Source organism: Actinomyces wuliandei (genome assembly GCF_004010955.1).
In the GTDB taxonomy this organism is placed as follows: domain Bacteria; phylum Actinomycetota; class Actinomycetes; order Actinomycetales; family Actinomycetaceae; genus Actinomyces; species Actinomyces wuliandei.
Genome location: NZ_CP025227.1, coordinates 1,382,301 through 1,612,986, shown reverse-complemented (window position 1 = coordinate 1,612,986; position 230,686 = coordinate 1,382,301). Strand labels below are relative to the sequence as shown.

Annotated in this window: 174 protein-coding genes, 7 tRNA genes, 2 pseudogenes, 1 CRISPR repeat array and 1 riboswitch (2 of these 185 only partly in view); of the genes and pseudogenes, 109 read left to right on the top strand and 74 right to left on the bottom strand. The window is 68.9% G+C overall.

Annotated features, from left to right (window positions below; translation table 11 throughout):
- Window positions 1-1,319, top strand: partial view of a protein kinase domain-containing protein gene (locus CWS50_RS06595; protein ID WP_243118209.1) — the 3' portion only. The gene continues 409 nt to the left of window position 1, outside the view; only the last 1,319 of its 1,728 coding nucleotides appear in the window; its start codon lies off the left edge, out of view; its stop codon occupies window positions 1,317-1,319.
- 126 nt (window positions 1,320-1,445) lie between these two features.
- On the opposite strand, the gene sucB is transcribed toward CWS50_RS06595, so the two are convergent.
- The 3 genes from sucB to CWS50_RS06580 all read right to left on the bottom strand — a co-directional run bounded on the left by sucB (window position 1,446) and on the right by CWS50_RS06580 (window position 6,265).
- Window positions 1,446-2,891, bottom strand: coding sequence for a 2-oxoglutarate dehydrogenase, E2 component, dihydrolipoamide succinyltransferase (gene sucB, locus CWS50_RS06590; RefSeq protein ID WP_257493100.1), 1,446 nt, complete (start codon window positions 2,889-2,891; stop codon window positions 1,446-1,448).
- A gap of 37 nt (window positions 2,892-2,928) precedes the next feature.
- Complete coding sequence (gene lpdA, locus CWS50_RS06585) at window positions 2,929-4,302, bottom strand: dihydrolipoyl dehydrogenase (protein WP_127842142.1); 1,374 nt, start codon at window positions 4,300-4,302, stop codon at window positions 2,929-2,931.
- A gap of 175 nt (window positions 4,303-4,477) precedes the next feature.
- Entirely contained in the window at window positions 4,478-6,265 is a 1,788-nt protein-coding gene (locus CWS50_RS06580) for a leucyl aminopeptidase (RefSeq protein ID WP_127842141.1), read from the bottom strand.
- A gap of 128 nt (window positions 6,266-6,393) precedes the next feature.
- On the opposite strand from CWS50_RS06580, the gene CWS50_RS06575 reads away from it, so the two are divergent.
- Window positions 6,394-6,984, top strand: a complete 591-nt coding sequence (locus CWS50_RS06575; protein WP_243118208.1) for a hypothetical protein — start codon at window positions 6,394-6,396, stop codon at window positions 6,982-6,984.
- 12 nt (window positions 6,985-6,996) lie between these two features.
- Here the strand turns inward: CWS50_RS06575 and CWS50_RS06570 are convergent, their stop codons facing one another.
- Window positions 6,997-9,006, bottom strand: a complete 2,010-nt coding sequence (locus tag CWS50_RS06570; RefSeq protein ID WP_127842140.1) for an alpha/beta hydrolase family protein — start codon at window positions 9,004-9,006, stop codon at window positions 6,997-6,999.
- Between the two features lie 286 nt (window positions 9,007-9,292).
- Between CWS50_RS06570 and dxs the strand changes: the two genes are divergently transcribed.
- From dxs to pflA, 4 genes are all read left to right on the top strand, one after another.
- A complete protein-coding gene (dxs, locus tag CWS50_RS06565; RefSeq protein ID WP_127842139.1) occupies window positions 9,293-11,407 on the top strand; it encodes a 1-deoxy-D-xylulose-5-phosphate synthase in 2,115 nt (704 codons plus the stop codon).
- 547 nt (window positions 11,408-11,954) lie between these two features.
- Window positions 11,955-14,087, top strand: coding sequence for a pyruvate formate lyase family protein (locus CWS50_RS06560; RefSeq protein ID WP_127842138.1), 2,133 nt, complete (start codon window positions 11,955-11,957; stop codon window positions 14,085-14,087).
- A gap of 113 nt (window positions 14,088-14,200) precedes the next feature.
- A complete protein-coding gene (gene grcA2, locus CWS50_RS06555) occupies window positions 14,201-14,446 on the top strand; it encodes an autonomous glycyl radical cofactor GrcA2 (protein ID WP_243118207.1) in 246 nt (81 codons plus the stop codon).
- A gap of 36 nt (window positions 14,447-14,482) precedes the next feature.
- A complete protein-coding gene (gene pflA, locus CWS50_RS06550) occupies window positions 14,483-15,361 on the top strand; it encodes a pyruvate formate-lyase-activating protein (RefSeq protein ID WP_127842136.1) in 879 nt (292 codons plus the stop codon).
- A 53-nt stretch (window positions 15,362-15,414) separates the two neighbouring features.
- Here the strand turns inward: pflA and CWS50_RS06545 are convergent, their stop codons facing one another.
- Together CWS50_RS06545 and CWS50_RS06540 are read right to left on the bottom strand one after the other, a co-directional pair.
- Window positions 15,415-16,749 carry an HRDC domain-containing protein gene (locus CWS50_RS06545; protein ID WP_243118206.1) on the bottom strand — a complete coding sequence of 445 codons (1,335 nt, stop codon included), beginning with the start codon at window positions 16,747-16,749 and terminating at the stop codon, window positions 15,415-15,417.
- Window positions 16,750-16,784: 35 nt separating this feature from the next.
- The gene (locus CWS50_RS06540; protein ID WP_243118205.1) at window positions 16,785-17,381 is read right to left on the bottom strand and encodes a DUF3000 domain-containing protein; all 597 of its coding nucleotides are present in this window, start codon (window positions 17,379-17,381) and stop codon (window positions 16,785-16,787) included.
- Between the two features lie 205 nt (window positions 17,382-17,586).
- Here CWS50_RS06540 and CWS50_RS06535 point away from each other — a divergent pair, with 205 nt between their 5' ends.
- Both CWS50_RS06535 and CWS50_RS06530 read left to right on the top strand, forming a co-directional pair.
- The gene (locus CWS50_RS06535; protein WP_243118204.1) at window positions 17,587-18,891 is read left to right on the top strand and encodes a carboxylate--amine ligase; all 1,305 of its coding nucleotides are present in this window, start codon (window positions 17,587-17,589) and stop codon (window positions 18,889-18,891) included.
- Window positions 18,892-18,964: 73 nt separating this feature from the next.
- Window positions 18,965-20,065 carry a lipid II:glycine glycyltransferase FemX gene (locus CWS50_RS06530; protein WP_127842133.1) on the top strand — a complete coding sequence of 367 codons (1,101 nt, stop codon included), beginning with the start codon at window positions 18,965-18,967 and terminating at the stop codon, window positions 20,063-20,065.
- Window positions 20,066-20,073: 8 nt separating this feature from the next.
- Here CWS50_RS06530 and treZ read toward each other — a convergent pair whose 3' ends face one another.
- The 3 genes from treZ to glgX are packed head-to-tail and all read right to left on the bottom strand — an operon-like array spanning window position 20,074 to window position 26,971.
- On the bottom strand, window positions 20,074-21,996 hold the full coding sequence (gene treZ, locus CWS50_RS06525; RefSeq protein ID WP_127842132.1) for a malto-oligosyltrehalose trehalohydrolase: 1,923 nt from the start codon (window positions 21,994-21,996) through the stop codon (window positions 20,074-20,076).
- Window positions 21,993-24,710: a malto-oligosyltrehalose synthase gene (gene treY / locus CWS50_RS06520; protein WP_127842131.1), complete on the bottom strand. Its 2,718-nt coding sequence runs from the start codon at window positions 24,708-24,710 to the stop codon at window positions 21,993-21,995. Before treY ends, treZ begins: the two co-directional genes overlap by 4 nt.
- Window positions 24,707-26,971 (bottom strand): glycogen debranching protein GlgX, encoded by a 2,265-nt coding sequence (gene glgX / locus CWS50_RS06515; protein WP_127842130.1) that lies wholly within the window; start codon window positions 26,969-26,971, stop codon window positions 24,707-24,709. Before glgX ends, treY begins: the two co-directional genes overlap by 4 nt.
- Window positions 26,972-27,449: 478 nt before the next feature.
- On the opposite strand from glgX, the gene CWS50_RS06510 reads away from it, so the two are divergent.
- The 21 genes from CWS50_RS06510 (at window position 27,450) to CWS50_RS06410 (ending at window position 48,418) form a co-directional block, all read left to right on the top strand.
- Window positions 27,450-27,522, top strand: a tRNA-Gly gene (locus CWS50_RS06510).
- A 1-nt stretch (window position 27,523) separates the two neighbouring features.
- Window positions 27,524-27,595: transfer RNA gene (locus tag CWS50_RS06505), tRNA-Val, on the top strand.
- Window positions 27,596-27,769: 174 nt separating this feature from the next.
- Window positions 27,770-28,450, top strand: coding sequence for an SDR family NAD(P)-dependent oxidoreductase (locus CWS50_RS06500; protein WP_127842129.1), 681 nt, complete (start codon window positions 27,770-27,772; stop codon window positions 28,448-28,450).
- A 150-nt stretch (window positions 28,451-28,600) separates the two neighbouring features.
- Window positions 28,601-30,628 (top strand): threonine--tRNA ligase, encoded by a 2,028-nt coding sequence (thrS, locus tag CWS50_RS06495; protein WP_127842128.1) that lies wholly within the window; start codon window positions 28,601-28,603, stop codon window positions 30,626-30,628.
- Window positions 30,621-31,241 carry an HIT family protein gene (locus CWS50_RS06490; protein ID WP_243118203.1) on the top strand — a complete coding sequence of 207 codons (621 nt, stop codon included), beginning with the start codon at window positions 30,621-30,623 and terminating at the stop codon, window positions 31,239-31,241. Before thrS ends, CWS50_RS06490 begins: the two co-directional genes overlap by 8 nt.
- 34 nt (window positions 31,242-31,275) lie before the next feature.
- A complete protein-coding gene (gene pgsA, locus CWS50_RS06485; RefSeq protein WP_127842127.1) occupies window positions 31,276-31,995 on the top strand; it encodes a phosphatidylinositol phosphate synthase in 720 nt (239 codons plus the stop codon).
- Window positions 31,992-33,080, top strand: coding sequence for a phosphatidylinositol mannoside acyltransferase (locus CWS50_RS06480; protein WP_243118202.1), 1,089 nt, complete (start codon window positions 31,992-31,994; stop codon window positions 33,078-33,080). The genes pgsA and CWS50_RS06480 overlap by 4 nt, the downstream gene beginning before the upstream one ends.
- A complete protein-coding gene (locus CWS50_RS06475; protein WP_127842126.1) occupies window positions 33,077-34,258 on the top strand; it encodes a glycosyltransferase family 4 protein in 1,182 nt (393 codons plus the stop codon). The genes CWS50_RS06480 and CWS50_RS06475 overlap by 4 nt, the downstream gene beginning before the upstream one ends.
- A gap of 2 nt (window positions 34,259-34,260) precedes the next feature.
- Entirely contained in the window at window positions 34,261-35,106 is an 846-nt protein-coding gene (locus CWS50_RS06470; RefSeq protein WP_243118201.1) for a hypothetical protein, read from the top strand.
- On the top strand, window positions 35,103-36,371 hold the full coding sequence (locus CWS50_RS06465; RefSeq protein ID WP_127842125.1) for a PrsW family intramembrane metalloprotease: 1,269 nt from the start codon (window positions 35,103-35,105) through the stop codon (window positions 36,369-36,371). Before CWS50_RS06470 ends, CWS50_RS06465 begins: the two co-directional genes overlap by 4 nt.
- Window positions 36,372-36,574: 203 nt before the next feature.
- A complete protein-coding gene (pdxS, locus tag CWS50_RS06460) occupies window positions 36,575-37,471 on the top strand; it encodes a pyridoxal 5'-phosphate synthase lyase subunit PdxS (protein ID WP_127842124.1) in 897 nt (298 codons plus the stop codon).
- Window positions 37,472-37,482: 11 nt separating this feature from the next.
- The gene (locus CWS50_RS06455) at window positions 37,483-38,160 is read left to right on the top strand and encodes an NUDIX hydrolase (RefSeq protein ID WP_243118200.1); all 678 of its coding nucleotides are present in this window, start codon (window positions 37,483-37,485) and stop codon (window positions 38,158-38,160) included.
- A gap of 234 nt (window positions 38,161-38,394) precedes the next feature.
- Window positions 38,395-39,159 carry a YebC/PmpR family DNA-binding transcriptional regulator gene (locus CWS50_RS06450; protein ID WP_127842123.1) on the top strand — a complete coding sequence of 255 codons (765 nt, stop codon included), beginning with the start codon at window positions 38,395-38,397 and terminating at the stop codon, window positions 39,157-39,159.
- Window positions 39,160-39,266: 107 nt separating this feature from the next.
- Complete coding sequence (gene ruvC, locus CWS50_RS06445) at window positions 39,267-39,872, top strand: crossover junction endodeoxyribonuclease RuvC (RefSeq protein ID WP_127843307.1); 606 nt, start codon at window positions 39,267-39,269, stop codon at window positions 39,870-39,872.
- A 78-nt stretch (window positions 39,873-39,950) separates the two neighbouring features.
- Window positions 39,951-40,589 (top strand): Holliday junction branch migration protein RuvA, encoded by a 639-nt coding sequence (gene ruvA / locus CWS50_RS06440; protein ID WP_127842122.1) that lies wholly within the window; start codon window positions 39,951-39,953, stop codon window positions 40,587-40,589.
- Window positions 40,582-41,625, top strand: coding sequence for a Holliday junction branch migration DNA helicase RuvB (ruvB, locus tag CWS50_RS06435; protein ID WP_127842121.1), 1,044 nt, complete (start codon window positions 40,582-40,584; stop codon window positions 41,623-41,625). Before ruvA ends, ruvB begins: the two co-directional genes overlap by 8 nt.
- 208 nt (window positions 41,626-41,833) lie before the next feature.
- Window positions 41,834-42,286: a preprotein translocase subunit YajC gene (locus CWS50_RS06430; protein WP_243118199.1), complete on the top strand. Its 453-nt coding sequence runs from the start codon at window positions 41,834-41,836 to the stop codon at window positions 42,284-42,286.
- A gap of 74 nt (window positions 42,287-42,360) precedes the next feature.
- Window positions 42,361-44,280, top strand: coding sequence for a protein translocase subunit SecD (gene secD / locus CWS50_RS06425; protein WP_127842120.1), 1,920 nt, complete (start codon window positions 42,361-42,363; stop codon window positions 44,278-44,280).
- Window positions 44,277-45,380 carry a protein translocase subunit SecF gene (gene secF / locus CWS50_RS06420; RefSeq protein WP_127842119.1) on the top strand — a complete coding sequence of 368 codons (1,104 nt, stop codon included), beginning with the start codon at window positions 44,277-44,279 and terminating at the stop codon, window positions 45,378-45,380. Before secD ends, secF begins: the two co-directional genes overlap by 4 nt.
- Window positions 45,377-45,934, top strand: a complete 558-nt coding sequence (locus tag CWS50_RS06415) for an adenine phosphoribosyltransferase (RefSeq protein WP_180342345.1) — start codon at window positions 45,377-45,379, stop codon at window positions 45,932-45,934. The genes secF and CWS50_RS06415 overlap by 4 nt, the downstream gene beginning before the upstream one ends.
- 138 nt (window positions 45,935-46,072) lie before the next feature.
- Complete coding sequence (locus CWS50_RS06410; protein ID WP_127842118.1) at window positions 46,073-48,418, top strand: RelA/SpoT family protein; 2,346 nt, start codon at window positions 46,073-46,075, stop codon at window positions 48,416-48,418.
- Between the two features lie 84 nt (window positions 48,419-48,502).
- On the opposite strand, the gene CWS50_RS06405 is transcribed toward CWS50_RS06410, so the two are convergent.
- Complete coding sequence (locus tag CWS50_RS06405) at window positions 48,503-49,138, bottom strand: hypothetical protein (protein ID WP_127842117.1); 636 nt, start codon at window positions 49,136-49,138, stop codon at window positions 48,503-48,505.
- Window positions 49,139-49,312: 174 nt separating this feature from the next.
- Here CWS50_RS06405 and CWS50_RS06400 point away from each other — a divergent pair, with 174 nt between their 5' ends.
- The gene (locus CWS50_RS06400; protein ID WP_243118198.1) at window positions 49,313-50,185 is read left to right on the top strand and encodes a MerR family transcriptional regulator; all 873 of its coding nucleotides are present in this window, start codon (window positions 49,313-49,315) and stop codon (window positions 50,183-50,185) included.
- On the opposite strand, the gene CWS50_RS06395 is transcribed toward CWS50_RS06400, so the two are convergent.
- The 3 genes from CWS50_RS06395 to CWS50_RS06385 form a co-directional block, all read right to left on the bottom strand.
- A complete protein-coding gene (locus CWS50_RS06395; RefSeq protein ID WP_127842116.1) occupies window positions 50,182-51,912 on the bottom strand; it encodes a DUF349 domain-containing protein in 1,731 nt (576 codons plus the stop codon). The two genes, CWS50_RS06400 and CWS50_RS06395, sit on opposite strands and share 4 nt — an antisense overlap.
- Before the next feature lie 225 nt (window positions 51,913-52,137).
- Window positions 52,138-52,875: a hypothetical protein gene (locus CWS50_RS06390; protein ID WP_127842115.1), complete on the bottom strand. Its 738-nt coding sequence runs from the start codon at window positions 52,873-52,875 to the stop codon at window positions 52,138-52,140.
- Window positions 52,794-53,561, bottom strand: coding sequence for a polymorphic toxin type 15 domain-containing protein (locus CWS50_RS06385; RefSeq protein WP_206610381.1), 768 nt, complete (start codon window positions 53,559-53,561; stop codon window positions 52,794-52,796). The genes CWS50_RS06390 and CWS50_RS06385 overlap by 82 nt, the downstream gene beginning before the upstream one ends.
- A gap of 184 nt (window positions 53,562-53,745) precedes the next feature.
- Between CWS50_RS06385 and CWS50_RS06380 the strand changes: the two genes are divergently transcribed.
- The 5 genes from CWS50_RS06380 (at window position 53,746) to CWS50_RS06360 (ending at window position 60,223) form a co-directional block, all read left to right on the top strand.
- Window positions 53,746-54,087: an aldo-keto reductase family protein gene (locus tag CWS50_RS06380; RefSeq protein ID WP_243118197.1), complete on the top strand. Its 342-nt coding sequence runs from the start codon at window positions 53,746-53,748 to the stop codon at window positions 54,085-54,087.
- Window positions 54,088-54,167: 80 nt separating this feature from the next.
- Entirely contained in the window at window positions 54,168-55,010 is an 843-nt protein-coding gene (locus CWS50_RS06375) for an MBL fold metallo-hydrolase (RefSeq protein ID WP_127843303.1), read from the top strand.
- 75 nt (window positions 55,011-55,085) lie between these two features.
- Window positions 55,086-56,570 (top strand): histidine--tRNA ligase, encoded by a 1,485-nt coding sequence (gene hisS, locus CWS50_RS06370; RefSeq protein WP_127842113.1) that lies wholly within the window; start codon window positions 55,086-55,088, stop codon window positions 56,568-56,570.
- Between the two features lie 6 nt (window positions 56,571-56,576).
- A complete protein-coding gene (locus CWS50_RS06365; protein WP_206610380.1) occupies window positions 56,577-58,487 on the top strand; it encodes a dynamin family protein in 1,911 nt (636 codons plus the stop codon).
- Complete coding sequence (locus CWS50_RS06360) at window positions 58,484-60,223, top strand: GTPase (protein ID WP_127842112.1); 1,740 nt, start codon at window positions 58,484-58,486, stop codon at window positions 60,221-60,223. Before CWS50_RS06365 ends, CWS50_RS06360 begins: the two co-directional genes overlap by 4 nt.
- A 75-nt stretch (window positions 60,224-60,298) precedes the next feature.
- Here CWS50_RS06360 and CWS50_RS06355 read toward each other — a convergent pair whose 3' ends face one another.
- From CWS50_RS06355 to CWS50_RS06345, 4 genes are all read right to left on the bottom strand, one after another.
- Window positions 60,299-61,027, bottom strand: coding sequence for an NAD(P)-binding protein (locus CWS50_RS06355; RefSeq protein ID WP_127842111.1), 729 nt, complete (start codon window positions 61,025-61,027; stop codon window positions 60,299-60,301).
- 106 nt (window positions 61,028-61,133) lie between these two features.
- Complete coding sequence (locus CWS50_RS13800) at window positions 61,134-61,268, bottom strand: hypothetical protein (RefSeq protein ID WP_279221969.1); 135 nt, start codon at window positions 61,266-61,268, stop codon at window positions 61,134-61,136.
- Window positions 61,265-62,872 carry a cation:proton antiporter family protein gene (locus CWS50_RS06350; protein WP_243118481.1) on the bottom strand — a complete coding sequence of 536 codons (1,608 nt, stop codon included), beginning with the start codon at window positions 62,870-62,872 and terminating at the stop codon, window positions 61,265-61,267. Before CWS50_RS06350 ends, CWS50_RS13800 begins: the two co-directional genes overlap by 4 nt.
- Before the next feature lie 181 nt (window positions 62,873-63,053).
- Window positions 63,054-65,549: a DEAD/DEAH box helicase gene (locus tag CWS50_RS06345; protein ID WP_127842110.1), complete on the bottom strand. Its 2,496-nt coding sequence runs from the start codon at window positions 65,547-65,549 to the stop codon at window positions 63,054-63,056.
- An 861-nt stretch (window positions 65,550-66,410) separates the two neighbouring features.
- Between CWS50_RS06345 and CWS50_RS06340 the strand changes: the two genes are divergently transcribed.
- The 4 genes from CWS50_RS06340 to CWS50_RS06325 all read left to right on the top strand — a co-directional run bounded on the left by CWS50_RS06340 (window position 66,411) and on the right by CWS50_RS06325 (window position 71,124).
- The gene (locus CWS50_RS06340; protein ID WP_127842109.1) at window positions 66,411-67,631 is read left to right on the top strand and encodes a hypothetical protein; all 1,221 of its coding nucleotides are present in this window, start codon (window positions 66,411-66,413) and stop codon (window positions 67,629-67,631) included.
- A 65-nt stretch (window positions 67,632-67,696) separates the two neighbouring features.
- The gene (locus tag CWS50_RS06335; protein WP_243118480.1) at window positions 67,697-68,500 is read left to right on the top strand and encodes a DNA-directed RNA polymerase II; all 804 of its coding nucleotides are present in this window, start codon (window positions 67,697-67,699) and stop codon (window positions 68,498-68,500) included.
- A gap of 176 nt (window positions 68,501-68,676) precedes the next feature.
- Window positions 68,677-70,476 (top strand): aspartate--tRNA ligase, encoded by a 1,800-nt coding sequence (gene aspS / locus CWS50_RS06330; RefSeq protein WP_127842108.1) that lies wholly within the window; start codon window positions 68,677-68,679, stop codon window positions 70,474-70,476.
- Window positions 70,477-70,506: 30 nt separating this feature from the next.
- Window positions 70,507-71,124 carry an L-threonylcarbamoyladenylate synthase gene (locus CWS50_RS06325; RefSeq protein WP_127842107.1) on the top strand — a complete coding sequence of 206 codons (618 nt, stop codon included), beginning with the start codon at window positions 70,507-70,509 and terminating at the stop codon, window positions 71,122-71,124.
- Here the strand turns inward: CWS50_RS06325 and CWS50_RS06320 are convergent.
- On the bottom strand, window positions 71,111-73,816 hold the full coding sequence (locus CWS50_RS06320) for an MMPL family transporter (RefSeq protein ID WP_164860092.1): 2,706 nt from the start codon (window positions 73,814-73,816) through the stop codon (window positions 71,111-71,113). The two genes, CWS50_RS06325 and CWS50_RS06320, sit on opposite strands and share 14 nt — an antisense overlap.
- A gap of 164 nt (window positions 73,817-73,980) precedes the next feature.
- Here CWS50_RS06320 and CWS50_RS06315 point away from each other — a divergent pair.
- From CWS50_RS06315 to nusB, 12 genes and pseudogenes are all read left to right on the top strand, one after another.
- Window positions 73,981-75,369: pseudogene (locus CWS50_RS06315) on the top strand (replication-associated recombination protein A); the annotation flags it as partial.
- A gap of 123 nt (window positions 75,370-75,492) precedes the next feature.
- Window positions 75,493-76,338, top strand: coding sequence for a sulfite exporter TauE/SafE family protein (locus tag CWS50_RS06310; RefSeq protein ID WP_243118479.1), 846 nt, complete (start codon window positions 75,493-75,495; stop codon window positions 76,336-76,338).
- Between the two features lie 291 nt (window positions 76,339-76,629).
- Window positions 76,630-77,253, top strand: coding sequence for a 30S ribosomal protein S4 (gene rpsD, locus CWS50_RS06305; protein WP_119835010.1), 624 nt, complete (start codon window positions 76,630-76,632; stop codon window positions 77,251-77,253).
- Window positions 77,254-77,388: 135 nt separating this feature from the next.
- Window positions 77,389-80,103 carry an alanine--tRNA ligase gene (gene alaS, locus CWS50_RS06300; protein ID WP_127842104.1) on the top strand — a complete coding sequence of 905 codons (2,715 nt, stop codon included), beginning with the start codon at window positions 77,389-77,391 and terminating at the stop codon, window positions 80,101-80,103.
- 25 nt (window positions 80,104-80,128) lie between these two features.
- Window positions 80,129-80,608, top strand: coding sequence for a Holliday junction resolvase RuvX (ruvX, locus tag CWS50_RS06295; RefSeq protein ID WP_127843298.1), 480 nt, complete (start codon window positions 80,129-80,131; stop codon window positions 80,606-80,608).
- Window positions 80,605-81,855 carry an endolytic transglycosylase MltG gene (gene mltG / locus CWS50_RS06290; RefSeq protein WP_127842103.1) on the top strand — a complete coding sequence of 417 codons (1,251 nt, stop codon included), beginning with the start codon at window positions 80,605-80,607 and terminating at the stop codon, window positions 81,853-81,855. Before ruvX ends, mltG begins: the two co-directional genes overlap by 4 nt.
- 79 nt (window positions 81,856-81,934) lie before the next feature.
- Window positions 81,935-82,906, top strand: coding sequence for a shikimate dehydrogenase (locus tag CWS50_RS06285; protein WP_243118530.1), 972 nt, complete (start codon window positions 81,935-81,937; stop codon window positions 82,904-82,906).
- An 81-nt stretch (window positions 82,907-82,987) separates the two neighbouring features.
- On the top strand, window positions 82,988-84,208 hold the full coding sequence (gene aroC / locus CWS50_RS06280) for a chorismate synthase (RefSeq protein WP_180342478.1): 1,221 nt from the start codon (window positions 82,988-82,990) through the stop codon (window positions 84,206-84,208).
- A 91-nt stretch (window positions 84,209-84,299) separates the two neighbouring features.
- A complete protein-coding gene (gene aroB / locus CWS50_RS06275) occupies window positions 84,300-86,255 on the top strand; it encodes a 3-dehydroquinate synthase (RefSeq protein ID WP_127842100.1) in 1,956 nt (651 codons plus the stop codon).
- Window positions 86,252-86,803, top strand: a complete 552-nt coding sequence (locus tag CWS50_RS06270) for a shikimate kinase (protein ID WP_127842099.1) — start codon at window positions 86,252-86,254, stop codon at window positions 86,801-86,803. Before aroB ends, CWS50_RS06270 begins: the two co-directional genes overlap by 4 nt.
- A 153-nt stretch (window positions 86,804-86,956) precedes the next feature.
- Window positions 86,957-87,520 (top strand): elongation factor P, encoded by a 564-nt coding sequence (efp, locus tag CWS50_RS06265; protein WP_127842098.1) that lies wholly within the window; start codon window positions 86,957-86,959, stop codon window positions 87,518-87,520.
- Between the two features lie 3 nt (window positions 87,521-87,523).
- Complete coding sequence (gene nusB, locus CWS50_RS06260; RefSeq protein WP_127842097.1) at window positions 87,524-88,180, top strand: transcription antitermination factor NusB; 657 nt, start codon at window positions 87,524-87,526, stop codon at window positions 88,178-88,180.
- 133 nt (window positions 88,181-88,313) lie between these two features.
- Here nusB and CWS50_RS06255 read toward each other — a convergent pair whose 3' ends face one another.
- Window positions 88,314-89,021 carry an FMN-binding negative transcriptional regulator gene (locus CWS50_RS06255; protein ID WP_127842096.1) on the bottom strand — a complete coding sequence of 236 codons (708 nt, stop codon included), beginning with the start codon at window positions 89,019-89,021 and terminating at the stop codon, window positions 88,314-88,316.
- Between the two features lie 242 nt (window positions 89,022-89,263).
- Here CWS50_RS06255 and pyrR point away from each other — a divergent pair, with 242 nt between their 5' ends.
- The 10 genes from pyrR (at window position 89,264) to CWS50_RS06205 (ending at window position 99,768) form a co-directional block, all read left to right on the top strand.
- Window positions 89,264-89,917, top strand: coding sequence for a bifunctional pyr operon transcriptional regulator/uracil phosphoribosyltransferase PyrR (gene pyrR, locus CWS50_RS06250; RefSeq protein WP_279221968.1), 654 nt, complete (start codon window positions 89,264-89,266; stop codon window positions 89,915-89,917).
- The gene (locus CWS50_RS06245) at window positions 89,914-90,915 is read left to right on the top strand and encodes an aspartate carbamoyltransferase catalytic subunit (RefSeq protein ID WP_127842095.1); all 1,002 of its coding nucleotides are present in this window, start codon (window positions 89,914-89,916) and stop codon (window positions 90,913-90,915) included. Before pyrR ends, CWS50_RS06245 begins: the two co-directional genes overlap by 4 nt.
- Window positions 90,912-92,231, top strand: coding sequence for a dihydroorotase (locus CWS50_RS06240; RefSeq protein ID WP_127842094.1), 1,320 nt, complete (start codon window positions 90,912-90,914; stop codon window positions 92,229-92,231). Before CWS50_RS06245 ends, CWS50_RS06240 begins: the two co-directional genes overlap by 4 nt.
- A gap of 9 nt (window positions 92,232-92,240) precedes the next feature.
- On the top strand, window positions 92,241-93,134 hold the full coding sequence (gene pyrF / locus CWS50_RS06235) for an orotidine-5'-phosphate decarboxylase (protein WP_127842093.1): 894 nt from the start codon (window positions 92,241-92,243) through the stop codon (window positions 93,132-93,134).
- 137 nt (window positions 93,135-93,271) lie between these two features.
- Window positions 93,272-93,583, top strand: coding sequence for an integration host factor, actinobacterial type (mihF, locus tag CWS50_RS06230; RefSeq protein WP_127842092.1), 312 nt, complete (start codon window positions 93,272-93,274; stop codon window positions 93,581-93,583).
- 130 nt (window positions 93,584-93,713) lie between these two features.
- Window positions 93,714-94,313, top strand: a complete 600-nt coding sequence (gmk, locus tag CWS50_RS06225; protein WP_127842091.1) for a guanylate kinase — start codon at window positions 93,714-93,716, stop codon at window positions 94,311-94,313.
- A 44-nt stretch (window positions 94,314-94,357) separates the two neighbouring features.
- Entirely contained in the window at window positions 94,358-94,771 is a 414-nt protein-coding gene (gene rpoZ / locus CWS50_RS06220; protein WP_127842090.1) for a DNA-directed RNA polymerase subunit omega, read from the top strand.
- Window positions 94,772-94,924: 153 nt separating this feature from the next.
- Entirely contained in the window at window positions 94,925-96,310 is a 1,386-nt protein-coding gene (locus CWS50_RS06215; RefSeq protein WP_127842089.1) for a bifunctional phosphopantothenoylcysteine decarboxylase/phosphopantothenate synthase, read from the top strand.
- 60 nt (window positions 96,311-96,370) lie between these two features.
- The gene (gene metK / locus CWS50_RS06210; RefSeq protein ID WP_180342477.1) at window positions 96,371-97,579 is read left to right on the top strand and encodes a methionine adenosyltransferase; all 1,209 of its coding nucleotides are present in this window, start codon (window positions 96,371-96,373) and stop codon (window positions 97,577-97,579) included.
- Window positions 97,580-97,668: 89 nt separating this feature from the next.
- Window positions 97,669-99,768, top strand: a complete 2,100-nt coding sequence (locus tag CWS50_RS06205) for a primosomal protein N' family DNA-binding protein (protein WP_164860091.1) — start codon at window positions 97,669-97,671, stop codon at window positions 99,766-99,768.
- 430 nt (window positions 99,769-100,198) lie between these two features.
- Here the strand turns inward: CWS50_RS06205 and CWS50_RS13465 are convergent.
- From CWS50_RS13465 to CWS50_RS06160, 9 genes and pseudogenes are all read right to left on the bottom strand, one after another.
- Window positions 100,199-100,426, bottom strand: a pseudogene (locus CWS50_RS13465) (TetR/AcrR family transcriptional regulator); the annotation flags it as partial.
- A gap of 209 nt (window positions 100,427-100,635) precedes the next feature.
- Entirely contained in the window at window positions 100,636-102,006 is a 1,371-nt protein-coding gene (locus tag CWS50_RS06195) for an MFS transporter (protein ID WP_127842087.1), read from the bottom strand.
- Between the two features lie 233 nt (window positions 102,007-102,239).
- On the bottom strand, window positions 102,240-103,871 hold the full coding sequence (locus CWS50_RS06190) for a BCCT family transporter (protein WP_127842086.1): 1,632 nt from the start codon (window positions 103,869-103,871) through the stop codon (window positions 102,240-102,242).
- A gap of 242 nt (window positions 103,872-104,113) precedes the next feature.
- The gene (locus CWS50_RS06185; protein WP_127842085.1) at window positions 104,114-104,890 is read right to left on the bottom strand and encodes a creatininase; all 777 of its coding nucleotides are present in this window, start codon (window positions 104,888-104,890) and stop codon (window positions 104,114-104,116) included.
- A gap of 105 nt (window positions 104,891-104,995) precedes the next feature.
- Complete coding sequence (locus CWS50_RS06180; protein ID WP_257495010.1) at window positions 104,996-106,045, bottom strand: DMT family transporter; 1,050 nt, start codon at window positions 106,043-106,045, stop codon at window positions 104,996-104,998.
- Window positions 106,046-106,168: 123 nt separating this feature from the next.
- Window positions 106,169-107,296, bottom strand: coding sequence for a serine/threonine protein kinase (locus CWS50_RS06175; protein WP_127842083.1), 1,128 nt, complete (start codon window positions 107,294-107,296; stop codon window positions 106,169-106,171).
- 137 nt (window positions 107,297-107,433) lie between these two features.
- Entirely contained in the window at window positions 107,434-108,369 is a 936-nt protein-coding gene (gene arcC / locus CWS50_RS06170) for a carbamate kinase (RefSeq protein ID WP_127842082.1), read from the bottom strand.
- 3 nt (window positions 108,370-108,372) lie between these two features.
- Entirely contained in the window at window positions 108,373-109,380 is a 1,008-nt protein-coding gene (argF, locus tag CWS50_RS06165; protein ID WP_127842081.1) for an ornithine carbamoyltransferase, read from the bottom strand.
- A 100-nt stretch (window positions 109,381-109,480) separates the two neighbouring features.
- Window positions 109,481-110,704, bottom strand: a complete 1,224-nt coding sequence (locus CWS50_RS06160) for an arginine deiminase (protein ID WP_127842080.1) — start codon at window positions 110,702-110,704, stop codon at window positions 109,481-109,483.
- Between the two features lie 192 nt (window positions 110,705-110,896).
- On the opposite strand from CWS50_RS06160, the gene CWS50_RS12945 reads away from it, so the two are divergent.
- From CWS50_RS12945 to CWS50_RS06105, 12 genes are all read left to right on the top strand, one after another.
- Window positions 110,897-111,034, top strand: a complete 138-nt coding sequence (locus tag CWS50_RS12945; RefSeq protein WP_164860090.1) for a hypothetical protein — start codon at window positions 110,897-110,899, stop codon at window positions 111,032-111,034.
- Between the two features lie 154 nt (window positions 111,035-111,188).
- Complete coding sequence (gene fmt, locus CWS50_RS06155; RefSeq protein WP_127842079.1) at window positions 111,189-112,148, top strand: methionyl-tRNA formyltransferase; 960 nt, start codon at window positions 111,189-111,191, stop codon at window positions 112,146-112,148.
- Entirely contained in the window at window positions 112,148-113,830 is a 1,683-nt protein-coding gene (locus CWS50_RS06150) for an RsmB/NOP family class I SAM-dependent RNA methyltransferase (RefSeq protein ID WP_127843295.1), read from the top strand. Before fmt ends, CWS50_RS06150 begins: the two co-directional genes overlap by 1 nt.
- Window positions 113,830-114,489, top strand: a complete 660-nt coding sequence (gene rpe, locus CWS50_RS06145) for a ribulose-phosphate 3-epimerase (protein ID WP_127843294.1) — start codon at window positions 113,830-113,832, stop codon at window positions 114,487-114,489. Before CWS50_RS06150 ends, rpe begins: the two co-directional genes overlap by 1 nt.
- Window positions 114,490-114,997: 508 nt before the next feature.
- Window positions 114,998-116,875 carry an ATP-binding protein gene (locus CWS50_RS06140; protein ID WP_127842078.1) on the top strand — a complete coding sequence of 626 codons (1,878 nt, stop codon included), beginning with the start codon at window positions 114,998-115,000 and terminating at the stop codon, window positions 116,873-116,875.
- A gap of 66 nt (window positions 116,876-116,941) precedes the next feature.
- Window positions 116,942-118,510 (top strand): acyl-CoA carboxylase subunit beta, encoded by a 1,569-nt coding sequence (locus CWS50_RS06135; protein ID WP_206610505.1) that lies wholly within the window; start codon window positions 116,942-116,944, stop codon window positions 118,508-118,510.
- A gap of 234 nt (window positions 118,511-118,744) precedes the next feature.
- Window positions 118,745-128,272, top strand: a complete 9,528-nt coding sequence (locus CWS50_RS06130) for a type I polyketide synthase (protein WP_127842076.1) — start codon at window positions 118,745-118,747, stop codon at window positions 128,270-128,272.
- A gap of 189 nt (window positions 128,273-128,461) precedes the next feature.
- The gene (locus tag CWS50_RS06125) at window positions 128,462-128,986 is read left to right on the top strand and encodes a holo-ACP synthase (protein ID WP_127842075.1); all 525 of its coding nucleotides are present in this window, start codon (window positions 128,462-128,464) and stop codon (window positions 128,984-128,986) included.
- A gap of 207 nt (window positions 128,987-129,193) precedes the next feature.
- Complete coding sequence (locus CWS50_RS06120; RefSeq protein WP_127842074.1) at window positions 129,194-130,654, top strand: sugar porter family MFS transporter; 1,461 nt, start codon at window positions 129,194-129,196, stop codon at window positions 130,652-130,654.
- 279 nt (window positions 130,655-130,933) lie between these two features.
- Window positions 130,934-132,418, top strand: a complete 1,485-nt coding sequence (gene putP / locus CWS50_RS06115) for a sodium/proline symporter PutP (RefSeq protein ID WP_127842073.1) — start codon at window positions 130,934-130,936, stop codon at window positions 132,416-132,418.
- A 223-nt stretch (window positions 132,419-132,641) separates the two neighbouring features.
- Window positions 132,642-132,781: riboswitch (FMN riboswitch) on the top strand.
- Window positions 132,782-133,079: 298 nt separating this feature from the next.
- Window positions 133,080-133,817: an ABC transporter permease gene (locus CWS50_RS06110; protein WP_423243487.1), complete on the top strand. Its 738-nt coding sequence runs from the start codon at window positions 133,080-133,082 to the stop codon at window positions 133,815-133,817.
- A gap of 88 nt (window positions 133,818-133,905) precedes the next feature.
- On the top strand, window positions 133,906-134,973 hold the full coding sequence (locus CWS50_RS06105) for an ABC transporter substrate-binding protein (protein WP_127842072.1): 1,068 nt from the start codon (window positions 133,906-133,908) through the stop codon (window positions 134,971-134,973).
- Window positions 134,974-134,992: 19 nt separating this feature from the next.
- On the opposite strand, the gene hisG is transcribed toward CWS50_RS06105, so the two are convergent.
- Both hisG and CWS50_RS06095 read right to left on the bottom strand, forming a co-directional pair.
- Complete coding sequence (hisG, locus tag CWS50_RS06100; protein ID WP_127842071.1) at window positions 134,993-135,838, bottom strand: ATP phosphoribosyltransferase; 846 nt, start codon at window positions 135,836-135,838, stop codon at window positions 134,993-134,995.
- 120 nt (window positions 135,839-135,958) lie between these two features.
- Entirely contained in the window at window positions 135,959-136,222 is a 264-nt protein-coding gene (locus CWS50_RS06095) for a phosphoribosyl-ATP diphosphatase (RefSeq protein ID WP_127842070.1), read from the bottom strand.
- 208 nt (window positions 136,223-136,430) lie between these two features.
- Between CWS50_RS06095 and CWS50_RS06090 the strand changes: the two genes are divergently transcribed.
- The gene (locus CWS50_RS06090; RefSeq protein WP_127842069.1) at window positions 136,431-137,168 is read left to right on the top strand and encodes a DUF6882 domain-containing protein; all 738 of its coding nucleotides are present in this window, start codon (window positions 136,431-136,433) and stop codon (window positions 137,166-137,168) included.
- 89 nt (window positions 137,169-137,257) lie between these two features.
- On the opposite strand, the gene CWS50_RS06085 is transcribed toward CWS50_RS06090, so the two are convergent.
- Window positions 137,258-138,508, bottom strand: a complete 1,251-nt coding sequence (locus tag CWS50_RS06085) for a DUF3866 family protein (RefSeq protein ID WP_127842068.1) — start codon at window positions 138,506-138,508, stop codon at window positions 137,258-137,260.
- Window positions 138,509-138,576: 68 nt separating this feature from the next.
- Between CWS50_RS06085 and CWS50_RS06080 the strand changes: the two genes are divergently transcribed.
- The 7 genes from CWS50_RS06080 (at window position 138,577) to CWS50_RS06050 (ending at window position 148,063) form a co-directional block, all read left to right on the top strand.
- The gene (locus tag CWS50_RS06080; protein ID WP_243118478.1) at window positions 138,577-139,710 is read left to right on the top strand and encodes a helix-turn-helix transcriptional regulator; all 1,134 of its coding nucleotides are present in this window, start codon (window positions 138,577-138,579) and stop codon (window positions 139,708-139,710) included.
- 1 nt (window position 139,711) lies between these two features.
- Complete coding sequence (locus tag CWS50_RS06075; protein ID WP_127842067.1) at window positions 139,712-140,848, top strand: helix-turn-helix transcriptional regulator; 1,137 nt, start codon at window positions 139,712-139,714, stop codon at window positions 140,846-140,848.
- Window positions 140,849-141,071: 223 nt separating this feature from the next.
- Window positions 141,072-141,344: a Sec-independent protein translocase subunit TatA gene (gene tatA / locus CWS50_RS06070; RefSeq protein WP_127842066.1), complete on the top strand. Its 273-nt coding sequence runs from the start codon at window positions 141,072-141,074 to the stop codon at window positions 141,342-141,344.
- 174 nt (window positions 141,345-141,518) lie between these two features.
- Window positions 141,519-142,346 carry a twin-arginine translocase subunit TatC gene (gene tatC / locus CWS50_RS06065; RefSeq protein WP_127842065.1) on the top strand — a complete coding sequence of 276 codons (828 nt, stop codon included), beginning with the start codon at window positions 141,519-141,521 and terminating at the stop codon, window positions 142,344-142,346.
- 81 nt (window positions 142,347-142,427) lie between these two features.
- Window positions 142,428-145,562 (top strand): DEAD/DEAH box helicase, encoded by a 3,135-nt coding sequence (locus tag CWS50_RS06060; protein WP_127842064.1) that lies wholly within the window; start codon window positions 142,428-142,430, stop codon window positions 145,560-145,562.
- A complete protein-coding gene (gene lnt / locus CWS50_RS06055) occupies window positions 145,547-147,202 on the top strand; it encodes an apolipoprotein N-acyltransferase (RefSeq protein WP_127842063.1) in 1,656 nt (551 codons plus the stop codon). Before CWS50_RS06060 ends, lnt begins: the two co-directional genes overlap by 16 nt.
- Before the next feature lie 78 nt (window positions 147,203-147,280).
- On the top strand, window positions 147,281-148,063 hold the full coding sequence (locus CWS50_RS06050) for a polyprenol monophosphomannose synthase (protein WP_127842062.1): 783 nt from the start codon (window positions 147,281-147,283) through the stop codon (window positions 148,061-148,063).
- Here CWS50_RS06050 and CWS50_RS06045 read toward each other — a convergent pair.
- Complete coding sequence (locus CWS50_RS06045) at window positions 148,045-148,401, bottom strand: RNA polymerase-binding protein RbpA (RefSeq protein ID WP_127842061.1); 357 nt, start codon at window positions 148,399-148,401, stop codon at window positions 148,045-148,047. The two genes, CWS50_RS06050 and CWS50_RS06045, sit on opposite strands and share 19 nt — an antisense overlap.
- Before the next feature lie 207 nt (window positions 148,402-148,608).
- Here CWS50_RS06045 and CWS50_RS06040 point away from each other — a divergent pair, with 207 nt between their 5' ends.
- Window positions 148,609-149,730: a 6-phosphofructokinase gene (locus CWS50_RS06040; protein ID WP_127842060.1), complete on the top strand. Its 1,122-nt coding sequence runs from the start codon at window positions 148,609-148,611 to the stop codon at window positions 149,728-149,730.
- A gap of 7 nt (window positions 149,731-149,737) precedes the next feature.
- Here CWS50_RS06040 and CWS50_RS06035 read toward each other — a convergent pair whose 3' ends face one another.
- Complete coding sequence (locus tag CWS50_RS06035) at window positions 149,738-150,283, bottom strand: GNAT family N-acetyltransferase (RefSeq protein WP_279221967.1); 546 nt, start codon at window positions 150,281-150,283, stop codon at window positions 149,738-149,740.
- A gap of 144 nt (window positions 150,284-150,427) precedes the next feature.
- Window positions 150,428-151,372, bottom strand: coding sequence for an N-acyl homoserine lactonase family protein (locus CWS50_RS06030; RefSeq protein ID WP_127842059.1), 945 nt, complete (start codon window positions 151,370-151,372; stop codon window positions 150,428-150,430).
- A gap of 925 nt (window positions 151,373-152,297) precedes the next feature.
- Here CWS50_RS06030 and CWS50_RS06025 point away from each other — a divergent pair.
- From CWS50_RS06025 to CWS50_RS06015, 3 genes are all read left to right on the top strand, one after another.
- Window positions 152,298-153,416, top strand: coding sequence for an FtsX-like permease family protein (locus CWS50_RS06025; protein ID WP_127842058.1), 1,119 nt, complete (start codon window positions 152,298-152,300; stop codon window positions 153,414-153,416).
- Window positions 153,413-154,108: an ABC transporter ATP-binding protein gene (locus CWS50_RS06020; protein ID WP_127842057.1), complete on the top strand. Its 696-nt coding sequence runs from the start codon at window positions 153,413-153,415 to the stop codon at window positions 154,106-154,108. The genes CWS50_RS06025 and CWS50_RS06020 overlap by 4 nt, the downstream gene beginning before the upstream one ends.
- Window positions 154,109-154,354: 246 nt before the next feature.
- Window positions 154,355-155,389 (top strand): LacI family DNA-binding transcriptional regulator, encoded by a 1,035-nt coding sequence (locus CWS50_RS06015; protein WP_127842056.1) that lies wholly within the window; start codon window positions 154,355-154,357, stop codon window positions 155,387-155,389.
- A gap of 179 nt (window positions 155,390-155,568) precedes the next feature.
- On the opposite strand, the gene CWS50_RS06010 is transcribed toward CWS50_RS06015, so the two are convergent.
- From CWS50_RS06010 to CWS50_RS05995, 4 genes are all read right to left on the bottom strand, one after another.
- The gene (locus CWS50_RS06010; protein WP_180342482.1) at window positions 155,569-157,668 is read right to left on the bottom strand and encodes a sucrose-specific PTS transporter subunit IIBC; all 2,100 of its coding nucleotides are present in this window, start codon (window positions 157,666-157,668) and stop codon (window positions 155,569-155,571) included.
- A gap of 214 nt (window positions 157,669-157,882) precedes the next feature.
- The gene (locus CWS50_RS06005) at window positions 157,883-159,448 is read right to left on the bottom strand and encodes a glycoside hydrolase family 32 protein (protein WP_127842054.1); all 1,566 of its coding nucleotides are present in this window, start codon (window positions 159,446-159,448) and stop codon (window positions 157,883-157,885) included.
- A 74-nt stretch (window positions 159,449-159,522) separates the two neighbouring features.
- Entirely contained in the window at window positions 159,523-159,759 is a 237-nt protein-coding gene (locus tag CWS50_RS06000; protein ID WP_127842053.1) for a hypothetical protein, read from the bottom strand.
- Window positions 159,756-160,991, bottom strand: coding sequence for an inorganic phosphate transporter (locus CWS50_RS05995; protein ID WP_127842052.1), 1,236 nt, complete (start codon window positions 160,989-160,991; stop codon window positions 159,756-159,758). Before CWS50_RS05995 ends, CWS50_RS06000 begins: the two co-directional genes overlap by 4 nt.
- 270 nt (window positions 160,992-161,261) lie before the next feature.
- On the opposite strand from CWS50_RS05995, the gene CWS50_RS05990 reads away from it, so the two are divergent.
- A complete protein-coding gene (locus CWS50_RS05990) occupies window positions 161,262-162,851 on the top strand; it encodes an Hsp70 family protein (RefSeq protein ID WP_127842051.1) in 1,590 nt (529 codons plus the stop codon).
- Window positions 162,852-163,010: 159 nt separating this feature from the next.
- Here the strand turns inward: CWS50_RS05990 and CWS50_RS05985 are convergent, their stop codons facing one another.
- The 5 genes from CWS50_RS05985 to gndA all read right to left on the bottom strand — a co-directional run bounded on the left by CWS50_RS05985 (window position 163,011) and on the right by gndA (window position 167,862).
- On the bottom strand, window positions 163,011-163,958 hold the full coding sequence (locus tag CWS50_RS05985; RefSeq protein WP_127842050.1) for an aldo/keto reductase: 948 nt from the start codon (window positions 163,956-163,958) through the stop codon (window positions 163,011-163,013).
- A 73-nt stretch (window positions 163,959-164,031) separates the two neighbouring features.
- Window positions 164,032-164,553: a MerR family transcriptional regulator gene (locus CWS50_RS05980; RefSeq protein ID WP_127843290.1), complete on the bottom strand. Its 522-nt coding sequence runs from the start codon at window positions 164,551-164,553 to the stop codon at window positions 164,032-164,034.
- Window positions 164,554-164,972: 419 nt separating this feature from the next.
- A complete protein-coding gene (ftsR, locus tag CWS50_RS05975) occupies window positions 164,973-165,764 on the bottom strand; it encodes a transcriptional regulator FtsR (protein ID WP_371855187.1) in 792 nt (263 codons plus the stop codon).
- Complete coding sequence (locus tag CWS50_RS05970) at window positions 165,761-166,210, bottom strand: FHA domain-containing protein (protein ID WP_127842049.1); 450 nt, start codon at window positions 166,208-166,210, stop codon at window positions 165,761-165,763. Before CWS50_RS05970 ends, ftsR begins: the two co-directional genes overlap by 4 nt.
- 179 nt (window positions 166,211-166,389) lie before the next feature.
- Window positions 166,390-167,862, bottom strand: a complete 1,473-nt coding sequence (gndA, locus tag CWS50_RS05965; protein WP_127842048.1) for an NADP-dependent phosphogluconate dehydrogenase — start codon at window positions 167,860-167,862, stop codon at window positions 166,390-166,392.
- A 375-nt stretch (window positions 167,863-168,237) separates the two neighbouring features.
- On the opposite strand from gndA, the gene zwf reads away from it, so the two are divergent.
- Genes zwf through CWS50_RS05940 form a run of 5 tightly spaced genes read left to right on the top strand, consistent with a single transcriptional unit; the run spans window position 168,238 to window position 173,229 of the window.
- The gene (gene zwf, locus CWS50_RS05960) at window positions 168,238-169,701 is read left to right on the top strand and encodes a glucose-6-phosphate dehydrogenase (RefSeq protein WP_371855188.1); all 1,464 of its coding nucleotides are present in this window, start codon (window positions 168,238-168,240) and stop codon (window positions 169,699-169,701) included.
- The gene (locus CWS50_RS05955; protein WP_127842047.1) at window positions 169,698-170,720 is read left to right on the top strand and encodes a glucose-6-phosphate dehydrogenase assembly protein OpcA; all 1,023 of its coding nucleotides are present in this window, start codon (window positions 169,698-169,700) and stop codon (window positions 170,718-170,720) included. Before zwf ends, CWS50_RS05955 begins: the two co-directional genes overlap by 4 nt.
- 19 nt (window positions 170,721-170,739) lie before the next feature.
- A complete protein-coding gene (gene pgl / locus CWS50_RS05950) occupies window positions 170,740-171,618 on the top strand; it encodes a 6-phosphogluconolactonase (protein WP_243118477.1) in 879 nt (292 codons plus the stop codon).
- Between the two features lie 9 nt (window positions 171,619-171,627).
- A complete protein-coding gene (locus CWS50_RS05945) occupies window positions 171,628-172,722 on the top strand; it encodes an HNH endonuclease family protein (protein WP_164860089.1) in 1,095 nt (364 codons plus the stop codon).
- Window positions 172,723-172,755: 33 nt separating this feature from the next.
- Window positions 172,756-173,229 (top strand): RNA-binding S4 domain-containing protein, encoded by a 474-nt coding sequence (locus CWS50_RS05940; protein WP_127842046.1) that lies wholly within the window; start codon window positions 172,756-172,758, stop codon window positions 173,227-173,229.
- A 17-nt stretch (window positions 173,230-173,246) separates the two neighbouring features.
- On the opposite strand, the gene CWS50_RS05935 is transcribed toward CWS50_RS05940, so the two are convergent.
- From CWS50_RS05935 to CWS50_RS05920, 4 genes are all read right to left on the bottom strand, one after another.
- Window positions 173,247-174,119 (bottom strand): HAD family hydrolase, encoded by an 873-nt coding sequence (locus CWS50_RS05935; protein ID WP_127842045.1) that lies wholly within the window; start codon window positions 174,117-174,119, stop codon window positions 173,247-173,249.
- Between the two features lie 170 nt (window positions 174,120-174,289).
- Window positions 174,290-175,189, bottom strand: coding sequence for a hypothetical protein (locus CWS50_RS13795; protein ID WP_279221966.1), 900 nt, complete (start codon window positions 175,187-175,189; stop codon window positions 174,290-174,292).
- Window positions 175,190-175,511: 322 nt separating this feature from the next.
- On the bottom strand, window positions 175,512-176,888 hold the full coding sequence (locus CWS50_RS05925) for a glutamate--cysteine ligase (RefSeq protein WP_127842044.1): 1,377 nt from the start codon (window positions 176,886-176,888) through the stop codon (window positions 175,512-175,514).
- Between the two features lie 514 nt (window positions 176,889-177,402).
- Window positions 177,403-178,716 carry an anaerobic C4-dicarboxylate transporter family protein gene (locus CWS50_RS05920; RefSeq protein ID WP_127842043.1) on the bottom strand — a complete coding sequence of 438 codons (1,314 nt, stop codon included), beginning with the start codon at window positions 178,714-178,716 and terminating at the stop codon, window positions 177,403-177,405.
- Between the two features lie 310 nt (window positions 178,717-179,026).
- Between CWS50_RS05920 and CWS50_RS05915 the strand changes: the two genes are divergently transcribed.
- The gene (locus CWS50_RS05915; protein ID WP_127842042.1) at window positions 179,027-179,716 is read left to right on the top strand and encodes a YdcF family protein; all 690 of its coding nucleotides are present in this window, start codon (window positions 179,027-179,029) and stop codon (window positions 179,714-179,716) included.
- A 142-nt stretch (window positions 179,717-179,858) separates the two neighbouring features.
- Here the strand turns inward: CWS50_RS05915 and CWS50_RS05910 are convergent.
- The 6 genes from CWS50_RS05910 to CWS50_RS13950 all read right to left on the bottom strand — a co-directional run bounded on the left by CWS50_RS05910 (window position 179,859) and on the right by CWS50_RS13950 (window position 183,258).
- Window positions 179,859-179,932: transfer RNA gene (locus tag CWS50_RS05910), tRNA-Pro, on the bottom strand.
- Window positions 179,933-180,095: 163 nt separating this feature from the next.
- Entirely contained in the window at window positions 180,096-180,401 is a 306-nt protein-coding gene (locus CWS50_RS05905) for a rhodanese-like domain-containing protein (protein ID WP_127842041.1), read from the bottom strand.
- A gap of 232 nt (window positions 180,402-180,633) precedes the next feature.
- A complete protein-coding gene (gene pgi / locus CWS50_RS05900; protein ID WP_127842040.1) occupies window positions 180,634-182,298 on the bottom strand; it encodes a glucose-6-phosphate isomerase in 1,665 nt (554 codons plus the stop codon).
- A 125-nt stretch (window positions 182,299-182,423) separates the two neighbouring features.
- Window positions 182,424-182,699, bottom strand: coding sequence for a hypothetical protein (locus CWS50_RS12935; protein ID WP_164860026.1), 276 nt, complete (start codon window positions 182,697-182,699; stop codon window positions 182,424-182,426).
- Between the two features lie 85 nt (window positions 182,700-182,784).
- Window positions 182,785-182,991, bottom strand: coding sequence for an SUMF1/EgtB/PvdO family nonheme iron enzyme (locus CWS50_RS13195; RefSeq protein WP_206610481.1), 207 nt, complete (start codon window positions 182,989-182,991; stop codon window positions 182,785-182,787).
- Between the two features lie 93 nt (window positions 182,992-183,084).
- On the bottom strand, window positions 183,085-183,258 hold the full coding sequence (locus tag CWS50_RS13950; protein WP_306821263.1) for a VOC family protein: 174 nt from the start codon (window positions 183,256-183,258) through the stop codon (window positions 183,085-183,087).
- 503 nt (window positions 183,259-183,761) lie between these two features.
- Between CWS50_RS13950 and CWS50_RS05885 the strand changes: the two genes are divergently transcribed.
- Window positions 183,762-184,049, top strand: a complete 288-nt coding sequence (locus CWS50_RS05885) for a type II toxin-antitoxin system Phd/YefM family antitoxin (protein WP_127842039.1) — start codon at window positions 183,762-183,764, stop codon at window positions 184,047-184,049.
- 22 nt (window positions 184,050-184,071) lie between these two features.
- Entirely contained in the window at window positions 184,072-184,338 is a 267-nt protein-coding gene (locus CWS50_RS05880; RefSeq protein ID WP_127842038.1) for a type II toxin-antitoxin system RelE family toxin, read from the top strand.
- A 154-nt stretch (window positions 184,339-184,492) separates the two neighbouring features.
- On the opposite strand, the gene der is transcribed toward CWS50_RS05880, so the two are convergent.
- From der to uvrC, 18 genes are all read right to left on the bottom strand, one after another.
- Window positions 184,493-186,661 (bottom strand): bifunctional cytidylate kinase/GTPase Der, encoded by a 2,169-nt coding sequence (gene der / locus CWS50_RS05875; RefSeq protein WP_127842037.1) that lies wholly within the window; start codon window positions 186,659-186,661, stop codon window positions 184,493-184,495.
- A 201-nt stretch (window positions 186,662-186,862) separates the two neighbouring features.
- Window positions 186,863-188,059 (bottom strand): prephenate dehydrogenase, encoded by a 1,197-nt coding sequence (locus CWS50_RS05870; RefSeq protein WP_127842036.1) that lies wholly within the window; start codon window positions 188,057-188,059, stop codon window positions 186,863-186,865.
- Window positions 188,056-189,024 (bottom strand): pseudouridine synthase, encoded by a 969-nt coding sequence (locus CWS50_RS05865; protein WP_127842035.1) that lies wholly within the window; start codon window positions 189,022-189,024, stop codon window positions 188,056-188,058. The genes CWS50_RS05870 and CWS50_RS05865 overlap by 4 nt, the downstream gene beginning before the upstream one ends.
- A gap of 50 nt (window positions 189,025-189,074) precedes the next feature.
- Complete coding sequence (scpB, locus tag CWS50_RS05860; protein WP_127842034.1) at window positions 189,075-189,758, bottom strand: SMC-Scp complex subunit ScpB; 684 nt, start codon at window positions 189,756-189,758, stop codon at window positions 189,075-189,077.
- Entirely contained in the window at window positions 189,755-190,636 is an 882-nt protein-coding gene (locus CWS50_RS05855) for a segregation and condensation protein A (RefSeq protein ID WP_127842033.1), read from the bottom strand. Before CWS50_RS05855 ends, scpB begins: the two co-directional genes overlap by 4 nt.
- Window positions 190,626-191,525, bottom strand: a complete 900-nt coding sequence (locus CWS50_RS05850; RefSeq protein ID WP_127842032.1) for a ParA family protein — start codon at window positions 191,523-191,525, stop codon at window positions 190,626-190,628. Before CWS50_RS05850 ends, CWS50_RS05855 begins: the two co-directional genes overlap by 11 nt.
- Before the next feature lie 119 nt (window positions 191,526-191,644).
- Window positions 191,645-192,571, bottom strand: coding sequence for a site-specific tyrosine recombinase XerD (locus CWS50_RS05845; protein WP_127843285.1), 927 nt, complete (start codon window positions 192,569-192,571; stop codon window positions 191,645-191,647).
- Window positions 192,572-192,638: 67 nt separating this feature from the next.
- On the bottom strand, window positions 192,639-192,881 hold the full coding sequence (secG, locus tag CWS50_RS05840) for a preprotein translocase subunit SecG (protein ID WP_127842031.1): 243 nt from the start codon (window positions 192,879-192,881) through the stop codon (window positions 192,639-192,641).
- Window positions 192,882-193,058: 177 nt separating this feature from the next.
- A complete protein-coding gene (gene tpiA, locus CWS50_RS05835; protein ID WP_127842030.1) occupies window positions 193,059-193,838 on the bottom strand; it encodes a triose-phosphate isomerase in 780 nt (259 codons plus the stop codon).
- Between the two features lie 62 nt (window positions 193,839-193,900).
- Window positions 193,901-195,094 carry a phosphoglycerate kinase gene (locus CWS50_RS05830; RefSeq protein ID WP_127842029.1) on the bottom strand — a complete coding sequence of 398 codons (1,194 nt, stop codon included), beginning with the start codon at window positions 195,092-195,094 and terminating at the stop codon, window positions 193,901-193,903.
- Window positions 195,095-195,244: 150 nt separating this feature from the next.
- Window positions 195,245-196,249: a type I glyceraldehyde-3-phosphate dehydrogenase gene (gene gap, locus CWS50_RS05825; RefSeq protein ID WP_127842028.1), complete on the bottom strand. Its 1,005-nt coding sequence runs from the start codon at window positions 196,247-196,249 to the stop codon at window positions 195,245-195,247.
- A gap of 300 nt (window positions 196,250-196,549) precedes the next feature.
- Entirely contained in the window at window positions 196,550-197,530 is a 981-nt protein-coding gene (gene whiA / locus CWS50_RS05820; protein ID WP_127842027.1) for a DNA-binding protein WhiA, read from the bottom strand.
- 216 nt (window positions 197,531-197,746) lie between these two features.
- The gene (locus CWS50_RS05815; RefSeq protein ID WP_127842026.1) at window positions 197,747-198,790 is read right to left on the bottom strand and encodes a gluconeogenesis factor YvcK family protein; all 1,044 of its coding nucleotides are present in this window, start codon (window positions 198,788-198,790) and stop codon (window positions 197,747-197,749) included.
- Window positions 198,791-198,797: 7 nt separating this feature from the next.
- Window positions 198,798-199,772 (bottom strand): RNase adapter RapZ, encoded by a 975-nt coding sequence (rapZ, locus tag CWS50_RS05810; RefSeq protein ID WP_127842025.1) that lies wholly within the window; start codon window positions 199,770-199,772, stop codon window positions 198,798-198,800.
- A gap of 271 nt (window positions 199,773-200,043) precedes the next feature.
- Window positions 200,044-201,507 (bottom strand): family 1 glycosylhydrolase, encoded by a 1,464-nt coding sequence (locus tag CWS50_RS05805; protein WP_127842024.1) that lies wholly within the window; start codon window positions 201,505-201,507, stop codon window positions 200,044-200,046.
- A gap of 129 nt (window positions 201,508-201,636) precedes the next feature.
- On the bottom strand, window positions 201,637-203,547 hold the full coding sequence (locus CWS50_RS05800) for a beta-glucoside-specific PTS transporter subunit IIABC (RefSeq protein ID WP_127842023.1): 1,911 nt from the start codon (window positions 203,545-203,547) through the stop codon (window positions 201,637-201,639).
- A 253-nt stretch (window positions 203,548-203,800) separates the two neighbouring features.
- On the bottom strand, window positions 203,801-204,682 hold the full coding sequence (locus CWS50_RS05795) for a PRD domain-containing protein (RefSeq protein WP_127842022.1): 882 nt from the start codon (window positions 204,680-204,682) through the stop codon (window positions 203,801-203,803).
- 41 nt (window positions 204,683-204,723) lie between these two features.
- Complete coding sequence (uvrC, locus tag CWS50_RS05790; RefSeq protein ID WP_127842021.1) at window positions 204,724-207,072, bottom strand: excinuclease ABC subunit UvrC; 2,349 nt, start codon at window positions 207,070-207,072, stop codon at window positions 204,724-204,726.
- A gap of 135 nt (window positions 207,073-207,207) precedes the next feature.
- On the opposite strand from uvrC, the gene CWS50_RS05785 reads away from it, so the two are divergent.
- The 6 genes from CWS50_RS05785 (at window position 207,208) to CWS50_RS05760 (ending at window position 213,253) form a co-directional block, all read left to right on the top strand.
- A complete protein-coding gene (locus CWS50_RS05785; protein ID WP_127842020.1) occupies window positions 207,208-208,191 on the top strand; it encodes a LysR family transcriptional regulator in 984 nt (327 codons plus the stop codon).
- A gap of 105 nt (window positions 208,192-208,296) precedes the next feature.
- Window positions 208,297-209,337: an alcohol dehydrogenase catalytic domain-containing protein gene (locus CWS50_RS05780; RefSeq protein WP_127842019.1), complete on the top strand. Its 1,041-nt coding sequence runs from the start codon at window positions 208,297-208,299 to the stop codon at window positions 209,335-209,337.
- Window positions 209,338-209,517: 180 nt separating this feature from the next.
- Window positions 209,518-210,999, top strand: coding sequence for an amino acid adenylation domain-containing protein (locus CWS50_RS05775; protein ID WP_127842018.1), 1,482 nt, complete (start codon window positions 209,518-209,520; stop codon window positions 210,997-210,999).
- A gap of 63 nt (window positions 211,000-211,062) precedes the next feature.
- Window positions 211,063-211,611, top strand: coding sequence for a GNAT family N-acetyltransferase (locus CWS50_RS05770; RefSeq protein ID WP_243118476.1), 549 nt, complete (start codon window positions 211,063-211,065; stop codon window positions 211,609-211,611).
- The gene (locus CWS50_RS05765; RefSeq protein WP_206610480.1) at window positions 211,596-212,303 is read left to right on the top strand and encodes an alpha/beta hydrolase-fold protein; all 708 of its coding nucleotides are present in this window, start codon (window positions 211,596-211,598) and stop codon (window positions 212,301-212,303) included. Before CWS50_RS05770 ends, CWS50_RS05765 begins: the two co-directional genes overlap by 16 nt.
- A gap of 95 nt (window positions 212,304-212,398) precedes the next feature.
- Window positions 212,399-213,253: a Cof-type HAD-IIB family hydrolase gene (locus CWS50_RS05760; RefSeq protein WP_127842016.1), complete on the top strand. Its 855-nt coding sequence runs from the start codon at window positions 212,399-212,401 to the stop codon at window positions 213,251-213,253.
- Window positions 213,254-213,371: 118 nt separating this feature from the next.
- Here the strand turns inward: CWS50_RS05760 and CWS50_RS05755 are convergent.
- From CWS50_RS05755 to CWS50_RS05745, 3 genes are all read right to left on the bottom strand, one after another.
- A tRNA-Val gene (locus CWS50_RS05755) sits at window positions 213,372-213,446 on the bottom strand.
- 1 nt (window position 213,447) lies between these two features.
- A tRNA-Cys gene (locus tag CWS50_RS05750) sits at window positions 213,448-213,518 on the bottom strand.
- A gap of 37 nt (window positions 213,519-213,555) precedes the next feature.
- A tRNA-Gly gene (locus tag CWS50_RS05745) sits at window positions 213,556-213,628 on the bottom strand.
- A 195-nt stretch (window positions 213,629-213,823) separates the two neighbouring features.
- Between CWS50_RS05745 and CWS50_RS05740 the strand changes: the two genes are divergently transcribed.
- The 9 genes from CWS50_RS05740 to cas2e all read left to right on the top strand — a co-directional run bounded on the left by CWS50_RS05740 (window position 213,824) and on the right by cas2e (window position 223,304).
- Window positions 213,824-213,899, top strand: a tRNA-Val gene (locus CWS50_RS05740).
- A 151-nt stretch (window positions 213,900-214,050) separates the two neighbouring features.
- Window positions 214,051-216,945: a CRISPR-associated helicase Cas3' gene (cas3, locus tag CWS50_RS05735; RefSeq protein WP_127842015.1), complete on the top strand. Its 2,895-nt coding sequence runs from the start codon at window positions 214,051-214,053 to the stop codon at window positions 216,943-216,945.
- A 73-nt stretch (window positions 216,946-217,018) separates the two neighbouring features.
- Window positions 217,019-218,698 (top strand): type I-E CRISPR-associated protein Cse1/CasA, encoded by a 1,680-nt coding sequence (gene casA / locus CWS50_RS05730; RefSeq protein WP_206610479.1) that lies wholly within the window; start codon window positions 217,019-217,021, stop codon window positions 218,696-218,698.
- The gene (casB, locus tag CWS50_RS05725; protein WP_127842014.1) at window positions 218,691-219,380 is read left to right on the top strand and encodes a type I-E CRISPR-associated protein Cse2/CasB; all 690 of its coding nucleotides are present in this window, start codon (window positions 218,691-218,693) and stop codon (window positions 219,378-219,380) included. Before casA ends, casB begins: the two co-directional genes overlap by 8 nt.
- Window positions 219,381-219,415: 35 nt before the next feature.
- Window positions 219,416-220,552 carry a type I-E CRISPR-associated protein Cas7/Cse4/CasC gene (cas7e, locus tag CWS50_RS05720; RefSeq protein ID WP_127842013.1) on the top strand — a complete coding sequence of 379 codons (1,137 nt, stop codon included), beginning with the start codon at window positions 219,416-219,418 and terminating at the stop codon, window positions 220,550-220,552.
- Window positions 220,549-221,262 carry a type I-E CRISPR-associated protein Cas5/CasD gene (gene cas5e, locus CWS50_RS05715; protein WP_127842012.1) on the top strand — a complete coding sequence of 238 codons (714 nt, stop codon included), beginning with the start codon at window positions 220,549-220,551 and terminating at the stop codon, window positions 221,260-221,262. The genes cas7e and cas5e overlap by 4 nt, the downstream gene beginning before the upstream one ends.
- Entirely contained in the window at window positions 221,259-221,963 is a 705-nt protein-coding gene (gene cas6e / locus CWS50_RS05710) for a type I-E CRISPR-associated protein Cas6/Cse3/CasE (RefSeq protein ID WP_127842011.1), read from the top strand. The genes cas5e and cas6e overlap by 4 nt, the downstream gene beginning before the upstream one ends.
- 4 nt (window positions 221,964-221,967) lie before the next feature.
- The gene (cas1e, locus tag CWS50_RS05705; protein ID WP_243118475.1) at window positions 221,968-222,906 is read left to right on the top strand and encodes a type I-E CRISPR-associated endonuclease Cas1e; all 939 of its coding nucleotides are present in this window, start codon (window positions 221,968-221,970) and stop codon (window positions 222,904-222,906) included.
- A complete protein-coding gene (gene cas2e / locus CWS50_RS05700) occupies window positions 222,903-223,304 on the top strand; it encodes a type I-E CRISPR-associated endoribonuclease Cas2e (protein WP_127842010.1) in 402 nt (133 codons plus the stop codon). The genes cas1e and cas2e overlap by 4 nt, the downstream gene beginning before the upstream one ends.
- 18 nt (window positions 223,305-223,322) lie before the next feature.
- A CRISPR array of direct repeats spans window positions 223,323-230,686; the repeat unit is 28 nt; unit sequence GTGTTCCCCGCATACGCGGGGATGAGCC (it continues 2,795 nt past the right edge of the window).

The following is a 230,686-nucleotide window of genomic DNA, read 5'->3' as shown; positions in this document are numbered from 1 at the left end:
CTCCCCAGCTCGCGCTGCTCCTCGACGAGCTCGGGTCAGCCCTGGCACACCTGCACGAGCACGGCTGCGCCCACGGGGACGTCTCCACAGGCAACGTGGTGGTCACGGCGGAGGGGCGCCCGGTCCTTATCGACCTCCTGGGCTCTGTCATGGAGACGGGCACAGGAGACTGCGCGGCACCGGAACGGCGCTCAGGTGGCCCCGCCACACCAACTGCTGACGTCTATGCCCTGGCTGCCCTGATGCGACAGTGTGCTGGTGGTGGCGCCAGTGGTGGTGCTGGTTATCGGGCGCGCCGCGTGGAGCAGCTCCTGGCGGACGCGCTCAGCAGCCTCCCTGAGGACCGCCCCGGTGCGCGCGACCTCGCAGCCCGCTCACCCCAGCTGGGGCAGGCCCGGGGGATCGACCTGCCCGACAGCGCCCGCCTGGCAGCCGGGTCACTGCGTGCGGCCGCCCACACACCCACACGGGTCGTAGGAGCTCGGTTGCGGCAGCGGCGTCCCCGGTGGTACCCGCTGCCCGCCTCAGGACGCGCAGGACGTGCAGGGCGTCGCGGTCCCTGGCCTCGCCGTGGTCACGGGGCCTCCCGGGGACGCGGCCGCCACCGTGCCTCCCGGCGGGGCGGGGGAGTCCTGACGGTGGCGCGGACCTCCCGCCTCCTGTGCGTGGTTACTGTGGCAGCAGCTGCGGTAGCAGTCCTGGTTCTTCAGGGGCCGGGTGGTGCCCTGGGCGGCCACCTGCCCAGCCGGGCGGGAGACACGGCGACAGCGGCGCCACCGGGAGCTGCGGCAGCAGGCTCGGACCAGGGCTCCTGGCCTGCTGCCTCCCCGCCTGTCCAGGTTTCCCAGGAGGCGACGCGAGAGCCTCCTCAGGGGGCAGACACAGCCCCGCCGCCGGAGGGACAGCGGGGGACGGCCCGGGAGGGGGCGGAGCAGAGCCTGGTCAGCGTGGTGGTCTCCCTGGCTGCGGCGCGTGACCAGGCGCTCATGGACGGGGACGAGGAGGCCCTGGCTGCGACCACGGTGCCAGGCTCGCCAGCTGCTGCTGCGGACGAGCAGATCATGCGGGACCTGCTGGCCTCGGGAGAGACCGTGACTGACATGACCACGTCAGTGAGTCAGATCGTCGAGGTGGAGGTGCCTGCTGGTACGACCTGGCCCGGTGCCCGGGCCGTGGTGGTCACCCAGTCCCAGGCCCCGTCGAGCCGGGCCAGCGCCGGGACGCGCAGGACGGTCCCGGCCCAGGCCGCCCGTCAGGTAGTTCTCATCCTGGTTCCGCAGCCGTGGAGGGTGGCGGAGGTGCGCTCCTACGAGCTGTGACAGGGAGGAGGCGGTGGAGGGGTGGGAGAGGTCTCAGGGCGGGTCTGGCGAGGAGTCGTGAGCGGCGACGGGGGCGGTCTGACAGACCGCCCCCGTGCGTGTCGCTCAGTGGTGCCCCGGCGGCGTCTACAGCCCCAGGTCGCTACGGAAGTCGCCCTCCTCAAGGCGGCTCTTGACCGTCATGAGGTAGCGTGAGGCGTCGGCACCGTCCACCAGGCGGTGGTCGTAGGACAGCGACAAGTAGCACACGGAGCGGATGGCGATGACCTCGTTGCCGTCTGTGTCCTTGACGACCCGGGGCTGCTTCTGGATCGCCCCCAGGCCCAGGATCGCAACCTCCGGCTGGTTGATGATCGGGGTGTCGATGAGGGCTCCGCCCGAGCCGGTGTTGGTCACCGTGAAGGTAGAGCCGGACAGCTCGTCAGGGTTGACGGCGTTGTCCCGTGTGCGGGCAGCCAGGTCGTTGATCCGCCTGGCCAGGCCGACGATGTTGAGGTCGCCAGCGTTCTTGACCACGGGGACCAGCAGGCCACGCGGCGTGTCCACGGCGATGCCGACGTGCTCCACGTCATGGTACACGACCTCCTTGTCCTCGATTGAGGAGTTGAGCTTGGGATGGGCCTTGAGCGCCTCAGTGGCCGCCTGGACAAAGAAGGGCAGGAAGGTCAGCCTGGTGCCGTTGCGGGCCAGGAAGTCGTCCTTGGCCTGGGCACGCAGGGCCGCCACCCGGGTGACGTCCACCTCCACCACCGTCGTCAGCTGAGCAGAGGTCTGCAGGGAGGTCATCATGCGTTCGGAGATGACCTGGCGCAGACGACTCATCTTCTCCCGCCTGCCTCGCAGGAGCGTATCGACCTGCGGCCTGGCCGAGGCGCCGGGCGCGGGGGCAGCAGGAGCGGGCTCGACGGCAGGGGCAGCGGAGGCAGCCCCCTGGGCGCGGGCTGCTGCCTGCCGGGCCTCCTCCTGCGCCTGAGCCGCAGCCTCGACGTCCTGCTTGCGGATACGTCCTCCGACACCTGTGCCGGTGACGGTCGCCAGGTCTACCCCTCTGTCCCGAGCCAGCTTGCGCACGATCGGGGTGACGTAGGCGGCCGGTGCTGCCGCCCTCGGCGCCTCGGACACAGGCTCCTCCTGCTGGGAGGTGCTGGTGGTCTCGGGGGCTGCGGGTCCGGGGGCTGAAACCTCCTGCGGGGCCTCCTGGACCTGGGAGCCTGCTGAGGTGCCTGGCTCCTGCGCCGGTGCGGCGGGCTCCTGCTCAGGAGCAGAGGGCTGGGGGGAGCCCCCGGCCTCGGCCGGGTCGCCGATGACGGCCAGGACGGTCCCGACCTCAGCCGTCTCGTCCTCGGCGACGAGGATCTCCAGGACCGTGCCGGACACGGGGGACGGTACCTCGGTGTCAACCTTGTCCGTGGCCACCTCCAGCAGCGGCTCGTCAACCTCGACGGTGTCTCCTACGGCCTTGAGCCAGGATGAGACCGTCCCCTCGGTCACTGACTCGCCCAGGGCGGGCATCTTGACGGACTCGGACATTCCTGTCTTCCTTCCTTGACTGACCTTGACTGACCGGGACAGCTTTAGCAACCGGTCTGCTAACCAGGGTCTTCCCGGGTCATCCGTGGTTGTGCAGCGGCTTGCCCGCGAGGGCCATCGCGGCCTCCCCGAGCGTCTCGTTCTGGGTGGGGTGGGCGTGGACCAGGGCCGCGACGTCGTCAGCGTCCGCCTCCCAGGAGACCATCAGCTGCCCCTCGCCGACCTGCTCGCCCATGCGGGCACCCACCGCGTGGAACCCGAGGACCGGACCGTCCTTGAGGGAGACCAGCTTGACGAACCCCTGGGTGCCCAGGATCTGGCTCTTGGCGTTGCCTGCGACGTTGAACTCCGCGGTGGTGACGTTGTCCCGGCCGTGCTGCTCCACGGCCCGGGCCTCTGACAGGCCGACAGAGGCGATCTCCGGCTCGCAGAAGGTGACCTTGGGAACCAGGTCGTCCTCGACCGGGCGGGGGTCCAGGCCAGCGACCTTCTCCGCGACCACGATCCCCTGGGCGAAGCCCCGGTGGGCCAACTGGACCCCCGGGACGATGTCTCCCACCGCCCACACGCCCTCGATGTTGGTGCGCCCGTACTCGTCAGTCAGGACGAAGCCACGGTCCATGGACACCCCGACCTCCTCGTAGCCCAGGCCCTGGGTGGCCGGGCCCCGGCCCACCGCGATGAGAAGGACCTCGGCGTCATGGGTCGCCCCGTCCGCGGTACGGACGCTCACCCCGCCCTCGTGGCGGTCGACTGACTCGAACATGGTGGAGGTCCGGAAGGTGATCTTGCGCTTGCGGAAAGCACGCTCCAGCTGCCTGGAGACGGCCTCGTCCTCGTTGGGGACCAGGTGGGGCAGCCCCTCAATGATGGTGACCTGGCTTCCCAGCGACGCCCACGCCGAGGCGAACTCGACACCGATGACGCCTCCGCCCAGGATGACGGCCGAGGCCGGGACGTGGTCGAGCGCCAGGGCCTCCTCAGAGGTCATGACCGGTCCGGAGACCTCCTGGCCGATGGTCTTGGAGAAGGATCCCGAGGCCAGGACGATGTTCCTCCCTGTCAGACGGCGTCCGTCCACCTCGACGGTGTCGCTGGCCACCAGCCTGCCCCACCCCTGGACGACCTTGATCCCACGGGAGGACACCAGGCCCTCAAGCCCCTTGTACATCCGGGAGACGATGCCGTCTTTGTACTTTTGGACGGCGGCCATGTCCACACCCTCCAGGGAGGCGCGCACACCGACGGCTCCCGCCTCGCGCACGGCGTCAGCCGTCTCTGCCGCGTGGAGGAGCGCCTTGGTGGGCACGCAGCCGCGGTGCAGGCAGGTTCCTCCCACCTTGTCAGCCTCCACCAGGGCGACCTTGAGCCCCAGCTGGGCACCACGCAGAGCGGCTGCGTACCCACCTGAGCCAGCCCCCAGGATGACCATGTCGTACACGGTGTCTGTCACGAGTCCACTCTCCTCAGCTCGCTAGCTTGCTGGTAGTCGCTGGTATCGGTGTACGCGCCGCTATGGAGGCGGCCCAGTACACACGTTATTGTTCCATCCGTCTGCGCGGCGCACCCGCCAAATGTGAGTGCCGTTCAGGACCAGGGTCCCCACATCACTATGAGACGTGTCACCGTCAAGAGGCGTCACCGTGCTGTGTGCGTGCGGGCTCCTGCGCCTGGGTGCGCAAGAGCTCCGTCAGCGTGGCGACCCCCACCCCGGTTCCGCCGACAGGAGTCAGGCCCCACGGCGCGGAGCCGTTGAAGGCGGGACCGGCTACGTCCAGGTGCGCCCAGGGCGTGGACCCCACAAACTCCCGAAGAAACAGCCCGGCCGTGAGCATTCCCGCGGCGCGGCTGCCGACCTTGGCGTTGCGCAGGTCTGCGACGGGAGACTCCAGGCTGCTGCGCAGGTAGGCAGGTAGTGGCATGGGCCAGAACGCCTCCCCGGCCCGCCTGGCTGCAGCGATGACCTCGTCGCGAACGACAGGTGTGCCCATGGCGGCGCACACGCGCTCGCCCAGGGCCACGACCTGGGCGCCGGTCAGGGTCGCCACGTCGATGACGCGGTCAGGTGCTTCTGCCACCGCCAGGGCCAGGGCGTCGGCCATGACCAGACGTCCCTCGGCGTCAGTGTTGGTGACCTCCACGGACGTGCCGTCAGCCGTGGTGACGACGTCGCCAGGACGCTGGGCGTGGGGACCCGGCATGTTCTCCGCCAGGGCCAGCCATGCCGTGACCCGCACCGGCAGGTTCAGGCGGGACGCGGCCAGCACGGTGGCCAGGACGGTGGCCGCTCCCGCCATGTCGGACTTCATGTCCGGCATGGAGGCGGGCGGCTTGAGGGACAGGCCGCCGGAGTCAAAGGTGATCCCCTTTCCTACCAGGGCCGTGTGGGTGCGCGCTGTGGGTGGGTCCCAGCGCAGGCGCACCAGGCGAGGAGGGTTCGACGAGCCCTGGCCCACCCCGAGCAGGGCGCCGAGTCCCTCCTCGGCCAGGGCCCCCTCGTCCCAGACGGTGACCTCCAGGGAGGCCTCCTGGCCCATCTGGTCGGCCCGTTGGGCGAGGACCGGCGGGGACAGCCGGTTGGCAGGCTCGTTGACCAGGTCCCTGGCCAGGGACGTGGCCCGGGCCAGGACGCGCGCCTCCTCCACGACCTGGTGGGCCTGCTGGGCGGTGTCGTCGCGGGCCAGCGGGGACAGCAGGAGGATCTTGTCCACGGGTGCTGCCGGTGACTCTGGTGAGTCCGGCGAGGGGGCTGCGGGGGGCTTGCGCGCCTGGGTCACCGCGGCTCCGCTGCACGGCGCGGTCTGCGGAGGCTGTGTCGCACGTGCCCTCCAGGAGTAGGCTCCCAGCAGCGCTCCCTCGCACACGCTGCGCAGCTGGGTGAGGTCCTGTGCCGGCAGCGCCATGGCGACGTGGGAGGTACCTGCCAGGGCGCGCGTGGCCCGTCCGGCTGCCCGCCGCAGCAGGCCGGGCCGGTCCTCGCCCAGGGCTGGGGCGTCGTCGGGCAGGGGGCCAGCAGCGTCCGGCCCGATGGAGGCCAGGTGCCAGGACCGCCCCAGGCCGACCACCAGGACCGTGGACAGGACCGGGGAGGGAGCCGTGGGCACGGGTACGGACTGCCGAGGGGGCGTGGCCGACTGAGCGGGACGGCCCTTACCCACGCGGTCCACGACAGGACGTACCGCGCTGGCAGGAACTCGGACTACGGTGTCCTGCTCCGCCGAGAACCCGAGGCTGGGCAGGAGAGCCTCCAGCGCGTCGGCGTCGATGACGGCGGCGCCGTCGCTCGTGCGTGGCAGCGACCCGCCCGTCACGAGCTCGGCGGACTCCCGGCCGGGGGCAGCGGCCAGAACCAGGACGTCGACGGCATCGGCCGCGGAGCCGGAGGGAAGGAAGGAGGAGAGGCTGACTGTGGTCACGAGACGAATGGTAGCGTCAGCCCTGACAGGATAGTGCCCGGCCAGTCGGTTGCTGGCTGCAGGGTCGGTGGAGACTGGGACAGGCGCGGGTACTGCTGCTCCAGGACCGTTGAGAGGCTGGGATATTCATGGACGAGCGCCCCCAGGTGCGCACAGTGAGGGACACGCGTCGGCCCGCCTACGGGTGGGGGCGGATCCTCGTCGTGGTCTTCGCGGCCTTCGGGGCGGCCATCCTGGGGCCAGCCCTGCTGGCCCTGGTGCGCCGTCCTGACGAGGCACCCCTGCTGGAGTCCTTCAACGTCCTCGGCGGCCTGCTCTACCTGCTGCTGTCGGTCTCCGTGGCGCACAACGGGCACCGGATGCGTAACGTCGGCTGGATGAGCCTGGCTGCGCTGGCGACCATGGAGGTCCTCATCGGGGCACTGTCCCTGTCTCCCACGTATACGGGCCTGGAGGTGTCGGTGTGGTCTGACGCCGGCAGGTCGCTGGGCTATCTCCCTCTGGTCCTGCCGATCGTGGCGGCGGTGTGGATGTGGATGTCCGACCCCAGGCGCATCGTGGTCAACGCGGAGCGGATGACCGAGCTGTCCGACACGCTGACGGAGCGCTCCCGCGCGGTGTACGAGGCGCGCCGGGAGGCGGGGGGCGCCCCCGCCACGGAGCCTTCGCCAGAGTCCTCTCCAGGCGACCACCAGGAGGAAGGGAGCCGACAGGGCTAGCCCTCGGCAGGCCTAGCCCTGGCCCAGGTTGGCGACGTGGACGGCTGCGCCGTCCTCGGCTGTGGCCTCAATACCCCAGACCTGGCGGAAGAAGCTGAGCTCCGCCTCGTGCTGGCGGCGGATGCTGGCAGCCGTGCGCAGCCCGTGGCCCTCGCCGTGGAAGATCTCCAGGGCGACCGGGGCGCCCTTGGCCAGCAGGGCCTCGTACATGAGGGTGGCCTGCTCGGCGGGGACGACGGGGTCCTCGGACCCCTGAAGCAGCAGGAGGGGCGCGGTGATCTCCTCGACGTGGTTGATGGGGCTGCGCTCGGTCATGACCGGGTCGTCGATGTCCTGGGTGCCGAGGAGCTGGCCGATGTAGCAGGACTCGAACTTGTGGGTGGTGCGTACCAGGCGGGTCAGGTCGGCGACGCCGGAGCTGGAGGCGGCGGCGGTGAAGACCTGGGAGCGGACCAGGGCGGACAGGGCGGTGAAGCCTCCGGCTGAGGATCCGCGGATCGCGACCCGGGAGCCGTCCACGGTGCCTGAGTCGATGAGGAACTGGGCGCCCGTGACGCAGTCGTCGGCGTCGTAGACGCCCCAGCTGCCCTCCAGGGACCTGCGGTAGCTGGTACCATATCCCGTTGAGCCGCGATAGTTGACGTCCAGGTAGGCGAAACCGCGACTGGTCCAGTACTGGATCCGCAGGTCGTAGCCGGGCCGGGCGGTGGCTGTGGGTCCTCCGTGGGCGTTGACGATCAGTGGGGGCAGCTCGTCCGCAGGTCCGGTGTGGGTGGCAGAGGTCGGCGGGTAGTAGAAGCCGTGGGCCGTGGCCCCGTCACTGGTGGGCCAAGACAGGGGGACAGGTAGGGAGACGCCAGCGCTCTCGGGGCGGAACTCCCCGGAGTCGCGCAGGACCTGGACGCGGCCGTTCCTGACTTCGACGACACTGGGCAGCGCCAGCTCGTTGGAGGCCAGCATGACGACGCGCCCTTCCGAGGAGGCGACGTTGCCCAGGGGCTGCCACCCGACGTTCCACTCCTCGAGCTCGCCGTTGGCCAGTCTGATGGTTCCCAGGTGCGAGACGGCGTCGCGCGACCAGGAGGTGATGAGGCGCTCGTTGTCGAGGACGTCGTAGGAGTGCGGTCCCAGCTGCCAGGCCGGGTAGCTGAAGGAGGCGTCTGCGGGGTGGAGGGCACGGGTGCGCAGGGAAGCGGTCCAGCGCTCCCGGCTGGTGCCCCAGCGGGGGAAGCCCTCAGTGCGATAGAGGTTCCAGCAGCCGGAGGAGTTCGAGCTGTGCACCAGGTCGCACTCCTCGGTCCAGCGCGGCTCGGCCACGGAGCTGCCCTGGCCTCCGTCCAGGACGGACTGCTCGCCCAGGGAGCCGTCTGGCAGCAGCTCGCCCACGTGCAGGGACGCGTTGTCCCACGGCATCCCCGGGTGGTCCCAGGTGATCCAGGCCAGGAGCCTGCCATCAGGGGACAGGGTAGGGGAGACCACGAAGTCGGTCCCGGACACGAGGGTCCGCACAGGAGTGTCATCGCGGGCTGCGGAGCCGTCCAGGGGGATGGACACGAGGGTGTTGACCGGCTCACCCTCGCCCCGGTGGTCCTCCCTGACGGCGTAGACGAGGCTGCGGGCAGTGTCGATCTCCAGGTCGCCGTGACGAACTTCACCGTAGATAGTCAGGGGGACGAGGCCCTGGATGCGGTGGGCGACGTCGTAGCGGTAAAGACGGCCGTCCCCGGCGTGGGAGACGACCACGATGCCGCTGTCCACGGCGTAGGCCCGTCCTCCGTACTCATGGACGCGGGTACGGGCGTCGACGAGCTCGTCAGCGGGAGTGAGCGGCAGCACCTCGCCGACCTGGCCGTCGGCGTCGCGGCGCAGCAGGACGTTGCGTCCCGCCTGGGAGGCGCGCTGCTCCACCCAGTAGGTGTCCCCGCCGTCCACGCGCACCTGGGACAGCCGCACGGTCCGGGTGGTGATGGTGCCCGGTGCCACCGGTGAGGGCCAGGTACCGAAGGGTGCGGTGGTGCTCATGGTTCCTCCTTGGAGCGCGGTGATGTGTCCCGGGGCGTGCCGGGCGGTGACGCGGCTGCTGGGGCCGGTGACCACCTTAGTGGCTGGTGGTGGCTGGGGGTGAGCCGAGCGGCACGAGGGCACCTGCACCCGCCTGCCCGGCGCGGGGCTCCCCGTGCTGGCAGAGAGGGCGCTGTGGGCGCGGGTGCGCCTATGCTGGGGTGCCTGCGCCTTCCCGGGCAGCGGGCCGTGCACGTGGGTCCGCCCGGGGGGGCGCAAGACGACCAGAAGAGGAAGGGGACGCCTGTTGCCAGCTGCCCAGCACCGTGAGCACCGTGGCCGCACAGACCGTCTGCAGGCCGTCGGGCCTGTGCTGCGCACGGTGGGCCAGCCCCGCGACCTGGACCGGCTCACCAGTGACGAGCTGGTGGCCCTGGCGGCTGAGATCCGTGGCTTCCTGGTGGCGAGTGTGGCGCGCACCGGCGGGCACCTGGGTCCCAACCTCGGGGTGGTGGAGCTGACGCTGGCCCTCCACCGCACCTTCCGCTCCCCCCGTGACACGATCATCTTCGACACGGGACACCAGGCCTACGTCCACAAACTGGTGACGGGCCGCCAGGACTTCAGTCGGCTGCGGGAGCGCGGCGGCCTGTCCGGGTACCCCTCGCGGACGGAGTCGGTGCACGACGTGGTGGAGAACTCCCATGCCTCGACCTCCCTGTCCTGGGCCGACGGTGTGGCCCGTGCGCACCGGTTGCGGGGCGAGGAGGACCGCCACGTGGTCGCCGTCATCGGTGACGGCGCCATGACGGGGGGGATGGCCTGGGAGGCGCTGGACAACATCGCGGTCTCCTCCGACCGGCACCTGGTTGTCGTCGTCAACGACAACGGGCGCTCCTACGCGCCCACGATCGGCGGGCTGGCCCACCACCTCGACGCTCTGCGGACCAACCCCGGATACGAGCGCGTGCTGGCTGGGGTCAGGCGTACCCTGCTCGCCCAGGGCGCGCCCGGGCGCGCCGCCTACGACGCCCTCCACGGGCTCAAGCGGGGGCTCAAGGACGTGCTGGTGCCCTCGGCCTTCTTCGAGGACCTGGGCATCAAGTACACCGGTCCCGTGGACGGCCACGACATCACCGCGCTGGAGTTCGCCCTCACCCGGGCGCGTGAGTACTCCGAGCCGGTGATTGTCCACGTCATCACCCAGAAGGGTCGTGGCTACACCCCGGCGGAGGAGCACGTGGCGGACCGCTTCCACGCCGTGGGGCGGATCCACCCGGAGACCGGCCTGCCCGTGGTGGCCGAGCGCTTCGGCTGGACAGCGGTCTTCGCCGAGGAGGTCCTGACCCTGGCCAGGCGGGACGAGAGGATCGTGGCGGTGACCGCGGCCATGCAGGCCCCGGTGGGGCTCCAGCCCCTGGCCGACGAGATGCCCGAGCGGGTCGTGGACGTAGGCATCGCCGAGCAGCACGCCCTGACGGCCAGCGCCGGCATGGCCTACGCGGGCATGCACCCGGTTGTGGCGCTGTACGCCACCTTCCTCAACCGGGCCTTCGACCAGGTGCTCATGGACGTCGCCCTCCACCGGGCAGGGGTCACGATCGTGCTGGACCGTGCGGGGCTGACCGGTACCGACGGGCCCAGCCACCACGGCATGTGGGACATGGCTCTCATGGCCCACGTGCCTGGGCTGCACCTGGCCGCTCCCCGGGACGAGGCCACGACGCGCACCGCCCTGCGCCACGCGGCCACGGTGGACGACGCACCCACCGTGGTGCGCTACCCCAAGGGCGAGCTGCCCGCCCCGCTGCCTGCCCTGCGTGCCCTCGACGGCGGCTGTGGCTCCTTCGAGGTGGTGGACGTGCTCCTGGAGGAGCCGGGAAGCGGCTCTGGCGCTCCCCGGGTGCTTGTCGTCGGTGTGGGGGCCATGGCTGAGGCCGCGGTGGAGGCCGGGCGGCGGCTGTCCGGCGCTCCGCCGGGAGCTGCGCGGAAGGGGGAGAGGCACCTGGCGGGCAGGGGCGTCCCGGCCGTCACGGTGGTGCACCCCCACTGGGTCGTGCCCGTGCCGACCCCGCTGGTCAGCGCTGCGGCTGCTGCCGACCTCGTCGTGGTCGTCGAGGACGGCCTGGTCGAGGGCGGTATCGGCTCCCAGCTGCGCGACGCCGTCGAGACCGCCGTCGAGACAGCAGCCGTGGACGCTGCGGCGGGTGTCGGCACCGGGGCGGGACCCGGACCGCTCAGAGGTCCCAGTGCTGGCGGCGGCCCAGTCTTCAGACGCCTGGGGGTGCCGCGCGCCTTCGTGGGCACGGCCACCCGCTCAGAGCTGCTCCGCGAGCTGTCCATGGACGCCGGGGGCATCGCCGCGACTACCCGCAGGGCGCTGGAGACCCTGGCAGCCAGGCGGGGTGCCGGGTCGTCGTGACGTGGTCGCACCGCCCGGTCCCTGCCCTGTACCACCTGAGGCACAGCCGGTCAGGAACGTTGCCAGGGCAGCGGGTACAGGGCCTGCGCGAGGCTGGTGCTGGCCCCACGTAGGAGCACGTAGGACCGTGCTGGGCTACGCAGGACCTTCGTGCCTCCCCCGGGGGGCGGTCACGGTGCCTGGCCTCGTAGCGGAGCTGTTGTGGGACGCCCGTCCTAGACCTGCGTCCTGGCTGGGGCCGGTGCACCCGTGCCGTCCACGGCAGGAGCGTGACGACGCCTTGCGCTGCCTGGAGATGGTGGGCCGTACCGTGCTGTCGACCTCCTGCGGGTGGGGTCAGCCTGGTTCGGGACCTTCGTCCTCGTCCGGGCGCGCTGGCTAGCGACCTGTGAGTCATCGCACCGAGGTGGGCGGGACCAGCGGCCCAAGGGGGGCGCCAGTGGCTCTAGGCTGGATGTGACGCCACGCTGGACGTGTCGTCACGCCTCACAAGGGCGTAGCACAAACCCGGTGACCCTCGGTCACCCAGCTGAGGAGGGCATGACGGATGACCACCATCGAGGTCACACCATCCGCCACCGAGACCGTCGGCAGCAGCATCCAGGAGGGTGCGTGGGAAGGGTTCGCTGCCGGCCCGTGGACGCGCGACATCGACGTCCGCGACTTCATCCAGCGCAACTACACGCCCTACGAGGGCGACGCCTCCTTCCTGGCAGGTGCCACGGACAAGACCCTACGTCTGTGGGATGTTCTTGAAAAGGACTACCTCTCCCGGGAGCGCAAGGTCCGTATCCTCGACGTCGACACCCACACCCCCGCCGACATCGACGCGTTCCAACCCGGCTACATCAGCGAGGACGACGACGTCGTCGTCGGCCTGCAGACCGACTCGCCGCTCAAGCGGGCGATGATGCCCAACGGCGGCTGGCGCATGGTGGAGACGGCGATCAAGGAGGCCGGCAAGGAGGTCGACCCCGAGGTCAAGAAGATCTTCACCCAGTACCGCAAGACGCACAACGACGCCGTCTTCGACATCTACACGCCGCGTATCCGCGCAGCGCGCTCCTCCCACATCATCACTGGCCTGCCCGACGCCTACGGGCGCGGCCGCATCATCGGTGACTACCGCCGTGTGGCGCTCTACGGCGTCGACTTCCTGATTGAGCAGAAGCAGCAGGCCAAGGACTCCGTGGCCGACCGGCCGTTCTCCGAGCACTGGGCCCGCTACCGCGAGGAGCACGCCGAGCAGATCAAGGCCCTCAAGAAGCTCAAGCGTATGGCGGAGTCCTACGGCTACGACATCTCCGGCCCCGCGCGCGACGCCCGCGAGGCCGTCCAGTGGACCTACTTCGCTTACCTGGCCTCCGTCAAGTCCCAGGACGGTGCCGCCATGAGCATCGGGAGGCTCTCGGCCTTCCTGGACATCTACGTCGAGCGGGACCTGTCCAGGGGCCTCATCGACGAGTCCCGGGCGCAGGAGCTCATCGACAACATCGTCATGAAGCTGCGGATCACCCGCTTCCTGCGTACGATCGACTACGACCAGATCTTCTCGGGGGACCCCTACTGGGCTACCTGGTCCGACGCGGGCTTCTCCGAGGACGGTCGCTCCCAGGTGACCAAGACGTCCTTCCGGCTGCTGCAGACGCTGCGCAACCTCGGCCCCGCCCCCGAGCCCAACATCACGATCTTCTGGGACGAGGGTCTTCCGCAGGGCTACAAGGATTTCTGCGCCCTGATCTCCATCACGACCTCCTCCATCCAGTACGAGGCCGACGAGCAGATCAGGGACCACTGGGGCGACGACGCGGCTATCGCCTGCTGCGTGTCCCCGATGAGGGTGGGCAAGCAGATGCAGTTCTTCGGTGCCCGCGTGAACTCGGCCAAGGCCCTGCTCTACGCTATCAACGGAGGCCGGGACGAGATGACCGGCAAGCAGGTCGTCACCGGCCTGCCGGGAGTCGAGGGCAACGGGCCGCTGGACTTCGACGAGGTGTGGGACAAGTACGAGAAGATGCTGGACTGGGTCGTGGCGACCTACGTCGAGGCCCTCAACATCATCCACTACTGCCATGACCGCTACGCCTACGAGTCGATCGAGATGGCCCTGCACGACTCGGAGATCGTGCGCACCATGGGCTGCGGGATCGCGGGGCTGTCGATCGTGGCTGACTCCCTGAGCGCCATCAAGTACGCCAAGGTCCTCCCTGTGCGTGACGAGACCGGCCTCGTGGTGGACTACATCACCGAGGGTGACTTCCCGATCTACGGCAACGACGACGACCGGGCCGACGACATCGCCGCGACCGTGGTGCACACCATCATGTCCAAGATCAAGGCACAGCCCTTCTACCGGGACGCCATCCCCACCCAGTCGGTGCTGACCATCACCTCCAACGTCGTCTACGGCAAGGCCACAGGGTCCTTCCCCTCCGGCCACAAGAAGGGCACCCCCTTCTCGCCCGGTGCCAACCCGGAGAACGGTATGGACACCCACGGCATGGTCGCCTCCATGCTCAGTGTTGGCAAGCTCGACTACGACGACGCGCTGGACGGGATCTCCTTGACCAACACCATCACCCCGCAGGGGCTGGGACGCACCCTTGAGGAGCGTGTGGCCAACCTCGTGGGCATCCTCGACGCGGGCTTCGTGCCCGAGGAGGACTACGCGGAGCTCTGAGGCCTCCAGCCTCGTGCGGGCGATAACTCTCAGGCAACGGCGGCCACCACGGCCGTGGCACCTCAGGCATCTCTCAGACATCTCAGGCAACCCACCACCAGAAAGGACCAGTCATGGCTACCTATGAGGAGCGCCTCGCTTCTATGAAGGCGCAGCGACAGGACAAGGGCGGCGTCAAGGGCCTTTACCACGCCAACATCAACGTCCTCGACCGCGACACTCTTGAGGACGCGATGGAGAACCCGGACAAGTACCCGAACCTTACGGTGCGGGTCTCCGGGTACGCTGTCAACTTTGTCAAGCTCACCCGGGAGCAGCAGCGTGACGTCCTGGAGCGGACCTTCCACTCTCAGGCCTGAGGCCTCGGGCCAGCAGGCAGCGACACTGGTGCGACGATGACCCAGTCCGTGACACCCCTTCGCGAGGGCGGCCGGGACCAGGACTTCCTGGCTCCGGCCGCTCGCCTGCGCGGAGCCGGGATCGGCGGGCTCGAGGAGCTCACGGATCTTCAGCGCTCCGAGCGTCTGGCCAGGATGCGGTCCGGAGAGCTGGGGTCGATCCACTCCTGGGAGCTGGTGACTGCGGTTGACGGTCCCGGGACACGCATGACCATCTTCCTCAACGGCTGTCCCTTGCGCTGCCTGTACTGCCACAACCCTGACACCTTCCTCATGAAGGACGGCGAGCCGGTGGAGGCGGAGGAGCTCCTCCGGCGGATGCGGCGCTACCGGCGCGTGTTCCGCGCCTCTCAGGGCGGTATCACACTCTCCGGGGGAGAGGTGCTCATGCAGCCGGCCTTTGCGGCGCGGCTGCTGGCGGGAGCCAAGAGCATGGGGATCCACACCTGTATCGACACCTCCGGCTTCCTCGGTGTCAACGCTACCGATGAGATGCTGGACGACATCGACCTAGTGCTTCTTGACGTCAAGAGCGGGGACGAGGAGACCTACAGGAGGGTGACGGGCCGGGCGCTGGCTCCCACGATCACCTTTGGCGACCGCCTCGCGGCCGCAGGTACTGAGGTGTGGGTGCGTTTCGTCCTGGTTCCCGGTCTGACTGACGAGCCGCGCAACGTGGAGAACGTCGCTCGTGTCGTCGAGCGCTGGCGCCCGGTCGTGTCCCGCGTAGAGGTCCTGCCTTTCCACCAGATGGGGACAGACAAGTGGGACGCGCTCGGACTCGACTACAGGCTGAAGGAGACCCGCCCGCCCGAGCCTGAGCTGGTGGAGTCGACCCGGGAGATCTTTCGCTCCCACGGCTTTACCGTCCACTAGTCCCGACAGGCTCTGCCCCGATCCGCTCTGCCCACCTGGCTGTCAGGGCCAGCCTACCGGGAGAGGGACGCAGCAATCGCTGCCGCCGTCTGCTCCACCTGCCAGGGACGCGCTCCTGCGGCCTCCAGGCGCTGACGGATCTCTGCGGCGGTGACCCGGCCCCGCAGGCGGTCACGGCGCTCCTTGCCGATGTCCCAGGCGACCCGGCGCTGGGCCTCAGGGGCCAGGAGTAGCTCCTGGGGGACGTGGACAGCGGTGGAGCACGTGCGCAGTGCCTCGCGTACCTGCTCCAGGGCGGTGGCTGCCTCGGGGTGGTGGCGCCGCCAGGAGCGGGGGCGAGGCAGCTCGTCGGGGCCGAGCGGAGCACGCATGGGGGGAAGGTCGGTGTCGGGGAGCGTCAGCGCCCGTTCAATCGCCCGCCACCAGTGTTCCTGGTGCTGGCGTGCCTGGCGGGAGGAGAACTCCCTGAGGGAGCCCATCTTGCGTCGCGAGGTGGGGCGGTGGACGGCGGCAGCCACGAGGGCCTGGTGGGGAAGCACCTTGGAGGGGCTGAGGTCCAGCTCGGCGGCCAGCTCCTCGCGTGCGGTCCACAGCTCGCGCAGGACCGCCAGCGACCGGGGGGAGCGGGAGGCCTTTCCAGCGTGCGGGACCCTGCGCCACGGGTCAGGCCTGGTCTGCCTGGGCGCCCGGGTGCGCAGGTGCTCGAACTCCTGGGCGGCCCACTGCGCCTTCCCGGCGTGCTCCAGCTCCTCAGCCAGCGCCTGGTGCAGGTCCAGGAGGTGCTCGACGTCCAGGGCGGCGTAGACCAGCCAGGACGGCGGCAGGGGGCGCACGGACCAGTCGGCAGCCGCGTGGTCCTTGGACAGGCGCAGTCCCAGCGTGTCCTCAATGACCGCGCCCAGCCCGACCCGGTCGCGTCCCAGGAGGCGGGCTGCCAGCTCGGTGTCGAAGAGGCTGGGCGGGTGCAGTCCCAGCGCGTGCAGGCACGGCAGGTCCTGGTCGGCGGCGTGCAGCACCCAGGGCGGTTGGCTCATGGCCTGCGCCAGCGCGGTGAGGCTCCCGGCGCCTAACGGGTCGACGAGCACAGTTCCGACGCCGTCACGACGCAGCTGGATGAGGTAGGCGTCCTGGCCGTAGCGGAACCCTGAGGCGCGCTCGGCATCGACTGCTACCGGTCCCGTCCCAGCGGTGGCCAGCGCGTGAGCGGCTGCCGCCAGGGCTGCAGGGGAGTCCGTGACAGCGGGAAGGCCGTCACGTGGGCGCGGGTAGGCGATGACGTGCTCGGGCGGGACCGGGTGGTCAGTGGTTCCAGGAACCACGGCAGGCCGAGGGGCGGCTACGGCTCTCGCCTGGCGAGGTACGGCCGCAGGCACAGGTGGACGAGGCACGAGGACACATGCTACAGGTCCCGCCGGGACTGGTCCTACCGGGGGGTGCCAGCCAGGCTCAGGGGTCTGACCAGGGCAGGCTCGTGCCCGGAGGCCATGAGGATCAGCTCGTACCAGGCGGTGAGGTGGGGGCCCAGGTCGGGGGTGTTGGGGGACCAGGAGGCGCGTATCTCGGCGTGCCCGCAGGCGTCACTGAGATCGAGCTCCCCGAAGGTCTCCGACAGGACCCTGGTGACCGTCCCGACAAGGGCGTGGTAGTCGGCCCGGGCGTCAGCGAGGGAGTCGGTGAGCCAGGACCACGCGGCTGAGCTGAGCAGGGGGTCGGCGTGGAGGTCCTCGTCAAGACGTGCCCTCACCATGGCGACCATGCGGAAGTCCGACTGCCAGGTGCGCTGCCCCGAGGGGTCGTAGAGGATGACGAAGCGGCCTGAGCCGACCGGTACCTCGTTGATAGTCTGGACGGTCTCCGCCGTCAGGGCGGCAGTGAAGGGCGCCATACGCCCTGGCCCGGGCACCTCCTCCAGCACCAGTCCCCGAGGGCGAGGCGTGTCGCGGACAGAATGGAGCGCCTCCTCGAACCGAGGGGGGAAGGAGCCCGCCCAGCCCTGCCGCGTCCTGCCACTGCCAGTCACGAGTCTCACGCTAGCGGCGCTGCGCTGGTCTGCGGTGGTGCCACGCCGCGCGGCCGACGCGGCACGCACGGCCGCAGTGGTGTCCACCTCAATGGGCCGCCCAGGGCGGACACACCGGTACCGAGGGGCTATATCCTGGTCCATCAGCCGGGTGCCGGTCACGGACCTGGCGTACTCTAGCTGTCGCAGACTCCAGGAGGCACGAGTGCCCGGCCACGATCCCAGCCCTGAAGGAACCACGCAGCCCCGGGGCGGTGTGCCGACGGCCGCCGTGCCCGAGCTGGTGCCCGTCCTCCTCGGTGGCGACATCGGGGTCTACGCCCTGGCGCGCTGCTTCCACGAGGCCTACCGGGTGCGCCCGGTGTGCATCGCTCCCCGGCCGACACAGGTCCTGACCCGCTCGCGTATCGTGCGTACGGTCGCGCTGGGGGAGCACAGCGAGCCAGGGGACTACGTCGAGGCCGCACTTGACGTGGCCAGGCGTACACCGGGTGCCAGGCGGGTGCTCCTGGCCAACACGGACTGGCACATCCGCGTCATCAACGACCACAGGCAGGTGCTTGCCGAGCACTTTGAGATCCCGGTCGCCAGCGCCGCCGTCGCTGCCCGAGTCTCAGACAAGGCGGTCTTTGCCCAGGTGTGCGAGGAGCTGGGGGTGCCCACCCCCAGCACCGTGGTCCAGGACTTCACAGGTGCTGACGCCCAGGACTGGGAGCCGACTGACACTGCTGCCCTCGGTTACCCGCAGATTGCCAAGCCCGCGTCCTCTGCCGAGTACAACGACCTGCGCATGGAGGGCAAGAAGAAGGTCTTCGTGGTCGCTGACGCCCAGGAGGCAGGCGCCCTGTGGCGGCGGTTGCGCTCCGCCGGGTTCCGCAGCCGCTTCCTGGCCCAGGAGCTCGTCGGTGGAGACGACACCTCAATGCGCTCCCTGACCGCCTACGTCGACTCGCGGGGACGGGCCGTGCTCACTGGGTCGGCCAGGGTCCTGCTGGAGGACCACGCCCCGACAATGCTGGGCAACCCGGTGTCCATGATCACCGAGCCCTTCACCGAGATGACGGAGCAGGCCATCAGGCTGCTGGAGCACGTCGGCTACAGGGGCTTTGCCAACTTCGACATCAAGGTGGACCCTCGTGACGGGCGGGCGCTCTTCCTGGAGGTCAACCCACGGATCGGGCGCAACTGCTACTACATGGCTGCCGCAGGCCACAATCCGGTGACCTTCGCCGTGCGCGACCTGGTCCTGGGACGTGAGGTGGAGCCTGCCCGTGTGGACCAGGAGGTGCTCTACTCGCTGCTTCCCCACCGGCTCCTGCGGCGCTACCTGCGTGAGGAGGCCCTGCGCAGCCGGGTCGATGCCCTGGTGAGCAGCGGTCGCACCACCAACCCGCTGCGTTACCACCGGGACCGCTCCCTCAGACGTGGTCTCGTGGTCAGCGCCCAGGAGCTCAACCAGTACCGGAAGTTCGCCCGCTACTACCCGCAGGCCACCGACACCTCCTTCTAGACCTTACTTCTGGACCTTAGAGTCCACGACCTGCTTCACCGACTGACACGACATAACCGGGAGAGACGCACTGATGAGCAGCAGTACCGACAACGAGCCCACTCAGGCCCTCGCAGCAGCCATGCGCGAGGTTGACTGGCAGACCTTCGCAAGGATCGCGGCTGACGCAGAGGTCACGCTGCCTGTCGAGCAGACAGCGGCCTGGGACTCCTTCGACGCCGCTGTGGAGGGACGACAGCCGTGGGGGCGTGTGGTGTACCAGGGGGCAGACGGGCGGGACCGTGCCCTGGTGTCACTGACACGCATGACGGTCCGGGGCTTTCCCTACCTGTGGGCACGTCACGCCCCGGTGTGGCTGGGGGAGGAGCCGACCCCCCAGGAGGAGGCCGAGCTGCGGCGGCTGCTGGTCGCGGGAGTGCGCCACCGCGACCCCCGGGTCGTCTTTGTCCGTCTCCACGCCGCCGTCCAGGGGCCAGACTGCCACGAGCTGCTCCAGACCATGACCTATGACCGTACCGTCGTCCTCGACCTGGACTGCCAGGACGACGAGGCCGTCCTGGCGTCCTTCAAGTCCCGGGGACGACGCGACGTGCGCAAGGCGCTGCGCCACGAGGAGCTGACCTTCCACGACGAGACCGACAGGGCGCAGGAGGTGTTCTCCGAGCTCTACGAGATTCTCACCGAGACCGGGGAGCGCGACGGCTTCCGGCCGGCGCCGGAGTCCGTGTACCGCACGATGCTGCGCACCCTGGGACCCGACCACGCTCGTCTGTACGTGGCGCGTCGGCAGGGGCAGGAGGCGCTGGTGTGGTCCTTGGTCACCGTCTACGGGGACGGCGCCCTGCGCTACTACGCCGGCTCCTCCGCCCAGGGGCGGCGGCTGCGGGCGGCGGACGCCCTGGTCTATAAGGAGGCCTGCTGGCTGCGCGCCCAGGGGGTGCGGACCTACGACCTCATGGGGGTGGACTCCCCGCGTGTGCCCGAGCTCGCCGGGGTCCGGGAGTTCAAGAACAAGTTCGTCACTGACGGCCCGGTTGACGTACCGGGTGCGTGGGACGTACCGGTGCACCCTCGGGTCTACGCGGGGCTCGTCCGTGCCCTGGGCCTCAAGCGGACAGCTACCGCCAGGCTGCGTGGGCGCAGGTCCCGCAGCTCTGCGGACGCCTCCTCCTGAGGCGGCTGTCAGCGCCGGGCCACCACGGTCTGCCCGGCTCCCAGGACAAGGGGCTGGCCGTGGTGCCGCCAGGCATCCTGCTGCTGCACCTGTGGGCGTGAGCCGGTGCCGGGTGGCTGCCAGCTCAGCAGCACCCTGTCCGCGGGTACGTGCTGGTCCCGGTCGGACAGGTTGGCCGCCACCATGACGTCCTTGTAGGCCACCGTGATGACTCCCTGCTCGTCGTGGACCCGGGGCCAGGACCGGCGGGAGGACCATCCCAGCCTGCGGCGCAGCGCGATGAGGTCCTGGTACCAGCGCAGCATCCGGGCGTGCTCCGGACGGTCGCGCTGCCCCCAGTCCAGCCGTGAGGCCAGGAAGGTGGCCGGGTCCTGCGGGTCAGGAACGTCCTGGGCGTCCCAGCCGAACCCGGTGAACTCCTTGACCCGTCCCTGCGAGACGCTCCTGGCCAGTTGCGGGTCGTCGTGGTCGGTGAAGAAGCGGAAGGGTGTGCGGGTCCCCCACTCCTCTCCCATGAACAGCATCGGCGTGTAGGGGCTGAGGAGCAGCAGCGCCGCTTGCGCCGCCAGCACCTCGTCAGGAAGCGACTGGGCGGGGCGGTCTCCCAGGGCGCGGTTGCCAACCTGGTCGTGGTTGGAGGCGAAGACCACGAAACGCCTCGGATCGGTCCCCTCAGGTACGGGCGCGCCCCAGGTCCGGCCCCGGAAGGAGGACCAGGTCCCGTCGTGGAGGAAGGCACCCTGGTATGCCTTGACCCAGGCCCCGGGCTCAGCGAAGTCGGCGTAGTACCCCTGTGACTCCCCGGTCAGGCGAGCGTGCAGCGCGTGGTGGACGTCGTCAGCCCACTGGGCGGTCATCCCCAGGCTGGGACGCTGGGCGGGAGGCTTCTGACAGGTCGGGGTGATGACACCGACGTCGTTGAGGTCGGACTCGGCGACCAGGCTCAGGGGACGCCCCAGCCGGGTGCTCAGGGCATGGACGGCCTGCGACATCTGGGCCAGGACGTGCGGCCCGGGACCGCTACCGTGCGAGGAGGTGTCCTTGATCTCGTGGATCGCGTCCAGGCGCAGAGCGTCGATGTGGAAGTCACGCAGCCAGCGCAGGGCCGCGTCGATGACGTAGGCGCGGACCTGCTCGCAGCCGTCCTGGTCGAAGTTGACCGCCTCCCCCCAGGGCGTGTGGTGGGCCTGGGTGAAGTAGGGGCCGAAGACGCTGAGGTAGTTCCCGCTGGGGCCCAGGTGGTTGTAGACCACGTCCAGGCACACGCCGATCCCGGCGGCGTGGGCGGCATCAACGAACCGTGCCAGGGCGTAGGGGCCGCCGTAGGCCTCGTGGACCGCCCACAGGCAGACCCCGTCGTAGCCCCACCCCGCCTGGCCCGGGAAAGGAGCCAGCGGCATCAGCTCGACCACGTCCACACCCAGGGCAGCCAGGTCGCTCAGGCGCTCGGCCGCGCAGTCCAGGGTGCCACCCGGGGTGAAGGTACCTACGTGCAGCTCGTAGACCACCGAGCCCAGGACCTCGCACCCCTGCCAGCTGGTGTCTGTCCACACCTCCTGACCCCAGGTTCCGGGCAGCACAAGCCGGGAGGGGCCGTGCACGCCCTGCGGCTGGAAGGCGCTACGGGGGTCGGGACGGTCCGGCGAGCCGTCTACCCGGAAGGCGTAGTCGGTCCCCTCCTCCAGGTCCACCGGGGACAGCCACCAGCCGTCGTGGGCGCGCTCCATCTTGATGAGTCTGTCGCTGGCGGGCAGGTGCAGCTCAACGGCGCTGGCGGACGGCGCCCACACCGGGACACGGGGACCCGGAGGAGGAGCGGGTGAGCACCAGGGCGGAGAGCAGGGGTCCCCGGGCGAGGCTCCTGCGGGCAGGGTCCCGGCGCCGGGACGGAGGACCTCGTCAGAGGTGCCGGGGTGCTGGTGGCCGCTCATGCGCCCGTCTCCTGGGACGTCGTCTCCACGGTGGCTACAGCGGCCTGAGGGACACGGGCCAGGACAACGGCCGGCGCCTCCCCGACGACGTCGGCCAGCCGCTGGAACCCGCCCTGGGTACGGGCCTGGGACACGACGTCCTGCCAGGTTCCCTCGGGCAGGACGACGCTCTCCTCACGCCAACCGCCCAGCTGCTCCAGGCGGTAGCTGAGCCGCCTCGCGATGACGACGACGTCCGGCTCCTCGTCCAGCAGGCGGGCGTAGGCGAAGGCGAAGGAGGTGGTGACTGGGATCGCCCTGTATCCCGAGCGGGGGCCGACAAAGGTCTCCGGACGCTGGGCGCGTAGGCGCAGGATCCTGGCGGTCAGGGCCAGCTTCTCCTCGTCCAGGCCCCGAGGGGCCTGCCCGGCGTCCAGCCGCTCCAGGAGCGCCTCCAGGCCGGAGGTACCCGTGTAGTCCACCCCCCGGCGGTTGTCCGGGTCCACCAGGGAGGTGCGGGTCACCTCGCTGCCCTGGTAGACGTCAGCGACGCCCAGCCAGGTCAGAGTCAGGGCCTTGTTCGCCAGGACACAGGCCCGTACCGCCCGGGCGGTACGGGAGGCGAAGGCCTCCATCTGGCGGGTCACCTCCTCGTCGGTAAGCAGGTAGGCGGCGTAGTCGGTCAGCGCCTGCTCCCGCTCCAGGTCTGGGGCGGTCCAGCTGGTCCACGTCTTCTGCTCCCGGGCTGCCTTGACCAGGTAGCGCCCCAGCCGGTCGGCATCCATCGGGTCGCCGGAGCCGGGAGCCCAGGTGCCCCACAGCGTCTGCCACAACAGGTTCTCGCTGTGCCCGTCCAGGTCTACCGGCCTGACCCGCTGGGTGGCGGCACGCAGGCGGTGGACCAGGTCCGTCCACTCCTCGGCGTAGGAGGCCAGGATGTCCAGGCGGGCGCGGACGTCCTCGCCGCGCTTGGTGTCGTGGGTGGTGGAGGTAACCATGGTGTCCGGCCAGGTGTCCTGGACCCGGTCGGCCCAGGCGTGCGCCTCGTCCGCACTGAGGGCGAAGCCGCCCGGGTTGCCCCCTACCTCGGTGAGGCTGGTCAGGTGGGTCCACCGGTAGAAGGCGGTGTCCTCCACTCCCTTGGCGGTCACGGCACCGCACACCTGCTGGAAGCGGATGACGGCCTCGGCCCGTTCCGCCGAGGAGGACAGCCCCTCGGAGCCGACCGGCTCGCCCAGGAGGAGGGCGACCACCAGGTCCAAGGTCTCGCTCTGGTCCGCCTCCAGGCGGGTGCGGGCCACCTCGGCGTCGCGGTGCACGACAGCGACAGTCTCCGGCGTGGGTGGTGTCCCAGGAACCACGTAGGCCCGGTACTGCTCCGCAGCGACCAGCAGCTCGATGACACAGGCCCGCAGGTCCTTGAAGGTGTGGTCCCTCAGCCGCACGTCGCGGGAGGTGAGGTCATCCAGGATCCGTGCCAGGCGGTCTACCTCGGAGGCCAGGGAGCCAGCGATGATCTCCCGCTTGGCCTCCTCGGTCACCCGGCCCAGGTCCACCGGTGCGTCCCCGGTCAGCTCCTGCATGAGAGCGCCCAGGCGGGCCAGGCCGGAGGGGTCCACCTGCAGCTGGTCGATCCGCCAGGCCGCGTCGTAGCCTGTGGTCCCGGCCACGGACCAGGAGGTAGGCAGGGACTCGTCGGGAGCCAGGATCTTCTCCGCGGCGATCCAGGCTCCGCTGCTGGCGGCGGACAGCCGTGACAGGTAGCCTCCAGGGTCGGCCAGGCCGTCGGGGTGGTCCACCCTCAGGCCGCTGACGACCCCTGACTCCACCAGCTCCAGCACCAGGGCGTGGGAGCCGGAGAAGACCTCAGGGTCCTCCACGCGGATCGCCGCCAGGGTGCCGACGTCGAAGAAGCGGCGGTAGTTGATCTCCTCGTCGCCGACCTTCCAGTAGGCCAGCCGGTAGTGCTGGCGCTCGACCAGGACGTGCATGGGCAGGGACTCCGTGCCTGCGGCTACCGGGAAGGCGTGGTCGAAGTAGCGCAGCACGTGCTGGGGGCCCAGGTGCTCCTGGCCGGGGACGACCATGGTCTCCAGGACGAGCTCCTCGTCGGCCAGGACCTCCCCGATGCGCCTGCCCAGGACCGGCATGAGGATCGGCTCGTCCACGGAGACGTCGAACCAGGCGGCGTAGGGGGAGTCCGCCCCCTCACGCAGCACGGACCACAGCGGCTGGTTGTGCCAGGCCGGGGTGGGCACGGCCATGTGGTTGGGCACGATGTCGACGACCAGGCCCATGCCTGCGTCGTGGGCGGTGCGGGCCAGGGACTCCAGGCCCGCGCGTCCTCCCAGCACCTCGCTGACACGCTGGTGGTCGATGACGTCGTAGCCGTGCGTGGAGCCTGGGGCGGCGGCCAGAACCGGGGACAGGTACAGGTCCGTGACACCGAGCCGGGAGAGATAGGGCACCAGGTTCTCCGCGTCGGCGAAGGTGAGGTCCTCGCTCAGCTGGAGACGGTAGGTGGTCACCGGGGTGCGCCGCCCTGGCCCGGGGACGTGGCCGGACCAGGGGGCGTAGCCGCCGCTGGCCTGGGTGGGTGGGTGGGTGGTCCCGGGGAGGGCCTCACCAGGGCCCGGGCCCGTCGAGTGACCGCTGGCTCCTGAGGCCTGGACCGGGGCACCCGGGACGTGCCCCAGCTGGTCGTGCTGCGGTGTCGTGGGTGACGGGGCTGTCATGACTGCCTCCTCACCGCCTCGGTCGTCGTTACCGTCTTGTCTGCCGCTGTCTCCGTCGATGCTGTCTCGCTCGGTGTGGTCGGTTCAGACGTCCCAGGCGCTGCTCCGGCTGTCTCGTGCGAGGCCGGTGAGTCGGCGCTGACGAGGAACAGCATGGAACGGGCCTCCACGGTCACCGACTCGCTCGCTGACAGCACCGGGTCGGAGTCACCGTCCACTGCGGGGGCGGTGTCCAGTGCCACGGTCCAGGCGGGTGAGTAGTCGGGGCCGGGCAGGGTGAAGTCGATGTCCTCGGCCGAGGCGTTGATAAGGACCAGGAAGGAGTCGTCGACGATCCGCTGCCCCATGGCGTCGGGCTCGGCGATGGCCTCTCCGTTGAGAAAGACCATCATGGAGCGCGCGTACCAGGTGGTCCAGTCCTGTTCAGTCATGGACTGGCCCGACGGTGCCAGCCACTCGATCTCTCCCAGCTCGGACTCGCCGCCGTGGCTGGCGTCGCCGGTGAAGAAGCGTCTGCGGCGCAGAACCGGGTGGTCCCGGCGTAACCACATCATGGTCCTGGTGAACTCCAGCAGCTCCTGGTCGCGCTCGTCCAGATCCCAGCTGACCCAGGAGGTCTCGTTGTCCTGGCAGTAGACGTTGTTGTTGCCCCCCTGGGTGCGGCCCATCTCGTCGCCGTGGCAGATCATGGGGACCCCCTGGCTGAACAGGATCGTGGCCAGGAAGTTGCGAATCTGGCGGCTGCGCAGCTCATTGACCTCCGGGTCGTCGGTGGGTCCCTCCACGCCGCAGTTCCACGAGCGGTTGTCGGAGTCGCCGTCGGCCCCACCCTCGCCGTTAGCCTCGTTGTGCTTCTCGTTGTAGGACACCAGGTCGTGCATCGTGAACCCGTCGTGGGCGGTGACGAAGTTGATGCTGGACACGGGCGTGCGCCCGGAGTGCTGGTAGAGGTCGGAGGATCCGGTGATCCGGGAGGCGAACTCTCCCAGGGTCGAGGGCTCACCCCGCCAGAAGTCACGTACCGTGTCACGGTACTTGCCGTTCCACTCGCTCCACAGGGTGGGGAAGCCGCCCACGTTGTAGCCGCCGTCCCCCACGTCCCAGGGCTCGGCGATGAGCTTGACCTGGGAGATCACCGGGTCCTGGTGGATGATGTCGAAGAAGGCGCTGAGCTTGTCCACCTCGTGGAACTGGCGGGCCAGCGTGGAGGCCAGGTCGAAGCGGAAGCCGTCCACATGCATCTCGGTGACCCAGTAGCGCAGGGAGTCCATGATGAGCTGCAGCACGGCGGGGGAGCGCATGAGCAAGGAGTTTCCCGTGCCTGTGGTGTCGAAGTAGTGGGCCTGGTCACCGTCGACCAGTCGGTAGTAGGAGGCGTTGTCGATGCCCCGGAAGGAGAGGGTGGGGCCCATGTGGTTCCCCTCGGCGGTGTGGTTGTAGACCACGTCGAGGATGACCTCGATGTCGGCCTCGTGGAGGGCCTTGACCATCGACTTGAACTCTTGGACCTGCTCACCCTGGGTCCCGTAGGCGGCGTAGGTGCTGTGCGGGGCGAAGAAGCCGATGGTGTTGTAGCCCCAGTAGTTGGACAGGCCCTTGTCCTGCAGGTAGGCGTCGTTGACGAACTGGTGGACCGGCATCAGCTCGATGGCGGTCACCCCTAGGTCCTTGAGGTGCCTGATGACGGCTGGCTGTGTCAGGCCCGCGTAGGTGCCTCGTAGCTCCTCGGGAACCTCAGGATGCAGCTGGGTGAGCCCCTTGACATGGGCCTCGTAGATGATGGTCTCGTGGTACTCGTGGGCCGGGGGACGGTCGTGCCCCCAGTCAAAGTAAGGGTTGACCACGACCGAGCGCATCGTGTGCGCCGCCGAGTCCTGGGTGTTACGCACCTCAGGGTTGGTGAAGTCGTAGGAGTACAGCGTGGGGGAGGGCTCGACCTGGCCGGTCATTGCCTTGGCGTAGGGGTCCAGGAGGAGCTTGGAGGGGTCGCAGCGGTGGCCTTCCTCGGGGCTGTAGGGGCCGTGGACCCTGTAACCGTACTGCTGGCCCGGGCTGACTCCCGGCAGGTAGGCGTGCCAGACGTCTCCGTCCACCTCGGTGAGGGGGACGGGGGTCTCCTGCCCCTCCTCGTCGAACAGGCACAGCTCCACGGCGGTTGCCGCTGCAGAGAACAGGGAGAAGTTGGTGCCTGCTCCGTCGTACGTGGCTCCTAGGGGGTAGGGCTGTCCCGGCCAGATCTGCTGAGTCTGAAGAGTCGGCATGGGACCAACCCTGCCACGCCTGGGGCACTGGGTGGAGGACGTTGGGCGGTGGGATGCCGTACTGTCGTTACCAGGGTGCCTGCGCACGCACCAGGGGTATGAGGGGCTGTGCTCGGGGGGCTCGCTGGACCCGTTGTACGGGGTGGTGTCGGCGGTGGGGTCCAACCTGCAGGCGGCAGCCTCCTCGCTTCGTGGCGGTGCAAGAGGGTGCAAGAGACCTGGTAGCAGAAGGAGGTGGTCAGAGACGGTCCCGCCCAGCTTGGAGGTCGATGAGGTCCTGGTCGTCGTCACCCTCCCCACCTGCTCTTCTCGTAGGTGGGGAGATGCCAGTGGCCATGCCTGCGCCACGCGTTGGTCACGTCTGCGACCTCGGCCACATCGACACCGCATGGGTGTCATGTGGCGCCGCCGGGCGAGGTGATAGAGTCCTGGCTGTCTCCCTGAGGGCGGCTTTCGGTGGCTCTTGGAGGGCGGCGCTGCGGATGTGGCTCAGTTGGTAGAGCATCACCTTGCCAAGGTGAGGGTCGCGGGTTCGAGTCCCGTCATCCGCTCGGGCGATTGGCGCAGCGGTAGCGCGCTTCCCTGACACGGAAGAGGTCACTGGTTCGAACCCAGTATCGCCCACTGGTCGTTCCGCCTGTGCTGGCGGTGATGTAACCGTGTACGCACGGACTTCACCCCAGTAGCACCTTGGGCCAGGGGGCGTGTCACCGGACGAGGCGCTGAGGCTCGTGGCAGTACCTGCGGACCCTCGACGGGGCGGAGGGGCTGAGATCTGGCTTCGGGACGAGGTTTGTCATGAGGACTGCACTGGTCACTGGCGGCAACAGAGGAATCGGCAGGGAAGTCTGCCGAGCGCTGTCGGCGCTTGGGTACCACGTCTATCTTGGCAGCAGGGACGTCGAGGTCGGCCGTCGCGTGGCCAGGGCGGTCCAGTCGGAAGGCCACGTTGAGTGTGTCCGGCTGGACGTCACGTCCGGTGAGGACGTGAGCGCTCTTTCCGAGCGCCTGGGTGAGGACCTGGAAGTTCTCGTCAACAGTGCAGGCATCTATAGTGCCCTTCCTTTTCAGAGGGTTTCCGTGGATGACGTCAGGCAGTCCTGCGAGATTAATATGCTGGGGCCGTTCTCTCTCATATCAGAGTTCCTTCCTGGGATGAACCGCCGCAGCCACGGCCGGATCATTAATGTTTCCTCGGGATACGGAACGTTCTCCGACAGGATCAGTGGACCCGCCGCGTACGGCATATCGAAGGCGGCGCTGAACGCCCTGACGGTCGTGGCCTCACAGGAAGCGGAGGGGAGTGTCGAGGTAAATGCCGTCTGCCCCGGGTGGGTGCGCACCGACATGGGAGGACACGGTGCTCCGCGAGACGTCTCCGAGGGGGCTGACACGATCGTCTGGCTCGCGACCCGGCCCGCTGACAGGCAACGGATCAACGGCCAGCTGCTGAGAGACAGGAAGGTGATTCCTTGGTGAGACTGCGGCGGCGGTGCCGCCTGTGGCTCGCCTGGCGACGTCCGGGAGACGGGACAGCGCGGTAGCCTGGCAACCAGAGGGCGCAGGTAGACTGCCCGCCTAGACGGGTGCACCGGTACAGCGCCCCACGACTCATGAGGAGACGACCCCGTGCCATCTCAGCCCACGTCCCACGTCATCGTTGACGGCGTCGAGCGCGCCATCGGTGCCGGAGCCACGGGCGCCACCCTGTTCGAGGAGGAGGCCAGGACCGCAGGGGTGGTCGCCGTGCGTGTTGACGGCGAGCTCTGGGACCTGGAGCGGGAGCTGCCTGAGGGCGCGGTCGTGGAGCCGGTCGCCCTCGACTCTGAGGACGGGCTGAACATCCTGCGCCACTCCGTGACCCACGTCATGGCCCAGGCCGTCCAGGAGATCTTCCCCGACGTCAACCTCGGTGTCGGCCCCTTCATCACTGACGGCTTCTACTACGACTTCGGCGGCATCGAGGCGGTGACCCCCGAGCTGCTCCGCGAGGTCGAGAAGCGTATGAAGCGCATCGTCAGAGAGGGGCAGCGCTTCGTGCGCCGCGAGATCACCGAGAGCCAGGGACAGGCCGAGCTGGCCGACCAGCCCTACAAGCTCGAGCTGATCACCACCAAGGGGGCCGGTGCGGAAGGAGCCTCCGTGGAGGTCGGCTCCGGGGGGCTGACCATGTACGACAACGTCCGCCGCGACGGCACCGTGGCCTGGACGGACCTGTGCCGCGGCCCCCACCTTCCCTCTACCCGGCTCATCGGCCAGGGCTTCGCCCTCACCAAGTTCTCCTCGGCCTACTGGAAGGGGGACCAGTCCGGTGACTCCCTGCAGCGTATCTACGGCACTGCCTGGCCCTCCAGGGACGAGCTCAAGGCCTATCAACACCGCCTGGCCGAGGCTGCCAGGCGCGACCACCGCAGGCTGGGCGCCGAGCTCGACCTGTTCTCCTTCCCCGAGGAGCTAGGAGCGGGCCTGCCGGTCTTCCACCCCAAGGGGGGTGTGCTCAAGCGGGTCATGGAGGACTACGTCCGTGAGGCCCACATCCGCAACGGCTTCTTCTACGTAGGCACCCCTCACATCTCCAGGGAGGAGCTGTTCCACGTCTCGGGACACCTGCCCTACTACGCCGACGGAATGTTCCCCCCGATGGACGACGACGGGCAGGCCTACTACCTCAAGGCCATGAACTGCCCGATGCACAACCTCATCTTCCGCTCCCGGGGACGCTCCTACCGCGAGCTGCCCCTGCGCCTGTTCGAGTTCGGCACCGTCTACCGCAACGAGAAGTCCGGTGTCCTCCAGGGGCTGACGCGGGTGCGCTCCATCACCCAGGACGACTCCCACTCCTACTGCACCCCCGAGCAGGCCCCCGACGAGGTCCGGCACCTGCTGACCTTCGTCCTGACCCTCCTGAAGGACTTTGGCCTGGACGACTTTTACCTGGAGGTCTCCACCCGGGACGAGGACGGGAGGAAGAAGGACAAGTTCATCGGCTCCGACGAGCAGTGGGCCTCCGCCACCGAGGTCCTGACCACGATCGCCGCCGAGTGCGCCCGGGACAACGACCTGGTGGTGGTTGACGACCCGGGTGGCGCCGCTTTCTACGGCCCCAAGATCTCGGTGCAGGCCAAGGACGCCATCGGGCGGACCTGGCAGATGTCAACCATCCAGTACGACTTCAACCAGCCTCACCGCTTCGGCCTGGCCTACACCGCGCCGGACGGGACCCACCGCGAGCCCGTCATGATCCACTCGGCCAAGTTCGGGGCCATCGAGCGCTTCATCGGGGTCCTCACCGAGCACTACGCCGGGGCCTTCCCGGCGTGGCTCGCCCCGGTGCAGGTGCGGCTGATCCCCGTCGCGGAGGCCTTTGACGACTATGTTGGCTCCGTGGCTGCCAGGCTGCGTGAGCACGGGATCCGGGTGGAGGTCGACACCTCCGACGACCGCTTCGGCAAGAAGATCCGCAACGCCTCCAAGGAGAAGGTACCTTTCACGTTGATCGCCGGGGGGGAGGACGCGCAGGCAGGGGCCGTGTCCTTCCGGTTCCGAGACGGCGGGCAGACCAACGGCGTGCCTGTGGACCAGGCCGTGGCGCACATCGCGTCCGTGATCACCGACCGGGTCAACGACCCGGCGGGAGAGAGGCTGCCCCGTGAGTGACGTAGAGCCTAGTGACGTAGAGCCTGACGAGCACACCGGGTGCCACGGGCACGCTGCAGCGCACGCCGGTCATGGTGCCGAGCAGCCCCCCTACCACGAGGGGGCGCCGTCAGCCTTCCAGCGACTGTGGACCCCCCACCGGATGGTCTACATCGGGGGCCAGGACAAGCCTGCTGACGACTCGGTGGCCCAGTGCCCGTTCTGTGCCGGCCCGGACCGGGAGGACGAGGAGGCCCTCATCGTCCACCGTGGTCGGCTCGCCTACGTCCTCATGAACCTCTACCCCTACAACACCGGCCACCTCCTGGTGTGCCCCTACCGGCACGTCTCGGACTGGACCCAGGCCAGCGCCCAGGAGCGTGTCGAGATCGGTGAGCTGACGGCCCGGGCCATGGAGGTCGTGCGCCACGTCTCCCACCCGCACGGCTTCAACCTGGGGATGAACCAGGGGGATGTGGCGGGAGCCGGGATCGCCGCCCACCTCCACCAGCACGTCGTCCCGCGCTGGAAGGGCGACGCCAACTTCATGCCGATCATTGGCCGCACTAAGCCGGTGCCCCAGCTCCTGGGTGACCAGCGCGACATGCTCGCCGCTGCCTGGGAGGCGGCATGAGGCCCGCGAGCACGAGGGAGGTGCTGAGGTAGCGATGCTGGGCAACCACGGACGCGGCCTGACCAGGGCATTGTTCACCCGGCCTGCCCTGGCCATGGCCAGGGCAGGCGTGACACCCAACATGCTGACCGTCGCCGGGACCGTGCTGTCGGTGTCCGCGGCGGTGCTCCTGCTGCCCCAGGGACGCTTTGTAGCCGGGCCGCTGGTGCTGGCTCTTGTGCTCGTGGCCGACTCCTTCGACGGGATCCTGGCCCGTGCCACGGGACGTGCCTCCGTCTTCGGCGCCTTCCTGGACTCCACGATGGACCGTCTTGCCGACGGCGCCGTCTTTGCCTCCCTTACTGCCTGGGTGGCGCTGCGCATGGAGGCCGGGCACCTGCGTACGGTGACACTCGTGACGGCTCTGTCCACAGTGGTCCTCGCCGGGGTCGTGCCCTACGCCCGGGCCAGGGCCGAGGCGGTGGGCGCCCAGGCCTCCGTCGGCGTGGCAGAGCGCACTGACCGTCTGGTGGTGGTGCTCCTGGCCACCCTTGCGGTGGGTCTGGGCGCCCCGTCGTGGGTGCTGACCCTCGGCCTGTCCTACGTGTGCCTTGCCTCCCTGGTGACCGTGCTTCAGCGGGTCCGTGCCGTGGCGGTCCAGACCGCCCCCGCCTCCTCAGCCGGACCAGGTCCTGACAGCGGCTCCGTCCCCGGGGTACCTGGTCCCGTCGTCCGGGAGGCCGATGGGACGGCAGCGGACGGGAGAGCCTCGTGAGGCAGGTCGGGGTGAGACAGGTCGGTGTCGAGGACCTCTACCGGTTCGCCTGGAAGGCTGTGCCCCGCCTGCCGGGCAGGATCGGCTACCCTCTCTTCCATGCCGGTGCTGACCTGGCCTGGGCGCTGCACCGGGTACGTGGCGGGAGCAAGGGCGTGGGCCAGCTGGAGAGGAACCTGGCCCGGCTGCTGGCGCAGCCTGCTGGTTCCCGCCAGGTGTCGCGCCTGTCCCGCCAGGCCATGCGCTCCTACATGCGCTACTTCTACGAGGCCTTTGCCCTGCCGTCGGTGAGTGCCAGCCAACTTGCGGCCCGGGTCCGGTTTGAGGGGGAGTTCCAGGTCCTGGAGGACCTGGAACACGGTAACGTCGTCCTGGCCCTGCCGCACACCGGGAACTGGGACCTGGTCGCGGCCTGGGCCTGCCGTGAGCTCGCCCCGGTGCTGACGGTGGCGGAGAGGGTGGAGCCTGAAGACCTTTTTGAGCAGTTCACGCGTTTCCGCGAGCAGCTGGGGCTGCGCATCATCGGTCAGGCCCGTGGTGAGAGGGTGTTTGACCGGCTCCTGGAGGCCGCCGGGCAGGACCGCTACGTCATCGCCCTCCTGGCTGACCGGGACCTGTCGTCCTCGGGGATCAGGGCTGAGCTGTGCGGGCACCCGGTCTACGTGGCCGCTGGACCGGCGGCCCTGGCGCGTCGGCTGGGTCTGCCGCTGTACACGGCGGTCATGTACTACGAGAGGCTGTCAGGGCGGCGGCGGCGTCAGGCAGGCTCGCCATGGGGGCTGGTCCTCAGTGTGCGCAAGGTCGAGGCCCCCGTCACAGGGACGGGGCACGACCAGGTGGCCGAGCACACGCGGGCCTGGGTGCGTGCCGTCGAGCCCCTGCTGGTGGAGCACCTGGTGGACTGGCACATGCTTCAGCCTGTCTTCGAGGAGGACCTGGACCCCGAGCGTCTGGCACGAGGCCGCTCCCGTGCTGCGGGGCACCTGGAGCGGCGTGGCGGGCCGCACGGGCAGCGCAGTGGCGAGCAGGCCGGTGAGGACAGCAGAGGCAGTACATGCTCTTCTGCCGTAGGTGAGGTGCCATGAGGGTCGGTATCGTGTGCCCCTACTCCTTCGACGCCCACGGCGGGGTGCAGGTCCATGTGACGGACCTGGCGCAGGAGCTGTCCAGGCGCGGTCACGACGTGTCCGTGCTGGCTCCGGCGAGCGAGGGCACCGATCTCCCAGAGTGGGTGACCAGTGCTGGCGACGCCCTGGCCATCCCTTACAACGGCTCCGTCGCCCGACTCAACTTCGGCGCGGCTGTCGCCCGACGGGCCAGGCGGTGGCTGGCGGCCGGGGACTTCGACGTCCTTCACATTCACGAGCCGATCACCCCGTCGGTGGGTATGCTGGCGCTGCAGGCCGCCACCGGCCCGGTGGTAGGAACCTTCCACGCGGCCATGGACCGCTCTCTGGCCCGCGAGCTGGTCTCACCTGCCGCCGTACCGCTGCTGGAGAAGCTCTCGGCGCGCATCGCCGTCTCCGAGGAGGCCCGCAGGACCCTCATCCAGCACCACGGCGGAGATGCCGTCGTCATCCCTAACGGGGTCAGTATTGCCCCTTTCGCCGCTGCCCCCAGGGACGATCCGCGCTTCCGGGGGACGGCCCAGGCTCCGACGATCGCCTTCCTGGGGCGCCTGGACGAGCCCCGCAAGGGACTGCCCGTGCTTGCTGACGCGGTGCCGACGGTCCTGGAGGCCTTTCCGGGTGCGCGCTTCCTGGTGGCTGGACGGGGACAGGCCCAGGAGGTGCGCGACCGCCTGGCCCGCTACGGGGACTCAGTGAGCTTCCTGGGAGGCGTCAGCGAGGAGGACAAGGCCGCCCTGCTCGCCTCGGCTTCGTGCTACGTGGCACCGCAGACAGGGGGGGAGTCCTTCGGGATCGTCCTGGTAGAGGCCATGGCGGCAGGTACGTCGGTGGTCGCCTCCGACATTACCGCCTTCTCCGACGTCCTGGGCGCAGGGCGCTACGGTGCTCTGTTCCCCTGCGGGGACCCGCAGGGCCTGGCCCGCGCCGTCATCACCACCCTGGGCGACGCCGAGGCTTCTGCCGCCCGTCGTGAGGCGGCGGCGGCCGTGGTCACACGCTACGACTGGCAGACGGTCACCGACGCCGTGCTCGACGTCTACGACATGGCCCTGTCTGCGGCTCACACGAGAGTGAGCCTGGGGCCGGGATCTCGTACCATGCTGGCGCGGCTGCGCGGTACGTGGGAGGACTGACCATGCCTTCGGCCACCTGCTCCTGTGTCTGCTACGTGCTGCACAACGTACCGACAGGGCTTCCCTCTGCCTGGGTCGGGACGGGTGCGGTGGCCTCCTCCCGGCAGGCGGGGCTGCTGGACTGGGGCGGGTGGAGCGGGCCGCTCCTCGTCGTGGTCCTCCTCCTGCTCCTCCTCCTGGCCCTTGGGTGGGCGCTGTACGCCCGCGCCGTGCGCGTGGACCGCCTGCACCGTCAGGTCCTCGGCGCCCGGGCGACCCTGGAGGCCCAGATCCTGCACCGGGCTGAGGCCGCCGCCGACCTGGCTTCCACAGGGGTCCTCGACCCCGCCTCCTGCGTGCTGCTGGCCCAGGCTGCCCGGGACGCCCTGGACGCGGAGGGACCGATCGTCAGCGACGGCCTGGACCCCGTCCCCCGGCTGGACTCAGCCTACGGCCAGGCAGGGCCGGCGGCCACACAGCACGGGCCGTCAGCCCCAGTTCCTGGTGCGCGGTCCACTAGGAGCCGTTCCCGTCCCCAGCTTGAGTCGGACCTCAGCCGAGTGATACGTACCGTTGTCGACGTGCAGGCCCGTGAGGACCTCAGCGGTAGCCAGCGAGGCTCACAGGCCCTGGCGCGGCTTGACCGTGCCTGCTACCGCATGGTCCTGGCCCGCCGGTTCCACAACACCCACGTGAAGCAGGCACGTGCCCTGCGGGAGCGGCCTGTCGTGCGTGTCCTGCACCTGGCTGGGCACGCACCTGTGCCACAGACCTTTGAGGCTGATGACGAGACGGCACCGGCAGGCCACGCCGACTCGGGGTCTCAGCAACCACGACCGCCGCAGGAGGAGCAGGAGGACGGGTCATGACAGTCCCTCCGCCTAGCCGGTCCTGGGCTCCCCGCAGCGGCTACCGGCGCCCTGGCGCAGACCATCCAGGCCTGTCAGGGACCCCGGGTGCTCCGGCGGGGAGCGCGGGTCCCGGGCAGGCTGCTGGCACCGGGCCCCCCGGGTGGGGGCGGGTGCCCGGCTCAGCCGACGGCGCCGCAGCACCCAGCCTCCAGGCCGCGCGGTGGCGCGAGGTGCTCTACTACGTCCTGGCCCTCCTGGGAGCAGCCGGGTTGGCAGGGATGCTGTGGATGATCTCCAGGTCCGCGTCAAGTGCTCCTGACCTGGTCCTGGTGGTGCTCCTGGCGGCAGTCCCCCTGCTCGTCGTGCTGGCCGTGGTCTTCTGGATCGACCGCTGGGAGCCTGAGCCTGCCAGGATGCTGCTGGTGGCCTTCTTGTGGGGCGCCGGAGTCTCGACGGCGGTCTCGCTGCTGGTCAACTCCGTGTTCGCGGCAGTTGTGGCTGACGCCACCGGAGACCTCCAGGAGGCCGAGGGGCTTGCTGCTGTTGTGTCCGCCCCGATCACGGAGGAGACGGCCAAGGGGCTCGGGGTGCTCGTCATCTTCCTGGTGTGGCGGCGTACCTTCAGCGGCGCCGTGGACGGGCTGGTCTACGCCGCCGTGGTGGCCGCAGGCTTCGCCTTTGCCGAGAACATCCTCTACTTTGTCGCCAACCGGGAGGACCTCCTCCTCGTCTTCGTGGTACGTGGCCTCTTCTCACCCTTCGCCCATGTGACCTTCACGGCGTGCACCGGGGTGGCGATCGGGGTCTCCGCCCGGAGACGGTCGAGGCTGGCGTGGGTGTGGTGGACCCCGGTGGGCCTGGTCGCCGCAGTCGTCCTCCACGCGTTCTGGAACGGGGTCGTCACCACCGCCCCCCAGTACTACCTTCTTGTCGAGGTTCCCTTCTTCCTGGCCTGCATCGGAATGGTGGTGTGGCTGCGCTGGGCGGAGCGCATGACGATGAGGCGTCGGCTGGACGACTACGGGCGTGCGGGATGGTTCTCCCCGCAGGAGGTCATGATGCTGACCACGGGGTCGGGGCGATCGGCGGGTCGCAGGTGGGCACGCACCCGAGGGCCTGCCGCGACCACCGCGATGAGCAGCTTTCAGAAGGGAGCGGCCGAGCTGGCCCAGCTGCGTCAGCAGGCGGTGGACGGGCACGCCGACCACGACTTTGCCGACAAGGAGCGTGAGCTCCTCACCCGGATCACCTCCAGTCGTCAGGTCTTCCTCGGGGTTGTGTGACTCCTGTGTGAGCGCCGTGAGAGCGGCGTGTGAGCAGGGAGACCTGGTGCAGGGCAGGAGCGGGACGCCTCCGGGGTGGGCCAGGAATTGTTGCGGTAGAGTGGAGCCTGCACCTGGCTGCCGCGTTGCGAGGCCCCTGGCCTGTGAGGACACGTCGTCCAGGTGCCCTGACAGAGTGACACTTCCAGGCGAACAGGAGAACCATGAACGCTGCACCTGCCTCTGCCAGCAGCCGAGCCGTCAGGAACGACATGATCGAGTCCCTCAAGGGCGGCGTCATTATGGACGTGGTCACCCCTGAGCAGGCGCGCATCGCCCAGGACGCCGGTGCTGTCGCTGTCATGGCTCTGGAGCGCGTCCCGGCTGACATCCGGGCGCAGGGTGGTGTGGCCCGCATGTCGGATCCCGAGCTCGTCAGCGCCATCATCGAGTCAGTCTCCGTCCCGGTCATGGCCAAGGCCCGTATCGGCCACTTCGTCGAGGCTCAGGTGCTGCAGTCTCTGGGAGTCGACTGCGTGGACGAGTCCGAGGTCCTGACCCCGGCGGACTACTCCCACCATATTGACAAGAGGGCATTCACGGTACCGTTCGTCTGCGGGGCGACCAACCTGGGAGAGGCGCTGCGCCGTGTTGCCGAAGGCGCTGCGATGATCCGCTCCAAGGGCGAGGCCGGGACGGGTGACGTCTCCAACGCGGTGAGGCACATGCGCTCCATCCGTGAGGAGATCCTCCGTCTGGCGGCCCTGCCTGACGAGGACCTCTACCTGGCAGCCAAGGAGCTGGGCGCGCCGTACGACCTAGTGGCTGAGGTCGCCTCGACCGGTCGTCTCCCTGTGACCCTGTTTACTGCAGGAGGAGTCGCGACCCCTGCTGACGCTGCCATGATGATGCAGTTGGGTGCCGAGGGCGTCTTTGTGGGCTCGGGTATCTTCAAGTCCGGTGACCCGGTCAGGCGCGCCCGCGCCATCGTGCAGGCGACGACCCACTTCAACGACCCTGCGGCTGTTGCCGAGGTGTCGCGAGGCCTGGGTGAGGCCATGGTCGGCACCAGCGCCGCAGACCTTCCTGCGCCGCACCGCCTGGCCGAGCGCGGCTGGTGAGCCCTGCTCCGGTGACGCCCGGAGCCCTGGCTGCCGACGGTCGCCGCGCGGACCTGGTGCCGCACGACTGGACCGACCTGCTGGACTCCCGGGAGTGGCGGCTGGGCCCCGACGGCCTGCCGTGCCGCCGTGCTGCCAGGGTGCTGGTCATGGCTGCCGGGGAGCAGGTGCTCCTCCTGAGGGGGCACGACACCGCCGACCCCTCCCACCGGTGGGTCTTCACTCCTGGCGGGGGGCTGCACCCCGGAGAGGGCCCCGAGCAGGCTGCGGTGCGTGAGCTAGCCGAGGAGACCGGGCTGGTTGTGGGCGAGGAGCACCTGGAGGGTCCTGTCGCCCGGCGTGAGGCCGTCTTCCGGTTCATGCGGGTCACGTGCCGTCAGCACGAGCTTTTCTACCTTCTCAGGCTCCCTGGCCCGGTGGCGGTTCGCAGGGACGGGTGGACCGATCTGGAGCGTGATGCCGTTGACTCCGTGGGCTGGTGGACCTTGGCTCAGGTGTCCCAGGTGCAGACCAGGGGCGAGGTGGTCTACCCGGTCTGCCTGGTCGGCGTCCTGCGTGACCTGCGTGCCGGCTGGGACGGCAGGGTGGTGGATCTCACCGATCCTGCTGACACTGGTTCTGTCCCCGGTTCTCACCCGAGTGGGGACGGTCAGGAGGGGCGGGAGGGGAATGCAGGCCCAGGAGGGTAGGGCGGGCGTCTTATGAAGACTCGCGCTGGTCTTGTGGCCTTGGGATGACGACGAGCCGGACGGTAGGATCAGCGCGGTTCGCACGGCTGCGTCCGTGTCGCCTCCGCTGTGAGGTTGCGGGGGGCCAACCGGGTACGTCATACCCTCGTCTTCGCGGCGGGTGCTGCCCCCCGGGGCACTGTCCGTCGTCCGCCAGGCCGTACCGGCCATCTGACGAACTTTCGAGGAGAGCACATGTCAGGTCACTCCAAGTGGGCCACAACCAAGCACAAGAAGGCAGTGATCGACGCCAAGCGGGGCAAGCTGTTTGCCCGCCTCATCAAGAACATCGAGGTGGCTGCCCGCACGGGGGGCGGAGACCCTGCGGGCAACCCTACCCTGTACGACGCGATCCAGAAGGCCCGGAAGAACTCCGTGCCCGCCGACAACATCACCCGCGCCGTCAGGCGGGGCAGCGGCGAGGAGGCCGGGGGAGCAGACTGGCAGACCATCATGTACGAGGGGTACGGGCCCGCCGGTGTCGCCTTTCTGGTGGAGTGCCTCACTGACAACCGCAACCGTGCCGCCTCCGACGTCCGTGTCGCCTTCTCCCGCAACGGCGGCAGCCTGGCCGACCCAGGGTCCGTGGCCTACAACTTCGCCCGCAAGGGAGTGGTCGAGGTGGCCAAGGCTGACGGGGTGGATGAGGACTCCATCCTGGCGGCCGTCCTGGACGCGGGGGCTGAGGAGGTCGAGGACGCGGGCGACTCCTTCGAGATCTACTCCGAGCCGGGTGACATCGTCGCCGTGCGCACGGCCCTGACGCAGGCCGGGATGGACTACGACTCCGCAGAGGTCCAGTTCGTGGCCGGGACCAAGGTCGAGGTGGACCTGGAGGCCGCCCGCAAGGTGCTCCGGCTCGTTGACGCCCTGGAGGACTCCGACGACGTCCAGAACGTCTTTACCTCCGTCGATATCTCTGCCGAGGTCGCCGCCGAGCTCGACTCCGGCGAGGAGTAGGGGCTCGTGCCGGAGGACGAGGGGCGCGCGGCACGCAGCGGGAGGACCCGGTGACCCCGGGGCCGGTCTCCCAGCGTGCCCTGGTGGCTCAGCAGAGGGTCCTCGGTATCGATCCCGGGCTGACACGCTGCGGCCTGGGCTGTGTCGACATCGATCCTCGTCGCCGGGTGCGGCTGGTGGAGGTAGGGGTTGTCCGTACCTCGCCGCAGAGCAGCTCGGAGCAGCGTCTGCTGGCTGTCGCCGAGGCCATTGAGGACTGGATCGCCCGCCTGGGGCCCTCGGTCGTCTCCATCGAGCGCGTCTTCGCCCAGGAGAACCTGCGGTCCGTCATCGGGGTGGCTCAGGTCATCGGCGTGGCTATGGTCGCGGGTGCCCGGGCCGGCCTTGAAGTGGCCCAGCACACTCCTAGCGAGGCGAAGGCGGCTGTCACCGGGTCCGGCAGGGCGGACAAGGTCCAGGTCCAGCACATGGTGACGCGTATCCTCAGGCTGGGCTCCCCGCCCCAGCCGGCAGACGCCGCCGACGCCCTGGCCCAGGCGATCTGCCACGGCTGGCGCGGTGGTGGCGGTGGAGCGGACGACGCCGGAGAGATGGTCTCGGCAGGGGGAGCGGTGCGGGTGTCGGCCCGCACCCCGGCGCAGCGCCAGTGGGCTGCGGCGCAGGCGGCTGCCCGACGTACGGGTGCGGTCGATCCTCGCCGGGTGCGGCGGTGATCCTGCTCCTCCCGGGCACGGCCTGCTATGCTCCGAACAGGTGTTCGAGATCCTCGTGGACAGGAGCTGGGCTCACACATGATTGCCTCACTGCGCGGTGCCGTCCTTGACATCTCCCTGACGGGTGCCGTAATCGAGACTGGTGGCGTGGGGATGAGCGTGCAGGCCACGCCCACCACCCTGTCCTCTCTCAAGGTGGGCAGGGAGACCCTGGTGCACACCGAGCTGGTGGTGCGGGAGGACTCCCTGACTCTCTACGCCTTCATCGACGCCGACGAGCGTGACTGCTTCCGTGTGCTCATGGGGGTGCGCGGGGTCGGGCCCAGGCTGGCCCTGGCGATGCTGGCTGTCCACACCCCTGACGCGCTGCGCAGGGCTGTGGCGGACCAGGACGTGGCTGCTCTCAGGAGGGTCCCCGGCCTAGGTCCCAAGGGGGCGCAGCGGGTCATCATCGACGTCGGTGACAGACTGGGTCCTGCCGCCGGGGAGGTCTCCGTGCCTGGTGGCGGCCTGGACGACCAGGTGGTCGCGGTCTCCGGCGAGCCCAGCCCCGACGTGGTGGCCGCCCTGGTCCAGCTGGGCTGGAACGAGGCGACCGCTCGCGAGGCGGTCAGCGCCGTGGAGGCGGAGACCGCCGCAGCCCCCGGGCAGGCCGTTGACGTGGCAGCCCTTCTCCGGGCGAGCCTGAGGTGGCTGGGAGGTTCCCGGCGTGGGTGACAGCGGTGCGGTCGGTGGCGACCAGCGGCTGGTGGCGGGGGCGGCTGACGAGCTCGAGCGTGCCGCCGAGGCGGCGCTGAGGCCACGAAGACTGGAGGACTTCACGGGCCAGGAGGTGGTGCGTGGCCAGCTCTCCGTGGTACTGCGCTCTGCGCTGGCCCGCGGTGTCACGGCTGACCACGTGCTGCTGTCCGGCCCCCCTGGCCTGGGGAAGACCACCCTGGCCATGATCATTGCCAACGAGGTCGACGGTGCCCTGCGGCTGACGTCGGGACCTGCGATCCAGCACGCTGGCGACCTGGCGGCGGTCCTGTCCTCCCTGGAGGAGGGCGACGTCCTCTTCATCGACGAGATCCACCGTCTGGCACGGACCGCCGAGGAGATGCTCTACCTGGCTATGGAGGACTTCCGGGTCGATATCGTGGTGGGTAAGGGACCCGGTGCCACCTCCATCCCCCTGTCGCTGCCTCCCTTCACCGTGGTCGGGGCGACCACGCGTGCTGGGCTGCTTCCTGCTCCCCTGCGTGACCGCTTCGGGTTTACCGGCCACCTGGACTTCTACGGGCCCGGCGACCTGACCCGCATCCTGCGGCGCAGTGCCGGCCTGCTAGGTGTTCACCTGGAGGAGGAGGCTGCGGACGAGCTGGCCCGCCGGTCCCGGGGCACACCACGGGTGGCCAACCGCCTCCTGCGACGGGTGCAGGACTGGGCGGAGGTCCACGGTGCTCCCGGTCGGCTGGACCTGTCGGCGGCTCGCAGCGCCCTGGAGGTCTTCGAGGTTGACGCCCTGGGGCTGGACCGCCTGGATCGTCAGGTGCTGCACGCCTTGTGCACCCGCTTTGGCGGCGGTCCCGTCGGGCTGGCTACCCTGGCGGTCAGCGTGGGGGAGGAGCCGGAGACGGTTGAGACCGTCGCGGAGCCCTACCTGGTGCGGGAGGGCCTGATGGTGCGCACCCCTCGTGGCCGTGCGGCGACGTCTGCTGCCTACGAGCACCTGGGGCTGGTGCCCCCTGCCGAGGGGACGCTGTTCGGCTAGAGTGCTGCCCGGCCCAGAAGCACAGGGGGAGGGCCGCCTCTGCGGCCGTCAGTCTGTACGCACCCGGGTGCGGTCCGGCTCTGGAGCGGGACAGCAGATGTGCCTAAGCCCTCGCCCGAAGGCACTGGTGTCCAGGACGAGGTGTCCTAGACTCCCCCCGTTGGCCTGTGCCAGGGACAGGTCCTGATCGCGATACGGGGAGGCTGTCGTGGAACTGATCTTCATGCTTGTTGTCATGATGGGGGTCTTCTGGCTGTTCTCTGTGCTTGGCCGCAGGCAGCAGCAGAGAATGGCTGACGAGCAGGCACGGCGCACCGAGGAGGCTCTCGTTCCTGGAACCTGGGTGCGTACGACAGCCGGCTTCTACGGCAGGGTCGTCGAGGCCGACGGGGACGTCGTCACCCTCGCCACACCTCTGGGCGACGAGACGCTGTGGGCCAAGCGCTCCATCGTCGGTGCCGAGGAGCCTCCCTTCGCCTCCGTGGACGAGGACGACGAGCCTGAGGGCGAGCAGCTGGACCAGGACGGAGGCGAGGCCGGTGGCACCGTCCCCGGCAGAGACGCGGAGGCTGGTGCGGAGGACGCGGAGGTCCATGAGGAGGCTGACGACAGTGGTGAGGAGGCCGACACGGCCGGGGGCCAGCGGGAGCCACGGTCCTGAGACCGTACCCGAGACGTGACTACCTCGGCTGACAGGTGTCGGCGGGACCGGAGTACTCACCAGGAAGGGGCCAGGTGTCCAGAAAGCAGCGCAGACGTCCGGGGCGTCGTCTTCTCATGGTTGTCCTTGTCATTGTGGTCGGCTTCGGCATGCTGGCGGTGGGGGCGGTGAGAGGGTGGACCTCCATGACCCCGGGCCTGGCCCTCGACCTCGAGGGGGGCACCCAGATCATCCTGACCCCCACGACGACCGACGGCTCACAGGTCACGGACTCCGACGTGGACCAGGCGATCGACGTCATCCGTCAGAGGGTGGACGCCTCCGGGGTCTCAGAGGCTCAGATCTCTCGCCAGGGCGGGCAAAACATCGTGGTCTCCCTGCCTGGTGCGCCTGACGAGCAGACCCTCGAGCTCGTCCGCACCTCTGCGGTCATGTACTTTCGCCCGGTGATCAGGGCCATTCAGTATAATGCCCACCTGATGGCCCAGGCGCAGAACCAGCAGGCCGCTGCCAGCCAGGGCAGCACCGCTAGCGCTGAGGAGAGCGCCGCTCCCGAGGAGGGCGGGCAGGAGCCGACGCCGGAGGCCACCACCGTCACTGCGGAGGAGGTCGCCACGAGCTATGCCGACGTGGACGGAGACGGCACGATCTCCTCGGACCCCCTTCCCGAGACCTCGCAGGACGCCTCCTCCGACTCCTGGATCAGTGAGCAGCTGCTCTACGAGGCGTACATGACGGACTGCACCCAGGCGGACAACCTCACCGGGGAGACGCAGGACCCCTCTGTCGCCGTGGTCTCCTGCTCCAGGGACGGCTCTCCCGGAGCCTATGTCCTGGGGCCGGCAGAGATCGCGGGCACCGAGCTGTCCAACGCCGTCTCCGGCCTGGAGACCACCAGCCAGGGCTCGACCACGAGCAACTGGGTGGTGTCCCTGGAGTTCAACTCCGAAGGGACTCAGGCCTTCTCGGACCTCTCGGGACGGCTCATCGGCTACCGCGACACTGCATCGGTGTCCGCCGACGGCTCACCGAGCACCGACGCGGAAAAGGCACAGTTCGCAATCGTCCTGGACGGCCTGACCATCATGGCCTCGGGATTCAACGCGGAGGTCACCTCCGCGATCACCGACGGCAGGGTCCAGATCACCGGCGACTTCACCCAGGACCAGGCAGCCACGCTGGCCAACCAGCTGTCCTTCGGGTCCCTGCCCCTGAGCTTCACCGTCCAGTCCGAGCAGCAGGTCTCGGCGACCCTGGGGACGGAGCAGCTGCGCAACGGCCTCATCGCAGGACTCATCGGCTTCATCCTCATCATTGTCTACCTGGCCTGGCAGTACCGCGGGCTCATGGTTGTCGCCCTCTCCTCCCTGCTGGTGGCGGCAGCCGTCACCTACCTGGTCATCGCGCTTCTGAGCTGGGGGATGGGCTACCGGCTCTCACTGGCCGGCGTGGCCGGACTGATTATCGCCATCGGCGTCACAGTGGACTCCTTCATCATCTACTTTGAGCGAGTCCGTGACGAGGCACGCCAGGGCCGCACCCTGGCCACGGCCGTTGACGAGGGGTGGAAGCACGCCCGGCGCACAGTTATCGTCTCCGACACCGTCAACATCCTGGCTGCAGTGGTGCTGTACTTCCTGGCCGTGGGCGGGGTCCAGGGATTCGCCTTCACCCTGGGGGTGACCACGGTGGTCGACCTCGCGGTCATCGTCCTGTTCACCCACCCCTTTATGGAGTGGCTCCTGCGATTCCGCTTCTTCAGCGAGGGCCACCGGCTCTCCGGGCTTGACCCCGAGCGCCTGGGGGCGACCTCGGTCTCGGCCTACGGCCGCGGGCGTGAGGCACTCGCCCGGGGCGTCACGAGATCCCTGGCACGTCGCAAGGCCGAGGCCCGCAGCACCGCCCACCGGGCCGTGGCTGACGACGCGGGTGCCGGTACCGATGGCGAGGCCCATGACGCTCTCGCAGGGACAAAGGACGGTGAGGCCAAATGATGTCTCTGGCCAGTCTCGGTAACGAGCTCTACTCCGGCAGGACCTCCATCCCCTTCGTCGGCAGGAGGCGCACCTGGTACACTCTCGCGGCCCTCATCGTCGTGGGGTCGGCGGTCCTGCTGGCCACCGTGGGCCTGACCCCCGGGATCGACTTCAGGGGCGGCTCGGAGCTGACCGTCACCGGCCTGCCCAGCCCGCAGGTAGGCCCTGCGGACGAGGTCATGAGCGACAACGGCCTGACCACCGGGACGTCGGTGACGACAATGGGCTCCTCCTCGGTGCGCATCCAGACCACTGAGCTGAGCAAGAGCCAGCTGGACGCGGTCTCGGCTGACCTCGCCAGCGCCTACGGGGTGGAGCCTGCCGACGTGGCCGCCACGACGATCGGCCCCACCTGGTCCTCCGACGTCACTACCAGGGCCGTCAGGGGCCTCCTCATGTTCTTCCTCCTGGTGACCCTGCTGATATGGGCCTACTTCCGGACCTGGAAGATGGCTCTGGCAGCACTGGTGGCCCTGGTGCACGACGTCGTCGTCACCATCGGCGTCTACGCACTGTCCCGCTTTGAGGTCACTCCCGCCACCATTATCGGTGTCCTCACCATCCTGGGGTACTCCCTGTACGACACCGTCGTCGTCTTCGACAAGGTCAGGGAGAACACGGAGGGGTTCGAGTCTCAGACCCGCTCGACCTACGCCGAGCTCGCGAACCTGGCTGTCAACCAGAGCTTTGTCCGCTCGCTCAACACCTCGGTCGTCGGTGTGCTGCCGGTGGCATCCCTGCTCGTGGTCGGCACGCTCGTCCTGGGAGCGGGAACTCTCAGCGACATCGCCCTGACACTGTTCATCGGTATGATCGCGGGGACGCTGTCCTCGCTCTTCCTGGCCACACCGCTTCTGGTGGACCTGCGCTCACGGGAGAAAGCCGTCAGGTCCCAGGCCAAACGGGTCGCCGCCGCCCGTCAACGGCGTGTTGAGGAGGCTGGTGACGACCCCGAGGCTCTTGCCACCCTGGTGTCCGCGCCTGCTGCCTCGCCCCTGAGGCCGGGGTACCACCGTGGCGTCTCCGCCCAGCCCAAGAAGAGGAGAAGGCAGCCGTGACCATCGCCGAGACCCGCGCCGTCAGCGTCCCCGCCTCGCTGTCGCAGCTGGTCAGTGACCACCTGCGAGTCGTCCCCGACTTTCCTGAGCCCGGGGTCCTCTTTCGTGACATCACCCCGCTGCTTGCTGACGGCGCAGCCTTCCGCGAGCTCGTCGAGGGGCTGGCAGACCACTACCGGGGCCGTGTGGACGCCGTGGCCGGCCTGGAGTCCCGAGGGTTCATCCTGGCCGCACCTCTGGCTGTGCGGCTGGGTATCGGCATGGTGACGGTGCGCAAGGGTGGCAAGCTGCCCGGGCCTGTGATCGGAGTGGACTATGAGCTGGAGTACGGGACGGCCCGTATGGAGCTGCGACCGGACAGCGTTGTCAATGGCTCACGGGTTCTTGTCATCGACGACGTCCTGGCCACCGGAGGTACCGCCGCCGCCTCGATCGCCCTCATCGAGCAGGCGGGTGCCCGGGTGGAGGCTGTGTGCATGCTCCTGGAGCTCCAGGACCTGGGGGGACGCTCTGTGCTTGCGGGACGGCACATCGACTCGGTCGTGACTGTGTGAGGGAGAAGTGGGGGAGCCGGGTACGGCTCCAGTGGTCCCGGTGACGCCGATCCTGACACTGTCCGTGGTGCGGTCGTATACGTCTCATCATGGGGTGCCGTCCGACGATGAGGGCGGTTTCACATATATCATGCGCTAATGACTGAGACCAAGACGACCCCGGACACAGGGGGCGATAGCGTCGTCCCAGGTTCGCGCGTGCGCAGCCGTCTGGCTTGGTTCGGAGGTCGGGGGCACTCCACACCGGCTGCCATCGAGCCGCTGCTGCGGGCTGTGCGGGCCAACCACCCCAAGGCGGACACCGATCTCATCGTGCGGGCCTATGAGGTGGCAGAGAAGGCGCACTCGGGGCAGCGTCGCAAGTCCGGGGAACCCTACATCACGCATCCGGTCGCGGTCGCGACCATCCTGGCCGAGCTGGGGATGACCCCTCAGACCCTGGCAGCGGCTGTGCTCCACGACACCGTCGAGGACACCGACTACACTCTGGAGCGCCTGCGCGGGGACTTCGGCGACGAGATCGCGCTGCTTGTGGATGGCGTCACCAAGCTCGACAAGCTCCAGTACGGAGAGGCCGCCCAGGCTGAGACCGTGCGCAAGATGATTGTCGCCATGTCGCGCGACATCCGCGTCCTGGTCATCAAGCTGGGTGACCGCCTCCACAACGCCCGCACCTGGAAGTACGTCTCCGCTGACAACGCGGCCCGCAAGGCCAAGGAGACCCTGGAGATCTACGCGCCGCTGGCCCACCGGCTGGGTATGAACACGATCAAGTGGGAGCTGGAGGACCGGTCCTTCCGGGCTCTCTACCCGGGGGTGTACGAGGAGATTGAGCACATGGTGGCCGAGCGCGCCCCGGCGCGGGAGGAGTACCTGCGCAAGGTTCGCCTCCAGATTGAGGAGGACCTGAGGGTCAACAAGATCAAGGGTGTGGTCACGGGAAGGCCTAAGCACTACTACTCGATCTACCAGAAGATGATTGTGCGTGGCAAGGACTTTGACGACATCTACGACTTGGTGGCCGTACGTGTCATTGTCGACTCCGTCCAGGACTGCTACGCGGTCCTGGGAGCGCTGCACTCCCGCTGGACCCCGATGAGCGGACGCTTCAAGGACTACATCGCGGTCCCTAAGTTCAACCTCTACCAGTCCCTCCACACCACGGTGCTCGGGCCCGGAGGCAATCCCGTGGAGATCCAGATCCGGACCCACGAGATGCACCGGATGGCGGAGTACGGGGTCGCGGCGCACTGGAAGTACAAGCAGGACCCTCATGCCTCAGGCCCGAGGTCCCCCAGGAGCCAGGGCGCTGGCTCGGACCAGGCGGAGATGGGGTGGCTGCGCCAGCTTGTGGACTGGCAGAAGGAGACCCAGGACCCTGCCGAGTTCCTCGACGCCCTGCGCTACGAGATGGCAGGAGGGCAGGTCTACGTCTTCACCCCCAAGGGCGACGTGCTCTCGCTGCCCTCGGGAGCCACGCCGGTGGACTTCGCCTACGCCGTCCACACCGAGGTCGGTCACCGCACGGTCGGTGCACGGGTCAACGGGCGCCTGGTACCGTTGGACACGCGCCTGGACAACGGGGACTCCGTCGAGGTCTTCACCTCCAAGGCCGTCAACGCGGGCCCGTCACGGGACTGGCTGTCCTTCGTCGGCTCGAACAAGGCGCGCAACAAGATCCGCTCCTGGTTCTCCAAGGAACGTCGCGAGGAGGCTATTGAGGAGGGCAAGGCTGCGATCGCACGGGCCATGCGCAAGCAGAACCTGCCCATCCAGCGGCTGATGAGCCACGACTCGCTCATGGACGTGGCCAAGACCCTTGACAAGGGAGATATTGACGGCCTTTACGCTGCGGTCGGGGAAGGCCACGTCTCCGCCCACCACGTCGTGGACACCCTGGTCGCCGCCATGGGGGGGGAGGCTGGGGCGGAGGAGACCCTGGCTGAGGGGGTGCTGCCCACGCGTGCCGCCAGTGTACGGCGCCGCTCCCGGGGCGGCGACGCCGGGGTGATAGTCGCCGGGATGGAGGCGGGTGACATCTACGTCAAGCTGGCACGGTGCTGTACCCCAATGCCCGGGGACCCGATCCTGGGCTTCATCACTCGCGGGTCGGGGGTCTCGGTGCACCGTGCGGACTGTCAGAACGTGGACCAGCTCCAGCGCGAGCCGGAGCGGCTGGTCGGGGTCTCCTGGGCGGACCACGCCCACTCCGCCTACCTCGTCCAGGTGGAGGTCGAGGCCCTTGACCGTGGTGGTCTCCTGGCTGACATCACTCGTGTCCTGGCTGACGGCCACGTGAACCTTATGAGCGCGCATATCGGCACCAGCCGGGACCGGGTCGTCACCGGCCGGTTCGTGGTCGAGCTGGCTGAGGCGGGGCACCTTGACCACACCCTGTCCGCGCTACGGCGTATTGACGGGGTGTTTGAGGCGCGTCGGGCAGCACCGTCGGCATCTGCGGCCCGCAAGGCTGCGCAGGCGTGACGCCCCCGACTGGCATGTGGCATGCTATCTGCCCGTGTGCCTCCCCGGCTGCTCCCACCGTCGGCCCCGTGAGTGTGGGGCCGGTCACCCTGCGGGCTGCTGCCCGCCCGCAGTCTTGCCCCCGGCCCGCTCCGGTGGCATGACGGCGTTGATAATGTGTTGAGCCCGGGGTCGGCCAACGGCACCCGCGCCCTGGCAGTGCGTCAGCGCCAGGAGCAGCTGGACCCGGTTGGCTCCCGCGTCGCGTGCCCGCATCACCGCGCGTACCGCCTCTGCCGGGGGCGCCAGGCGGGCTACGTCGACACAGGCCCGCTCCAGCGTGGCGCAGCGCAGACCCGCGATGGTCTCCGTGTCTGCCGACGGCAGACGGGTGCGGCGAATGTCGAGGGTGCGCCACCTGCCTCTGGCGTGGCCCGTGGCGGCAACTGTGAGCCGCTGAGGACACTGGTCACCGGTGTGCACCCACAGAGCGGTGGGTCCGATCACAGTCGCGCCCTCAGGAACCTGCCAGGTGATGGCACGCATCCTCCCCTCGGGCGAGGCCAGGGTGTCCACCGGGTGGCAGCGGCCCAGGACCTGGACCAGGACCTGGCTGTCCAGGTGGTGGCAGCGCAGCACGCTGAGCTCCTCGTCCTCCAGCGCCGCCAGGGCCGGTGACAGAGGGGAGGCTGCGAGGTAGGCCAGTGCGGCGTGGCCGCAGACGGGGACGGAACGTGCCATGCCCCTATGGTGGGCTTCCTCCAGCACCTGGGCCAGCGTGTAAACGGTGCCTGTGGACAGCTGCGTCACCTGCACCTGGCTTGACCCTGACGCAGGGTGAGGCAGGACCATAGGACTGTGAAAGAGTGTTGTTGTGAGGCCAGGAGCGTCGCGGGAGCGGACAGGGACGGGTCGGTGCCCAGGCACGTCATGATGACGGTGGGGGAGGTCGCTGTACTGCTGAGAGTCACCGTCCGTACGCTGCACCACTGGGACGACGTCGGTCTGGTCCGGCCCTCTCGGCGTAGCCGGGCGGGGTACCGGCTGTACTCCTCAAGGGATCGTCAGCGCCTTGAGCAGGTCCTTGTCTATCGCGAGGTCGGTGTGCCGCTGGCGCTCATCGGCCGACTCCTGGACGCCCCGCACACGGAGGTGCTGGCTCACCTGGCACGCCAGCGTGGGCACTTGGAGGAACGTGTCCGCCAGCTGTCGCGGAGCCTGAGCGTCATCGACTCCATGATGGAGAGGACAGAAGCGATGAAGGAAGCGATGAAAAAGGAGAGGAATGCCGAGGAAGAGCCGCAACGGCTACCGGAAGACATGAGGGCCGCCGTGGCCGGGCTCTGGGGGCACTTCTGGGGACCCGCCTGGGATCCTGCCCACGCGTATGAGGCTGAGCGGTGGTGGGGAGATATCTGGCAGTGGGCGCAGGCTGCCCACCGACAGGCGTCCATGACCTGGAGGGACTGGGAGCAGGCCTGCCAGGAGTCCGAGGCGCTGGAGACCGAGCTGGTCGAGGCAATGCGTCGTGGCGTTGTCCCGGGGAGCCCGGAGGCCTGTGCCCTGGCTGAGCGCCACCGGAGCGACCTCAGCCGCTGGTTCGACGTCTCGGTGTCGCACCAGGTGCTCATCACGCGTCTCTACGAGAAGGACGAGCGTCTTCGCCGCCACTACGACCACCGTGCCCCAGGGCTGGCGACCTGGCTCCGGCAGGTGGTTGAGGCACGTGCCAGGAGCCAGGGCCTTGACCCGGAGACGGCACGGTGGTCGCAGGGCTGCGGCGGCTAGGCCCGGGCTGAGCGCCGCACCTGCTCCAGCCAGGCGCGTCGCGCGGTCAGGGCCGCCTCCGCCTCAGCCACCTTCTTGGAGTCGCTTGCGGCCCGTGCAGCGGCCAGGTCCGTCTCCAGGGCGGCAATGGCGTCCTGGAGCTGGCCAGCCAGGCCCTCGGCACGTGCCTTGGTCTCGGGGTCGCTACGGCGCCACTCGGCGTTCTCCGCCTCACGCACGGCGTCCTCGACAGCACGCATCCGTCCCTCGATCCGGCGCACGGCACCGCGTGGAACCTTGCCGGCATCGTCCCAGGCGTCCTGGATGGGGCGTAGCGCCTTCCTGGCTGCCTTGACGTCGGTGACCGGCACCAGCGCCTCCGCCTTGGCCAGGAGCGCCTCCTTGACCTTGAGGTTCTCAGCGAGCTCGGCGTCGGCGGCCGCGTCCTTGGCCCGGCGGGCGTCAAAGAAGACCTGCTGGGCGGCGCGGAAACGTGCCCACAGGGCGTCGTCCTCCTTGCGGGAGGCGCGTCCGGCCTTCTTCCACTCCTCCAGGAGGTCGCGGTACTTGGCTGAGGTCCCCGCCCAGTCTGTGGAGCCCTGGAGCTCCTCCGCCCGCTTGATGAGTGCCTCCTTGGCTGCGCGGACCTTGGCCTGCTTGGCGTCCAGCTCGCTGAAGAACTGGCGGCGATGGCGGTCAAAGGTCGTGCGGGCGTGGGAGAAGCGCTTCCACAGGCCGTCCTCGGTAGGACGGTCCAGCCGGGGACCCCGGCGTTGCGCCTGCTTCCAGGAGTCCAGGAGCTCACGCAGTTCGGCCCCGGAGGTCTTCCACTGGGTACGAGCAGGGTCCTGGGCCGCGATGGCCTCGGCCCGCTCCACGATAGCCGTGCGGTCCTTGAGTGCCTGCTCCTTGGCGGCGGCCCGCTCCGCAGCCACCGCCTCACGGCGCTCGGCAGCGACAGCCTTGAGCGCGGCGAAGCGCGAGCGCAGTCCGTCAAGGTCGCCGACAGCCGCAGGTTCCTTAAGGGAGGCCTCCACAGACTTCAGGGTGGAGTCGATCTCCCGCACACTGAGTTGGGGCAGGCGGGTGGCGAACAGGTCCACCGTCGACTTCAGGTCCAGGAACCGGCGCACGTAGAAGGCCATCGCCTCGGCGACGGGGACGTCGGGGAACTGGCCGACCTCACGCTCGGTACCGCCGTCCTGGACGTAGACCCTTCCTTCTCCGTCTACCCGGCCCCACTTGGCGGCGTCCATCGCCTCCTGCGGGTCCACGGTCGGTTCTGACGGGGCAGACGGAACCTGGGCGGCCTGGGCAGCAGGCGGGGTCAGACTCTCCTCACCCTTGGTGCCGTCCGGCCCCTCGTTCTGTGCCGGAGGTGCTGGGGACGTCTCGGCAGGCTCCGGGGAGACGGAGGAGCCCGAGGGCTCAGGGGTCTCAGGGGCGCCGGAGGGGCTCGCCTCCTGCGTCTGGGGCGCCTCACCGCTGTCCTGATCGTCGCCCTGGTCGCTGCCCTGTGCCTGTGTTGTTGTCTCGGGGGCAGCGGGGCTGTCAGCGTGTTCTGTGAGGCTGTCTGCCGCGAGGCTGTCCGTTCCTGCGCGGATGCTGTCTGTCTCAGTGGACTCAGCACTCTCGGTGGTCTTGGCGGCCTCTGTGCCCTGGGCGGCCTCGGAGGTCGGCTCCTGTGGTGCCTCGCTCGGTGCGGTATCGGGCTGGAGCCCGGTGGTGGGCTGTGTCTGCTCGGACACGGGGGTGCTCCTTCATCAGTTGACGGGGTGGAGGCCCGGGCGGGCCTCGCTTCCGTACGCGACCGGCGGCAGGGTCGGCTGGTGACCCAGCCACCGGAAGGCGGCAGTGCCAGGAAGTCTACGTCGTTGTCCCGTGGGGGGCCAGGCCTCATAGCGGTGGGCTGCCAGTTCCCGAGGTGGCTGGCCCAACCTAGAACCGACATAGGCCGGTGGCTTAGCGGCCTCTTAGCGGCCCAGGCCTCGGTTGCGTCGGTGGTTTCGGGTGGGGGTCTGGTGTGGGGTGGGGGGCTGGGCGGCTTGGGCGACACGGGCCTTGATGTCGGCCAGGATCTCCTCGGGGGTGGTCTTGTGGCCCGGCTGGCCCGGCCCGTCCGTGCGGGGCTGCTGGCCCGTCCGGGACGGTCTGGGGTCTGCCTGGGGCTGTGCTGGTGGTGTGCGTGCGGCGGTGGTGGGTGGGTGGGGGAAGGAGGTCTCGCGCAGGCGGGCGGTGCGGGAGAGGTCGGTCCCGGTGGGTGCCTCGCGTGCGGCCCGGGGCTGGGAGGGCTGCTGGGCGCGGGTGTCCTGGCTCATCTGCTGGACGCGGGCCTCGATGTTGGCCAGGACCTCCTCGCGGGTGGTCTTGTGGCCCGGCTGGCCCGGCCCGGGCGTGGTGGTGCCCGTGTGGGGTGGCCTGGCCGGGGTGGTGCCCGTGTGGGGTGGCCCGGGCGTGGTGGCGCCTGTGTGGGTGGTGCCCGGCTGGGGCGGCTGGCTGGTGGTGGGCTGGGCTGGTCCCGGCTGCTGGTCCTGGTCGGGCTCCTGCGCCCGGGGTGGTGGGTGCCAGGGGGTGTGGCCGGTGGCGAGGTGGGTGGGGGTCCATGGTGGCCCCCGGGGGCTGGTGGCACTCATCTGCTCCCGGGTGCGGGGCTCCAGCACCACCTGGCCGTGGCGCAGGTCCTGGGCCAGGGCCGGGGAGGCGGTGAGCACCGCGCGCACCAGCAGGAGGCGCACCCGCGCCCGCTGGTCCGGGGGGGGACCTGGAGGGTGGCCTGCTCCAGGACCGTGGCCACGGGCCTGCCCTGGCCGCCGATGGAGGAGCTGACCGCCCCGTGGCCCAGGGAGGGCCACCCCTCGGTGGTGGTGGCGGGCTGGGAGGGGCCGTAGGTGACCTGGTCGGGCTCGTGGAGCACCACCAGCGCCCGGTCCACCTCCCGCGTCGCGGCCTGGGCGTCCTCCCAGGAGAGGTGGTGCACGTGCACCAGGTCGCCCACGACCTCCTCCATGAACTCCTTGCGCCTATTCCTGGTGGTCTTGGAGGTGGGCTGGCGGCCCTGTGCCCTGTAGGCGCGGATGCCCTCCAGCAGGCGCTGCGCGCTGAGCAGGGACAAGGCGGAGAGCTGGCGGTCGAGCTGGCGGGTGAACTCCCAGGCCAGCTCCTGGGTGGAGTGGTGGTGGCCGGTGTGGAAGAACACCTCCACCGGCACCCGCGAGTGCCACCCCAGCGGGCTGGCCGGGGCAGCCACCGACCCCTCCCACACCAGCACCCCCTGCCCACCAGCCCGCCCCCGGGGTGAACATGTCAGACGCCACCAAGGCGGTACCCGCGCCCCCGCCACCGCCGTGGCCAGGGACCTGTCCACCACCACCGCTGTGGCCGGGGGCAGCGCCACCACCGGGCACACCGCCGCGGCCTGCGGGACCAGCAGTGGCGGTGGTGGGGGTGGGTGGGCGCCCGCGCCCGAGCCAGCGGGGCCGACCCCGCCAGCGCCCGGCCATCACGACCCTGCTCCCGGGACGTGGGGGCCACCGGGCCTCAGCCATGGCCCCCACATCGACGACAAGCCCTGCTCCCGGGACGTGAGGGCCACCGGCACCCTCACCGCTGTCGTCGCCGGGGCCACCAGCACTGCCCGGGCCGCCCGCCCCCTCGTCGCTGCCGCGTTCACCGCGCTCCAGCTGCGGGAGTCCTACCTCCGCCACAGGCCAGACGTCGAGGTCGAGGGGGAGAACCACCCGCACGGCATGATGACTATCGGGAGCAAGGACTTCGCCGTCAGGAACGGGCTCGACCTGTGGGCCTACACGCCGCTGCTCACCGGTCTCTACGAGTACCCCGACCGTCCTCTGCCCACCGCCTACGAGCACCCCGGGACCTACGCCAGGCTGGAGGCGCTGACGGCCCTCAACGTTGTCGACTGACCCCCTGCTCCCGTCCCGCCCCGGGGTGGGGAGGGCGTGGGGAAGGCGGGCGCGCGTAGTCTGGGTCTATGCCTGTGCCCATGATCATTGAGCGCACCGTCGCCCCCGTCTTTGCCGCCAGTTGCTACGTCCTGGCCCCCGCCCCAGGCACGCCCGCTCTGGTCGTGGACCCCGGCGCGGGGGCTGCTGCCGGGGCGCTGGCCCTCCTGCGCGTCCACCGGCTCACCCTGGGCGCGGTGCTGCTCACCCACGGCCACGCCGACCACGTGTGGGACACCAGCGCCCTGGTCGCCACCGCCCACGCCCGGGGCCTGCTCGCCTGTGACGACGCCGTGGACGTCCCTGTCTACCTCCCCCAGCCGGACCTGTACCGTATGGAGGACCCTGATACCACCACCGGTATCCGCTCCCGGGGCGTGGGCTTCGCCGACATGGCGGGCACCCCCTGGGTACGGCCAACGGACCTGCGCCCCTTCCCTGAGGAGGGTTACTCCCAGGCTGTCGAGCCCGTCCCTGGCGTCGCCGTCCAGGCTGTGCCCGCGCCGGGCCACACCGAGGGCTCGGCGATGTTCTTCCTCAACGCCGTCCTGGGCGACAACCCGCTGCTGCACGAGGCCGAGGTTGCCGACGTTGCCGAGGTCACTGAGGTCGTTGACAAGGCACCCGTGCAGGGCCACCAGCCCCGCAACCACCTGGTCGCCCTGGGCGGGGATGTCATCTTCAAAGGCTCGGTGGGGCGTACGGACCTCCCGGGTGGGGACCAGTACCAGATGCTGGCCACCCTGCGCCTGCTGGCCACCGCGGTGTCCCCGGGCACGCTCATCCTGCCCGGGCACGGCGCGGCCACCACCATGGCCCACGAGCTGCACGCTAACCCCTACCTGGCCGATGCCAGGGTCCGCGGCGGCGAGACCGGACGGTGACCAGGCGATGACTGTCATCATGCCTCTGTGCATGGCACCTCCTCTGGCGGCCTCCTGGCAGGACGCCATGACACAATGCGCCCTATGGCTCAGGTGCAACAGGCAGTATCCTCTCTCTCCGGCTTTCCCGAGTGGCTCCCGGCGGGCCGCCTCGTGGAGCAGTCCTTCCTGGACACGTTGCGCACCACCTTCGAGCTCCACGGCTTCACCGGTATCGAGACGCGGGCCGTTGAGCCCCTGTCAGCCCTGACGATGAAGGGCGAGACCTCCAAAGAAGTGTACCTCCTCTCCCGCCTTCAGGCCGGGCCCGTCCAGCCCGGTGAGGGCACCGACCCCCGCCACCAGCTCGGGCTCCACTTCGACCTCACCGTCCCCTTCGCCCGCTACGTGGTGGACAACGCGGGGGCGTTGACCTTCCCCTTCAAGCGCTACCAGGTGCAGAAGGTCTGGCGTGGTGAGAGGCCCCAGGAGGGGCGCTTCAGGGAGTTCGTCCAGGCCGACATCGACGTCGTCGCGGACGGCACCCTGCCGCTGCACTACGACGCCGAGCTGCCGCTGGTCATGCACGAGGCGCTCGCCGCCCTGCCGGTGCCCCGGGTGACCATCCACGTGTCCAACCGGAAGGTGGCCCAGGGCTTCTACCAGGCTGTGGGCATCAGCCAGGACCAGGTCGTCGAGGTCCTGCGCGTGGTCGACAAGCTGGACAAGATCGGGGAGCAGGCGGTGGCTGTCGAGCTCGTGGACGTCGTCGGCACCACGCCACAGCAGGCCCAGCGTGCCCTGGCGCTGGCCCGTGTCACCGGTACCGACCCCCGCGACGTCTCCGACCAGGTCCACCGGGCCCTGGGGGGTGCCCAGCCCACCGAGCTTCTCCAGGAGGGGCTAGGCGAGCTCGCCGCCGTCCTGGAGTCGGCCGGGCGTCGGCGTCCGGGAGCGCTCCTGGCTGACCTGCGGATCGCCCGCGGCCTGGACTACTACACCGGCACCGTCTACGAGTCCTTCATGGAGGGGCATGAGGACCTCGGGTCGGTGTGCTCCGGCGGGCGCTACGACTCCCTGGCCGCTGGCTCGGGGCGGACCTACCCCGGGGTAGGTATCTCCATCGGCCTGTCCCGCATGCTGTCCCGTGTCGTCTCCGCCGGCCTGCTGGAGGTCAGCCGACCCGTGCCCACCTGTGTGCTGGTGGCTGTCACCGACGAGGAACACCGCGCCCGCTCCGAGGAGATTGCTGACATCCTGCGGGCGCGCGGCATCAGCGCCGACGTGTCGCCCTCGGCGGCTCGGTTCGGCAAGCAGATCCGCTTCGCTGACAGGCGCGGCATCCCGTTCGTCTGGTTCCCGGCTAGCGGGGCCACAGGTAACCGGGTCGGCAGCGCCGACGCCCCCCCAGGGGGGGACGGTGCTCGCGACCCAGGCAGCCCCGACTCGGTCAAGGACATCCGCAGCGGGGAACAGGCCCAGGCTGACGCGCGCACCTGGACTCCCCCCGAGGAGGACCTGCGTCCCCGGGTGCGTGCCACGGTGCCGCAGGACGGGTACTACACGGGCTCCAGGTGGTGAGGTCTGGTGTCCAGTGACGCTGCCCCGAGGGCGCTCACGGAGGGTGTGGTCCAGCAGGCGAGGGAGGCGGTCTCCAGCCTGCGGGAAGAGCTGGCCGGACTCTACCTGCCCTATGACCTGGGTGGCGCAGGTGAGGCCCTCAGACGTCGCGACCGGGTCCGTGACCAGCTCGGTGACTACGTCCTGCCCCGCCTGGACAGTGCCGACGCCCCACTCCTGGCTGTCGTCGGCGGCTCGACAGGTGCCGGCAAGTCCACGCTGGTGTCCTCCCTGGTGCGTCAGCCAGTCGCCGCCTCCTCACCCATCCGTCCCACGACACGCCGCCCCATGCTCCTGCATGCCCCGGACGACGCCGCGTGGTTCGAGGACGGGCGTGTCCTAGGCTCCCTGGCCCGGCTGCGGGTCGATCCGTACGCTCCTGCCAGTCCGCCTGGCGGGCACACGCCCCGTGAGCTGGAGCTGCGTTCCTGCGTGGCTGTGCCCCCGGGGCTGGCGCTGGTGGACGCACCGGACGTGGACTCCCTGCTTGAGGACAACCGGGACCTTGCCGCTACGCTCCTGGCCGCCGCCGACTTGTGGGTCTTTGTCACCACCGCCTCTCGCTACGCCGACGCTGTCCCCTGGGAGCACCTGCGTGAGGCGGCTGTCCGGCAGATCACGGCCGCTGTCGTGCTCGACCGGGTCCCGTCCGGGGCTGGTGAGCAGGTGGAGACGGACCTGCGGCACTGGCTGGATGCGGCAGGGCTGGGAGGCTCTCCCATCTTCAGCATCCCCGAGACGGCCAGGGACGCCGAGGGCCTCCTGCCCTGTGAGGTGGTGCTGCCGGTGCACCGCTGGCTGGAGGCACTCGCAGCCGACGAGCAGGCCAGGAGGAGCCTGGCTCGCAGGACCGTCGTGGGTGCCCTGGACCATGCCCTGGGGGAGTGCGACCGGCTGCGCGTGCACCTGGCGGCCCAGGAGCGTCAGCACGACGTCCTCGCCCAAGCGGCTGTCGTGCGCCACCGTGAGGCCCTGGAGCGGGTGGACCAGATCACGGCGGACGGGTCGATGCTGCGTGGGGAGGTCCTGGCCCGCTGGCAGGACCTTGTTGGTACCGGTGACCTCCTGCGGTCCCTGGAGGGGAGGGTGGGGCGCCTGCGGGACCGAGTCTCCGCCCTGCTGCGCGGGCGGCCCGCAGCGGCAGACCGGGTTGAGGAGGCTGTTGAGTTCTCCCTGACGACCCTTCTCGTCGCCGAGAGCCGACGTGCAGCCCTGGAGGTCGAGCAGGACTGGCTCAGGCAGGGCTGTGCCTCCTCCCAGCGTGTCCGTGCCCTGGAGCGGTTGGAGACGGAGGAGGACCTGGAGCTGCGCGTGGCAGAGGTGGTTCGCCAGTGGCAGGGTGACGTCCTGGCGCTGGTGCGCTCAGAGGGGGCCGACCGCCGTGTCACGGCCCGGCTGGTCTCTTTGGGGGTCAACGGTGTCGGTGTGGCACTCATGATCGTGGTCCTGGCCCACACCGGTGGGCTCACCGGGGCGGAGGTGGGTATTGCCGGGGGAACAGCCCTGGTGGCCCAGCGCCTCCTGGAGGCCGTCTTTGGCGACCAGGCCCTGCGGACCATGACGGTACGGGCTCGTGCCGACCTGACCCGGCACTGCAGGGAATTGCTGAGTGCCCGGGAGCGGGCCTTCACCGAGGTCCTGGTACCTCCGCGCCCTGGCAGCGGTCGGCTGCGAGACCAGGTCGAGGCCTGCCGTGCCGGTGCCACCCTCCTGCTGGGAGGCCGTGGAGGAGGCGACGTGACCATAACGCCGGATGGTGGAGACGGGGCAGTCAGTGATGAGGATGATGACGAGGGTGATGCCTGTGGTCGTGATTGCGGGGAGGACCGGGGCGGCTCTACCGCGCCCTGTGACGTCAAGAACCGGGAGCAGGCATGAGCGTCTCTGTGAGAACAGGCAGTCTGGACACCGCGCTGGCAGGACTGGAACGTGTGGCTGTCCTGAGTCAGGAGCTGGGGCTGGAGGCAGAGACGGCCGAGGTCCGCGCGCTGCTGGAGCGCGTAGACCAGCGCCGCCGTCTGGCAGCCGAGACCACTGTCGTCGCCCTCGTGGGTCCCACTGGCTCCGGCAAGTCCTGCGTCCTCAACGCCCTGGCGGGAGCCACGGTCGCCCCGACGGCAGTGACCAGGCCCACGACCACTGAGCCTCTTGCCCTCCTGCCCGCCCAGGGGGTCGGCGCGGCACGGTCGGAGGAGATCATGGCGCTCATGGACTGGCTGGGTGTGGGGCAGCGTGTCCAGGTGTCCAGGGAGGCTGCCGACAGGCTGGGTCCGCACACCGCGCTGCTGGACCTGCCCGACGTCGACTCTGACGAGCCGGCTCACCGTCGTGTCGCTGAGCGACTAGCGGGCATGGTTGACGTGCTGGTGTGGGTCCTGGACCCGCAGAAGTACGCCGACGGGGTTATCCACCACGACTTCCTGGCTCCGATGGCGGCCCACGCCGAGGTCATGCTGGTCGTCCTCAACCAGGTGGACCGGCTGGACGCCCGGTCTGTCGATCTGGTCCTGGCTGACCTGCGCCGTCTGCTCGACCAGGAGGGCCTGGACGGTGCCGAGGTGCTCCCGCTCAGCGCGCTCACCGGTGCGGGTGCCGAGGCACTGGGTACCTGGGTGCGGCAGGCGGCGGCCGGGCACACTGCGGCGACCCAGCGTCTGGCTGCTGACACACGAGCCCTGGCAGCCAGGCTCCGTGACCGCCTGTTTGGCAGCGAGAGCACCGAGACGGGCGGTACTGGTGGCTTAGGCGGTTCTGGGGATGACGCGAGCAGACGGCAGAGGAGGGCCGAGGCCGCCCTGTTCCAGGCGGCAGCCGGGGCTGCTGGCGCGGACGCTGTGGCCGAGGCGGTCCGGGGCTCCTATGTGCACCAGGCTCGCGCCAAGGCGGGGTGGCCGCCCCTGGGCTGGCTGGAGCGGCTACGTCGTGACCCACTGACAGCGCTGCACCTGGGGAAGATCGCTGTCCGGCCTGGTACCTCCTCCGGGTCTGTCGCTACTGCCAGCACTACCGCTACTCCTCGGGCAGGGCAGATCGCCCTACCTGTGCCGCGCACGTCCCTGCCTCAGGCAGGACCTGCCGCGCTGGCCGCACTGCAGACCACCGCGCACTCCTGGTGCCTCGCCTCCTGTGCCGCCCTGCCCGGGGACGTGGCGGCTGACATCGTCGGGCGCAGTGACCAGAGGGCGGCAACGCTTGCCCCCGCCTTGGACCAGGCGGTGGCCTCCACCGACCTGGAGCAGCGCCGCCCGCCCTTCTGGTGGTCCCTGGCTGGGGTGCTCCAGCGGCTGCTGGGTTCTGCTGCTCTGGTCGGGGGCCTGTGGCTGGTGGTTGTCCACCTTGCTGAGAGCAACCTGCCCGTGGTTCTTGACCCGCCCCGCTGGGGGCAGGTGCCCTGGCCCGTCGTCCTGCTGCTGGGTGGTCTGGGACTGGGGGTGCTGCTGGCCCTGCTGGCTGGGCTCGTAGCCTCGTGGCAGGCCCGACGGCGCGGGCACAGAGTCCTCGCGCGGCTGCGCGAGGCCACTGACTCCGTGGTCCGGGAGCGGCTCCTACGGCCGCTGCACCAGGAGCGCGCCCGCTGGGAGGAGCTGAGGGCGCTGCTCAAAGACCTGTGCTGACACGCCCCGTGACCACTCCCGGCGGCAGCCGACGGACGTGCCCCACCGTGAGCCTGCCTCATCCCGGGTGCTGGGTCAGCGGCATGGCACGCGCCCTACCACCGGCTCCGGGGTGCTAGAAGTGCTGGGCCAGCGGTCCTCTGCGGCGTGCGCCAGCGCCTTGCCGACGCCTTCGTAGATGTTGATGACGACGTCCACGCCGCGTTCCTTCATTTCCCGGGCCTCATCCCTGTAGCGGGCCACGGCTAGGACCTCTCCCGCGAACTCGTGGTGGTCGATCCAGTCGAGCACGGTCAGGCTCGCCCCTGGCTCGGGCATAGCCAGGACAGCGGTGCGCACGTGCCCTGCCCCGAGGCGCTCCCAGAAGTCAGTGTCTGTCGCGTCGCCCTCAATGACGTTGAGCCCCAAGGACACCAGGTGCTCCACCTTGTCCGCGTCGTTGTCCACGCCCAGCACGGGCGGGACGGCGCCGTCGGGTTGTGCTGGCAGGTCCTCAATGAGCTGCTGGTAGGTCACCAGTCCCACACGGCCCATACCGAAGACCACGGTGTCCACCTCCTCGGCCTCCACTGGGACCTCCGAGGGGTGCAGGGCGTCGGGCGCGTGGTCGGGCATCGCGTGGGAGAGGCGGTGGACTGTCCCGCGTGCCCGCTTGTTGACCACTGAGGCGACGACAGAGGACAGCGCGACCGCTAGGGACACGCTCTGAAGCCACTCCTGGCCCAGCAGGCCCTGGGAGACACCCGTGGAGGTGACCATGAGGGCCAGCTTCGAGTAGAAGGCCACCGCCAGGCCGGTGAGCACCGTGCTGCGGTGGTGGTGATGACCTTGCGGCCTAGGGTCCTGGGGTCCAGGTCGAGGCCGATGGAGAACAGCAGGAGGGAGGTCCCAGGTCTCCGACGGTCCCGACCTAGGGCAGCGTGGGTGCCTCCGCAGTGCCCAGGACGAATCCTGCAGTGATGAATCCCACTAGGGGTGGCAGTTTGGGCACCGCAGCAACAAGTCCCAGGGCCACGACGACTATGAGGTAGATGGCGACGGTCATGACGGACGGTCCTCCGGACCGACCGTCTCCACGGACTCGACCGCCTCGGCCAGGGCCGTGCCCAGGCCGTCGTAGATGTTGACGACACTGTCCACACCACGCCGACGCATGGCGTCGGCCTCGTCGTCGTAGCCAGCGACCGCCAGCACCTGGCCCTCGAAGCTGGACCGCTCCAGCCAGTCCAGGACGTGCAGGTTGGCACCCGGCTCCGGCATGGCCAGCACCGCTGTGGAGGCGTGGACCGCGTCAAGCTTGTCCCAGAAGTCCTGGTCGGTGGCGTCGGCCTCCAGGACGTTGAGGCCCTGGGCGGACAGTCCGGCGACCTTGGTGGCGTCGTTGTCGATACCGAGCACGCCGACCTGGCCGTCCTGGGCCAGACGCGCGTAGGTGGCCCGACCCACACGACCCATTCCGAAAATGACGGTACGCACACCGGTGAGGTCCAGCGGGCGCTCTGAGGGGTGGAGGAAGGTGTGCGGCCGGTGGGGCAGGGCCTCGGTCATCCAGCGCACCAGCCTGGCCGGGTTGTGGTTGACGACTCCTGAGACGACGAAGGACAGCGCCAGTGCCAGGCTGACGGCAGCCGTCCACTCCTCACCCAGGAGGGCGTGGTCCACGGCAACGGCCACAACAATGAGGGCGAACTCGGAGTAAGCGGTCATGGCCAGGCCGGTGACCACGGCAGTGCGTCGGCGCATTCGCTCCAGGCGCACGACCGCAGTGTAGACCATGGCCCTGACCGGCATGAGCAGCAGGAGGGCGCAGGCCAGGAGGACAGCGCCTGGGCCGGGCAGGCCCTCCATGCCGATGGACAGGAAAAATCCCACCAGGAGGAGCTCCTTGATGGTGAACAGGGCGCTGGAGAGCTCCTTGGCCGCAGGGTGGGAGGCGAGGAGCACCCCCATGACCAGCGCCCCGAGGTCGCCATCGACACCCAGGATGGAGAAGAGCAGGTACCCCGGAAGAAGAGCCATGGAGATGCCGAAGAGCGCACGCATCTCACGGTGGTCGATGCGGTCGAGTACCCTGCCCAGGAGCCGCGACGTCGGCCACAGCAGCACCAGGCCCAGCGCCCAGGGCGAGGGCCGCTGTCCCGAGGCCACCGTCATGTACACGACTGCGGCAATGTCCTGGACGACAAGCACGCCGATGGCGATACGGCCGTAGAGGGACCCGAGGTCGTCGCGGTCCTCAAGAAGCTTGACGACTACGACCGTGGAGGAGAAGGACAGGGCGAAACCGAGGACAACAACACCGGCGGGGGTGACCGCCCCGACCTGCAGCCCCAGGAGGACCAGGCCGGAGACGAGCGCGGTGCCCAGGAGGGACAGGACCAGGATCGTGACCACGGCGGTGCTGACTACCTCCCGCCTGGCCAGGCTACGCAGGTCCACCTTCAGGCCGATCATGAACAGCAGGACCGCCACCCCTACGTCTCCGAGCACCTCGACGGCCTCCAGGTGGGGTATGCCTGAGGCGCCCAGCACGAACCCGGCGGCCAGGAACCCGACCAGCGGCGGCAGGCGCAGGAGGGTTGCCGTAAATCCCAGGAGGACGACGGCAAGCAGGTAGACGGCAGGAACAATAGACAGCTCTGGGGTCACGATCACCTTCCTGGTCCCGCACCTGTCTCATGTCTCAGCACCGGTGCGCACCGGTCGGGGGCAGCAGTGGGGATAGACTGTCGCCAGTCTACCCCGGGCACAGAATCCACCGGTGCCGGGTCTGGCGGTGCCCGTGGGCGGGCCTGCCCGGGCCATCCCCGAGCGGCGGGAGCAGCAGGGCTCAGCGTGGGTCGCGGTTTCCCCGGTAGCCTCCGCCCCGGTTGCCACCGAAGCGGCTGGAGCCGCGGTCGTCGCGTCCGGAGCGGTAGCCCCTGTCGTGGTCCTCCCAGCGGCGGCGGGGACGCTCGTCGCGGTCCCAGCCCCGTGAGCCCCGGTCTGCCTGGCCGCCACGGCCAAAGCCGCGCCGCCCCTCACGGTCGTGGTCCTCCCAGCGGCGGCGGGGGCGCTCGTCGCGGTCCCAGCCCCGTGAGCCCCGGTCTGCCTGGCCGCCACGGCCAAAGCCGCGCCGCCCCTCACGGTCGTTGGGACCCGACCAGCCGTGCCCCGGTCCCTCGTCAGGGCGGATGCGCAGCTCACGGCCGCTGACGGTTGCCCGGCCGATGACGTCTAGGTGGTCAGGCGTCAGCTCGGTGTGGATCGTGACCAGGGAGAAGGACTGGAGGATGTCGATCTTGCCGATGGCGGAGCCGTCGATACCTCCCTCATTGGCCAGCGCCCCGACGATGGCACCGGGCATGACACGGTCGCGGTGACCGACCTCGACGCGGTAGACCGTGCCCGGTCCCTCAGGCTCGCGGCGCCCGCCTCGGGGCGCGCCCCGTCTGGTGTCGGGCCGCTCCCTCCGGTCCTTGCGACGACGGTCCTCCCGTCCCCCCTCGAAGGAGGCCGAGACAAAGGCGCCGTCAGGGTCGACACTCTCATCGCGGGAGCCGCGTGGCGCCGGGCGGCTGGTGGAGGTGATGTCCCTGTCGTCTCGGCGGACAGGACCCTCGTCCCCGACTGCCAGGGCCACAAGGGTAGCTGCCAGCTCCTGGGCGCTGGTGCCGAGGACCTCGGCCGTGGAGACCACCAGGGGCAGGTAGGCGTCCAGACGTCCCCGCTGGTGACGGGAGCGTGCCCGCTCCAGCAGGGTGCGGGCACGGTGCGCGGAGACGTCGGCAGGGGAGGGCAGGGTGATCTCCTCCAGGCGCGTCCCGGTCAGCCGCTCGATCTGACGCAGCTTGCGCTTCTCCTTCGGCGTCAGGAAGGTGACGGCCTCCCCATGGCGTCCCGCCCTGCCGGTACGGCCGATGCGGTGCACATAGGCCTCGGCCTCGCGGGGGACGTCAAAGTTGACCACAAGCCCGATGCGGTCCACGTCAAGGCCTCGAGCGGCGACATCGGTAGCGACAAGCACGTCCAGGGTGCCTGAGCGCAGCCGGTCAACCAGGCGCTCCCGCTCCCGCTGGGGCACGTCCCCGGAGATGGCTGCGGCCTGGATGCCTCGGCCCGCCAGCTCGATGGCGACGTCCTCCGCAGTGGACTTGGTACGCACGAACACGATTGCCGCCTCGGCCTCAGTGACCGCCAGGATGCGGGACACAGCCCCGATCTTGTGGCGGAAGGGGACGACAGCGTAGGTCTGGCGGACGGTGGCCACGGTAGAGGCGGGGCGGGAGACCTCCACCTGGACGGGCTCGTGAAGGTGCTGGCGGGCCACCTCCTGGATGGCAGGCGGCATCGTCGCGGAGAACAGGGCGGTGCGGCGCTGCGAGGGCAGGGAGGAGGCGATGGTCTCCACGTCCTCGGCGAAACCCATACGCAGCATCTCGTCAGCCTCGTCCAGGACGAAGTAGCGCACGTCGTCCAGGCGCAGCGCTCCCTTCTCAATGAGGTCGATCACCCGTCCCGGGGTGCCGACCACGACCTGGGCGCCGTCCCTGAGCGCGCCGATCTGGGGACCGTAGGGTGCGCCCCCGTAGACCGCGACGACGTCCAGCCCCCGGGAGCGGGCGGCCATGTCAGTGAGGGCCTCGGCGCTCTGCAGGGCCAGCTCCCGGGTGGGAGCCAGCACCAGGGCCTGGACCCTGGCGTCACGGGCCTCGACGGTGTCCAGCAGGGGCAGCCCAAAGGCTGCCGTCTTTCCGGTACCGGTCTGGGCCACCCCGACGACGTCACGGCCGCCCAGCAGCACCGGGATCGCCTCCCTCTGGATGGCGGTAGGGGTGGTGTAACCCATGTCGGTGACAGCCTTGAGCAGGTCACCCGGAAGCCCCAGGTCAGCGAAGGTGGTCTCCTCAGGGTCTGCGGCGCCAGCGGCCCCGGAGCCGTCCCCGTGGTCGCCTCGGTGCTCCTGGGGAGCCGCGTTCCTCCCGGTGCCCGGCTCCTCGGAGCCTCTGGCGTCTTTGGTGTCTGTGTGCCGGACGGCCTCCCGGTCGTCATCCTGGTTGCCGGCGTGGTCATCGCCGCGGTTGTCGTGGTCGTCGTGGAGGTCCCCACCCGCAGTGTCACCGGGGTCCTCAGGGTCGCGCTCGGGGACGTCGCGCTCGACGTCGTCCTCCTCGTCCTCGTGCTCCACGTCCACAGGGTCCTCAGGCGTGTCGGAGGACGCAGGAGTGGCGAAGTCCTCTGGCGAGGAGGTGTGCGGGTCGTGGACCTGAGGAGTAGCCACGTCGTTGCTGGAGGCCTCGGCGGCGAACATGGCATCAAGGCTCAGCGGTCCGTTACTGGTTGTCATGAAGTTTTCCCGTTCCGTCCCCGTCAGTGATGCAGGGACTGCTCTGTGGAGAGTGGGGGAGGACCGTATGTCCTCCGCTCTTGCCGCACCTGGCCCACTGCTCCCGCTGCCGCTTCCTTAGCCCATGAGCAGGCTCGGGGGCGGCCAACGGGTTCTATGCACAGGCTCTCAGGGTGACCGACGTGCCAGCAGGCGACGTCATGGCCCTCCGGACGGGGCACCAGGGCGCGGATCGCTCCACCAAGCAGGTTACGGCAGCACAGGGAGCAGGTTCCACCACCCGGGGTCATGTCACAGGTGAGGTGGGTCTCGGGGCGAGGTGGCTCGTTCGGGCCTGTGTGGGAGGTAATGCAAGAGAGATGTTGGTGACGCAAAAGTAATATCTCATTTTGACAGTGTTTCCGTTTCCTCGATTTTACTTGCGGGTCCGGATCCCTCTAGGCAGATCCACTTATTTCTGCTGGAGTCTTGATATTCTCGGTCGCCGCCATGTGACCTCACTGTGGCCTGAGGCTGTGCCGCCACAAGATTCGTGGGATATAACATCACCTTGACACCGACGGGTCGCGCGCAAGTGTCCTCACCCTTCTCCTTACCGGAGGCACGAGCCTACGGCCTGCCGCCCCAACGTCCCTGCAGATCCCCCACAGTGAACGAGGCCATCTCATGCGACACCCGTTGCAGCCGTCTGCGGCGAGCCACGCATCAAGACTGCCGTGGCAGGTGGGCCTCGTTCTTCCGGTGACGCTCGTCATGCTTCTGGTGCCTCCAGCAGGGGGAGCAGAAGGGCGGGAGCATGAAGCAATTGACGCTCCGGGCCAGGTGTCCTGGGCGTGCGCTGCCGCTGCTCCAGGAGCCTGCGTGCGGCTGTCGGCAGAAGTCGGCGACGACGAAGGCAACGACGCAAGGTCTTTCACTATTGAGGGCACCTTTACCATGGAGGGCGCCACGGAGAGGGCCGCAGAGCCGACAGGTACCGAAGAGCCTGCCGAGCCTGCGCCGGCCGACGAGGAGACTGCCGTAGCCGCCCAGCCTGACCAGGCAGGGCACTCCTCTCCGCCTGCTGAGTCTTCGGGCCCTGCCACGCCGGGTGAGTCTGCCGGTCCCACTGAGTCTGCCGGTCCGGCGGAGACGCGGCAGACCGGTCCGGCTGACCCCGGAGAGCCCCAGGTTACGGGTCCCGGGCAGGCCTCGGCCTTTGAGGAGGCGGGCGCGCAGCCCGGCTCCGCTGCCCCCTCTGCGTCGACTGCTGAGGAGGACACCAGAAGCGAGGAGGTCCAGGAGGGTGACGAGGTCCAGAATGATGGTGCGACTGAGGTTGAGGAGGGCGGGCCAGAGGCCACAGGTGCGGAGGCAGAGTCCAGCGCACCTGCCCTGACAGCACCCTCGGCGGACGCAGAGCCGCCGGTCAGCGGTAGCGGCAGCGACCTCGACCAGCCGGACCACAGCGGTGGGGGGGACGGTTCGCAGGCCCGGGATGACTCCGGCCCCGCCTCGGGCTCGCCAGCTACCTCCAACGACTCCCGTAAGCGTCCGTCCTCCGCCCCTGTCCCGCCCGTCTCGGACACCTCCCAACTTAGTGCGGACAATGCGGGAGCGCTGTCAGGAACCCGTCAGGGAGGCGCCGTGGTGCTGATGATCCCCAGGGCCCGGGCCTCCGTCGGAGACTGGGTGTCTGTCTTTGTCCTCCCTGACGGCACGCGGCCCCTGGATATTTCCGACAGCACGTCGTCAGACTGGCTCCAGATCGACTCGTCCCACAGCGTCACTGTCGACATATCCGGTCTTGGGTGCGGCACCTACAGGCTGGTTGTCGCTGACAGCGACAACAACCTGCTCGGATGGGCGCGGCTGGAGATACAGGAGGCCTCCTTCAGCGGTGACAGCACCGGAGCCACCACCCACGTCGTTCCGGGGGAGGCCGCCGTCAGCGAGACGTTCCGTATCGGCCCTGAGGACTGGATGCTCCTGGGAGCCGGGATGCTGCTCGTCCTGGGGGCGGCAGGATTCCTCGTGGTTGCACGTCCAGGTGTCCTCAGGTCCGTGGCGCGTGTCGCCTCGGGACTCGGCCGCAGCCGCTAGGAGGCTGTGTGGTCGTCACAGGCAGGGTTAGGCAGAGTCAGGGAAGGCAAGGGAGAGGAGGGGCCATGCGGCCAGTACCCACGGTACCTCGCCTCCCGCCAGGCGCATCGGCTGCTGCACGTGCCGTGGCTGCGAGTGCTGCGCGGCGGCCCGGGGCGGCTGTGTGCCTGCCTTACGCCACCGCCGTGGCTGTGCTCCTGCTCCTGCTCCTGGTCTCACCCGTGATGCCCGTCCGGGCCAGCGCGGACACGACGACGGGGTCCTCTACCACCGGAACAGCCTCTACCGTCAGTCCCTCCACTGTCGCGATGGGAGGCACGGTGGTGTACACGGTCTCAGGCTTTCCCCGAGGGGCGACAGTTCAGGTGCTGGTGGACGACGGGGCGCTGGCAGCACCGACAGGCCCGGACGCAGGAGTAGTCACCACGCTCCACATCGACGAGGACGGCACAGCCTCAGGGGCGCTCGACCTGCCTGCCTATGTCGGTCTGGGGGACCACTGGCTGCGTTTCCGTGCCATCGCGGGACCGGATGTCGCCACCTCGGACCTGCGGACGACGGAGTACACCAACAAGAGCCCCTACTTCACCGTCGCGGGAGTTACTGTGATCGGGGGCGCCAGTCAGGCTTCTCCGGTTCCGTCGGAGGACGACGGTGCGCTCGCGTCATCCACGGCCACAGCGTCCGTTGGTGCCAGCCGCAGACCCACCCCTGCGGTAGCCCTTGCGGGAGCTGAGCGGGAGCCATCCAAGGACTTCCTCCTCGTTGGGACAGCGGTCCTGGCCGTCTCGCTGGTCGTCGTCGTCCTTGCCGGCGTCGTCATCGTCAACCGGCGGCGACTCGCTGGCCTGGACGGTCGCTGGTCCTGACCAGGACCGAGCCCTGCCACGCCGTCGAGCACCCGTACCGGCTGGCCCGGACCGCACCAGCCCGCCGGTGGTGTGCGCACCACCGGCCCCGGTCAGGCCGTAGACTTCAGCCGGTACCCGCTGCCAGCGTCGCGGCAGGCACCTGGATCGTCTCCCTGATGGAAGGACTCGGCACCGTGCTGAGAACGCGAGCAGCAGGCTCCCTGCGCACCGTCGACATCGGACAGACCGTCACCCTTGCCGGGTGGGTGGACCGTCGGCGTGACCACGGCGGTGTGGCTTTTGTCGACCTGCGTGACGCCTCGGGGGTCGCCCAGGTCGTCATTCGTGAGGAGGTTGCCCACGACCTGCGCTCGGAGTACGTGCTGAGGGTGGTCGGTGAGGTCACCGCCCGTCCCGAGGGCAACGAGAACCCGAGCCTGCCGACCGGGGACGTCGAGGTCGTGGTCCGCGACGTCGAGATCCTCAACCCCTCGGCGGCCCTGCCCTTCCAGGTCTCCGACCACGCCGAGGACTCCGGCCACGCGGGTGAGGAGGCCCGCCTGAGGTACCGCTACCTGGACCTTCGCCGCTCACCGATGCAGCGTGCCATCCGGCTGCGCTCGCAGGCATCCCGTGCTGTCCGCCAAGTACTGGACTCCCACGGCTTCGTCGAGATCGAGACCCCGACCCTGACCCGCTCCACGCCTGAGGGCGCCCGCGACTTCCTTGTGCCAGCACGCCTTGCACCCGGGTCGTGGTACGCCCTGCCGCAGAGTCCTCAGCTGTTCAAGCAGCTGCTCATGGTGGCTGGCATGGAGCGTTACTACCAGATCGCCCGCTGCTACCGCGACGAGGACTTCCGGGCGGACCGGCAGCCGGAGTTCACCCAGCTCGACGTGGAGATGAGCTTTGTGGACCAGGAGGACGTCATCGCGGTGGCGGAGGAGGTGCTCCGGGAGGTCTGGGCGCTGGTCGGCCACGAGGTCACAACGCCGATCCCACGGATGACCTATGCCGAGGCGATGAGGCGCTACGGGACGGACAAGCCGGACCTGCGTTTTGGCTGCGAGCTGGTGGACCTCACTGAGTACTTCACGGGCACGACGTTCCGCGTGTTCCGTCAGCCCTATGTCGGTGCCGTTGTGATGCCCGGGGGCGCCACGCAGTCGAGGAGGACCTTTGACGCCTGGCAGGAGTGGGCCAGGCAGCGTGGTGCCAAAGGCCTGGCCTACGTTACTGTGGCTGAGGACGGGACGCTCGGCGGGCCTGTGGCCAAGAACATCACCGAGGAGGAGCGCACGGGCCTGGCGCGGGCCTGCGGCGCTGCTGCAGGTGACTGCATCTTCTTCGCCGCAGGGAACGTCGACGAGGCGCGCGCCCTGCTCGGGGCCGCTCGCCTGGAGATAGCGCGCCGCTGCGGACTGGTGGACGAGGAGGAGTGGAGCTTTGTGTGGGTGGTGGACGCCCCCCTGTTCAAGGCCGCCGCAGAGGCCCGGGCGGACGGGGACGTCGCCCTGGGCGCCTCCGCGTGGACCGCGGTCCACCACGCCTTTACCGCCCCCAGGCCGGAGTGCCTGGACACCTTCGACACCGACCCGGGCTCCGCCCTGGCCTATGCCTATGACATCGTGTGCAACGGCAACGAGATCGGCGGCGGGTCGATCCGCATCCACCGCCGTGACGTGCAGGAGCGCGTCTTCAAGGTCATGGGAATCGAGCCGCAGGAGGCCCAGGAGAAGTTTGGCTTCCTCCTGGAGGCCTTCTCCTACGGGGCGCCACCGCACGGGGGCATCGCCTTTGGGTGGGACCGGATTATCGCGCTGCTGACAGGTGCGGACTCGATCCGTGACGTCATTGCCTTCCCGAAGTCGGGAGGCGGCTACGACCCGCTGACGGAGGCACCGGCTCCCATCACGGCCCAGCAGCGCAAGGAGGCGGGCGTGGACGCCGCACCCGCCCGCCAGGACTCGCCCTGCCCCTGCGCCCACCAGTAGGTACGCGAGGGCCTGAGGCACAATAAGCCCATGGCGCGTTACACCGAGATCCACCCCGTCAACCCACAGGCTCGTCTGGTCAGAAAGGTCGTCGACACCGTGCGGGAAGGGGGACTGGTTGCCTACCCCACTGACTCCGGCTATGCCCTGGCCTGCGCCCCGGGAAACAAGGAGGGGCTGGATCGCATCCGATCCATCCGGCAGCTGGACAGCAGGCACAACTTCACCTTCGTGTGTGCCAGCTTTGCGCAGGTCGGTCCGGTGGCGATCCTGGGCAACAATGCCTTCCGCCTGGTCAAGCGGCTGACCCCGGGGCCGTGGACCTTCATCCTCAAGGGAACCAAGGAGGTCCCGAGGATGACGCTCAACCCCAGGAAGCACACCCTGGGTGTCCGTATCCCGGAGCACACCCTGACTCAGGCCCTGGTAGCTGAGTTCGGGCAGCCCCTGCTGTCCTCGACGTTCATCCGCCCCGGCCAGGACGAGCCGGAGACCAGCGGGTGGGAGGTTGAGGAGTCCCTGGGTCACCTTATCGACATCGTCATTGAGGGACCGGTCGGTCGCGGGGAGCCCACGACGGTGGTGGACCTGACTGACGACTACCCCGAGGTTGTGCGGGAAGGGGCAGGGGACGTCAGCCTGCTGTAGGTGACGCCGACTCTGCTGAATCCGCTGACTCCACGGAGGAGGCCGCCCTGGCGAGGAGGGTCTCCTCCTCGCCAGCCGGTTGTCTACCAGTCGGCGCGCTACCGGCCGCCATGACCTCCTCATCGGGCGCAGCGGACCTGGTGGTCTCCAATGTCCCGGTGACCTTGGAGGCCTCGGCAGGCTCTCCAGCCTCTCCGGTCGCATCCTGCTCCGTCTCCTGGTTCACCGCCTCACCGTCAGCATGGTCCTGTGCTGCTCCGGCCGCTCCAGGGGGCCGGAGCCATCGTGGCGCCCACCAGCCCCAGCGTCCCAGGATCCTCATAACGGAGGGCAGCAGCAGCAGCCGGACCAGTACGAGGTCCACTGTGACGATGAGAGCCAGTGCCAGCCCGGCCTCCTGGATGAGCGGAAGCCTGCTGAGCAGGAGGCTCGCACAGGCAGCCACCGTGACGACGGCTGCTGCAAGAACGGGTCCCCGTGACCGGCGCAGTCCCAGGCGTAGCGCGGCCCGGTGGTCCGTGCCAGCGTCGCGGTACTCGGCGACACGGCTCACCAGGACGGCTTCGTGGCTCATCGCCAGGCCCAGCCCGAGGAGCACGGCCGTGACAACGGCGGTGGTCTCCACACCGACGGCTCCGGCCGGAGCCAGGCCCAGCAGGCTCCGGCCGGAGCCCTCCTGGAGCACCCAGGTCAGCACGCCCAGGGAGGCGGACAGCGACAGGCCGGTGACGGGAACTGCCACGAGCGGCAGGAGCAGTGAGTCTGTCAGGAGAAGCAGGAGGACGACAGTTGCCAGGACCACTGCCGCCACCACCACCGGGGCGCTTGCCAGCAGCGAGGTGCGCATGTCGACCTGGCTGGCGGCCCGTCCCGTCACCCATGTCTCCACCGGGGGGTCGAGGGCGCGAAGGGCGGTGACGGCCTCCTCGGCGGTGGCCGACCAGCGCTCTCCGGCTAGGTCCAGGTAGACCACCGTGTAGTCACCGGCGGTCGAGGGGCTGACAACTGCCTCAACCCCGGGGACCGAGGCGACGTGGTCGTTGATGAACTCGGTGACGCCCTCCCCGGTCCCGGCGAAGACGAGCGTGGCGTCCTGGTCCACCGTCGAGGGGTACTCCTGCTCCAGCACTGCTGTGTAGGCCCGTTGGTCAGATCCGACTGGGAGCTGGTCCGAGGCAGCCGAGGTGAGCGTGTGCAGACTGCCCAGCGGGACAGCGAGACCAGTCATCACCAGCAGGCATCCTGCCAGGACAGCCCAGGGGAAGGCGCGACGACTGCGGGTAGGTGCTGGTGCCGCCCCCTGGTCGCCCCTCCTCATGCCCGGCAGGCGTCCCAGCGCAGACGAGAGCGTGGAGAAGACAGAGACAGAGGAGAAGACAGAGAGGACAGGGAGGAGCAGGGCGGGGGGCCGGGACGGGGAGTGCGGCACCCTCCGTCCCCCCAGGGCCAGAAGCGCTGGGACCAGTGTCAGGGAGACACTGACGGCCACGAGGAGGACGACAACCCCTGTCAGCGCCGAGGTTCTCAGGACGCCCCCGGCCGCCAGGTAGAGTCCGCAGAGGCTGACCGCTACCGCCAGGGCTGAGAAGACGACGGTGCGTCCCGCTGTCCGCATCGTCGCAGACAGGGGGCGGGCAGCGGGAGGGGCCTCAGCCTCGCGTCGGTACCGGTGCGTGCCCCGCACGGGAGCAGACCTGCCCGGGCTGGGGCTCGGGCTACGGCCATGCGCGTGCGTGTCGCCTGGGGTGCTGCCTGGCGGGACGTCTTCCGATGGCCCTGCTGGCTCTGCCACGCCCCTGCCCGGCGTGCCCGCACCGAGCTCCTCCTTGTAGCGGGAGGTGAGCAGCAGCGCGTAGCCCAGGGTCAGAGATCCTCCCAGGACCCAGAAGACAGTGGCAGCCACGTAGGGAACCTCTACAACGAGGGACAGGCCGTGGACGGCCCCCAGGGTGCTGGCTGCTGATATCACGGCAGCCAGGAGGCAGGCGCCGACCTGCAGGAGCCTGCCGACAGCCAGCGCCGTCACCAGCAGGGCCACAGGAAGGAGCAGGAGTCCTGAGCGCAGGAGATCCCGACCAGCCTCACCGCTGACCGCCTCCTCGACGAGGCCGTCGTGGGAGACGGTCCCCTGGGCGCCCGGAGCGGTGTCGGCGAGCTCGGCGGGCACCTCCTCCAGGCGGTCGCTCACCTGGTCCACCAGGGTAGCCACCTCCTGGGCGTAGCGGGTGTCCTGAGGATCGGCAACCGCAGAGCCGTTGGGGTTGACCGTGACGACGACGACGAAGCCGTCCATGCTGTCGGCCGCCATCGACCGGGCTGCGTCCGAGGTCAGCATTCCCGGGACCACAAAGGGGTCCAGGACATTGTGCGTGCCCACGAGCTGCCCCAGGTCGGTGTGGGCGGTGGACAGAGCCTGGGCCACCTCCTCCTGCTGCTGGGTCGTGCTCAGGTCCACGTTCGAGACCAGGAGGCTCACGGTGACGGCGTCACCGGACAAGGAGTCCAGGACGTAGTCGCCTTCAGCGCTCTGGGTCCCTGGGGTGTCAGCTGTCACGCTGTGGAGGCGGGAGAACAGGTTCTGTCCTCCCAGGCCGGTCAGCGCCGCGACTACCAGGACCGTCGACAGGACGAGCCAGGTCACGACGACGAGCCAGGCGTCCTTGAAGACACGGTAGGAGAGCCAGCCGAGCATGACGGCATTGTTGCACCATGTGCCGACACTCATGGGAAGGACAAGGGCTGCGCCGCGCCCGACCGAGTACCCGGCGCGTGCACCGTAGGCTTCCCGGGAGCCTGCTGACGTCACCGTACCCCCTTGCGACCCTCTCGTCGGCTCACGGGCTATGGTCGGTGCCTATGGACCTGTTCGAGTCTGTGGGCACCGACGACGCCGGGCTGCCGACCCACCGCCGCGCACCGCTGGCGGTGCGCATGCGTCCGCGCACCCTGGAGGAGGTCCAGGGACAGGACCACCTTCTGGGGCCGGGGGCACCGCTGCGACGTCTTGTGGAGTCGTCAGGAGCAGGTGAGGACCGGGGCGCGGGGGTGTCCTCGGTCATCCTGTGGGGCCCGCCGGGGACCGGTAAGACGACGCTGGCCTACCTGGTGGCCCGAGCCAGCGGGCGTCGTTTCGTCGAGCTGTCCGCAGTGACCGCCGGAGTCAGGGAGGTACGCTCCGTCGTCAGCGACGCCCGCCGTCAGCTGGCGGCGTCGGGGCAGGAGACGGTGCTCTTCGTGGACGAGGTCCACCGCTTCTCACGCTCCCAGCAGGACGCCCTGCTGCCCAGCGTGGAGAACCGGTGGGTGACCCTGGTAGCGGCGACCACGGAGAACCCCTCCTTCTCCGTGGTCTCACCTCTGCTGTCACGCTCCCTCCTGCTGACCCTCCGTCCCCTGGGCGCCCAGGACGTGAGGTGCCTGCTGGAGCGCGCCCTCACCGATGAGCGCGGGCTGGCCGGGGCAGTCACCCTTGAGGAGGAGGCCTGCGACCAGGTGGTGCGCATGGCTGGCTCCGACGCACGCAGGGCGTTGACGGTCCTGGAGGCGGCTGCGGGGGCGGTCCTGACGGAGGGGCCGCGTGGCGCTGGGTACAGTGGTGCCCCTGCGGCCCCCAGCGCCGTCCCCAGCATCACAGTGAAGGACGTGGAGCGTGCTGCGGACACCTCGGCGGTGCGCTATGACCGCCAGGGGGACCAGCACTACGACGTTACCAGCGCCTTTATCAAGTCGATGCGGGGCTCCGACCCGGATGCCACGATCCACTACCTGGCACGGATGATCGCTGCGGGTGAGGATCCCCGCTACATCGCCAGGCGGATCGTCGTCCACGCCTCCGAGGACGTGGGGCTGGCGGACCCCTCGGTGCTGTCAACCGCCGTCGCTGCCCAGCAGGCGGTGGCGGCGATCGGGATGCCTGAGTCCGGTCTTGTGCTGGCCCAGGCCGCGCTGGCCGTGGCCACGGCACCGAAGTCCAACGCAGTGGCCACGGCCCTGAGCCGGGCACTGGAGGACGTGAGGGCGGGGCGCGGCGGCGCGGTACCCTCCCACCTGCGGGACGCCCACTACGCCGGCGCACAGGTGCTGGGGCACGGGCAGGGCTACCTCTACCCTCACGACTTCGCGCACTCGGTGGTAGCCCAGGCCTACATGCCCGAGGACCTGGACGGCACCCGGTACTACCAGCCCACTACCAACGGGTATGAGGACCGTGTCTCCCAGCGGCTGGCTCGGGTGCGATCCATCCTGAGCCCCGGTGAGAGCCTTGGGGGCGGTCCTGGTGCCGCGGCAGGGACTACCTGGACCCACGCTCCCGCGCCTGAGCGCTCCCGGCAGGACTTCCCGGGCACCGGACAGTCGTAGGCTGTCTCGGTGAGCGGCACACGGGGCATGACGGGGGCAGGACGCGACGGAGGCAGGGACAGGGGCAGAATAATGGGCGCAGCCGTGCCCAGAAGGCTGCTGATGGTGCTTGTCGGCCTGGCAGCGGGCCTGCTCTCCGGGCTCTTCGGTGTCGGCGGGGGAGTACTGCTGGTGCCCGCCCTGGTGGGCGTCCTCGGGCTGGACCACAGGCGTGCCGCCGCGACCTCCCTGGTGGCGATCCTGCCCACCTCTGTCGTCGGCGCGCTGACCTACGGCCTGCGAGGCCAGGTCTCCGTGGTGGCGGCCGTCGTCCTCCTGGCGGGGACCCTGGTGGGTGCCCAGGTGGGGGCCTGGCTGCTCCACCGCCTGCCCGCCAGGGTACTCCCGTGGACCTTTGCCACCTTTGTCATCCTTGTCCTGGTGTCCCAGCAGGTCGTGCCCCCGGTACGGCACGCGGACCTGGTCCTGGACCCGGTGAGGGTGGTGGCGCTGGTCGTGGTGGGACTGGCGGCGGGCGTCCTGTCCGGCCTGGTGGGGGTCGGAGGGGGCGTCGTGGTCGTGCCGGGCCTGGAGGCTGCTGTCGGGCTGGGGGACCTGCTGGCCCGGGGTACCTCCCTGGCTGTCATGGTTCCCACCGCTGTGTCCGGGGCGGTGGCCCACCTGCGGCGCGGGCACGCGGACCTGGCCACCGGGGCAGTGACCGGCCTGGCCTCCTCCGTGGCCTCGCCCGTGGGGGCGCTCCTGGCAGCCCGGGTACCTCCCGGGGCGACCTCCTGGATGTTCAGCGTCTTCCTCGTGGTGGTAGCGGTCCTGGTGCTGCGGCGCTCGTCAGGTGGCAGCTCCGCTTCCCGCTGAGGCCCGCCGGGTGGTGCAGTGCCCCGGCTGCCCTCGGCTCCGGCTTGACAGCGGCGCGCAGAGGGCCACGTGCGGGGACCGGGTGCGAAGAGGTGTGAGGATCGGCTCACAGCCGGACCGGGAAGGTGCGTGTGCCGACTGGTTCGCGCTAGAGTTCAGCAGCCGCACGGTTGGGGCGTGCCCCGCTCCTGACGTGCAGGCCTCCTGGGGTCCTGGCCCGTCCGTGGCTGGCCCCGCGTCGCAGGGCATACCTGTGACGTGCGAACACTACTCCGACAGGAAGAAGCGAGCATGAGCTCATCACGTTCCCGCCGTCAGGTCCGTCTGTCCCGTGCGCTGGGTATCCCGCTGACACCCAAGGCGGTGCGCTACTTCGAGAAGCGCCCCTACGGTCCTGGCGAGCACGGTCGCGCGCGTCGGCGTACCGAGTCCGACTACGCCGTGCGCCTGAAGGAGAAGCAGCGGCTGCGTGCCCAGTACGGCATACGTGAGGCCCAGCTCCAGCGGGTCTTTGAGGAGGCCCGTCGCGAGAGGGGACTGACGGGTGAGTCGCTCGTTGAGCTGCTGGAGATGCGGCTGGACGCCCTCGTCCTGCGCTCCGGCATCGCCCGTACCATCGCCCAGGCCCGCCAGAACGTCGTGCACCGTCACATCCTCGTGGACGGCAGGGTGGTCGACCGCCCCTCCTTCCGGGTCAGGCCCGGCCAGACGATCCAGGTGCGGCCCCGCTCCCAGGTCATGGTCCCCTTCCAGGTCGCTGCTGCGGGCACGCACCGCGACGTGCTGCCCGCCGTTCCCGACTACCTGACCGTGGACCTGGAGAAGCTGTCCGCGACGCTGGTGCGTCGCCCCAAGCGCGACGAGGTTCCGGTGACCTGCGACGTGCAGATGGTGGTTGAGTACTACTCGCGATGACCTCGCGGACGGCCGGTGCGCCGGTCTGCCGGGCGGGCAGGGCTCGCGGCGGACCGGTCATCGGTCGACTTCCAGTCGTCTGCGTGGGCACTGTGCCCGTGCCGGCCGCGACACCGACAACCAGATGAGGAGCTCATGAGAACCTCCGAGATCCGCCGACGCTGGCTGGACTACTTTGCTGCCAACGGCCACGAGATCCGACCCTCGGTGCCACTGGTGTCCCCCGAGCCCTCGATCCTGTTCACCATCGCCGGCGTGGTCCCCTTTATCCCCTATATCCTGGGTACCGAGGAGCCGCCGTGGCCCAGGGCCGCCTCGGTGCAGAAGTGCATCCGCACCAACGACATCGACAACGTCGGCAGGACCACTCGTCACGGGACGTTCTTTCAGATGGGCGGCAACTTCTCCTTTGGGGACTACTTCAAGGAGGGCGCCATCGACCTTGCCTGGGGCCTGCTGACCGGGTCCCGGCAGGAGGGTGGCTACGGTCTGGACGGGGACCGTCTGTGGATGACCATCTGGGAGGAGGACACGGTCTCCTACGACCACTGGACCAGAGTGGTCGGCGTGCCCGCCGACCGGATCCAGACCCTTCCTTTCGAGGAGATCTCCTGGTCCACGGGTCAGCCTGGGCCTGCCGGGTCGTGCTGTGAGATCCACTACGACCGCGGCCCCGCCTTCGGCCCTGACGGCGGGCCGGCCGTGGACGCCGGTGGGGACCGGTTCCTGGAGGTGTGGAACCTGGTGTTTGACGAGTTCGTGCGTGGTGAGGGCGAGGGCCACGACTTCGAGCTGGTGGGCAGGCTTGACCGCACCGCGATTGACACCGGGCTCGGGCTGGAGCGGCTGGCCTTCCTGCTGCAGGACAAGCCCAACATGTACGAGATCGACGAGGTCCGCCCCGTCATCACCGCGGTGGAGGAGATGAGCGGGAAGACCTACGGCTCCGTAGCCTCTGCGACCTCCTCGGCCCAGTCCGCCTACTCTGACGACGTCAACATGCGGGTCGTCGCCGACCACGTGCGCAGCGCGCTCATGCTGATCGGGGACGGGGTGAGGCCTGGAAACGACGGCCGGGGCTACGTCCTGCGCCGTCTTATCCGCCGGGCCGTGCGCTCGATGCGCCTGCTGGGGGTGGAGGAGGCGACGATGCCGACGCTGCTGACCACCTCGAAGGATGTCATGAGCGCCTCCTACCCTGAGCTGGAGGAGGACTGGGACATCATCCGGGACGTCGCCTGCGGCGAGGAGGAGGCCTTCCGTCGCACCCTGGCCGCCGGGACCACGATCCTGGACACGGCTGTCGTGACCGCAAGAAAGCGCGCCGGGACCTCGGGACGCCCCACCGTCACCGGGGACAGCGCGTTCGAGCTCCACGACACCTACGGCTTCCCCATCGACCTGACCCTGGAGATGGCGGCTGAGCAGGGGGTGTCCGTTGACGAGGCCGCCTTCCGCAGCCTTATGGAGCAGCAGAAGCAGCGGGCTCGTGCCGACGCCCAGGCCAAGAAGACCGGTCACGCCGACCTGCGTGTCTTCCAGGAGCTGGAGAAGGAGATGGGCGGTGGCTCCACCTTCCTGGGATACACGGACATCGCGGCCGAGGGGACCGTCACCGGGCTCCTGGTCCAGGGGGCTCCCCAGGCGGCTGTGACTGCCCCCACCGAGGTCGAGCTGGTCCTGGACCGGACCCCCTTCTGGGCAGAGATGGGCGGCCAGCTGGCAGACCAGGGGGTGATCCGTCTTGCTGACGGCGGGGTGGTCGAGGTCAACGACGTCCAGGCCCCGGTCAAGGGCCTGTCCGTGCACCGGGGTACCCTCACCGAGGGGACGGTCCGGATCGGGGAGAAGGCCTTCGCCCAGATCGACGCGGACCGTCGCCTGGCCATCGCGCGCGCCCACACCTCCACGCACATGGTCCACCGCGCCCTGCACGAGGTCGTCTCCGCCAGCGCCACCCAGGCGGGAAGCGAGAACTCCCCCTCGCGACTGCGCTTCGACTTCCGCCACGGCTCCGCCCTGGCCGAGGACCAGGTCGCTGGTATCGAGGAGCTGGTCAACACCAGGCTCGCTGAGGACCTGGCCGTGACCGACGAGGTCATGGACATTGACGCCGCCCGGGCCAGCGGTGCCATCGCGCTGTTCGGGGAGAAGTACGGCCGCCGTGTCCGCGTGGTCTCCATCGGAGGGGACTGGTCACGTGAGCTGTGCGCCGGCACGCACGTTCCCACCACCGGCACGATCGGCCGGGTAGCCGTGCTGGGAGAGGCCTCTATCGGGTCGGGAGTGCGTCGTATCGACGCGCTCGTCGGCGAGGGCGCCTATGACTTCCAGGCCAGGGAGCACGCGCTGGTCTCCCAGTTGTCGGAAATGGTCGGCGGCCGTCCCGAGGACCTGCCTGAGCGCGTGGACTCCCTCATGAGACGGCTCAAGGAGGCGGAGAAGAAGCTGGCGGCAGTTGAGCAGCTGGCCACGGCGGCGCGTGCCGCCGACATCGTCGCGAGCACGCGCAGAGTCGGCGAGGTGCGGCTGGCCGCCCTGAGCCTGGGCGAGGTGTCCTCGGCCGACGTCCTGCGGCCCCTGGTCCTGGACGTGCGACAGCGGCTGGGTGACAGCGAGCCGACGGTGGTCGCCGTGGGTGGTGTCGTCTCTGGGCGGCCTGTCGTCGTCGTGGCGACCAATGCCCCGGCCCGCCAGCACGGGGTCAGGGCCGGTGCCCTAGTCCAGGTCGCCGCCCAGGCACTGGGTGGCGGAGGCGGGGGCAAGGACGACCTGGCCCAGGGCGGTGGGCGCAGTGCCGAGGCCCTGCCCGAGGCCCTGCAGGCCATCGTGGCAGCCCTGCAGTCCTGAGGCAGGCTCTGTGTCTGCGTCTGCTGTGCGCTCCGGGGTGCGCCTGGCCTTTGATGTGGGCACCTCGCGTATTGGTGTCGCCCGTTGCGGCCAGGAGGCAATCCTCGCCGTCCCGGTGCTCACGCTCAGACGTGACCGCTATGGTACTGATCGTGAGGAGGCAGCTGATCTTGTCGAGGAGTACGCTGCGCTTGAGGTTCTTGTCGGCCTTCCTCGGAGCATGGCAGGAGGCAGGTCCTCCTCCTCAGCACGGGACTCCCGCCGCTGGGCTCGCGCTCTTGCCAGTGCTGTCGCACCGGTAGCCGTGCGCCTGGTTGACGAGCGCCTCACAACGGTGACGGCCCACCGCCGCCTGCACGAGGCAGGCCTGCGGGAGAGGACCTTTCGTGGCGTCGTCGACGAGGCGGCGGCGGTCGTCATACTGGAGCAGGCTCTTGAGACCGAGCGGCTCACCGGGCGACCGCCTGGTGAGAGAGTCCCCCCGAGCAAGAGAGGCAGCACGTGAGTCAGGACGACTTCTTTGCTGAGCTTGGCATCCAGCGTCAGGACGGGGTGGATGCCGGTCACGGGCCCAGGGGCCGCCGGTCACGGCGTGCGGAGAAGAAGGAGCGGCGTCGTCGTAGGCGTCGGCGTCGCTGGCTGACCTCCGTGGTCCTTGTCGTCGTCCTGGTCGCCGTGGGCGTGGTGGCTTACCAGGCGCTGGGTGTCATGCGTGACAGCTCCTCCACGACCTCGGCGGAGGACTATGAGGGAGCCGGTGAGGAGGAGGTGGTCGTCACGGTTCCTGAGGGAGCCTCTGGGCGCGATATCGGCGCGCTCCTGGAGGAGGCCGACGTGGTCGCCTCCGCCGCCGCCTTCGTCGAGGCCTACAAGGCCAACGAGAAGTCGGGCAGCATCCAGCCGGGGACCTACACGCTCAAGACGCACATGTCTGCGGCCAACGCCGTGGCCACGCTCCTGGACCCGGCGTCCAAGGCCGAGCACAGCCTGACCGTTGCTGAGGGCTTCACCAAGAACCAGGTCAAGGAGCGGCTCATGAGCGTGGGCAGCTTCACCGAGAAGGAGGTTGACGAAGCCTACGCCGATACTGAGACCATCGGCCTGCCGGAGCAGGCAGGCGGTGATGTCGAGGGCTGGCTGGCACCGTCCACCTATGACATCGGCGAGGACGACACTGCTACGGACGTGGTGGCACAGATGGTCTCCACCACGATCTCCAACCTGCGCGCCGTCGGCGTGAAGGAGGAGGACTACGAGGAGGTCCTCACCAAGGCCTCCATCGTGGAGCGTGAGGTCTCCCAGGCCCAGTACTACGGCCAGGTGGCCCGAGTCATCGACAACCGCATCGCGGACACGGAGGGTGAGACCCAGGGCATGCTCCAGATGGACTCCACCGTCCTGTACGGCCTGGGGCGCGTGGGAGGCATTCCCTCCCCGGAGGACACAGCCGACGCCTCCAACGCCTACAACACCTATCAGCACGCCGGTCTGCCGCCGACCCCGATCGGAAGCCCGGGACAGGAGGTTATCTCGGCCGTGCTGGACCCGCCCGAGGGCGACTGGCTGTACTTCGTGACAGTTGACCTGACCACGGGCGAGACGCTCTTTGCCACGACGCTGGAGGAGCAGGAGGCCAACACGGAGAAGCTCAACGCCTACTGCCGTGAGAACCGGGAGGTCTGTCAGGGTGCCACGGCGACTGCCACGGCTGCACCCGACCCGGCCACGGCCACCCCTGATGCCGGGTCATAGGCCTGTGAGACCCGCGAGGCCTGTGGCGGGGCCGGGGGCAGGTCCTGCCGGGCAGGACAGCACCGGCCAGCAGGGGCAGGTGCTGGGTCACCGGGCCGCAGTCGTCGGGCACCCGGTCTCCCACTCCCTGTCCCCGGTCCTGCACCGTGCCGCCTACGCTCGGCTCGGCCTGGGCTCGTGGCACTACACAAGGATCGACCTGCCTGCTACGCGGCTGCGGGGCCTGGTGTCCCAGCTGGCCGCACCGGTCAGCGACGGCTGGGCATGGGCGGGAGTGAGCGTGACGATGCCGCACAAGCAGGCCCTGGTGCCCATGCTGGACGTGGTTGACCCCCTCGCCCGGGCGGTGGGTTCGGTCAACACCGTCGTGGCTCAGCGCTCGGGCACGGGCTCGGCCCTGCTGGCAGGGTTCAACACGGATGTGGCCGGGATCGCCGAGGCGGTACGTGAGACGACTGCGGCACGGTCCACCCAGGCGCCGACAGGACTGGCGTCGCTGCCGCCCCACGCGACGGCCAGCCCGGGCGGGCAGGGCGCCTCCGGGGCGACAGCAGTCGTCCTGGGCTCCGGGGCCACAGCGTGCTCGGCCCTGGCTGCGCTCACCGAGCTGGGCGCGACGCGGATCGTGGTGGCCGCCCGTCGCCACGCTGGCCCTGGCCGTGCCCTGGGCGCAGCACACCGTATGGGTCTGGAGGTGGAGGCCCTTACCTGGAGCCCCGGCGAGGCGCGCTCTGACTCCGCCGTGGTCGAGGCCCTGGCCCGGGCAGACCTCGTGGTCTCCACCCTGCCCGCAGGCGGCGCGGACACGCTGGCTGAGGCCCTGCCCAGTGCCCTGGGCCGCCAGGGGACACTCACGGCAGGAGCGATCCTCCTCGACGTCGTCTACGCGCCCTGGCCGACACCTCTGGCCCGCGCCTGGGAGGGCGCAGGCGGGGCAGTGGCACCCGGCTGGCTCATGCTGCTGCACCAGGCAGTGCCCCAGGTCAGGCTGATGACAGGTCGAGACCCTGGTGTCGCCTCCTTACGAGACGCCCTCCTGCACGCCCTGTAGTCCACACCCTGTTGCAGGGCGCGCCCGAGCCGGGGCGGCCGGGTGCCTGGTTGCGGGCCGCAGTGTGGGATGATCGGTTCCATGCTGCATTGGATGACGGCCGGCGAGTCCCACGGCGAGGCCCTGACCGCAGTGATCGACGGTGTCCCGGCGGGCGTGGAGATTACCAGTGAGGACATCCGCAGTGCTCTGGCTCGCCGTCGCCTGGGGCACGGCCGTGGTGCCCGGCAGTCCTTCGAGCGCGACGAGCTGAGGATCCTGGGGGGGGTCAGGCACGGCCGCACGATCGGCAGCCCCGTGTCCCTGCAGATCGGCAACTCTGAGTGGCCCCGGTGGTCCACGGTCATGAGCGCCGACCCGGTGGAGGCGGAGGCGCTCCTCGTGGACGCGGGAACCGGCGACGAGCGGGAGCTGGCCCGCAACAGGCCGCTGACCAGGCCTCGTCCCGGCCACGCAGACCTGCCGGGGATGCTCAAGTACGACCTGCCGGAGGCGCGCCCGGTCCTGGAGCGCGCCTCGGCGCGTGAGACCGCAGCCCGGGTCGCCCTGGGCGCGGTGGCGGAGGCGCTCCTGGAGCAGGTTGCCGGGATCAGGCTGGTCAGCCACGTCGTACGTGTCGGGACAGTTGAGTTGCCTGAGGACATCGCCCCGCCGCAGCCGCAGGACACCGCGCGCCTGGACGCCGACCCGGTGCGCTGCACCGACCCGGAGACCAGCGCCGCCATGGTCTCGCTGATCGACGAGGCCAGGAAGGCGGGCGACACCCTGGGGGGAGTCGTCGAGGTGGTCGCTGCCGACGTCCCAGTGGGGCTGGGCTCCCACGTCCAGGCCGACCGACGTCTGGACGCCCGCCTGGCCGGCGCGCTCATGAGCATCCAGGCGGTCAAGGGCGTGGAGGTGGGTGACGGCTTTGCCCAGGCGCAGCTCAGAGGCTCCGCCGCCCACGACGAGATCCTCTCGGTCCGCTCAGGTGGTGTCACCCGTGCCTCCAACCGTGCCGGCGGGGTGGAGGGCGGTATCTCCAACGGCTCTCCGGTCCGGGTCCGTGCCGCCTTCAAGCCGATCTCCACGGTGCCGCGGGCGCTTCGCACCGTGGACATGGCTACAGGAGAGGAGGCGACCGGGCTGCACCAGCGCTCTGACACTTGTGCCGTCGTCCCAGGTGCCGTGATCGCCCAGGCCATGACGGCGCTGGTGCTGGCAGACGTCCTGACTGACAAGACCGGAGGCGACTCCGTGGCGCAGGCGCGCGGCAGCCTCGTCTCCTACCTGGACCGCGTGGCTGAGCGGACACGCTGGTGACCGGGAGGACGGACAGCCCCAGGCGGGGCGAGACGCACAGGTGCGTGGGGTACGAGGACACCCGGAGAGGACACTTAGAGAGGAGCCGCCCGTGAGCACGACAGGCCGGTACAGGCCACCTCCTGCCGTTGACGACGACGTCCTGCCGCTGGTCCTTGTCGGGCTTCCTGGTGCGGGCAAGACCACGGTGGCACGACTCCTGGCCCATGCCCTAGGCGTCCAGGTCACCGACACCGACGCCGAGGTGCGTCGCAGGTCGCGGATGACCATCCCGGAGATCTTCGCCTCCGAGGGGGAGGAGCGTTTCCGCGACCGCGAGCACAGGGCACTGCGTGCCGTCCTCGACTCCCCGGCAGCGGCGCTCGGTGTCGTGGCGCTGGGCGGTGGCGCGGTGGTGCGCCGGGAGAACCGGGAGCTCCTCAGGGGACGCGTCGTGGTCTACCTGGAGGCCACCCCTCTCACCGCTGCCGCCCACGTCGGGGACGGGTCCGGTCGGCCGCTGATGATGACTGGGGACGAGGCGCCCGGCAGTACCGGCACGGCTGCGGCGCTCAGCACTGCCGTGCCGAAGCAGGGCACGTCCCCACCCGGCGCGGCTGACACGGCTGTGGGCCAGGACCCGCAGGACGCGGAGCAGGGCGGGCGAGGCAGCAGCCACGACCTGGTCCTGGAGCGGATGGAGGCCCTGTACGCGCAGAGGGCACCGCTGTACGAGGAGGTCGCCTCGATCACCGTCCCTACCGATGGGCTGAGCGCCGAGCAGGTCGCAGCCCTGGTCCTGGTGACCCTGGGAGCCAGGCCCCACCGTGTTGCCGGGGCGCTGACCCCGCTCGTCTCCGGTCGTGGCAGCCCGGTCCTGCCCAGTCCCGCCGACGTGGTCGGCTCAGCCCGTGCCGAGGTGCAGCACGAGGAGCTGTCTGCCCCGGAAGCCGTCGGGCTGCACCGGATCCGGGTGGAGAGGCCACGACCCTACGAGGTCCTCGTGGGCCGGGGGCTCCAGGACCAGCTGCAGGCTGCGGTGCGCCAGGCTGCGGGCGGCGGCAGAGGTGGGGTGGCTGTGGTTCACGACGAGCACCTTGGTGCCGCCGCAGAGGCCTACGAGGCCGAGCTGGGCCGTGTCGGCCTGCGTGCTACCCGCATCAGTGTTCCTGCCGGGGAGGAGGCCAAGACCGCAAAGGTCCTGGAGAAGGTGTGGCACGAGCTGGGAGCCTTCCGCATGGGGCGTGACGGGGTGGTAGTCGGCCTGGGCGGCGGTGCCGCCACCGACCTCGCAGGCTTCGCTGCCGCCAGCTGGCTGCGAGGAGTGCCCGTGGTCCAGGTCCCTACCTCCCTGCTTGCCATGGTTGACGCCGCAGTGGGGGGCAAGACCGGGATCAACACAGCAGCAGGAAAGAACCTCGTGGGGGCGTTCCACCCCCCCTGCGCCGTCCTGGCGGACACGGAGGTGCTGGCGAGCCTTCCGGATGCCGAGCTGCGGGCCGGCCTGGGGGAGGTCGTCAAGTGCGGGCTCATCGCAGACCCTGTCATCCTGGAGAGGGTCCTGGAGGACCCGCAGGCCTGCACCCGCTGGGACTCCCCGGTCCTGGCCGACCTGGTAGCCCGCTCGGTGTCGGTCAAGGCCGCCGTCGTCAGCGAGGACCTGACCGAGTCCGGGCAGCGGGAGGTGCTCAACTACGGGCACACCTACGCTCACGCGGTGGAGAAGGCCACCGGGTACACCTGGCGGCACGGGGAGGCGGTCGCGGTCGGCTGCCTGTTCGCCGCCCACACGGCGCACCTGGCAGGCAGGCTCGATGCTGAGACCTTGGCTGTGCACTACCGGGTCCTGGCTGCTGTCGGCCTGCCGACCTCCTTCCCGCAGGGGCACGGGCGCTGGGAGGAGCTGTACGAGATCATGCTGAGTGACAAGAAGGTGCGTAGTGGGGTGCTGAGGATGGTGCTCCTGGAGCGGGTCGGAGCCCCGGTGCGCACGACTGCTCCCGAGGAGCCTGTCCTGCGGCTGGCCCACGAGGCCGTCACCGCCGGTGGGAACGGGGCGGCACGGTGAGGGCCACCGGTCTCGTCGTGCTCCTGGGACCGCCGGGGGCCGGGTGCTCCTCCGTCGGCCACGCCCTGGCCCAGGCTACGGGCCGGGTCCTCACCGACCTGCGGACCACGGTGGCCCGTGAGCTGGGCGTCCACCCGTCAACCGCCCTGGTCGAGGTGCCGGAGGAGCGGTACCGGGAGGCTGAGGCGCGCTGCGCGTGCGCTGTGCTGCGCGAGGCCCAGGAACGCTACCCGGCAGCCGTGCTGGCCCTGGGGTCGGGCTGCCTGGACCGCGAGGAGGTCCGGGCAGCGGTCGCCAGGACACGGGGCTCGGGCGGCTGCGTCGTGGCACTGCTGGCCCGCGCGCGGGCTCTGGCGGCGCGTAACGGCCTGGACGCGCCACGCTCCATCGCGCTGGGGGACGTCCACCGACAGTTCACGCACATGCTGCGGCAGCGGGAGCAGGTCTGCCGCGCGCTGGCTGACGTCGTCGTCGACACGACGGGCACTACTCCCTGTCAGGCTGCTGAGCGGGTGGCACATCGCTGCGGGGCCGGGACGGGCTCGTGACCGGCCTGACAGGAGCCCGTCTGGGGCACGGGGACCGGGGCGCGGTAGACTCTCGCCGTTCCCGGACCTTCCGCAGTCCCTTCTATCAAGACGCCATAGATCCTGAGACAAACCCTGAATAGACAGACCCTGACAGACAGTGAGGATGTGCTCGTGGCCACGACAAACGACTTGAAGAACGGCATGGTGCTCAACCTGGAGGGGCAGTTGTGGCAGGTGGTGGAGTTCCAGCACGTCAAGCCCGGTAAGGGGCCCGCCTTCGTGCGCACCAAGATCAAGAACGTGCTGTCGGGCAAGACGGTGGACAAGACCTTCAACGCCGGCCTCAAGGTGGACACGGCGACCGTCGACCGTCGTGACATGCAGTACTCCTACAAGGACGGTGACGACTTCGTCTTTATGGATGTCAAGACCTTCGACCAGGTCTACGTCCCGGCGGCGACCGTCGGGGAGGCCGCCACTTTCATGCTTGAGGGCCAGGACGTCACGGTCGCCTTCCACGAGGATGCTGTCCTGTTCGTCGAGCTTCCCCCCTCCGTGGTCCTCACGATCTCGCACACGGAGCCGGGCCTGCAGGGAGACCGCTCCTCCGCAGGCACCAAGCCGGCCACCGTCGAGACCGGTGCGGAGATCCAGGTGCCCCTGTTCCTCAACACCGGTGACAGGGTCAAGGTTGACACCCGTACCGGCTCCTACATCTCCCGCGTCACGGACTGACTGATGGCAGAGCCTGCTGCGCAGGGCTCCTCGCAACCAGCAGGAGCCGTGGCAGATGGTGACCGGTCTGGTGCCGGCACCCAGGGAGAGGGCACCGAGGACGGGACCCGGTCCGGGACGCCGTCCTCACGCCGCAGCAGGCGGGCCAGGCACGCGGTCACGGCGCGGACCAAGGCCAGGCGCCGGGCTGTGGAGATTCTCTTCGAGGCCGACCAGCGCGGGCTGATGGCGCGCACCGGCAGGGGAGCTCAGACCGCCGAGGGGGGTCTCCCTGACGCGGGCAGCCATGACGCCTCATACCATGACGCCTCGCGCAGGCTGAGGAGTTTTGCCGCGCAGCGGGCGGTCTACTCCGCCAACCACACCGAGGCGCCTGCCTACGCCCGACAGGTGGTGGAGGGGGTCTGCGACCACCTGGCAGACATTGACGAAGCCATCCAGACCTATGCCCAGGGGTGGGTGCTCGCACGTATGCCTGCCGTGGACCGGGCGATTGCCCGCGCAGCCACCTGGGAGATCATTTACAACGACGACGTCGATGTCCCGGTGGCGGTGGACGAGGCCGTGACGCTGGCCCGGCTGCTGTCGACCGAGGAGTCCCCGAGGTTCCTGAACGGCCTGCTGGGACGCATTGGCGACCTGGCGGACACGCTGCGCTGACAGCACGGCTGTCGGGGCGCACCCTGGACGCGTTGCGAGCCGGGGTGCGTCATCGCGGTACCGGGGGCTCTCACGACCGGTCCCAGCCCCGTACACCGGTGCCAGGTGCACCGGGACGGGCAGCCGGAATGATTCAGGAGCGCTCGGGGACGTCCTGCGGGGCTGCAAGACGCTGGGACCTCTCCTGCGCGCCGCGCGTGCGGCTGCGTAGGTGGTTGATCGTGGCAAAGCGCTCCTCGGCGTAAGGCAGGCTGACCTCCCGCAGGAACTCCACCAGCCGTGTCTGTCCTTGCTCCTCCAGGGCGGCGATCAGGCTGCGGATGTCGTCGGGGTGCCGGTTCTGGCTCATCTTGGCCTTGCCCGTCACGTGCTCGACCTGGACCTCCACGGCCACGATCGCCCGGGCCATCTTCTCCAGGCTGTCCTCGCCGACCCGGTCCAGGACCTCCCGGGGCTCCGTGCGCAGGGTCAGCTCGCGGGCCGCCCTGAGAGCAGCCGCAGGGCTCGGGTCCACCCGGATCCTCCCGGTGACGTGGACGGTGATGTAGTCCCAGGTAGGTACGTTTGCCTTGACCTCATTGGTGGCATACCACTTGGGAGCGACATAGGCGTCAGCCTCGTCCAGGATGACCAGCGCAGGTCCCAGGACTGGCGTGCGGACCTGCGGGTTGTTGCGTACCAGGTGCGTCACCAGCGTGTTGTGGTCCTGGTCGAGGTAGAAGGGGACCAGCGTGGCGGCGGGCCCGTCCGCGTGGACGGTCACGAGGTTGCCGGCACGCACCTGGGTGAGCAGACGGGCGGCGTACTCCTCGGGAAGCGCGAAGTGACGGGGGACGTGCATGCCGAGATGCTACCGGGGTTGCCGCCGGGCCACCACTGTCGCCCGGGCGGCGACGGCACTCGCGAGCACGGCTGCATCCGGTCCCCCCAGGAGATGGATCAGGAGGTGACGAGGTGGTACTTCAGGAGTGACACTGGTCTCTTCGGTGGTGCGGAAGGGTGCAGCGGTGGTAGCCGTGCTCTAGAGTAAGACCGACCGACATCCTTTAAGTCCGTCCAGCGAGGCGGGGAAGGAGGCCAGCAGTGGCCGAGCGTATGTCAGGCGCCGCAGGCGCACCGTCGCAAGGCAAGGAGATCCTTGGCCCGCCCGAGGTAGCCCGGTCCTTGTTCCGGATCGCCCACGAGGTGCTGGAGCGCAACAGCGGAACAGATGACATTGTCGTCCTCGGGATCCCCAGCGGCGGGGTGCCGCTGGCACAGAGGCTGGTGGCTGCGCTGGCAGCAGCCAGCCGGGGGGAGGACCAGGTAGACGTGTCCACGGAGGTCCCCGTGGGAACCCTGGACATCACTATGTACCGTGACGACTTGGGCCGCCACCCTATTCGGGTGCCTCAGCCCACCTCCGTGCCGGAGGGCGGTATCGACGGCAGGACTGTCGTCCTGGTTGACGACGTCCTCTACTCGGGCCGCACCATCCGGGCCGCCCTGGACGCGCTTGGTGCCCTGGGCCGCCCACGGGCCGTCCAGCTGGCCGTCCTGGTGGACCGGGGCCACCGCGAGCTGCCCATCAGGGCGGACTACGTGGGAAAGAACCTGCCTACCTCGCGCAGCGAGACGGTGGTGGTCAGCCTCACCGAGCTGGGCGCCGCCTCCGACTCCGTCGCTATTGTCCGTACGCCCTCATCGCCCGGCTCCCTGGGCCCGGCCAGCGTGCAGGCCCAGGAGGACAACCGATGAAGCACCTGCTCAGCGCCAAGGACCTCAGCCACGACGAGGCCGTGTCCTTCCTCGACACGGCCGAGACCATGGCAGCCACCCAGCGCCATGCCGTCAAGAAGCTTCCGACCCTGCGGGGCAAGACGGTGGTCAACCTCTTCTTCGAGGACTCCACCCGTACCCGGCTCTCCTTCGAGGCCGCTGCCAAGCGCCTGAGTGCCGACGTCATCAACTTCTCCGCCAAGGGCTCCAGCCTCTCCAAGGGGGAGTCCCTCAAGGACACCGCCCAGACGATCATGGCCATGGGCGCCGACGCGGTCGTCGTGCGCCACTCGGCCAGCGGTGCGGCGCACCTGCTGGCGCACGCGGGGTGGATCAGTGTCCCTGTGCTCAACGCCGGGGACGGCACCCACCAGCACCCTACCCAGGCGCTCCTGGACGCCATGACCCTGCGACGCTGGTACGCCCCCGGCCCCCGGGGAGGTCGGGGCGAGGGCGTGGACGGGTCCCCGGCGCCCCAGGGCCGTGACCTGGACGGGGCACGGGTCATTATCGTCGGGGACGTCCTCCACTCCCGGGTAGCCCGCTCTAACGTGGACCTGCTGAGCACGCTGGGAGCCCAGGTGACGCTCGTGGCTCCTTCCACGCTGCTGCCGGTCGGTATGGAGGACTGGCCCTGCCAGGTCTCCTACGACCTGGACGAGGCTATCGCCCGTATCCGTCCTGACGCCGTCATGATGCTGCGGGTGCAGCGTGAGCGCATGAGCGCTGCGGGCGGCGGGTTCTTCCCCAGCCCAGCCGAGTACTCTAGCGCCTTCGGCCTGGACCAGGCCCGGCGTGCTGCCATGCCCGACCACGCCATCGTTATGCACCCCGGCCCCATGAACCGCGGTCTGGAGATCACCGCAGGGGCCGCCGACGACCCGCGCTCACGCATCATCGAGCAGGTCGGCAACGGCGTGTCCGTGCGCATGGCCGCCCTCTACCTCCTCCTCGCCGACGAAGGGAACCAGCTGTGACCTCCCACCTCCTGAGCAGAGTCCGCCCCTACGGCGAGGACCCGACTGACATCCTCCTGGCCGACGGCACGATCGCGGCGGTCGGCCCTGAGGCCTCGGCCCGGGCGTCTGAGGACACCGTGCGCCACGACCTGGAGGGGCTGGTCGCCCTGCCTGGCCTGGTCGACATCCACACCCACCTGCGTGAGCCCGGGGGCGAGTCGGCGGAGACGGTCTTCACCGGCACCCGTGCGGCCGCCGTCGGCGGCTACACCGCCGTGTTCGCCATGGCCAACACCACTCCCGTCCAGGACAGCGCCGGGGTTGTCGAGCAGGTCCTGCGCCTCGGCAGGGAGGCAGGGTGGGTGGATGTCCACCCGGTGGGCGCCGTGTCTGCCGGCCTCAAGGGCGACCGCCTGTCCGACATGGGGGCGATGGCCCGCTCAGCCGCCCGTGTCCGTGTCTTCTCCGACGACGGCAGGTGCGTGTCCGACCCTGTCCTCATGCGTCGCGCCCTGGAGTACGTCAAGTCCTTCGACGGCGTCATCGCCCAGCACGCCCAGGACCCTCGCCTGACCGAGGGCGCCCAGATGCACGAGGGCGCCGTGTCCGCCGAGCTGGGCCTACGAGGCTGGCCTGCGGTAGCAGAGGAGTCCGTCATCGCCCGTGACGTCCTCCTGGCCGAGCACGTGGGTAGCCGCCTGCACGTGTGCCACCTGTCCACAGCGGGCAGTGTCGACATCATCCGCTGGGCCAAGGCCCGTGGCATCAGCGTCACTGCGGAGGTCACCCCGCACCACCTCCTCCTGACCGACGAGATGGCGCGCACCTACTCGCCGCTGTACAAGGTCAACCCACCGCTGCGTACCCAGGCCGATGTCGAGGCCGTGCGCCAGGCCTTGGCCGACGGGACCATTGACGTGGTCGGCACCGACCACGCCCCCCACCCCCTGGAGGACAAGGACTGCGAGTGGGCGGCGGGAGCCTTTGGCATGACGGGCCTGGAGACAGCGCTCAGCGTGGTCATCAAGACCATGGTCTCCACCGGTCGTATGGGGTGGCGGGACCTCGCCCGCGTCATGTCCACCGCTCCGGCCCGCATCGGTCGCCTGGCTGACCAGGGCCAGGACCTGAGACCTGGTGCCGCCGCCAATGTCACGGTCGTGGACCCGGACGTGCGCCGCACCGTGGACGGCACGGCGCAGTGGACCAACTCGGACAACACCCCCTACGCGGGGACGGAGCTGCCTGGCCAGGTGCGGGCGACCTTCCTGCACGGGCGGCCTACCGTCCTGGACGGCGTACCGGTGGCGGCTGCGGACGGCTCTGGGCAGTGAGCGCACGCCATGAGCGCAGCAGGTCGTGATCCGCGTCGCCGTCCCGCACGTCCGCCCTTCGGGGTCAGGCTGGCCCAGGCCATGGCAGAGCGCGGCCCCGTGTGCGTGGGTATCGACCCGCACCCAGGCCTCCTGGAGGCCTGGGGGCTGGCGGACTCCCCTGTCGGCCTGCGCGACTTCTCCCTGCGGGTGGTGGAGGCCGTCTCCGGCCGCGTGGCTGCCGTCAAGCCGCAGGCTGCCTTCTTTGAGCGCCACGGCTCTGCGGGGGTGGCGGTGCTGGAGGAGGTCCTGCAAGCGCTGAGGGACGCCGGGACCTTGTCCATCCTTGATGTCAAGCGGGGCGACATCGGCTCCACGATGGGGGCCTACGCCCAGGCCTACCTGGATGAGGACGCCCCTGCTGCGGCTGACGCGATCACAGTCTCGCCCTATCTGGGCTACGGATCGCTCGCCCCGGCGCTGGACCTTGCCTCCGCCACGGGCAGGGGAGTGTTTGTGCTGGCACTGACCTCCAACCCGGAGGGAGCTGAGGTCCAGCACGCGCGCAGCAGCGACGCGCGCTCAGTGGCGGCGGGTGTCGTCGAGGCTGTGGCCCGGTCGAACGCTGCCGCTGACAAGGCGGGCTACCTGGGCAGTGTCGGCCTGGTGGTGGGGGCCACGACCGGTGGCGCCGTGCGGGACCTGGGGATTGACCTGGCCTCAGCCAACGCGGCACTGCTAGCCCCCGGCGTAGGGGCTCAGGGAGCGGGGGCCGCAGAGCTGCGGAGCGTCTTCGGCAGGGTGCGGCGCCGGGTCCTGGCCTCGACGTCGCGCGCAGTCCTGCAGGCGGGGCCTCAGGTGTCCGGGCTGCGACGGGCGGCGGGGCAGACCCGTGAGGCAGTCGCTGCCGCGCTGGCCTGCTGAGGGGCTGACGCCGCACTTCACTGCTCTGTGCCTGGCTAAGGCACGATGCCGGGCCTGCGAGGTTGTTCCGTGTGCGCCGACGTCACGTCCGTCGTATCCTTGTGTTTCAGGTCACTGAAGCGGGAGGGAGGGGGACGATGGCGTTTCCGGAGCTGACCCCGGAGCAGAGGGCTGCCGCCCTGGAGAAGGCCGCAGCGGCGCGACTACGACGCGCCGAGGTCAAGTCAGTGCTCAAGAGCGGCAGGCTGAGTCTGTCGCGCTTCCTGGCGGACGCCCAGGATGACAAGGCCCTGGGACGGATGAAGGTCAGGACACTGTTGCTGTCCTTGCCACGTGTGGGGGAGACGACGGCCGACACCGTTCTGGAGGAGGTCGGTATCGCCCCGACGAGGCGGGTGCGTGGTCTGGGCTCTCAGCAGCGTGCCGAGTTGATCAGACGCTTTGGCTGAGACGACAGGGACGACTGCCCTTGGGGGGCGTCTCACGGTCTGCCGCTCCTGTCAGGCTCCCGCCGGGAGGCGCGGCAGACCCCCGCCGTGCTGGCTGGTACGAGCCTGCCCGGTGAGCCATGATGTGCCCATGACTGATGCTGCCGCCCCGGCGCCTGCTGCCACCTTACCGAGGTCGGCCCGCCTGACCGTCCTGGCCGGGCCGACTGCGGTCGGCAAGGGGACTGTCGTGGCTGAGCTGCGTCGTCGTCATCCTGATCTCTTCGTGTCGGTCTCGGCGACGACACGTCGTCCTCGTCCTGGTGAGGTGGACGGCGTGCACTATTACTTCGTGTCCGAGGAGGACTTCAATGCCCTGGTCACCACAGGGCAGATGCTGGAGTGGGCGCAGGTCCACGGGCGCTTCCGGTACGGGACTCCCCGGGGGCCGGTCGAGGAGCAGCTGAGGGCCGGGCGTCCCGCCCTGCTGGAGATCGACCTGGCGGGTGCCCGTCAGGTCCGGGTCGCGATGCCTCAGGCCCGGCTTGTCTTCCTGCTGCCGCCCAGCTGGGAGGAGCTCATGAGCAGGCTGACCCGACGCGGCACCGAGGACCGTCGGGAGCAGGAGCGCCGCCTGCTGACAGCCCGTACGGAGATGGACGCCGCAGGGGAGTTCGACTACACGGTCGTCAACGACACCGTGTCACGTGCCACGAGCGAGCTGGAGGCCCTCATGGGCCTGGGAGAGTAGACTATTCGGTTGCAGTACCGTCGTGACAGAACTGGAGCCGCGCCATGCTCGGAACCTCCCCGCAGCCCGAGGGCATCACCAATCCACCGATTGACGACCTCCTGGACAAGGTCGACTCCAAGTACGGGCTCGTCGTGGAGGCCGCCAAGCGCGCACGCCAGATCAACGCCTACACCCAGCAGTTGGAGGACAACCAGATGGAGTTCTTCGGCCCGCTCGTCGAGGCCGAGCTGGAGGAGAAGTCACTGGGCATCGCCCTGCGGGAGATCGCCGAGGACAAGCTGGAAGTCATCCCCGGGGACGTGGCGCGTGCCCGCCGCGCTGAGGCTGAGGAGGCCCGGCGGGCGGCAGAGGCGGACATGTTTGCCGACATCGACCTGGACACCCCCGTCTCACTGACAGGGGCGGAGGACCCAGAGGCGGGTGACGTCACCAGTCTTGAGGACATTCAGTTCTGATCCCGGGCACGCTCCCGGCACGGTGTTACCGGTACCGGCTGCTGGTACCACGCTGCCAGGGCTGTCGGAACCGGGAGACTGGCAGGACGATGCTGGTAGGACAGGGAGCCGGGCGAGGAGACTAGTGGGAAGGTCCTCGGAGGTGACGGCGCGGTGACAGGACCCGGGGCTCGGCGGGTGGTGGTCGGTGTCGCCGGATCTGTTGCAGCCTACAAGGCGCCGTCTGTGATTCGTGGCCTGAGGCAGGCTGGGTACGAGGTCCGCACGGTGGCCACGCAGGCGGCCCTGAGGTTTATCGGCGAGTCAGCCCTGGCGGCGGTGTCAGGTGGTCCGGTGTCCAGCGGGCTCTTTGACGACCCTGCGGCTGTCGAGCACGTGGGTGTGGCTGAGTGGGCCGAGCTTGTCCTGGTCGCCCCGGCCTCCGCCGACCTCATCGCCCGGGTCCGAGCGGGCAGGGCGGACGACCTGCTCACTGCCACCATCCTGGCCACGACCGCACCGGTGGTCCTGGCTCCGGCCATGCACACGCAGATGTGGCGCAACCCGGCGACGTCGGACAACGTCGCGGTGCTGCGTCGCCGTGGGGTGCAGGTGATCGAGCCGGACTCGGGGCCTCTGACCGGCGGGGACTGGGGAGTCGGCCGTCTGCCGGAGGCTGAGCGCGTGATCCGCGAGGCCGTGGCGGCTCTGGACCACACTGCACCGAGTGGCGCGGACGTCCAGGACTCCCAGGAGCCTGCTAGCACCTCCTGGGCGACGCCAGCCGACCTGGCTGCGGGTACCCGGTTAGTGGCACCGTCGACAGCACGGTCGACAGCACCGTCAGCGGCACTGCGGGGGCGTTACGTACTGGTGACGGCGGGGGGGACACGGGAGCCCCTTGATCCCGTGCGGTTCCTGGGCAACCGCTCCTCGGGCCGCCAGGGCTGTGCCCTGGCGGCGGCTGCATCCGCACGGGGCGCGCAGGTCACCCTGGTCCAGGCCCATGTGGAGCAGGCCGTTCTGGACACGCTGCCGGGCAGCGTACGTGTCCTGGAGACGGGCACTGCTGTCGAGATGGAGCGGGTCGTGTGCCAGGAGGCGCGAGACGCGGACGTCGTGGTCATGGCGGCGGCCGTGGCCGACATGCGTCCTGCCAGCGTCTCGGCGACCAAGCTCAAGAAGAGCCTCCCGAAGCCAGAAGGCGGGAAGCCTGCGGGGCTGACGACGGTGGAGCTTGTCGAGAACCCCGATATCCTGGCTGGCCTGGTCTCTGACCCGCCCCGACCGGGCCAGCTCCTGGTCGGCTTTGCTGCCGAGACCGGTGACAGCCACCAGGACGCTCTTGCCCACGGCAGGGCCAAGGCCCGTCGGAAGGGGGCGCACCTGATGGCGGTCAACGTGGTGGGGGACGGCCTGGGGTTCGGGGACGTCCCTAACGCCGTCGTCGTGCTGGACCACCGGGGGCACGAGGTGACCCGCGCGCAGGGCTCCAAGACCCAGGTTGCTGAGGCCCTGGTTGACCTGGTCGTGCAGCGCCTGTCTGCGAGCGGGCGGTAGCGGCAGGACCAGCGGCCCGACTACCGGTCCGTGCCCGTGGGAAGTGGTTAGGATTGGCTGGTGAAGTCAACGGTGCGGCTCTTTACGTCCGAGTCGGTTACAGAAGGTCACCCGGACAAGGTTTGTGACCGCGTCTCGGACGCCATCCTGGACGCCATCCTGGAGCAGGATCCTGATGCCCGGGTGGCGGTGGAGACCATGGTGACGACCGGGCTGGTCCACGTGGCCGGAGAGGTGACCACTGAGCACGCCTACGTGGAGATCCCCGAGATCGTCCGCTCAGAGATCTCCAGGATCGGCTACACCTCCTCCCAGGTGTGCTTCGACGCGGGATCGTGCGGTGTCTCGGTGTCGATCGGTCAGCAGTCCCCGGACATCGCCGCCGGGGTGGAGACCTCCTTGCAGGCGCGTGAGGGCGGCAACGGTCCGGCCGACCCCCTGGACCTCCAGGGCGCGGGGGACCAGGGGCTCATGTTCGGCTACGCCTGTGACGAGACCTCGGTCCTCATGCCCACCCCCATCCACCTTGCCCACCGCATGGCGCAACGACTGGCTGAGGTGCGCAAGAAGGGGATCGTGGAGGGTCTGCGCCCGGACGGCAAGACCCAGGTGACAGTCGGCTACGAGGCAGACCGCCCGGTCAGCCTGGAGACGGTCGTGGTCTCTGCCCAGCACGACCAGGACCGCACCCGAGCCTGGCTCACCGACGCCTTGACCACCCAGGTCGTGGCCCCGGTCCTTCAGGAGCAGGCAGAGCAGGGGCTTGACCTGGCCGCAGACGACACGGAGATTCTGGTCAACCCGTCCGGCCAGTTCGTGGTAGGCGGGCCGGCAGGCGACGCCGGGCTTACCGGCCGCAAGATCATCGTGGACACCTACGGGGGCATGGCCCGTCACGGCGGCGGGGCGTTCTCCGGGAAGGACCCTTCCAAGGTCGACCGCTCGGCTGCCTACGCCGTGCGGTGGGTCGCCAAGAACGTGGTGGCAGCGGGCCTGGCCCGGCGCTGCGAGGTCCAGGTCGCCTACGCCATCGGCTCGGCTCGTCCTGTCGGCCTCTACCTGGAGACCTTCGGCACGCAGACCGTGCCAACGCAGCGTATCGCCTCGGCTGTCGAGGAGGTCTTCGACCTCCGCCCGGCCGCTATCGTGCGTGACCTTGACCTGCGGCGTCCGATCTACGCCTCCACCAGCGCGTACGGCCACTTCGGCCGCTCCGGGTTCACCTGGGAGAGGCTTGACCGTACCCAGGAGCTTCTCCGCGCCGTCTAGCCTGTCCAGCTACGATGACCGGACCGTGCGGTGGGAGTTGACGTGCTGGCACGATAAGCTGCGGTGAAGCGCGGTAAAGGAGGCCCCTCATGGACGTGGTCGGTGACGTGGCCGGGAGCGCGCCCAGCCAGGAGGTGCAGCGGACCGGCTCTCAGGGGGAGCTGCTCAGCGTGCCGCGTGGTCGTAGTCGTCCGGTACAGGTGCCTGGTACCGGGCTTCCTGTGGCCCGGGTGCTTCTGGACTCCCCGGTCCCGCACCTGGACCGGACCTTCGACTACAGCGTCCCTGACGCCATGAGGGAGGAGGCGGTGCCCGGGACGCGGGTCGTGGTCCGCTTCGGTGGCCAGGAGATGCGTGGCTGGGTCTGGGAACGTGCCGATACCACCACGCACCTGGGACACCTGGCACCCCTGCGTCGTGTGGTCTCGGACCTGTCAGTGCTGCCAGCCGCGTCCCGGCGGCTGGTGGAGGCTGTGGCAGCACGGAGCGCCGGGGTGCGCTCCGACGTGGTCCGGCTGGCACTGCCCCCACGGCACGCAGCGACGGAACACCTGGAGCGGACGTCGCCAGCCCCGGCGGGGTACCCAACATGGACGGCGCCGTCGTCCGACGGCACCTGGGGGGTCTACGACGGTGGTGCCCAGTTCCTTGCCGACCTGGCTGCGGGCGGTTTTCCGCGGGCAGGGTGGTGCGCGCTGCCCCGGCGAGAAGGTGTCAGCCCGGCGTGGCAGCACTGTGTGACAGTGGCTGCCCAGGCGAGCCTGGCCGGTGGCAGAGGTGTGCTTGTGGTGGTAGCCACCACGGGGCAGGCGGAGGCTGTCGCCGACACGTTGGGACGCGAGCTCCCGGGGGAGCCGGTTGCGATCCTGTCCGCCGAGCACGGGACCGCGCGGCGGTACCGTGCCTTCCTCCAGGTTCTGCTGGGACGTGCCCGTGTCGTGGTGGGAACCCGTTCGGCGGCGTTCGCTCCTGTGGCTGACCTGGGACTGGCCGTCGTGTGGGACGACGGCGACAGCCGCCTTGAGGAGCGCCACGCCCCCTACGTGCAGGCGCGAACCGTGCTGGCACTACGCTCCTCCCTGGAGGGATCCGGTCTTCTTCTGGCAGGCTACTCACGTTCTGCGGAGACACAGGCCCTGGTTGACCGGGGGTGGTGTACCGAGCTGTCGGTGCCTCGCGCGGTAGCCCGTCGTGCGGCACCCCTGATCGAGGTCCCAGGTGCCCCCGAGCTCGAGGCCGAGGGTGCCTCCGGTACCGCCCGGGTGCCGTCCCTGGCGCACCGTGCCCTGGCCTCGGCACTGAGAGAAGGGCCTGTGCTCGTCCAGGTGCCGCGAAGTGGGTACGCACCGGTGGTCGCCTGTCTGCAGTGCCGTGAGGTCGCCCGCTGCCCTCACTGCTCAGGACCTCTGGCCATGTCGCGCGGGGGGCGCACCGCCTGCCGCTGGTGTGCCCGTCCGGTCGGGCGGTGGCGGTGCCCGCAGTGCGGTGGGACGAGGCTTCGGATGGTCAGCGTCGGCTCCTCCCGTACTGGTGAGGAGCTGGGTCGGGCCTTTCCCCAGGTCCCCGTCCTGGTCTCAGGCACCAGGGAGGACCACGGTGTGGTTGGCACCGTGGGGCCACGGCCGCGGATCGTCGTGGCGACGCCCGGTGCCGAGCCTGCGGCCGACGGTGGCTACCGGGCAGTGCTGATCCTCGATGGCGCGGTCATCTCCAGCCGCCCCGACCTGGGGGCGGCCCACGAGGCGCTCCGCCTGTGGACGGGGGCGGCGGTCCTTGCCGCGCCCGGGGCACGGGTTGTCCTTCTTGGGCGTCCGGCCCCGGCCGTGGCCCAGGCATTCCTGCGGTGGGACCATGTCGGCTTCGCTCGCCGTGAGCTCAGGGAACGTGAGGAGCTCCATCTTCCTCCCGCGTGGAGGGCTGCACGGCTCGACGGGCACGAGCGGTCCGTGGAGGACTTTCTCGCCCAGGCGCAGGCGCAGGGTTTCGAGACCTTGGGACCGGTGCTGCTGGGACCGGTGGGGGAGAGCGCAGGTGACGGCGGGGCGGGGGAGGCCAGGGCGCTTATCCGTTGCCCTGCCTCCAGGGGGTCCGAGCTCTCTGCGATGCTGCGCCACCATCTTCGGGAGAGGTCAGTTCGTCGTCGTGAGGACCCTGTTCGTGTCGAGCTGGACCCGACCTTCCTGTGGTAGGTCCTGGTGTGGCCGACCGTGTTGCGGGACCCGGCTGCGCCCAGGTTGTCAGCTGGGAGAGCAGCGTGGTAGCCGTCGCCTTGACGTCTCGGCCCTCGCTGAGCGCAGTGACTGCGGCACCGTCCACGACGGCGATGACCATCTCGGGCTCCATAGGGCTGCCGAGGTGCTGCAGCACCCTGCCGACAGCGGTGTTGAGACGCTGACGACCCTGCCGGTAGGCCTGCTCCACAGGCTCGACCTTGCCCGCTCCGATGAGCTGGAGGTAGTGGCCTAGGTAGCGTCCGTGGCTGGGCAGGGTCGCCTGGAGCAGGAGCTCGATCCGTCGCTCGGAGCCGGGGACCTCACCCAGGGCCTCCACGTAGTCGGCGACGCGCTCAGCGCGCGAGGCCCACAGGCCGATGTTGAGCAGACCTGCCTGGTGGAGGAGGTCGTCGAGCCCATCGAAGTAGTAGGTGGTTGCGGACAGCGAGCACCCGGCCCGCCTGGCTACGCTGCGGTGGCTCACGGCAGAAGGACCTGCCTCACGGATGAGAGCGGCAGCGGCCTCAACAATGGCCTGCTTGCGGTCCTCCCCACGCGAGGTGTTGCCTGCCTCTGGCCGTGTGCTCCATGAGCAGGCCGCGCCAGCCTGCGCTCCTGGTCCGGTACCGGTCATGACGGGCTCCTTGGCTGAGACGGTGATGGCGCACCAAGACGGTGTCGGTGCTGCAGCCCCATTTCTATCGAATTATATCGATAGTATGACACTGTGTCTGGTGTGTCTGCCTCGGCCAGGCGGGACAGAGGTGCTCCGTAAGTGCTGAGACAGGCCGCGCCCGTGCCGCTGCCTGTCTCCCTGCCCGTGTGGTATCTCCGGGGACGGCTCTACGACTGGCCTCCACCGACCTGCGTGAGCTCGGATCCGTGGAGGGTGCGCGACATGCCGATCGCCACCAGGGCAGCCAGGGAGACGACGGTGAGGTAGACCGCTGGTGCCAGACCCGACCCGGTGGCCCTGATGAGCCAGGTGACGATGAAGGGGGTCGTGCCCCCGAGGATCGCGTTGGCGCCGTTAAAGGACAGGGCGAATCCGGAGTAGCGCACGCTGGTGGGGAAGGACTCAGCCAGGAAGGTTGCCAGCGTCCCGTCGTTGGCCGTGAGGATGACGGCGAAGACGATCTGGCACGCGATGATGACCAGCAGGCTCCCTGAGGCGTTCATCATGACGATGAACAGCGGCACCGTGAGCACGATGAAGGCGGCACACGCTGCGATGAGCATCCTGCGGCGCCCGAAGGAGTCCGACAGATGCCCCATGAGGAAGATGGAGCCGATGTAGACGACGAGCATGACGGAGGTGGCCATCGTGGCGGTGTCCTGGGAGAAGCCCAGCTCCTCGTGGACGTAGGTGGGCATGTAGGTCAGCAGCATGTAGAAGGCGACGGCGTTGAGGCAGGAGACGCCGAAGGTGATGAGGGTCTCGCGCTTGTGGTGGGCCAGCAGCTCACGCAGCGGCTCCACCCACCGTGTCCCACGTCGGCCGGGGGCTGTCTGCGCGTCCTCGGTCGTCATGTCCTCAACCATGGACTGGTACACGGGGGAGTCCTCCAGGTGCACACGGATATAGCGCCCAACGAGCCCCAGGGGCCCGGCCAGGAGGAAGGGGAGGCGCCATCCCCAGGAGGACATCGCCGCGTCGTCGAGGAGCACGAACATGCCGGAGACCATGAGGGAGCCAGCCAGCAGCCCGCACGCGGTCGAGGCCGGGACCAGGCTGGTGTACATCCCGCGTCGGCTGGTGGGGGCGTACTCCGCGAGGAAGGTGCCGGCACCGGCGTACTCCCCGGAGGCGGAGAAGCCCTGGACCATGCGCAGCAGGAGCAGGCCCACCGCCGAGGCGAGGCCGGTCGTGGCGTAGCCGGGAAGCAGGCCGATGAGGAACGTGGAGCCAGACATCAGGAGGATGGACCACGACAGTGCCCACCTGCGCCCTCTGCGGTCGCCCCACGCCCCCCACACCACTGCGCCGACTGGCCGCAGCACGAAGGACATGGCAAACACGGCGAAAGAGGACATGATCTGTACTGACTCGTCGCTCTCGGGAAAGAAGACCCTGCCGATCACGACGGCCAGGTACCCGTAGGAGGCGTAGTCGAACCACTCGATAAAGTTACCGATAAAACTTGCTGTCGCCGCCTTTCTTAAGGCTTGGGCGCGCTTGTCGTGCGTGTCGGCACGTGTTGTGGGCTCAGTCATGTTGACGCTGGTCTCCGGTGTCTGGGGCGTCCGGTCGCGACATGGGGCCGTACGGGCGGGGAAGGTTGTCCGTGCGTCAATTTCGCGGCGGCGCCTAATGGGTGAAGTCCGTCATACTATAGCGTATGACCCCGTGCCAGAGCCCAAGACTTGCCGTAAGTGCCCAGGGCATTCCGGATACCCTATTGGGCTGTGGTGGGCGGCGTCAGCCCCAGGAGCAATGCGGGCCTCTTTTATGTCTGCTCCCCGGCAAGCGTCTCCCGTAAGATGTGGCGAAAGGTGTTGGCCATCATGAGCAAAGCGACCACAGTATAAGGGAGTGCCCCGATAATAGTTCCTGTCTGGACAGTCCCCACAACGGTCTCGCCGCCGATGGTAAGCAACAAGAAAGCGATCCCGGCTATCCCTGCCACCAGCGCCACCCGGAACAGCCTCGAGGGCTGCGCCGTGGAGGAGACGAATCCGCTCAGCGCGTGGATACCGGAGTCCAGCGACGTGAGGTAGTACGTCCCCACCAATGTGGTGGCGATGAGGAGGAGCGCCAGGGCTACCGGCCTGTGGGGAATCTCTCCGAGCATGACAAAGAGCCCCAGGGAGGTGTCCTGCTGCGTGGCCCGGCTGACAGCGCCCTGCCCGGCGTCGTCGTAGTAGAGCGCCGCCCCGCCCAGCAGCCCGATCCACACGACGCAGACCAGGGAGGGGACGCCCAGGACCCCGACAACGAACTCGCGCAGCGACCGTCCCCGGGAGATGCGTGCGATGAAGGAGCCGACGAAGGTGGAGAAGGCCCAGCACCAGCACCAGATGAACACTGTCCAGGTCCCGTTCCAGCTGGAGTCCCATGACTCCAGGGTGGTGGCTGCTGAGGCGGCGTCCGTCCACGTCCCCATCCACCACATGGACCACAGGTACTGTCCGGTCGTCTGGGGGAGGACGGACAGCAGGTAGACCGTCGGCCCTGCGACGAGGACCCCAGCCATGAGGACGATGCTCAGGACTGAGTTGACCTCGCTGACCCTCCTCATGCCCTTCTCAACGCCCAGGTAGACGCTGAGCGCCGCCAGGAGGCCGATGACGACGACCACGACGGTGCGCACGGCCGGGCCGGGGACGGTACCAAAGGTCTGGCCGATGCCCGAGGACAGCTGCATGGCGGCAAAGGCGAAGGATGTGGACAGGCCGAAGACGGTGGCCAGGATGACGATGGTCTCCACCACCACGCCGACCACACTGCGGGCACGCTCAGGGAACATGTCGGTCACGGCGTCCCTGAACGTCATGAAGGACCCTCGGTTGTGGAACGACAGGGCCAGGCACAGGGCGACGACGCAGTAGATGGCCCATCCGTGGACCGCCCAGTGGAAATAGGTCCAGATCAGGGCGCCGTCGGTGTCGTCAGTGCCAACCACGTCACTGAGAGGATTGTCTGACCGGAGCAGGAGAGGCTCGGCGACGGACCAGAAGATGAGACCGATTCCCTGCCCGCAGGCGAAGAGCATGGAGTACCAGGCAAATCGGCCGTACTCTGGCCTGGCGCCCCGGCCACCCAGGACAATGGCTCCACGCCGCCCTGTGGCCATGTAGATGCAGAAGAGGAGCGCAAGCGTGGCCAGAACCACGAAGTACCAGGTAAAGCCGTTGGTGACTACGGTCCTGAAGGAGCTGATGACACTGGCTGCGGCATCGCTGTACACCACGGTGAGGATGATGACCAGGCTGACGAGCAGCAGGCTGCCCGTCTTGACCGCCCAGTCCTCACGGCGCCGACGCGGAACCGCTGTCAGGGATGAGGGCGATGAGGGCTTGGCAGCGGCGGAGGTGTCGTCGCGGTGGTCGGTGGCGTGGTGAGAGGGGGAAGTGCCCATTGGTCCCAGTCCTGTGAGCATTCTTCGCCTAGCGCTGCCTGCCGGGGCGGCCCTGGTGGGAGAGGAACCGGGGCCGCAGGCTGGTGCCCGCGCCGTGCGAACGGGTCGGCCGCAACTATATAGCAGCCACAAGCCCGCCCGCCGCCTGCGTCTGGGTCGCGGTCCACCCAGGGGGTCTGCCACGAGGTGGCACCGCAGGCAGCGGGCTAGGAGCCTCTACGTGGGGAGTCGCTATGCCTCCGCTACACTTCCAGCCGGTCTCGGACAGCCTGGACGATACCCGGCACGATAGAGGAGGCGAGCACCTTGCCCTTCTCGGCGCTGGCCTGTCGTCCGGACGACAGGCAGCCGGACTCGGGGGTCAGGTCCGGGTCCACGGGCAGCAGGTCGTACAGGGGCAGCTGGGCGGCCGGAAGGTCCATGACCCGGTCCATGGCGACCAGGTCGGGGAAGTACTCCAGCATGAGCGAGGTCTCCATGACGCCCCCGTGCTCGACGTCCCAGCCAGGAAAGCCGTCCGGGTAAAGGCGCGAGATGACATCGTCGGTGACGTAGTCCCAGTAGGACAGCATCATGACCTGGACCCCGGCCCGGTTCCCGCCGAGCTCGCGAAGCGCCAGGTCGACGCCCTCGTAGATGAACTGGTAGTTCTCGTAATGCCCGTTGACAAAGGCGATGCGCCGCGCGCCGTGGCGTGCCAGCTCACGCACCAGGGTCTGGCACACCGAGACGACCGTGCTGGCGTCGAACCCGAAGGAGCCGATGATGTGGTTGCCGCCCCCCGAGCGCTGCTGGGACTTGTAGCCAGTGGTGACAGCAGGAGCGACCAGGGCGGTCCCGAGCTCCTCAGCCACGAGCTCGGTGATCCTGGTGGACAAGAGGACGTCGACGCTGATCGGCATGTGCGGTCCGTGCTGCTCCATGGCCCCGACAGGAATGAGGACCACGGGGTCCTCCTCAGCCAGGACCTGGCGGTAGGTGAAGGCGTCCAGCCGTGTGATGCTGTGCTCGTCAGTCATGTGTGGGAGTCCTTTTCTCGACAGGTTCTTGCTGGTTCCGTGGCAGGCAGGACTGGTGGGTGGCAGGGAGACAGTGGTTGTGGGGCCGTGCCCTGGAGCAGGGTGCTACTGCGGCTGGCTCAGCGCTGCCGGGACCCGCGTGACGGCGTCCTGGTCAGTGTCTCCGTCGGCCGCGTCGCCGCGGCTGGCGGCAGAGGCGCCCCCGTCCTGCTCGTCGTTCTTCCTGGTGGAGAAGAGTATCTGTGACACCCCGCCCACGATGATGAGTGCCCCGCCCAGCGCCTGCATGAGGGTAAGAGGCTCGCTGAACAGCAGCAGGCCCAGCAGCGTCGCCATAATCGTCTCCTGGTAGGAGATGGTCGCCAGCTCCCCGGCAAGAAGGATTCGTGACGCGACGGTCAGGAAGAAGAACGCGCCGAACCCGGTCACGAAGGCGGCGACCACCAGGGTCAACCATCCACGGCTCGTCATCTCGCTGAGGTCGGGGCGCATGAAGATGAGGATGATGCCCAGCGTGACGATGGCGAAGGTGAAGTTGCAGTAGGAACGGACGTCGGAGTCGACGTCGGTGCGGTAGCGGCTGAAGAACAGGAACAGGCCGTAGGCCACGCCCGAGGCCAGCGCGACGAGGTTGCCCACCATGTACTGTGGGTCGAGGCTGAGGCTGACGTCGAACCCCTCCTCAGCGGTGTAGTTGAAAATACCGATAATCATGAGGCAGCCCACCACCACGGCGGCCAGGGAGAACGCCGTCACCCTGGTGAAAGGCTCCTTGAGGAAGATGGTGGCCAGGATCGTCGAGTAGATGGGGCCGGTGTAGATGAGGAAGGCCGCGTTGGACAGCGTCGTCATCTGCGTCGACATGACGTACAGCCCTGACAGAAGGCCGAGGAACACACCGGTCAGCAGGACGGCCGGGGTGAGTCGGAACCCCCTGAACTTGTTGAACCGACGAGTGACGACAAAGATCAGGGTCATCCCGATGAACCCTGCAAAGCTCCTGTTGAAGGAGATGAAGATCCCCGGGGCCTCAATGTACCGGGCGAATGCGCCGATTCCGCCCATGAGGCTTGAGGAAAGGAACATGAACGCAAAGCCCTTCAGCTTTGCTTGACCCAATGAATCCAACGTCCGCTCCTTTGCGGTTATCGCCACTGCCGCTCGGCAGGTGGGTGTTTTCTGTAGTCGTGGGGAAGTCTGTGACAGTGTGGGCACTGAGGCTGGTGAGGGATGAGCGGGGGCGGCGGCCTGATAGCCGCCGCCCCCGGTACTACCGGATCAGACGAGGGTCGGGTCCTCGATCTGGTTCGGGAAGTAGTCCTCGCAGGTACCCTCGCGATAGACGTCGGCCGTGGCGCAGTGCAGGCCGCCACCGAAGGCGTAGGCGTCACGGAAGGGAACCGGGATGACGTTCATGCCCAGCTTGTCCATCTGCTCCATCTGGTGGACCTCGCTGGCCTCGACACACACGGTCTTGTGGTCGATGACCAGGCAGTTCATGGACAGCCACACGGAGGAGTAGCACAACGGCGGGGGCGTGTCGTGCGCGGGCTGAGCAGCGTCGACGATCTCCCAGTCGTTGGCCTCGAAGATCTTGCGCTGCTCCTCGGGCAGGCGGCGGTGCGGGTTGTTGATGATAAGACCCGGCCGCAGCGGGACGAAGGTGGCGTCGATGTGGATCGGGTAGGGGTCGCCGGGGAAGTTCACCGCGTGCACCCGCAGGTCGGGGTAGTAGCGCTTGAACCACTCCATGGCCGTGCGGTTAGTGGTCAGGCCGTGCTGGATGAACAGGTCCTTACCGACGCGCATGACGTCAGCGGCGTCCCACATGGGCTCGAACTCAGTGGTGACGAAGTCCTTGGCAGCGGTACGCTCAAGACGCTCCTCAAGGGAGATCTTCTCGTCGTAGTAGTTGTGCTTGTAGGACTTGTCGGTCAGGCGAGGACGAGGGGCCTGGGTCCACAGGAACTCCGGGTCGTTGTCGAAGTACTCCTTCATCAGGGGCCAGTAGGCCAGGTACTCGAAGTAGCGGCAGCGGAAGGAGTTGGCCGAGGAGATGATCTCCTTGCCGATGGTGAGCAGGATGTCGCGGGGAGGCATCTGCGTGAACCCGGACTCCGTGCGGAAGTCCGGCGTCGTGATGGCCTGGTTCCACTGCAGCGGCGTGGGCCGGTCAACCTTGACACCAAGTCCCTCAAGGATCTTGACGTAGTTGTCCAGCTGCTCGTTGGCGGCCTCGACCGTGGCAGTGGGGCGGGGGCCCCACATCCCACGCATCTCGGAGTCGATCGGCACCTTCTCAGAAGTAGCAGGCTCCTCCGGAGGGATGACGGAGAAGTCCGCGCGGCCGACGATGACGTGCTTGAGCGGGTCAAAGTCGTTCCACGAGTTGACGATCTTGGTCATGTGTTGTCACTTCCTTGTGCTTGCTTCACGTTGACAGGTGGTGCGGCTGGTACCTGCCAGGTACCAGCGCCGTGGGTGCCGTGGCAGTCTGCTGGCAGTCATCGCCTCCTTTCTCGTACGAGATGCAGCCTCGGCTCTCAGGCAGCCCGTGGACCGTTGTTTTTCACGTCCTGGGTGACGACAGTCCCGGACTCACCCGAGATGATCCTAGTGGCATCCTCCAGGCGCCCGATGGCAGCCATGCCGCCGGTACTCTCAACAAAACGACTTACCGCCTCGACCTTGGGGCCCATAGAGCCCGCTGGCAGGCCCATGCCGCGCAGCTCCTCGGGCGTGGCCCGGGGAACCTGCTGCTGCTGCGGTGTGCCGTAGCCGGTGAAGACGCCGTCGACGTCGGTGAGGATGAGCAGCGCGTCGGCCTGGACCGCCTGGGCGAGGACCGAGGCAGTAAGGTCCTTGTCGATCACGGCCTCGACACCCTTGAGCCGACCGTCCTCGTCGCGTACCACAGGGACGCCGCCGCCGCCGGCGCACACCACGACCGTGCCCCGCTCAACCAGCGCTCGTACGGTGTCGGTCTCGATGATGGCCTGAGGCTGGGGAGAGCCCACCACGCGGCGGAAGAACTGCCCGTCGGCCTTGACCACCCAGCCACGCTCCTGCGCCAGCCGCGTGGCCGTGGCCTCGTCGTAGACCTCGCCGACGAACTTGGTCGGGTTGGCAAAGGCCGGGTCGTCCGCTGAGACCAGCGTCTGGTTGACCAGGGCCGCCACCTCGTGCTCCGGCATCTCGTTGCGCACGGCCTGCAGCAGCCAGTAGCCGATCATGCCCTGGGTCTCGGCACCAAGGGTGTCGAAGGGGTAGGGCTCGCTGAGCCTCTCGTCGTTGGCCGACTCCAGGGCCAGGACACCCACCTGGGGGCCGTTGCCGTGGGTGATGACGAGCTCGTGCTCCCTGGCCAGCTCAGCGAGCTGCCTGGCGGCCTGCTCCACGTTGGCGATCTGGGTGCGGGCGTCGGGCTTGTCACCACGACGCAGGAGCGCGTTGCCTCCTAGTGCAGCTACGATACGCATCTGTCAGTTCCACTCACCCAGGGTCGCGACCATGACAGCCTTGATCGTGTGCATCCGGTTCTCGGCCTGGTCGAAGGCCACGTTGCGCTCCGACTCAAAGACGTCGTCGGTGACTTCCAGCCCGTCCATGCCGGTCTTGGCAAAGATGTCCTCGCCCACGGTGGTGTTGCGGTCATGGAAGGCGGGCAGGCAGTGGAGGAACTTCACGTCGGGGTTGCCTGTGGCCTCCACGAGCGCAGCGTTGACCTGGTAGGGGCGCAGCAGCGCGATGCGCTCGTCCCAGACCTCCTTAGCCTCCCCCATGGAGACCCAGACGTCGGTGTAGAGGAAGTCCACCCCGGCCACGCCTGCGGCGACGTCGTCGGTGATGAGGATCTTCGCCCCACTGTCCTTGGCGAGCCGCTCAGCCTCGGCCACGACCTCGGGGGGAGTCTGCAGCTCGGCCGGGGCCACCATGCGTACGTCCATACCGGTCAGGGCTGCGGCGACCAGCAGGGAGTTGGCCACGTTGTTGCGGGCGTCGCCCAGGTAGGCGAAGGAGATCTCCTCAATGGGCTTGCCGGAGTGCTCCAGCATGGTCAGCTGGTCAGCAAGCATCTGGGTGGGGTGCCACTCGTCGGTCAGGCCGTTCCACACCGGGACCCCCGACAGGGCGGCGAGCTGTTCGACATGCTCCTGCTTCTTGCCGCGGAACTCGATCCCGTCGTAGAAGCGGCCGAGCACACGGGCGGTGTCAGCGACGGACTCCTTGTGACCCATCTGGCTGCCCGAGGGGTCCAGGTAGGTCACCTGCGCCCCCTGGTCGTAGGCGGCGACCTCGAAGGAGCAGCGGGTACGCGTGGAGGTCTTCTCAAAGATGAGGGCAATGTTCTTGCCCGTGAGGCGCTTGACCTCACGTCCCGCCTTCTTGTCCGCCTTGAGCTGTGCGGACAGGTCGAGCAGAGACTTCCACTCCTCGGCCGTGAAGTCGAGCTCCTTGAGGAAGCTGCGGTTGTGCAGTGGATGGGGCATCTAGCTCTCCTTAGGTGTTGCGGATACTACTGAAGGAAACAGGTAGGACAGGTCCAGGAGGCCCGGTCACGTCCTGCCCGGGGTGCGACGCAGCCCTGGCCTACGGCTGCACCGGGTCACGGAGGGTGGGGCAGCTCATGCAGTGCGGGCCGCCCCGCCCCCGGCCAAGCTCGGAGCCAGGAACTGCCAGGACCTCAATGCCGTTGCTGGCGAGGTACTCGTTGGTCGCCTCGTTGCGCTCATAGGTCACGACGACACCGGGGGCGACGGCCAGCGTGTTGCAGCCGTCGTCCCACTGCTCACGGGCTGCTGCCAGGCTGTCCTGGGGGGTGACGAGCACCTTCAGGTCGTCCAGGCCCAGGGCCTGGGCGATGACTCGGTGCATGTCCTCAGGGGCGTTGCGGGTCACGCTTATGCCAGCCCCCTCGGGACGCAGCGTCACGGTGGGAAGCATCCCCAGGTCGGCGTACTTGGTGAAGGTGCCGATGTCGACCATCGTCATGACGGTGTCCAGGTGCATCTGGGCACGGTTCCTGCTCATCTCCACGGCGATCACCTGGGTGACCTCACCGCCCGCAAACAGCCGCGAGGCCAGCCTCTCCACGCCCTGGGGGCAGGTGCGCTCGGAGACACCCACCAGGACGGCTCCGTTGCCGATGACCTCGACGTCGCCACCCTCGACGGTGGCGACGCCGGTCTCGACGTCCTCGACCCACACGGGGAAGTCCGCCCCGGCGAAGCGGGGGTGCCAGCGGTAGATAGCCTGGTAGTTGATGGTCTCGCGCTGGCGGGCCGCCATCGTCATCGAATTGAGGGACACCCCGCTGTAGAGCCAGCAGGAGGTGTCCCGGGTGAACAGGTGGTTGGTCAGGGGGCTCAGCAGCAGGTCATCGTCCCCCATGAGCGACAGCGGCAGGGAGTCGGGGCAGGAGAACCGTTCGAGGAGCTCCCTCTTGGTGATGCCGGCCACAAGGATGTCAGCCAGCTCGGCGGCGGGCAGGTCCTCGACCTGCTCGTGCAGCGTCCCGGCCAGCTGCGGACCCCAGGAGCCCTCGCTGAACGTGCCGGCAAGAAGGAAGCTCCTTGCCTCGGCAACCTCCAGGGTCTCGGTCAGCAGGTCGCCGAGGTAGAGGACCTCGGCCCCCTGGTCGGTGAGAGTGCGGGCGAACTGGTCGTGCTCCTGCTGCGCCCTCTCCAGCCACAGGACGTCGTCAAACAGGAGGCTGTCCTTGTTCTGCGGGGTCAGTCGCAGCATCTCGCGGCCAGGCCGGTGCAGGATGACCTGCCTAAGCCTCCCGATCTCGGAGTCCACAGAGAAACTCATGATTCCCTCTCTGGCACGACGATGTGCCAAGACTATCGGTGCTCGCTGTCCGGTGCCGGGCAGCGAGCCCATGGTGCTCGCGCCTTGAAGTGGTACAAGCGTACCAGAGTTTGCCGTGACGGGCGACCAGGGGACACCGGGGCGGCGTGCCGCTTGGGCCGTGGGGGCGTGCGCGGCGCTACCGTCACTGCCGTGGTCGGCACGACCAGCGCCACCACCAGCACTGCTGGCGCTACCAGCGCTGTCGGTGCCGTCGGGGTGCCTGGCGCACCTCGTGACGGGGTAGAGGGCGCAAGGAGTGCCCCGGCCCCTGTCCTGAGCGGTCCTTGACGTCGGAAACGTCCCGTACGCCCTGACCAGCGTCGAGGCCCGCTCCTTCGCCCGGGCGTGCCACCTGCTCCCGCAGCCGGTCCTGTTTCTGCCTTGCGCGGGACCCACGGGTTCCTAGCCTGGCAGGCGCTGCGGACCTCGTAGAGTGTGACTCATGCGCGTCCTGTTCGCCGGAACCCCCGAGACAGCCCTTCCCTGCCTGCACGCCCTCCTGGGCTCCGAGCACGAGGTGGTTGGGGTCCTGACGCGGGCGGACGCGCGCCGAGGCAGGGGACGGAGCCTGCGACCCTCCCCCGTGGCGTCCCTGGCCCGGCAGGCGGGGCTGGAGGTGCGCACGCCCGCCACCTTGAGGGAGCCGGGGGTGGACGACTGGCTCCGGTCCCTGGACCTCGGGGCTGCCGTCGTGGTGGCCTACGGCCGTCTGGTGCCGCCAGCGCTGCTGGAGGTGCCTGCCCACGGGTGGCTCAACCTCCACTTCTCGCTGCTCCCGAGGTGGAGGGGGGCCGCCCCCGTCCAGCGTGCCGTCCTCGCAGGTGAGGAGACCACGGGCGTGAGTGTGTTCCGGCTGGAGGAGGGCCTGGACACCGGGCCGGTGTACGCCAGGCTTCCCGAGCCGGTCGGCCCCAGGGACACCAGCGGGGACCTCCTGGAGCGCCTGGCCGCCACGGGTGCCCCCCTCGTCCTTGACGTGCTGCGCTCCCTGGAGGAGGGCACGGCCCGGGCGCAGCCCCAGGACGGGTCCAGGGCCACCCTGGCCCCCGCGCTCACCGCTGAGGAGGGGCGTGTCCGCTGGGCCGAGGAGGCCTCCACCGTGGCGCGCCAGGTCCGGGGCGTCACCCCGGCCCCGGGCGCCTACACCACCTTCCAGGGCAGGAGGCTGCTTCTGGGCAGCGTCGTCCCGGTGCCGCAGGAGACCGCTCTGCGCCCTGGCCAGCTGCGTGTCTCCAAGCACGAGGTCCTTGTCGGTACCGGAGTGGGAGCCGTCCGTCTGGGCAGGGTGGCACCAGCGGGAAGGAGCTGGATGGATGCCGAGGCGTGGGCGCGAGGAGCACGTCCGCCACAGGGCAGTCTCCTAGGGGCTGAGCCACGCACCGAGGACAAGGCGGTGTCGTGATGCCCGGGCGCAGCAGCCGTGACCCACGAGTCCCGCACCATGACGGGAGGAGGAGGCGACCTCGGCACGGCGGGCTGCCCAGGGCATCCTCAGGCCGGGGCGGCTCCGGCGCACCGGGGCGTACACAGGGACGTCGTACGCAGGGATTCCGGGAGGCTGATCCTGCCCGCACCATCGCCCTGGAGGTCCTGACCAGGGTGCGCACCGAGGGTGCCTTCGCCAACCTCGTCCTGCCCTCCCTGGTCGAGGAGGCCCGGCTGAGTCGGCTCGACGCTGGCTTCGCCACCGCCCTGACCTACGGGACGCTACGTCTCCAGGGCCGCTACGACGCCATTGTCGGCCTGTGCCTCAACCAGCCGACCACCACGCTGGACGGCGTCGTCCTTGATGTCCTGCGTCTCGGGGCGCACCAGCTCCTGGGGATGCGTGTCCCGGCCCACGCCGCTGTGTCAACCTCGGTGGACCTGGTGGGGGGCACGTCGGGACACCGGGCCTCGGGACTGGTCAACGCGGTACTGCGCCGTGTGGGCCGCAGGTCTGTGCAGGAGTGGCTCGCCCGGCTGCACCAGGACGCTGACCACGACCTGGAGGCGCTGGCGGCCACCGAGTCCCACCCACTGTGGGTCGTCAAGGCCCTGCGACAGGCACTTCTCACGCATGACAGGTCCGCCGAGGAGCTGGGCGACCTGCTGTCGGCGGACAACCAGGACCCTGAGGTAGTCCTGTGCGCCCGCCCCGGGCTCGTCTCCGTCCCGGCACTGGTGGAGGAGGTCTCCTCCGGGCACGGGCAGCGGGCGCAGGCCGGGCGTGTCAGCCCCCTGGCCGTCGTCATGGGGGAGGGAGACCCCGGGCGGGTCACTGCGGTCGCCCAGGCCCGGGCGGGCGTGGAGGACGAGGGCAGCCAGCTGGTGGCCCTTCTACTGGCTCAGGCCAGCCTTGAGGGCAGTGACTCCCGCTGGCTCGACATGTGCGCCGGTCCTGGGGGCAAGGCGGCGCTGCTGGGGTCCCTGGCCGCCCAGCGGGGAGCCCGCCTGGTGGCTAACGAGCCTGCCGCCCACCGGGCCGAGCTGGTGCGGGCCGCTGCCCGTGCGCTGCCGCCGGGCAGTATTGAGGTCCGCTGCGGTGACGGACGTGACATCGGCAGCCAGGAGCCGGGCAGCTACGACCGCGTCCTGGTGGACGCGCCCTGCTCGGGGCTGGGGTCGCTGCGGCGCCGCCCGGAGTCCCGGTGGCGGCGCACCCAGGCTGACGTGACCGAGCTCGCCGTCCTCCAGCGCGAGCTGCTCTCCAGCGCGCTGTCTGCCGTGCGCCCCGGGGGAGTCGTTGCCTACGTCACTTGTTCTCCCCACGTGCTAGAGACGGTCATGGTCGTCCAGGACGTCCTGCGGCGCCTGGAGCGGGGGGGCAGTGGAAACAGGGAGGACGAGGAGGGCAGGGTCGTCGAGGTCCTGCACGCGGGACACCTGTCCGCCGAGGTCGCTCGTCGCCCGCCCGTGGGAGCGTCCCGTCCGATGCTGCAGCTGTGGCCGCACCTGGACGGCACCGACGCCATGTTCTGCGCCCTGCTGCGTCCGGTGTGTCAGCCGCCTCGCCCCGGCCCGGTGCCGCGGCTACCAGTCCGTCCGCCTGACCGCACCCAGCTACCGGGCAGGCGGGTACCTCTACCCCAGGAGCCACGATGATGAGGTCACCAGCGATCCACCCCTCGATCCTCAACTGCGACATCGCCCACCTTGCCGACGAGCTGTCCCGGGTCAGCACTGCCGACGGCGTGCACGTCGACGTCATGGACAACCACTTTGTGCCCAACCTGTCCTGGGGGATGCCTGTCGTAGAGGCGGTGCTGGCTGCGACAGCGCTGCCGGTGGACGCCCACCTCATGATCGAGGACCCTGACCGCTGGGCGCCGACCTATGCGGAGGCAGGGTGCGACGTGGTCACCGTGCACGCGGAGGCGGCGGCGGCTCCTGTGCGCCTGGCGCACGAGCTGCACCGCCTGGGGGCGCGGGCGGGGCTGGCGCTGAGGCCGGCGACCAGCATCGAGGCCGTGGCGGACGTCGTGGGGGAGTTCGATCTCCTGCTCGTCATGACCGTCGAGCCCGGTTTCGGCGGTCAGCGCTTCCTGGAGCCGATGCTGGCCAAGATCGAGCGCGCCCGTCGGCTCGTGGGCAGTGCCGGGATACGCCTCCAGGTCGACGGCGGTATCACCCCGCAGACCATCGAGCGGGCGGCCGAGGCTGGAGCAGAGGTGTTCGTGGCCGGGTCCGCGGTCTATCGGGCCCAGGACGCCCAGGCGGCGATCTCCGAGCTGCGGGGCCTTGCCGGGAGGCACTGCTGCTGAGGCTGCGCGGTCAGCATGCGATCACTTGCGTAGTCACTGCGCGGCACCGGCGCGGCTCTGTCCGGCCGTGACACTGCAAGTGACTCGTGTGGCCTGAGTGCCCAGCGGGACAGGTGGGCTCCAAGGGGACGACGTCTGCGCTCATTGTGGGAAACCTCAAGTTCGCGAGAGGGTGCGAGAGGCGCCTTTCTCGACTCTGTTGTGCGGCGCCGTGCATAGCCTCTCGCCCCCCGAGCCAACGTCGGCAGTCTTCTTTGTGAGGTTTCCACAAATGGATTCCAGGGGCGTCATCCCGTAACGTCTCGCCTAATAGCGCTTGCCCGACGTTCGTCGCCCTGCGTTCGCGGGCAGGCAGGCCTCGTCTGTCGGCCACGCCTCCTGCCGCTCTGGCCCCGGACGGCTCGGCCTGGCTGCCGCGAGGCTGATGGGCGTCAAGGACGCCTGCACGACCTGGACCAGGGCGGACGCGGGACAACTATGAGTTTTATGAGCTTAAGGAGGCACATCGGTGACCCTCTCCCGTATCCTCGTCGCCAACCGCGGTGAGATCGCCCTGCGCGTCGTGCGCACGGTCCGCGACCTCGGTGCGACGTCGGTTCTTCCCTACACCCCCGAGGACCTCATGAGCCCGGCTGCCGAGCTCGCTGACGAGGCCTACGCCCTGCCTGAGGGGTCCTCCTACACAGATGCTGACGCGGTCCTGGGGCTGGCCCGTGCCACGGGGGCGGATGCTGTCCACCCCGGCTACGGATTCCTGTCCGAGGACGCCGACTTCGCCCGGGCCGTCATCGAGGCGGGCCTGACGTGGGTCGGCCCCTCACCCACGGCGATGGAGGCACTCGGGGACAAGATGAGCGCGCGCCAGACCGCGGAGGCAGCCGCTGTCGCACCAGTCCCTGGAGTCACGGAGGCGGTGACCGACCCACAGGTGGTCACCCAGTTCGCAGCCCGGTACGGCTATCCCGTCGCGCTCAAGCGGACTGACGGCGGTGGCGGCAGGGGCATCACCGTCCTGCGCTCCGACGAGGAGGTGGGCTCCACGCCCGCTCTCCAGTCTGCGACCGCAGGAAGCGCCACCCTCATTCTGGAGAAGTTCGTGGAGGAGGCACGGCACGTCGAGACCCAGTGCGCCCGTGACGTCCACGGTGGCTTTACCGTGGTCTCAACCCGTGACTGCACCCTCCAGCGTCGCAACCAGAAGCTGTTTGAGGAGGCTCCCGCCCCCTTCCTGCCCCCGGGTCTGCACGAACGCCTCGTGGAGGCGTCCCGCCGCCTCATGGACGCTGTGGACTACGTGGGGGTGGCTACCTGCGAGTTCCTCCTCACGCCCGAGGGCGACCTGTGGTTCCTGGAGGTCAATCCTCGTCTCCAGGTCGAGCACTGCGTCTCAGAGGAGGTGACGGGCACCGACCTGGTCGAGCTCCAGCTGCGGCTGGCCCAGGGGGAGCACCTCGGTGAGGTCGGCACGGTCCGCGGGCACTGCGTCGAGATGCGCGTCACCTGCGAGGACCCTGCGCAGGGGCTGGCCCCGTCCACCGGGGCCATCACCCGGCTGCGCTGGCCGACGGGGCCGGGTATCAGGATCGAGTCAGGCGTGACCGAGGGGGACGTGGTCACCCCGATGTTCGACCCGATGCTCGCCAAGATCGTTGTGACCGGCTCCACCCGCGACCAGGCCCTGGCCCGGGCGCGCAGGGCGCTGCGGGAGACCGTCGTGGAGGGGGTGACCGTGTGCACGTCCCTGCACGAGGAGGTCCTCGGTCGGGAGGCCTTCACCTGCCCGGACCAGGACGGTCGCCTCGGGGTCACGACCCGGTGGATCGAGAACGAGGTGCTCCCGGCCCTGGCTCAGGACCCCCCCGCAGCGGCGGGCGTCCACATCGAGCCGCCCTCCTCGCCCCGGACACGCTCCCAGTACGTCATCGAGGTCAACGGTCGTCGCGTGCAGCTGACGCTGCCTGACGGGATCCTCACTGCCTCCGCACCGGGGCAGGGGGTCGGCTCTCGGGGACGTCGTATGCAGCCTTTGCGCTCTCGTGGATCGGCGGGTGCTACCCGCTCCTCCAGGCCAGCGGGCACGGGTGCTGACGCCTCGGGCTCCGGGTCGGGGTCGATCGCCGCCCCGATGCAGGCGATCGTGACCCGTATCTGCGTGGAGCCTGGTCAGCAGGTCTACGAGGGGGACCTGCTGGTAGTGCTGGAGTCCATGAAGATGGAGAACTACGTCCACGCCCCCTACGACGGCACCGTCAGGGACATTCCCGTCAGCGCCGGGCGCACCGTGTCCGCCGGGGAGGTCCTGGTCAACCTGGCTGCCGTCAGCGACGGCCCTGACAGTCCTGGCAGCATCAACAGTCCTGGCAGCACCGGCAGCAAGGAGGCCTGAGCCGTGACCAGCAACGCGACAGCACCATCGACCGGTGCGGAGACGACGGCCGCCGGGGGCAGCTCCATGGCGGACTCGGCTGTGACTACAGCGTTCCGTGAGCGTATGGCCAGGGTTGACCGCGAGGCCGAGGAACGTGCCGCCCACAGGCAGCACGCCAAGGGCAAGCGGACCGCGCGTGAGCGCATCGACGACCTTCTCGACGACTCCAGCTTCCTGGAGATCGGCCGCTACAGCGGCTCCGGGGCTGGTAACCACGCCCGCCCCTCAGGCGTGGTTACCGGCTTCGGGCAGATTGACGGCCGCCAGGTGGCTGTCTACTCCCAGGACTTCTCCGTGTCAGGCGGCGCCCTGGGCACGGTTGAGGGGGACAAGATCGTCCGGCTGCTGGACGACGCCCTGCGGCTGCGCGTCCCCGTGATCGGCCTGATCGACTCCGGCGGCGCCAAGATCCAGGAGGGGGTGGGTGCCCTGCGCCAGTACGGCCGGATTTTCAACCGCACCTGTGCCGCCTCCGGTCTCGTGCCCCAGATCAGCGTCATCCTTGGTCCGTGCGCCGGAGGCGCGGTCTACAGCCCTGCCCTGACCGACTTCGTCATCGCTACCCGCGAGGCCTCCCACATGTTCGTGACAGGACCGGACGTGGTCCGTGCCGTGACCGGGGAGTCCATCAGTGCCGAGGACCTGGGAGGAGCCCGTATCCACGGCTCCGTGTCGGGTGTGGTGCACTACGTGGCCGAGGACGAGGCCGACGCGCTGGGGCAGGTGCGCACCCTGCTGGCCTACCTTCCCTCCTCGGCCGAGCTGGAGGCGCCTCGCTACTCCTACGAGGAGCAGGACGCCGAGGCGGACGCCCAGACTGCCCGGGAGGTGGGCAGCCTGGTGCCCTCCTCGACCCGGCAGGCCTATGACGTCGTCGAGGTCGTGTCGGCCCTGGTCGACCACGGCGAGCTGGTTCAGGTCCAGGAGGAGTTCGCGGGCAACGTGGTGGTGGGCTTCGCCTGCTTTGGAGGGCGTCCGACGGGGATCGTGGCCAACCAGCCCTTGGTGGACGCCGGGACCCTGGACGTGGACGCCTCCGAGAAGCTGGCGCGCTTCGTCCGGTTCTGCGACGCCTTCGGGCTGCCGGTGGTGACTTTTGTGGACGTGCCCGGCTACCGCCCCGGGGCTGAGCAGGAGCACGCCGGCATCATCCGCCGGGGGGCGAAGGTCATCAACGCCTACGCCACCGCCACCGTCCCCCTGGTCACGGTGGTCCTGCGCAAGGCCTACGGCGGTGCCTACATCGTCATGGGCTCCAAGGCGATCGGGGCGGACCTCAACTTCTGTTGGCCAGGCGCCGAGATCGCGGTGCTGGGCGCGGCCGGGGCCGTCGGCATCATCCACCGCAGGGACCTCGCGCGCGTGCGCCAGGAGCAGGGCGAGGACGCCGCCGCCGCCGAGCAGGAGCGCCTGACCGCCGAGTACACCGAGTCGGTCATCAACCCGGACAAGGCGGTTGCCATCGGTGAGATCGACGCCGTGATCGCCCCGGAGGACACCCGGACGGTCATTGTCGACTCCCTGGCAGCGCTGAGCGCCAAGAACGAGGCGAGACCAGCCTCTCCCAAGAAGCACGACAACGTGCCCCTCTGAACGTGCCCCTGCCAGGGAGCCCGCCGGGCTCCTCCACGCGTCCACGCACCGGCCGTACCACCTCTCGCACCTCAGGACGGACTCTATGACCAGAATCGCCTAGGATCGGAGAGATCCTCACGCGTCGGTCCTGGTGACCCGGGTGCCACCGGGCCACCAGGACCATGCCCCCGACCTGCCTGCACGGCCTCCCGAAGCCAGTACCGACAACCGAAGGACCCGACGATCGTGCACATGACCGCGCACACAGCACCGACCACGCCCAACGCCTCCGCCTCCGTCGCAGACAGGCTGGGCTCCGCAGCAGAACCCTTCGTCGTCACCTTTGGTGGCCAGGCGACTCCCTGGCGATCCACGCTGGAGGACCTTGTCGGCCTGGATCGTCAGCTGGCTGCCACACTGACGTCGGTAGACGACGCCGTGGCGACCTGCCTGGCACCGGTGGCCACCGACCTGCTCACTGTCACCCCGCGCGGTGCCCGTCTCCTGGACGAGGCAGCCTCTCCTGTCGCTCCGGAACAGCGCTCCAAGGCCGACGGCGCCGACGTCTCCGTACCGGGCATCCTCATGGCCCAGCACGCGGTCCTGGCCTCCCTGCCAGCCGCAGGCGTGAACCTGGTCGACACTCCCGCTGCCGCTGCCCTGGGCCACTCCCAGGGGGTGCTGGCGGTCGCCCTCCTGGAGGCAATGCAGCAGGTCGGCAAGGACACCGGCCGGGGCGGGCCCCACCAGGAGGTCGTGCAGGTGCACGCCGTCGCCAGGCTCATCGGTGCCGCCGCTGCCCGGGCGACACGGCGCCTCGACCTGGGGACCGTGGGGGAGTCCACCCCGATGCTCTCGGTACGTGGGGTACCCCGGACGGTGCTGGACAGCGTCCTGGAGCGGGTCTCCGGCTCGGAGCGGATCGCTGTCGGGGTGACCAACGGCCCCCAGGCTCACATCCTGTCGGGGCGGCCCGCCGACCTGGAGCGGGTGGTCACCGCCCTGGAGGCCGCGGCCGAGCACAGCGCCAAGGCCCGTCGGGAGCGTCGTCGCGGCGGCGCTGTGCTGAGCCCGGTGACCGAGTTCCTGGCGACGTCAGTTCCCTTCCACACCCCGCTGCTGGCTGCCGCCGTCGACGACGTCGCCGCGTGGGCCGGCACCTGCGGGCTGGACCAGACCCTGGCCCGTGACCTGGCCCAGGCGGTGCTGACCGACCCAGTTGACTGGCCGTCCCTCGTCTCCAGCGCGCTGGAGGCTGGCGAGGGGGGCACGCGGGTGCGCACAGTGCTGGACCTGGGGCCTGGTCATGTGACCGTGCGCCTGACTGAGAGGGTCGTCGCCGGCACCGGGACCACCGTGGTGGCCGCAGGCACAGCCAAGGACATCGACGACCTGGACCGGCCCGGAGCTGCTCCCGCACCGAGCGTGGACCGCTCCCGCTTCGCCCCGCGACTGACCCGGCTGCCTGACGGCCGCCTCACACTGGATACCGCCTTCACGAGGCTGACCGGCCGCAGCGCCGTCCTCCTGGCCGGGATGACACCCACCACCGTGGATCCTGCCATCGTCGCGGCGGCGGCCAACGCGGGCTACTGGGCGGAGCTGGCCGGCGGCGGCCAGGCCACCGCCACGGTCCTGGCCGGCAACCTGTCGGGCCTGGAGCAGGCCCTGGAGCCGGGGCGGACCGCTGCGTTCAACGCGATGTTCATGGACCGCTACCTGTGGAACCTGCACCTGGGGACCCAGCGGCTGCTGTCCAAGGCCCGTGCCGGGGGTGCCCCGGTGGACGGCATCGTCATCTCCGCCGGGATCCCCGAGCTGGAGGAGGCGACCGCACTTCTGGAGCGTCTCCACGGCGAAGGTTTCCCCTACGTGGCCTTCAAGCCGGGAACCGTTGACCAGATCCGGCAGGTCCTGGCCATCGCCCAGGCCGTCCCGCAGTCCCCGGTCATCATGCAGGTCGAGGACGGCCACGCCGGGGGCCACCACTCGTGGGAGGACCTGGACACGATGCTCCTGGCCACCTACGACGCCATCCGGGCCGTGAGCAACGTGGTCCTCGTCGTCGGTGGCGGTATCGGCACCCCGTCCAAGGCCGCTGACTACCTCACCGGGCGCTGGGCCCTGGCCTACGGCACGGCCGCTGCCCCCGTGGACGGGGTCATGGTCGGCACGGCCGCCATGACCTGCCTGGAGGCGCGGACCAACGACGACGTCAAGCAGCTCCTCGTCGACACCCCCGGGATCCCGGAGGACTCCGGAGTCGAGGGAGGCTGGGTCGCCTCGGGCGACTCCGTGGGGGGGATGACCTCAGGCCTGTCCCACCTGCGCGCCGACCTCTACGAGATCGACAACTCCTCCGCCCGCGCCTCACGGCTCATCCAGGAGCTGGCCGGGGACGAGGAGGCCATGGCGCGGCGCCGCGAGGAGATGATCACCGCGCTGTCCAAGACAGCCAAGCCCTACTTCGGCGACGTCGAGGAGCTGACCTACCTGGAGTGGGCCTCCCGCTACGCCGAGCTGTGCGTGTCACCGCACGAGGGACGGTCGGCCACCCTGGAGGACTGGGCTGACGAGGGCTGGTACGACCGTTTCCTCGACCTGCTCCACCGCGTCGAGGCCCGTCTCACCCAGGCTGACCACGGCGAGGTCCCCACCCTGTTCGCCGGGTACGACGACGTCATCGACGCCGACGCCGCCCTGGCCGCCCTGGCCCAGCGCTACCCGGCCGCTGCCACGACACGGGTGGAGCCGGTCGACGCCGCCTGGTTCGTCGACCTGTGCCGCAAGCACCCCAAGCCGGTCCCCTTTGTGCCGGTCCTGGACGCCGACATCTTGCGGTGGTGGGGCACCGACTCCCTGTGGCAGTCCCAGGACCCCCGCTACACGGCCGACCAGGTCCGCATCATCCCTGGACCTGTGGCCGTCGCGGGCATCACGACCGTCAACGAGCCGGTTGGCGACCTGCTGGGACGGTTCGAGACCGCGGCCGTGGAGGCACTGCAGGCCGCCGACGCGACCCAGCAGGAGGCTGCTGGGCGCCTGGGTGTCGGCAGCAGGGCCGAGGTCATGACCTCCTCACCGGTCACCGACGCCACCGAGCTGGTCCGGGCCACCCCTCACGTGCTGTGGAACGGGCACCTCACCATCAACCCGGCCACGGTGCTGGCCGAGGACGCCTACACGGTCGTGGCCCGTCCGGACCTGGCCGAGGACGCCTACGACCTCGACATCCGCCTGGACACCCACTGGGACTCCACCCCTGGCGGGGACGCCGTGCACGCGGTGCGCCGTCTCGTCGTCCCGCTGCGCCTGGCCCGGGCCTGGGACGGTGCCGCGCCCCTGGTGGACCCCGAGCGGATCTCGGAGACCATGAACGACCTGCTGCGCGCCACGGCCGGCGTGGGCGCGGTCTCTGTCACCGGTGACCACGTGGACCACCTGCCCGAGGTCCGCCCAGCCCTGCCGGGGGCCACCGACGCCCTGGGACGCCCGGTGACGCAGGACTTCGGGACCATCCACGGCTCCTTCACCCTGGCTCCGACCCTGGGCCACGACCACGCCTCGGTCACTGCCGACGCGCTGCCTGCGGACCTCTCTGCGGCGCCACTGGTTCCCGACGCGCTCCTGGGACCCTGCTGGCCCGTTGTCTACGCCGCGCTGGGCTCGGTGGTCGAGGACGGCATGCCTCTCATTGAGGGTCTTCTTGGCGCGGTCCACCTCGACCACACGGTGGATCTTCACCTCACTCTGCACCAGCTGACGCAGGCTGCCTCCACCAGCCCGACCATCAACGTCACCGGGTGGGTCGACGCCCTGGAGGACTCCAGCGCCGGCCGGGTGGTGGACGTGCGCCTGGAGCTGGTCAACGCCTCCGACGGCACCCTCGTGGCGCTCATGCGGGAGCGCTTCGCTGTCCGCGGCCGAGCCTCGGGAACTGACATCCCCACTGCTCCGGATCCCGCTGGTGGCACCGGGCGTCCCACCGCTGCCTCCGCCCGCCGTATCCTGCGCCGTGCCACGGTGACCGCACCGGCAGACATGACGGCTTTCGCCCGGGTGACCGGCGACTTCAACCCGATCCACACCTCCTACAACGCCGCCAAGGTGGCGGGCATGGACGCACCTCTCGTCCACGGCATGTGGCTGTCCGCCACCGCCCAGCAGGTAGCGGCCGCCACCGCCGCCGACGGGACGCGCCACGTCCTGGCGGGATGGACCTATGTCATGACCGGCCCGGTCGACCTCCTGGACGAGGTCGAGATCACCGTGGAGCGCACCGGCCTGGTGGTCGGTGGCGGCTACGTGCTGGAGGCGGTCTGCCGCGTGCGCGGGGAGGTCGTCTCCCGGGGTACGGCCGTGACCGTGCCTGAGCCGACCGCCTACATCTACCCCGGACAGGGCATCCAGACCACCGGCATGGGCCTGGACGAGCGCACCTCCTCCAAGGCCGCCCGTGAGGTCTGGGAGAGGGCTGACGCCCACACCCGCGCCGAGCTCGGTTTCTCCGTCATCAACCTGGTGCGGGACAACCCCACGGAGATGACCGCCCGGGGGACGACCTACCGCCACCCTGAGGGACTGCTCAACCTCACCCAGTTCACCCAGGTGGCCCTGGCTGTCGTGGCCATGGCGACCACTGCGCGCCTGGCCGAGGCCGGAGCCCTCGTGGAGGGTGCGGCCTTCGCCGGCCACTCGCTGGGGGAGTACACGGCGCTGAGCTCCTACGGGCGCGTCATGCCGGTGGAGACCACGATCTCCATCGTCTTCCAGCGCGGCTCCACCATGCACTCCCTGGTCCCCAGGGACGACGACGGCGCCTCCAGCTACCGGATGGGTGCCCTGCGCCCCAACCAGGCCGGGATCAAGGCCGACGAGGTCGAGGACTACGTGGCCTCGATCTCCCGGGAGACGGGGGAGTTCCTCCAGATCGTCAACTACAACCTCGCGGGCGTGCAGTACGCGGTTGCGGGCACGATCAAGGGCCTGGACGCGCTGGCTGCGGACTGCCGGGCCAGGGCCACGGCTCGGGGCGGCAAGAACCCCTTCATGTTCGTGCCCGGCATCGACGTGCCCTTCCACTCCGAGGTGCTGCGTCCCGGCGTGCCAGAGTTCCGCGAGCGGCTCCTGGAGCTGGTCCCCACCGACCTGGACGTCGAGCGGCTCGTGGGCCACTACGTGCCTAACCTCGTGGCCCGGCCCTTCGCCCTGACCCAGGACTTCGCCCGCTCGATCCTGGACGTGGTGCCCTCCCAGCCTGTCGAGGACGCCCTGGCGGACTGGGACTCGTGGACCTCGCGCCCCAGCGAGCTGGCCCGTCTGCTGCTGGTGGAGCTCCTGGCCTGGCAGTTCGCCTCACCGGTGCGCTGGATCGAGACCCAGGACGTGCTGCTGTCCTCCCCGCAGGAGGGCGGGCTAGGCACTGAGCACGTCGTCGAGGTCGGCCTGGCCAGCTCACCGACCCTGGCCAACCTGGCGACCAACACCCTGCGTCTGCCTCAGCACGCGGGCCGCCACGTCACCGTGCACAACGTACGGCGTGACGAGGCCCGGGTCCTGGCTACCGACACCGACCCCGCCGTGGACCTCGGCGCCACCGAGGCGGAGGAGCCCGGTACCGCTGAGGGCCCGCAGTCCTCCGCTGAGCCTGCTGACCAGGCTGCGGAGCCTGCTGCCACACCGCAGCCCGCACAGGGGGAGCCGGTGCCCGCCACGCAGCCGACGCCGTCACCCTCGCCAGCGCCTGCCGCCTCCGGTCCGGTGGAGGACCTCTCCTTCACAGCGACCGACGCGCTGACCGTGCTCCTGGCCCACGCCGCCCGGATCCTGCCCTCTCAGATCGGCGCGACGGACACCACCGAGACGCTGACCAACGGGGTCTCCTCGCGGCGCAACCAGCTGCTCATGGACCTGGGCACCGAGCTGGAGCTGGCCTCCATCGACGGCGCGGCTGACGCAGACATGACGGCGTTGGCCAGCACGGTCGCCAAGGGGGCTCCCGGCTACAAGGCCTTCGGCCCGGTGCTCACCGAGGCGATCCGCTCGGGCCTGTCGCGGATCCTGGGACCCTCGGGCGTGCGCGCCTCCCGCGTGGCCGACCGGGTCACCTCCACCTGGGGGCTGGGACCCGGCTGGGTCTCCCACGTCACCGCCGCAATCTTCCTGGGGACCCGGGAGGGCGCCTCCATGAGGGGCGAGGACCTGGCCACGCTGGGTTCCTCCGCACCCCTGACCTCGGCCTCTGCGGTGGATGCGCTCATTGACTCCGCCGTGCAGGCGGTCGCCAGCGACCACGGTGTCAGCGTATCCATGCCCAGCGCCGGTGGTGCCGGTGGGGGGGCCGTCGTGGACTCCGCCGCCCTGGACGCCTTCGCTGCCACGGTGACTGGGGAGGAGGGGGTCCTAGCCACCACCGCGCGCACCCTCCTGGACGCCCTGGGGCTGGCCGACAAGACTGGTGTGCCAGCCGACGCCGGTGACGAGGCGGCCCGTACCCAGGCGGCCCTGGAGGCGCTGGACGCCGAGCTCGGCTCCGGCTGGGTGAAGTCCGTGACCCCGGCCTTCACGCCCGAGCGGGCCGTGCTTGTTGACGACCGCTGGGCTACCGCCCGTGAGGACCTCGCCCGCCTGGGCTCGGGGGAGACCGACCTGGAGGCCTCCCGAGACACCTTGGTGCCGGGACGCTACACGGGCCTGGGCCAGGCCGTGGCCGACCAGGCGGCCTGGTGGGCTCGTACCCTGCGGGACACGGACCTGCCCGACCGTGCCGAGCGAGCCGCCCTTGCCGAGGCCATCGGCCAGGCTGCCGCGACCAGACCGCAGCCCCAGGACGCCACGGTCCGCTGGGCGCAGGACGTCGCCGTGGTCACCGGTGTGGCGCCGGGCTCCATCGCGGCGGCCGTCGTGGGCGAGCTGCTGGCCGGGGGAGCGACCGTGGTCGCCACCAGCTCACGGCTGACCCACGAGCGCCTCGCCTTCGCCACCTCGCTCTACCGCGACCACGCGGCGGCCGGGGCCCGGCTGTGGATGGTTCCCGCGAACCTGTCCTCCTACCGGGACGTGGACGCCCTGGCCCAGTGGATCGGCAACGAGCAGGTGGTCACCTCCGGCGGAAGCACGACTGTCGTCAAGGAGGCCCTGGTTCCCACGCTCCTGTTCCCCTTCGCCGCACCACGGGTGAGCGGGACCCTGGCTGACGCGGGTCCTGGGGCGGAGTCCCAGGCCCGGCTGCTGCTGTGGAGCATGGAGCGCACCATCGCCGCGCTCAGCGCCATCGGCACTGACACCCATGTGGACCACCGTCTGCACGTGGTCCTGCCCGGATCGCCCAACCGCGGGACCTTCGGTGGGGACGGTGCCTACGGCGAGGTCAAGGCGGCCCTGGACGCCGTGGTCACCCGCTGGTCCTCCGAGCGGGACTGGTCCCAGCGGGTCACACTGGCCCACCCGCGTATCGGGTGGGTCCGGGGCACCGGGCTCATGGGGGGCAACGACTCTCTGGTGGCCGCCGTGGAGGCCGCCGGGGTGCGCACCTGGTCCACCCAGGAGATGGCCGTCGAGCTGACCGGGCTGTGCAGCCCGCAGGTCCGGTCCCAGGCTGCCACGGCCCCAGTCCAGGCTGACCTGACCGGCGGCCTGGGTGACGGCTTCGACCTCGTGGCCCTGCGCGAGACCGCAGCCGCTCAGGCGCGGGAAGCCGCCCCGGCTGCTGAGCTGCCCGCGACGATCAAGGCCCTGCCCACCCCCGTGGTACCCACCCAGCCCACCGCCCCGGACTGGGGTGAGGTGGACGCCACCCTGGAGGACATGGTCGTCGTGGTCTCCACCGGTGAGGTCTCCACCTGGGGCTCGGCCCGCACGCGCCGTGAGGCCGAGCTGGGGATGACCGGGGGCGAGGACGTCGAGCTGACCGCTGCGGGTGTGCTCGAGCTCGCCTGGGGCATGGGCCTGCTCACCTGGCAGGACAGCCCCAAGGCTGGCTGGTACGACACCGAGGGCGAGCTGGTCGAGGAGTCCGACGTCCTGGAGCGCTACCGTGATGAGGTGGTGGCTCGTTGCGGCATCCGCGAGTTCGTCGACGACGGCGTCATCGCGCCGGTGGCCGACGAGGAGGTCGCCGTCTACCTGGACCACGACATCACCCTGACCGTGCCCGACGAGGCCACCGCCCGCACGATCGAGGTCTCCGACCCTGAGCACACCCTGGTGGCACCCGACCCTGAGACAGGGGAGTGGACAGTCACCCGCCTGGTGGGGTCCCTGGCTCGCGTGCCCCGCAGGGCTGCCCTGTCGCGGACGGTGGGTGGTCAGTTCCCGCGTGACTTCGACCCGCAGCGCTGGGGCATCCCCGCCTCCATGGTCCAGGGCATGGACATCATGGCCTCCTGGAACCTGGTGACGGCGGTGGACGCCTTCCTGTCGGCAGGGTTCACCCCTGCCGAGCTGCTGGCTGCGGTGCACCCCTCCGACGTGGCCTCCACACAGGGCACCGGCTTCGGTGGGATGGAGTCCATGCGCAAGATGTTCGTGGGTCGTCTCCTGGGTGAGGAGCGCCCCAGCGACATCCTCCAGGAGGCGCTGCCCAACGTCGTGGCGGCCCACGTCATGCAGTCCTACGTGGGCGGCTACGGGTCCATGGTCCAGCCGGTCTCGGCCTGTGCCACCGCTGCCGTCTCCATTGAGGAGGGGTGGGACAAGATCGCCCTGGGCAAGGCCGACGTGGTCGTGGCCGGAGCCATTGACGACATCTCCATCGAGTCGGTGGTGGGCTTCGGCGACATGAGTGCCACGGCGGAGGCCGCCGCCATGCGGGCCAAGGGCATCTCTGACCGCCACTTCTCCCGAGCCAACGACCGCCGCCGTGGCGGCTTCGTGGAGGCTGAGGGCGGAGGCACCGTCATCCTTGCGCGCGGGTCGGTCGCGGCCCGCCTGGGTCTGCCCGTGGCTGGCGTGGTCGGATTCGTCTCCTCCTACGCCGACGGCGCCCACACCTCGATCCCCGCTCCTGGCCTGGGGGCGCTGGGGGCCGGGCGCGGGGGGCCGGGCTCGCGCCTGGCGCGGGCGCTGGCCGCCCTGGGCGTGGAGGCTGACGACATCGCCGTGGTCTCCAAGCACGACACCTCCACCGGTGCCAACGACCCCAACGAGTCCGAGCTGCACACGCGCCTGGCGCGCGCGCTGGGGCGCAGCGAGGGCAACCCGCTGGTGGCCGTGTCCCAGAAGACCATCACCGGTCACGCCAAGGGAGGGGCCGCAGTCTTCCAGGTCTCCGGCCTGGCGGAGATCCTCGCCACCGGCGTGGCACCGGGCAACGCCTCCCTGGACGTCGTGGACGCTCCCCTGGAGCGCGACGCCTTCTGGGTGTGGCCGCGCACCCCGATCCGCCTGGCGGGCCGGGGCGGGCAGACCGGCCGGGTCCCGGGTGCGGGACCGGTGCGCGCCGGCCTGCTCACCTCGCTGGGCTTCGGCCACGTCTCCGGGCTCATCGCCCTGGTCCACCCCGGAGCCTTCGAGGCCGCGCTGCGCCAGGAGGGTGGCCAGGAGGCGGTGGAGGCCTGGCTGGCCTCGGCCAACGCCCGCCTGGCTGCCGGAACGCGCCGCCGCCGTGCGGGCATGATCGGCCGGGCACTGCTGTTCGAGCCGGTGCAGGGCCGTCGCCTGGGCGAGGAGACCACGTGGCGTGACCCCCACGAGGTCGAGGCCGCCATGCTGCTGGACCCGCAGGCCCGGCTGGGCGCCGACGGCGTCTACCACGCCGGGGAGGTGCCTGAGGAGGACTGAGCCGCCTGCGGACTCGTCTGGGAGCCCGTGAGGTCACCTGCCTCTGGGCAGGATGAGTCCAAGCGGCAGCACTGTCTGTGTGGCGGGTACCTGCGGGGTACCCGCCACACAGGTGTCCCGGCCCCAGGTGCGCCTCCTACCCGGCTGGGCGGCGGCACTGGGGCGCCACCCAGAGGCACACTGCTGCCTATGACTCAGCCCAGCCCGCCCGCAGCACCCCAGGCTCCTCTTGGCACGCAAGCCCTGGGCGTCGGCGTCGACCTCGTCCATGTCCCCGGCCTCGCCGAGCAGATGAGCACCCCGGGGACCGCCTTCGCTGAGCGGGCCTTCACCCCGCGCGAGCGTCGTGAGGCCCGCAGGAGAGCAGAGGCGCGTGGTGCGGGCGGCGAGGGGGAGGCCCAGCACCTGGCGGCGCGCTGGGCGGCCAAGGAGGCCTTCGTCAAGGCCTGGAGCCAGGCGTTGGCCCTGGGTGCCCACCGCAGCGCCCGCGTCTCCGGGGGACCGGCGCCCGTTATAGCCCCCGAGCGGCTGGACTGGCAGGAGGTCGAGGTTGCCACAGACCACTGGGGGCGCCCCTGGCTGCGCCTGTCGGGAGAGCTGGCGCAGGCGGTGGAGGCCAGCCTGGGCGAAGGTCGGTCACGTCCTGAGCACTGGCCGGTGTCGTTGTCCCATGACGGCAGCTATGCCGTCTCCGTGGTCCTGGCGGTCGGGTAGGCCCTGACGCCGCTGAGAGCGGCGACAGGCCCAAGAGCTGCCGGGCTGTCAGGCGGGCGGCAGGTGGCGGCCCGTGCCCGGCAGCCTCCTCGAACGGGACGCCTCCGGACAGGATAGTGGCATGAATCACTTAGACGGCTTGTCATGACATTTGGTCAACGTCCGTGCTAGCGTTAGCCCCGCTTTCGAACCGACAAAGGAGTCACTGTGTCGCATGGCCCCACCACCACCGCCACCCAGGGCGGTGCTGTCAAGCTGCCTCCGCTCACACCCGGTCCCTACCGTGCCCGGTTGACCGTCGTCGCCCTTATCGCCACCCTGGGCGGCCTGCTCTTCGGGTATGACACCAGCGTCATGAACGGCGCCCAGAGTTTTATGGAACAGCCAGGCCAGCTGAATCTCTCAGAAATCGAAGTCGGCATCGCCGTCAGCTCGCTGCTGTTCGCCAGTGCCGTCGGCGCCCTCACCGGCGGCCGTATCTCCGACAGGATCGGCCGCAAGACGACGATCACCGTCATGGCCGCCCTGTTCATCGTGGGCGTGGCTGTCGTTGTCACCGCCGTCAACCTGCCGATGCTCGCCGTCGGGCGCGTCATCCTGGGACTGGCTGTGGGCTCCGCCTCCGTGGTGGTTCCGGTCTACCTGGCCGAGCTCGCCCCCTACGAGATCCGCGGCTCCTTGGCCGGGCGCAACGAGATGATGATCGTGACCGGCCAGCTCCTGGCCATCGTCATGAACGCCATCATCGGCAACGTCTGGGGTGAGCAGTACCCCTGGGTGTGGCGCGTCATGTTCACCATGGCGGCCATTCCCGCCATCCTCCTGCTGCTGGGTGTCACCCGCCTGCCCGAGTCCCCCCGCTGGCTGGCGGACAAGGGCCGCGAGGAGGAGGCGCTGGAGATCCTGGACTCCCTGCGGCCCGAGGGGCGGGCCAAGCCCGAGCTGGCCGAGATCCAGGCCGCGAGCAAGGAGGAGGCCAGCCGGGTCAACATGAGCATCTCGGAGATCTTCTCCAACCGGAACCTGGTGCGCATCGTCCTCATCGGCTGTGGTATCGGCTTCTTCCAGCAGACCACCGGTATCAACTCCATCCTCTACTACGGTGAAAGAGTGCTGAGAGAGTCTGGGTTCAGTACGGGGGCAGCACTCATTGCCAATATAGCCCCGGCCACCATTTCCGTCATTGCCGCGATCGTCGCCCTGCAGATGATGGACCGCTTCTCCCGCCGCAAGACCTTCCTGTGGGGCTACGGGCTGGTCGCGGTCTCGCACGTGCTCATTGCCAGCGCCGCCAGGTTCCTGCCGGAAGGCGGTGCCAGACCCTTCGTCCTGCTGGCCCTCATCGTGTTCTTTGTCGGCTCCATGCAGCTGTGCCTCAACGTGGCCACCTGGGTGACGCTCTCGGAGATCTTCCCGCTGAAGATGCGGGCCTTCGGTATGGGGCTGTCGGTGTTTGTCCTGTGGATGACCAACTCTCTCCTCGGTCTGGTCTTCGCCAGTGTCATCTCTGCGATAGGACTGTCCATGTCCTTCCTCGGCTTCGCCGTCCTCAACGCCATCGCCTTCACCTTCTTCTTCATCTACGTTCCTGAGACCAAGGGGCGCACGCTGGAGCAGCTGGAGGCCGACGTCATGAGCGGCGAACTGTTCAAGCGAGGCAGGAACTAGCCTGCCTCCACGCCCGGTGCGCGTCTCATCATCACCGCTGCACTCATCACTGCTGTACCGCTGCTGGCCCTGGGGACTCGTTCCCTGGGGCCAGCGCCGCGTAGGCGATCGGAACCGAGGTCTGGGCACGGCACGTACGGGTCCGTCCCCGCGCGTGCCCGGCCCGCGCACACACGTTCGTCACACCGCTGGCGGGAACAGCCTGTAGTGTGGCTCCGGTTTGGGCGGCCCCACTGTCGGCGCCGCCCCTCCGCCCATCCCTGACCCGAGGTGCCACCGATGACCACAACGACCTATGAAGCGATCGCGATGATCATCTACTTCGTCGGGATGATTATGATCGGCCTGTGGGCCTACACCCGCACCACCGACATCGACGACTACATGCTGGCCGGCCGCGGCCTCAACCCCTTTGTCGCTGCCCTGTCAGCAGGGGCCTCAGACATGTCCGGCTGGCTGCTCATGGGCCTGCCCGGGGCGCTGTACCTGTCGGGGCTGGTCGAGGCGTGGATTGCTGTCGGCCTGACCGCAGGCGCCCTGGCCAACTGGCTCCTCGTGGCGCCGCGCCTGCGGACCTACACCGAGGTCGCCGACAACGCCATCACCGTCCCCAGCTTCCTGGACAACCGGCTGCACGACTCCCGGCACCTGCTGCGCTGGGCCTCGGGCCTCATCATCCTGGTGTTCTTCACCTTCTACGTCTCCTCGGGGATGGTGGCCGGAGGCACCTTCTTCGAGTCCTCCTTCGGGATGGACTACCGCCTGGGCATGACGCTGGTCGCGGCTATCACGGTGATGTACACCCTGGTAGGCGGGTTCCTGGCCGTGTCGTGGACGGACCTGGTCCAAGGGCTCATGATGGTCTCAGCCCTCATCGCCGTTCCCGTGGTGGGTGTCGTCCACGTCGGTGGCCCAGGTGCTGTTCTTGAGGCGGTGCGCGGGGTCGACCCCGGCTACTGGACCCTGGTGGGTCCGAGCGTCTCCGTCCTCGGCGTGGTCTCAGCCCTGGCCTGGGGCCTGGGCTACTTCGGCCAGCCCCACATCATCGTGCGCTTCATGGCTATACGCTCCGCCCAGGAGGCGCTGCACGGCGGCGTCATCGGCATCAGCTGGATGCTGTTCGCGGTCCTGGGCGCCATCGGTACCGCCGTGGTGGGGGTGGCCGTCTACCAGCATGACACCCAGCGGCTGGCCAACCCGGAGACGGTCTTCATCACTCTCGGCCAGCTGCTCTTCCACCCCCTGGTCGCCGGCTTCATGCTGGCTGCCATCCTCGCCGCGATCATGTCCACGATCTCCTCCCAGCTCCTGGTGACCTCCTCGGCGCTCATTGAGGACCTCTACCGCACTGTGCGCAGGTCGCAGCCCTCCGCCTCCCACCTGGTCATTGCCTCACGGGTCTCTGTCCTGGGTGTTGCCGTGGTCGCCGCGCTCATGGCGTGGACCCCCAGCGACACGATCCTGTCCCTGGTCGCCTTCGCCTGGGCGGGCTTCGGGGCCTCCTTCGGCCCCACCGTCCTGCTGTGCCTGTACTGGAAGCGCCTGACCTCCCGGGGAGCCCTGGCCGGTATGGTCACCGGTGCGGTCCTTGTCGGGGTGTGGGGCAACCTGGCGGGAGGCCTTGGTGGCGTCTTCGACCTCTATGAGATCCTCCCGGGGTTCGTCGGCAACCTAGTGGTGGCCTGGGCCGTGTCGCGGGCAGGGACGCCTGAGCCCTTGGTGGAGGCCGAGTTCGACAGGGCGGTCGCTGCGGTCCGTGAGTGAGCGCTTCCCAGGGGTCCCTCACATCCTTGAGGGCTCTCACAGCGCAGGACGGCGGGACGGCCATCACAATCAGGACCCACGCCTGGAGGCACGGATGTGCTTCTCAGTCCGTGCGTGGTCCCGTGAGAGGGTGAAGGTGGCCTGCGCCCCTGGCTCCCGCACCGGTCCGTGCCGCGCCGTCGGCTTGTCCTGACTCGCACAGTCGGATAACCTCCGTGCGAGCACGTGCTCCGGGGTCGGTGAAAGTCCGAGTCGGCGGTGACAGTCCGCGACCCGGGAGCCGGTCCGAGCGGGCCGGTACACCTGGCTGAACCGGTGGAACTCCGGTACCGACGGTAAGAGTCCGGATGGGAGGAGGCACGAGGCGCGGACGAGCCCGCACACGGTGGTCTCAGTGCGCACAGCAGCAGGTCTGCGGTGCGCACGAGCTGGCCTGGGGCACCGGTCAGTGCCCCATCCCCTTCCTCTTCCCGGAAGCATCTCCCGGGGAGCGCCCGCCCCCGGACGAGCCAGGAGGGAGGAAGCCGTGGCCACCCTGACCACGCTGCTAGCACCAGCAGCGCCGAGGGCGTCAGCACGTCGTGCGGAGCCTGTGGACCCTCCTCAGCCCGGAGGAGGGTACGCACGCCCATTCTCCCGTGGTCCGTGGCCCAGCCTGGCCTTGGGTCTTGCCATCCTTGTGGCCTGGTACGTCACGACGGCCTCCGGCACGGTGCCCCAGATGCTCCTGCCCGGCCCGTCTGAGGTGGCGCAGCGTCTGTGGCTGTCCGTGCGTGAGGCCGGGCTCCTGGGCTACGCCTGGGTCACGCTGCGCGAGGCCCTGCTGGGATGTCTGGCCGCGTCGGCCTGTGCCCTGCCGCTGGCCTGGGGACTGCACCACTGGAGCCTGTTCTCCCGGGCGGTCCTGCCCTACGTCGCGGCCAGCCAGGCTGTCCCCGTCGTGGCGCTGGCACCCCTGCTCGTGCTGTGGGTGGGCTACGGGACACTCCCCGTGGTGCTTCTGTGCGCCTTCATGGTCTTCTTCCCCATCACCGTCAGCGTCCTGCTGGGACTGCGGGGCCTTGACGCCGACGTGGTTGACGCAGCCCGGCTCGACGGCGCTCACGGGCTGTCCATGGTGGTCTACATCGAGCTGCCCATGGCGCTGCCAGCCGTGCTGTCGGGTCTCCGCACCGGGTTCACCCTGTCGGTGACCGGTGCGGTGGTCGGCGAGATGGTCATGGGCGGTCAGGGACTGGGCATGGCGCTGTCCTCCCAGCGCGACGCGGTGGACACCACGGGGCTGTTCGCCACGATCGTCCTGCTGTGCGCCCTGGCCTCGGTAATCCACTGGCTCCTCTACGAGCTGGAGCGGCGCAGCCGCACCGTCAGCGCGCTGCGCGGGCGCCGTGCCACGTGAGAGGAGAGGCTCGCAGCAAGCCATCACGTACGAGGCAGCGCGCAGGCGTGCACACACCTGACGGACCCATCTACCCGGAGAAGACAGCATGACCCCCGACACGACCCCCGGTACGAGTCCCGCCATCACCGGTCACCGTACCACCCGTCGCCGCCTGGTCGGTATTGCCAGCCTCCTGCCTGCAACGGCGGCCCTCGCCTCCTGTGCTGACGACACGGCCAGCCGACCCGGCGCGGGCGCTACTGCCTCGCCCGGGGCGGGAAGCCTCGTGATCGGACTGACCTACACGCCCAGCATCCAGTTCGCCCCCTTCTACATGGCGCTGGCGGACGGGCACTATGACCCCGGTGTGAGCCTGCGCCACCACGGTGCCAGCGAGGGGCTCTTTGACGCGCTCACCGCAGGCAGCGAGCAGGTGGTTGTCGCGGGTGCTGACGAGGCTGTCGTCGCCGCGTCCAACGGCTCAGACCTGGTGGTGGTCGGCGGGTTCTACCAGGTGTACCCTGCCTGCATCATCGTGACGGAGGACTCCCCTGTTGCCACACCTGCCGACCTTGCGGGCAGGAGCATCGGCATACCGGGACGATTCGGGGAGAGCTGGTACGCGCTCCAGGTCGCCCTGGACGCTGCTGGCCTCAGCGAGGATGACGTCACCATCACGGAGATCGGCTACACCCAGCAGGCTGCCCTGGCTGGCGGCCGGGTAGACGCCATCATTGGCTTCTCGAACAACGAGGCCGTCCAGATCCCCCAGGCGGGGACGGAGGTACGCACGGTGGCCGTCGCTGAGGAGGTCCCCCTTGTCGGGGCGTCTGTGGTGACCACGGGTGCAGTTCTTGACGAGCGCAGGGAGGAGCTCACCCGGCTGGTCGGTGCCTCGGTGGCGGGTATGGAGGCCTTCGTCGACGACCCTGACGGCGCCGTGTCCGCGACCAGGGACTACGTGCCTGACCTGGCCGACCCCACACGTGCTGCTGACGCCCGCGAGGTCGCCGTCGCCACCGCAGAGCTGATCCGTCCCGGAGCAGACACGCCGGTAGGGGCGCTGTCCAGCCAGAGCGTGGCACAGATGCTGGGCTTCCTGGAGACCCACAACCTGCTGGGACCCACCGCCACCGAGGTGGCATCCGTCTGTGACCCCCTGGTACAGGACTGAGGCCTACGCACGATAGCGTTTACAGCCGACAGGCCAGGAGCGAGGAGACCAGGATGGCGCGCGCGCCCACCTCGTAGAGCTCGTCCATGACACGGTTGGCCTCCTTGCGTGGCACCATGGCACGCACCGCGACCCACTCGGGGTTCTGCAGCGGTGAGACGGTGGGGGACTCGATACCCGGGGTGATCTGCGCGGCCAGGTCCAGCCTGTCGGCAGGGACGTCGTAGTCCACCAGGACATAGGTGCGCGCCCTGAGCACTCCCTGGAGACGCCGTACCAACGTGGCCAGCCCCGGCTCGTCCTGGAGCTGCCGGGTGGTGATGAGCACAGCCTCACTGGTGAGGATCGGGTCCGCGAACGTCTCCAGGCCTGCGGCTCGCAGGGTGGTTCCGGTCTCGACGACGTCAGCGATGAGGTCGGCGACTCCCAGGTACACCGAGGACTCCACGGCACCGTCCAGGTGGACGGTCTGGGCCTGGACGCCCTGGGACTCCAGGTACTGGCTCACCAGGACGTCGTAGGAGGTGGCGACCCGTTTTCCCGCGACGTCAGCCAGCGTGGACATCGTTCCCGCAGGTGCGGCGAACCGGAAGGTGGAGCGGGCGAAACCCAGGGGCAGGTGCTCCACAGCGTCCACACCGGAGTCCAGGAGCAGGTCGCGTCCAGTGATGCCGGCGTGGACGGTCCCCTGACCCACGTAGACAGCGATGTCCCTGGGACGCAGGAAGAACAGCTCGACCTCGCTGGCCTCGTCGAGGACTACCAGCTCGCGGCCGGAGCGTCTGGTGCGGTAGCCGGCCTCGGTGAGAAGGGTGACGGCGGGCTCTGACAACGAGCCCTTGTTGGGGACAGCGATACGCAGCACAATGATCCTGACTACTTGGGACGGCGTGGGCGCGGCAGCCGGGCTGTCGGGACGCCGACACGACGGGCGGAGCGGGAAGTGGGAGAGGACGGGGAGGGGCGGTAGGACCTGGGCGGGGTGTCACAGGTAGCGGTAGACGTCCTGGAGCGTGTAGCCCTTGGCGACCATCATGACCTGGAGGTGGTAGAGGAGCTGGCTCATCTCCTCGCAGGCAGCCTCGTCAGTCTCGTGCTCGCAGGCCATCCAGGTCTCAGCGGCCTCCTCGACGAGCTTCTTGCCGATGAAGTGCACGCCGCGGTCCAGCTCCTCCACCGTGCCCGAGCCCTCGGGGCGGGTGGCAGCCTTGTGCTCCAGCTCGGCAAACAGGTCCTCAAAGCTCTTCATAGGGCACAGGCTAGCCGAGCCCGGGCGGTGCAGCCGAGCTGGTTCCCCGGGGGCGCCCCGGGACCTGCGGCTGGCTGGGCCGCAGCCGACGTGGACAGTGCCGCGCAGCGTCAAGGAATGAGCGTCTAGGAATGCCTGCGCAGCAGCGGGGCACACGGTCGGGGACAGTGTCGTAACTTTCTCGTAATGTCTTGCTAGCGTTGGGGCCGTGATCGCCCAGTTTCGTCGCGTCAGCCAGCGCGCGGCAGTCTACGCCCTGGCTCGTCAGGAGGCTCTCACAGAGGTCCTGGGCAGGAGGCTGGGCAAGGACTACCAGTGGGAGGCCGACCTGCTGGAACGTCGTATCACCTTCTGCTCCCCACGAGGCGAGGTCCGTGCCCAGGCACAGCTCCTGGCCTCTGTCGCGGTGACGCCCCCGTCGCTCGTGTGGGGCTTTGCGGCTCCTTTTGCGCCCTACGTGGGTCCTGACCCCGCTGCGGCCCGGATTCACCAGTTCGGCGCGTCCCACGGCATCAAGGTGCTTCAGCAGGAGGAGGTGGGCTACCAGGTCGGGGAGGACCAGGACCCGGTTGAGGCTGCCGAGGCGCTCAGCCACGACGTGGGGATGCTGGCGAGCGTGGTCTTCGGCCCCGGGGCCATGTACTACTCGGGAGCGGTGGGCAGCGGCGGCTCCCGCCAGGTGTTCCTGCTCCAGGGGCCGTCCGTCCCCGTCCCCGAGCCCACACTGTCGCGGCTCTTCCCCTCCCTGGCCCGCTACGTCCTGGCTGCTGACGACATTGACTGGTCCCTGGAGGGGCTGGTAGCCCTCATGCCGGGCTGGAGCCTGAGCCGCCGCACTAGCGGAGCGACCACGAGCTACCAGGTGACTGACGCTGTTGGCCACCACTACACGCTCTTTGTCACCCGCGACACCCAGGGACGTGTCACCGACGTCCTCATGACCTGACCGCCTGCTACACCGCCTGCTACAAGGCCACCGGGTGCCTGGACGGCCCGGTGACCCGCTGCCCTTGCCGCACGTGCTGCCTCACCTGCTCAGGTCTCCTGCCGTCGTGCCTGGGCCCAGACTCCGGCTCCGTCCGCAGCCTCCCGCCTGACCAGCAGGTTACGGACGTGGCGGCCCGCCGCTGCAGCCGCCACGAAGGCGGCCTCGTCCTCCTCCAGTCCTCGGCCCATGGTGGACAGAGTGGTGCCTGTCTCCTGCTGGGCGTGGTGGAGCGCGGCAACCAGCCCGTCGGTAGCGACCTGCACCAGGTGGTGCGTGCAGGCCCCGGCCCGGGGGGCGGCCAGCGCCCGGGCCTGCTCCAGCACCTGGGCGCCAAGGCTACCCTCCAGCCGGGGGACGACGACGTCGGCGGCGGCCAGCGCCACCCGCCCGTAGGCGGTCATGGAGTGGTGGGAGACACCTCGGTGCCGCTGTCGCGGGTCCGACTGGGAGACCCGTAGGCAGGCCACTGGGTGACCTCCCAGGACTGCGGCAGCGTTGACGACCTCGCCGCAGGCGGTGCCGGAGAAGCCCCAGGGCGTGTCCGTGCCCAGGTTGCCTGGCCCCTGGGTGACCACGGTGACGTCAGCACCTAGGACGTGGCGGGCCGCGAGCAGGGCGTTGTGGACAGAGACGGCCTCGACCTGGCCGCCCCAGGCCTGGCCGACGGTGACCGTGCCGACCAGCCAGCCAGCCTCCACGAGGGCGGGTACCGTGCGTGAGTAGGGTAGGGGCAGGGCACCCCCGTCGGTCATGACGTAGACAACCCGTGCAGGTGCCTCTAGGTCCGGGACGGGCGCGGCCAGGGTGTTCTGCGCCGTGCTGCCGGGGCTGCGCAGGCCCGCCAGCACGGCAGGCAGGCTGGAGTGGAGGTCCGCGACCACCACCGGCATTCCCTCCAGGGTGAGAGTGCCGACGGGAGATGACAGGAGCCGGTGGTGCGCCGTTCCCTGCTCGTCGACACCGGTGACCATGACCTGGTCAGGCATGTAGCGAGCCTTGACCAGGTGCCCCTGGGACGACGAGTCCGGCGGCAGCACGTCGGGACGGGAGGAGACCATGGCGTGCCCGCCCGTACCCAGGGCTCGGTCCAGGGCGGAGACCTCCAGGCGCAAGCGCTCACCGGTGCCCGGCAGCCCCGTGACCGCCTCGTAGGCGAGGGCACGTACCCGCGCACCGGGCAGGAGCCCACGAGCACCCGCAGGAGCCGCCGAGATCTCCGCCTCGACCAGGGCGCACCGCAGGGGCGAGGAGCCCCAGGTCCGCAGCAGCCTGAGCACGGTGCCGTCGCGCCACATCATGGGTGCCAGCCTAGCGACCAGCCTGTGGCAGCGCAGCAGCAGCCGCCCCACCCTCTACGCTGGGTGCCGTGAGCCAGGACAGCACCCCACCGCACAGCCCCGAGGAACGCCTGGTCAGCCTCGTGGTGACCCTGCGCAGCACGGCAACGGGAATGACGACCAGCGAGATCCTCCGGAAGGTGCCCGGCTATGACGCCACGGGCCCGGACTCTGCCCGCCGTAAGCTGGAGCGGGACAAGGAGACGCTGCGTGACCTGGGCATCGCCCTGACCACGACGGGCAGCCTGGAGGAGACCCGCTACCGCATTGAGGACCTGGACTACGTGCTGCCCCCGCTGAGGCTGGAGCCGGAGCAGGTGGCCGCGCTGGACCTGGCCGCCTCGGCCTGGCAGGACGGCTGGCTCCCGAACACTGCCCGGCGCGCGCTCACCAAGCTGCGTGCCGTCAGTCGGCCGGCCCAGGGGGCAGACGAGCCTCCCCTGCCCGGCCTGAGCGCCGACCTGGTGGGCAAGGAGCTTCCTGAGACGCTTGTCGCCGCCATCGACGAGCGGCGGCGGGTGGCTTTTGACTACCTCTCGGCCCGTTCGGGCGCCACCCGCTCCCGCACTGTCGAGCCCCACCGGCTGCGTCTGAGCAACGGTGCCTGGTACCTCGACGGCGTGGAGACGGGCACCGGCGAGTACCGGACCTTCCGCCTGGCACGCCTGCGCGGCGAGGTGGCGGTAGTCAGCGGCAGCCAGGCCTTCACCCCTGCCACGCCGCAGCAGGAGCCGGCACCCAGCGAGGCGGTGCTCGCCCTGCTCCCCGGCCGCGGGCTCAGCCTGAGACCGCAGGCCGTGGACTACCTCCCCGCCTGCCAGGCCCAGCCTGACTCCTCCGGACACCTGTCTGACTCCTCGGCACAGAGGTCCTCACAGCGTCGGCGGCACAGCGGTGCTGGCTTGGCAGACCTCTACCCCTGCGCCCACCTGGCTGGCTACGACCTGCTGCGCGTGCGCTACGACGACTCCCACGCCTTCGCCGGGAGCCTGGCCGGACTGGGGGAGGCCGTCCTGGTCCTGGACCCGCCCCCGCTGCGCGACATGGTACTGGCCCACCTGCACGGTGCTGCGGCACTGGTGCCAGGTGGCCTGCCGGGAGCACGGCCCCCACACCAGCAGGAGCGGGCCGGGCACGGGGCTGCGAGCCCAGGAGGGTGCTGAGATGGCCCGGCAGCCGATGACGCAGCGGCTGGCCCGCCTGCTGGCCCTGCCTGCCTGGGTGGCCCGGCACGACGGGGCGAGCCTGGAGGAGGCCGCAGCGCACTTTGGCGTCACCCCGGCTGTCATCAGGCAGGACGTCTACACCCTGTGGGTCTCGGGGCTTCCCGGTGGAATGCCAGGGGACCTGGTTGACTTCGACGCCGCGCGCTTCGAGGAGGGCCGTCTCAGCCTGGTCGAGCCCCTGGGGCTCGACCGTCCCGTCCGCCTGTCACGCCCGGAGGCCACCTCGCTGCTGCTGGCGGTGCGCGTCCTGCGCTCCGTGCTTGCCCCAGACGCCGCAGCAGCGGAGGTGCTGACCTCCACCGAGACGGTCCTGTCCGGCCTGCTGGCCTCTGAGCAGCCCGGCGGGAAGGAGAGGGAGCACCACGACACGGACAGTCCCTGGGCGCCCGGGCCAGGAGTGAACGCCCAGCCAGCAGGCCAGGACCGGCCGGAGGACCCCGGCGTCAGCCACTCAGTCCAGGTGCTGGCGGCGGTGCGTGAGGCGCTGGACCGGGGGCGTCGCCTGCACCTGGTCTACGCCTCGGCCACGGACACCCGTTCCGAGCGTGACGTCGACCCTGTCGAGCTCACCAGCGACGGTACCCATCTGAGGCTGCGCGGGTGGTGCCTGTCTGCCGGGGCGGAGCGCACCTTTCGCCTGGACCGGGTCCTGGCTGCCACGGTTCTTCCCGTCGCGGCCCGTACCCCTCCCTCGGTGCGCGTCACTGACCACGCTACCGACCGGAGAAGTTGTGCGACGGCTCGGTCCCTGCCCCGTGCCGTCCTGGTCCTGCGCCCCTCCGGTCGCTGGCTGGTGGAGCAGGTCCCCTGCGACAGCGTCCAGGAGCGGTCTGACGGGATGATCCGTGCAGAGGTGGAGGGTCGTGACCAGGCCTGGCTGATCAGCCTGGTCCTCTCCTGCGGAGCGCACCTGGTCAGCGTCGAGCCCCAGGAGCTCCTGCACGAGGCCGTGGCGTCTGCGACCCGGGCACTGGACTCCTACCGGCTCCTGCACAGCAGCGACGTCAGCAGCAACGTCACCACTGACGCCAGTGGTGACGTCGGTGAGGCGGCGCAGCAGGTCGGGGAGGACTGACGGCAGGCGCCAGGGACGGGGAGAGGGCAGAGGCAGAACGCACAGGAGGTGCGCTAGAGCCGCAGCCGGGCGAGCGGTAGACTCGTGCTGCCTCGCTTGGTCCTGGCTCAGGCCAGTCCGTCACGGCCTGACCCGTCGGCATGCGGGTACGCCAGCACCTCGGTCGCCTCCGGGCACCAGCCAGAGCAAGCGGGCGCGAGTTCGTCAGAGGCAGGAGACAACCATGGGAGCCTTGAGGCCTACGCACTGGGTCGTCCTCATCATCATCGTCGTCCTCATCTTCGGGGCCAACCGGCTGCCCGATATCGCCAGGAGCGTCGGACAGTCCATGAAGGTCTTCCGGAAGGAGGTCAGGGACCTCCGCGAGGACGAGGACAAGGACGGGGAGCCGACCGCTCAGATTCAGCAGCCGCAGCAGGGCACCTACTTCACCGAGCCGACTCAGCCGGGGCAGTCCACTGGCCAGCAGGGCCAGGAGACCGGCTCCCGCCAGTAGCCGCAGCCGTCAGTCGGACCGGTTCACGCGGACACTGTGCCCGCGACGTGGTAGACACGTCCCGGGTGCCTGTGCGCAGCCGCCTGCAGGTGCCCTCTCCGTGCGGCAGGAGCACGGTGCCCGCGTGAACCCAGAGCCAGCACTACCTACCCCAGCACGCAGAGGACTCACGCGGTGCCCAAGCTTCCCAGGGTCTCCATGGCCAGTCGCAAGGACAACCCCGAGGCGCGGATGTCTGTCGGGGAGCACCTGCGAGAGCTGCGCAACCGCCTCATCATCTCCGTCATCGGAATCCTGGTGGGTGCGGTCGCCGGCTACCTGGCCTACGAGTGGGCCTTCAGCATCATCGCCTACCCGATCGAGAACGCCAACGCCAGGGGCGCCAACCTGGCCATCAACTTCAACACGGTGCTGGGCTCCTTCGACATGCGGATCCGGGTCTCCCTGTGGCTGGGGCTCATTGTCTCCTCACCCCTGTGGATGTACGAGTTCTGGGCCTTCGTCGGCCCGGGCATGACCCGCAGGGAGAAGATGTACACCTGGGCTTACGGCCTGGCTGGTCTCCTGCTCTTCACCATGGGAGTGGGCGTCGGTGTCGTCATCCTCCCGCACGCCGTGTGGATCCTCACCAGCTTTATCCCCTCCTTCGTCACCGCCACCGGATTTATTGACGCCAGCCTCTACCTGTCCTTCGTCATGCGCCTGGTCCTGGTCTTCGGCCTGGCCTTCCTCCTGCCCGAGCTCATGGTGGCGCTCAACCAGCTGGGGCTGGTACGGGGCAGGACCCTGCTCAAGGGCTGGCGGTGGGCCGTGGTGGGGATATTCGCCCTCATGGCGGTGGCAAACCCGCTGCCGGACCCCTGGTCCATGATCTTCATGGCGCTGCCGATCTGCGGGCTGTACTTCCTAGCTTGCTTCATCGCCGTGCGCCACGACAAGCGTGTGGAGCGCAGGCGCGCCCGGCTCGACGCCGAGCTGGATGCCGCCTTGGCCGACGCCTAGGCAGCCGACTGACTGCTCCTGCCCGGAAGGAGGCCCGGACCTGGCAGGGGCCGCTGACAGGGGGACGCTAGGGTAGTGCTCATGAGGTCGCCTGCACAACGTTATGCCGACTCCCGACGTCGCCAGGCAGCGCTGCGCACTGAGCTGACCCGGTTCGTCTCCACCTGCCCTTTCCCGCTCGACGACTTTCAGGAGGAGGCCTGCGCTGCCCTGGAGGACGGTGACGGCGTCCTTGTCGCCGCCCCGACAGGGGCTGGCAAGACCGTCGTCGGTGAGTTCGCGGTCCACCTGGGACTGGCCCGAGGGCTCAAGACCTTCTACACCACTCCGATCAAGGCCCTGTCCAACCAGAAGTACCTGGACCTTGTCGACCGCCACGGGACGGAGCGTGTCGGCCTGCTCACCGGTGACACCTCGGTCAGCCCGCACGCCCAAGTCGTTGTCATGACCACCGAGGTGCTGCGCAACATGCTCTACTCCGGCTCGCACGAGCTGGACCAGCTCGGCTTCGTCGTCATGGACGAGGTCCACTACCTGGCTGACCGGTTTCGGGGCCCGGTGTGGGAGGAGGTGATGATCCACCTGGCGCCGCAGGTCCAGGTGGTCTCCCTGTCCGCCACCGTGTCCAACGCTGAGGAGTTCGGTGCCTGGCTGGGGGAGGTCCGAGGCCCGACGGCGGTCGTGGTCTCCGAGCACCGTCCTGTGCCCCTCACCCAGCACATGATGGTGGGGGGGCGCATTCTTCCCCTGTACGCCTCCTCCGACTCACCCGACCCGGTCGAGGACTTGACTGAGGATCTCAGCAAGGACCTGAATGAGGACCTCGGTGCCTCCGCTGGTGCCCCTCCGGGCTCCCAGCACCCCACATCCGTCTCCCTGGAGGAGCCAGGACAGGACAGCCCCCAGATCAACCCCGAGCTGCTCACAGCGGTGGCCGCCGCTCGCCGGACCGCGACCGTGCAGACCGACTCCCGCAGCCCGGGGTACTCCCCGACAGGCCGGGCCTATCGTCCCCGGCGGGCAGGAGACAGCAGGGTCCTGGGGCAGCGCCGGGGCAGTACCGCACGGGAGAGAAGACGTCGTGACCGTGTAGGCACCTCCCGGGCAGAACAGGGACAGGACCATGGGCACGGCTGCGGACACAGCGGACACGACCGTGGTCGGCACCGTGGGCACAGCCGTGGGGTCCGCCGTGCACGCCTGAGTCCTCCCTCCCGTGTGTCTGTCGTGACAGCACTTGAGCGTGCCCGGCTGCTGCCTGCCATCGTCTTCGTCTTCTCCCGGGCAGGCTGCGAGCAGGCTGTCACCCAGGTCGTGGCCGCTGGAACCGTCCTGACCACCGAGCGAGAGGCGGAGCAGATCCGCCAGGTCATCGAGCGACATACTGCGAGCATCCCGTCCAGGGACCTGGACGTGCTCGGCTTCCACGCCTGGGCACACGCCCTGGAGCGCGGCGTCGCTGCTCACCACGCGGGTCTGCTCCCGGTGTTCAAGGAGACCGTCGAGGAGCTCTTCAGCGTCGGCCTGGTCAAGGTCGTCTACGCGACTGAGACGCTGTCGCTGGGTATCAACATGCCGGCGCGGACCGTCGTCCTGGAGTCCCTGCGCAAGTGGAACGGATCTGCCCACGTCCCCCTCAGCCCCGGGGAGTACACTCAGCTCACCGGCCGTGCGGGGCGACGAGGCATCGACGTGGAGGGGCACGCGGTGGTCCTGGCAGCTGACGACGTCGAGCCGGACACCGTCTCCTCCCTGGCGTCACGCCGCACCTACCCTCTGGTCTCCGCGTTCAGGCCGACCTACAACATGGCAGTCAACCTCCTGGCCCGCACCTCCCGGACCAGGGCCCGAGAGATCCTGGAGTCCTCCTTCGCCCAGTTCCAGGCTGACCGCAGCGTGGTGGAGATCGCAGCCCAGGTTCGACGGAAACGCCGTCGGCTTGAGGACCTGGAGGAGGCTATGGCCTGCTCCCTGGGTGACTTCCGGGAGTACGCACGCCTGCGTCAGGACATCGCCGAGGCCGAGGCCGACCTCTCCCGGCAGGGGGCTGCCGCCCGTCGCGCCGAGACGGCACGGACGATGACCTCATTGAGCAGGGGAGACGTTGTGGCCTACCGCAAGGGTCGTCGTCACCTGCACGGAGTCGTGCTCGAGGTCGGTGCCGACCGCAGCGGTACCCCGACGCTGACTGCCGTGGGTGAGGACGGCCGCGTACACACCCTGACCCCGGACACCTCCCCGCAGGGGGTACTGCGTGTCGGACGGCTGCGGGTGGATCAGCGAGCGGACCCGCGCAACGCCCGGGACCGCGAGCAGATGGTCAACAGGCTGCGACACGCCCTGCGCGCGGGGGAGCTGGAGACGGGGCGCCAGCCACACCGCTCACATCCGGGCCGGGCGCGTGGGCACGGAGACCACGGAAACCAGGGGGACGTAGCAGCCCGGATCGACCAGCTGCGCCAGCAGATGCGCAGCCACCCGTGCCACGGGTGCCCGGACAGGGAGGAGCACGCTCGTACCGGGCGCAGGTGGGCCAGGCAGCTCGCTGAGATCGAGCGGCTCCATGCCCGGGTGGAGACCCGTACCGGTACCATCGCGCGCCTGTTCGACGCTGTGTGCCAGATCCTGGTCGATCTGGGCTACCTGGAGCCGACCGGGGAGCAGCGCGAGCAGCTGCGTGTCACCAGTGCGGGCAGGCTCCTGGCCCGGATCTACGCTGAGCGGGATCTTCTTGTCGCCGAGTGCCTGCGTACCGGCGTGTGGGAGGGCCTGGGCTCCGGCGAACTCGCGGCGGCGCTGAGCGCCTTCGTCTACGAGCCTCGTGTACCAGCCCGACTGGTAGGTCCGCCCGTGGCAGCAGGATCGTCTTTGGGCCAGGCGCTACGTGCCCAGCACAACGTGGCCCGGCGTGTCAACGACCTGGAGCAGCTGGCAGGGATCGAACCTTCCTCCGGGTCAGAGCCTGCCCTGGCCGGCTCTGTCCTGGCCTGGTGCGAGGGCGCGGACCTGGCTGAGATCATGGACGGCGGCGACCTGACCGCAGGGGACTTCGTACGCTGGTGCAAGCAGATCCTGGACGTGGTTAGCCAGGTCGCCTCCCTGCCGAGCCTGTCCGCGGACTCGGCTCGGGCGCAGGCAGTCAGGGTCGTGTCCCAGTGTGCCGCCGAGGCGGCACAGGACCTGGACAGGGGAGTCGTGGCATGGTCCGGCGTGTAGCCCAGCACGTCAGGAGCCTGCTCCCGGTGCTCCTGGCCACGGCTGCAGGGGTGCTCACCTGGACAGGCTTCCCTCCGCTGGGGCTGTGGCCCGCTGCCGTCGCGGGTCCCGGCGGCCTCATGATCCTGACCCGGGGACGAGGTGCCTGGGCAGGCGCCGGGCTCGGACTGGCCTACGGAGTGGGCTTCTTCACACCGCTGCTGCATTTTACCGCCGTAGCCATGGGCAATCCCGTGGGCTGGGGGGCTCTTGTCTCCTTCGAGGCCCTCTACCTGGCGCTTCTGGGCAGTGTCTGGGCCACGGTCAGCCGCCTACCGATCCTGGACGACACTGGTGGGACGGCCTCGGACCGGACTCGCTCACCCGCCCGAGGCCGTCGGCTCCCGTCCGGCGCCGCGCGCGCGGTGGTCCGCATAGTGGTCTTTACCCTCCTGTGGGCGGGGGCGGAGGAGCTGCGGTCCTCCTGGCCACTGGGAGGGTTCCCCTTCGGTCGGCTGGCCTTTGCCATGGCAGACGCGCCGATGCTGCCGACAGCCGCCTACGGCGGCAGCCTGGGCCTGAGCCTCCTGGCCGCCGCCGCCGGTGCCTGCGGGGCTGAGGCCCTGGGCGGGCTCAGGCACGCACGCCCTCTTCCAGCACTCGCTGGCGCTGCTGGTGCCATGGTGCTGGTCCTGGCGCCCGGCGCTGCTGCCTCCTGGGCCTCCTCCACGCTGCAGGCCCGGGACGAGGGCAGTGTCCGCATCGGTGCCGTCCAGGGCAACGTGGCTGAGAACTTTGAGGACGCCTTCGCCCACGCCCTGGAGGTGACCACGAACCATGCCGAGGCCACGCACCGGCTTGCAGCCGACTCGGGCACCGGCACCCTCGACCTGGTCGTCTGGCCGGAGAACGCAGCCGACCTGGACCCCCGCTCCCACGCTGCCAGCGCCGTCGTCGTCGACGACGCGGCGCGTGCCGTCGGTACGCCCCTTCTCCTGGGGGCTGTCCCCTATGAGGACGGCGTCCGCTACAACGACGTCCTCGTCTGGACCGCCGGGGAGGGTGCCGGAGACTACTACCGCAAGCACCGTCCTGTCCCCTTCGGGGAGTACGTCCCGGCCCGTGACCTGGTGCGGCAGGTGACGACCCAGGTTGACCGCGTCAGCGTTGACCTGCTGCCTGGCACCGGACCCCACACCCTCACGGTGCCAGCCGCTGCCCAGGACCGCGAGGTCACCCTGGCCATGGGTATCTGCTTCGAGGTCGCCTACGACGACACGCTGCGCTCCGGAGTGCTCCAGGGCGGCCAGGCCATCATTATCCCCACGAACAACGCCTCCTTCCTGCACTCGGGCGAGGCGGCCCAGCAGCTCGCCCAGGGACGGGTCCAGGCGGTCGTCCACGGGCGCAGCCTGGTCCAGGTCTCCACCGTGGGATACACGGCGGTTATCGCTCCCGACGGGGTGGTACAGCAGGTCACTGAGCCGTACACCCAGGCGAGCCTCGTGGCAGACGTCGGACTGCGCGGCTCACTGACTGTCGCGGACCGGCTCGGTGACTGGCCCGCGCGTGGCGTGCTCGGCCTGTCGGCGATCCTGGTCCTAGCGGGTATGGTGGAGGCGGCGCGCCACCGGGTGGCAGTGCCACGGCCGGGCTCGTAAGACCCCGGCTGCCGACCGGGCTGCTTCCGTACCCTGCGTCACAGCCCTGCAAGCCACGCGCCGTTCTGGAGACACTTCGTGCTGACACTTGTCATCATTCCCACCTACAACGAGATCGACTCCCTGCCGACCACGCTGGAGGGAGTCCGGCAGCACGTCCCCCAGGCGCACGTTCTTGTCGTTGACGACGGCTCTCCGGACGGTACCGGCGACTACGCCGACGACTGCGCCCAGACTGACGACCACGTCCACGTCCTGCACCGCTCGGGCAAGAACGGCCTGGGACCCGCCTACCTGGCCGGCTTCTCCTGGGCACTGGCCTCTGGCTACGAGCTGCTGGTCGAGATGGACGCCGACGGCTCCCACAGGGCACAGGACCTGGCACTTCTTGTCCAAAGGGCGCAGATGGCCGACGAGCCAGACCTGGTGATCGGCTCGCGCTGGGTCTCCGGTGGGGCCACCCAAGGCTGGGACACGAGGCGGGTAGTGCTCTCTCGCGCCGGCAACCTCTACATCAGCGCCATGCTGGGCATGCGCGTCAAGGACGCGACAGCAGGGTTCCGGGTCTACCGTGCCTCCTTCCTCCAGAAGGTGGAGCTGGGAGGGGTCGAGGCCCTGGGCTATGGCTTCCAGGTCAACATGACCAAGATCGTTGACGAGGTCGGAGGCCGCATCGTCGAGATGCCTATCACCTTTGTGGAGCGGCAGGCAGGACAGTCCAAGCTGTCGAGAGGTATCCTCACCGAGGAGCTGGCGCTGGTCACACGCTGGGGCCTGGCCAGGCGTGGCAGGCAGCTGCGCGAGACCATGGGCAGGACGGTGAAAGCAGTGAGAGCAGCTCGTTACAGCCGCTCGCGGTAGACCTCACCGCTGCGCAGCATCTCCAGGCGCTCGTCCAGCAGGGCCTGGAGCTCCTCCACCCCCCGTCGCTCCAGCAGCATGTCCCAGTGCGTACGCGGGGTCTTGCGAGGGTCCTCAGCGTCAGACTCCTCATCCTCCCCGCGCCGGGCCGCTGGCCTGCCGCACTCCGGGCACTCCCAGGAGGCAGGCACCTCTGCCTCAGTGGACATAGGAATCGTGGTGACGTGAGCGACTGGACACTCATACCTGACCATCATCCGCTCAGCGAACTCGACGCCGTCCTCCGACTCCATCGACTTCGCGCCAATGGTCATACCTCGTAGTGCTCGGTCTGCCATGTGCTGCCTTCCTCTCGCCGCTGCCGTGCCTTGGCCCACAGGCACAGAGACGTCAACAGGGAGGTGCCCGGGATTGTTCCCGACGCCGTCTGACCTGGGTCCCCGACGGATGACCCTGTCGATCCTACCGGAGCGGCCCCGACAGGTCACGCCGGGGCACCGTGCCGGTGACTGCGCAGCGGAGCGGAACCACGGCATACTTGGCCCATGACCAAGCGCATCGGCATCCTGACAGCGGGTGGGGACGCCCCCGGCCTCAACGCGGCGATTCGGGGACTCGGCAAGGCCGCCATCCAGGAGCACGGGTGGGAGCTGATCGGCTTCCGTGACGGGATGCGGGGACTCGCGGAGAACCGCTTCACCAGCCTGGACTCCTCGGCACTGTCAGGCATCCTCACGACTGGCGGCACCATGCTGGGGACCAGTCGGGACAAGGTGCACCGTATGCTGGTTGACGGCGAGGTCCGGGACATGGTGCCCACCATCGTCGAGAACTACGAGAAGGACCAGCTTGACGCCCTGGTCTGCCTGGGAGGGGGCGGCACCGCCAAGAACGCACGCAGGCTCATGGACGCGGGCCTCAACGTCGTCCACCTGCCCAAGACCATTGACAACGACATCGTCCACACCGACACGTCCTTCGGATTCGCCACGGCCCTGGAGATCGCCACCGAGGCGGTGGACCGTCTCCACTCCACCGCCCACTCCCACCACCGAATCATCCTCACCGAGATCATGGGCCACCGTGCCGGGTGGCTGGCGCTAGGCGCCGGCATAGCCGGAGGTGCCGACGTCATCCTGCTGCCCGAGATCCCCTACTCGGTGGAGGCCATCGCCAGCAAGATCGAACGACGCAGGGCACACGGCTCCACCTTCTCAGTCGTGGCGGTGGCCGAGGGCGCCCTGAGCCTGGCGGACCACCAGGAGCTGGAGCACGCTCGTGCGCTGGTCAAGGACGCCTCCTCACCGGAGAGCAAGGCCGTGGCCAAGCGCGGGGTCAAGGCCCTGGAGGCCTCGCACCGGGCCAACACCTTCACCCTGGCTGAGCAGCTGGAGGCAGCCACTGGTCTGGAGGCCAGAGTGTCCATCCTGGGCTACGTGCAGCGAGGCGGGTCGCCCTGCGGGGCGGACCGTATGCTGGGAACTCGCCTGGGCGTCGCCGCTGCCAGTGCCATCGCCGAGGGCAGCTATGGGGTCATGGTCGCCGACCGGGGGCAGGGCACCGCCCTGGTCCCACTCAAGGACGTTGCCGGACACGTCAAGTATGTGCCTGCCGACCACGAGTGGATCCAGGCTGCCCGCGCCGTCGGGACGGCACTGGGGGACTAGCTGGGGACTAGGGGTGCCCAGCCGCAGCGGAGGCCGCCCCCGGAAGTAGCTGGCGGCTCATGAGGGTCAGGTCCAGGACCTGACCGAGCTTCTCGCCAGCCTGGGGGATGGTGCCGACGACGGTAAAGCCGTGGCGCTGGTGCATTCGCACAGAGACAGTGTTTCCTGCCTCAATGGCTGCCACTATGGTCCGGTCGCCCGCTCGTTGACAGGCCGTGACGAGCGCGTCCAGAAGCCGACCGCCCGTGCCGTGGCCCTGGGCGGCGGGGGAGAGGTAGACCGAGTCCTCCACCGTGCGCGCATAGCCCTCATAGCTGCGCCACGGCGTGGCGACGGCAAACCCGAGGACCTGCGAGTCACTGTCCGTGTCCTCGACGGCGACAAGAGCGGTACCTCGTGCAACCTGCGGTTCCAGCCAGGCAGCAGCCTCCTCCGGTGTCTGCTCACGGCTGGTCCAGATAGCCAGTGACTCCCGGACGGCGCGATTGCGGATCTCGCGCACAGCGGGGGAGTCTGACATGACGGCGGAGCGGATACGGACAGGCTGAGTCACGGCGCCCACTCTAGGACCTGCTCCTGCCTGCTCCAGGGACACGGCTGAGGAGAGGGACACGGCTGAGGAGTCTGGCGACAACTGCCCCAGGGCTACGGTCCACATCTGTGGCTGGCCAGGTGCGGACGGTGTGCAGGCTCCGTGCTAGAGGTGCCAGGTCCCCGGAAGGACATCGGGGTCGTGGTTGGCGAGAACGCCCAGGCAGCGCGGGTCCTTCCTGACGGAGCGCACCCAGTCGAGAGAGCGCTGCGCCTGGTCGGCACTGACGACGACACTGGGACGCAGCCCCTCCGCGTAGGAGGCCTGCCCGTAACTGGCGTCGGCGGCCAGGAGCACGAACTTGCGGGGATCGTAGGCTCCCGGGGCGTCAGCACCGCTGGCCCATGTCTCGGGACCGGCGTCAACCTGCTGGTCCTGGGACCGCACGACAGTGGCGCACATTCCCCGGGAATGCCCGGGCAGAGCCACCATGACGAGACTTGCGTCACCGAAGATGTCGTATCCTGCCCCGAAGGGGCCGACGACAGTGTTCCAGGAGAACGTGTCGATCCGCGCGTCCCTCCACTCGTGGCGGTGGTAGTGGAAGGGGTCCGTGTTGCCCGCCTTCCACTCGGGTGCGGACACGAGGATGCGCGGTGCCTCCCTGAGGTGGGTCACGCCGTCAACATGGTCGCAGTGGAGGTGGCTCATGACTACGAGGTCCAGGTCCTGCGGACGGATGCCACGTTCCTCCAGCTGCTCGTGGATGGCCGCACCGCTCGGCAGGAGTATCCTGGTCACGGTACGCTGAAAACGGATATTGGCAATCTGGCCCAGCAGCGTCCGGTTGCGGATGCTGAACCCCGCATCGACAAGGACAAGGCCGTGGGGTCCCTCGACAAGGTAGCAGGACACCGGGATCTCGACCAGATGGTTGCGGCCCCGACCAACGTGTGCCCAGGCGAGAGGACTGTCGCTGTCGCGGTGGTACGGGAGGGCCTCGTCAACGATGACCGAGCCCGTCTGCAGGACGGTGAGGGAGGTGGCCGACGTAGACGTAGCTGACGACCTGCCAAAGGGCGAAATACTAGACGTAGTGCTGGAAAGCATCCGAGGCCTCTTTTCTGGCTGGCCGGTGCCAGACGTCAGAGGCTGCCGCAGGGGTCCTGGAACCTGTCCGTTCTTGGTCACAAGGGCAACAGAGCGCACAGTCCCAGGTAGCCGCGCGGCTACCTGGCCGTAAAAGACACCCCAGACAGCCCTGGCCACCTGGCGTGGCCGCGTGAGGCAGATCGCCTGTCCAACTCAACCCGCCTTCCTGTCACCCCACTCAGGGGTGAGTGATGACAGGCTTGGGACTGCTACGGGACCTGGCAGGGCAAGACCTCTGCCAGCCCACCGACGCACCACTGACGTTACACCGGAACTGAAATAACATAACTTTGTACGACTACCGTAACGCGTGCACCTAGTGATCTATCGCACATACTTGCCGCAATCTTCTCTGTTCGCTCTCGGCAATGACGGCCTGGTGCCAGTTGCCCCGGGCGTCTCGACCTCGCAGCGACGCCACGGCACCATCCGCTCAGAGAGACGCAAGGCCGTCACTTCCTCGCCGTCATCTTGCTGCGCGCGGGTGGCTTGGCAGCGGGTGCCCACCCAGGCGAGACGAGTCCGTGCGCCTGCTCTCTGAGCCCACCCCCCTGCCCGCCCGCCATTCCGATAATGTACATTATGTCATTATCGGAATGGTGACCGCTCCTTCCTGACAGTCAGGGTGACTCCGGTTGACGCCGAGTCTGACCCTTTTTTGGATCTTCGGAGCCGAGGTCCTGTCCCCCGCGTCCATCCCTCAGATGTCGTGTCCTGACGGACGCCCAACGGATACCCGCCGTGCACCTGTGGCTCGCACGGCCGCACTAGCATGAGTGGTCCACGGTACCTACCGCTGTGACGCTGCGATGACCGCTCGTGTGCCCGAGCCGCCGCTGTCACCTGCCATCGCGTCAGGCCAACCTGCCCAGAGGGAGCTACGATGTTTCTTGCGCTTCGTGAGATACGCCACGAGCCGGGCCGCTTTGTGCTGATCGTCGCCGTGATCACCCTGGTCTCCTACCTCACCTTCTTCCTCGCCTCCCTTGCCTCGGGACTGGCGTACTCCTACAGGGCCGTTGTCGACGGGTGGGACGCGGGCACCATCCTGGTCACCGAGGCCTCCAACGAGAACATCTCAGCCTCACGGCTGACCAGCCCCCAGGTTGCCGCCTCCTCAGCTCTGGCCGAGGAGGCCGGGGCGCAGGCCGCCTCGCTCGTCGCGGTCTCCGCCGTGGCTCAGCCCAGCCTTGAGGACAACGAAGACGGCGGGGACGCACGGCCCAAGACTGACGTCTTCGCCTTCGGCGTCGACCTGGACGGACCACTGAGACCGACGGTTGTCTCTGGCAGGGATATTGCCGATCCCGGTACTGAGGTCTTGGTCGACGAGACTCTCCAGGCCGAGGGCGTGACGACCGGAGACACCTTCCATCTCCTGGGGTCGCGGCACACCTGGAGCGTGGTCGGCCTGACTCGAGGGACGACTTTTCAGGCCGCCCCCGTGGTCACCGTTGATGCTGCCTCCCTGCAGGAGCACGCGCCCACGGGCCTCTCCCCTGCTGTCAGCGCCGTTATTCTCACTGCCGACGTGACGCAGGACCCTGCTGCGAACGCAGCCGCCTCCGAGGCAGGTATCACCAGCCTGACCAGCGAGGAGCTGGTCCAGACCCTGCCCGGATACGCGGCTCAGATCCTGACCTTCTCCTTGATGATCGGCTCCCTCGTTGTCGTAGCCTCGATAGTCCTGGGAATCTTCCTCTACGTGCTCACGCTCCAGAAGCGCCCCGCTCTGGGGATCCTCAAGGCCCGAGGTGTCCCGACAGGCTACCTGGTCCGGTCTGGTGTCGTTCAGACAGCACTCCTCGCGGCTTCTGGCGTGGTCCTGGGGCTGGTGCTGGTCCTGGGCACCTCTCCCCTGCTTCCCGGTGCTGTTCCCTTTCTTCTGTCGCCATGGCTTGACGCCTCCATCTCCGTGTCATTCGTCGTCGTATCAGTTCTGGGAGGCGTTGCCTCAGTACGGGTCGTAACAAGAATTGATCCCGTAGAGGCCATCACATGACCAGGGACAGTGTCCGTGCCGCAGTATCGCTAGCGGGAGTATCGCGAGACTTTCAGCAGGGTGACGAGACCATTCACGCCCTGCGGGCGACCGACCTGGTCGTGGAGGCCGGTGAGGTCCTAGGCGTCCTGGGGCCCTCCGGTTCAGGAAAGTCCACTCTTCTCACGGTGATGGGGGGTCTTCGCGCACCAACCCGGGGAACGGTAGAGATTGCTGGAAAACCGTTCTCCCGGCTGCCGGAGAAGAAACGTGCACGGCTTCGTCGACAGCACCTGGGATTTGTCCTGCAGGCCTCAGGGCTTGTCCCGTTCCTGACCCTGGCCGACCAGCTCGCCCTGCACGACAGGGTCCTACGTCGCAGCACCGACCGTCAACGGCGCGATTACCTCCTCGACCGGCTCGATATCACCCGACGTAGCAACGCGTATCCGAGCCAGATGTCGGGAGGCGAGAGGCAGCGAGCCGCCATCGCGGTAGCCCTCTACCACGACCCGGAAGTTATTCTAGCCGACGAGCCGACAGCGGCCCTGGACACCGACCGCGCCCAGGAGGTGGCACGCCTGCTGGCCGACCAGACGCACAGGATGGGAAAGGCAACCGTGATGGTCACCCATGACGACCGCCTGCTACCCGTGTGCGACAGAGTCATGGTGATGCGTGACGGCGTCCTGAGCCCGCACACGCCCTCGTGAGGCATGACAGGCCGATAGCGCCTCCGGACCACAGTACTGGTACCGTCCCGCCCCTGGACAGGGTCGTCTTGGTATGCGTACACGCCGATCCTGCTTCCCAGCGACTCTTTCCTGCGCCCCTCCCCGAGCGCGCACCTCGGGGCCAACCAGGAGCTCGTGCAGACTGGCAGCGCAGTCCAATTGGGTCTACTGGCATGGACGTCATATGCTTCTCCTGTCAGGTCTACGTACTGTAAAGGAGGCGCTGTGCCTGCTCGCCGCGAGCCAACTCTGGCTGACGTTGCTGAGGCAGCCGGCGTCTCTCTCACCACCGTTTCCCGGGTCCTTAATAATCGCGGCTATTTGTCCCAGGAGACTCGCAACCGGGTGGCCGCTGCTGTCAGCAGGCTTGGATACAGGCCGAACCAGGTGGCTCGTGCGCTGCACGGCAAGTCGACCCGGTCGGTAGGGCTTATCGTTCCGACGGTAAGGCTCCCGTTCTTCGGAGAGCTTGCCGAGCACGTGGAGGACGCGCTGGCTGATCACGGCTACCAGACATTTATCTGCAACTCCATGGGTAGGGCAGACCGTGAACGAGGCTACCTTGACCTGCTGATCTCCCATCGTGTTGACGGTATTATCTCTGGCGCCCATAACGAGGACATCCCTGAGTATGGAACGGTTCGCATGCCTCTGGTCACTGTCGACCGGATGCTGTCGCCAGATATTCCTGACGTGCACTGCGACAATGAGGAGGGTGGTCGCGTTGCCACTACGCACCTGCTGACTCGGGGCTCCCGTCGTCCGGCCCTTCTGACGTCCCGGTCCGGGGCGCATAACATGCGGGAGGCCGGGTACCGCTCGGTCCTGGCCGAGGCCGGGATCGAGCCCGTGGTCCTGACAGCCGACTTCCACATCCCTGATGCCGAACGTCCCGGTGTGATCCGTGAGCGCCTAGACGCTGTCGCGCACCTCATCGACGCCGTGTTCGCCACGGACGACCTGTCCGCAGCGGATGTCCTGGAGTGGGCGGTCTCGCGAGGCCTTGCCGTACCGGAGGAGTTCAAGGTCGTGGGCTTTGACGGAACGTCCGCCATGCGTCGTGCCGTCCCAGGCCTGACGACGGTCCAGCAGCCGATTGCCCGTATCGCACACCGTGCTGTCCGTATCCTCCTCAGCCAGATTCAGGGCAGCCGCGTCGACAGCGTGGACAGTTCCGACGAGGACGGCAAGGACCAGGTGCGCGACCAGGTCATCAACCTCCCCCTGGGAGTTACTTTGGTAGAAGGTCGTACGGCCTGAGACCGGGTGCTGTGGCTGCGTCCCCCTGGCAGCACCATGTGGGCACGATGGTGTTCTCCGACATCATCATCCACGTATGCGCTGTGGCTGGGTGACTCCCTACCGGGAGTCACCCAGCCACAGCGCGTCAGCAGACGGTAAGGCCGGGTCCACGACACCGGGCCAGGGGGCCAAGGGGCCTAGACCTCCACAGCCTCTTGCTTCTCCTTGGCGTCCGCGCTCTCCTCAGAGGCAGAGGGTGCGGCATCCTCCTTCTCAGGATCGGTCCTGTCTGTGTCAGCCTCATCGGAGGACGACGTAGCGACCGCGAAGAGCTCGTCACCCCGCAGAACAGTGCCCGCCCCCTTCTCCTCAATGCCTGAGAAGCTAGCCGCGTTAGAGACCACGACCGGAGTCACCGTCTTGTAGCCCGCAGCCTTCACGGCAGACCAGTCGACCTCGACCAGGGGCATGCCACGCAGGACCTTGTCCCCGACCTCTACCTTGGGGGTGAAGTGCTCTCCCTCAAGCTGAACGGTGTCCATGCCCACGTGGACCAGCAGCTCGATGCCGCTGACTGACCGCAGACCGTAGGCGTGACCAGTGGGGAAGGCGGCAATCACCTCTCCGTCGACAGGGGACACAACCGGCCCCTCAGCAGGAGACACAGCCATACCGGGGCCCAGCATCCCGGAGGCGAAGGTCGAGTCCTCCACCTCGGACAGCGGCAGCGCGTTGCCCTGGACCGGCGAGGAGACGAGGAAGTCCTCAGCAGCGTCCTCAGAGAACTCGACCGTCTCTGCGTGCTCCGCCATCGCCTCAGCCTCCAGCTCGGCCTCATCCACGTCCTCGGCCTCGTCCCCGGCGAGCGAGGCTCTCCCCCGGGTAGTGCCGTAGGCGAAGGCCGCGCCGAAGGCCAGGGCGAAGACGACCAGCTCGACGATGATGTACCTGATGATGTCGTCGGGCACGATGGACACGAAGCCGACAAACCCGGCTGCCCCCAGGGCCTGGGAGTGGATGTCCAGCAGGGACACGAGGGCGCCGCCGACGCCAGCGGCACCCAGGCCGATGAAGAACGGCCACCGCAGACGCAGGTTGACACCGAAGATGGCCGGCTCGGTGATACCGAAGACGGCTGAGGCACCACCGGCACCGGCAAGACCCTTGAGCTTGGCGTCCTTGGTCAGGAAGAAGACCGCCAGAGCCACAGCACCCTGGGCCACGTTGGCCATGGAGGCGATGGGGAAGATGAAGGAGCCGGCGCCGCCCGTACGCATCTGGTCGATCAGGGGCAGCTCGACAGCGGGGAAGGACTGGTGCAGGCCGGTCACGACGATCGGCGAGTACACCAGGCCGAACAGGAGGCCTCCCAGCGGACCAGCCGTGTTGTACAGCCACTGGAGTCCGGCAGTGATGCCGTCGGAAAGCTCACGGGTAAGCGGACCGACAATGACAAAGGTCAGGAACCCGGTGACCAGCAGGGTGATGAGGGGCGTGAGAAGGAAGTCGGCGGTACCGGAGAGGCGCTTGTGCAGCCACTTCTCAATAGTTGACATGATCCACACGACGCACAGCACCGGGATGACCATGGCCTGGTAGCCGATCTTGTCCACGTTGAGACCAAAGAGCTGCCAGGTCTCGATGGTCCCTGCCTCGGTGGCAGCCTGGATGTCGTAGGCGCTGGTCAGGCTGGTGGAGACCATGGCCGCACCCATGGCGGCGCCCAGGTAGACGTTGCCCCCGAAGCGCTTGGCCGCAGAGAATCCGACCAGCACGGGCAGGAAGGCGAAGGCGGCCGAGGACACGAGGTTGATGAGGTCGGCGTAGTCGCCCAGCCACGTGTACCGGTCGGTGAGGCCGTAGGTGGTGCCGTCGGCGTTCTCGAAGAAGCCAGCCGTGAGCACGTTGTTGATGGCCATCATCAGACCACCGGCGATCAGGGCGGGCAGGATCGGCACGAAGATGTCCGCGATCACCTTGATGAAGCGCGAGACCACGTTGCCGGACTTGGCGGCCTCCTGCTTGGCCTCGTCCTTGGAGACCTCCTTGACACCACCGGTCTGGACCATCTCGTCGAAGACGATGTCCACGTCTCCGGGGCCGACGATGATCTGGAACATGCCGCCCGCGATAAAGGTTCCCTTGATGTCAGGGTCCTTGTCGAGGGCCTTCTGGTCCACCTTGTCCATGTCGTTGATAACAAGGCGAAGACGCGTAGCACAGTGCGCTGCCGCGTTGATGTTGTCGGCGCCACCGACGTATGTCAGGACGTCCTTCGCCACGCGGGCGTGATCCATTGCCACCCGGGGTTCCTTTCTTGTTGACGGGACCGCTGGTCAGGGAGGGCTGAGGAAGCCCGTTTCGCTGGGATCGTCGCTGACTCCCGTTCGGTCCGCACCTATGTCAATCGATGGTCACACTACCGTGGACACCACCGCCGCGCAACCGGTAGACGGCCTGGTACCCGGGCTGGTGCACTGGCCCGGGACCAGCCTCAGGTCTCCGCAGAGGTCACCGTGGAGCCACCGCGCCGTCGTGCAGGCGCAGGCTGCCGCGAACTAGCAGCCGGGCTCCAGCAGCACCGCCAGCAGCACCGCCAGCAGCAGGACCGACAGGGTCGACGAAGCTGCGCAAGGTGAAGGCAAGGTCGCCGTCACCAACAAAGACCTCGGTCACAGATCTGTCGTGAAGGACCTCCAGGACGGGGGTGCAGCCAGGAGGCAGGGACACAGTGCGTCGCTGCCCGTGCTGGGTGTAGCGGGAGGTCGAGCGGTCGACGGTCAGAGCGCCTTCTCCCAGCATGATGTCCACGTGGCTCGACTCCGAGCCGATACGCAGCCCCCAGGCCCCTGAGGTCGTCTCCGCCTGGGCCTCCAGCCGCAGGTACCAGGACCTGCTGCCCCCCAGCTCAGCCACGTCATGGCTTCCGGTCCCCAGCACGGCTCCCACCACGCTGGGGCGTGACGCGCGGTCGGCCCAGGGGACAGCAGGTCTCTGGACGAGGCGGCCTCCCCTCAGGCTCAGCACCCGTGGCACGGTCAGGGCGTGAACCCAGCCACCGGTACCGCCGTCGGGCTCGATAGAGGGCTGGTCGTCCTCTGCGGCGTTTCCCGCCCAGCCCATCATGAGAACAGGTCCCGGCTCACTGGGACGACGTGCGAAGACCTGGGGGGCGTAGAACTCGAAGCCCCTGTCAACCTCGTAGAAGGTGCCGTCGCAGTCGCGCAGCTGGGTGCCCTCCAGGCGTCCTACGGTGTAGACGCAGGGGAAGATGTTCTCGAAGCCCTCCCGCTGCGGACTGATCCCCTGGGGACAGAAGATGAGCACATCACGCTCCTCCCCCGTGGCCTCGTCACTCAGGCGCACGATCCCGGGGCACTCCCACATGTAGCCGAACCTGTCGAAGGCACCGCCTGCCCCAGGGAAGGAGAGCTCACCCTCCCAGGCCCAGGTCACCAGGTCGCTGGAGCGGTAGAGGACGGCGGCACCGGTCTCGTCACGGCGCTGAGCCCCTACGAGCATTCTGAACTCACCCGGGCGGTCCGGGTCACGCACCACCATCGGGTCCCGGTAGTGGGCGGTGTAGCCCTCAGCGTGGGTGGGGACAAGAGGGTTGCCCGGCCACTTGGTGAACCTTTTCAGGTCCGGGCTGGTGACCAGGCACTGGCTCGCTGTGCGCTCGTCAGTGGCAGGATCCTTGAGGTTGCCGGTGTAGAAGAGCTGGAACGGTGCTGTCGCGGGGGCGCCACTGACCTCCCCCCGGTCCAGGACGACGGCGTTGCCGGAGTAGGCGCCGGAGGCGTCGTAGAAGGAGTCGGGCACCACGGCCGGAGGGTGGTGCTCCCAGCGGGAGAGGTCGGTGGAGGAGGCGTGGCCCCAGTAGACGAGCTTGCGGTGGGGGTGGAAGGGGCTGAACTGGTAGAAGACGTGGAAGGTCCCGTTGTCGACCAGCAGGCCGTTCGGGTCGTTGAGGCGCCCCACGGGGGGCACGACGTGGAATATCGGGTAGTCAGGATCGCTGGACGCCCGTGAGGAGGCGACTGCGTCACGGGCCAGAGCCTTAAGGTCCTCATGCACGGAGAAAGGCTAGCAGCTGGTAGGGCTCAGCGTGCCCGGACAGAGCGGGAAAGAGGCCTGGGAGGGGCTGGTCGTCAGCGAAAGTACGGAATGATGAGCCAGATACCGTACAGCGTGAGAGCTCCTGCCAGAAGGAGGCAGGCGCCTGCACCCACCTCGGCGGCCATCGGCCCCCTGGAGCGCCCCTGCCTGCGCCCGGCATGAGCCATGTCAAGGAGACGAGCAGCCAGCGAGACGACCGTGACGACAAAGGCTGCGCCCAGGATCGTCACTACGGTGACCTGCGCCAGTGACGCCCAGTCGATCATCATGCGGCGGTCTCCTTCTCCGGGACTCGTCGTGAGTGGTCGGCCTCACCGACCAGCTCGCTCTTGACCTGGTCAACAGTGCGGGGCTTACGGACAAGCTCGGGATCAGGCCGTCTGGCAACGACGACCTCGTCGGCGTCGTTGACGTTGGAGAAGTCGACCCGGTGGTGGCTGGCCTGGCGAATGATCAGCAGAGCCCCGCACAGCAGCAGGATGATGACCGCGATCGTGCCCGCCAGACCTCCAGCGACCGCGACGAAGGACGTCAGCGCCCCGACCATGCCCGCACACGGCAGGGTCACGAGCCAGGCAACGCCCATCTTCGTGAAGGTGCTCCAGCGCACACTGGTGCCACGACCGATACCCGACCCCAGGATGGAGCCGGTGCAGATATGGGTCGTGGACAGGGCGAAGCCCAGGTGAGACGAGGCCAGGATGGCAACGGTGGAGGAGGTGTCGGCAGCAAAGCCCTGGGGGGACTCGATGTGGACCAGCCCCCTGCCCATGGTGCGCATGATCCTCCAGCCGCCGGAGTAGGTCCCCAGCCCGATCGCCAGCCCTGCCGCTGCGATCACCCACCAGTAGGGGCCGGACCCTGGCGTCTGGTAGCCGCCGGCGACAAGCACCAGCGTGATAACCCCCATGGTCTTCTGGCCGTCAGAGGTGCCGTGGGCGAGGGCGACCATGGAGGCGGAGACTCGCTGGCCGCCACGGAACACCGACAGGGAGAGACGGCTCGTAGGACGCGCGAGGCGGTACGCCAGCCAGGTCGCCAGGGCAGCTGTGGCACCAGCGACGCACGGGGCGAGCAGGGCCGGCAGCATGATCTTGGACAGCACAGTCCCCCAGTGGATGCCTTGGCTGCCGGTAGCCACCATCACCGCGCCGATAAGCCCGCCGAACAGGGCGTGGGACGAGGATGAGGGCAGGCCGAACAGCCAGGTCACCAGGTTCCACAGGATGGCGCCTGCCAGACCCGCCAGCACCATCTCCGGCGCCGCCTGTATCAGTGCGTCGTCGAACAGGCCGTGGGAGATCGTCCTGGCGACCTCGGTGGACAGGCAGGCCCCGACGACGTTGAGGACTGCGGCGAGGAGAACCGCCCTGCGCGGTGCCAGCGCACCGGTGGCTACCGAGGACGCCATCGCGTTGGACGAGTCATGGAACCCGTTGGTGAAGTCGAAGACGAGGGCCGCCACGATAACGACGACAACGATAAAGAGTGTGCTGCTCATGCCGTTTCCGGTCGAAGTCTGAAGGCCGGCGCCCCGGCCGCCAGTGATGACGGCTCGGAGCGTATCCCGCCTCGGGTCGGTTGGGTCAACACAACCCACCTACATTCTTACCTCTCCAGGGTCGTGATCGCGAATGTTGCCGCCGAGCCCACAACCTCCCCCGGCTCCCTGGCGGGACAGAGGCCGCCACCGCGGCCCTTCGTCCCGATACACAGCCCGGTACGCGGGACCTCCCGCAGCTTTGTCGCTTACCACGATAGGGTCCTTCCCATGGCAGCGCACAGCGGACCCTCCCTTGGCACCACACTTGAGTCTCTCACGGATACCGACCTGGGGATCGACCTGGGCACCACCCGCACGGTTGTCGTGCGGGCCGACCGCGGTAACTACCCTGTCCTGGGCTTCGCCGACGAGCACGGCGACGATCACGACTTTCTCCCGTCACTGACAGCGCTGTATGAGGGACGTCTCGTCCACGGTTTCGACGCCCGTGACGCCGCCCGTCACGGCGCCCCGCTGCTGCGCAGCCTCAAGAGGCTGCTCGCCTCCCCCACCATCACCGCCTCCACCCCTGTCGTCCTGGGTGACCGGCACCTGACCGTCCTGGAAGTGCTGACCGACTTCCTCCACCACCTGCGCGCGCGGCTGGAGTCGCTGGACATTGATGTGTCACGCTCTCGTGTGGTCGTCGCCGTGCCGGCCCACGCCTACGGCGGCCAGCGCCTGCTGACGCTGGAGGCCTTCCGGGCCGCAGGCTTCCGCGTCGCTGCCATGCTGAACGAGCCCAGCGCAGCCGGCTTCGAGTACACCCACCGCAAGGCCGCGACGGTATCCTCCAAGAGGACTCGCGTCCTGGTCTACGACCTGGGCGGCGGGACTTTTGACACGTCCCTGGTCGACGTGGTCGGCACCTCGCACGAGGTCCTGGCCTCCCACGGCCTGGGCGACCTCGGCGGTGACGACGTGGACCTGGTGGCAGCCTCCATGGTGCTGGAGCGGGCCGAGGTCGCTGAGGAGGACCTCTCCCCCGCCGAGCTCGACGAGCTGCTGGAGCAGTGCCGTGACGCGAAGGAGCGCCTAACTCCCCAGAGCCGTCGGCTGGTGGCGGTGCTGCGCGGGCAGGACGTCGTCATCCCGGTGCCAGAGCTCTACCGGGCCTGCACCCCGCTGGTGGAGCGCTCTCTGGCCACGATGTCTCCCCTGGTGGGGCGGCTTGACGACGGCAGCCCCGACCTGACTGACATCGCCGGCGTCTACCTGGTGGGCGGGGCCTCAGGTCTTCCTCTGGTACCTCGGCTCCTGCGGGAGCGCTTCGGCCGACGTGTGCACCGCTCCCCCTACCCGGGCGCCTCGACAGCGATCGGCCTGGCTATCGCTGCGGACCGCACCAGCGACTACGACCTGACCGACCGGCTCTCACGGGGCTTCGGGGTCTTCCGTGAAGCAGATGGCGGCAGCCGTCTCGTCTTCGACTCGATACTCAGCCCTGACTCCGTGCAGGCATCTCCCGGTGGGCGCGAGGGCACGGTCATCACCCGGGAGTACGGGGCAGCCCACAACATCGGCTGGTTCCGCTTCGTGGAGTGCGCCGGGGTCGACGACTCCGGTGAGCCGCGTGGCGAGATCGCTCCTTACCAGGACATCGTCTTTCCTTTCGAGCAGCGGCTCCGCGAGGAGGAGGACCTGCGTCACCTCCCGGTGGAGCGCCGGGACTACGGTCCACGAGTCCAGGAGCACTACCGCATCGACGAGAACGGCCTGGTGCGAGTCACGATCACCGACCTGACTGACGGCTACAGCCGCCACTACGTGCTGGGCCACCGCACCGACATCGACACCCTCCCGCTTGAGCGGTCGTGAGCGGTGAGGTCCTCCCCGAGGGAGATATGAGGACCCGTCTGGGCGGCTGGCAGGTGGAAGGGGGGAGCCAGCCGCCTCAGGCAGCAGCCACATCCCGGGTCAAGGAGCGGGTAGCCCGGGTGACGGAACCCAGGCCGCTGAGCCAGGCCAGGACCTGGCTCAGCCCTGGGCCGCGTCTGAGACCTGAGTCAGGAGGCGAGACTCCTCCTCGTCCAGCTCCAGGCTGAGCGCGGGGAGGATGGCTCGCAGCTGGTCCAGGTTCCTGGCCGAAGGCAGAGAGGCCGTGACCCCAGGGCGGCCACGCAGCCAGGCAAGAGCCACAGCGGCAGGCTCCACCCCGTGCCTGTCGCCGATGTCAGTCAGCACGTCGACAACGGCGAAGCACTCCTCGCACAGGTAGCCTGACACCATTGCGGCGCGGTCTCCGTCTGTCACCTGTCCGCGACGGTACTTGCCAGTAAGGAATCCTGCTGCCAGCGGGAAGTAGGGAAGCAGGGCCATGCCGTAGGACGCAGCCACTTCTCCCCTGCCGCCGACGCCCTCCACCTCGCTGCGGTGCAGCAGGTTGTAGTGAGGCTGGAGCGCGACCGGGGCGGCACAGCCCAGTCTCGACGCAGTGAGCATCCACTGCTCGATACGCCGCGGCGTGTAGTTGGACAGCCCGATGTAGCGCACCAGGCCGGAGCGCCGAAGGTCCTCGAAGGTGCTGATCGTCTCCTCGAGAGGGGTGTCAGGGTCGTCAAAATGGGCGTAGTACAGGTCCACGACGTCGGTTCCCAGTCGCTCCAGGGACTCCTCCAGCGCCCGACGGATATTGGCGGGAGCCAGCCCCTCCCGCCCGGGCTTGGTGGAGACCTTGGTGGCGATGACGACGTCGTCACGGCAGCCACGGGACTCCAGCCAGGAGCCGATGACGGACTCCGACTCCCCACCGACATGACCAGGCGCCCAGTGGGAGTAGCCGTCGGCAGTGTCGATGAGGCGGCCTCCGGCACCAACAAAGGCGTCAAGGACGGCATGCGACGTGGCCTCGTCCGCAGTCCACCCGAAGACATTGCCGCCCAGTCCTAGGGGGCCGACGTCCAGGTCAGCGATCATATGACTCATGTGTCCTCCCGGTCGATATGTGTGCCTCACCCGGCATTCCCGACAGCCAAGGAGACAGACGGGTGCGAGCGGCTCACACGGCGTGGTCCCTCCTGGCTGCGCGGCGTCTTGCCAGCTCGTCCTCGACGGCAGGCGCCCCGGCGGCGTGGTCCACCGGTAACTGGGCCAGCGTCCCCTCGACCTCGTGCCACACCCGCCCCACGGCGATGCCAAAGACTCCCTGCCCCCCGGCAACCAGGTCAACGACCTCCTCAGCCGAGGTGCACTCGTAGACGGAGGCCCCGTCACTCATGAGCGTAATGGAGGACAGGTCCTCAACACCTCGCAGGTGGAGGGTCTTGACCGCCGAGCGGATCTGCTGGAGGGACACCCCCGTGTCCAGGAGCCGCTTGACGATCTTGAGCACCAGGATGTCCCTGAAGGAGTAGAGGCGCTGCGAGCCTGAGCCCTTGGCCCCGCGCACCGAGGGCTCAACCAGTCCGGTCCGTGCCCAGTAGTCAAGCTGGCGGTAGGTGATGCCGGCTGCCCGGCAGGCCACGGGGCCCCGGTAGCCGGAGTGGGGCTCCAGGTGCTGAAGCGGGTCACCGAAGAGCATGCCCTGGACGCGGTGGGGCGGTGGTACCGCGGCACTGGCTTCGTTGACGCTCACTTGCCTGCTCCTGTCGGGTTCGAGGTGACTGCGCGGACTACGCTCGTGGTGGGCTGCTGTGGTGGGGGCGGCTGGTTCCTGGTAGCCACAGGGCCACGATAGATCCAGCCGGGTCGATGCTCAATGACGGCCACGCCCCGTCAGGGAGACAGCCGGGACGTCAATCTTGGGATGAGGTTGAGGAAAAGGGCGAGAACTCCGCTCCCGGGCCAAGGCGGTTCCGAGAACCAGCAGTTCCAGAGCCCTAGAGTGGGACATACCACACAAGTGGTCACACTTGTCACACCAGCCCCACAGGGTTGTGTGGGTGGCGGGCTGCCCACCGGCACTCCCACACTGCCCCGGCACGTGGAGGTAGGCCGACCTCAGGACAACGCGTCGACAGCACGGTGCAGGAGCACATCGTGCAGCTCCCCCACGAGATCAGCCAGGGCGCGGGCCGACTCCTCCCCAGCGTCGCGGGACCGGGACCGCCGAGGTGTGACAGCCTGGTCGATAGCGTCGGCCTCACGCTCAGCAGCGCTACGTACCGACCGCAGGTTGCGCAGCGGGACGCCCAGTCGAGTGATCTCCAGAGCTAGTCGCACGGTCCGCAGGCTGCCCGAGGAGTAGAGGCCACGTGCGTCGGGGCTGATCAGGCCGATGCTGACAAGCTCGTCAACCTGGGACTCCCGGGCGCCCGACAGCGCCAGGAGGGAGTCGAGGTCCATGGGGCCGGAGTCAACGAGCCTGCCGTCACGCGCCACGACTCGCGCCACCGGAGAGACCGCAGCGGCGCTGCCAGCGTCCAGCGCAGCCAGACGCTGCCTGATGACGCTCAGGGGCAGGTACTCGTCACGCTGGGCACGCAGCGAGTACCTGAGCCGTTCGATGTCTGCCTGGGAGTAGCGGCGATATCCGTTACCGACACGGTGCGGGGAGATCAGTCCCGCACCCTCCAGGTACCGGAGCTTGGAGATAGACAGCGCGGGAAACTCCGGTCTCAGGGCGTCGACGACCTGGCCGATCTTCATCTCCGGTCTCCGGGACATCCCGTGCGGCCACGTCCCGGAGACCTCAGGCAAGGGGGGCTCCGGGGAGGAGACAGTGTCCTTAACAGTGTCCCTGACGTCCTCCCTGCCCCTCCTGCCGCCGGCCCTCGCGGAGGACACGGTCACTGCGCGGCTGTGGCCTGCTGGGGACCGGGGTGATACGTCATGCGGTACTTTCCGATCTGGACCTCGTCTCCCGCCTGGAGGACTACCTGCTCCACCCGGGTGCGGTTCACGTAGGTGCCGTTGAGGGAGCCCGAGTCCCGGACACCGTAGCCGCCCTCCGGCAGGGAGGAGAACACCGCGTGCTTGCGGGAGACGGTGACGTCGTCCAGAAAGATATCGGCACGGGGGTGGCGGCCCACGGTCGTCTCCGCAGCGTCCAGCAGGAAGCGCGCACCTGTCGTCGGTCCATGGTGCACAAGCAGCAGCGCAGTCCCCGGGGGCAGGGCGGCAATCGCGGCAGCATCCTGCTGGTTCAGCCCGGTCAGCGGGGAGGGCGCGGGGCTGGCGTCAACAGCCCCGAAGGCCTGGGTGGAGGAGGGATCCTGCTCGATCGGCGTGCTCGACATACCTGCCCCTCTTGGTCGTTGCGGCGCCCGGTGCGCCGCCTCGGGAACCACCATACCGTTATCGGCAGGCACGTCGAGGCCAACAATCCCGGGGTGGTGGCAGGAAACTGGCTATCTAGGTGTGCTCCCGGACAGCCCGCCTTCACCGTACTGGCCGCCGCAGGCTGGACCAGGCGTGCTTAGACCCATTTCTCCTCCTGGCGGCCTTCAGCGGTCCACAGGGTGTGGTACACGCCTGTGGGGTCATCCACCCGGTGGTAGGTGTGGGAGCCGAAGAAGTCACGCTGTGCTTGGATGAGCGCGGCAGGAAGCCGGGAGGCACGCAGCTGGTCGACATAGGCCAGCGACGCGGCGAAGGCTGGTGCGGCCGTGCCCGACAGGGCTGCGGTAGCCACGACCTGTCGCCACGCGGGCAGGACGCGGGCCAGCGCCCGGGAGAAGACTGGTGCGGTCAGAAGGCTCGCCATCTGAGGGTCCTCCTGGTAGGCCTGGGCGATGTCGTCCAGGAAGCGTGCCCGGATGATGCAGCCTGCCCTCCAGATCCTGGCCATGTCACTGAGCACGATGTCCCAGTCGAACCGCTGCGAGGCGGTGGCGATCTCGTCGAAGCCCTGGGCGTAGGCAGCGATCTTGGAGCCGTAGAGAGCCTGCCTGACGGAGTCGATGAAAGTCTGCCGGTCGGCGTCCTGGAGCGGCGCAGGTGCAGCCCCCGGGTCGGCTCCTGCCGCGCGCACCGCGGCACGGGCCTGGTAGGAGGCGGAGGTGGCGCGGGCAAAGGTCGCCTCAGCGATGGCAGGGACAGCCACGCCCAGCTCCAGGGCGGTCTGTGTGGTCCACACCCCGGTGCCCTTCTGCCCGGCGGTATCCACGACGACGTCCACAAAAGGCTGCCCGGTAGCGGGATCCGTGTGGGAGAGCACCTCGCTGGTGACGTCAATGAGGTAGGAGTCGAGCTCGGAGTCCTTCCAGCTGTGGAAGACCTCGGCAACCTCCGGCACAGTCAGGCCCCCGACATGACGCAGCAGGTCGTAGGCCTCGGCAATGAGCTGCATATCGGCGTACTCAATGCCGTTGTGGACCATCTTGACAAAGTGCCCCGCACCGTCCGGGCCCACGTGCGTGCAGCAGGGTGCGCCCCCGGCGTCGGCGGCGATCGACTCCAGCATCGGTCCCAGCCGTCGGTAGGACTCCTCGGTGCCCCCCGGCATGATGGAGGGACCGAGCAGCGCTCCCTCCTGGCCACCGGAGACCCCCATACCCACGAAGTGCAGCCCCCGGGAGCGCAGGGCCTCCTCACGCCGCCGGGTGTCGGTGTAGAGGGTGTTGCCAGCATCGACGATGATGTCACCGGGCTCCATGAGGTCAGCAAGCTCGGAGATGACCTCCTCGGTGGCCGCTCCCGCCTGGACCATGACGATCGCCACACGCGGGACACGCAGGGAGGCGACGAAGTCGCGGAGCCTGCTCGCCGGGACGAAGACCCCTTCCGAGCCGTGGCTGTCCATGAGGCGCTCGGTACGCGCCAGGGTGCGGTTGAACAGGGCCACGGTGTGGCCGTGGCGGGCCAGGTTGCGGGCCAGGTTCGCACCCATCACCCCCAGTCCGAGGACACCGATATCGGCTGAGGCCGGTGCAGGAGTGAAGTCAGTCATGCGGTGCGTCTCCTCGCTCTCCCCATACGGGTTGTCTCTCAGGATGGTACGGAAAAGTATGGTCCGGCCGCAGCCTGGACGCCTGGTGCCACAGGGGCGAGCCTCCACAGGCGAGGGACGGCTCCGGCACCTGCCGTCACCGGACGATATAGTAGTGCTGGGACGCTGCCGTGACTGTGTCCCACCAGCGTCCCCACCGACCCGGATCGGCGTCGGCCCGCGACGTACCCCAACCTCAGGAAGGCTCGCGTGCCCGCTTCTGACTCCTCCAGCTCTTCGCCACTGACATCGCCTCCCTCGCCGTCGGCGCCCAACCCGCTGCTCGAGGCCCGTGACCTGCGCCTGCCTCGTATCGCTGATCCCTGTGTCCTTGTGATGTTTGGCATTACTGGTGACCTAGCACGTCACAAGCTCCTTCCCGCCGTCTACGACCTGGCTAACCGGGGCCTGCTGTCCCCACGGTTCTGCCTGGTGGGGGTGGGCCGCCGTCCCTGGAACGACGAGGACATGCGTCGCTACGTGAGGCAGGCTGCCCTCTCCGGGGCCAGGACGCCGTGGCGGCCGGCGATCTGGGAGCAGCTCGCCGCTGGGATGCGCTTTGTGGAGTTTGCCTCCTTCGAGGACGACACCGCCTACCGGAGCCTCACCGACGTCGTCACCAGCCTGGACACATCCCGGGGAACTGGGGGCAACCGGGCCTTCTACCTGTCGATCCCCCCGGGCTGGTTCCCCGCCGTCACCGAGCGCGTCGCCCGCTCCGGGCTGGTAGACGAGGCGGCCGGCTCCTGGCGCCGGGTGGTTGTTGAGAAGCCCTTCGGGCACGACCGGGCCTCGGCCAGGGAGCTGGACGAGCTCGTGGGCAGGATCGTGCGGCCCGACGACGTCTTCCGCGTGGACCACTACCTGGGCAAGGAGACGGTCCAGAACATCCTGGCGCTGCGGTTCGCCAACACGATGCTCGAGCCCCTGTGGAACCAGCGCTACGTGGACCATGTCCAGGTCACCATGGCTGAGGACATCGGCATCGGGACCCGGGCCGGCTACTACGACACGATCGGCTCGGCGCGTGACGTCATCCAGAACCACCTGCTCCAGCTCCTTGCCCTGACCGCCATGGAGGAGCCGACCTCGATGGAGGCCCACGCCGTCAGGGCGGAGAAGGAGAAGGTCCTGGACGCGGTGCGCCTGGAGCGTGACGGCGTTCTGGACCTGGGGCTGACCACGGCCAGGGGGCGGTACGGGGTCGGGTTCCAGGGGGGCCAGCAGGTCCGTGGCTACCTGGAGGAGGATGGCGTCGCCCTTGGCTCACGTACAGAGACCTATGCTGCGGTGCGTCTGGAGATCGCCAACCGACGGTGGGCAGGAGTCCCCTTCTACCTGCGCACAGGCAAGCGGCTGGCCCGTCGCGTGACCGAGGTGGCTGTCGTCTTCAAGCAGCCGCCGTTCCTGCCCTTTGCCCAGGCTGCTACCACTGGCCTGGGGGCCAACACGATCGTGCTGCGTATCCAGCCCGACGAGGGCATCACCCTGAGGCTGGCCTCCAAGGTTCCCGGCACGCAGATGGAGCTGCGCGACGTCACCATGGACTTCGGCTACGGGGCCTCCTTCAACGAGGAGTCTCCGGAGGCCTACGAACGCCTTATCCTGGACGCACTCCTGGGTGACGCCCCGCTGTTCCCCCACCAGCGCGAGGTAGACCTCTCCTGGAGGATCCTGGACCCTGTCATTGAGTACTGGGCGTCCTCAGGCGCCCCCGAGGAGTACCGGCCCGGGTCCTGGGGCCCCTCCAGCGCCCACGACCTGCTGGCTCGTGACGGCCGTACCTGGAGGCGTTCATGATCACGACGCTCACTGCCACGACAACTACCGAGGTCGTCGCTCAGGTCCTGGAACAGGAAGGCTCCTCCGGGTCCTCACGAGTCCTCACCCTGGTGATCTCCACCAGTCCCGAGGGGCTGGAGGAGGCCCTGTGCGCGGCCCACGGTGCCAGCCTCGACCACCCCTGCCGGGTGATTGCCGTGGTGACACCGTCCGTCGGCACCTCCTCTCACTCAGAGTCCCACAAGACAGGCACAGGGGCGGGGGGCCACGAGCACACCTCCTCCGGAGGGCACCTGGACGCCCAGGTCCGGGTGGGCCACGACGCCGGCGCGGGCGAGACGATCGTGCTCTTCCCCTGGGGTGAGGCCGCCGAGCACACCGACACCCTGGTGGTGCCCTTCCTCTTGCCGGACACGCCCGTCGTGGTGTGGTGGCCGTGGCGAGCACCTGCGGCCCCGGCCAAGGACCCCCTGGGGCTCCTGGCCACGACCCGGATCACCAACACTCCTGCCCAGAAGGACCCAGCGGCCGCGTTGGCCGCTCTGGCCCCGGTGTCAGTGCGGGGTGACATCGACCTGGCCTGGACACGGATCACCCTGTGGCGGGCCATGGTGGCCTCCACGCTGGACTCTGCGGTGCGCTCAGGAAGGCTCAGCAGCATCCAGGTGGCGGGTGAGCCCAGGAACTCCTCAATCCGTCTCATGGAGACCTGGCTGCGCCTGCGCCTGGGGGTGGAGGTCACCAGGCGCGACGAGCCAGGAGCCAGGGGGATTGCCTCGATCACGGCTCGTACGCCAGAGGGTGACATCGTCATCGCCCGCCACGACCACGAGCGGGTGACGGTCACACGTCCAGGTTGGACAGGCCCACAGGTGGTGACCATGGAGCGCCGGGAGCCGATAGCAACCCTCAACGAGGAGCTGCGCCGCCTGACCCCGGATCTTGTCTACCAGGAGGTCCTCACCGCCTTCGGCAAGGACCTCTCAGTCCCTGCCGCTCCGCAGCTCGGCCAGATACCTGCTCAACCGTCCCGCTAGGAGGACAACAGTGGTACCAGTGGTACAAGGCGACAGCGCAGCCGCTGCGACGCAGGAGGCTGCACGTAGCACCCTTGAGGCCGCGACACGTAGGCTGGCGCGGCCGACCCTCCAGGTCAGCGACTCCCTCTCCCAGGCTGCTGCGGCCGCAGCAGCCGACACCGTCCGTGCCCTGGCGGAGGCGGTCGCTGCGCGAGGAACAGCCCACCTGGCACTCACCGGAGGTTCAGGAGGCATGGCCCTGGCTGACCACCTGGCCCAGGAGCTGGCCGGGGAGCCGATCCAGGTACGTGAGGCGGTGCACCTGTGGTTCGGTGACGAGCGCTTTGTCCCCGCCGCCGATCCCGAGCGCAACGACCTGCTGGCAGCACCGCTAGTCCGTGTCGGCGTCCTGGACAGCCAGGTCCACCGTCTGGCAGGTCCCGAGGTCGTCAGCAGCCTGGAGTCCTCCACGGACGTGCTGATGCAGGACCTGAAGGCTCACCGGCTGGACCGTGACCCCTTCGACGTCATTCATCTGGGGCTGGGGCCCGACGCCCACGTGTGCTCCTTGTTCCCCGGCCACCCGGCGGTGCTGACCACAGGGCGGCCTGCGGTAGCGGTACGTGACTCCCCCAAGCCTCCGCCGCAACGGTGCTCACTGACCTTCGAGGTCCTGCACCGTGCACGTCACGTCATGGTGGTGGTCGGCGGGCAGGGCAAGGCGGAGGCAGTCACCCGGAGCCTGGGTCCCATAAGCACCACAGGCAGCGCTGCGGACGACGCCGTAGACGCCGTAGACGCCGTAGACATTGTCACTGCTCCCGCCTCCTGTGCCCGGGGGGAGCAGACGACCTGGTACCTCGACGTCGAGGCTGCCTCAGGACTCGGTGGTGTCCAGCCGGGGACCAGAGCCTGACGGTCACAAGTGCGCAAGGACAGGAACGGCAGGGTCACTGCCTCCCGGAGGGCTCTCGCGCTGGTCAGTGCCCTGGTCGCTGCCAGCGCGACGGCGACGTGCGCCCTCGCGCTGGGCCACCCTGGTACGGGGCCGTGGGCCGCAGCTGCTGCTGCCGACCCTGAGGCCCAGGTGCCCTGGGACGACCGTCAGGCTCTCGTGCTGGACACGCGCGAGGCCCTGGCAGCTCTTGACGACCTGCCTGCGGACTCCCCCGCCACACAGTCCTGGGCAGAGGGCGGCTCACGCACGGGCTGGTTCGGTGATGCATGGAGCGACGTGGACGGTGACGGCTGTGACACCCGTAACGAGATCCTGGCTCGGGATCTCACTGACCTCGACTTCTCACGCGCCCCAGGCTTGCAGAGCCAGGAGGAGGGGCGCGGTGAGGGTGCGTCGGTGTGCCCTGACGCCACGGTGTGGTCCGCGACCCTGCACGATCCGTACACGGGAGCTGAGGTTCCCTTTGAACGTGGTCAGGACACCTCAGCCGCAGTGCAGATCGACCACGTGGTACCACTCAATTACCTTTACGCGCACGGGGCCTGGACCTGGGACCAGCACACCCGGGTACTGGCAGCCAATGACCCGCTGAACCTGCTCGCCGTGGACGGACAGGCCAACCAGGAAAAAGGTGCCTGTGGGCCCGCTACCTGCCCGGTCGGGTCCTCCGAGACTGGCTCCTGGCTCACTGACGCCGACGGGGGCTGGTGGCCGCGCCGCGAGTACCGCTGCGAGTACGCGCGGCGCTTCGTCTCAGTCTCCTCCGAGTACGGGCTGGGACTACCTGATGCTGACAAGGACGCGCTACGGGCCACGTTGTCTGACTGCCTCGCTGGTGGTGACGGTGCCTCCTCTGCCCTGGAACGGGCTGCTGGGTCGGCACAGGACATCAGCACCGAGATCCTGCGCCACCCATGGTACTCGGTGCTCGCTGCCGCAGGTGCGGCTCTTCTGGGCTGGGGCCTGGTACGACGGGGCCTGACGAGGGTCAGGCCCCGTCGTACCAGGACGTCGTCGCGGCGACGGGCACGACGACGGACAGGAGGTCGTCGAGGCCGCTGACGGTGGGGAGCAGGGACACTAGAATCGAGCCTGATGACTCGTGCTTCAGCAGATAGGTACCGTCCGACGAGAGCCCCTCGGCAAGCAGAGGGGGGCGACCCGGCCTCGGCCCGTGTTGACGTGTGGCTGTGGAGCGTCAGACAGGTAAAGTCACGGTCCGCTGCCACCGCCGCCTGCCGGGCCGGACACGTTCGTGTCAACGGTGAGACCGCCAAGCCCTCCCAGCACCTCACGGTCGGGGATGAGGTACGTCTGCGTGTCAACGGCTTTGACCGCTATCTTCGGGTCGAGCGCGTCCTGGTCAAGCGCGTGGGCGCCCCGGTGGCGCGTACGGCCTTTACCGACTTCTCCCCTCCCAGGCCCTCCCCCTTGGACGCCCCGGCAGCAGTAGTGCGCAGCCGAGGCGCTGGTCGGCCTACCAAGAAGGAGCGCCGACAACTCGATGCCCTCATGGGCGGCGGTCGGCACAGGAGCACCCCGTCTGCTCACGGCGACTCCGAGGCATAGCCGGGTCGCAGCCCGGATCAGGCCTCGTCGCGGCAGATCCGGGCGAGAAGCTCGTAGATCGTACGCAGGACGCCGTCCTCGGTATGAGCGGGAGCAACGTGCGTGGCCACGGCACGGACCCCGGGGTGCGCGTTACGCATCGCAAATCCCAGTGCGGCGTGCTGGTAGAGGTCAAGGTCGTTGAGGTAGTCGCCAAAGACCGCTGTCTGCTCCGGTGCCACTCCCAGGCGCCTCTGCAGGGCATGGAGAGCCCTGCCCTTGGAGACCTGAAAGGACATCATGTCCACCCAGTGCTGCCCTGAGACCACGGTCTGAACCCCGGGAACAGCGGCTGCCAGCATCTGCGAGCTCCCGTCCTCGACGTCGCCGAAGTCAAAGACAGCTACCTTCAGGGCGGAGCCCAGGGAGACCGACATGAGGTCGTCCACGACCTCCAGCTCCTTGTAGTAGAGGATCACCTGCTCCAGAAAAGCCGGATCCTGGCGCTCGACATAGGCACAGTGCTTGCACGCCAGCACGGCCCCCACGTCATATCCGTCGATGCGCAGGTCCCTGACAGTGGTGATGGCAGCAGCAGCCTCCTGGGCACTGACAGTGTCAGAGTGGATCTCCTCCTGCCCCTGGACCACCAGGGCTCCGTTCTCTGCGATCACGGGACTGTCGTCCACCTCCGGCCCCAGGACAGAACGGAGGTTGGCCAACTGGCGTCCTGACGCAGGGGCAAAAGTGACACCACTAGCCCGCATGTCCGACACAGCCCGGGCGAACCCAGGAGGCACCCTTCCCTCTCCGTCGACAAGAGTGCCATCCATGTCACTGACAACAAGCCGCAGGTCGACGCTGGCGGGCAGGGACAGAAGGAGGTCGGGCTCAAGGGGCGCGTGTTCCACGGACCGATCCTCTCAAGGATCAGTCCGGCGAGGAAGATGAACCCGCCGCAGCATCGCCCGAGGTCCGGGAACCGACCGGACCACGGAGACGGCATACCGTGCGGACGGAGCCACCTGCCCGAGCGGCCCCGGAGACCCCGGACAAGCCCGAGGTAACAACAGCAGCAGGGTCAGATGTCCCGCCGACGACGCATCAGGACAATGAGTCCGACGACAACTAGCGCCTGTGAGATGAAGGCCGCTGCCACACTGGCACCAGTGAGGGCCAGGCCCTCATCCATGGGTTCGTTCCCCGTCTGCGCGGCGGCCGTGCCAGAGGGGGACCCCGCAGCGGGCGACGCTGTAGCATCACCGGGAGAAGTTGTGGGCGAGGAACCCTCGGTAGCCCCGGAAGATGCGGACGGGTCCGCAGAAGGATCCGCGCTGGAGCCGTGCTCCCCAGGGGGTGGAGGTGCTGACGGCGTCACACTGCCTTCTGGCTGGGTGTCGTCGGCTCCGCTCCCGGGGTCGGTCCCGGTGCCGGGGTCCGGCTGGGTGCCGGGGTCCGGGTCAGTACCAGGGTCGGTCCCGGGGTCGGTCCCGGTGCCGGGGTCCGGCTGGGTGCCGGGGTCCGGGTCAGTACCAGGGTCGGTCCCGGGGTCGGTCCCGGTGCCGGGGTCCGGCTGGGTGCCGGGGTCCGGGTCAGTACCAGGGTCGGTCCCGGGGTCGGTCCCGGTGCCGGGGTCCGGCTGGGTGCCGGGGTCCGGGTCAGTACCAGGGTCGGCCTCGTCCTGGTCCTGCACCTGGTCCACAGCAACGATGGTGACGTCATCTGAGGTGGTGTCGCCGGTATAGACAGCATGGTTCCGGATACCGCTCCAACCGGAGGCGTCGTCTCTGGAAGCAGCGGTGCTGCCCGCGCCCCAGGGGGCAGCCGTGCTACCGCTGACCCTCGTGTCGTGGGAGGGTGCCGCTGGCTCGCCGCCTTGAGCACTGCCCAGGAGGCCATAGGGTGCTGCGGAGGCAGAGGAGGCAACGACAAGCGGCAGGACCGTCAGTGCGGTCGCGGCTACGGCACGCTTAATCGTCATGAGTCAGTCGTTCTCTCTGTCTGGGCTACGGCAACACGCGGACGGTTCCCGAAGGCTATTGGATATCTGCGCCGACGCGCAGTGGGCACGGATAGTTTGAGGGGTCCTTCTCATCTACTCAACCATAATTGCCTCACATGTGATACACCGCAAGATCGTGACCTTCCTGACTGTCGTCAGATGAGCTGGCGTACCAGCGTCTCCCTTGCTACTGCTGGCATCTGTCGTAGCCCAGGCACTCACCCGCCCAAGGCAGACGCTGTAGTTTAACCGTTACCGGGCGCCTTGCCTGAGTGGTACGTGAAGCGTATTAACTAGTGGACTAGAAGGTGTTCTCGGTAAAAAGCGGGTCCAGTCTTCCACCCCAGGAGTCCCGGCAGCGTACCAGCAGATGTTGCGCCCTGGCTACCCCGCTCTCGACGATCTCTCTGAGCGGGTCGAGGAGAACGGACTCGTCCAGGCCGACGCTGTCCAGGCGCGCCCGGGCGCGAAGCCCGTCCTCGGCCAGCGCCAGTACGTCGCGGGCCACGGCCCCTAGCCTACGGCCGTGCACACTTGCCTCCAGCGCCAGGCGCGGCGCGTCCTCACGCAGCTGCTGGCGCTGTGCAGCAGTCCAGTCACGGACGAGGTCCCAGGCTGCCTCCAGGGAGGGCCGGTGGTAGAGGACACCGGTGGCGAGCGCAGGCAGGGCGGGAAGCAGGTCGGAGGCGACAGTGTCGGCTCCTCGCAGCTCCAGCACCCGCTTGAGACGCACCTCTGGAAAGAGCGTGGACAGGTGGTTCTCCCAGTCCCCCAGGGTAGGACGCTCACTGGTGTCGGGGTGCCGCCCCTCCAGCAGGTCGCGAAAGGTGCCGCCGGTCGCGTCGTGGTAGACCTCGCCTCTCTTGACGAAGTACATGGGAACGTCCAGGGCGTAGTCCACGTAGCGCTCGTAGCCCATGGACCGCTCGAAAGCGAACGGGAGCATGCCGGTGCGCTGCGGATCCGTGTCAGTCCAGATGTGGGAGCGCGTGGACAGCATGCCGCTGGGGGCCGCGTCGAGAAAGGGGGAGTTGGCAAACAGGGCCGTGATCAGCGGCTGAAGAGCCAGCGACACACGCAGCTTGGTCACCATGTCAGCCTCGTCGCAGAAGTCCATGTTGACCTGGACCGAGGCAGTGCGCATCATCATGTCCAGGCCTCGGGAACCGACTCTGGGCATGTGGCGGGCCATGATGGCGTAGCGGCTCTTGGGCATCAGCGGTACCCGGGAGCGGGTCCACGTGGGGGCTGCCCCCAGGCTGAGAAACCCTATACCCAGGGAACGGGCCAGAGGCAGGGTGCGCGCCAGGTGGTCCTTGAGCTCGGCTGCGGTGTCGTGCAGGCTGGACAGGGGGGCTCCTGACAGCTCCAGCTGTCCCCCGGGCTCCAGGGAGACCGCTCCCGCCCCGCTGCCGTCAGCCAGGCCGATCAGATGCGGACCGTCCGTAATGGGGTCCCAGCCCGTGTCCTGCTGGAGCCCCTCAAGCAAGTGGCGCACGCCCGGGCGGTGGTGGTCGCCCTCATAGGAGACCGGAGCGTAGTCACGCAGGTAAAAAGGGATCTTCTCGTGCTCGGTGCCTATCCGGACGCTGTCAGCGGACTTGCAGCCCTCTGCTATCCAGGCGACAAGGTCGTCACGACTCTCAACAGGCAGAGAGTTGTCAGTGTCACGGGCCATAGCAGTCTCCTTCAGATGCCTGCTGGTCAGCACCCTGGGTGGTCAGGACGGGTCGGCACACGACCCGGCGCCGCCCTGGCCGCCGTGCACCGCAGGTGCGGCATGCGCCGTATCCTGCACGCAGGAGCGTCCCGGCGCAAGGGGACATCCGGAAGAAGACTTGTCACGAGAGCCCGCCGGGCTTCCACGCCCCGACTGCCCACGCCTTGACAAGGGCAGGCCCTGGCGGGGCCTGCAGCGTCACCGTCGGCCCTTGCCCCGGGCCACGGAAAGCCCCACCCCCTGTAAGGCAGGTGTACCGTTCTCCCCACACGACGACTGGCACGTCAGTCACCTGTGAGGAAACAGTAGGTCTGTGAGGAAACGGCTAGGTCGCGGTGTCCAGGGCCTCCACGCCTCCAGGACCGCCCGGGCCCTGCCGTCCTGCAAGAAATCGGCAGACCTAGCCCCAGTACGCCGACGACTGCGCCGACGACTGCGCCGACGACAAGGAACCCCTCAGACAAGGATCCCCTCACCCAAGGACGAGAGGAGCGATCAGGAAGCTCAGCGTGATGCACACGACGATCGACACCGTTCCAGGAAGGACAAAGGGGTGGGCAAGTACGTTGGAGCCCACCCGGGTGGAGCCGGTGTCGTCCATCTCCATGGCCGCCACTGTCGTCGGGTAGTTCGGCAGCAGGTAGTAGTTCGCCACGGCAGGGTAGCTGGCGACCAGTGCGACAGGGGACAGTCCGAGACCGACCATGAGCGGCATGAAGGCACGTGTGGTCGCCGCGTGGGAGAACATGAGGGGGGCCGCGAAGTAGAAGAACACGGCGGCCAGCCAGGGCATGGCCTGCATGGGCATGGACAGCGCGTCAGAGATGGTCTCCTCGTAGTGGTTGACAAAGGTGTTACCGAGCCAGGCCAGACCCAGGATGCACACCGCAGCGGTCATGCCCGCGCGAAAGGTGTCCTGGCTGGCGATCGAGTTCGTGGGCCTCCTGGCAACCATGCAGATGACAGCGGCAGTGGCCAGCATGATCGTCATGATGGCGGCGGTGGACGCAATGGGCGGGTCAGAGATGATGCCCAGCTCCGGTGAGCTCACCGTCGCGTAGACGACGACAAGGACCAGAGCCGCCAGGAAGATCACCAGGCCGGGGACTGCGCTGCGCTGCGGGGTGTAGGAGGCAGAGATGGCGGCGCTGGGCTTGACGAGTCCGTCAGCCTTGCGCCGCCGGTAGACGGGGTCGTCCGCCAGCTCCGACCCTTGCCGGGAGGCAGCCACGGCACCCACCGCGCACCCAATAAAGGTGGTGGGCACGACGATGGCCAGGCACTGCAAGTAGCTGACATGCACGGGCTCCAGGGCGACGACCAGTGCCACCATGGCGGCCGAGATAGGAGAGGCGGCTACCCCCACCTGCGAGGCGACCACGGCGATGGACAGAGGTCTGGACGGCCGGATGTCGTGCTCCTTGGCGACGTCGACGATGACGGGGATGACCGAGTAGGCGGTGTGCCCGGTCCCGCACATCATCGACATGACGAAGGTGACAAACGGCGCCAGGTAGACGATCTGCCTGGGGTGGCGGCGCAGCATCACCTCGGTGAGGTGGATGAGGTGGTCCATGGAGCCGGCCACCTGGAGCGCGGCAACGGTACAGATCACAGACATGATGATGCCGATGACCTCCCAGGGAGCAGCGTCGGCATCGACACTCACCCCGGTGGCTGCCAGGACCACGATGCCAGCAGCCCCGGCCAGGCCGATACCGATGCCTCCCAGCCGGGCACCGACAACAATGAACAGGAGGACGATGAGGAGATGGAACCAGATCACGAGTCTGCTCCTTCAGGTGTCAGACAACAGCTTCACCAGTGAAGCGGTGCGTCTTCTCCCGCATACGTGCCCGGGACAGACCGATGCCTGCCACCGATGTGCAGGATACGACGTGACATCAGTGTACTCTTCACTCCCCGTGACGGGAAGGTTATCTCTGCAGGATCACAGCACTAGAAGACCCGCCTGAGGACCGTCGAGGACTCCTGCCGGGTCGTCGTAGGCCCTGCGACCAGGAGACCTACTGTGCTGGTCGTCTTCCGTCCTACGCTGTCTGACCTGCCTGGGCGGGGAACGGTATCCTGCACAAGTGAGCGTCTCAGGTCCGCACGTCCGCCAGGCAGCGGGAGGCACCGTGCTCGTAGCCCTGGCCGTGGTCACTGCTGCCGAACTCGTCCACCGCAGCGCCTCACAGTGGTACCTGGGCCTGGACCCGGCACACGAGGAAAATGCCCGCGAGGTCGTCGTCGTCCTGGGCCACGCGGACACTGGTATGACAGCAGGCCACGTCAACCGTCGTCGTGCCGCCTACGCCCTACGCTCCCAGGCAGGAGCACACTCGCTGCTGGTCGCCAGCGGCGGTAGCGTGGCCGGGCCCGTTGCAGAGGCGGAGCTGCTGGCCAGGCACGCTCGCACACTGGGCTACGCTGGGGGGCTCGTCACCGAGACGCGCAGCAGGTCCACGTGGGAGAACATCCGCAACGTCGTCCCGGTTCTGGAGGAGGCCCAGCGCATCGTCATTGTCTCCGACGCCGTCCACGCGGCCAAGGCCCGGCGATTCCTGCACATGCAGCGGCCTGACCTGGCGGCCCGACTGGCCCGAGCCAAGGACTACCGTCCCGGGGAGGACCTGCTCCTCAAGGTGGCGACCGCACTACTGGGGACGGCTGACCTCCTGAGCACCTACCTGGCACCCAGGCTGGTGACCAGCCCAGCTTGGGTACGTAGGCGCCTCCGCCGTAGAAGGCCAGCAGGGGACCGCAATCCAAGAGGGGGATAAGAAGGGGGCAAGGCGACCACAAGGTCGCTACAAAGTAGTCACATGCCTGAGGGGCAGGGTCGGGCAGCCAAAGACGACCGCAGTTCAACGTGCATGGCCCCAACGAAAAGGGCCACCGCCCGGCTGGCGGTGGCCCTGCCCGTCGGGCTGGCGGGATTTGAACCCACGACCCCTTGACCCCCAGTCAAGTGCGCTACCAAACTGCGCCACAGCCCGTTTCCAGCAGCCTCAGCCTCCCGGAACGAGAAGAACTCTAGCCCATGACCGGGCCTGCTCCGAAATCCGGTGGTGGTGACGCCAGTCACTCCTAATCGACCGCAGACTGTCAGGACTACGACCAGAGGTCCTGGCACCGCGGCACCGTGCCCGGAACCGCCTGTCATCCAGCCTGCTGCTCCAACCAGGCCCTCATCCCACCGGTAACGTTAAGGAGCTCGCCCTCATAGCCAACCTCTGTCAGAGCCTCGATCGCCCGGGCGGAGCGCACTCCCCCGGCACAGATGACGGCAGTGGTCCGGGAGGAGTCAAGGGCGTCCCTGCGCTCCACGACCTCACCCAGCGGGATGCTCACCGCGCCGTTGATAGCGGCCTTAGTGACCTCGTCCGGCTCTCGCACATCAAGGACGATGAGGTTCTCCCCCGCGTCCAGGCGCCTGCGCAGCTCGGCAGCGCTGATCTCCCTCACGGCATCCTCCTCAGAGAGTCATGCGAATGATAGTCGGTCGGGTCCGGCGGCGTGCCAGGCACCGTCACGCTCGGCCCAGGAGCTCGCCGAAGCGGGCGGCGAAGTCCTGGGCCGAGGGCGTGCACTCAGTGTTGAGGTCATGCAGCAGCAGCAGCCGCCCCACGATCGGGGTGTCCACCGTCGTCGCCTGGCACACACCCGCCCAGCATGTCTGCTGTCATGCCTGCGGGCCTCAGCGGCGCAGGTCCCGGTAGCGGGCAATGAGGCCACGGGTAGAGGCGTCCTGGGCCTCCAGCGCGGCGGCGTCCCCCTGGACGGCGGGAGCGATCTCCAGCGCGAGCTTCTTGCCCAGCTCCACGCCCCACTGGTCGAAGGAGTCGATCCCCCACACGACCCCCTGGGTGAAGGTGATGTGCTCGTACAGGGCGATGAGCTGGCCGACCACGGAGGGTGTCAGCGCGGGTGCCAGGATCGACGTCGTTGGCCTGTTACCGGGGAAAGTCCGGGCGGGGACAATCTCCTCGGGCGTGCCCTCGGCACGCACCTCCTCCGCGGTCTTGCCGAAGGCCAGGGCCGCGGTCTGGGCCAGGTAGTTGGACAGGAACAGCTCGTGGACGTCCACCTCCCCGTCCTTAGTGGGGTGGGCGGGGTTGGCCGCAGCAATGAAGTCGGCGGGGATGAGCTGGGTGCCCTGGTGGATGAGCTGGTAGAAGGCGTGCTGGCCGTTGGTACCCGGCTCCCCCCAGAAGATCTCCCCGGTACCGGTAGTCACCGGGGTGCCGTCCCACTGTACGGACTTGCCGTTGGACTCCATGGCCAGCTGCTGGAGGTAGGCGGGGAAGCGGTGCAGGTACTGGGCGTAAGGCAGCACGGCGTGGGAGGCGGCCTTGAAGAAGTTGACGTACCAGACGTTCAGCAGCCCCATGAGCATGGGGACGTTGTCAGCCGGCGCTCTGGTGGCAAAGTGCTCGTCCACGGCGCGGAACCCGCTGAGCAGCTCGGCAAAGCGCTCCGGGCCGACCGCCACCGCCAGCACCGTGCCCACGGCGGAGTCCACGGAGTAGCGACCGCCTACCCAGCTCCAGAACCCAAAGGCGTTGTCCGGATTGATACCGAAGTCGGCCACCTTGTCCAGGGCGGTGGACACGGCCACGAAGTGCCTGGCGACCGCGCCCTCGGTGTCGATCCCCCTGTCCTGGAGCGCGCCGAGGAACCAGTCGCGGACCATACGGGCGTTGGTCAGGGTCTCCAGGGTGGTAAAGGTCTTGGAGGCGATGATAAACAGCGTGGTCTCCGGATCGAGGTCGGCGACCTTCTCCGCACAGTCGGCCGGGTCTATGTTGGAGATGAACCGGCACTCCAGGCCCGGCTGGACGTAGGGTTTGAGAGCCTCGTAGACCATGACCGGCCCCAGGTCGGAGCCGCCGATACCGATATTGACCACCGTGGTGATCGGTCTGCCGGTCGCGCCCGTCCACTCCCCCGAGCGCACACGCCGGGCGAACGCGTAGATCCTCTCCAGGACCTCGTGGACGTCAGCGACAACGTCGCGGCCGTCCACCACCAGGGTGTCGGTGGCAGGCCTGCGCAGGGCGGTGTGCAGGACGGCGCGGTCCTCGGTGACGTTGATGTGCTCCCCGGCGTACATGGCGTCGCGGCGCCCGGGAACGTCCACCTGCTCGGCCAGCTCGACCAGTGCCGCCAGGACCTCCTCGGTGACCAGGTTCTTGGACAGGTCCACGTAGAGGTCACCGAGCTGGTAGGAGAGGCGCTCGGCACGCCCCGGGTCCTCAGCGAACCAGGTGCGCAGGTCGGGGGTGAGGGCGTCGTGGAGCCCGGCCAGGCGCTGCCAGGCGGGTGTGGTGGTGGGGTCAACAGGTGTCTGCGTTGTCGGCATGTGGCCAGTCTAGGGCGTCTACCACGATGACCGCGTGGACGACCGGGTGATCACCGGGAACGGCTGGCGCAACCAGCCGCGACTAGCGGACCGCAGTCCCACCACTGCCTGTGCGTCCCCTTGACTCACCTGTTGGTTGACTCACCAGACTCGCCCAGCACCGCTGACAACCGCTTCTTGCGGCGATTCTGCGTCACTATCCAGGCCACGTCCGCGTCGCTGACGTCAAGCGCCGTGAACGCGTCCAGCCCCTGGTCAGGATCAGCAGCCACGGCCACGCTCCAGCAGAACCCGAGGGACCTGCGCAGGGTCCTGGCCGCCGATGCCCTGCGGTCCCTCGCTGGCAGCCCCACAAGGTGGTTGGTAGTGCGGCGGCACACCTCGACGGCGCACAGAGGCACGGCAGCTCCACGGCTCGTCCGCCCAGCCACCGCCACGAAAGGACCAGTAGTCCGCGTACCGTGCGGGATCGGCGTAGTCCCAGCACTACTCCCACACCTTCCCCAGCATGTCGTGCAGTCCGAACGCGTTGAGCCGCTTGGTCGCAACAGGCGCAGGGCAGTCGAGTCCGTCCTTCACCGTCCATGCAACGTCCCCGACCTCGCCGTAATGCGCCAGTGTCACAGGTGTCGTGAGGCTGAACGGCTCCACCACCACGGTCCGCGCCGAGGACGTTCGGGCGTCGCGCATCATGAGCTCACCGCCTGGGACTCGCACCATCCTGGACAGTGTCACACGCCCACCTGTGCCCGTTGCTTCCTGGCTACCAGCCAGGATCCCAAGCGCTTATGCCTCCTTCTGGCCCACCGCGCCCTCGTGGCAGACCGCCTTGATGTTGTTGCCGTCGGGGTCCAGGACGAAGGCCCCGTAGTACCCGGGGTGGTGGTAGTGGGGCCGCTCCCCCGGCGCACCGTTGTCGGCCCCCCACCAGGGCCGCCTGGTAGAACGCCTCGACCTCATCGGTGGAGGCCGCGGTCAGGGCCAGGTGGCTGCGTGGCGGCACCTCCTCAGGGACCAGCACGACCTCCGGGTGTGCCCGGCCGGTCTCGTCACACGCACCCAGGGCGAGAACCGGCCCGTACTCCGCGACCACCGAGTAGCCCAGCGGGGCCAGCGCCTTCCCGTAGAAGGCGCGCGAGGCGGACAGGCTCCTGACAAAAAGCGACATGCGGTCAGCCGCCCTGTCAGGGTACACCTGTTCCTGGGGGCATCCTTGGGAGTCCTCGGGATTCCTCGGGAGGAGGTCAGGGCAGGCCTGGGCCTTGACCTGCTCCGTCATCCTCCCACCCACCACGACCCGCCGGGTACGTGGGCCTGACACCGTGCACCGTAGCCCAGCCCCTCGCACAGGCTGCACTCGATGAACCTCCGGCAGCCGGCGCAGCGGTCCTTCACGCCCCAGTCATGATGTGCTCATAGTGACGCATAATGTACAGAACCGCTGTCTCAGCTAGACTGGGAGCATGCCCGAGATGACTGTGACCAGCGCCCGCAGCAGGCTGGCGGAGGTTGTTGACACTGCCCGCGTCGGCCACTCCCCCGTCTACCTGACCCGCCGCGGTCTGCGGGTGGCCGCAGTCATTGACGCTGATGACCTCGGCCAGCTGATCGAGGCGGCTGAGGACCTGGCTGATATCAGGGCAGCCCGTGAGGCACGCGAGGAGATGGCAGCCTCTCCACCCGTCCCCTGGGAGGAGGTCAAGGCAGACCTGGGCCTGAGCCAGGCGGACGGCCTGACAGGATCACACTGACAGAACATAGAGGCACAGGACCATGGCCTGCTCCGTCGTCCTCTCACCCGCCGCCACCCGCCAGATACGCAGGCTTGACGCTGTGGCACGCCGTCGTGTCCAGGCCGCCATCGACCTCCTCGCTGAGGAACCTCGCCCACGCGGGGCCAGAAAGATCACCGGTGGTGACGGGGAGCTGCGGGTGCGCACAGGTCACTACCGCATCGTCTACGAGGTCGACGACGGCGTCCTGACCGTCCTGGTAATCGCCGTCGGCCATCGCCGTGACATCTATCGGTCCCGCTCGTAGGCGGCCTGGCGTGCCACGCCCGTTGCTTCCTGGCTACCAGCCAGGATCCCAGCGCTCATGCCTCCTTCTGGCCCACCGCGCCCTCGTGGCAGACCGCCTCGACCTCTCTGGCTGGAGCGGACCGGACGGTCTGGCAACCACCTCCGCCCCCGCATCACCTCCTGCGCCTCTCCCGCACCCGCACACTCATCTGGATGGGTGAGCCAGCGAATCCGAACTCCTCGCGCAGGCGGCGCTCGATGAACCGTCGGTAGCCGGCGTCAAGGAACCCGGTAGTGAAGATGACGATCCGCGGCGGCGCCACCTGGGCCTGGGTGGCGAAGAGGATGCGCGGCTGCCTGCCACCGCGCACCGGGTGGGGCGTGGCTGACTGCAGCTGGCCCAAGAACCCGTTGAGCCTACCTGTGGGCACCCGGGTGGTCCATCCTTCCAGCGCGGTATCGAGTGCCCGCACCAGACGGTTGGTGTGCCACCCGGTACGCGCGGCCAGGTTGATGTGAGGAGCCCAGGAGACATGGGCCAGGTCACGCTCCGTCTCCCAGCGCAGGGCCTTCTGGCGGTCCTGGTCCACCAGGTCCCACTTGTTGTTGACCAGGACCAGCGCACGACCGGCGTCCACCACCTGCTGGATGACGCGCACGTCCTGCTCGGTGACCGGCTCGGAGGCGTCCAGGAGCACCACGGCCACCTCCGCCTTCTCGATGGCTCCCTGGGTGCGCAGGACGGCGTAATAGTCCGCTCCCCGAGCCTGGCGCACCCGTCGCCGGATCCCGGCGGTGTCCACCAGGACCCAGGCCCGCCCGTCCAGCTCAATGACCTCGTCCACCGGGTCACGGGTAGTGCCCGCAACCTCGTTGACCACGACTCTCTGGGAGCCTGCGATAGCGTTGAGCAGGGAGGACTTGCCTACATTGGGCCGTCCCACCAGGGCGATACGGTGCAGCCCCTCCTCAGGCTGGGCCGCAGCGACGGCGGAGACCTCCGGCAGGACGGCCACAGCCGCGTCCAGTACCTCGCCCGCACCGCGCCCGTGCAGCGCGGAGACCGGGTAGGGCTCACCCAGTCCCAGCCCCCACAGCGCGGCGGCGTCACCCTCCTGGGCGGAGGAGTCAACCTTGTTTGCGACCAGGACGACCGGCTTGCCGCTGCGACGCAGCATGGTGACCACCCTGGCGTCGGTCTCAGTAATCCCTACTCGGGCGTCCACGACGAGCAGGACGGCATCTGCCATCTGCACCGCCACCTCCGCCTGCGTGGCCACGGCGGCCTCCAGACCTGCCACGTCCACCTCCCAGCCGCCGGTGTCCACGATAGTAAAGCGGCGTCCAGCCCACTCCGCCGGGTAGGACACCCGGTCACGGGTGACTCCCGGGGTGTCCTGGACGACGGCGACGCGGCGGCCCAGGACCCGGTTCACCAGGGTGGACTTGCCCACGTTGGGGCGCCCGATAACCGCTAGGACCGGCAGGCCGGGCTCGACCTGGTCCTCCGTGGAGGCCCTCTCCCCGCTGTCGAGAAGAGCACGGTCTTCCTCGCTGAGATCGTAGCCCTCCAGGTCCTCGCGCATGGCCCGGGCACGGGCGGTCTCCTGGGAGTGCCGAGCCACCTGGGGCGCTGCTGCCTCGCTCACCGCCTGCTCGACCAGGTCAAGGACCCGGGTGACCGACTCATCCAGGGTGAGCCCGGAGGTGTCCACCAGGGTGACCCCCTCGGCAGCGGTGAGGAACTGGGACACGGTGGCGTCGTCGCGGTCGCGGCGTACCACCTGGTCACGCAGGTCGGGTTCATCGACCTTCCTTCCCGCCGCCTCCAGGTCGCCTGCGCGACGGGCCAGGCGATCCTCCTCGGAGGCGGTCAGCAGCAGGCGCACCTCGGCCTCGGGGGCGATCACCGTGGTGATGTCGCGACCCTCGGCCACGACTCCCGCCCCGCCGGAGAAGGAGGAGCCGAGCCCTGCCCGCTCCGCAGCGATGATCTCACGCTGGAGCCCGGCTAGCGCCGCACGGACCCCCAGGTTGGTCGCCACCTGGGAGACCACCTGGGAGATGCGAGGCTCGCGGATCTCCTGGGTGATGTCAGTCCCATCGCACAACACTCGGGGAGCATCCGGGTCGAGCCCCACCTCCAGCGGCATCGTTGCCACCGTGCGGGCAGCCGCTGCGCTGTCAGAAAGATCAGCGCCCTGCTGCTGGCACCACCACGCGGCCGCCCGGTACATGGCACCGGTGTCCAGGTAGGCCAGTCCTAGCCGTGCAGCCACCGCCCTGGAGACTGAGGACTTCCCTGACCCGCTCGGCCCGTCAACGGCCACGACAATTCCCATTGCGCTCCTCCAGGTTCAGCCAACAGGCGCAAGCGTCCCACATCGCGGTGCCACGGCGTGGCCTCGGCCCGGATGAGGCAGCACACAGGCAGGCTGCCTCCGCCCCGCCCAGGACGACAGAAACGTCATGGGACAACCATGTTTCCTGCTGTCCTATGACATTTCTGTCGCCTGCTGCCCCGGGGCTGTGGGAGCCGGTCCCTACGTGACTACCACCCGCCAGCCCCGCTGGTCCAGGGCCTCCTCCAGGCCCTGTGCGGCGCCGGGCAGCACCGAGACAACAGCCAGGCCCGCGCTCTGCCCCGCCGAGTGCTCCAGGGCAAAGTCCTCAATATTGACGCCAACCTCGCCAATGTCGGCAAAGAGCCTGCCCAGGGAGCCGACGGAGTCGGGCACGAGCACCTGGACCTCACGGTAGCGCCGCGGGGCGCCTCCGTGCTTGCCCGGAATACGTGCCCGGCCACGACCACCTCGGGTCATGACGTCGCTGACAGCGCCGACCGCCCCCGGAGCGAGCGTGGAGGCGTCGCCCGGCAGCGTGTGGCCATGACAGCTGGGGAAGCCAGAGCTGTCGGGACAGCCGGGGCTGCCAGGCTCGCCAACAGCGGCCTCCACACCGCGCAGCAGCAGGTTCAGGTCCTCGCGCAGCTCGCGTAGCAGCCCGGCCACCGGGGCGGCGTTGCCGACGACGATGGCTGACCACAGCCTCGGGTCGGAGGCAGCCACACGTGTCACGTCCCGGAGCCCCTGCCCGGCCAGCGCCAGGGCGGACTCGCTGACCTTCTCCAGACGGGCCGCCACCAGGGAGGAAGCCAGCTGGGGGAGGTGAGATACTGCCGCCACCGCGACGTCGTGCTCAGCCGCCCCCATGCGCACCGGGGTGGCTCCGACATCAGTTGCCAGGCCGCGCACCACCAGCTCGGCCGAGGGATCAGCCCCCTCCCCCACGACCACCCAGGGCCTCCCGGCGAAGAGGTCGGAGTCAGCGCTGCCCGCCCCAGAGCGCTCCCGCCCGGCCATCGGGTGGCTGCCCACGTACCGACGTGCCGCCTGGTCGGCACGGGCACGAACCTCAGCAGCGACCCGCTCCTTGACGGAGGCCACGTCCGTGACCACGGCCTGGGGATGGGCACCCAGCTGGCGCACCACCACGTCGGCGGCCACGTCCGGCGGGGTGGCCACGACCACTACCTGAGGCTCGGCGTCTCCCTCCCGGTGCGGCCGTCCTGCACCCATGTCCCGGGCCAGGGACAGGCTGGTCGGCGAGGTGTCCTCCAGCTGGACCTCGACCCCTGCCGACGTCAGCGCCAGGGCCAGGGAGGTGCCCAGCAACCCAGTCCCCACGACGAGCACGGGCCCCACCGTGGACACCGGCTGCCCCCCGTGCTTCCCCCTCACAGCCCGACCTCGCGCTGGAGCGCCGCGACCTCGTCCTGCGTCAGAGCCCTGACCTGGCCGGGAGCAAGCCGGCCCAGGCCCAGCGGTCCCAGCCTTGTGCGCACCAGCCGCGTCACCGGGTGCCCTACCGCGTCCAGCATGCGCCTGACGACACGGTTGCGTCCGCAGTGGAGGGTGACCTCCACGATCGAGCCCCGCGCACTGGTGTCCTTGACCGTGACCCGGTCCGCCTGGACGGGACCGTCGTCGAGCTCGATACCTCGCCTCAGCTTTCGCGGGACCCAGCGCTCGACCTCTCCCTCGACAACGGCCACGTAGGTCTTGGCGATCTCGAAGCGGGGGTGCATGAGCCGGTGGGAGAGCTCCCCGTCGTTGGACAGCAGGAGAAGACCCTCGGTCTGGGTGTCCAGGCGCCCCACGTGGACCAGACGCGTGTCTGGGGACAGCTCAGGGTGGTCGGCCAGGTAGTCGCGGGCGTAGCGGGCGACCGTGGGCCGTCCCTGCGGGTCCTCCATAGTGGTGACCACGCCTGCGGGCTTGTGGAGGAGGAGCGTGAGCAGCCCCGGGTCGGTGAGCACCCGGGAGCCGTCCACCCGGATCTCTTGGCTGAGCGGGTCTACCCGCAGGCCGGGCTCGGTGACGACGACCCCCCCGACACTGACCCGTCCGGCGGCGATCACCGCCTCGCAGGCGCGGCGGGAGCCTACCCCGGCGTGGGCCAGGACCTTCTGAAGGCGCTGCCCGCCGACCACGTGCGGGTCATCGGCCCCACCGCGCGCGGCCCGCGCCTGCTGGGCGAGCAGCCGGGCCTCCTCGTCCTCGCTGACCGCCTCGGAGTCGAAGGCTGCCAGGGCCTCGGCACCAGCGCCCTCGTCCAGGTCCTCGACGTCATCGTCGTCGTAGAACTCCTCCGCCCCGAGCTCTCCTACCGGCCCCAGCCCGGGACTGCTCAGCCTGTCCGCCATTGCATCCCCTCTCTGTCTCCTCCTTGCCAGGTTACCGGGCGTCCCGCCCGTCACCGGTCAGCACGTCTACCTGCCTCCTGCGTACCTGCCGGACTCGTCAGCTCGGTGACCTCGTCGTCCAGGTCTGCCAGGTCCTCCTGAGCGGGGAGGTAGGGGGCCAGCGCGGGCAGCTCCTCCAGGGAGCTGATACCCAGGTACTCTAGGAACTCTGCGCTGGTACGGTAGAGGGCCGCCCCGGAGGACTCGGTGCCGTCCTCCTCAATGAGCCTGCGGGCACGGAGGGTCCGTACCACCCCGTCCACGCTGACTCCCCGGACGGCAGCGATCCTGCTCCTGGTGACAGGTTGACGGTAGGCGATGACCGCCAGGGTCTCCAGGGCGGCCTGTGACAGCCTGGCTGTGGCGCTGCCGACGACGAAGCGTTCCACCACCTCGCTGTAGCGGGTACCAGAGGCCAGCCGCCAGCCTTCGCCCACCTGCTGCAGGACGAAGCCGTGCTCACGGCTGCCGGGCGCCTCCCCGCGGTACTCAGCAGCAAGCCCCTCCAGGAGCGCGCGGGTCTCCTCCTCGTCCAGGTCAAGGGCCTGCGCCAGAGCAGCAGTGGTCACCGGCTCGTCGGCGACAACCAGCACCGCCTCCACGGCACCACGCACCCCGACCTGGGACGGTGTGCCCAGCGCGGCTGCCCCGGCACCGTCACCGGGTACGTGAGCACGCACCTCAGCCTGTGTCATGAGAACTCCCCCTCCACGTCAGCCTCTACTATGCCGACCTGCCCCTCCTGGTCGGCGCACCAGGTTACCGTGATCTCACCCATGGCCTCCGTCTGCTCCAGCTCGGCACTGCCCTGACGGTGCAGCAGGAGCACCCCCAGGAACCGGGCGACGACCACGGCTACCCTGTCGGTGTCGTGGGTCAGCTCGGTGAAGGTCAGGCGACCGTGACGCCTGAGCCGCTCAGCGACAAGGCCTACCTGCTCACCCACGGCGACCCGCTCGTGGAGGTGGAGGGTCTGGACACCCGGGTCCCTGGGACGGCTCAGGGCCGAGGCAGCGGCACGGGCCAGCTCCTCAGGTGTCACGGTGGTGGCCAGAGGGGGCAGCAGCGCGGCCAGGCGGGGGTCCAGGCTGACCAGGCGCGGATAGCTGCGCGAGGCGGCGTCGGCCCGCTCCCGGAAGGCTCCCGCCGCCTCCTTGAAGGCCCGGTACTGCAGGAGCCTGGCGAACAGGAGGTCGCGGGACTCCAGCAGCTCCAGGTCAGGGTCCTCCTCGTCCTCTTCCCGGGGCAGCAGCCGGTGCGCCTTGAGGGCCAGCAGCGTGGCAGCCACCACGAGGAACTCGGAGGCGTGCTCCAGGTCCCCGTCGGAGCGCATGTAGGCCATGAAGTCGTCAGTGACCTCAGCCAGGGCCAGCTCGGTGACGTCCAGGCGCCTGCGGGCGATCAGGGTGAGCAGCAGGTCAAAAGGCCCTTCGAACTGCGGCAGGGCGACGCTGAATCCCGGCAGCCGATCAGCCGTCTGCGCCCCGGTGGCCTCATGGACCGGGGCTGGACCGTCCGGCTGGTGGCGGGAGGCAGAGGTGCCCCTGGCAGGCGCCAGGGACTCAGGCGACATCGCCGCGGGCGATGACCTCGCGGGCAAGACGACGGTAGGCCTTGGCACCCGGGTGGGAGGGGGCGTAACTCGTGATCGGCTCACTGGCCACGGACGCGTCAGGAAACTTGACAGTACGCCGGATGCGTGTGTCCAGGAGCAGGTCCCCGAAGGCCTCCTCCAGGCGCTCTAGGACCTCCCGGGAGTGCAGCGTCCGGGTGTCTACCATGGTCGCCAGGATGCCGTCGATCTTGAGGCTGGCGTTGAGGCGGTCCTTGACCCGCTCCACCGTCTCCACCAGGAGGGCGACGCCGCGCAGCGCGAAGAACTCGGTCTCCAGGGGGATGATAACCCCGTGGGAGGCCGTCAGCGCGTTGACGGTGAGCAGCCCCAGGGAGGGCTGGCAGTCCACGAGCACGACGTCGTAGTCGTCCAGGACGGGACGAAGCACCCTCTTGAGGGCCTGCTCGCGCGCCACCTCGTTGACCAGCTGGACCTCAGCCGCAGACAGGTCGATATTGGCCGGGACAATATCCAGGCCCGGGACCGTGGTGGGGTGGATGACCGCGCGCACGTCGGGGTGCGCCGCCACGAGGTGGTCGTAGATGGTGGACTCCAGCTCGTGGGCGCTGATACCCAGGCCGGCTGAGGCAGCCCCCTGCGGGTCGAAGTCCACGATGAGCACCCGGCGCCCGTACTCGGCCAGGGCAGCCCCCAGGTTGATGGTGGTCGTGGTTTTGCCGACACCGCCCTTCTGGTTGCACATGGACACGACACGGGCAGGACCGTGGGAGACCAGGGGCGCGGGAGCAGCAAAGACTCTCCCCTCACCCTCCTCAGCCTCTTCAGACTCCTCAGGCTCCTCGGAGGTGGGCAGGTCATACAGTCCGGACTGGTCGGTGTCGCTCACGTCTCCCAGACTAGCCGACACCTCAGTGCTGACGCCCGCACCCTCAGGACACGCCTCGTCGCCCAGTCACTGAGCCATGGACCGGCCACGACCAGTCCGGCTCCTCGTGCCCTGGGCGCTCAGTCCCGCGCCCTGGGATGGCTGGTCGCGTAGACCTCCCGCAGGTGGTCTACCGTGACCTTGGTGTAGACCTGGGTCGTCGTCACCGAGGCGTGCCCCAGCATCTCCTGGACCACGCGTACATCCGCTCCCCCGGACAGGAGGTGCGTGGCGAAGGAGTGACGCAGCGTGTGCGGGGAGACGCGACGTTCCCCGGCCGCAGCCTGGCTGCCAGACAGGCCTGCTCGTCGGGCGGCGGCCTGCAGGACGGCCCACGCGCTCTGCCTGCTCAGGGGCCTGCCCAGCGTGTTGAGAAACACCTCCGGCACTCCCCGGCCCTTCTCCACCAGGACCGGCCTGCCACGCACCAGGTAGGCCTCCAGGGCCGTCCAGGCGTACCCCCCCACCGGCACCACCCGCTCCTTGCGGCCCTTTCCGAACAGACGCAGGACGCCGGAGGCAGGGTCCAGGTCGTCGACGACCAGCCCGACGGCCTCGGAGATCCGTGCCCCTGTGGCATAGAGGACCTCGAGCAGCGCCCGGTCGCGCAGGCTGACCGGGCTGTCCCCGCTGCCAGCGGCCTCCAGGAGACGACCGACCTCCTTGATGCTGAGCGCCTTGGGCAGACGCCGCCCCAGCTGGGGAGGTCGCACGCCAGCGGCCGGGTCCTCGCTCGTTGCCCCCTCCTCCAGGAGGAAGCGGTGCCAGCCACGGACCGCCGTGAGAGTCCGGGAGGCTGAGGAGACAGCCAGGATGTGCGCGCCGTCAGCACCTGTGCGCAGGGCCTCCAGGAAGCCGCTGACGTGCTCGGGGGAGGCTGATGCAGGATCGTGCACGCCGCTGTGGCGCAGGTAGCGGGTGTAGCGGGCCAAGTCCCGCTCGTAGGCCGACAGCGTGTGAGGACTCAGACCGCGCTCAACCCTCAGGTGCGCGAGGTACCCACGCAGCGCGCGCTCCAGGGCGTCGCCACGTGGGTCACTGCTGGTACTCCGGGGGCTCGTGGAGTGCCGAGCCTCAGGAGATCCTGGTGATGAGGCCAAGACCCACGATCGTCAGCGCCCAGGTCAGCGCCACGGCCACCGTGATCCGGTTGAGGTTGCGCTCAGCCACGCCGGAGGAGCCCGCAGAGGAGGAGATCCCACCGCCGAACATGTCCGACAGGCCTCCCCCCTTCCCCTTGTGCAGGAGGATGGACATGATGAGGAAGAAGCTTGAGAGCACGAGCAGCACCTGCAGAATAATACGTAGCGCGTCCATACAGTGTTCCCCTACGTTCCCTTCGTCATGGGGCTGTAGGCCCCGTGGTCCTGTGCTGAAGCCTACCCGGCGCCGAGAGCTGCCGAAGGCTACCGGGTGTGAGGTGCCACTAACCGGTTGCCTGGGGCCGGCACGTCGTGCCGGCCCCAGGCAACCGGTCGGGTGTACCGGAGGAGGTCAGGCGTAGAAGTGGGCCATCGCGGCAAAGGAGTCCGCCTTGAGGGAGGCGCCTCCCACAAGAGCACCGTCAATGTCCTCCTGGGCCATGAGCTCCTTGATGGTGTCAGGCTTGGCGGATCCGCCGTACAGGACGCGGGTGGCCTCCGCTGTGGCGTCACCGTAGTCGGCACGCAACGCCTGGCGGATGGCGCCGCAGACCTCCTGGGCGTCCTGGGCGGTCGCGGTCTCTCCGGTGCCGATGGCCCAGATGGGCTCGTAGGCGATGACGATCCTGGCGACGTCCTCGGCGCTCCACCCCTCCAGGGCGGCACGGATCTGCCCCAGGACGAAGTCCACGTGCGTGCCCGCCTTGCGTACCGCCAGGGCCTCGCCGCAGCACAGGATCGGAGTCATGCCGGCGTCAAGCACCTTGCGGGCCTTGGTACCGACGAGCTGGTCGGACTCGCCGTGGTACTCCCGGCGCTCGGAGTGGCCCATGACCACGTAGGACACTCCGAGCCTGGAGAGCATGGAGGTGGAGATCTCACCAGTGTAGGCACCGTTGTCGTGGGTGGAGACGTCCTGGGCGCCGTACCTGATCGCCAGGCTGTCGGCCTCGACCACGGTCTGGACGGAGCGCAGGTCGGTGAACGGGGGGATGACGACGACCTCGCACCTGGCATAGTCGTGGTCGCGGTCCTTCAGCTCCATGTCCAGGCCCTGGACCAGGTGGTTGGCCTCCAGGTGGTCCAGGTTCATCTTCCAGTTGCCCGCCATGAGAGGAGTGCGGTTGCTCATTGTGACACCTTCAGTCGTGTTGAGTTACGTGTTGTGTGGGAGGAGGACAGCCCGGCAGCCGCTCAGTCCTCCAGGACGGCGATGCCGGGCAGCGTCTTGCCCTCCAGGAGCTCCAGGGAGGCTCCGCCACCTGTGGAGATGTGGGAGAAGGTGGACTCGTCAAAGCCCAGGGTGCGTACCGCAGCCGCGGAGTCGCCACCACCGATGACCGAGAACGCCTCGGAGCCGCTGATGGCCTGGGCCACTGCCTTGGTGCCCTCGGCGAAGGCCTCGAACTCGAACACGCCCATAGGGCCGTTCCACACCACGGTGCTGGAGGAGGCGATGGCCTCGGCGAACCGGGCCCGTGTCTGCGGACCGATGTCCAGGCCCATCTGGTCGGCTGGGATGGCCTCGGAGGCGACGACGCTGGCGGGCGCGTCGGCAGCGAACTCAGGGGCCACCACGGTGTCAACAGGCAGCAGCAGCTCGACGCCGCGCTCGGCCGCGGTGTCGATGTAGCCCTTGACCGTGTCGATCTGGTCCTTCTCCAGCAAGGAGGTGCCCACTCCGTGGCCCTGCGCGGCCAGGAAGGTGTAGGCCATGCCACCACCGATGACCAGGCGGTCCGCCTTGCCCAGGAGGTTGGCGATGACTCCGAGCTTGTCGGAGACCTTGGACCCGCCCAGGACCACGGTGTAGGGGCGCTGCGGGCTGTTGACGGCCCGCCCCAGGGCCTCGATCTCCTTGACCACCAGCAGGCCCGCGGCCGAGGGCAGAATCTTGGCGACGTCGTAGACGGAGGCCTGCTTGCGGTGGACCACACCGAAGCCGTCGGAGACGAACACGTCGGCCAGAGCCGCGAGCTGGGCGGCAAAGGCCTCACGCTCCGCGTCGTCCTTGGAGGTCTCGGCGGCGCTGAAGCGCACGTTCTCCAGGAGGACGATCTTGCCGTCGCCCAGGGCCTCCACAGCCGCCTTGGCGGAGGGCCCCACGGTGTCCTCAGCAAGAGTCACCGTCGTGCCGGTGACCTCGGCCAGGCGGGTCGCCACGGGTGCCAGGGAGAAGTCAGGGTTGACCTGCCCCTTAGGGCGTCCCAGGTGGGCGGCGACGACAACCTTCGCCCCCGCGTCGAGCAGTCGCCGCAGGGTCGGCAGGGCTGCCTGGATCCTGCCGTCGTCAGTGATGTTCTTGTCGGCGTCCAGCGGGACGTTGAAGTCGGAGCGGACCAGGACTCGCCTGCCCGCGAGGTCACCCAGGGACTCGATGGTCTTCATAGGAAGTTGAAACCTCTCATCAGTCGGTCATTTGCCAGAAGGTTTGCTGGAAGGAACGGGGCGGGAATGGGGCTGCGCCCGTGCACGCGAGGGTGCGCGTGCACGGGCGCAGTCAGTGGAGCATCGTGCTCGTACTCGCGGCGAGTGCCGTCAGAGGCGCTCGGCGATGTACTCGGTGAGGTCCACCAGGCGGTTGGAGTAGCCCCACTCGTTGTCGTACCAGGACAGGACCTTGACCAGGTTGCCGATCACCTTGGTCTCGTTGGCGTCGAAGATCGAGGAGTGAGGGTCGCCCACGATGTCAGCGGAGACGATCGGGTCCTCGGTGTAGGCCAGGATGCCCTTGAGCTCACCCTCGGCAGCCTCCTTGACGGCAGCCTTGACGGCCTCGACGGAGACCTCCTTCTCAGCCTGGAAGGTCAGGTCGGTCAGGGAGCCGGTCGGAGTGGGGACGCGCACGGCCAGGCCGTCGAACTTGCCCTGGAGCTCGGGGATGACCAGGGCGACCGCCTGAGCGGCACCGGTCTTGGTGGGGATCATGGACAGCGCGGCAGCGCGGGCGCGGCGCAGGTCGCCGTGGGGGGCGTCCAGCAGGCGCTGGTCGCCGGTGTAGGAGTGCACCGTGGTCATGATGCCCTGGACGATCCCGAACTTGTCGTTGAGGACCTTGGCCAGGGGGGCGAGGCAGTTGGTGGTGCAGGAGGCGTTAGACACGATGCTCATCGTGGCCGGGTCGTAGGAGGCCTCGTTGACACCCACAACAAAGGTGCCGTCAACGTTCTTCGCGGGCGCGGAGATGACCACCTTCTTGGCGCCGCCGTCGATGTGGGCCTTGGCCTTCTCACCGTCGGTGAAGAACCCGGTGGACTCCACCACGACCTCGACACCGAGGTCACCCCAGGGGAGGTCGGCGGGGTTGCGCTCGGCAAGCACCTTGATGTGCGTGCCGTTGACGGTGATGCCCTCCTCGTCGTAGGAGACCTCGCCGTTGAAGCGACCGAGGATGGAGTCGTACTTCAGCAGGTGGGCCAGGGTCTTGTTGTCCGTGAGGTCGTTGACTGCGACGACCTCAAGGTCCGCGCCCTGCTCCAGGGCGGCACGGAAGAAGTTGCGGCCGATGCGGCCGAAGCCGTTGATACCAACTCGGGTAGTCACTTTTTGCGTCCTCCTAGTGCGCCCGCAGACGCACGGTTTCTGGGCTCGTTCGCACACCGTGGGTGTGCCCCGGGCTCCACGTGCCCCTCAGCGAGGAGACCTGTCAGAACCCGGCAGCACAGAGTCTATCCACACCCCTACCGCGCTGGCGAGCCTCCACCGGTACCAGGCACGCCACGGGCGAACAGGCACAAGGGCGGCAGCCTGCGGCAACCAGGCCGTGACCTGCGCCGAGCATGTTCTTGGCACGTTCCTAGGACCAGGGTCCCTCCCGAGACCCGGCCAGGCCCCGCAGACGGCTCAGGGATCCAGCATGTCCTGGGTCAGGACCGACTCGGTGTCGGGCACCCCCAGGTCGTGGGCGCGCTTGTCGGCCATCGCCAGCAGGCGGCGGATCCGGCCGGCCACCGCGTCCTTGGTCAGCTGCGGATCGGACAGGTGCCCCAGCTCCTCCAGCGAGGCCTGCTTGTGCTCCATGCGCAGCCTGCCGGCCTGAAGCAGGTGTGCCGGGACGTCGTCACCGAGGATCTCGAAGGCGCGCTCCACACGTGCCCCGGAGGCGACAGCGGCCCGGGCGGAGCGCCGCAGGTTGGCATCGTCGAAGTTAGCCAGACGGTTAGCGGTGCCTCGCGACTCCCTGCGCGAGCGTCGCTCGGACCAGGTCCTGTTGGCCTCGGGGGCACCCATCCGGTCCAGGATGATGCCGATTGACTCCCCGTCACGCACGACCACCCGGTCGGCGCCACGCACCTCGCGGGCCTTGGCCGCCACGTCGAAGCGGCGGGCCGCCCCCACCAGGGCCAGCGCAGCCTCTGAGCCGGGGCAGGTGACCTCCAGGGAGGAGGAGCGGCCGGGCTCGGTCAACGACCCCCGGGCGAGGAAGGCCCCTCGCCACGCTGCCGCAGCGGCGTTGCGCCCGCCCTGGACCACGGCCACCGGCATCCCGCGCACCGGGCGGCCGTGCTCGTCCACCAGGCCGGACAGGCGGGCCAGGTCCTTGCCCCGGTCCGCTACGCGCAACACGTAGCGTGACCCCCGGTGCAGTGAGCCGCCCTGGACCACGAGGACCTCCGCGTCCATGCCGAAGAGCTCCCTGAGGTGGCGGTGGAGCCGACGCACCGTGGCACCGTGGTCGAGCTCCGCCTCCACCACGAGGCGCTGGGAGACGATGTGCAGTCCCCCGGCGAAGCGCAGCATGGCTGACACCTCAGCGCGTTTCTGCGCCGTGTTCTCGGCGACGACGTGCGAGAGCTCGTCCTTGACGGTGACCGTCAGCGACATGAGAAGGCTCCTGACTGCTAGCGATAGGTTGTCGCACGGGTCCCCGGCGGTGCGCAGGGAGCTGGCCGGGTACGTGCCTGCGTGCGCAGGGGACCCACGTGCAACGACATATGACGAATATGACGGTTGTGACGTGAGGTGCGAGAAGAGTGTAAAAGAAGGTTCTCTGGGTCGGTTGCGGGTCCAGAGAAGATACTATGGAACTGGGCTGTGATACTACCCAGTACCGTCGCCCAGGAGGCTGGACGTGCCGTCGCGACGCCAGCGGGCGGCGTCTCCCACGTCCCCGATGGCGCCCTCGAAGGCGTCACGAAAGGCCGCTGCCAGCCGGAGGGGGTCGTGGTGGAGGCGCGCCTCCCCGGTACGCACCTGCCGCAGGACCAGGGTCGCCCCCAGGGATGAGGCCACGGAGGCCAGGTCGTCAATGTCCTCCACGGTCGAGGGGTCGGCCAGGACCACGTCAGCCCTCACCTCAGGAGCGTAGTCCGCCAGGACACGCAGGTGGTCGGCGCTGGTCATCCCGTCAGTCTCCCCGCGCTGTGCGGAGAGGTTGAGGACAATGACCTTGCTGGCACGCGTGCTGGCTAGGGCCTGACGCATTGAGGGCAGGATGAGGTGGGGCAGCACGGAGGTGTACCAGGAGCCCGGTCCCAGGACCACCCAGTCAGCCTCGTCGATCGCCGCCAGCGCAGCAGGGTGGGCGTCGGCGTCCTGGGGAACGATGGAGACGTTCTCCATGCGTCCGCGCGCCGAGGCCACAGCCACCTGCCCGGAGACTCGTTCCCGCCTGTCCCCGTTGACGATGTCCGCCTCGATCACCAGCGGGGAGGACGACATGGGAACCACCCTGCCGTTGATGGACAGCAGCCTGCCCACCCACTCCAGGCCGCCCACGTCGTCCCCGAGAAGCTGCCACAGTGCCAGGATGAGGAGGTTGCCCAGCGCGTGGTTGTCCAACTCACCCTGACCGTGAAAACGGTGCTGGAGGACGTCGCGCCACGTCAGGCCCCACTCGGAGTCGTCACACATGGAGGCCAGGGCCATGCGCAGGTCCCCAGGAGGCAGGCAGTCGAACTCCTGGCGCAGGCGGCCCGATGAGCCTCCGTCGTCGGCCACGGTCACCACCGCCGTCAGCCGGTGGGTGAGGTGGCGCAGTGCCCTCAGCGTGGCCGACAACCCATGCCCACCTCCCAGGGCAACGACACCGGGACCCTCCTCACCACGGCGGGGCCACCCGGCCGTGTCGATCGTCGTGCCCATGGCGCCCTCACTCCCGTCCCAGGTCCCGGTGCTGGACGACGACCTCGAAGCCAGCTTGTCGCAGCCTGGATCCTATGCGTTCGGCGGAGGCCACCGAGCGGTGCTTCCCACCGGTACAGCCTACTGCGACGGTGACGTGCGGCTTGAGCTCGTCAACGTAGTGCGGCAGCGCCGAGGCCAGAAGGTCCGCGTAGCCGTCGACGAAGGGGGCGGCGCCGTCCTGAGCGAAGACGTAGTCAGCCACGGCCGCGTCACGCCCGGTGAGGTGGCGCAGCTCAGAGACCCAGAACGGGTTAGGGATAAAACGCACGTCCACGACGTGGTCGGCGTCCAGCGGAAGCCCGTACTTGAAGCCGAAGGACATGACGTGAACGCGCAGGGCCAGGTCGGAGTCCCGGGCCACGAGCTCACGCACCCGCCTGGCCAGCTCGTGGACGGAGTAGCGCGAGGTGTCGATGACGGTGTCGGCCATGCCCTTGAGCCCGGCCAGGAGGGTGCGCTCGTGCTCGATCCCCTCCAGGACGGAGGCGGTGCCCTGGAGGGGGTGAGGTCGACGTGAGGACTCGAAGCGCCTGACCAGCGCCGCGTCCGAGGCGTCCAGGAATATCAGCCGCACCTCCGTGCCCGCCCCGCGCACCTGGCGCAGGTACTCCATGAAGTGGGCGAAGAACTCCCGGCTGCGCACGTCGACCACGGCAGCCAGCCGGTGGACCCCGGCGCCCACGGTGGTCATCATCCCGGCCAGGGCGGGCAGCAGCTGGGGCGGGAGGTTGTCCACCACGTACCAGTCCAGGTCCTCCAGGGCGTCGGCCGCCCGGGAGCGGCCGGCACCTGACATCCCGGTGACGATGATCATCTCGGGGCGCTCCGCAGGAGGCACCGGAGGCGTGGCGTCGTCGATGGCGGGGATCTCCACAGGAACCGTGTCCCTCAGCGGGTCGCGAGCGGGCTCGGCAGGCTGTGGGTGCTCCTGTTCACGCATGGCTCAAGCATGGCACGCCACAAGGCCCACCGGAGGGCAACCCTCCGGCTGCGTCCCGGAGGGCAGCCGGAGCCACGCCGTGGCCGCACAGGAGGATGACCTGCGGCTCCACAGCACAACCACCACTGTGGGCACGTGCCCCCGCACGCGCGCAGGACCCGCCGAGAGCCGGCAGGCACGGTGCCGTACCTGCCGACGCGCCTTGGTGTCCCCCGGCGGGACCTGCGGTGCGTCCGGCCGTGGCGCCGACAACGCCCTCAGGCAGTCGGTCTCAGTCGGTCAGCGGGGTCAGGTCGGCCCCGTTGGTGGCGATGACCCCCTTGTACCAGTCGAAGGACTTCTTGCGGTAACGGGCCAGCGTGCCGGTGCCGTCGTCGTCGCGGTCCACGTAGATGAACCCGTAGCGCTTGGACAGCTGGGCGGTGGAGGCGGACACGCAGTCGATGCACCCCCAGGAGGTGTAGCCCATGACCTCGACCCCGTCGGCCAGTGCCTCACGGACCTGCACCAGGTGGTCGTTCATGTAGTTGATACGGTAGTCGTCAACCACCGTGGGCTGGCCGTCCTCCCCGGTGACCAGCTCGTCGCGCGCGCCCAGGCCGTTCTCCACGATGAACAGGGGCTTGCCCCAGCGGTCCCAGTAGTCGTTGAGGATCGTGCGCAGGCCCCGGGGGTCGATGGCCCAACCCCACTGGGAGACCTCCAGGGTGGGGTTGGCGACCCCGCCCATGAGATTGCCGCCGCCAGACTCTCTCTCCTGGGTGACAGTCTCGCAGGAGGACATGTAGTAGGAGAAGGAGATGAAGTCGACCGTGTGCTCGGCCAGGATGCGTCGGTCCTCCTCGGTGATCTCCAGCTCGACACCCTTGTCACGCAGCGTGCGCAGGAAGTAGCCCGGGTAGGTCCCGCGCGCGTGCACGTCGCCGAAGGCGTAGTTGGCCCGCTCGGCCTGCTTGGCGGCCCACACGTCACGGGGGTCGGGGGTCAGCGGGTAGAAGGGGATCGCCAGGATCATGCAGCCCACCTTGAGATCAGGGTTGACCTCGTGAGCGATGCGGGTCACTGAGGCGGAAGCCACCAGCTCGTGGTGGATCGCCTGGTAGAGGTCCTGCTCGCTGAGCTGGTCCTTGGGGATGTTGATACCCCCCGCCATGAAGGGCTCGTGGAGGATGGCGTTGATCTCGTTGAAGGTCAGCCAGTACCTGACCCGGCTGCCATAGCGCTCGAAGAGGGTCCGGGCGTAGCGCTCGAAGAAACCGATCATGCGCCGGTCGGCCCAGCCGTTGTAGGCCCTGGCCAGGTGCAGCGGCGTCTCGTAGTGGCTGATGGTGACCAGGGGCTCGATACCGTGCTTCTCCAGCTCGTCGAGCACCCGGTCGTAGAAGGCCAGCCCCTCCTCGTTGGGCTCGGTCTCGTCCCCGCTGGGGAAGATCCTGGACCAGGCGATGGAGAAGCGGAAGACCTTGAAGCCCATCTCCGCCAGGAGCGCGATGTCCTCCTTGTAGCGGTGGTAGAAGTCGATGCCCTCCAGCTTGAGGTTGTCCGGGGTGGGTGCCTCGGTGCGGGGCCCGACAATACCCTGGGGCATGACGTCCTGGACGCTGAGCCCCTTGCCGTCAGTGTCGTAGGCGCCCTCGTACTGGTTGGCCGCCAGGGCGCCACCCCACAGGAAGCCGTCAGGGAAACGGGGCGCGGAGCCGGCGCCCAGGGTGTCTGTCGCGGTGTCTGCTGTCATGGTGGTCAGCTGCCTTTCCCTAGTCTCTTCTGTGCCTGTGTTCTCTTGTGGTTGTCTTGTGGTTCTCTGTGCGTCTGAGTGTCAGCGCACGCCTCGGGTCGTGCGCCCGTACTACCTGGGCCACCCGGGCTACCTGCTCACGACGACGACGGGGTCGCCGGCCCCCACCTCCTCACCGACGACGCAGGCGGTGACCTCCTTGTGGGCGGCCGTGTTGGTCACGAGCAGGGCGGTGACGGTGGAGTAGCCCGCAGCCTCGACCTTGGCGAGGTCGACACGGACCAGCTCCTGGCCCACGACCACCCGCTGTCCCTTGGTGACGGAGGTGGCGAACCCGTCGCCCTTCATGTTGACGGTGTCGATGCCGACGTGGATGAGGACCTCCACGCCGTCGTCGGTCCTGATGCCCACGGCGTGCCCGGTGCCAGTGGTCGCCACCACCTCACCGGCGACAGGGGCCACGACGGAGCCGTCGGCGGGGACGATCCCCGCCCCCTTGCCCATGACCCCGGAGGAGAAGACCGGGTCGGGGACGTCCTCCAGGGCGATGACCCTGCCGGGCACAGGAGCGGCCACGATGACGTCAACGCCACCGGTGGTCTCGGCGGCGTCCACGTCCACGGCGCGCGGCGTGGCAGCACCAGCTGCCCCGTCCCCCGCACCGTCCTCAGTGCCGGCCTGGTCCGGGTCGTCGCTGACCCCGAAGAAGTAGGTCAGGACGAAGGCGATGACGACGGCCACGACGACGCCGACGAGGAACAGCGGGACGTCAGGAGTCTCGTCTACCCAGGCCGGCAGGCCGATGATGGAGGGGAAGACGCCTGCGGAGGTGGTACGGGCTCCGGCCAGCGCACCAATGGCTCCACCGACGGCGCCGCCAACGATGCCGAAGTAGAGGGGCAGTCTGCGGGGCAGGTTGATGCCGTAGATGACCGGCTCGGTGACCCCGGCGAGGAAGCCGGAGACGGCAGCGGGGCCGGCGAGCTCGCGGGTCTTGGCGTCCCTGGAGCGCAGCATGACTGCCAGGCCGGCGGCGGCCTGAGCCAGGACGGGGGCCACGAGCGGGCCGGTCATGACGGAGTAGCCGTTGGTGGTGATCTCCTGGGTCATGAGGGGGACGAAGCCCCAGTGCAGGCCGAAGATGACGAAGACCTGCCACAGGCCTCCCATGATGGCCCCACCCAGGAGCGGCACAGTGGCAAAGAGCCACTGCACGCCTGCGGCGATGCCGTCAGCCAGGTAGGTCGTGGCCGGGCCGATGGTGAGCAGGGTCAGCGGCACCATGATGAGGACCGTGAGCCACGGCGTCATGAAGTTGCGGAAGGCGCCAGGGATGTAGCGCATGAAGAGCCGCTCCAGGTGGCTCTGCACCCACACGGCCACGATGATGGGGATGACCGAGCTGGTGTAGCTCATCATGACCAGCGGGATGCCGAAGAAGTCATGGGGGCCGCCCGCCTCGTTGAGCGCGATGATGCTGGGGTAGACCAGTGCCCCGGCGATCGCCATGGAGGTGAACTGGTTGGCCTTGAAGTGCCGGGCGGCCGTCACCGCCAGGACCATGGGCAGGAAGTTCATGAAGGCATCGGAGGCGGCGTAGAGCACCGTGTAGGTGCCTGTCTCCTCCTGCAGCCATCCCAGGGTGGTGAACATGGTGAGGAAGGCCTTGAACAGCCCGGTGCCCGCCAGGGTCCACAGCATGGGTGAGATGATCCCTGACACCAGGGAGATGAAGGCGTCCAGCGGGTTCCTCCTCTCCGCCGGGGCATCCTCCTCCTCTCCCATGGGACCCAGGATCTTCATGAGCTCGGCGTAGGCCTCGGGGACGTCGTTGCCGATGACGACCTGGTACTGGCCCCCGGCCTGGACGACGGTGACCACGCCGCCAGTGGCCTTGACGGCCTCGGTGTCCGCCTTGGACTCGTCCTTGAGGACAAAGCGAAGGCGGGTGGCGCAGTGAGCCAGGCTGCGGACGTTGTCCTGCCCTCCCACCTTGGTGAGCAGGTCCGGCGCAAGCGCCGCGTAGTCGGTTTTGGCCATCAAGATCCTCCTCGATCAGGCTGACACGCTCGGAGAACAAAAAAGACCCGAGGTCCCTGTGGCGCGCACAGCGCCCAGGCACCTCAGGTCTTGCCCCTTATCGGGTCACAATCCATGGGACCGGCCTCGGTCCGCCATCATGCTATCCGTACTGGGGCCGCCACCCACAGTCGTCTCGTAATGGTATAGACCACGGTTCTATTTCTACACCGGGCTATGGTGCTCTGTGTGGTCCCGTCGAGCCGGGGCGGCGTCAGTCCAGGGCTGCTCCCGGGGTGTGCGGACCAGCGCGCCGCACCTGGGCCGCCGCGTCCTCCAGGCGGGCCACGTGCATGGTCAGGTAGGCCGTCTCGTCAGCGGAGACGGGGTCGCCCAGGCGCAGCTCCAGCAGCTCGCGTATGCGCAGGGCTACCTGGTAGGCCCGAGGCCTGGTCTCGCGCAGTACCCGGGCAACCGCGTGCGCGGTGCCGTCAGCCACCTGCTCACCGGTGCGCACGCGGGTCAGGAAGTAGCGCAGGTGGGCTGCCAGCCGCGCGGCGTCGATGGACTCCGGGTCGAAGTCCTGGCCGTAGGCACGCGTGAGGACGTCGAAGATCTGGGCGATAAGGCGGGACTGCTGCCAGGACCGCTCCGCAGAGGGACTGCCCACGACGGCGTTGAAGAGGTGCAGGGCCAGGGCCGTCGCCTCACCGGCAGGCAGCTGGACCTCCTGGACGGCGTTGAGCTCGTCAATCATCCGCTCGGCCAGGCGCAGCTCCTCGGGGTGGAGGTGGGCGACCTCGGCCCGCAGGGGGTAGTCCATGACCAGGCCCTGCTGCACCCGCTCCATGGCCTGGTTGACGTGGTCCACCACGGCGAGGACCGTGGAGGAGGGGACCGGGGCCCCCAGCTCGCGCGTGGCACGGGAGAGGACCTCCTCAATGAGCGTGATCCGGTCCAGGGGGATGTCAGCAATGACCTCACCCACGGAGCCCGCGTTGCGTGCCGGGACGAAGCGGCGGGCCACCCTGCTGGTGTCGACCTCCTGGCCGGGCCGGGCCTGGAAGCCGACACCCCGTCCAGTGACCACCGTCTCACGGCCCAGCTCATCACGCGCCAGGACGACGTTGTTGTTGAACACCCGCAGGATCCTCACGAGCAGAGTGTGCCCACGGAGTCGGCCCAGCACAAGCCCTCTCAGCCCCCGGGGCCCCTCTCCCCCTGGTCCCGGGACCCGGCGGTGCTGCTGGCCTTGAGGTGGGCAAGAACAGCCTGGGCCAGGGCCGGCCCAATGCCCTTGACCTGGGCGAGGCGCTCGGGCGTGGCCTGGCGGATCTGAGCCACGGAGCCGAGCTCGCGCAGCAGGGCGGCCTGACGCGTCGGCCCCAGCCCCGGGACACCGTCCAGGACCGATCGTGTCATCCCCGCCGAGCGTCTCCTGCGGTGGTGGGTGATGGCGAAGCGGTGGGACTCGTCGCGCAGGTGCTGGAGAAGGTACAGGGCGGCCGAGCCGCGCGGCAGCACCAGGGGGAACTCCTCCCCCGGGACCCAGACCTCCTCCAGACGCTTGGCCAGGCCGACCAGGGGCACGTCCACACCGAGCTCGTCGAGCACCGCCCGGGCGGCGCTGACCTGGGGCAGGCCCCCGTCAACCACCACTAGGCCGGGCAGGTAGCTGAACCGCCTGGCGCGGCCCGTCGCTGGGTCCACAGGACCGGAGACCACGGGTACGCCCTCGTCGTCGACAGGAGCGACCACCTGCCCGCCCCGGCCGTCGGGGACCAGGACACGCGGGGTGAGGTCCCCACCCTCTGTGCCGACCTCCGAGCCCCTGCCGCCACCGGCCACGTCGCGCCCGGGAGCGGCAGCGCCCCCGGTGTCCCCAGCACCCCGCTCGGCGAGGAGGCGCTTGAAGCGCCTGGTCAGCACCTCGCCCATGGCGGCGGTGTCGTCACTGGCGCCCTCTCCGGTGGTGCCGCGCACAGTGAAGCGACGATAGTCGGACTTGCGGGGGGCCCCGTCCTCAAAGACCACCATAGAGCCCACCTGGTAGCTGCCCTGGGTGTGGGAGACGTCGTAGCACTCGATGCGCAGAGGGGCCTCGGGCAGGTCCAGGGCCTGGGCCAGCTCCTCCAGCGCCTGGGAGCGCTGGGTGAGGTCCCCCGCCCGCCTGGTCTTGTGCAGGCGCAAAGACTCCTCGGCGTTGCGGCGCACGGTCTCCATAAGGGCTGCCTTGTCCCCGCGGCGTGGGACGCGCAGGTCCACCCGGGCACCTCTCAGCTGGGAGAGCCACGCGGTGACAGCGCTGGCACTGACCGGCATAACCGGAACCAGGACCTCCCGGGGAACTGCGGTGGTGGCGGTGTGGGCGACGTCATCGACGCTGGTGGCGGCAGCCCCACGGTGGCGCGAGGAGGACGGCTGGGCAGGTACGCGCGATCTCGGGTCCTGTGACCTGGTACCCGTGAGGCCCACGGAGGTGGTAGGTCCCGAGGTGGGAGGTGCACCAGGGGCTCCGGCGCCGCTGCCGCCGGTGTCTTCAGCGTCTTCAGGGTCTTCAGGACCTCCTGAGCCGTCGGGCTCCTCCAGGCGGTCGTCAGCGGGGTCCGGGAGCGCGGAGTAGACCTGCTGGAGGAGACGCTCCACCAGCTCGGAGTCCTCGGGACTGCCTACCAGGTCCACGACCCAGCCCCGCTGGCCGCGCACCCGCCCCCCGCGCACGTGGAAGACCTGGACGGCGGCCTCCAGCTCGTCGCGCGCCAGGGCGAAGACATCGGCGTCGGTGGCGTCGGGCAGCACGACGGCGTTGGTCTCGACGACCTTGCGCAGGGCGGCGGCGTCGTCGCGCAGACGGGCGGCCTTCTCGAAGTCCAGCGCGGCGGCGGCGGCCCTCATCTGGGACTCGACCTCACGCAGGTAGGGTCCGGTGCGCCCGGCCATGAAGGAGCAGAAGTTCTCAGCAAGCGCGCGGTGGTCCCGCTCGCTGACGCGTCCCACGCAGGGGGCCGAGCACTTGTCGATGTAGCCCAGCAGGCACGGGCGCCCAGAGGCCTGGGCGCGGCGGAACACCCCGGCGGAGCAGGAGCGCACCGGGAAGACGCGCAGCAGCTGGTCCACGGTCTCACGGATGGACCACACCGCGACGAAGGGACCGAAGTAGCGCGCCCCGCGCCTGCGGGCGCCGCGCATGACCTGGACCCGGGGGTAGGTCTCCTGCATGGTGACGGCCAGGTAGGGGTAGGACTTGTCGTCCTTGTACATGACGTTGAAGCGCGGGTTGAGCTCCTTGATCCAGGAGTACTCCAGGGCCAGGGACTCCACCTCGGTGGACACCACCGTCCACTCCACGGCGCAGGCGGTGGTGACCATCGTCTGGGTACGCGGGTGGAGGGCGGCGACATCCTGGAAGTAGCTGGACAGGCGGGCACGCAGGTTCTTCGCCTTGCCCACGTAGATGACCCGCCCCTCCCCGTCAAGGAACCGGTAGACACCCGGGGACGTGGGGACCTCACCCGGTGCGGGTCGGTACGTCGAGGGGTCGGCCATGGCTCAAGACTACGACCCGCCACGACGTCTACGATCACGGCGTCTAGGATCGTGTGACAAGGAGGTGCCCGTGCGGGTGAGCCGTGACGACGACCCACCCAGCAGCGGGCCGGGCGGAACCGAAGGAGGCAGGCCGTGGACGTGCGTCAGCTGGAGTTCTTTCTGGCCGTCGTCGAGGAGCAGACCTTCACCCAGGCTGCGCGGAGGAGCTTTGTCAGCCAGTCCGGGCTGTCGTCCTCGGTCAGGGCGCTGGAGCGCGAGCTGGGCGCGACCCTGTTCACCCGCAGTGCGTCCGGAGCCAGCCTGACTGCTGCGGGCGAGGCCTTCCTCCCTCGCGCTCGCAGGATGCTTGCTGATGCCACCGCCGCCAAGCGCGAGCTGATGGGCCTGGGACCGTCCCGCTCCCTGCGGCTGGGTTCCGAGCAGTGCCTGGGGGACCTGGTCAACCTGGCCGACGTGCTGACCGCCTTCACCTCACCGCAGGAGGACATTGAGGTCTTCTTCCAGCAGGCGCCCTCAGACAGCCTCCTGCGAGACCTGCACTCAGGCAGGCTTGAGGCCGCACTGATCGCCCGGGCCCCTGGGGAGCCCGGCGCCAGGCTCACCCAGGACCTGGAGGTGACCGTCCTGCGGCAGGAGCCGTTCGTGCTTCTTGCCCCCAGGAGCCACCCCCTCGCCTCCGAGAGCTCGGTCACGCTCGCGGCGCTGCGCCCCGAGCGTCTCGTCGACTTCGCACCCTCCTGGCCCGCCCGCAGCATCCTGGACCAGGCCCTGAGCGAGGCGGGCGTGTCCCGGCGTGCCACGGTAGAGGTGACCGACGTCCACATGCTGCTGTCGCTGGTGGAGTACGGGTTCGGGGTCGCCGTCGTCCCCCGGTCCTTCTCCGCCAAACCCGAGGCGGCCTCGCTGGCGGCGCTGCCACTGACCGGCACCACGCCCTGCTGGGAGACGGCCCTCGCCCTGAGTCCCCGAGCCGGGGCAGCCGCGAGGGCCTTCGCCTCCATGTTCCTGGTTGATACCGCTGGTACGACTGGCATGACAGGGACCGTCGACACTGTGGACGCACTGAACCGACAGCGACGGCACCGCAGCCCGCAGGGCCTCGTGACCGCTGAGTAGGCACTGCCGTCCCCGCCACCTACGAGCCCTGCCAACGAAATCTTCCCTGGCCCCAGAGGAGTCTGCTGTTGGCTCCCCGCAGGCCTAGTCCGTAGCCTGGTGGCTATGACTTCTCATGTCTGCGAGCCCCTCATGTACGCCCAGCAACTGGACACCCCCGCTCCGATCGAGCAGGCCCCGCTGCGCTGGCGCCGGGCGCCCAGCCCCCGGCCCGGGCCTGGCCAGGTCCTCATCAAGGTGGCCGCCTGCGGCGTGTGCCGCTCCAACCTCCACATGATCGAGGGTGACTGGGTCGGCAACGGGGTCCCCGCGCTCAGTCCCATCGTCCCCGGGCACGAGGTCACCGGGTACGTCGCCGAGATGGGGGCTGGTGTCGAGGGGTTCAGGCTCGGGGACCGGGTGGGGGTCCAGCCCCTGTGGTCCACCTGCGAGGAGTGCGAGTTCTGCACCACTGGCCGCGAGCAGCTGTGCCACGAGCGCAGGATCACCGGGGAGCACGTTGACGGAGGCTACGGCGAACTCATGGTCGCCACCGCCCGGCACACCTACCACGTGCCTGAGACCCTGGACATGGTGGAGGCCGCGCCCCTGTTCTGCCCCGGCATCACCGCCTTCGGCGCGGTGGACAAGCTCGACCTCGGCCCGGGTGACCGGGTTGCCGTCTTCGGCCCGGGCGGTGTGGGGCACATGGCGGTACAGTTTGCGGCCCTCACCGGTGCCGAGGTCACAGTTGTCGGGCGCAGCGCAGAGCACTTGGCCGTGGCCCGCGAGCTGGGCGCCGCCCACACGGTTGAGGCCACCGACCCGCAGGCTCTTGCCCAGGTCGAGGACACCGCTGACGCGGTCCTGCTCTTTGCCCCTGCGGAGGCGGTCACCGCCCAGGCGCTGCGCACCCTGAAGTGGGGAGGCACGCTTGTCAGCGCGGTCCCGCTCACCCTGCGGGGCTACCCGTTCGACCGCGCCCAGACACTGCGCACCTCCCTGCTGGGCAACCGGGCGCAGATGGAGAACGTGCTGAGTCTCGCCGCCCAGGGCAAGGTGCGCACCGTCGTCGAGCGCTTCCCTATGTCCCAGGCACCACGCGCGCTGGAGCTGCTCAAGGCAGGGCAGCTGCGCTCCCGGGCAGTGCTGGAGACCGAGGGCTGAGCCAGCGGGCAGGACCGGCACCCTGCGTCTCTCACCCACCCGAGCCGGGGCACCCCGGTCCCGGCAGGGTGCTGCCGGACGGCAGTGCCCGGACATCGGGGTCACATGTCCGCAGCACCCTGTGATACGCTACGTAGCGAGGCTTAGGCGCCTTTTTGCCGTCGGCTCACAGGAGCTACTATGGACAGCCAGACAATATACGAGCGCTTTGCACAGCAGGTCGCACTGCAGCCAGACGCCCCGGCAGTCATCACCCGGAGCAGGAGCATCACCTACGCCGGGCTTGACCGCATGGCGTCCTCAATCGCAGCCATGCTGCCGAAGGACCCGCGATTCGTCGGCATTGTCATGGACCACGGCCCGGCCATGGTCGCGGCCATGCTCGCGGTACTGAGGACGGGGGCAGCCTACGTCCCGGCAGAGCCCTCCTTCCCTGTAGAGCGCATCCACTTCATGCTCACCGAGGCGGACGTGGATGTCGTGGTGACCCAGCGGGAGTACGACAGCCTGTTTCGCGAGACAGTTCTCGGGGCGGAACGTGTCCACGTCGAGCCTGGCTACTCCGCCACGTCGGCTCCAGCGGGCACCACAAGCAGCGGTACCGCGCAGGACCTGGCCTACGTGCTGTACACCTCGGGCACCACCGGCACGCCCAAGGGCGTGTGCGTGGAGAACCGCAACGTGCTGGGCTACGTCGCGGCGTTCGAGCACGAGATGAGGATCGGGCCGGGTGACGTGATGCTGCAGCACTCGGTCTGCTCCTTCGACATCTTCGTCGAGGAGGTGTTCGGCTCGCTGCTCACCGGTGCCACGCTTGCCATCCCGTCCTCCGCCGAGCGTGACGACCTGCAGGCGCTGCTCGACTTTGTTGACGAGATGGGCGTGACCATCGTTGACGGCTTCCCCTACCTGATCGCTGACATCAACGCGTCCAGGCGCGTTCCCGAGGGCGTGCGCCTCTACGTCAGCGGCGGAGACGTGCTCAGGGCGGGCTACTGCGACCAGCTGGTCGGGAGCGCCGAGGTCTACAACACCTACGGCCCCTCGGAGACAACCTGCTGCGCCACGTACTACTGCGCCAGCGCCGGGCAGCCTCTCGCAGATGACACCTACCCGATAGGCAAGGCCGTGCTGGGCTACCGCGTGCAGGTCCTTGACGACCTCCTGCGACCTGTCCCCCCGGGTCAGACGGGCGAGATATGCATTACGGGCGCAGGCGTGGCTCGCGGATACCTCACGGACCGCCCGGAGGGGGGCAACTTCGTCGAGCAGGACGACGGCTCACGCATGTACCGCACCGGGGACCTCGGTGTCGAGCTGGAGGACGGCCAGATCGCCTTCCTGCACCGCAAGGACTCGCAGGTCATGATCAAGGGGAAGCGGGTCGAGTGCGAGGAGGTGGAGAACGTGCTGTCGGCCGACGAGGCCGTCAGCCGCGCCGTGGTACGTGCCCACATCGACGAGAACAGGCTCTCCTACCTAGTCGCCTATCTGACGCCGAGGCACCAAGGCATTGTGCTCTCCCAGCTGCGTGAGCGCCTCGTGCGTAAGCTCACCTCGTTCATGGTCCCCGAGTTCTTTGTCGTCATGAGTGAGATTCCCTTGAACAGCAACGGCAAGCCCGACGACGCCGCGCTGCCAGTGGTGCTGAAGGAAGGGTGACGGCAAGGATCACGCCGTAAGGAAGCCAAAGGAAGCAGTGAAGGAAGCCGTAAGGCAGGCACTATGAGGATTGAGGTGGAGCAGGTCGGGGCCGCCCGTGTCGACGAGCTCGTGGCGTGGCGTATGGAGGTCCTGCGTGAGGTCTTCGGCATCAGACCCGATGCCGACACCTCCTCCCTTGAGACCGCCAACCGCACCTACTACCGGCGCGAGCTGCCCGCAGGACGACACATCGCCTGCCTGGCCAGACTGGACGGCGATCCGGTCGGGTGCGGCGGTCTCTGCCTGTCCAAAGAGATGCCCTCACCCGATAATCCCAGCGGCCTGTGCGCCTACCTCATGAACGTGTACACGCGTCCCGCCTACCAGGGTCACGGAGTAGGGGCTGCGGTCGTCAGCTGGCTCGTCCAGCAGGCCCGCGCACGAGGTGCGGACAAGGTGTATCTTGAGACCTCCGAGGCAGGCAGGCGCCTCTACGAGGAGGCAGGTTTCACCGACATGCCCGGCATGATGCACCTGACGCAGGGTGGTCCGCACGGAGGGCAGAACCTGCAAAATGGCAGATTGCCTGCGCAGGCAGGGTCGAGGATATCGTCATGGAGCGTGGTATGAAGTATGTGATGCCGGATCTCGCGGTCTGCTACGAGGGTACGGCCGGCAGGACCGGCCCGGTTATCTACGTCATCGACATGAGCGGGCGCCCGTTCGAGATCGATGACCTGTGCGCGGGCCTCGCCGCCACTGTCGTGGCGATCCCGGTCGAGGAGTGGGACGACAGCCTCACCCCCTGGCCTGCACCGGGCCTGTACCCGGGAGACCCCGACTTTGCCGGGGACGCGGGCAGGACCCTCACGGAGCTTCTTGACATGGCCCTTCCCGTTGTGGACGACCGCTTTGGGCTGGCACCTTCCCAACGCGCCATCTGCGGCTACTCGCTGGCCGGACTGTTCGCGATGTACGCCTTCGTGCACTCGGACACCTTTGAGGCGGCAGGCTGCCTGTCGGCGTCGGTATGGTACGAGGGGTGGCTCGACCACCTGCGCTCGCTGCCCCTGGAGCTCTCGGGAAAGTTCGCCTTCCTGTCCATCGGCAGCCAGGAGCGCGAGGCGCCCGAGCAGATCCTGCACTGCGTGGAGGACAACATGGAGGCCTGTGCGGGGATCTTGCGCGAGGTCGGCTGCGAGACCCGCTTCGAGGTGGGACCCGGCCACCACATGGAGTACGCCAGGGAGCGCTTCATCACCGGCCTGGGCGCCATCGACGCGTTCTTCAGGCAGGAGGGGAGCGCGCCGCGTCCCTCCTGACGCTTTGCTTCTGTTGCACAGCGATGTAATTTGCGGCCATCTTTGCTACTTGTCTACCTGTGCTGCCCAGCGCACCCTCTACGTCAGGAGGCCTCATGAGCACTGGCGCTCCCCGCCCCCGTGTCGTCCTGGTGGACGTTGACGGCACCCTGGTCACCTACACCAACGAGCTGCCCTCCTCGGCGGTAGAGGCTATACGCCGCGCTCGCCGCCTGGGTCATCGCGTCTATCCCACGACGGGACGGTCACGGGCGGAGATGCCAGACTATCTCTGGGGCATCGGCTTTGACGGGATGGTCGGGGGCAACGGCTCCTACGTGGAGCACCAGGGGGAGGTGCTCCTGCACCAGCACCTCAGCCGCCAGGACTGCCAGGCCCTGGTGGCCTGGCAGTCAGGTCGGGGCCTGGAGTTCTACCTGGAGACGAACTCGGGGCTGTTTCCCTCCCCCGGCTTTCGCGACGCCGCCCTGCCCGCCGTGCGCGCCTACGCCGCTGGCAGGGGGCGTACGGACGCGGACTCGCTGACTGTGGAGGAGGCCTTCCCGGACTTCGTCTACAACGCTGAGCTGGTGCGTGACGACGTCAACAAGATCAGCTACCTGCTCTCCGGGCCTCAGGACCTGGAGGCCGCCCGCCAGACCTTCCCCTGGCTCAGGCACGGCAGCTGGGGCGGGCGCGGGCACGACGCCCTTTTCGGCGACGTCAGCGTGGCCGGAGTCTCCAAGGCGCACGCCGCTGACGTACTCCTGGAGCACCTGGGCGCCAGTCTGGAGGACGCGGTCGCCATCGGTGACGCTGCGGTGGACCTGGACATGATCGATCACTGCGGGACCGGTGTGGCCATGGGCAACGCCACCGCAGAGGTCAGGGCGGCTGCCGACCTGGTTACTGACGACGTCGAGGAAGACGGCCTGGCCAAGGCCTTCGAGCGGCTGGGGCTGCTGGGCTGAGCGCGTGTGCCAAGACGGCAGGCCGACGGTGGCCGGTCTGCGCAGGTCAGGCCGCCAGCGGCACGCGCCTAGTGGGAGCGCCGCCCGTTCTTAGCCGCACTCTCCAGCCCGCCGAGCCTGGTGGGCGATACTGGGTTCGAACCAGTGACCTCTTCCGTGTCAGGGAAGCGCGCTACCGCTGCGCCAATCGCCCGAGGTGGGTACCGGATTCGAACCGGTGTCAACGGCTTTGCAGGCCGGTGCCTAACCTCTCGGCCAACCCACCGTGAGAGGCAGGGGGCTGGCCGCTCCCGGCTCCTCCGAGCGGATGACGGGACTCGAACCCGCGACCCTCACCTTGGCAAGGTGATGCTCTACCAACTGAGCCACATCCGCGTGCGTACCTGCGGCGCCGCAGCCCCACCGCCTCGCTTCTGCCGTGGGACCTGACCACACCGCTGGCTGCGGTGAAACCATAGCACCCAGGGTGTGGGCCGCAGCAAACCAGCAGCTGGTGATTCACCTCACCGAGACTGTGGGGGCACCGAGCTTGCCCTGGCGCCCCCGGCTGGCTATGGTTATCGCCGCGCAGGGCGATTGGCTCAGGGGTTAGAGCGCCTCGTTCACACCGAGGAGGTCACTGGTTCGAATCCAGTATCGCCCACCACGAAGCCAGGATTATTGTCAGTAGTCGGCTACTGGCAGGCCCCCTGCCGGGTCGGGGCCAAGTCTCGCTGACCGTGTCAGTCAGGGATTGGCCATTCATGTCAGTGGGTCGTGGAAGACTCCTTGGTACCACCGATACCGAAGGACTTCTCATGCCTGCCAGCCCTACCCGCCACCCTGGTTCCCCTGCTGCCACGTCCCCTCTGGGGACGCTGTCCCCCAGCGCCCGCTCCTTGTGGGCCAAGTCCGGGGACGAGACCGGGTGGCTCTGCCTGCCCCAGCACATGCTCGACTCGGCAGGCGTGGCCACCCGCCTGTGGGACCGCTGGACCTCCTCCGCCCTGCGCGAGTCCTGCACCCGAGCCTGCGGCCTGAGCACCAGGGACGCGGGCACCCTGATCTCCTGGCTCGCTGGCACCCACGACATCGGCAAGGCCTGCAGAAAGTTCCAGTCCCAGTTGGATGGCAGCCCGGAGTATGCCGCCTTCGCCCAGCGGGTCCGTGAGGCGGGACTGGATCCTCAGCCCTCCACCCTGGAGGCGTCCTCCCCGATGCCCCACTCCGTGGCCAGTCAAGTCATCCTTGACAGGTGGCTCACCGCCCGGGGGCTGAGCAAGAGAGTGGCACGGTCGCTGGCCGCAGTGGCAGGATGCCACCATGGCGTGCCGCCGAGCCAGCACCTGGAGAAGACGGCCAGCGCGGTGCTCGACTCCTACGACGAGTCCTGGCTCCAGGTGTGGGACGAGCTGTTGGCCTTCATCACCGAGTACACGCAGGCGGGGCCTGCCCTGGAGCGCCTGAGCCGCCCCGTGCCGGTTGCGGGACAGATGCTGGCGACCGGACTGGTCATCATGAGCGACTGGATCGCATCCAACGCCGAGACCTTCCCCATGGTGGTCATTGCTGACCAGGAGATGCGGGTGGAGCACGGCTGCGCGGCGGTGGACCTCACCGCACCCTGGGAGCCGGAGCCGCCAGACCTGAGCGACCTGGACGTCTTCTTGCGGCACCGGTTCTCCTGGCCCGAGGACGCCTCAGCCCGTCCGTGCCAGCAGGTGGTCACCCAGGCCTGCCAGGAGGCCGAGGGCCCGACGCTGCTGATCCTGGAGGCACCCACCGGCGAGGGCAAGACGGAGGCCGCGCTACTGGCCGCAGAGGTCCTGGGGTCCTCAGGCGCCCCGGCTGGCGGCGTGCTGCTGGCCGCTCCGACCATGTCCACCTCGGACTCCCTGTTCCGCCGTACCCGGGAGTGGGCGGCCAGCGCCTCAGAGGACCTGGGTGAGGTGCTGTCCATGTTCCTGGGCCACTCCAGGAGCGCGCTCAACGAGGACTACCAGCGTCTGCGCACCGCCCAGGTCTACGATGAGACCGCCGACCACCGTGAGGACACCGGTCGCGGCCAGGTGGTGGCCTCACAGTGGATGTCAGGACGCAAGAAGGGAGTCCTGTCCACAGTGGTGGTCTCCACCGTGGACCAGGTCCTGTTCATGGCCCTGCAGGCCAAGCACGCGATGCTGCGCCACCTGGGCCTGGCAGGAAAGGTTGTGGTCATCGACGAGGTGCACGCCTACGACGCCTACATGAACGTCTACCTGACACGGGCCATTGAGTGGCTGGCAGAGTACGGGACCTCGGTGGTCCTGCTCTCCGCGACCCTGCCGGTGCAGATCAAGCGGACCCTGATGGAGGCCTACGGGCGCGGCCTGCACGCCCAGCGGCCGTTGGGAGAGCTCTCCAGCGCCTACCCACTGGTGACGGCGCTCAGTCGGCAGGGCTCACGGGAGCTGGCAGTACCGCCACGGCCTGCGGACATCAAGGCTGCCGTGTCCACCATCGCCGACGACGTACCCACCCTGGTGCGCACGGTCCTGGAGAGCACAGAGAAGGAGGGCGGCTGCGTCCTGGTGCTGTGCAACACGGTTACCCGTGCGCAGGACGCCTACACAGCCCTGCGCACGGAGATGGGCGAGGACGTCAGGCTGCTGCACGCACGCTTCGTCGCCGGGGACAGGGTGAGCCTGGAGAAGGAGCTGGTGGCTGAGATGGGACCTCGCGCCCACCGTGGCTCAGGCCGACCAGCCCGCCGGGTGGTGGTAGCCACCCAGGTCGCCGAGCAGTCCTTGGATATCGACGTCGACCTGCTCATCACCGATATCGCACCGATGGACCTCATCCTCCAGCGCCTGGGGCGCCTGCACCGGCACGCACGCCCTGAGGGGGACCGGCCAGAGGGGCTGCGCCGCCCCCGAATGATCCTACGGGGCCTGGTGGGGGCTGGCCCGCAGACCGACGCTGGCACGCAGCTCAGCAGCGCCAACGACCTCTTCGACTCCTCATCGACGGCCGTCTACGACGAGGCGCTTCTCCTGGCCACCTACGCCACCTTGCTGAAGGGACCCCTGGGCGGCGATGTCCTGACCCGCCCTGACGACGTCCCCCACCTGGTGCAGACCACCTACTCCCCCACTCCCCCGGTCCCTGCTGCGTGGGAGGAGGTGTGGCAGGAGGCCGTGGTGGCCCAGAGGCAGGCCCGAACCTGTTCCGAGTCCCGAGCCTCCACCTTTGTCTTCCCCCCGGCAGGCGACGCGAAACTGCTCTGTAACCTCTTTGCCGCCCAGGACCGGGACATCGCGGACTCAGCCCGCTCGGAGGCCTCGGGACTGGCCCAGGTGCGCGACTCCGACCCGACGATCGAGGCCGTCGTCATCGTTGACCGCCCGGGAGGTTACACGCCCCTGCCGTGGCTGGTACGCGGTGGTGTGCTGCGGACCCTGGTTGACGACCAGGATCCCGGGTGGGCCACGGCTCAAGTGCTGGCGCGCTCGACGGTTCGCCTGCCCAGGTCACTGTGCCTGAGGCGGACTTTTGACACCACGATCGACGCTCTGGAGCAAGCCACACCCATCGGGTGGGCTGCTAACGGCCTGCTGCGCGGACTGGTGGCTCTGCGGCTCGACAGCGAGCTGACCTGTGAGGTCTCGGGGCGCCGCCTGCGCTACGAGCGCGAGCTGGGCCTCCAGGAGACCCAAGAGCAAAGAGGAACTTGAGCAGGGACGCCTGTCACCAGTACATGTTACGCTCAACACTAAATGATCATATTCATCACGCCCAGGAGGCGCTGTGGCTTTCTCCCCCTCCTTCTCGCTCCTGTCCCACCCCTGGATCCGCTGCGACATGTCCGACGGCACCTCCCAGGAGCTGTCCCTTCGAGAACTGTTCGACGGCGAGCACCACGCCCTGCGCGTGCGCGGGGACTCCCCCACCCAGGACTACGCGGTCCTGCGCCTGTTCCTGACGGTCACCTGGCGCGCCCACCGCACGGACAAGGTCCTGGCCGACGTGCACGACCCCTACCGCTTTGACGACTGGTGGGAGGAGGCCTTCGCTCAGGCGCGCTCAGGAGCCAGGGACGAGGTGGTGCTGGAGTACCTGGAGCGGCACGCAGAGCGCTTCGACCTGCTCCATCCGCAGACCCCTTTCATGCAGGTACCAGACCTGGACACGGCCAAGAGCACCCGGCTTCCGGTGCGCAGGATCGTCCCGGAGGCTGAGCAGGACTACTTCACCACGCGCGCCGGGCACGGGCTGGACAGCCTCACCCTGGCTGAGGCGGCTCGCTGGGCGGTGCACCTGCAGGCCTATGACTACTCGGGCATCAAGTCGGGAGCGCTGGGGGACCCCAGGGTCAAGGGAGGCAGAGGTTATCCCATCGGCCAGGGCTGGACGGGACTGACCGGCGGAGTGGTCATCCACGGGCGGAGCCTGCGTGAGACGCTCGTCCTCAACACCCCGGCACGGCTGGTGATGTCCGCTGACATGGCGGCCGACCTTCCCGCGTGGGAGCGCCAGCCCGATGACGCCACCGAGCGTCCCAGCACGGTGCCCACCGGCCCTTGCGACCTACTGACCTGGCAGTCGCGGCGGCTCCGGCTGTTCGTGGAGGATGGCCACGTCACCTCCGTCCTGGTCAGCAACGGGGACAAGATCCCGGAGGCTGGAGCCAACATCCTGGCTGACCCCATGACGCCCTACCGGTACTCGGCCAACAAGTCCAAGAAAGGCACCCCCGTCTTCTACCCCCGGCCCCACGACACCGAACAGACCGTGTGGCGCAGCCTGGAGCCCCTGCTGGTCCGTGAGGGCGTCGTCGTCGACCTGCCGGGCGGCGGACGGACCAAGGGGGCTCAGCCCCCCAAGGCCCCGGCCACCATCACTGCCCTGACCGACCTGAGGAACGAGGGCCTCCTCACCGAGGAGCCCCTGACCGTCGAGCTCGTCTCCGTGCACTACGGGCCCCAGGCAGCCTCAGTGTCCCACGTTGTGAGCACCCTCCTGGAACTGCCCTGCTCCGTCCTGATCTCACACAGTCCCCAACTCACGGAGGTTCTCCTCTCCGCTGGCCGGGGGGCACGGGAGGCCTCTGTGCGCTACGGCCGTTACGTCGGCAACCTCCTCGTGGCCGCAGGCGGGGACTACACCTACCAGGCCGAGGCCGCCGCGAGCGTGCTCGACACCTTGGAGCCTGCCTTCCGCTCATGGCTGGTCACTGTTGACAGCCAGGATCCCGACGACTCCCTCGCCGCCTGGTTCCGGCTGGTCGAGCGCCAGATCCTGGACATGGCAGCCACGCGTCTGAGTGGCGCGGGCACCAAGGCACTGGCAGGCCGGGTGGTGGACCAGGGTGGCTCCTCGCGCATCATCTCCGCTGGTACCGCTTTCCAGCGCCTCCAGCACGACCTGCGCGCAGTTCTTCCCCACACCAGTCCTGACAAGCCTGACAAGAAGGAGACACATGACTGAGGCACCCGCCCTCGCAGACAGCACCACCTCACCAGCCGATTCTCCGCGACGCCCCAGGGGAAAGGGAGAACGGCTTGAGGCGGCCGTCGCGGCAGCCGCATCAAACCTGCAGGATGCCTACCTGGGCCGTCGCACCCAGCAGAAGCAGGCCGAGGCCCGGCGGACCCTGGCCACGCTGCGGCGCCGAGCGGGTCTGGCAGCCGACAGCGACCCCCTGGTGTGGCAGGCAGCGCTGGAGGAGCTCCTGCCCAACCTGGATGAGGACCTTCTCGGAGGCGATGAGGCCAGCCCCCATGAGAGTGCCGCTTTTGCGGCGCTGTGCCTGTTCGCCCTGCACATGCAGTCCCAGACCGCACCCATGCACGTACCCGGCCAGAGCCTGGCCCGGGCTGCCGGGCAGCTTGACACCCGTCGGGACTCGAGCTCCATCAAGCCCCGTTTCGACGCCGTCCTACTCTGCCGCAACCCGGTGACTCGCCTGCACCACCTGCGGAGCCTGGTCACCTTGCTGCGCACCGAGCACATCGGAGCCGACTACGGGAGCCTGGCCGTAGACCTGCGCCTGCTGGAACTTCCCGACCACAACCGGGTGCTGCTGCGCTGGGGCCGGGACTTCGCCTCAGGCCACTACACGACATCGTCGCAGACCAGCACTGCCAACACCACCACAACCGAGAACTGATCACCACCCTTACCGTGAAAGGATGCACTTCCGCTATGGCCCTGACCATTGATATCCACGCCCTGCAGTCCCTGCCGCCCAGCAACATCAACCGTGATGACACCGGAGCCCCGAAGTCTGCGGTCTTTGGAGGAGCGGTACGGCAGCGCGTGTCCTCCCAGGCCTGGAAGCGGGCCATCCGCAAGGACTTCGACTCCTACCTCAGCAAGGCGGACCTGGGCACCCGCTCCAAGCGTGTGGTGGACCTGGTGGCCAAGCGCGTGTGCCAGCTGGATGAGGGCCACAGCCGCGAGACGGCCTTGAAGGCCGCTGAGGCCGTCTTCAAGGCCGCTGGGATCAAGACGGTGGACCCCAAGGTGCGTGAGGACGAGGAGCCTCGCGCACCAGAGACCGGTTATCTTCTGTTCCTGTCCGACAGGCAGGTGGAGCAGGCCGCCCGCTTCATCCTGGACAACGGGGGCAAGGCCCCCTCCAAGAAGCAGGCCAAGGAGATCCTCAACCAGTACCACAGCATCGACGTGGCCATGTTCGGCCGGATGGTGGCCGACGCACCGGACTACAACGTGGACGCCGCCGTCCAGGTCGCTCACGCCATCGGCGTGCACGAGTCTGAGCCCGAGTTCGACTACTTCACCGCGGTGGACGATGAGGTGCAGCGGGGCGGTGAGGAGACCGGCGCGGGGATGATCGGGACGGTCCAGATGATGTCCTCTACGCTCTACCGCTTCGCCACCATTGACGTGCCGTCCCTGCGGGAGAACCTCGGGGGTGACTCGGAGGCGACACTGACGGCCGCGAGCAGCTTCCTACGCAGCTTCATCCGCTCCCTGCCCACAGGCAAAATCACTACCTTCGCCAATAACACCCTTCCCGAGCTGGTGTACGTCACCGTGCGTGACGACCGTCCCGTGTCCCTGGTCAACGCCTTCGAGAACCCGGTACGCGGGGACGAGGGCACGAGCCGACGGCGCGCAGCAGCCCGGGCACTGGCCAAGGAGGCTCGCTCCGTCAGCGAGGTCTATGAGATGGCACCTCTGGCCTCGTTCGTCCTGTCCCTGGGTGACCTGGGAGAGGAGATGGAAGGGCTGGGTGAGAGGGTAAGGCTCTCAGAGCTCGTGGACCGGGTGACATCAGCCGTTGGTCACAGGCTCAGCGAGGAGCAGCAGGCATGACCCACTCGCTGCTGCTACTGCTACGGGGCCCACTACAGTCCTGGGGAGATGACAGTCGCTACACGGTACGGCAGACGCGCCCCTATCCGGGCAAGTCGGGGGTGCTGGGTCTGCTGGCCGCCGCCCAGGGACGCCGACGTACCGACCCGGTGGAGGACCTGGCCCGCCTGTCCTTCGGGGTGCGCGTGGACCAGCCAGGACGCGTCCTCAAGGACTTTCAGACCTCGACAGCCTGGCAGAAGGGCAAGTCCACCCCGCTGGCGCTGGTGAGTCGCTACTACCTCACCGATGCGGTTTTTGTGGCCGCCGTGGGCGGGGAACCGCCTCTTCTTGAGGCACTGGAGGAAGCCCTGCGATCCCCTCGCTTCCCCTTGTTCCTGGGGCGGCGCTCCTGCCCGGCGGGTCCGGATCTGCTCATTGGTGTACGTGAGGGCGACGTCGACACCGTTTTGCGTACCGAGCCCTGGCACGCCTCGCAGGACTACCGTCGCGGCGTGCCTCAGCGGATGAGCCTGTCACTCTTCCGGGACAGGCTGCCCGGTGAGCAGGAGGCGGCCTACGCGCGCCGTCGCGACGTCCCCCTGAGCTTCGACCCGGCACGCAGGGACTACGGATGGCGCGACGTCATCGCCGCAGATCCCGTTGACGTCAGTAATCCCGAAGGATCGGCAGTACCAGACCCGTTCTTCTCTGCGGTGGTGTCCGCATGACAACCTTCACACGAATTCTGCTTAACCCCGGTAAGAGGCGGGGAAGGGAACTCCTGCTCGACCCTCAGGCAATGCATGCAGCGGTCAGAGCGCTCTTCCCGCCAGATCTCCACACTGACACGGGTCGGGTGCTGTGGCGGCTCGACTCTTCCACGGAGCATACGCACCTGCTGTACATCGTGTCACCAGAGGCACCAGATGCCACCGACCTGGTAGAGCGTGCGGGGTGGGTCACACGCCCAGCACAGTCGGTGGACTACCAGCCGATGCTGGACAGGCTGCGCGCGGGTCAGGAGTGGGAGTTCCGGCTGCGCGCCAACCCGGTACACAGCGAGCCTCATACTCGGGGCCCGCGAGGCAAGGTGCTGCCTCATGTCACTGTCGCCCAGCAGACACAGTGGCTGGTGGGCAAGAGTGCCCAGCATGGTTTCGAGGTGCTCGCTGACACCGAGTTCTCCTCCGAGGAGGATGATGAGGTAGTCGTGCACCAAGTAGCCGTTACGGAACGCAGGGACCTGCGCTTCCGTCGCTATGACTCGAAGCATGGCAGGCACGGGCGCGTCACTCTTCGCCAGGCACAGTTCGACGGCGTGCTGCGGGTGACGGACGCGGGACTACTGCGCGCGGCACTCGTCAACGGCATCGGGCGGGGTAAGGCCTACGGCTGTGGACTACTGACCCTGGCACATTCAAGGGTGTGACCCCGTGGCTGCACCCAAAGGCGCTCCACCCCCGGAGCGCAAGGAACTGGTCAGGGTGGAGGACCGGTTGTCCTTCCTGTACGCGGAGCACTGCACGGTGCACCGCGACGACAACGCGCTGACTCTCACGGATCAGCAGGGCGTGGTGCACGCCCCAGCGGCGACGCTCGGTGCGCTGCTGCTGGGCCCGGGTACCCGGGTCACCCACGGGGCAATGCGCCTGCTCGGCGACGCCGGTGTGACAACTGTGTGGACCGGGGAGATGGGCGTGCGCTACTACGCCCACGGCAGACCCTTAGCGAAGTCTTCCCATATTGCGATGGCTCAGGCACGACTGGTCACCAACCAGCGCTCCCGCCTAGAGGTGGCGCGCGCCATGTACCGCATGAGGTTCGAGGGCGAGGACGTCAGCAGGCTGACCATGTCCCAGCTGCGAGGTCGGGAAGGGGCAAGGATGAAAAGAGTGTACCGGGACCTGTCCCGGCGCACCGGCGTGGAGTGGGACCGCCGTAACTACCAGGTAGAGGACTTCGAGGCCAGTAACCCGATCAACAAGGCGTTGACATCCGCTAACGCCTGCCTGTACGGGGTGACACATGCCGTCGTGGTGTCCCTGGGCTGCGTCCCCTCCCTTGGTTTCGTCCACCAGGGTACGGATAGAGCCTTCGTCTACGATGTCGCCGACCTCTACAAGGCCGAGGTCGCGATTCCTGCCGCCTTCGAATCCGTTGCAGCCGGTGGAGACGACCCGGAAGCGGCTGCCCGTCGTCGGGTCCGTGACGCGGTGGTGAGCGAGCGGCTCCTGCCACGGATGGTGAGAGACGTCTGCGACCTGCTGCAGGTGGATGACCTGGAGGCACCGGACATGGGCGACCTGGTGCTGTGGTCTGAACTGGGCACGGTAAGCAGTGGCGTTAACTACGCGGAGGCCGAGCAGGAATGATGACCTTAGTCCTTAGTGCCTGCCCGGCAGGACTTCGAGGCGACCTGACCAAGTGGCTGCTGGAGATCAGCCCCGGCGTGTTCGTTGGGCAGGTGAGTGCTCGCGTGCGTGACTTGCTGTGGGAAAGGACTGTGGCGCTGTGCAAGGACGGTCGGGCTCTGCTGATCTTCAGCGCGGCCACGGAACAGGGCTTCGCCTACCGGACCCACAACCACGAGTGGGAACCGGTGGACTGCGACGGAGTGCTGCTGCTCCGCAGGCCAGTCCAGCAGAAGAGGCAGGTGAGACGCACAGGCTGGAGCACCGCCCGAGCCCAGCAGCGCTCTCGGCGCCCACGGTGGGCAGCACCACGCCCCGACACAGCCAAGTCGTACCAGAACGAGCTGGATCCAGGCTAAACTCCCAGGTCAAGAAGTGTGTTCCCCGCATACGCGGGGATGAGCCGCCAGGACGGTGCTGGGAGTGGGCTACGAGGAGGTGTTCCCCGCATACGCGGGGATGAGCCGTGGCTGTACATGTCGGGCAGCTCGCGCCAGCGGTGTTCCCCGCATACGCGGGGATGAGCCGCATTGTGTTCGCGGACTGCTGGGCCATCGCCTGTGTTCCCCGCATACGCGGGGATGAGCCGGTGTGGTCGAGAAAGCGCTCACGGAATGCTCTGTGTTCCCCGCATACGCGGGGATGAGCCCGCCTACCCAGTCACCAAGGCGCTCCTGGACGGGTGTTCCCCGCATACGCGGGGATGAGCCCCCCGCAGCACTTACCAGTGACAGGACGCACAGGTGTTCCCCGCATACGCGGGGATGAGCCCCAGGAGGCCCTCGACGAGGACTACGCCCAGGAGTGTTCCCCGCATACGCGGGGATGAGCCTCAGACCCCGAGGAAGACGAGGGGCCTGATTGAGTGTTCCCCGCATACGCGGGGATGAGCCTGCCGCCAAGTCACGCGGAGCCGTCGCCGGATCGTGTTCCCCGCATACGCGGGGATGAGCCCACCTCATCCGGCTTGATGGGGGGTACAACGAAGTGTTCCCCGCATACGCGGGGATGAGCCGAGGCACGGGGACAACTGGTCGAGGGTTACCGCGTGTTCCCCGCATACGCGGGGATGAGCCGCCAACATGGCCCGTGCCCACGCGTATCAGGCCGTGTTCCCCGCATACGCGGGGATGAGCCCCTGCACCGGTCGCCGTCGCCCCTCGACCCGACGTGTTCCCCGCATACGCGGGGATGAGCCGTACTTGGTCTGCCGGTACTCCAGGTACTCACTGTGTTCCCCGCATACGCGGGGATGAGCCCCGGGTCAAACGCAAGTCGCGCTTGGTCTTTTGGTGTTCCCCGCATACGCGGGGATGAGCCCACTGATCGACCGTGTCTGGGAGGCGGCTCAACGTGTTCCCCGCATACGCGGGGATGAGCCACGTCTTCTTCGGCGAGCCCGCCCTGGACGTCCAGTGTTCCCCGCATACGCGGGGATGAGCCCCACCCCCGGACAGCCAGTGACCTCCAAGGCCGGTGTTCCCCGCATACGCGGGGATGAGCCGCCTCGCGAGGATGTCGCGAAGCCTCGCGAGGAGTGTTCCCCGCATACGCGGGGATGAGCCTACCGGCGAAGGTACCGTCGTGCTCCACGATCTGTGTTCCCCGCATACGCGGGGATGAGCCTGACACCTCCCCACACGTAGGGGGTGCCCATGGGTGTTCCCCGCATACGCGGGGATGAGCCGACGGACACCTCCGACTCGCCCTCCTCGGTCAGGTGTTCCCCGCATACGCGGGGATGAGCCTGTGGCCGACTGGGAGCGGCAGATCATGGAGGAGTGTTCCCCGCATACGCGGGGATGAGCCGTTGTACACGTCCCGGCCGGGCGTGTACCCGGGGTGTTCCCCGCATACGCGGGGATGAGCCCGGCGTCGTCGGGCTGCCACACGACCTCAGTGTGTGTTCCCCGCATACGCGGGGATGAGCCTGTTTGTCTCATGGGTGCTTGACCGTATTGGAAGTGTTCCCCGCATACGCGGGGATGAGCCCAACATAGACGTAGACACCAACGGCCCCTACGTGTGTTCCCCGCATACGCGGGGATGAGCCGTATATTGCTCATATGAGCAATGTGCAACCCACGTGTTCCCCGCATACGCGGGGATGAGCCGCGCACCTGCGATAGCAGCCAGGCAGCCGAAAAGTGTTCCCCGCATACGCGGGGATGAGCCCAAAGTCTGTAGGCATTTTTCCCGCCACTCCCAGTGTTCCCCGCATACGCGGGGATGAGCCCTCTCCGATGGCCTTGAGCACCTCGGCGGCCACGTGTTCCCCGCATACGCGGGGATGAGCCCCTCCACCGCCGTGTCGAACTGCACATTTCGACGTGTTCCCCGCATACGCGGGGATGAGCCCGGCCCGCGTCTCATGAGACCAAGCCATGTCCCGTGTTCCCCGCATACGCGGGGATGAGCCGTCCCGCCAGCCCGACCAAAATCTCCCGTGATAGTGTTCCCCGCATACGCGGGGATGAGCCTTTTACCAGGGATAGCCTTCGCGATGCTCTTCCGTGTTCCCCGCATACGCGGGGATGAGCCCCCCGGGTCCTCGGCGGGGGCTGGTGCCGGGGGGTGTTCCCCGCATACGCGGGGATGAGCCTAACTCAGATGTCTCAGACATCAGGATAGAACCGTGTTCCCCGCATACGCGGGGATGAGCCGCCCATAGGAGATCCCGCTGTGCCTGGGAGAGTGTGTTCCCCGCATACGCGGGGATGAGCCTAATTCAGGCGATCTGGGGAGTCCTGGTCGCCGGTGTTCCCCGCATACGCGGGGATGAGCCCCAACCAGGATCAGGAGTGATTATGTCAGGACAGTGTTCCCCGCATACGCGGGGATGAGCCCGCCCCCTTCTCTGTCACCTCGCCGTGGGAGTCGTGTTCCCCGCATACGCGGGGATGAGCCCCTGGTCGTCCCTCCAGTCCCCAGGGAGTCCAGGTGTTCCCCGCATACGCGGGGATGAGCCTCTGACCTCACAGACCCCCGATGCACAGACCCCGTGTTCCCCGCATACGCGGGGATGAGCCTGAGATGTCCCCGCGCTTCGGGAAGTCCTTGCCGTGTTCCCCGCATACGCGGGGATGAGCCCAAGACCGCGAACCAGAACCAGGGAGACTACCGGTGTTCCCCGCATACGCGGGGATGAGCCGGACCCCGAGGAGGAGACCCCCGCTGCTGAGGAGTGTTCCCCGCATACGCGGGGATGAGCCGCGGGCCGCGTCGAGTTGGAGTACGGACCCGGCGTGTTCCCCGCATACGCGGGGATGAGCCCTCGAACCTCGTCGGCCGATCTCGTGCTGACTTGTGTTCCCCGCATACGCGGGGATGAGCCGGCCGACCGCAGACGACGGGACCCCGGCAAACTGTGTTCCCCGCATACGCGGGGATGAGCCGGCGTCACCGATGTCGTTGGCGACCTTCTCACCGTGTTCCCCGCATACGCGGGGATGAGCCCTGGGTCGTGGCCGCCGGGCGTGCTCCCTGGGCGTGTTCCCCGCATACGCGGGGATGAGCCGATGTTGCTCGTGTACTCGATGGCGGTCATTTCGTGTTCCCCGCATACGCGGGGATGAGCCTGGCGTGTCCACCGGGGAGCAGGTAGTCCTGGTGTGTTCCCCGCATACGCGGGGATGAGCCGACCCCGGGGTGGGGGATAATCAGTGCGGGGCCGTGTTCCCCGCATACGCGGGGATGAGCCCCTGATCAAGGTCTTCGGCGGAGCGGTGGGGGCGTGTTCCCCGCATACGCGGGGATGAGCCGTTGCCACCAGGTCACGCAGCGTCTCCGTGGCGGTGTTCCCCGCATACGCGGGGATGAGCCGTGCCGCATGTCGCCACACACTCAGTGTGTGGCCGTGTTCCCCGCATACGCGGGGATGAGCCCCCCGTCACGGTCAGGGTCACTAGGACCAGGACGTGTTCCCCGCATACGCGGGGATGAGCCGTACCTTGACGTCCACCACGAGGGGGTGCCCGTGTGTTCCCCGCATACGCGGGGATGAGCCCGCGCCATCACCCAACGAGCACAGTGAGAAAATGTGTTCCCCGCATACGCGGGGATGAGCCCTCCAAGCCGACGAGGCGGGGCAGTACGTCGTCGTGTTCCCCGCATACGCGGGGATGAGCCCACCCCCGTCGACACCCTCGCCGCCTGGTGCACGTGTTCCCCGCATACGCGGGGATGAGCCGGATCCGTGGGGACGCCTTGCTGGTGTACCACGGTGTTCCCCGCATACGCGGGGATGAGCCTCCCGCTCGGAGCTCCACGGCTCGCAGCGCGCCGTGTTCCCCGCATACGCGGGGATGAGCCAGGCCACCGCCTCCGGCTTCGAGTCTGCGATCAAGTGTTCCCCGCATACGCGGGGATGAGCCGAGGCCGACGTACGAGAGCAGGAGTGCGAAGGAGTGTTCCCCGCATACGCGGGGATGAGCCCCGGACGCGAGGCTTGGTGATAAGCAGATTCGGGTGTTCCCCGCATACGCGGGGATGAGCCGCAGAGGCCAGGAGAGCCCTGCGAGCCCTCAAGGTGTTCCCCGCATACGCGGGGATGAGCCCAAATATGCCATTCTCTTCTCGCTCATCGGCATGTGTTCCCCGCATACGCGGGGATGAGCCCTGTTTGACCGGTGGAGGAGCATGCTCCGTAGGGTGTTCCCCGCATACGCGGGGATGAGCCGGCGTGCCGGTTGCTGGCGTCCAAGATCCAACGGTGTTCCCCGCATACGCGGGGATGAGCCAAGGACCTGACCCCACTAGAGCACGCAGAACTGGTGTTCCCCGCATACGCGGGGATGAGCCGTCGCGCTCGGTCTCGACCTTGACGGTGATTCTGTGTTCCCCGCATACGCGGGGATGAGCCGCAGGCCTTCTTTATCTCGGCGAAGACGTCCTGGTGTTCCCCGCATACGCGGGGATGAGCCGGGGAAGAAAATGCTCTATTAGACGGAAGAGGTGTGTTCCCCGCATACGCGGGGATGAGCCGTACAAGAAGTGGTCAGACAGCAGCGCTGGAAGGTGTTCCCCGCATACGCGGGGATGAGCCGATTCGCTGCAATAACCGTGCCCAGGCCAATAAGTGTTCCCCGCATACGCGGGGATGAGCCGGACAGGCTCTCCTCGCGGTGGGTGTAGGTGGCGTGTTCCCCGCATACGCGGGGATGAGCCGGAGATGATCCGGCCCATGCTGGTCGGCCCCTTGTGTTCCCCGCATACGCGGGGATGAGCCGAGACATGAGGTTCTTTTACGCGTCTACCGAGAGTGTTCCCCGCATACGCGGGGATGAGCCCTTCCGGGGAAGTTGGAGCGCCGACTCCATCGTGTGTTCCCCGCATACGCGGGGATGAGCCCGACATGCCTGACGCCTTGTACGAACCTGGCGAGTGTTCCCCGCATACGCGGGGATGAGCCCTAAGGGGACCGGATGGAGGGACCTTCTGCTGCGTGTTCCCCGCATACGCGGGGATGAGCCCTGGAGCGTCACGAGCCCCCGAGGCTGTAGAAGGTGTTCCCCGCATACGCGGGGATGAGCCGAAGTACGCCACCTTCGCCGACATGAGCGTCCCGTGTTCCCCGCATACGCGGGGATGAGCCCATCGGGGTGTCTACCCGGCATGAGGTGACAGCGTGTTCCCCGCATACGCGGGGATGAGCCGAGGGCGACGCAGACTATGCGGGGTCAACCGCGGTGTTCCCCGCATACGCGGGGATGAGCCTGGCGACGTCGATCCACTCGGACTGTGAGGCGAGTGTTCCCCGCATACGCGGGGATGAGCCGTGTTGTGAACGCGACAGCGCTTGTCACTGGGTGTGTTCCCCGCATACGCGGGGATGAGCCCTAGGGCGTCGTCGCCTGGTCCTCAGCCTCCCGGTGTTCCCCGCATACGCGGGGATGAGCCGGGCCTCCCGCTGTTGTGGCGGGCCTCGGCGGCGTGTTCCCCGCATACGCGGGGATGAGCCTGAGGGACCCCAACCGGGTGAGGAGCATCCTCTGTGTTCCCCGCATACGCGGGGATGAGCCCTCATGGCGCACCCCTCCAGACCTCGGCGCCTTGTGTTCCCCGCATACGCGGGGATGAGCCCAGGCCCCTGCCAGCGGGCACCTCGACGGCCGGGTGTTCCCCGCATACGCGGGGATGAGCCGCCGCGTGTCGTGCGGATGGCCATTGGGATGGCGTGTTCCCCGCATACGCGGGGATGAGCCGACCCGGTCGTGTGGGTCTCCGAGGCGACCACGGTGTTCCCCGCATACGCGGGGATGAGCCGACCGTCCCAGATACCACCCGGAGCAAATGCGTGTGTTCCCCGCATACGCGGGGATGAGCCCCCCGTGACGCCAGCATGAGACACCACGCGCAGGTGTTCCCCGCATACGCGGGGATGAGCCCCCCGCAGCACTTACCAGTGACAGGACGCACAGGTGTTCCCCGCATACGCGGGGATGAGCCTCACTCTACCCGCTAAGAGAAGTAGAGTGGCTTGTGTTCCCCGCATACGCGGGGATGAGCCGAGCCCGCTCGACGTCCTCACGGGTGGCCAGGCGTGTTCCCCGCATACGCGGGGATGAGCCCCGGCCGGTGCCTGCACTGGGACGGCACCGAGGGTGTTCCCCGCATACGCGGGGATGAGCCGCGGTCCGGGGGATCCTCCGGCTGGTGGAGCAGGTGTTCCCCGCATACGCGGGGATGAGCCCGGTGACGGGGTGGCCGACGTGTGGGAGCCGGCGTGTTCCCCGCATACGCGGGGATGAGCCGCGGCTGCCAGCAGCTGGAATACAGTCTCGTCCGTGTTCCCCGCATACGCGGGGATGAGCCCTGGGCGGCCAGTGTGGCTGAGGAGGCCGATGAGTGTTCCCCGCATACGCGGGGATGAGCCGACGGCGACCGTGCTGTCGGCCCTGTCCCGCGTGTGTTCCCCGCATACGCGGGGATGAGCCCATCACGACGTTCCTTTCCGACCTGTGGAACGGGTGTTCCCCGCATACGCGGGGATGAGCCTTTTGTCAGACGTGCCCCCGTGTTGGCCAACTGGTGTTCCCCGCATACGCGGGGATGAGCCCCATCTCATCTACACGCTGCTGGAACTCGGACCGTGTTCCCCGCATACGCGGGGATGAGCCGAGGCTACCGAGGTTACCGGACGCCTTGGCGTTGTGTTCCCCGCATACGCGGGGATGAGCCCAGTTGGATGTAGGCCGTTGCCAGCGTGTTACCGTGTTCCCCGCATACGCGGGGATGAGCCCTGCGCCCCGGTACGCGCGATCGCTGACCCAGCGTGTTCCCCGCATACGCGGGGATGAGCCCGTCGATCGGAACCGGGCTCCGTTCGACTGCCTGTGTTCCCCGCATACGCGGGGATGAGCCGCAGCCGGGGGGAGGGCTCATCTGAGTTGTAGTGTGTTCCCCGCATACGCGGGGATGAGCCGACCACCCTGATCGACCGTGTCTGGGAGGAGTCGTGTTCCCCGCATACGCGGGGATGAGCCGTGGTCATCGACCGACCGGTCCATCTCCCTGGAGTGTTCCCCGCATACGCGGGGATGAGCCTCTTGACCTCCTGAATGCCCTTGAGGCGGGGTCGTGTTCCCCGCATACGCGGGGATGAGCCGGCAAATGCGGCCTACCCACACCCAGCCATCAAGTGTTCCCCGCATACGCGGGGATGAGCCGTCGGGTGAGAGGCCGGTGGCCTCTGCGGCTCCGTGTTCCCCGCATACGCGGGGATGAGCCCCAGCGCCTTAAC

Coding starts and splice junctions, on each gene's coding strand:
- CWS50_RS06575 (WP_243118208.1), top strand. CDS start 6,394: ATGGACGAGCGCCCCCAGGTGCGCACAGTGAGGGACACGCGTCGGCCC.
- CWS50_RS06570 (WP_127842140.1), bottom strand. CDS start 9,006: ATGAGCACCACCGCACCCTTCGGTACCTGGCCCTCACCGGTGGCACCG.
- CWS50_RS06560 (WP_127842138.1), top strand. CDS start 11,955: ATGACCACCATCGAGGTCACACCATCCGCCACCGAGACCGTCGGCAGC.
- grcA2 (WP_243118207.1), top strand. CDS start 14,201: ATGGCTACCTATGAGGAGCGCCTCGCTTCTATGAAGGCGCAGCGACAG.
- pflA (WP_127842136.1), top strand. CDS start 14,483: ATGACCCAGTCCGTGACACCCCTTCGCGAGGGCGGCCGGGACCAGGAC.
- CWS50_RS06530 (WP_127842133.1), top strand. CDS start 18,965: ATGAGCAGCAGTACCGACAACGAGCCCACTCAGGCCCTCGCAGCAGCC.
- treZ (WP_127842132.1), bottom strand. CDS start 21,996: ATGAGCGGCCACCAGCACCCCGGCACCTCTGACGAGGTCCTCCGTCCC.
- treY (WP_127842131.1), bottom strand. CDS start 24,710: ATGACAGCCCCGTCACCCACGACACCGCAGCACGACCAGCTGGGGCAC.
- glgX (WP_127842130.1), bottom strand. CDS start 26,971: ATGCCGACTCTTCAGACTCAGCAGATCTGGCCGGGACAGCCCTACCCC.
- CWS50_RS06500 (WP_127842129.1), top strand. CDS start 27,770: ATGAGGACTGCACTGGTCACTGGCGGCAACAGAGGAATCGGCAGGGAA.
- pgsA (WP_127842127.1), top strand. CDS start 31,276: ATGCTGGGCAACCACGGACGCGGCCTGACCAGGGCATTGTTCACCCGG.
- CWS50_RS06475 (WP_127842126.1), top strand. CDS start 33,077: ATGAGGGTCGGTATCGTGTGCCCCTACTCCTTCGACGCCCACGGCGGG.
- CWS50_RS06470 (WP_243118201.1), top strand. CDS start 34,261: ATGCCTTCGGCCACCTGCTCCTGTGTCTGCTACGTGCTGCACAACGTA.
- CWS50_RS06465 (WP_127842125.1), top strand. CDS start 35,103: ATGACAGTCCCTCCGCCTAGCCGGTCCTGGGCTCCCCGCAGCGGCTAC.
- pdxS (WP_127842124.1), top strand. CDS start 36,575: ATGAACGCTGCACCTGCCTCTGCCAGCAGCCGAGCCGTCAGGAACGAC.
- CWS50_RS06450 (WP_127842123.1), top strand. CDS start 38,395: ATGTCAGGTCACTCCAAGTGGGCCACAACCAAGCACAAGAAGGCAGTG.
- ruvA (WP_127842122.1), top strand. CDS start 39,951: ATGATTGCCTCACTGCGCGGTGCCGTCCTTGACATCTCCCTGACGGGT.
- secF (WP_127842119.1), top strand. CDS start 44,277: ATGATGTCTCTGGCCAGTCTCGGTAACGAGCTCTACTCCGGCAGGACC.
- CWS50_RS06410 (WP_127842118.1), top strand. CDS start 46,073: ATGACTGAGACCAAGACGACCCCGGACACAGGGGGCGATAGCGTCGTC.
- CWS50_RS06405 (WP_127842117.1), bottom strand. CDS start 49,138: ATGGCACGTTCCGTCCCCGTCTGCGGCCACGCCGCACTGGCCTACCTC.
- CWS50_RS06375 (WP_127843303.1), top strand. CDS start 54,168: ATGATCATTGAGCGCACCGTCGCCCCCGTCTTTGCCGCCAGTTGCTAC.
- hisS (WP_127842113.1), top strand. CDS start 55,086: ATGCGCCCTATGGCTCAGGTGCAACAGGCAGTATCCTCTCTCTCCGGC.
- CWS50_RS06360 (WP_127842112.1), top strand. CDS start 58,484: ATGAGCGTCTCTGTGAGAACAGGCAGTCTGGACACCGCGCTGGCAGGA.
- CWS50_RS13800 (WP_279221969.1), bottom strand. CDS start 61,268: ATGACCGTCGCCATCTACCTCATAGTCGTCGTGGCCCTGGGACTTGTT.
- CWS50_RS06345 (WP_127842110.1), bottom strand. CDS start 65,549: ATGACAACCAGTAACGGACCGCTGAGCCTTGATGCCATGTTCGCCGCC.
- CWS50_RS06335 (WP_243118480.1), top strand. CDS start 67,697: ATGCGGCCAGTACCCACGGTACCTCGCCTCCCGCCAGGCGCATCGGCT.
- CWS50_RS06325 (WP_127842107.1), top strand. CDS start 70,507: ATGGCGCGTTACACCGAGATCCACCCCGTCAACCCACAGGCTCGTCTG.
- CWS50_RS06320 (WP_164860092.1), bottom strand. CDS start 73,816: ATGCTCGGCTGGCTCTCCTACCGTGTCTTCAAGGACGCCTGGCTCGTC.
- rpsD (WP_119835010.1), top strand. CDS start 76,630: ATGAGCTCATCACGTTCCCGCCGTCAGGTCCGTCTGTCCCGTGCGCTG.
- alaS (WP_127842104.1), top strand. CDS start 77,389: ATGAGAACCTCCGAGATCCGCCGACGCTGGCTGGACTACTTTGCTGCC.
- aroC (WP_180342478.1), top strand. CDS start 82,988: ATGCTGCATTGGATGACGGCCGGCGAGTCCCACGGCGAGGCCCTGACC.
- nusB (WP_127842097.1), top strand. CDS start 87,524: ATGGCAGAGCCTGCTGCGCAGGGCTCCTCGCAACCAGCAGGAGCCGTG.
- CWS50_RS06255 (WP_127842096.1), bottom strand. CDS start 89,021: ATGCACGTCCCCCGTCACTTCGCGCTTCCCGAGGAGTACGCCGCCCGT.
- CWS50_RS06245 (WP_127842095.1), top strand. CDS start 89,914: ATGAAGCACCTGCTCAGCGCCAAGGACCTCAGCCACGACGAGGCCGTG.
- pyrF (WP_127842093.1), top strand. CDS start 92,241: ATGAGCGCAGCAGGTCGTGATCCGCGTCGCCGTCCCGCACGTCCGCCC.
- mihF (WP_127842092.1), top strand. CDS start 93,272: ATGGCGTTTCCGGAGCTGACCCCGGAGCAGAGGGCTGCCGCCCTGGAG.
- gmk (WP_127842091.1), top strand. CDS start 93,714: ATGACTGATGCTGCCGCCCCGGCGCCTGCTGCCACCTTACCGAGGTCG.
- rpoZ (WP_127842090.1), top strand. CDS start 94,358: ATGCTCGGAACCTCCCCGCAGCCCGAGGGCATCACCAATCCACCGATT.
- CWS50_RS06205 (WP_164860091.1), top strand. CDS start 97,669: ATGGACGTGGTCGGTGACGTGGCCGGGAGCGCGCCCAGCCAGGAGGTG.
- CWS50_RS06195 (WP_127842087.1), bottom strand. CDS start 102,006: ATGACTGAGCCCACAACACGTGCCGACACGCACGACAAGCGCGCCCAA.
- CWS50_RS06190 (WP_127842086.1), bottom strand. CDS start 103,871: ATGGGCACTTCCCCCTCTCACCACGCCACCGACCACCGCGACGACACC.
- CWS50_RS06185 (WP_127842085.1), bottom strand. CDS start 104,890: ATGACTGACGAGCACAGCATCACACGGCTGGACGCCTTCACCTACCGC.
- CWS50_RS06175 (WP_127842083.1), bottom strand. CDS start 107,296: ATGACCAAGATCGTCAACTCGTGGAACGACTTTGACCCGCTCAAGCAC.
- arcC (WP_127842082.1), bottom strand. CDS start 108,369: ATGCGTATCGTAGCTGCACTAGGAGGCAACGCGCTCCTGCGTCGTGGT.
- argF (WP_127842081.1), bottom strand. CDS start 109,380: ATGCCCCATCCACTGCACAACCGCAGCTTCCTCAAGGAGCTCGACTTC.
- CWS50_RS06160 (WP_127842080.1), bottom strand. CDS start 110,704: ATGAGTTTCTCTGTGGACTCCGAGATCGGGAGGCTTAGGCAGGTCATC.
- fmt (WP_127842079.1), top strand. CDS start 111,189: ATGCGCGTCCTGTTCGCCGGAACCCCCGAGACAGCCCTTCCCTGCCTG.
- CWS50_RS06150 (WP_127843295.1), top strand. CDS start 112,148: ATGCCCGGGCGCAGCAGCCGTGACCCACGAGTCCCGCACCATGACGGG.
- rpe (WP_127843294.1), top strand. CDS start 113,830: ATGAGGTCACCAGCGATCCACCCCTCGATCCTCAACTGCGACATCGCC.
- CWS50_RS06135 (WP_206610505.1), top strand. CDS start 116,942: ATGGCGGACTCGGCTGTGACTACAGCGTTCCGTGAGCGTATGGCCAGG.
- CWS50_RS06130 (WP_127842076.1), top strand. CDS start 118,745: ATGACCGCGCACACAGCACCGACCACGCCCAACGCCTCCGCCTCCGTC.
- CWS50_RS06125 (WP_127842075.1), top strand. CDS start 128,462: ATGACTCAGCCCAGCCCGCCCGCAGCACCCCAGGCTCCTCTTGGCACG.
- putP (WP_127842073.1), top strand. CDS start 130,934: ATGACCACAACGACCTATGAAGCGATCGCGATGATCATCTACTTCGTC.
- CWS50_RS06105 (WP_127842072.1), top strand. CDS start 133,906: ATGACCCCCGACACGACCCCCGGTACGAGTCCCGCCATCACCGGTCAC.
- CWS50_RS06095 (WP_127842070.1), bottom strand. CDS start 136,222: ATGAAGAGCTTTGAGGACCTGTTTGCCGAGCTGGAGCACAAGGCTGCC.
- CWS50_RS06085 (WP_127842068.1), bottom strand. CDS start 138,508: ATGATGTGGCGCGACGGCACCGTGCTCAGGCTGCTGCGGACCTGGGGC.
- CWS50_RS06075 (WP_127842067.1), top strand. CDS start 139,712: ATGGCCCGGCAGCCGATGACGCAGCGGCTGGCCCGCCTGCTGGCCCTG.
- tatA (WP_127842066.1), top strand. CDS start 141,072: ATGGGAGCCTTGAGGCCTACGCACTGGGTCGTCCTCATCATCATCGTC.
- CWS50_RS06060 (WP_127842064.1), top strand. CDS start 142,428: ATGAGGTCGCCTGCACAACGTTATGCCGACTCCCGACGTCGCCAGGCA.
- lnt (WP_127842063.1), top strand. CDS start 145,547: ATGGTCCGGCGTGTAGCCCAGCACGTCAGGAGCCTGCTCCCGGTGCTC.
- CWS50_RS06045 (WP_127842061.1), bottom strand. CDS start 148,401: ATGGCAGACCGAGCACTACGAGGTATGACCATTGGCGCGAAGTCGATG.
- CWS50_RS06040 (WP_127842060.1), top strand. CDS start 148,609: ATGACCAAGCGCATCGGCATCCTGACAGCGGGTGGGGACGCCCCCGGC.
- CWS50_RS06030 (WP_127842059.1), bottom strand. CDS start 151,372: ATGCTTTCCAGCACTACGTCTAGTATTTCGCCCTTTGGCAGGTCGTCA.
- CWS50_RS06025 (WP_127842058.1), top strand. CDS start 152,298: ATGTTTCTTGCGCTTCGTGAGATACGCCACGAGCCGGGCCGCTTTGTG.
- CWS50_RS06020 (WP_127842057.1), top strand. CDS start 153,413: ATGACCAGGGACAGTGTCCGTGCCGCAGTATCGCTAGCGGGAGTATCG.
- CWS50_RS06010 (WP_180342482.1), bottom strand. CDS start 157,668: ATGGATCACGCCCGCGTGGCGAAGGACGTCCTGACATACGTCGGTGGC.
- CWS50_RS06000 (WP_127842053.1), bottom strand. CDS start 159,759: ATGATGATCGACTGGGCGTCACTGGCGCAGGTCACCGTAGTGACGATC.
- CWS50_RS05995 (WP_127842052.1), bottom strand. CDS start 160,991: ATGAGCAGCACACTCTTTATCGTTGTCGTCGTTATCGTGGCGGCCCTC.
- CWS50_RS05990 (WP_127842051.1), top strand. CDS start 161,262: ATGGCAGCGCACAGCGGACCCTCCCTTGGCACCACACTTGAGTCTCTC.
- CWS50_RS05985 (WP_127842050.1), bottom strand. CDS start 163,958: ATGAGTCATATGATCGCTGACCTGGACGTCGGCCCCCTAGGACTGGGC.
- CWS50_RS05980 (WP_127843290.1), bottom strand. CDS start 164,553: ATGCTCTTCGGTGACCCGCTTCAGCACCTGGAGCCCCACTCCGGCTAC.
- CWS50_RS05970 (WP_127842049.1), bottom strand. CDS start 166,210: ATGTCGAGCACGCCGATCGAGCAGGATCCCTCCTCCACCCAGGCCTTC.
- gndA (WP_127842048.1), bottom strand. CDS start 167,862: ATGACTGACTTCACTCCTGCACCGGCCTCAGCCGATATCGGTGTCCTC.
- zwf (WP_371855188.1), top strand. CDS start 168,238: ATGTTTGGCATTACTGGTGACCTAGCACGTCACAAGCTCCTTCCCGCC.
- CWS50_RS05955 (WP_127842047.1), top strand. CDS start 169,698: ATGATCACGACGCTCACTGCCACGACAACTACCGAGGTCGTCGCTCAG.
- CWS50_RS05940 (WP_127842046.1), top strand. CDS start 172,756: ATGACTCGTGCTTCAGCAGATAGGTACCGTCCGACGAGAGCCCCTCGG.
- CWS50_RS13795 (WP_279221966.1), bottom strand. CDS start 175,189: ATGACGATTAAGCGTGCCGTAGCCGCGACCGCACTGACGGTCCTGCCG.
- CWS50_RS05925 (WP_127842044.1), bottom strand. CDS start 176,888: ATGGCCCGTGACACTGACAACTCTCTGCCTGTTGAGAGTCGTGACGAC.
- pgi (WP_127842040.1), bottom strand. CDS start 182,298: ATGCCGACAACGCAGACACCTGTTGACCCCACCACCACACCCGCCTGG.
- CWS50_RS13195 (WP_206610481.1), bottom strand. CDS start 182,991: ATGATGCGCGACGCCCGAACGTCCTCGGCGCGGACCGTGGTGGTGGAG.
- CWS50_RS13950 (WP_306821263.1), bottom strand. CDS start 183,258: ATGAGGTCGAGGCGTTCTACCAGGCGGCCCTGGTGGGGGGCCGACAAC.
- CWS50_RS05885 (WP_127842039.1), top strand. CDS start 183,762: ATGCCCGAGATGACTGTGACCAGCGCCCGCAGCAGGCTGGCGGAGGTT.
- CWS50_RS05880 (WP_127842038.1), top strand. CDS start 184,072: ATGGCCTGCTCCGTCGTCCTCTCACCCGCCGCCACCCGCCAGATACGC.
- der (WP_127842037.1), bottom strand. CDS start 186,661: ATGGGAATTGTCGTGGCCGTTGACGGGCCGAGCGGGTCAGGGAAGTCC.
- CWS50_RS05865 (WP_127842035.1), bottom strand. CDS start 189,024: ATGGCGGACAGGCTGAGCAGTCCCGGGCTGGGGCCGGTAGGAGAGCTC.
- scpB (WP_127842034.1), bottom strand. CDS start 189,758: ATGACACAGGCTGAGGTGCGTGCTCACGTACCCGGTGACGGTGCCGGG.
- CWS50_RS05855 (WP_127842033.1), bottom strand. CDS start 190,636: ATGTCGCCTGAGTCCCTGGCGCCTGCCAGGGGCACCTCTGCCTCCCGC.
- secG (WP_127842031.1), bottom strand. CDS start 192,881: ATGGACGCGCTACGTATTATTCTGCAGGTGCTGCTCGTGCTCTCAAGC.
- tpiA (WP_127842030.1), bottom strand. CDS start 193,838: ATGAGCAACCGCACTCCTCTCATGGCGGGCAACTGGAAGATGAACCTG.
- CWS50_RS05830 (WP_127842029.1), bottom strand. CDS start 195,094: ATGAAGACCATCGAGTCCCTGGGTGACCTCGCGGGCAGGCGAGTCCTG.
- whiA (WP_127842027.1), bottom strand. CDS start 197,530: ATGTCGCTGACGGTCACCGTCAAGGACGAGCTCTCGCACGTCGTCGCC.
- CWS50_RS05815 (WP_127842026.1), bottom strand. CDS start 198,790: ATGGGCACGACGATCGACACGGCCGGGTGGCCCCGCCGTGGTGAGGAG.
- rapZ (WP_127842025.1), bottom strand. CDS start 199,772: ATGCGTGAACAGGAGCACCCACAGCCTGCCGAGCCCGCTCGCGACCCG.
- CWS50_RS05805 (WP_127842024.1), bottom strand. CDS start 201,507: ATGACAGCAGACACCGCGACAGACACCCTGGGCGCCGGCTCCGCGCCC.
- CWS50_RS05800 (WP_127842023.1), bottom strand. CDS start 203,547: ATGGCCAAAACCGACTACGCGGCGCTTGCGCCGGACCTGCTCACCAAG.
- uvrC (WP_127842021.1), bottom strand. CDS start 207,072: ATGGCCGACCCCTCGACGTACCGACCCGCACCGGGTGAGGTCCCCACG.
- CWS50_RS05780 (WP_127842019.1), top strand. CDS start 208,297: ATGACTTCTCATGTCTGCGAGCCCCTCATGTACGCCCAGCAACTGGAC.
- CWS50_RS05775 (WP_127842018.1), top strand. CDS start 209,518: ATGGACAGCCAGACAATATACGAGCGCTTTGCACAGCAGGTCGCACTG.
- CWS50_RS05770 (WP_243118476.1), top strand. CDS start 211,063: ATGAGGATTGAGGTGGAGCAGGTCGGGGCCGCCCGTGTCGACGAGCTC.
- CWS50_RS05765 (WP_206610480.1), top strand. CDS start 211,596: ATGGAGCGTGGTATGAAGTATGTGATGCCGGATCTCGCGGTCTGCTAC.
- CWS50_RS05760 (WP_127842016.1), top strand. CDS start 212,399: ATGAGCACTGGCGCTCCCCGCCCCCGTGTCGTCCTGGTGGACGTTGAC.
- cas3 (WP_127842015.1), top strand. CDS start 214,051: ATGCCTGCCAGCCCTACCCGCCACCCTGGTTCCCCTGCTGCCACGTCC.
- casB (WP_127842014.1), top strand. CDS start 218,691: ATGACTGAGGCACCCGCCCTCGCAGACAGCACCACCTCACCAGCCGAT.
- cas7e (WP_127842013.1), top strand. CDS start 219,416: ATGGCCCTGACCATTGATATCCACGCCCTGCAGTCCCTGCCGCCCAGC.
- cas5e (WP_127842012.1), top strand. CDS start 220,549: ATGACCCACTCGCTGCTGCTACTGCTACGGGGCCCACTACAGTCCTGG.
- cas6e (WP_127842011.1), top strand. CDS start 221,259: ATGACAACCTTCACACGAATTCTGCTTAACCCCGGTAAGAGGCGGGGA.
- cas2e (WP_127842010.1), top strand. CDS start 222,903: ATGATGACCTTAGTCCTTAGTGCCTGCCCGGCAGGACTTCGAGGCGAC.